This is a genomic window from Flavobacterium sp. Flavsp81 (genome assembly GCF_059491325.1).
Window position 1 is genome coordinate 749,729 of sequence record NZ_CP168505.1, and the last position, 230,686, is coordinate 980,414.

General features: G+C 36.1%; 200 protein-coding genes and 2 tRNA genes (2 of these 202 cut by a window edge). 85 read left to right on the forward strand and 117 right to left on the reverse strand.

Features of this window, described 5'->3' with window-relative positions:
- From ACEN92_RS03215 to ACEN92_RS03290, 16 genes are all read left to right on the forward strand, one after another.
- Positions 1 to 174, forward strand: partial view of an endo-1,4-beta-xylanase gene (locus ACEN92_RS03215; RefSeq protein WP_495640929.1) — the 3' end only. 936 nt of this gene lie to the left of the window's left edge; the window shows 174 of its 1,110 coding nt (coding positions 937-1,110); its start codon lies off the left edge, out of view; its stop codon occupies positions 172 to 174.
- A 221-nt stretch (positions 175 to 395) separates the two neighbouring features.
- Positions 396 to 1,829: an MFS transporter gene (locus ACEN92_RS03220; RefSeq protein WP_495640930.1), complete on the forward strand. Its 1,434-nt coding sequence runs from the start codon at positions 396 to 398 to the stop codon at positions 1,827 to 1,829.
- Positions 1,830 to 1,859: 30 nt separating this feature from the next.
- On the forward strand, positions 1,860 to 2,885 hold the full coding sequence (locus ACEN92_RS03225) for a glycoside hydrolase family 43 protein (RefSeq protein ID WP_495640931.1): 1,026 nt from the start codon (positions 1,860 to 1,862) through the stop codon (positions 2,883 to 2,885).
- Between the two features lie 50 nt (positions 2,886 to 2,935).
- The gene (locus ACEN92_RS03230) at positions 2,936 to 3,634 is read left to right on the forward strand and encodes an NUDIX hydrolase (protein ID WP_495640932.1); all 699 of its coding nucleotides are present in this window, start codon (positions 2,936 to 2,938) and stop codon (positions 3,632 to 3,634) included.
- A gap of 133 nt (positions 3,635 to 3,767) precedes the next feature.
- Positions 3,768 to 4,778, forward strand: coding sequence for a GntR family transcriptional regulator (locus tag ACEN92_RS03235; RefSeq protein WP_495640933.1), 1,011 nt, complete (start codon positions 3,768 to 3,770; stop codon positions 4,776 to 4,778).
- A 3-nt stretch (positions 4,779 to 4,781) separates the two neighbouring features.
- Positions 4,782 to 6,263, forward strand: a complete 1,482-nt coding sequence (locus ACEN92_RS03240) for a xylulokinase (protein ID WP_495640934.1) — start codon at positions 4,782 to 4,784, stop codon at positions 6,261 to 6,263.
- Positions 6,264 to 6,270: 7 nt separating this feature from the next.
- Positions 6,271 to 7,596: a xylose isomerase gene (xylA, locus tag ACEN92_RS03245; protein WP_495640935.1), complete on the forward strand. Its 1,326-nt coding sequence runs from the start codon at positions 6,271 to 6,273 to the stop codon at positions 7,594 to 7,596.
- A gap of 282 nt (positions 7,597 to 7,878) precedes the next feature.
- Positions 7,879 to 8,535 carry a fructose-6-phosphate aldolase gene (gene fsa, locus ACEN92_RS03250; protein ID WP_495640936.1) on the forward strand — a complete coding sequence of 219 codons (657 nt, stop codon included), beginning with the start codon at positions 7,879 to 7,881 and terminating at the stop codon, positions 8,533 to 8,535.
- A 735-nt stretch (positions 8,536 to 9,270) separates the two neighbouring features.
- Positions 9,271 to 12,354, forward strand: coding sequence for a beta-galactosidase, LacZ type (gene lacZ, locus ACEN92_RS03255; protein ID WP_495640937.1), 3,084 nt, complete (start codon positions 9,271 to 9,273; stop codon positions 12,352 to 12,354).
- Positions 12,355 to 12,395: 41 nt separating this feature from the next.
- Positions 12,396 to 13,520 carry a glycoside hydrolase family 43 protein gene (locus ACEN92_RS03260; protein ID WP_495640938.1) on the forward strand — a complete coding sequence of 375 codons (1,125 nt, stop codon included), beginning with the start codon at positions 12,396 to 12,398 and terminating at the stop codon, positions 13,518 to 13,520.
- 538 nt (positions 13,521 to 14,058) lie between these two features.
- Complete coding sequence (locus tag ACEN92_RS03265; protein ID WP_495640939.1) at positions 14,059 to 15,390, forward strand: BNR repeat-containing protein; 1,332 nt, start codon at positions 14,059 to 14,061, stop codon at positions 15,388 to 15,390.
- 264 nt (positions 15,391 to 15,654) lie between these two features.
- A complete protein-coding gene (locus ACEN92_RS03270; RefSeq protein WP_495640940.1) occupies positions 15,655 to 19,695 on the forward strand; it encodes a hybrid sensor histidine kinase/response regulator transcription factor in 4,041 nt (1,346 codons plus the stop codon).
- Between the two features lie 404 nt (positions 19,696 to 20,099).
- Positions 20,100 to 22,064 carry a DUF2264 domain-containing protein gene (locus tag ACEN92_RS03275; RefSeq protein ID WP_495640941.1) on the forward strand — a complete coding sequence of 655 codons (1,965 nt, stop codon included), beginning with the start codon at positions 20,100 to 20,102 and terminating at the stop codon, positions 22,062 to 22,064.
- A gap of 105 nt (positions 22,065 to 22,169) precedes the next feature.
- Positions 22,170 to 23,363, forward strand: a complete 1,194-nt coding sequence (locus tag ACEN92_RS03280; protein WP_495640942.1) for a glycoside hydrolase family 88 protein — start codon at positions 22,170 to 22,172, stop codon at positions 23,361 to 23,363.
- 65 nt (positions 23,364 to 23,428) lie between these two features.
- Entirely contained in the window at positions 23,429 to 25,285 is a 1,857-nt protein-coding gene (locus ACEN92_RS03285; protein ID WP_495640943.1) for a glycoside hydrolase family 2 protein, read from the forward strand.
- A gap of 285 nt (positions 25,286 to 25,570) precedes the next feature.
- A complete protein-coding gene (locus ACEN92_RS03290; protein ID WP_495640944.1) occupies positions 25,571 to 26,614 on the forward strand; it encodes a GntR family transcriptional regulator in 1,044 nt (347 codons plus the stop codon).
- A 35-nt stretch (positions 26,615 to 26,649) separates the two neighbouring features.
- On the opposite strand, the gene ACEN92_RS03295 is transcribed toward ACEN92_RS03290, so the two are convergent.
- Entirely contained in the window at positions 26,650 to 27,699 is a 1,050-nt protein-coding gene (locus ACEN92_RS03295) for a glycoside hydrolase family 130 protein (protein ID WP_495640945.1), read from the reverse strand.
- A gap of 281 nt (positions 27,700 to 27,980) precedes the next feature.
- Between ACEN92_RS03295 and ACEN92_RS03300 the strand changes: the two genes are divergently transcribed.
- Positions 27,981 to 28,151 (forward strand): hypothetical protein, encoded by a 171-nt coding sequence (locus tag ACEN92_RS03300; RefSeq protein ID WP_495640946.1) that lies wholly within the window; start codon positions 27,981 to 27,983, stop codon positions 28,149 to 28,151.
- Positions 28,152 to 28,384: 233 nt separating this feature from the next.
- On the opposite strand, the gene ACEN92_RS03305 is transcribed toward ACEN92_RS03300, so the two are convergent.
- The 11 genes from ACEN92_RS03305 to ACEN92_RS03355 form a co-directional block, all read right to left on the reverse strand.
- Entirely contained in the window at positions 28,385 to 28,963 is a 579-nt protein-coding gene (locus ACEN92_RS03305; RefSeq protein ID WP_495640947.1) for a pirin family protein, read from the reverse strand.
- A complete protein-coding gene (locus tag ACEN92_RS03310) occupies positions 28,960 to 29,241 on the reverse strand; it encodes a pirin family protein (RefSeq protein ID WP_495640948.1) in 282 nt (93 codons plus the stop codon). The genes ACEN92_RS03305 and ACEN92_RS03310 overlap by 4 nt, the downstream gene beginning before the upstream one ends.
- A gap of 8 nt (positions 29,242 to 29,249) precedes the next feature.
- Positions 29,250 to 29,615, reverse strand: coding sequence for a DoxX family protein (locus ACEN92_RS03315; RefSeq protein ID WP_495640949.1), 366 nt, complete (start codon positions 29,613 to 29,615; stop codon positions 29,250 to 29,252).
- Between the two features lie 160 nt (positions 29,616 to 29,775).
- Complete coding sequence (locus ACEN92_RS03320) at positions 29,776 to 30,783, reverse strand: zinc-dependent alcohol dehydrogenase family protein (protein ID WP_495640950.1); 1,008 nt, start codon at positions 30,781 to 30,783, stop codon at positions 29,776 to 29,778.
- A gap of 137 nt (positions 30,784 to 30,920) precedes the next feature.
- Complete coding sequence (locus tag ACEN92_RS03325) at positions 30,921 to 31,502, reverse strand: Crp/Fnr family transcriptional regulator (RefSeq protein WP_495640951.1); 582 nt, start codon at positions 31,500 to 31,502, stop codon at positions 30,921 to 30,923.
- A gap of 50 nt (positions 31,503 to 31,552) precedes the next feature.
- On the reverse strand, positions 31,553 to 31,942 hold the full coding sequence (locus ACEN92_RS03330; RefSeq protein ID WP_495640952.1) for a nuclear transport factor 2 family protein: 390 nt from the start codon (positions 31,940 to 31,942) through the stop codon (positions 31,553 to 31,555).
- Positions 31,943 to 32,008: 66 nt separating this feature from the next.
- Positions 32,009 to 32,902, reverse strand: a complete 894-nt coding sequence (locus tag ACEN92_RS03335; RefSeq protein ID WP_495640953.1) for an MBL fold metallo-hydrolase — start codon at positions 32,900 to 32,902, stop codon at positions 32,009 to 32,011.
- 37 nt (positions 32,903 to 32,939) lie between these two features.
- The gene (locus ACEN92_RS03340; protein ID WP_495640954.1) at positions 32,940 to 33,653 is read right to left on the reverse strand and encodes a dioxygenase family protein; all 714 of its coding nucleotides are present in this window, start codon (positions 33,651 to 33,653) and stop codon (positions 32,940 to 32,942) included.
- Between the two features lie 70 nt (positions 33,654 to 33,723).
- Positions 33,724 to 34,353: a DsbA family protein gene (locus ACEN92_RS03345; RefSeq protein WP_495640955.1), complete on the reverse strand. Its 630-nt coding sequence runs from the start codon at positions 34,351 to 34,353 to the stop codon at positions 33,724 to 33,726.
- 158 nt (positions 34,354 to 34,511) lie between these two features.
- Positions 34,512 to 35,093 carry a Crp/Fnr family transcriptional regulator gene (locus tag ACEN92_RS03350; RefSeq protein ID WP_495640956.1) on the reverse strand — a complete coding sequence of 194 codons (582 nt, stop codon included), beginning with the start codon at positions 35,091 to 35,093 and terminating at the stop codon, positions 34,512 to 34,514.
- A 173-nt stretch (positions 35,094 to 35,266) separates the two neighbouring features.
- Positions 35,267 to 35,863 carry a hypothetical protein gene (locus ACEN92_RS03355; RefSeq protein ID WP_495640957.1) on the reverse strand — a complete coding sequence of 199 codons (597 nt, stop codon included), beginning with the start codon at positions 35,861 to 35,863 and terminating at the stop codon, positions 35,267 to 35,269.
- A 284-nt stretch (positions 35,864 to 36,147) separates the two neighbouring features.
- Here ACEN92_RS03355 and ACEN92_RS03360 point away from each other — a divergent pair, with 284 nt between their 5' ends.
- Entirely contained in the window at positions 36,148 to 37,224 is a 1,077-nt protein-coding gene (locus ACEN92_RS03360; RefSeq protein WP_495640958.1) for an alpha/beta hydrolase, read from the forward strand.
- Positions 37,225 to 37,288: 64 nt separating this feature from the next.
- Positions 37,289 to 37,789 (forward strand): cyclophilin-like fold protein, encoded by a 501-nt coding sequence (locus ACEN92_RS03365; RefSeq protein ID WP_495640959.1) that lies wholly within the window; start codon positions 37,289 to 37,291, stop codon positions 37,787 to 37,789.
- Positions 37,790 to 37,980: 191 nt separating this feature from the next.
- Here the strand turns inward: ACEN92_RS03365 and ACEN92_RS03370 are convergent, their stop codons facing one another.
- From ACEN92_RS03370 to ACEN92_RS03400, 7 genes are all read right to left on the reverse strand, one after another.
- The gene (locus ACEN92_RS03370) at positions 37,981 to 39,525 is read right to left on the reverse strand and encodes a hypothetical protein (RefSeq protein ID WP_495640960.1); all 1,545 of its coding nucleotides are present in this window, start codon (positions 39,523 to 39,525) and stop codon (positions 37,981 to 37,983) included.
- Positions 39,526 to 39,924: 399 nt separating this feature from the next.
- Positions 39,925 to 40,662 (reverse strand): hypothetical protein, encoded by a 738-nt coding sequence (locus tag ACEN92_RS03375; protein ID WP_495640961.1) that lies wholly within the window; start codon positions 40,660 to 40,662, stop codon positions 39,925 to 39,927.
- Between the two features lie 222 nt (positions 40,663 to 40,884).
- Positions 40,885 to 41,871, reverse strand: coding sequence for an aldo/keto reductase (locus ACEN92_RS03380; protein WP_495640962.1), 987 nt, complete (start codon positions 41,869 to 41,871; stop codon positions 40,885 to 40,887).
- Positions 41,872 to 41,953: 82 nt separating this feature from the next.
- Entirely contained in the window at positions 41,954 to 42,847 is an 894-nt protein-coding gene (locus tag ACEN92_RS03385) for an AraC family transcriptional regulator (protein ID WP_495640963.1), read from the reverse strand.
- A gap of 121 nt (positions 42,848 to 42,968) precedes the next feature.
- Positions 42,969 to 43,424 (reverse strand): DoxX family protein, encoded by a 456-nt coding sequence (locus tag ACEN92_RS03390; RefSeq protein ID WP_495640964.1) that lies wholly within the window; start codon positions 43,422 to 43,424, stop codon positions 42,969 to 42,971.
- A 114-nt stretch (positions 43,425 to 43,538) separates the two neighbouring features.
- Positions 43,539 to 44,837, reverse strand: coding sequence for a PQQ-dependent sugar dehydrogenase (locus ACEN92_RS03395; RefSeq protein WP_495640965.1), 1,299 nt, complete (start codon positions 44,835 to 44,837; stop codon positions 43,539 to 43,541).
- Between the two features lie 19 nt (positions 44,838 to 44,856).
- Positions 44,857 to 46,548, reverse strand: a complete 1,692-nt coding sequence (locus tag ACEN92_RS03400; RefSeq protein ID WP_495640966.1) for a GH39 family glycosyl hydrolase — start codon at positions 46,546 to 46,548, stop codon at positions 44,857 to 44,859.
- A 235-nt stretch (positions 46,549 to 46,783) separates the two neighbouring features.
- Here ACEN92_RS03400 and ACEN92_RS03405 point away from each other — a divergent pair, with 235 nt between their 5' ends.
- Positions 46,784 to 47,326, forward strand: coding sequence for a helix-turn-helix domain-containing protein (locus ACEN92_RS03405; protein ID WP_495640967.1), 543 nt, complete (start codon positions 46,784 to 46,786; stop codon positions 47,324 to 47,326).
- Between the two features lie 27 nt (positions 47,327 to 47,353).
- Here the strand turns inward: ACEN92_RS03405 and ACEN92_RS03410 are convergent, their stop codons facing one another.
- A complete protein-coding gene (locus ACEN92_RS03410; protein WP_495640968.1) occupies positions 47,354 to 48,928 on the reverse strand; it encodes a Na+/H+ antiporter in 1,575 nt (524 codons plus the stop codon).
- 337 nt (positions 48,929 to 49,265) lie between these two features.
- Here ACEN92_RS03410 and ACEN92_RS03415 point away from each other — a divergent pair, with 337 nt between their 5' ends.
- From ACEN92_RS03415 to ACEN92_RS03430, 4 genes are all read left to right on the forward strand, one after another.
- Complete coding sequence (locus ACEN92_RS03415; protein WP_495640969.1) at positions 49,266 to 49,718, forward strand: Hsp20/alpha crystallin family protein; 453 nt, start codon at positions 49,266 to 49,268, stop codon at positions 49,716 to 49,718.
- A gap of 77 nt (positions 49,719 to 49,795) precedes the next feature.
- Positions 49,796 to 50,971, forward strand: a complete 1,176-nt coding sequence (locus ACEN92_RS03420) for a cation:proton antiporter domain-containing protein (protein ID WP_495640970.1) — start codon at positions 49,796 to 49,798, stop codon at positions 50,969 to 50,971.
- A 186-nt stretch (positions 50,972 to 51,157) separates the two neighbouring features.
- Positions 51,158 to 51,406: a hypothetical protein gene (locus ACEN92_RS03425; RefSeq protein WP_495640971.1), complete on the forward strand. Its 249-nt coding sequence runs from the start codon at positions 51,158 to 51,160 to the stop codon at positions 51,404 to 51,406.
- 74 nt (positions 51,407 to 51,480) lie between these two features.
- Positions 51,481 to 52,227 carry a phage tail-like protein gene (locus tag ACEN92_RS03430; protein ID WP_495640972.1) on the forward strand — a complete coding sequence of 249 codons (747 nt, stop codon included), beginning with the start codon at positions 51,481 to 51,483 and terminating at the stop codon, positions 52,225 to 52,227.
- Positions 52,228 to 52,342: 115 nt separating this feature from the next.
- Here ACEN92_RS03430 and ACEN92_RS03435 read toward each other — a convergent pair whose 3' ends face one another.
- The 7 genes from ACEN92_RS03435 to ACEN92_RS03465 are packed head-to-tail and all read right to left on the reverse strand — an operon-like array spanning position 52,343 to position 57,719.
- A complete protein-coding gene (locus ACEN92_RS03435) occupies positions 52,343 to 52,846 on the reverse strand; it encodes a 4'-phosphopantetheinyl transferase family protein (RefSeq protein ID WP_495640973.1) in 504 nt (167 codons plus the stop codon).
- Positions 52,843 to 53,097 carry an acyl carrier protein gene (locus ACEN92_RS03440; protein WP_495640974.1) on the reverse strand — a complete coding sequence of 85 codons (255 nt, stop codon included), beginning with the start codon at positions 53,095 to 53,097 and terminating at the stop codon, positions 52,843 to 52,845. Before ACEN92_RS03440 ends, ACEN92_RS03435 begins: the two co-directional genes overlap by 4 nt.
- Before the next feature lies 1 nt (position 53,098).
- Entirely contained in the window at positions 53,099 to 54,373 is a 1,275-nt protein-coding gene (locus tag ACEN92_RS03445; RefSeq protein WP_495640975.1) for a beta-ketoacyl-[acyl-carrier-protein] synthase family protein, read from the reverse strand.
- On the reverse strand, positions 54,370 to 54,807 hold the full coding sequence (locus ACEN92_RS03450; RefSeq protein WP_495640976.1) for a 3-hydroxyacyl-ACP dehydratase FabZ family protein: 438 nt from the start codon (positions 54,805 to 54,807) through the stop codon (positions 54,370 to 54,372). Before ACEN92_RS03450 ends, ACEN92_RS03445 begins: the two co-directional genes overlap by 4 nt.
- Before the next feature lie 21 nt (positions 54,808 to 54,828).
- Positions 54,829 to 55,881 carry a type III polyketide synthase gene (locus ACEN92_RS03455; RefSeq protein ID WP_495640977.1) on the reverse strand — a complete coding sequence of 351 codons (1,053 nt, stop codon included), beginning with the start codon at positions 55,879 to 55,881 and terminating at the stop codon, positions 54,829 to 54,831.
- Positions 55,878 to 56,591 carry a methyltransferase domain-containing protein gene (locus ACEN92_RS03460; protein WP_495640978.1) on the reverse strand — a complete coding sequence of 238 codons (714 nt, stop codon included), beginning with the start codon at positions 56,589 to 56,591 and terminating at the stop codon, positions 55,878 to 55,880. Before ACEN92_RS03460 ends, ACEN92_RS03455 begins: the two co-directional genes overlap by 4 nt.
- Positions 56,592 to 57,719: an NAD(P)/FAD-dependent oxidoreductase gene (locus ACEN92_RS03465; RefSeq protein WP_495640979.1), complete on the reverse strand. Its 1,128-nt coding sequence runs from the start codon at positions 57,717 to 57,719 to the stop codon at positions 56,592 to 56,594.
- A gap of 214 nt (positions 57,720 to 57,933) precedes the next feature.
- Between ACEN92_RS03465 and ACEN92_RS03470 the strand changes: the two genes are divergently transcribed.
- A complete protein-coding gene (locus tag ACEN92_RS03470; protein WP_495640980.1) occupies positions 57,934 to 58,182 on the forward strand; it encodes a hypothetical protein in 249 nt (82 codons plus the stop codon).
- Between the two features lie 11 nt (positions 58,183 to 58,193).
- Entirely contained in the window at positions 58,194 to 58,445 is a 252-nt protein-coding gene (locus tag ACEN92_RS03475; RefSeq protein WP_495640981.1) for a hypothetical protein, read from the forward strand.
- A 27-nt stretch (positions 58,446 to 58,472) separates the two neighbouring features.
- Here the strand turns inward: ACEN92_RS03475 and ACEN92_RS03480 are convergent, their stop codons facing one another.
- The 9 genes from ACEN92_RS03480 to ACEN92_RS03520 all read right to left on the reverse strand — a co-directional run bounded on the left by ACEN92_RS03480 (position 58,473) and on the right by ACEN92_RS03520 (position 66,375).
- Positions 58,473 to 59,336 (reverse strand): mechanosensitive ion channel family protein, encoded by an 864-nt coding sequence (locus ACEN92_RS03480; RefSeq protein WP_495640982.1) that lies wholly within the window; start codon positions 59,334 to 59,336, stop codon positions 58,473 to 58,475.
- A gap of 238 nt (positions 59,337 to 59,574) precedes the next feature.
- Positions 59,575 to 59,937, reverse strand: coding sequence for an SPW repeat domain-containing protein (locus tag ACEN92_RS03485; RefSeq protein WP_495640983.1), 363 nt, complete (start codon positions 59,935 to 59,937; stop codon positions 59,575 to 59,577).
- A 27-nt stretch (positions 59,938 to 59,964) separates the two neighbouring features.
- Positions 59,965 to 60,504, reverse strand: coding sequence for a hypothetical protein (locus tag ACEN92_RS03490; RefSeq protein WP_495640984.1), 540 nt, complete (start codon positions 60,502 to 60,504; stop codon positions 59,965 to 59,967).
- Positions 60,505 to 60,520: 16 nt separating this feature from the next.
- The gene (locus ACEN92_RS03495; RefSeq protein ID WP_495640985.1) at positions 60,521 to 61,678 is read right to left on the reverse strand and encodes a zinc-dependent alcohol dehydrogenase; all 1,158 of its coding nucleotides are present in this window, start codon (positions 61,676 to 61,678) and stop codon (positions 60,521 to 60,523) included.
- Positions 61,679 to 61,725: 47 nt separating this feature from the next.
- Positions 61,726 to 62,793 (reverse strand): zinc-dependent alcohol dehydrogenase, encoded by a 1,068-nt coding sequence (locus ACEN92_RS03500; protein WP_495640986.1) that lies wholly within the window; start codon positions 62,791 to 62,793, stop codon positions 61,726 to 61,728.
- A gap of 29 nt (positions 62,794 to 62,822) precedes the next feature.
- Complete coding sequence (locus tag ACEN92_RS03505; protein ID WP_495640987.1) at positions 62,823 to 65,024, reverse strand: hypothetical protein; 2,202 nt, start codon at positions 65,022 to 65,024, stop codon at positions 62,823 to 62,825.
- A 288-nt stretch (positions 65,025 to 65,312) separates the two neighbouring features.
- Positions 65,313 to 65,681 (reverse strand): hypothetical protein, encoded by a 369-nt coding sequence (locus ACEN92_RS03510; protein ID WP_495640988.1) that lies wholly within the window; start codon positions 65,679 to 65,681, stop codon positions 65,313 to 65,315.
- A gap of 35 nt (positions 65,682 to 65,716) precedes the next feature.
- Positions 65,717 to 66,073 (reverse strand): hypothetical protein, encoded by a 357-nt coding sequence (locus ACEN92_RS03515; protein ID WP_495640989.1) that lies wholly within the window; start codon positions 66,071 to 66,073, stop codon positions 65,717 to 65,719.
- A gap of 68 nt (positions 66,074 to 66,141) precedes the next feature.
- Positions 66,142 to 66,375: a hypothetical protein gene (locus ACEN92_RS03520; protein ID WP_495640990.1), complete on the reverse strand. Its 234-nt coding sequence runs from the start codon at positions 66,373 to 66,375 to the stop codon at positions 66,142 to 66,144.
- A gap of 457 nt (positions 66,376 to 66,832) precedes the next feature.
- Here ACEN92_RS03520 and ACEN92_RS03525 point away from each other — a divergent pair, with 457 nt between their 5' ends.
- On the forward strand, positions 66,833 to 66,967 hold the full coding sequence (locus ACEN92_RS03525) for a hypothetical protein (RefSeq protein ID WP_495640991.1): 135 nt from the start codon (positions 66,833 to 66,835) through the stop codon (positions 66,965 to 66,967).
- Between the two features lie 15 nt (positions 66,968 to 66,982).
- Here the strand turns inward: ACEN92_RS03525 and ACEN92_RS03530 are convergent, their stop codons facing one another.
- Together ACEN92_RS03530 and ACEN92_RS03535 are read right to left on the reverse strand one after the other, a co-directional pair.
- Entirely contained in the window at positions 66,983 to 67,744 is a 762-nt protein-coding gene (locus tag ACEN92_RS03530; protein ID WP_495640992.1) for a phosphatase PAP2 family protein, read from the reverse strand.
- 195 nt (positions 67,745 to 67,939) lie between these two features.
- Positions 67,940 to 68,134 carry a hypothetical protein gene (locus tag ACEN92_RS03535; protein ID WP_495640993.1) on the reverse strand — a complete coding sequence of 65 codons (195 nt, stop codon included), beginning with the start codon at positions 68,132 to 68,134 and terminating at the stop codon, positions 67,940 to 67,942.
- A 487-nt stretch (positions 68,135 to 68,621) separates the two neighbouring features.
- On the opposite strand from ACEN92_RS03535, the gene ACEN92_RS03540 reads away from it, so the two are divergent.
- From ACEN92_RS03540 to ACEN92_RS03555, 4 genes are all read left to right on the forward strand, one after another.
- Positions 68,622 to 71,807: a SusC/RagA family TonB-linked outer membrane protein gene (locus ACEN92_RS03540; RefSeq protein WP_495640994.1), complete on the forward strand. Its 3,186-nt coding sequence runs from the start codon at positions 68,622 to 68,624 to the stop codon at positions 71,805 to 71,807.
- A gap of 12 nt (positions 71,808 to 71,819) precedes the next feature.
- Positions 71,820 to 73,244 carry a SusD/RagB family nutrient-binding outer membrane lipoprotein gene (locus ACEN92_RS03545; protein WP_495640995.1) on the forward strand — a complete coding sequence of 475 codons (1,425 nt, stop codon included), beginning with the start codon at positions 71,820 to 71,822 and terminating at the stop codon, positions 73,242 to 73,244.
- Positions 73,245 to 73,507: 263 nt separating this feature from the next.
- Positions 73,508 to 73,663 (forward strand): hypothetical protein, encoded by a 156-nt coding sequence (locus tag ACEN92_RS03550; protein ID WP_495640996.1) that lies wholly within the window; start codon positions 73,508 to 73,510, stop codon positions 73,661 to 73,663.
- A gap of 75 nt (positions 73,664 to 73,738) precedes the next feature.
- Positions 73,739 to 74,248, forward strand: a complete 510-nt coding sequence (locus ACEN92_RS03555) for a PRC-barrel domain-containing protein (protein WP_495640997.1) — start codon at positions 73,739 to 73,741, stop codon at positions 74,246 to 74,248.
- A 300-nt stretch (positions 74,249 to 74,548) separates the two neighbouring features.
- On the opposite strand, the gene ACEN92_RS03560 is transcribed toward ACEN92_RS03555, so the two are convergent.
- Positions 74,549 to 75,460, reverse strand: coding sequence for an SDR family NAD(P)-dependent oxidoreductase (locus ACEN92_RS03560; RefSeq protein ID WP_495640998.1), 912 nt, complete (start codon positions 75,458 to 75,460; stop codon positions 74,549 to 74,551).
- A 263-nt stretch (positions 75,461 to 75,723) separates the two neighbouring features.
- Here ACEN92_RS03560 and ACEN92_RS03565 point away from each other — a divergent pair, with 263 nt between their 5' ends.
- A complete protein-coding gene (locus tag ACEN92_RS03565) occupies positions 75,724 to 76,422 on the forward strand; it encodes a DUF1826 domain-containing protein (RefSeq protein WP_495640999.1) in 699 nt (232 codons plus the stop codon).
- Between the two features lie 8 nt (positions 76,423 to 76,430).
- Here the strand turns inward: ACEN92_RS03565 and ACEN92_RS03570 are convergent, their stop codons facing one another.
- Positions 76,431 to 77,126 (reverse strand): pseudouridine synthase, encoded by a 696-nt coding sequence (locus ACEN92_RS03570; protein ID WP_495641000.1) that lies wholly within the window; start codon positions 77,124 to 77,126, stop codon positions 76,431 to 76,433.
- Positions 77,127 to 77,366: 240 nt separating this feature from the next.
- Here ACEN92_RS03570 and ACEN92_RS03575 point away from each other — a divergent pair, with 240 nt between their 5' ends.
- The 5 genes from ACEN92_RS03575 to ACEN92_RS03595 all read left to right on the forward strand — a co-directional run bounded on the left by ACEN92_RS03575 (position 77,367) and on the right by ACEN92_RS03595 (position 81,242).
- Entirely contained in the window at positions 77,367 to 78,155 is a 789-nt protein-coding gene (locus ACEN92_RS03575) for an SDR family NAD(P)-dependent oxidoreductase (RefSeq protein WP_495641001.1), read from the forward strand.
- A gap of 237 nt (positions 78,156 to 78,392) precedes the next feature.
- Entirely contained in the window at positions 78,393 to 79,199 is an 807-nt protein-coding gene (locus ACEN92_RS03580) for a phytanoyl-CoA dioxygenase family protein (RefSeq protein ID WP_495641002.1), read from the forward strand.
- Between the two features lie 154 nt (positions 79,200 to 79,353).
- Positions 79,354 to 80,040: a CDP-alcohol phosphatidyltransferase family protein gene (locus tag ACEN92_RS03585; RefSeq protein ID WP_495641003.1), complete on the forward strand. Its 687-nt coding sequence runs from the start codon at positions 79,354 to 79,356 to the stop codon at positions 80,038 to 80,040.
- Between the two features lies 1 nt (position 80,041).
- Entirely contained in the window at positions 80,042 to 80,473 is a 432-nt protein-coding gene (locus ACEN92_RS03590; RefSeq protein ID WP_495641004.1) for a GtrA family protein, read from the forward strand.
- Positions 80,474 to 80,711: 238 nt separating this feature from the next.
- The gene (locus ACEN92_RS03595; protein WP_495641005.1) at positions 80,712 to 81,242 is read left to right on the forward strand and encodes a DUF4833 domain-containing protein; all 531 of its coding nucleotides are present in this window, start codon (positions 80,712 to 80,714) and stop codon (positions 81,240 to 81,242) included.
- Between the two features lie 383 nt (positions 81,243 to 81,625).
- On the opposite strand, the gene ACEN92_RS03600 is transcribed toward ACEN92_RS03595, so the two are convergent.
- The 4 genes from ACEN92_RS03600 to ACEN92_RS03615 form a co-directional block, all read right to left on the reverse strand.
- The gene (locus tag ACEN92_RS03600) at positions 81,626 to 82,489 is read right to left on the reverse strand and encodes a helix-turn-helix domain-containing protein (protein ID WP_495641006.1); all 864 of its coding nucleotides are present in this window, start codon (positions 82,487 to 82,489) and stop codon (positions 81,626 to 81,628) included.
- A gap of 17 nt (positions 82,490 to 82,506) precedes the next feature.
- Positions 82,507 to 83,364: a YncE family protein gene (locus ACEN92_RS03605; protein ID WP_495641007.1), complete on the reverse strand. Its 858-nt coding sequence runs from the start codon at positions 83,362 to 83,364 to the stop codon at positions 82,507 to 82,509.
- Positions 83,365 to 83,457: 93 nt separating this feature from the next.
- A complete protein-coding gene (locus tag ACEN92_RS03610) occupies positions 83,458 to 84,342 on the reverse strand; it encodes an MBL fold metallo-hydrolase (RefSeq protein ID WP_495641008.1) in 885 nt (294 codons plus the stop codon).
- Between the two features lie 36 nt (positions 84,343 to 84,378).
- Positions 84,379 to 85,194: an MBL fold metallo-hydrolase gene (locus ACEN92_RS03615; protein ID WP_495641009.1), complete on the reverse strand. Its 816-nt coding sequence runs from the start codon at positions 85,192 to 85,194 to the stop codon at positions 84,379 to 84,381.
- 534 nt (positions 85,195 to 85,728) lie between these two features.
- Between ACEN92_RS03615 and ACEN92_RS03620 the strand changes: the two genes are divergently transcribed.
- Positions 85,729 to 85,893: a hypothetical protein gene (locus tag ACEN92_RS03620; protein WP_495641010.1), complete on the forward strand. Its 165-nt coding sequence runs from the start codon at positions 85,729 to 85,731 to the stop codon at positions 85,891 to 85,893.
- A gap of 588 nt (positions 85,894 to 86,481) precedes the next feature.
- The gene (locus tag ACEN92_RS03625) at positions 86,482 to 87,237 is read left to right on the forward strand and encodes a phosphatase PAP2 family protein (RefSeq protein ID WP_495641011.1); all 756 of its coding nucleotides are present in this window, start codon (positions 86,482 to 86,484) and stop codon (positions 87,235 to 87,237) included.
- A 63-nt stretch (positions 87,238 to 87,300) separates the two neighbouring features.
- Here the strand turns inward: ACEN92_RS03625 and ACEN92_RS03630 are convergent, their stop codons facing one another.
- From ACEN92_RS03630 to ACEN92_RS03650, 5 genes are all read right to left on the reverse strand, one after another.
- Complete coding sequence (locus tag ACEN92_RS03630) at positions 87,301 to 88,182, reverse strand: diacylglycerol/lipid kinase family protein (RefSeq protein ID WP_495641012.1); 882 nt, start codon at positions 88,180 to 88,182, stop codon at positions 87,301 to 87,303.
- Positions 88,182 to 90,140 carry an LTA synthase family protein gene (locus tag ACEN92_RS03635; protein ID WP_495641013.1) on the reverse strand — a complete coding sequence of 653 codons (1,959 nt, stop codon included), beginning with the start codon at positions 90,138 to 90,140 and terminating at the stop codon, positions 88,182 to 88,184. The genes ACEN92_RS03630 and ACEN92_RS03635 overlap by 1 nt, the downstream gene beginning before the upstream one ends.
- 66 nt (positions 90,141 to 90,206) lie before the next feature.
- On the reverse strand, positions 90,207 to 92,618 hold the full coding sequence (locus tag ACEN92_RS03640; protein WP_495641014.1) for a TonB-dependent receptor: 2,412 nt from the start codon (positions 92,616 to 92,618) through the stop codon (positions 90,207 to 90,209).
- Between the two features lie 60 nt (positions 92,619 to 92,678).
- On the reverse strand, positions 92,679 to 93,944 hold the full coding sequence (locus tag ACEN92_RS03645) for a sensor histidine kinase (protein WP_495641015.1): 1,266 nt from the start codon (positions 93,942 to 93,944) through the stop codon (positions 92,679 to 92,681).
- On the reverse strand, positions 93,937 to 94,614 hold the full coding sequence (locus ACEN92_RS03650) for a response regulator transcription factor (RefSeq protein WP_495641016.1): 678 nt from the start codon (positions 94,612 to 94,614) through the stop codon (positions 93,937 to 93,939). Before ACEN92_RS03650 ends, ACEN92_RS03645 begins: the two co-directional genes overlap by 8 nt.
- A 494-nt stretch (positions 94,615 to 95,108) precedes the next feature.
- Here ACEN92_RS03650 and ACEN92_RS03655 point away from each other — a divergent pair, with 494 nt between their 5' ends.
- The 11 genes from ACEN92_RS03655 (at position 95,109) to ACEN92_RS03705 (ending at position 109,394) form a co-directional block, all read left to right on the forward strand.
- Positions 95,109 to 97,313, forward strand: coding sequence for a TonB-dependent receptor (locus ACEN92_RS03655; protein ID WP_495641017.1), 2,205 nt, complete (start codon positions 95,109 to 95,111; stop codon positions 97,311 to 97,313).
- Between the two features lie 1,175 nt (positions 97,314 to 98,488).
- Positions 98,489 to 98,857, forward strand: coding sequence for a hypothetical protein (locus ACEN92_RS03660; RefSeq protein ID WP_495641018.1), 369 nt, complete (start codon positions 98,489 to 98,491; stop codon positions 98,855 to 98,857).
- A gap of 151 nt (positions 98,858 to 99,008) precedes the next feature.
- Entirely contained in the window at positions 99,009 to 99,845 is an 837-nt protein-coding gene (locus tag ACEN92_RS03665) for a DUF3347 domain-containing protein (RefSeq protein ID WP_495641019.1), read from the forward strand.
- A 19-nt stretch (positions 99,846 to 99,864) separates the two neighbouring features.
- On the forward strand, positions 99,865 to 100,482 hold the full coding sequence (locus tag ACEN92_RS03670) for a heavy metal-binding domain-containing protein (RefSeq protein ID WP_495641020.1): 618 nt from the start codon (positions 99,865 to 99,867) through the stop codon (positions 100,480 to 100,482).
- A gap of 149 nt (positions 100,483 to 100,631) precedes the next feature.
- Positions 100,632 to 101,336: a DUF3347 domain-containing protein gene (locus tag ACEN92_RS03675; RefSeq protein ID WP_495641021.1), complete on the forward strand. Its 705-nt coding sequence runs from the start codon at positions 100,632 to 100,634 to the stop codon at positions 101,334 to 101,336.
- Positions 101,337 to 101,807, forward strand: coding sequence for a heme-binding domain-containing protein (locus tag ACEN92_RS03680; protein WP_495641022.1), 471 nt, complete (start codon positions 101,337 to 101,339; stop codon positions 101,805 to 101,807).
- A gap of 49 nt (positions 101,808 to 101,856) precedes the next feature.
- Positions 101,857 to 104,394, forward strand: coding sequence for a heavy metal translocating P-type ATPase (locus ACEN92_RS03685; protein WP_495641023.1), 2,538 nt, complete (start codon positions 101,857 to 101,859; stop codon positions 104,392 to 104,394).
- Positions 104,395 to 104,489: 95 nt separating this feature from the next.
- The gene (locus tag ACEN92_RS03690) at positions 104,490 to 104,984 is read left to right on the forward strand and encodes a DUF305 domain-containing protein (RefSeq protein ID WP_495641024.1); all 495 of its coding nucleotides are present in this window, start codon (positions 104,490 to 104,492) and stop codon (positions 104,982 to 104,984) included.
- A gap of 32 nt (positions 104,985 to 105,016) precedes the next feature.
- A complete protein-coding gene (locus ACEN92_RS03695; protein ID WP_495641025.1) occupies positions 105,017 to 105,889 on the forward strand; it encodes a DUF2911 domain-containing protein in 873 nt (290 codons plus the stop codon).
- 4 nt (positions 105,890 to 105,893) lie between these two features.
- Positions 105,894 to 108,482 carry a multicopper oxidase domain-containing protein gene (locus tag ACEN92_RS03700; RefSeq protein ID WP_495641026.1) on the forward strand — a complete coding sequence of 863 codons (2,589 nt, stop codon included), beginning with the start codon at positions 105,894 to 105,896 and terminating at the stop codon, positions 108,480 to 108,482.
- Between the two features lie 255 nt (positions 108,483 to 108,737).
- Positions 108,738 to 109,394, forward strand: a complete 657-nt coding sequence (locus tag ACEN92_RS03705; protein WP_495641027.1) for a DUF305 domain-containing protein — start codon at positions 108,738 to 108,740, stop codon at positions 109,392 to 109,394.
- A 257-nt stretch (positions 109,395 to 109,651) separates the two neighbouring features.
- Here the strand turns inward: ACEN92_RS03705 and ACEN92_RS03710 are convergent, their stop codons facing one another.
- Positions 109,652 to 111,820 carry a TonB-dependent receptor gene (locus ACEN92_RS03710; protein ID WP_495641028.1) on the reverse strand — a complete coding sequence of 723 codons (2,169 nt, stop codon included), beginning with the start codon at positions 111,818 to 111,820 and terminating at the stop codon, positions 109,652 to 109,654.
- A 634-nt stretch (positions 111,821 to 112,454) separates the two neighbouring features.
- Here ACEN92_RS03710 and ACEN92_RS03715 point away from each other — a divergent pair.
- The gene (locus tag ACEN92_RS03715; RefSeq protein ID WP_495641029.1) at positions 112,455 to 114,476 is read left to right on the forward strand and encodes a heavy metal translocating P-type ATPase; all 2,022 of its coding nucleotides are present in this window, start codon (positions 112,455 to 112,457) and stop codon (positions 114,474 to 114,476) included.
- A gap of 85 nt (positions 114,477 to 114,561) precedes the next feature.
- Here ACEN92_RS03715 and ACEN92_RS03720 read toward each other — a convergent pair whose 3' ends face one another.
- The 9 genes from ACEN92_RS03720 to ACEN92_RS03760 form a co-directional block, all read right to left on the reverse strand.
- On the reverse strand, positions 114,562 to 114,897 hold the full coding sequence (locus tag ACEN92_RS03720; RefSeq protein WP_495641030.1) for a four-helix bundle copper-binding protein: 336 nt from the start codon (positions 114,895 to 114,897) through the stop codon (positions 114,562 to 114,564).
- A 621-nt stretch (positions 114,898 to 115,518) separates the two neighbouring features.
- Positions 115,519 to 117,891 carry an ATP-dependent helicase gene (locus tag ACEN92_RS03725; RefSeq protein ID WP_495641031.1) on the reverse strand — a complete coding sequence of 791 codons (2,373 nt, stop codon included), beginning with the start codon at positions 117,889 to 117,891 and terminating at the stop codon, positions 115,519 to 115,521.
- A 153-nt stretch (positions 117,892 to 118,044) separates the two neighbouring features.
- Positions 118,045 to 118,269: a hypothetical protein gene (locus ACEN92_RS03730; protein ID WP_495641032.1), complete on the reverse strand. Its 225-nt coding sequence runs from the start codon at positions 118,267 to 118,269 to the stop codon at positions 118,045 to 118,047.
- Positions 118,256 to 118,462 carry a DUF2188 domain-containing protein gene (locus tag ACEN92_RS03735; RefSeq protein ID WP_495641033.1) on the reverse strand — a complete coding sequence of 69 codons (207 nt, stop codon included), beginning with the start codon at positions 118,460 to 118,462 and terminating at the stop codon, positions 118,256 to 118,258. The genes ACEN92_RS03730 and ACEN92_RS03735 overlap by 14 nt, the downstream gene beginning before the upstream one ends.
- Before the next feature lie 4 nt (positions 118,463 to 118,466).
- A complete protein-coding gene (locus ACEN92_RS03740) occupies positions 118,467 to 118,658 on the reverse strand; it encodes a DUF3606 domain-containing protein (protein ID WP_495641034.1) in 192 nt (63 codons plus the stop codon).
- Between the two features lie 121 nt (positions 118,659 to 118,779).
- A complete protein-coding gene (locus ACEN92_RS03745; protein WP_495641035.1) occupies positions 118,780 to 119,394 on the reverse strand; it encodes an alpha-ketoglutarate-dependent dioxygenase AlkB family protein in 615 nt (204 codons plus the stop codon).
- A 12-nt stretch (positions 119,395 to 119,406) separates the two neighbouring features.
- Positions 119,407 to 122,511: a DNA polymerase III subunit alpha gene (locus tag ACEN92_RS03750; protein WP_495641036.1), complete on the reverse strand. Its 3,105-nt coding sequence runs from the start codon at positions 122,509 to 122,511 to the stop codon at positions 119,407 to 119,409.
- An 11-nt stretch (positions 122,512 to 122,522) separates the two neighbouring features.
- Entirely contained in the window at positions 122,523 to 123,710 is a 1,188-nt protein-coding gene (gene dinB, locus ACEN92_RS03755; protein WP_495641037.1) for a DNA polymerase IV, read from the reverse strand.
- 714 nt (positions 123,711 to 124,424) lie between these two features.
- A complete protein-coding gene (locus tag ACEN92_RS03760; RefSeq protein ID WP_495641038.1) occupies positions 124,425 to 124,712 on the reverse strand; it encodes a hypothetical protein in 288 nt (95 codons plus the stop codon).
- A gap of 277 nt (positions 124,713 to 124,989) precedes the next feature.
- On the opposite strand from ACEN92_RS03760, the gene ACEN92_RS03765 reads away from it, so the two are divergent.
- Positions 124,990 to 125,445: a response regulator gene (locus ACEN92_RS03765; RefSeq protein ID WP_495641039.1), complete on the forward strand. Its 456-nt coding sequence runs from the start codon at positions 124,990 to 124,992 to the stop codon at positions 125,443 to 125,445.
- A 307-nt stretch (positions 125,446 to 125,752) separates the two neighbouring features.
- Here the strand turns inward: ACEN92_RS03765 and ACEN92_RS03770 are convergent, their stop codons facing one another.
- From ACEN92_RS03770 to ACEN92_RS03810, 9 genes are all read right to left on the reverse strand, one after another.
- Positions 125,753 to 126,343 (reverse strand): NAD(P)H-dependent oxidoreductase, encoded by a 591-nt coding sequence (locus ACEN92_RS03770; protein ID WP_495641040.1) that lies wholly within the window; start codon positions 126,341 to 126,343, stop codon positions 125,753 to 125,755.
- A gap of 417 nt (positions 126,344 to 126,760) precedes the next feature.
- A complete protein-coding gene (locus tag ACEN92_RS03775) occupies positions 126,761 to 127,303 on the reverse strand; it encodes a Crp/Fnr family transcriptional regulator (RefSeq protein WP_495641041.1) in 543 nt (180 codons plus the stop codon).
- A gap of 99 nt (positions 127,304 to 127,402) precedes the next feature.
- Complete coding sequence (locus ACEN92_RS03780) at positions 127,403 to 127,618, reverse strand: hypothetical protein (RefSeq protein WP_495641042.1); 216 nt, start codon at positions 127,616 to 127,618, stop codon at positions 127,403 to 127,405.
- 884 nt (positions 127,619 to 128,502) lie between these two features.
- Complete coding sequence (locus ACEN92_RS03785; protein WP_489235708.1) at positions 128,503 to 129,627, reverse strand: hypothetical protein; 1,125 nt, start codon at positions 129,625 to 129,627, stop codon at positions 128,503 to 128,505.
- The gene (locus tag ACEN92_RS03790) at positions 129,617 to 130,657 is read right to left on the reverse strand and encodes a hypothetical protein (protein ID WP_495641043.1); all 1,041 of its coding nucleotides are present in this window, start codon (positions 130,655 to 130,657) and stop codon (positions 129,617 to 129,619) included. Before ACEN92_RS03790 ends, ACEN92_RS03785 begins: the two co-directional genes overlap by 11 nt.
- Before the next feature lie 95 nt (positions 130,658 to 130,752).
- Positions 130,753 to 131,532, reverse strand: coding sequence for a hypothetical protein (locus ACEN92_RS03795; RefSeq protein WP_495641044.1), 780 nt, complete (start codon positions 131,530 to 131,532; stop codon positions 130,753 to 130,755).
- 956 nt (positions 131,533 to 132,488) lie between these two features.
- Positions 132,489 to 132,764: a hypothetical protein gene (locus tag ACEN92_RS03800; protein ID WP_495641045.1), complete on the reverse strand. Its 276-nt coding sequence runs from the start codon at positions 132,762 to 132,764 to the stop codon at positions 132,489 to 132,491.
- A gap of 339 nt (positions 132,765 to 133,103) precedes the next feature.
- Positions 133,104 to 133,841: a hypothetical protein gene (locus tag ACEN92_RS03805; RefSeq protein WP_495641046.1), complete on the reverse strand. Its 738-nt coding sequence runs from the start codon at positions 133,839 to 133,841 to the stop codon at positions 133,104 to 133,106.
- Positions 133,842 to 133,990: 149 nt separating this feature from the next.
- Positions 133,991 to 134,779: a hypothetical protein gene (locus ACEN92_RS03810; protein ID WP_495641047.1), complete on the reverse strand. Its 789-nt coding sequence runs from the start codon at positions 134,777 to 134,779 to the stop codon at positions 133,991 to 133,993.
- Between the two features lie 1,088 nt (positions 134,780 to 135,867).
- Here ACEN92_RS03810 and dgt point away from each other — a divergent pair.
- The 3 genes from dgt to ACEN92_RS03825 all read left to right on the forward strand — a co-directional run bounded on the left by dgt (position 135,868) and on the right by ACEN92_RS03825 (position 140,199).
- Complete coding sequence (gene dgt, locus ACEN92_RS03815; protein WP_495641048.1) at positions 135,868 to 137,202, forward strand: dGTP triphosphohydrolase; 1,335 nt, start codon at positions 135,868 to 135,870, stop codon at positions 137,200 to 137,202.
- A gap of 427 nt (positions 137,203 to 137,629) precedes the next feature.
- A complete protein-coding gene (locus ACEN92_RS03820; protein WP_495641049.1) occupies positions 137,630 to 139,192 on the forward strand; it encodes an ATP-dependent nuclease in 1,563 nt (520 codons plus the stop codon).
- Positions 139,177 to 140,199, forward strand: a complete 1,023-nt coding sequence (locus ACEN92_RS03825; protein ID WP_495641050.1) for a DNA helicase UvrD — start codon at positions 139,177 to 139,179, stop codon at positions 140,197 to 140,199. The genes ACEN92_RS03820 and ACEN92_RS03825 overlap by 16 nt, the downstream gene beginning before the upstream one ends.
- 228 nt (positions 140,200 to 140,427) lie before the next feature.
- Here ACEN92_RS03825 and ACEN92_RS03830 read toward each other — a convergent pair whose 3' ends face one another.
- The 6 genes from ACEN92_RS03830 to ACEN92_RS03855 form a co-directional block, all read right to left on the reverse strand.
- Complete coding sequence (locus ACEN92_RS03830; protein WP_495641051.1) at positions 140,428 to 142,215, reverse strand: DUF262 domain-containing protein; 1,788 nt, start codon at positions 142,213 to 142,215, stop codon at positions 140,428 to 140,430.
- Positions 142,216 to 142,217: 2 nt separating this feature from the next.
- Positions 142,218 to 143,549: a DUF262 domain-containing protein gene (locus ACEN92_RS03835; protein WP_495641052.1), complete on the reverse strand. Its 1,332-nt coding sequence runs from the start codon at positions 143,547 to 143,549 to the stop codon at positions 142,218 to 142,220.
- Between the two features lie 180 nt (positions 143,550 to 143,729).
- The gene (locus tag ACEN92_RS03840) at positions 143,730 to 144,536 is read right to left on the reverse strand and encodes a phospholipase D-like domain-containing protein (RefSeq protein WP_495641053.1); all 807 of its coding nucleotides are present in this window, start codon (positions 144,534 to 144,536) and stop codon (positions 143,730 to 143,732) included.
- 230 nt (positions 144,537 to 144,766) lie between these two features.
- A complete protein-coding gene (locus tag ACEN92_RS03845) occupies positions 144,767 to 145,138 on the reverse strand; it encodes a hypothetical protein (protein ID WP_495641054.1) in 372 nt (123 codons plus the stop codon).
- A gap of 180 nt (positions 145,139 to 145,318) precedes the next feature.
- The gene (locus ACEN92_RS03850; protein WP_495641055.1) at positions 145,319 to 146,122 is read right to left on the reverse strand and encodes a hypothetical protein; all 804 of its coding nucleotides are present in this window, start codon (positions 146,120 to 146,122) and stop codon (positions 145,319 to 145,321) included.
- 157 nt (positions 146,123 to 146,279) lie between these two features.
- A complete protein-coding gene (locus tag ACEN92_RS03855) occupies positions 146,280 to 147,317 on the reverse strand; it encodes a hypothetical protein (protein ID WP_495641056.1) in 1,038 nt (345 codons plus the stop codon).
- 1,106 nt (positions 147,318 to 148,423) lie between these two features.
- Between ACEN92_RS03855 and ACEN92_RS03860 the strand changes: the two genes are divergently transcribed.
- The 3 genes from ACEN92_RS03860 (at position 148,424) to ACEN92_RS03870 (ending at position 151,846) form a co-directional block, all read left to right on the forward strand.
- The gene (locus ACEN92_RS03860; RefSeq protein WP_495641057.1) at positions 148,424 to 149,947 is read left to right on the forward strand and encodes an AAA family ATPase; all 1,524 of its coding nucleotides are present in this window, start codon (positions 148,424 to 148,426) and stop codon (positions 149,945 to 149,947) included.
- Positions 149,944 to 150,783 (forward strand): HNH endonuclease, encoded by an 840-nt coding sequence (locus tag ACEN92_RS03865; RefSeq protein WP_495641058.1) that lies wholly within the window; start codon positions 149,944 to 149,946, stop codon positions 150,781 to 150,783. Before ACEN92_RS03860 ends, ACEN92_RS03865 begins: the two co-directional genes overlap by 4 nt.
- Before the next feature lie 160 nt (positions 150,784 to 150,943).
- The gene (locus tag ACEN92_RS03870; protein WP_495641059.1) at positions 150,944 to 151,846 is read left to right on the forward strand and encodes a hypothetical protein; all 903 of its coding nucleotides are present in this window, start codon (positions 150,944 to 150,946) and stop codon (positions 151,844 to 151,846) included.
- 77 nt (positions 151,847 to 151,923) lie between these two features.
- Here the strand turns inward: ACEN92_RS03870 and ACEN92_RS03875 are convergent, their stop codons facing one another.
- The 3 genes from ACEN92_RS03875 to ACEN92_RS03885 form a co-directional block, all read right to left on the reverse strand.
- A complete protein-coding gene (locus ACEN92_RS03875) occupies positions 151,924 to 153,732 on the reverse strand; it encodes an AAA family ATPase (protein ID WP_495641060.1) in 1,809 nt (602 codons plus the stop codon).
- A gap of 100 nt (positions 153,733 to 153,832) precedes the next feature.
- Complete coding sequence (locus ACEN92_RS03880) at positions 153,833 to 155,125, reverse strand: hypothetical protein (RefSeq protein ID WP_495641061.1); 1,293 nt, start codon at positions 155,123 to 155,125, stop codon at positions 153,833 to 153,835.
- A gap of 2 nt (positions 155,126 to 155,127) precedes the next feature.
- Entirely contained in the window at positions 155,128 to 156,042 is a 915-nt protein-coding gene (locus tag ACEN92_RS03885; protein WP_495641062.1) for a caspase family protein, read from the reverse strand.
- Positions 156,043 to 156,659: 617 nt separating this feature from the next.
- Between ACEN92_RS03885 and ACEN92_RS03890 the strand changes: the two genes are divergently transcribed.
- The 8 genes from ACEN92_RS03890 (at position 156,660) to ACEN92_RS03925 (ending at position 162,297) form a co-directional block, all read left to right on the forward strand.
- Positions 156,660 to 157,070, forward strand: coding sequence for a single-stranded DNA-binding protein (locus tag ACEN92_RS03890; RefSeq protein ID WP_495641063.1), 411 nt, complete (start codon positions 156,660 to 156,662; stop codon positions 157,068 to 157,070).
- Between the two features lie 57 nt (positions 157,071 to 157,127).
- On the forward strand, positions 157,128 to 158,201 hold the full coding sequence (locus tag ACEN92_RS03895) for a DUF932 domain-containing protein (RefSeq protein WP_495641064.1): 1,074 nt from the start codon (positions 157,128 to 157,130) through the stop codon (positions 158,199 to 158,201).
- Positions 158,202 to 158,317: 116 nt separating this feature from the next.
- Complete coding sequence (locus ACEN92_RS03900; RefSeq protein ID WP_495641065.1) at positions 158,318 to 158,692, forward strand: hypothetical protein; 375 nt, start codon at positions 158,318 to 158,320, stop codon at positions 158,690 to 158,692.
- Entirely contained in the window at positions 158,676 to 159,356 is a 681-nt protein-coding gene (locus ACEN92_RS03905) for a PRTRC system protein E (protein WP_495641066.1), read from the forward strand. Before ACEN92_RS03900 ends, ACEN92_RS03905 begins: the two co-directional genes overlap by 17 nt.
- A 15-nt stretch (positions 159,357 to 159,371) precedes the next feature.
- The gene (locus ACEN92_RS03910) at positions 159,372 to 159,590 is read left to right on the forward strand and encodes a PRTRC system protein C (protein ID WP_495641067.1); all 219 of its coding nucleotides are present in this window, start codon (positions 159,372 to 159,374) and stop codon (positions 159,588 to 159,590) included.
- Between the two features lie 16 nt (positions 159,591 to 159,606).
- Positions 159,607 to 160,782: a hypothetical protein gene (locus tag ACEN92_RS03915; protein WP_495641068.1), complete on the forward strand. Its 1,176-nt coding sequence runs from the start codon at positions 159,607 to 159,609 to the stop codon at positions 160,780 to 160,782.
- Entirely contained in the window at positions 160,775 to 161,500 is a 726-nt protein-coding gene (locus tag ACEN92_RS03920) for a PRTRC system protein B (RefSeq protein ID WP_495641069.1), read from the forward strand. The genes ACEN92_RS03915 and ACEN92_RS03920 overlap by 8 nt, the downstream gene beginning before the upstream one ends.
- The gene (locus ACEN92_RS03925; protein ID WP_495641070.1) at positions 161,497 to 162,297 is read left to right on the forward strand and encodes a PRTRC system ThiF family protein; all 801 of its coding nucleotides are present in this window, start codon (positions 161,497 to 161,499) and stop codon (positions 162,295 to 162,297) included. The genes ACEN92_RS03920 and ACEN92_RS03925 overlap by 4 nt, the downstream gene beginning before the upstream one ends.
- A gap of 233 nt (positions 162,298 to 162,530) precedes the next feature.
- On the opposite strand, the gene ACEN92_RS03930 is transcribed toward ACEN92_RS03925, so the two are convergent.
- From ACEN92_RS03930 to ACEN92_RS04005, 16 genes are all read right to left on the reverse strand, one after another.
- A complete protein-coding gene (locus ACEN92_RS03930; protein ID WP_495641071.1) occupies positions 162,531 to 162,824 on the reverse strand; it encodes a hypothetical protein in 294 nt (97 codons plus the stop codon).
- Entirely contained in the window at positions 162,825 to 163,082 is a 258-nt protein-coding gene (locus ACEN92_RS03935) for a hypothetical protein (protein ID WP_495641072.1), read from the reverse strand.
- A 183-nt stretch (positions 163,083 to 163,265) separates the two neighbouring features.
- Positions 163,266 to 164,159, reverse strand: a complete 894-nt coding sequence (gene traN, locus ACEN92_RS03940) for a conjugative transposon protein TraN (protein WP_495641073.1) — start codon at positions 164,157 to 164,159, stop codon at positions 163,266 to 163,268.
- A 23-nt stretch (positions 164,160 to 164,182) separates the two neighbouring features.
- The gene (gene traM / locus ACEN92_RS03945) at positions 164,183 to 165,463 is read right to left on the reverse strand and encodes a conjugative transposon protein TraM (protein WP_495641074.1); all 1,281 of its coding nucleotides are present in this window, start codon (positions 165,461 to 165,463) and stop codon (positions 164,183 to 164,185) included.
- Positions 165,460 to 165,735 (reverse strand): nitrogen regulatory IIA protein, encoded by a 276-nt coding sequence (locus ACEN92_RS03950; RefSeq protein WP_495641075.1) that lies wholly within the window; start codon positions 165,733 to 165,735, stop codon positions 165,460 to 165,462. Before ACEN92_RS03950 ends, traM begins: the two co-directional genes overlap by 4 nt.
- A 19-nt stretch (positions 165,736 to 165,754) precedes the next feature.
- Complete coding sequence (locus ACEN92_RS03955; RefSeq protein WP_495641076.1) at positions 165,755 to 166,183, reverse strand: hypothetical protein; 429 nt, start codon at positions 166,181 to 166,183, stop codon at positions 165,755 to 165,757.
- 10 nt (positions 166,184 to 166,193) lie between these two features.
- Positions 166,194 to 166,817, reverse strand: coding sequence for a conjugative transposon protein TraK (gene traK, locus ACEN92_RS03960; protein WP_495641077.1), 624 nt, complete (start codon positions 166,815 to 166,817; stop codon positions 166,194 to 166,196).
- A 19-nt stretch (positions 166,818 to 166,836) separates the two neighbouring features.
- Positions 166,837 to 167,832: a conjugative transposon protein TraJ gene (gene traJ, locus ACEN92_RS03965; protein ID WP_495641078.1), complete on the reverse strand. Its 996-nt coding sequence runs from the start codon at positions 167,830 to 167,832 to the stop codon at positions 166,837 to 166,839.
- Between the two features lies 1 nt (position 167,833).
- Positions 167,834 to 168,466 carry a DUF4141 domain-containing protein gene (locus tag ACEN92_RS03970; protein ID WP_035680836.1) on the reverse strand — a complete coding sequence of 211 codons (633 nt, stop codon included), beginning with the start codon at positions 168,464 to 168,466 and terminating at the stop codon, positions 167,834 to 167,836.
- A gap of 34 nt (positions 168,467 to 168,500) precedes the next feature.
- Positions 168,501 to 171,008, reverse strand: coding sequence for a TraG family conjugative transposon ATPase (locus tag ACEN92_RS03975; RefSeq protein WP_495641079.1), 2,508 nt, complete (start codon positions 171,006 to 171,008; stop codon positions 168,501 to 168,503).
- Entirely contained in the window at positions 171,005 to 171,337 is a 333-nt protein-coding gene (locus tag ACEN92_RS03980) for a DUF4133 domain-containing protein (protein ID WP_495641080.1), read from the reverse strand. Before ACEN92_RS03980 ends, ACEN92_RS03975 begins: the two co-directional genes overlap by 4 nt.
- 9 nt (positions 171,338 to 171,346) lie before the next feature.
- The gene (locus tag ACEN92_RS03985; protein ID WP_495641081.1) at positions 171,347 to 171,652 is read right to left on the reverse strand and encodes a DUF4134 domain-containing protein; all 306 of its coding nucleotides are present in this window, start codon (positions 171,650 to 171,652) and stop codon (positions 171,347 to 171,349) included.
- Positions 171,653 to 171,860: 208 nt separating this feature from the next.
- Positions 171,861 to 172,484 carry a conjugal transfer protein TraD gene (locus tag ACEN92_RS03990; protein ID WP_495641082.1) on the reverse strand — a complete coding sequence of 208 codons (624 nt, stop codon included), beginning with the start codon at positions 172,482 to 172,484 and terminating at the stop codon, positions 171,861 to 171,863.
- Positions 172,485 to 172,501: 17 nt separating this feature from the next.
- Positions 172,502 to 172,774, reverse strand: a complete 273-nt coding sequence (locus ACEN92_RS03995) for a DUF3408 domain-containing protein (protein WP_495641083.1) — start codon at positions 172,772 to 172,774, stop codon at positions 172,502 to 172,504.
- 12 nt (positions 172,775 to 172,786) lie between these two features.
- Positions 172,787 to 173,224 carry a DUF3408 domain-containing protein gene (locus ACEN92_RS04000; RefSeq protein ID WP_495641084.1) on the reverse strand — a complete coding sequence of 146 codons (438 nt, stop codon included), beginning with the start codon at positions 173,222 to 173,224 and terminating at the stop codon, positions 172,787 to 172,789.
- Positions 173,225 to 173,228: 4 nt separating this feature from the next.
- The gene (locus ACEN92_RS04005) at positions 173,229 to 173,996 is read right to left on the reverse strand and encodes a ParA family protein (protein WP_495641085.1); all 768 of its coding nucleotides are present in this window, start codon (positions 173,994 to 173,996) and stop codon (positions 173,229 to 173,231) included.
- A 743-nt stretch (positions 173,997 to 174,739) separates the two neighbouring features.
- Here ACEN92_RS04005 and mobA point away from each other — a divergent pair.
- The 3 genes from mobA to mobC all read left to right on the forward strand — a co-directional run bounded on the left by mobA (position 174,740) and on the right by mobC (position 178,590).
- A complete protein-coding gene (gene mobA, locus ACEN92_RS04010; RefSeq protein ID WP_495641086.1) occupies positions 174,740 to 175,177 on the forward strand; it encodes a conjugal transfer protein MobA in 438 nt (145 codons plus the stop codon).
- Positions 175,178 to 175,179: 2 nt separating this feature from the next.
- Positions 175,180 to 176,469 carry a conjugal transfer protein MobB gene (gene mobB / locus ACEN92_RS04015; protein WP_495641087.1) on the forward strand — a complete coding sequence of 430 codons (1,290 nt, stop codon included), beginning with the start codon at positions 175,180 to 175,182 and terminating at the stop codon, positions 176,467 to 176,469.
- Between the two features lie 102 nt (positions 176,470 to 176,571).
- Positions 176,572 to 178,590, forward strand: coding sequence for a conjugal transfer protein MobC (mobC, locus tag ACEN92_RS04020; protein ID WP_495641088.1), 2,019 nt, complete (start codon positions 176,572 to 176,574; stop codon positions 178,588 to 178,590).
- A gap of 119 nt (positions 178,591 to 178,709) precedes the next feature.
- Here the strand turns inward: mobC and ACEN92_RS04025 are convergent, their stop codons facing one another.
- The 8 genes from ACEN92_RS04025 to ACEN92_RS04060 all read right to left on the reverse strand — a co-directional run bounded on the left by ACEN92_RS04025 (position 178,710) and on the right by ACEN92_RS04060 (position 193,084).
- Positions 178,710 to 184,109: a helicase-like domain-containing protein gene (locus ACEN92_RS04025; RefSeq protein WP_495641089.1), complete on the reverse strand. Its 5,400-nt coding sequence runs from the start codon at positions 184,107 to 184,109 to the stop codon at positions 178,710 to 178,712.
- Positions 184,096 to 184,533 (reverse strand): DUF1896 domain-containing protein, encoded by a 438-nt coding sequence (locus ACEN92_RS04030; protein ID WP_495641090.1) that lies wholly within the window; start codon positions 184,531 to 184,533, stop codon positions 184,096 to 184,098. The genes ACEN92_RS04025 and ACEN92_RS04030 overlap by 14 nt, the downstream gene beginning before the upstream one ends.
- A gap of 164 nt (positions 184,534 to 184,697) precedes the next feature.
- The gene (locus ACEN92_RS04035; RefSeq protein WP_121321445.1) at positions 184,698 to 185,579 is read right to left on the reverse strand and encodes an ORF6N domain-containing protein; all 882 of its coding nucleotides are present in this window, start codon (positions 185,577 to 185,579) and stop codon (positions 184,698 to 184,700) included.
- A complete protein-coding gene (locus ACEN92_RS04040; RefSeq protein WP_495641091.1) occupies positions 185,569 to 187,662 on the reverse strand; it encodes a type IA DNA topoisomerase in 2,094 nt (697 codons plus the stop codon). Before ACEN92_RS04040 ends, ACEN92_RS04035 begins: the two co-directional genes overlap by 11 nt.
- A gap of 6 nt (positions 187,663 to 187,668) precedes the next feature.
- A complete protein-coding gene (locus ACEN92_RS04045) occupies positions 187,669 to 189,087 on the reverse strand; it encodes a DUF3945 domain-containing protein (protein ID WP_495641092.1) in 1,419 nt (472 codons plus the stop codon).
- A gap of 81 nt (positions 189,088 to 189,168) precedes the next feature.
- The gene (locus ACEN92_RS04050; RefSeq protein ID WP_495641093.1) at positions 189,169 to 189,477 is read right to left on the reverse strand and encodes a helix-turn-helix domain-containing protein; all 309 of its coding nucleotides are present in this window, start codon (positions 189,475 to 189,477) and stop codon (positions 189,169 to 189,171) included.
- Positions 189,478 to 189,704: 227 nt separating this feature from the next.
- Positions 189,705 to 190,556: an RteC domain-containing protein gene (locus ACEN92_RS04055; protein ID WP_495641094.1), complete on the reverse strand. Its 852-nt coding sequence runs from the start codon at positions 190,554 to 190,556 to the stop codon at positions 189,705 to 189,707.
- Between the two features lie 101 nt (positions 190,557 to 190,657).
- Positions 190,658 to 193,084 (reverse strand): aminotransferase class I/II-fold pyridoxal phosphate-dependent enzyme, encoded by a 2,427-nt coding sequence (locus ACEN92_RS04060; RefSeq protein ID WP_495641095.1) that lies wholly within the window; start codon positions 193,082 to 193,084, stop codon positions 190,658 to 190,660.
- A 245-nt stretch (positions 193,085 to 193,329) separates the two neighbouring features.
- Here ACEN92_RS04060 and ACEN92_RS04065 point away from each other — a divergent pair, with 245 nt between their 5' ends.
- The 4 genes from ACEN92_RS04065 to ACEN92_RS04080 all read left to right on the forward strand — a co-directional run bounded on the left by ACEN92_RS04065 (position 193,330) and on the right by ACEN92_RS04080 (position 196,687).
- Positions 193,330 to 193,713 (forward strand): DUF7793 family protein, encoded by a 384-nt coding sequence (locus ACEN92_RS04065; protein ID WP_495641096.1) that lies wholly within the window; start codon positions 193,330 to 193,332, stop codon positions 193,711 to 193,713.
- A gap of 45 nt (positions 193,714 to 193,758) precedes the next feature.
- On the forward strand, positions 193,759 to 194,694 hold the full coding sequence (locus tag ACEN92_RS04070; protein WP_495641097.1) for a helix-turn-helix transcriptional regulator: 936 nt from the start codon (positions 193,759 to 193,761) through the stop codon (positions 194,692 to 194,694).
- Between the two features lie 90 nt (positions 194,695 to 194,784).
- Complete coding sequence (locus ACEN92_RS04075) at positions 194,785 to 196,323, forward strand: MauE/DoxX family redox-associated membrane protein (protein ID WP_495641098.1); 1,539 nt, start codon at positions 194,785 to 194,787, stop codon at positions 196,321 to 196,323.
- A 91-nt stretch (positions 196,324 to 196,414) separates the two neighbouring features.
- Positions 196,415 to 196,687 (forward strand): DUF6520 family protein, encoded by a 273-nt coding sequence (locus ACEN92_RS04080; protein ID WP_495641099.1) that lies wholly within the window; start codon positions 196,415 to 196,417, stop codon positions 196,685 to 196,687.
- 72 nt (positions 196,688 to 196,759) lie between these two features.
- Here the strand turns inward: ACEN92_RS04080 and ACEN92_RS04085 are convergent, their stop codons facing one another.
- Genes ACEN92_RS04085 through ACEN92_RS04095 form a run of 3 tightly spaced genes read right to left on the reverse strand, consistent with a single transcriptional unit; the run spans position 196,760 to position 203,859 of the window.
- Entirely contained in the window at positions 196,760 to 199,426 is a 2,667-nt protein-coding gene (locus tag ACEN92_RS04085; protein WP_495641100.1) for a S9 family peptidase, read from the reverse strand.
- Between the two features lie 9 nt (positions 199,427 to 199,435).
- Positions 199,436 to 200,824, reverse strand: a complete 1,389-nt coding sequence (locus tag ACEN92_RS04090; protein ID WP_495641101.1) for a RagB/SusD family nutrient uptake outer membrane protein — start codon at positions 200,822 to 200,824, stop codon at positions 199,436 to 199,438.
- Between the two features lie 11 nt (positions 200,825 to 200,835).
- Entirely contained in the window at positions 200,836 to 203,859 is a 3,024-nt protein-coding gene (locus tag ACEN92_RS04095) for a SusC/RagA family TonB-linked outer membrane protein (RefSeq protein WP_495641102.1), read from the reverse strand.
- Positions 203,860 to 204,420: 561 nt separating this feature from the next.
- Here ACEN92_RS04095 and ACEN92_RS04100 point away from each other — a divergent pair.
- From ACEN92_RS04100 to ACEN92_RS04145, 10 genes are all read left to right on the forward strand, one after another.
- A complete protein-coding gene (locus ACEN92_RS04100; RefSeq protein ID WP_035627429.1) occupies positions 204,421 to 204,657 on the forward strand; it encodes a helix-turn-helix domain-containing protein in 237 nt (78 codons plus the stop codon).
- A 422-nt stretch (positions 204,658 to 205,079) separates the two neighbouring features.
- The gene (locus ACEN92_RS04105) at positions 205,080 to 207,164 is read left to right on the forward strand and encodes an HsdM family class I SAM-dependent methyltransferase (protein WP_495641103.1); all 2,085 of its coding nucleotides are present in this window, start codon (positions 205,080 to 205,082) and stop codon (positions 207,162 to 207,164) included.
- Complete coding sequence (locus tag ACEN92_RS04110; RefSeq protein ID WP_495641104.1) at positions 207,161 to 208,432, forward strand: restriction endonuclease subunit S; 1,272 nt, start codon at positions 207,161 to 207,163, stop codon at positions 208,430 to 208,432. The genes ACEN92_RS04105 and ACEN92_RS04110 overlap by 4 nt, the downstream gene beginning before the upstream one ends.
- 1 nt (position 208,433) lies before the next feature.
- Positions 208,434 to 211,736, forward strand: coding sequence for a DEAD/DEAH box helicase family protein (locus ACEN92_RS04115; RefSeq protein WP_495641105.1), 3,303 nt, complete (start codon positions 208,434 to 208,436; stop codon positions 211,734 to 211,736).
- Positions 211,736 to 212,128, forward strand: coding sequence for a hypothetical protein (locus tag ACEN92_RS04120; RefSeq protein ID WP_495641106.1), 393 nt, complete (start codon positions 211,736 to 211,738; stop codon positions 212,126 to 212,128). The genes ACEN92_RS04115 and ACEN92_RS04120 overlap by 1 nt, the downstream gene beginning before the upstream one ends.
- Positions 212,129 to 212,151: 23 nt before the next feature.
- Complete coding sequence (locus ACEN92_RS04125; RefSeq protein WP_495641107.1) at positions 212,152 to 213,033, forward strand: restriction endonuclease; 882 nt, start codon at positions 212,152 to 212,154, stop codon at positions 213,031 to 213,033.
- 336 nt (positions 213,034 to 213,369) lie between these two features.
- Complete coding sequence (locus ACEN92_RS04130) at positions 213,370 to 213,891, forward strand: KwaA family protein (protein ID WP_495641108.1); 522 nt, start codon at positions 213,370 to 213,372, stop codon at positions 213,889 to 213,891.
- A 9-nt stretch (positions 213,892 to 213,900) separates the two neighbouring features.
- Positions 213,901 to 214,713, forward strand: coding sequence for a hypothetical protein (locus tag ACEN92_RS04135; RefSeq protein ID WP_495641109.1), 813 nt, complete (start codon positions 213,901 to 213,903; stop codon positions 214,711 to 214,713).
- Between the two features lie 678 nt (positions 214,714 to 215,391).
- Positions 215,392 to 215,562: a hypothetical protein gene (locus tag ACEN92_RS04140; protein ID WP_495641110.1), complete on the forward strand. Its 171-nt coding sequence runs from the start codon at positions 215,392 to 215,394 to the stop codon at positions 215,560 to 215,562.
- Positions 215,559 to 217,109 (forward strand): recombinase family protein, encoded by a 1,551-nt coding sequence (locus ACEN92_RS04145; protein WP_495641111.1) that lies wholly within the window; start codon positions 215,559 to 215,561, stop codon positions 217,107 to 217,109. The genes ACEN92_RS04140 and ACEN92_RS04145 overlap by 4 nt, the downstream gene beginning before the upstream one ends.
- Here the strand turns inward: ACEN92_RS04145 and ACEN92_RS04150 are convergent.
- From ACEN92_RS04150 to ACEN92_RS04170, 5 genes are all read right to left on the reverse strand, one after another.
- Positions 217,075 to 217,148, reverse strand: a tRNA-Arg gene (locus ACEN92_RS04150). The two genes, ACEN92_RS04145 and ACEN92_RS04150, sit on opposite strands and share 35 nt — an antisense overlap.
- A gap of 181 nt (positions 217,149 to 217,329) precedes the next feature.
- The gene (locus tag ACEN92_RS04155; RefSeq protein WP_495641112.1) at positions 217,330 to 217,926 is read right to left on the reverse strand and encodes a 3'-5' exonuclease; all 597 of its coding nucleotides are present in this window, start codon (positions 217,924 to 217,926) and stop codon (positions 217,330 to 217,332) included.
- A gap of 1 nt (position 217,927) precedes the next feature.
- Complete coding sequence (locus ACEN92_RS04160) at positions 217,928 to 219,844, reverse strand: DUF294 nucleotidyltransferase-like domain-containing protein (RefSeq protein WP_495641113.1); 1,917 nt, start codon at positions 219,842 to 219,844, stop codon at positions 217,928 to 217,930.
- Positions 219,845 to 220,094: 250 nt separating this feature from the next.
- The gene (locus tag ACEN92_RS04165; RefSeq protein WP_495641114.1) at positions 220,095 to 220,277 is read right to left on the reverse strand and encodes a hypothetical protein; all 183 of its coding nucleotides are present in this window, start codon (positions 220,275 to 220,277) and stop codon (positions 220,095 to 220,097) included.
- Between the two features lie 98 nt (positions 220,278 to 220,375).
- Entirely contained in the window at positions 220,376 to 220,792 is a 417-nt protein-coding gene (locus ACEN92_RS04170) for a hypothetical protein (protein ID WP_495641115.1), read from the reverse strand.
- Positions 220,793 to 220,939: 147 nt separating this feature from the next.
- On the opposite strand from ACEN92_RS04170, the gene ACEN92_RS04175 reads away from it, so the two are divergent.
- Positions 220,940 to 222,169 (forward strand): multidrug effflux MFS transporter, encoded by a 1,230-nt coding sequence (locus ACEN92_RS04175; protein ID WP_495641116.1) that lies wholly within the window; start codon positions 220,940 to 220,942, stop codon positions 222,167 to 222,169.
- 42 nt (positions 222,170 to 222,211) lie between these two features.
- On the opposite strand, the gene ACEN92_RS04180 is transcribed toward ACEN92_RS04175, so the two are convergent.
- The 6 genes from ACEN92_RS04180 to ACEN92_RS04205 form a co-directional block, all read right to left on the reverse strand.
- On the reverse strand, positions 222,212 to 223,471 hold the full coding sequence (locus ACEN92_RS04180; protein WP_495641117.1) for an NAD(P)/FAD-dependent oxidoreductase: 1,260 nt from the start codon (positions 223,469 to 223,471) through the stop codon (positions 222,212 to 222,214).
- A gap of 63 nt (positions 223,472 to 223,534) precedes the next feature.
- Positions 223,535 to 224,869 (reverse strand): DEAD/DEAH box helicase, encoded by a 1,335-nt coding sequence (locus ACEN92_RS04185; RefSeq protein WP_495641118.1) that lies wholly within the window; start codon positions 224,867 to 224,869, stop codon positions 223,535 to 223,537.
- 333 nt (positions 224,870 to 225,202) lie between these two features.
- Positions 225,203 to 225,880, reverse strand: coding sequence for a metal-dependent hydrolase (locus ACEN92_RS04190; RefSeq protein WP_495641119.1), 678 nt, complete (start codon positions 225,878 to 225,880; stop codon positions 225,203 to 225,205).
- A gap of 25 nt (positions 225,881 to 225,905) precedes the next feature.
- Positions 225,906 to 226,868: a 1,4-dihydroxy-2-naphthoate octaprenyltransferase gene (gene menA, locus ACEN92_RS04195; RefSeq protein WP_495641120.1), complete on the reverse strand. Its 963-nt coding sequence runs from the start codon at positions 226,866 to 226,868 to the stop codon at positions 225,906 to 225,908.
- Between the two features lie 99 nt (positions 226,869 to 226,967).
- Entirely contained in the window at positions 226,968 to 227,801 is an 834-nt protein-coding gene (locus ACEN92_RS04200) for a 1,4-dihydroxy-2-naphthoyl-CoA synthase (RefSeq protein WP_007806063.1), read from the reverse strand.
- 727 nt (positions 227,802 to 228,528) lie between these two features.
- The gene (locus ACEN92_RS04205) at positions 228,529 to 229,431 is read right to left on the reverse strand and encodes a LamG-like jellyroll fold domain-containing protein (protein ID WP_495641121.1); all 903 of its coding nucleotides are present in this window, start codon (positions 229,429 to 229,431) and stop codon (positions 228,529 to 228,531) included.
- Positions 229,432 to 229,864: 433 nt separating this feature from the next.
- On the opposite strand from ACEN92_RS04205, the gene ACEN92_RS04210 reads away from it, so the two are divergent.
- Positions 229,865 to 229,945: transfer RNA gene (locus tag ACEN92_RS04210), tRNA-Tyr, on the forward strand.
- A gap of 263 nt (positions 229,946 to 230,208) precedes the next feature.
- Here ACEN92_RS04210 and ACEN92_RS04215 read toward each other — a convergent pair.
- Both ACEN92_RS04215 and ACEN92_RS04220 read right to left on the reverse strand, forming a co-directional pair.
- Positions 230,209 to 230,346 (reverse strand): glycosyltransferase family 2 protein, encoded by a 138-nt coding sequence (locus ACEN92_RS04215; RefSeq protein ID WP_495641122.1) that lies wholly within the window; start codon positions 230,344 to 230,346, stop codon positions 230,209 to 230,211.
- Positions 230,347 to 230,465: 119 nt separating this feature from the next.
- Positions 230,466 to 230,686: the final stretch of a thioesterase II family protein gene (locus ACEN92_RS04220; RefSeq protein ID WP_495641123.1), read on the reverse strand. 469 nt of this gene lie beyond the right edge of the window; 221 of the gene's 690 nt are visible here — the last part of the coding sequence; the start codon falls outside the window, past its right edge; it ends in the stop codon at positions 230,466 to 230,468.

Here is a 230,686-nt window from a genome sequence, read left to right on the forward strand (position 1 = left end):
AAACACAAAGACAAAATCAGCCGTGTAACTTTTTGGGGAGTTCATGATGGACAATCGTGGTTAAATGATTGGCCAATTAAAGGCCGAACAAATTACCCTTTACTATTTGACGCGAATCTTAAACCTAAAAAAGCTTATAAAAGTGTGATAGATCTGAAGGAAGAAAAAAATTAGCCTTCTCTATTTTTAAAATAAAATAGTAATAACGCAAACTAAGTTTGTTTGGTATGCTTTTTTTTTTAATTTTACACAACCGATTGTTTAATTGATATTCTTAGCTTTTAACATCAATACAATTATTTCATAACGATTAATATCTAATAAATAAATACAATATAAAGTAGAAAATATTTTTGCTTCTAAATTATCTAACACCTAACTAACGACCAAAACCAATGAATTTTAACTCTCAAAAATTATCAATAAAAGAAAAAATTGGATACAGTTTAGGCGATCTGGCTGCAAATTTGGTCTTTCAAACTTTAATGACTTATCTGGCTTATTTTTATACAGATATATACGGATTATCTCCTCAACATTCATCAATAATAATGTTAGTGGTAGGTTTAATTGCTGCTTTCATTTTCAATCCTATTATCGGAGCAATGGCAGACAGGACACATACTAAATGGGGAAAATTTCGCCCTTGGATATTATGGACAGCAGTCCCGTTAGGAGTTATTGCGCTTTTGGCTTTTACTACACCAAATTTTTCCTATCAGGGAAAAGTAATATATGCTGTTGTAACGTATTCTCTTCTGCTTTTATTTTATGCCAGTAATAACTTGCCTTATTCCGCCTTGAGCGGCGTGATTACAGGAGATATGTCTGAGAGGAATAGTATGTCTTCCTATCGTTTTGTTGCAGTGATGTTTGCCCAGTTTTTTGTGCAGGTTTTCATGCTTGGAATTATTAAAAGTGCCGGAAATGGAGATAAAGCTATCGGTATAGAAAAGGTAATGACTGTCTTGGCAATTATTGGAACCATTATGCTTCTTATTACCTTTTTAACAACCAAAGAGCGAATTGTACCAAAACCGGAACAGAAATCAAGTGTTAAGGAAGACTTAGGTGATTTAGTAAAAAACAAGCCCTGGCTGATAATATTGACATTAACTTTATTGGTTTTTATTACACTGGCTATGAAAGGCGGTTCATATGTTTATTATTTTGAAAATTATGTAAACAAGGAGCAATTAGCCATTTTTATCCAGCCCATTTTAGACTTCCTTTCAACAATAGGATTGAATCCTTTCGGGAATGACCCAATTTCAGCGGGATTTGGATTGTTTAATGCGGGTGGAATAATTTTTATGATTATCGGAATTACTTTATCAAAAAGGTTCGCTGATAAATATGGCAAAAGAAATGTATTTAGATTGTTCTTATTTATTTCGACCTTATTCATTATAGCTTTTTACTTTTTTTCGCCAGGTTCAGTTGGTTTGATGTTTTTTTCTCAAATTTTTCACGGTTTCTTCTATGGCATTACAATTCCGCTTCTTTGGGCTATGATTGCAGATGTAGCAGACTATTCTGAATGGAAAAATAACCGTCGTGCAACTGCTATTATATTTTCGGCTATGATGGTGGGATTAAAAGCAGGATTGAGCATTGGCGGTGCACTAACAACATCACTTTTAGGGTATTTTGACTATGTTCCAAATGCTGCGGAACAAACTGATATTGCCATTAACGGAATTAAATTACTGGTAAGCATTTTTCCTGCAATACCTTTTTTAATTGGAACAGGATTATTGTTTTTCTATGAAATTGACAAAAAAATGGAGGTTCAGATAGAATCTGACTTAAAAGAGAGAAGAGCTTAATTATATACATTAAAATATAAAAATACGACTATGCCTGAAGATAGTACTGAACAGATTAATTTTGAAACAATTAATAAACTAGCCATTTCACAACCACTGGTGTCACATATGTATACGGCTGATCCGTCAGCACACGTATTTAACGGAAAGATTTATATTTATCCATCTCATGATATTGATGCAGGGATTCCATTTAACGATAACGGAGATCATTTTGGCATGGAGGATTATCATGTATTTTCTATGGATAATATTGAATCGGAAGTAATAGATAATGGTATTGCTTTGCATGTAAAAGATGTTCCGTGGGCAGTAAAACAAATGTGGGCTCCTGATGCTGCTTGCAAAAATGGTAAATATTATTTGTATTTTCCTGCAAAACGCGCTGACGGAATTTTTCAGATTGGAGTTGCCATAAGCGATTCACCAACAGGGCCATTTATTCCGGAACCACAAGCAATTAAAGGAAGCTACACAATTGATCCTGCAGTTTTTGAAGACGAAGACGGAAAATTTTATCTTTATTTTGGAGGTATTTGGGGAGGGCAGCTTCAGAAATACAGAAACAATAAATTTTCTGAAGAAAACAATGAGCCTAAAGACGATGAACCTGCTTTGGGGCCTATCGTTGGCTTATTGACCGATGATATGAAACAATTTGCAGAATCTCCAAGAGAAATTAAAATTCTGGATAAAAATGGAGACGTTTTATTGGCAGGAGATAATCAACATCGTTTTTTTGAAGGTCCCTGGATGCATAAATACAATGGTAAATACTATTTTTCATATTCAACCGGAGACACTCATTTTATTTGTTATGCCACAGGAGATAATCCTTATGGGCCATTTACTTATCAGGGACGAATTTTAAATCCTGTAATTGGCTGGACTTCACATCATTCAATCTGTAAAGTAGATGATAAATGGTATTTGTTTTATCATGATTCAAGTCTTTCAAAAGGTATAACTCATTTAAGATCAATAAAAGTAACAGAGATTACTTATAACGAAGATGGTTCGATAAATACAATAGATCCTTACGGTAAAAAGGAATAGATAAATTTCTGTTTATTGAAAAGAAGCAAGTACTTTAATTTTATTTTTCTATGGAAACAAATGATGATAGAAAAACAGATACTGCCAGAAAATATCTTATTAATATTGATTGTGTGATATTTAATTTTGATGATGGCGGATTAAAAGTTTTATTGGTCAATGATCAGAACCAAAAAGAAAATTGGGAGCTGCCAAGCCATTGGATTTCTGAAGGTGAAACTATAGAAAGTACTCCCAATCGAATTTTGAAAAAATATATTGGTGTTAATAACTTTTATATAGAACAGCTTAAGGCTTTTAGCTACCCGTCAGAATATTCGCCATCAGATGATATTACTATTGGATATTATGCCCTGGTAAAAAAAGACAATCATTATTTAGAAAATGATTTAAAATCGTTAGAAATCAAATGGTGCAAAATTGATGAAGCTTTAAATTTGAATTATAAACATCGCATGATTCTCGATTATAGTCTAAAAGAACTAAGAAAACGTATTTGTCAAAGTGCTGTTGGATTTAATTTATTACCGGAAAAATTTACTCTTTTACAGGCTATGCATCTTTATGAAGAAATCTTAGGTGTGGAAATGGATAAATCAAATTTTCGCAGAAAAATTTTTCAAATGGGGTTAGTTTTGGATGTAGACGAGAAGGAAGAACATGTTTCACATCGCGCAGCTAAGTTTTATAAATTCAATATTGAAAATTATGAAAAGCTGGAACAACGAGGATTTAATTTTAAGTTTTAACCCTTATTAGCAATGTATTTGTCAGTCAATCATTTTTAGTTTAGCCGAATGTTATAAAAAATACAATTTTTAATAAAAATAATTTTTTTTATTAAAGAGAAGCAACTACTTTAGCAGACCAGAACAGAACAGTATGATTAACGAGAATCAGGAAAAATTTGTCTTTGTTATTAATCACGAAAGTGATATTCCTAAATACCAGCAACTGGTAAACGGGATAACAAATGCTATTGCTGAGAATATTTTACAGAAAGGAGAGTTACTTCCTTCTGTGAATAGTATTTGCAAAACAAATCAGCTGTCGAGAGATACCGTTTTTAAGGCATATTCCATTTTAAAAGATCAAAAGACGATTGACTCTGTGCCAAATAAAGGATACTATGTTTCGGGTGAAACCAGAAAGGTGCTTTTGGTACTGGATACTTTTAAAGCATATAAAGAGGTTTTATACCATTCTTTTGTAAATAATTTACCGGATAATGTTATTACTGATGTACAATTTCATCACTATAATATGGATGTTTTTAAAACAATAATTAATAATAGTGTCGGGAAATATTATAAGTATGTGGTAATGAATTTTGATCATGAGGATATAACACCGGCTTTATCGGTAATTCCTAATGATAAATTACTGTTGATTGACTGGAATATCCATGCAGAAAAAAAGAATAATTATGTTTTTCAGGATTTCGGAAAAGCATTTTATGAGTCTTTGACAATGGTGGTTGATTTATTTAAAAAGTATAAAATGATACAATTTATCTATCCTGATTATACGCATCATCCTAAAGAAACATTGGAGTTTTTTAAGAAATTTTGTTCAGATTTTAATTTTAAATCTGAAATTATTACAGACCCAAATAAGTTTAATATAGAAAAAGGAATTGCCTATATAAGTGTGAGTGACAGAGTTTTGGGTCATTTTTTGGAACAATGCAAAAAGAAAAATTTAGAACCCGGAGAAGATGTTGGTTTTTTGTCTTATAACGAAACACCAATGAAAAAATTTATATACAAAGGAATTTCAGTTGTATCAACTGATTTTAACGAATTAGGAACAAAAGCAGCAGCATTTATCACGCACGATGAAGTTATGCAGTGTTATATACCAACAAATTTAATATTAAGAGAATCATTATAAGTTATGTATTATATAGGATATGATATTGGAAGTTCTTCGGTCAAGGTTGCCTTGGTTGAAGCTGCAACGGGAAAAAAAGTAATTGTTTTGAATGAGCCACAAAACGAAATGGAAATCTTGTCATTACAGCCGGATTGGGCAGAACAGGATCCTGAAATTTGGTGGCAGTACATTTGTATAGCTACAAAAAGAGCGATTAAGGAAGCTAATGTTGATGCTTCAAAAATTAAGGGAATTGGTATTTCCTACCAAATGCACGGATTGGTTATCGTGGATAAAAACGGCAATTCACTACGTAACGCAATTATCTGGTGCGACAGCAGGGCAGTAGAAATTGGCAATAAAGCTTACGCTGAAATCGGGCAGGAAAAATGCTCGGAACATTTATTGAATTCACCTGGTAATTTTACTGCTTCAAAATTAAAATGGGTAAAAGAAAATGAGCCTGAAATATACAATCAGGTTTATAAATATATGCTGCCCGGAGATTATATTGCCTACAAACTTACCGGAGATATCACCACAACAAAAAATGGTTTATCTGAAGGAATGCTTTGGGATTACAAAGAAAATAAAGTTGCCAATTGGCTATTGGATTATTACGAGATTGATCAGTCATTGACTCCTAATATTGTAGAAAATTTTACAAATCAAGGGGTTTTAAACGAAAAAGGTTCTAAAGAATCCGGACTTCCTATCGGTATTCCTGTAGTTTACAGGGCTGGTGATCAGCCTAATAATGCATTGGCATTAAACGTATTAAACGCAGGTGAAGTAGCTGCAACAGGTGGAACCTCAGGTGTGTTTTACGCTGTGAGCGAAATATCCTCAGGAAAAAGTACCAGAGTAAATAATTTTGTACACGTTAATCACGAAGAAAAAAATCCCCGGGTTGGTAAATTATTAAATATCAACGGAGCAGGAATTCAATATCGCTGGTTGAAAAATAATATGGGGAATGAAACCTATGAATCAATGAATCAAAAAGCTTCAGAGATTGAAGTTGGTTCTGATGGAGTAGTGGTAATTCCTTTTGGAAACGGAGCAGAACGTATGTTTAATAATAAAAACATCGGAACTCACTTTTTAAACCTGAATTTAAATATTCATAATAATGCTCATTTATTCAGAGCTTCATTAGAAGGAATCGCTTTTTCATTTGTGTATGGAATGGAATGTTTAAAAGATGATAATGCCAAAATTAATGTTATCAGAGCCGGGAATGATAATTTATTCCGTTCCGAAATTTTTTCAAATACAGTAGCAACATTAATTGGGCATGAAATAGAAATATACAACACAACAGGAGCAGTAGGAGCGGCAAGGGCAGTAGGCTTAACTGATGGTGACTTTGAAAAATTTGGTTCAGGCATTACAACCAATGATCATGTTATGACTTTTATGCCACTAAAAAACAAAGAGCCATATGAAACGGCTTATCAAAAATGGAAACAAGAATTAGAATTAATATTAACAAATAAATAGTAGAGAAATGATAGTTTTAGGAAATAAAGAGTACTATAAAGGTATCGGACAAATTAAATTTGAAGGGAAAGAATCTGATAATCCTTTGGCTTTTAAATATTACAATCCAGACCAGGTTGTAGCCGGAAAAACAATGCGTGAGCACTTTAGATTTGCAATTGCGTACTGGCATACCTTCTGCGGACAGGGAAGTGATCCATTTGGACCGGGAACGCAAAATTTTGCATGGGATCAGCCTGCTGATGCAATTGAAGCAGCAAAAGAAAAAGCAGATGCAGCCTTCGAATTCATTACTAAAATGGGTTTTGGACATTACTGTTTTCATGATTATGATTTAGTTAGAGAAGGTTCAACTTTTGCAGAATCGGAAAGCAGATTAGCTACCATAACTGATTATTTGAAAGAAAAGCAAGCAGCTTCAGGAGTGAAATTACTTTGGGGAACAGCAAACTGTTTTTCTAACCCGCGTTATATGAATGGAGCAGCAACTAATCCGGATTTTAACGTATTGGCAAGAGCCGGAGGTCAGGTAAAGTTGGCTTTGGATGCTACTATTGCATTAGGAGGTGAGAACTATGTATTTTGGGGAGGACGTGAAGGTTATATGACTTTGCTAAATACCGATATGGGAAGAGAATTAGATCATATGGGGCAATTTTTGGTACAAGCCAGAGATTATGCAAGAGCGCAAGGATTCAAAGGAAATTTCTTTATTGAGCCAAAACCTATGGAGCCATCTAAGCACCAATATGATTTTGATTGTGCTACGGCGATTGGATTTTTACGTCAGTATGGTTTAGAGAAAGATTTCAAAATGAATATTGAGGTAAATCATGCAACCTTGGCACAGCATACTTTTCAGCATGAGATTGAAGTGGCTGCCAAAGCCGGAATGTTAGGAAGTTTAGATGCTAACAGAGGTGATTACCAAAATGGATGGGATACAGACCAGTTCCCGAATAATATTCAGGAAACTACCGAAGCGATGTTAGTTTTCCTGAAAGCAGGGGGATTACAAGGTGGTGGAATTAATTTTGATGCAAAAATCAGAAGAAATTCTACAGATATGGAGGATGTTTTCTTAGCACACATTGGCGGAGCAGATACTTTTGCCAGAGCCTTACTGACTGCTGATAAAATTATTACTTCTTCTCCTTATGAAAAATTAAGAACAGAAAGATACAGTTCTTTTGATTCCGGAAACGGAAAAGCTTTCGAAGAAGGAAAACTGGATTTACAGGCTTTATATAAAATTGCTCAGGAAAACGGAGAACTTCCTTTACAAAGTGGTAAACAGGAGTTGTTTGAAAATATTATCAATCAATACATATAATATTTTTTAGAAAGAATATTTAATGAATGTTAGATTACATTTTAAAATTAATATTGATAAAGAATAATAGCATTATTTTTTAAATCTGAATCGATTCAGATTTAAAATAAATTTTGCTCTAAATTTTTAAAAATGCTTATCTGAAGAAATTAGGGTCGGAGGTTTGTTGTTAGTTCCTCTTGCCTTAATTTTTTTTTGGATTTTAATCCTAAATGATATTTGAAAACAATCTATCTTCAAAATTAAATATTCATAATATTACTTAAACTAAAATAAAGACAAATGAAATTTTTTATAGATACAGCAAATTTAGAAGATATTAAGGAAGCCCAGGCAATGGGGGTTTTAGATGGTGTTACAACCAATCCGTCATTAATGGCAAAAGAAGGGATTGCAGGTAAAGAAAATATTTTACAGCATTATCTTAATATTTGCAACATTGTTGATGGAGATGTTTCTGCCGAAGTTATTTCAACAGATTATGAAGGAATGATTAGAGAAGGGGAAGAATTGGCTGCTTTGCACAAACAAATTGTGGTAAAGCTACCAATGATTGAGGATGGTGTAAAAGCATGTAAGTATTTTTCGAATAAAGGAATAAGAACTAATGTTACTTTGGTATTTTCTGCAGGCCAGGCTTTATTGGCTGCTAAAGCAGGTGCAACGTATGTTTCTCCTTTTTTAGGAAGATTAGATGATATTTCGACAGACGGAATGCATTTAATTGCGGAGATCAGAGAAATTTATGATAATTATAATTATGAAACTCAGATATTATCTGCTTCTATCAGGCATACAATGCACGTTGTTAATTGTGCAAAAATAGGATCAGATGTTATGACAGGCCCTTTGTCAGCTATTAAAGGCTTATTAAAACACCCTTTAACAGATATTGGATTAAAGCAATTTGTTGAAGATGCTAAAAAAATGAATTTATAAATTTTGGTGATTTCCAAATATATAACCTTTAAATAGTGTCATTTAAAAACTAATAAAGATTTTTTGCCCCCACAAAAATCTTTATTTTAGACTCCTTTCAATTCATTTGAGAGGAGTTTTTTATTTTATTAAAGTTGATTTTATCATTAAATCACAATTTAATGTAGACAGATTAATCGTTTATATATTTAGAGGAGTTTCTTTTGTAAGATTAAATTATTTTTTATGATTTAGATATTATTTTAACAGTATTTAAGAGCTTGAATTCAGTATAAATTCATCTTCTTTGATTTGCCGTGTTGTTAATTTAGAATGAAAGTATAAATCTAAAATCATAGACCGTAACTCTAAAATAAGAGCAAATTTAAATCTTAAAACATTCAAAATTAGAGGGTTGTTTAATGTTTTCAATTGTAATTATTGAAAAATGTTACATAAAATCATTCTTTTATCTCAATTAAGAATGTGTAAAATATGATTTAACCCCCTTTAATTTATGATTTTACCCCCTGTAAAATTTATTGATAGTATTGTAATTTGCTTTCCTTCATAACAGTTGAGAATTCAATATTTTTAAGAATTACTATGATAACTCCTGTTAGAGTAGGTATGACGTCATATTAATATCAAAAGTTATTCGGAAGACAAAAGAAAAGGCACAACAAAAAATGCTTTTCAGCCTATATATTATAAATGTATTCGATTATATTCAAACATCTTTTAAATAGAACAAATATGAAGAAAGTTTTAGCTTGTTCCCTTTTGTTAACTGCACAGCTTATTACCGCGCAGCAGAATGAATGGGAAAATCCGGGAGTTATGGATCGCAATAAAGAACAGCCCCATACCGCCTATGTCATATATGACGGACAGCAAAGCGCAGCTGCCGATAAGCCGGAAGCTTCCGTTTATTATCATAGCCTTAACGGACCCTGGAAATTTAATATTGTAAAAAAGCCCGCTGACAGACCGCAGGACTTCTATAAAACTGATTTTGATGACCATAACTGGAGTAATATAACTGTCCCTTCAAACTGGGAAATGCAGGGATATGATATTCCAATTTATACGAATATTGTATATCCTTTTCCTAAGAATCCACCGTTTATAGCCCCTGATTATAACCCTGTTGGAAGCTACCGCAAAACATTTGGTCTGCCTGAAGGCTGGGCTGGTAAGGATGTAATGCTGCATTTTGGTTCTATTTCAGGATATGCACGTATTTTTATTAACGGTAAAGAAGCCGGAATGACAAAGGCCAGCAAGACTCCTGCCGAATTTAATATTACACCTTATCTAAAAAAGGGTCAAAACATTTTGGCCGTACAGGTATTCCGCTGGCACGATGGCAGTTATTTGGAAGATCAGGATTTCTGGCGACTTAGCGGGATCGAACGTGATGTTTACCTGCAAGCGCTTCCAGCCGTTTCTGTACAAGATTATGAAGTAACAGCAGGACTTGATGATGCTTATTCAGGCGGTAAAATGTCAGCGGCTGTTAAATTAAGAAATAGTAAAAAAGGTTTAAAAACCAATGTATGTTTTACACTTTTGGATGCTAATAATAAACAAGTATACAGTGAAGTAAAAGCTGTGCCTGCCAATGTAACAGAAGTTTTTTTTAAAGCTGCAATTTCTAACGTATCCAAGTGGAGTAGTGAAACTCCCAATCTATATCGTTATTTTATAGAATGGGACATCGACGGCGGTAAAAAAGCTTATATCAGCGGGCGAACAGGCTTTAGAAGAGTAGAAATTAAAAATGCACAGCTGTTAGTTAACGGCAAACCAGTAATGGTACATGGAGTAAATCTTCACGAACATCATCCGGTAAAAGGACATGCTCCTGACAAAGAAATGATGCGTAAGGATGTTGCATTAATGAAGCAAAGCAATATCAATGCAATACGTATGAGTCATTATCCTCACGATCCGTACATTTATGAACTATGCGACGAATTTGGACTGTATGTTGTCGACGAAGCCAATATTGAAACGCATCATATGGGAGCCGAACTGCAGAACCCTTTTGACAAAAGCAAACACCCGGCATACCTTCCTGAATGGGCACCGGCACATCTTGATCGCGTTAAAAGAATGTTAGAAACCGATAAAAATCATCCTTCAATTATTATTTGGAGTATGGGCAATGAATCCGGTAACGGGCCGGTTTTTTATGAAGCTTACAAATGGCTTAAACAGCGTGACACCAACCGCCCGGTACAGTTTGAGCAAGCTGGAGAAAACTCTGATACGGACATTGTATGTCCAATGTATCCAAGCATAGAAAACATGAAGAAATATGCTGCGTCGACTGCCACCAGACCTTATATTATGTGTGAGTATGCGCATGCTATGGGAAACAGTACCGGAAATTTCCAGGAATATTGGGATATTATATCGTCAAGTCCGCACATGCAGGGCGGGTTTATATGGGACTGGGTAGACCAGGGAATTAAGGCAAAAGATGCTAATGGCAAAGACTACTGGGCATATGGAGGAGATCTTGGCGGCGAAAAACTGCAGCATGATGAAAATGGCTGTGCAGACGGACTTGTTACTGCAGACCGTGTTCCTGATTCAGGATTGCCGGAAGTGAAAAAGGTATATCAGGATATTGCTTTTTACTTTAGCAACGGCATACTTAGAATCAAAAACAACTATTTATATACTGATCTTGGCGATTTTAATTTTAAGTGGGAACTTCTTAAAAACGGTGAAAAAGCCCGGGAAGGAAGTTTTAATACCAACGCACAGGCAGGGATGCAGTCGGAAATTCCACTAGCTTTGGAAACTACCGCAAATGGGGAGTATTATTTAAATATTTATGCTTATACCAAAACGGAAAAGAATCTTGTTCCCGGCGGACATGAAATGGCGAGAGAGCAATTTAAATTAGGTGGAAATAGCTTCTTTACAACTACAGCAGCGAATAAAGGAAAGCTGAACTTTAAGAAAAACGGAAATGCTTTAACCTTTGCAACTGATAATGTAACTGGAAGTTTTGATCTTACTAAAGGTATATTAACCAGCTACAAAAAACAGGGTGAAAAAGAAGAAATACTTTCAGGTTTTCCAATGCCTTATTTCTGGCGTGCACCGACAGATAACGACTTCGGTAATGAAATGCCTAAAAAACTCGGAATCTGGAAAGAGGCACACAATAATCCTGTGGTGGAAAGTGTAATAGTCGGTGAAAAAACAGAGACAGGTCTTCCTTTAGAAGTTAAATATCTGCTTAAAGATGTCAATGTGCCATATACGGTTAACTATTTGATTCAGCCGAATGGTGATATAAAAGTAACCGCATCTATCGATAAAACGGGTAAGGAGCTTCCTGAAATGCCACGTTTTGGAATGCGTGTAATTCTTCCGGGGCAATACAGCGGACTTGAATATTATGGACGCGGACCATGGGAAAATTATGTTGATCGTAATACAGCTTCTTTTATGGGAATTTATAAAGATGAAGTAGCAGGACAGTTTACCTGGGAATATATCCGACCTCAGGACTGTGGCTATAAAACCGATACACGTTGGATAAAATTGGCTGACAGTAATAAAAAAGGGCTTTTAATAAAAGGAGATCAGCCATTGTGCTTCAGTGCTTTGAATGTTTCTACCGAAAGCCTTGATCCGGGTCCTAGTAAAAGTGGAAGACATATTAATGATGTAAAACCTGAAAATAAAGTATATCTTCATATCGACTTAGGCCAGCGTGGAGTAGGAGGAGACACCAGTTGGGGGGCATTGCCGCATGCGCAGTATCTTCTTACCGGACAAAAATATACTTACACCTACATTTTAAGTTTGCTTTAATTAGAGGTTCAAATTGAATTAAAATGCAGTTTAAAAATAAGATGAAATATACCAAATTACTATTGCTCAGCGGATTGCTATTTTTTTGTTTAAAATCCCAATCCCAAAATCAAAAAGCGTCCAGTATCTATCCCGGTGAGATTTGGAAGGATACTGACGGCGTTCATATCAATGCTCATGGCGGAGGTATTCTTTACACAAAAGGAAAGTATTATTGGTTTGGAGAACATAAGGGTGAAACAAATGATGCACGTGTAGGAGTTACTTGTTACTCTTCGAAAGATCTTTATAATTGGAAAAATGAAGGGATAGCACTGCCTGTTTCAAATGATCCAAATTCTGAAATTACTTCTGGATGCATCATCGAACGTCCAAAAGTCATTTATAATTCGAAAACTAAGAAATATGTAATGTGGTTTCATTTGGAGCTGAAAGGACAAAGTTACAAAGCCTCCAGAACAGCTGTGGCAATAAGCAAAAATCCGACAGGACCATATACTTTTATTAAATCTTATCGTCCGAATGCAGGCAAATGGCCTTTAGGATTTAAAGAAGAGTGGAAAAAATCGATGGCGAGTGAAGGAAGCCTGAAATGGTGGACTCCCGAATGGCGAAAAGCAGTCGAAGAAGGACTCTTTGTCCGCAGAGATTTTACATCAGGTCAAATGGCAAGGGATATGCAGATTTTTGTCGATGACGACGGAAAAGCATATCATATTCATTCATCGGAAGAGAACCTTACACTGCACTTAAGTGAACTGACAGAAGACTATCTGGATTTCGAAGGTAAATATATTACAATCGCCCCGGCAGGTCATAACGAGGCTCCGGCAATATATAAGCAGGACGGAATTTATTACATGATTACTTCAGGTTGTACAGGATGGGAACCCAATGCTGCCCGTTCTTTTAAGGCTTCTTCTATTTGGGGCCCCTGGGAAGAACTTGGTAATCCCTGCAGAGGAGAAGGTACCAAAACTACTTTCGAGTCACAAAGTACATGCATACTGCCAGTGGCAGGAAAGAAAAATGCTTTTATTTTTATGGCAGACCGCTGGAGACCAAAGAACCCGAAAGACGGGCGTTATGTATGGCTGCCATTAAAAATGGAAAACGGGCATCCTGTCTTATATTGGAAGAATCAGTGGACATTAAATGATTTATAGCTCCACAAGTTTATAAGAGATAATTTACACTTCGAAGAAATAATTAGATTATTGGTATCTCCCAAAGTACCAAATGATCTAATTATTCTTTTTTATAAATGATGTCACCCTGAGGGCTAATTTTTTTTCAAAAAAAGTAATATTGAATGGCGTTAGTAAATTAGGATACTAAATCCCGTTGAAACCTTTGTCCGGCTGAGCGAAGTCGAAGCCCGTTCCAATTGACAACTCTTCGACTAAAGTTTATCCTGAGCAAAGCCGAATGGGCTCAGGATGGCACTTGGGTAATAGAGGTGTCAGTACAATATAAAACGTCATTGGTAGTCGATTCGACTTTGCTCAGGATAAACTTTAGTCAAATGGTTTTATTTAAAAAGAGTTTTGACCTCCGCTCAGCCTGACATCTATTCTGAATTATACTCAACGATTAAGATATTGATAATCATTTTAGTTTCATCCCTCTACAAACCGGAAGGTACAGGTTTGTTTTTTTAATTCTTCTAATTACATTTGTTTGCTAACCAAAACTTAACCTTTCATGCTTAATTATTTACGCTGTCGGCTCCAAACAAAATTTGTAATTATCGAATGGCTTTTTTTTCTTTTAATTTTATCTTCTTTCAAAACTAATGCGCAGCTAAAAACTGCAGTCAGTGAAATTGGTCCGGGATGGAGTAACAACTCGGTCAATACGGTTATTTTTAGGAATAGTGCCGTAACTACATTTAAAAATATTCAATATACCGCTTATTACAATCCTGATGGAAAGATGGTTATAGCAAAGCGAAGGCTAAATTCATCAAAGTGGGAAAAAGTAATTACACCTTATAGCGGGAATGTCAAGGATGCTCATAACAGTATCAGTATTGCAGTGGATATTGATGGATATCTTCATGTAAGCTGGGATCAGCATGATACACATCTTCGCTATGCAAAAAGCAAAATACCTTTTAGCCTGGAACTGGGCGAAGAGCAGTCTATGACAGGAAATGAAGAACTTAAGGTGACCTATCCTGAATTTCACAATCTGCCAAATGGTAAATTATTATTCTGCTGCCGATCAGGGGCTTCGGGCCGTGGCAATATGATTATGAAATTATATGATGTAAAAACGAAACAGTGGCAGCAGCTCCAAAATAATTTGATTGATGGAGAAAACCAACGAAGTGCTTACTGGCAGATTTATGTCAACACAAAGGGAATTTATATTTCCTGGGTATGGCGCGAAAGCTGGGATGTTTCAACCAATCATGACATCTGTTACGCTTTTTCGGCAGATAGCGGCCAGACCTGGAAAAAATCAAATGGAGAAAATTACTCACTTCCAATCACAATGGCAACTGCCGAATTGGCCTGGAGTGTACAGCAGAACAGCAGTTTAATCAATCAAACTGCAATGACTGTAGATGAATCTGGTAATCCGTATATAGCAAGTTATTGGGGCGTTAATGGTATACCTCAATATAAAATTGTCTTTTTGGATAAAGGAAAATGGAACCTGATCGATACTGATTTTCAAAAAAATCCTTTTACTTTAGGAGGTGGAGGAACCAAAAGGATTCCAATTTCACGTCCTGAAATTCTGCTGCATAAATCCATGCTCTATTTACTTTTCAGATCTGAAGAAAGAGGGAGTAAAATTAGCCTGGCATCAATCAATCTGAACAAAAAAGATTGGAAAATCATTGATATTACAGATTCCTCAGTCGGACAATGGGAACCCAATTTTGATAAGGAACTTTGGAAAGAAAAGACACAGCTGCATATTTTTTCTCAAAATGTAAGCCAGCCCGACGGAGAAGGGCTATCTACCATAGAAGCTCAGTCGGTTCAAATTCTGGAACTGCAAAAAATACCCGTAATTAAATAACGAACCAACGATTTATTAAGCAAAATATAAATGAGACGAAGACTATCCGTTATTTTCTGCTTACACCTCGAATATTATTTAACTCCTTGTGTGTAATTCAAAATAGGTGTCAGGCTGGGTCCATTCGATTTCGCTCAGGATAAACTTAGTCGAAGCCCTTGCATGTAAAAAACCTTCGACTATGTTACCAGATCGAAGCCGAATCAATTCAGAATGACAATAATTTCCGGAAGTATAATTTAATATCCAATTAAGCAATCACTTATGAAAAAGAAGTTTAAAATTATTTTCTTGATTTATCTGCTGACATTTTCTGTTTACAGTCAGGAATATTTAGTTCGGTTTTTGGATATATCGCAGGGATTATCCAATAATTCCGTTACATGCATTTATCAGGAACGCCAAGGGTATATCTGGTTTGGCACTAATGACGGGCTAAACCGCTATGACGGTTATAATTTTAAAGTTTACAGAAATGATGTCAATAAGAAAAATTCAATAGCAGCCAATTATATATTTTGTATCGATGGTGACCCACAAGGTAATATCTGGGTTGGGAGTGCAAATGGAGGGAGTGTTATTAATACTGCTTCAGGACAAGTTTTTCAGATGGCCATTGGGAACAATGCAAAGTTAATTAAGGGAGAAAGCATAGTGCAGATAAAAGCATTTTCAACTTTATGCATGATGGCAGCATGTGAAAAATCGGGTTTGGTAATTTTTAATAAAGGAAAATATACAGGAAAGCAGGCTGATTTAAAGATCAGAGGCAAAAAAATATCTCAATATCATGTTACGAGTATAGAGCCAGTTTCTGAAAAAGGATTTTGCTGGGTTTTTATTAAAAATTATGGTTTATATAAGTACTGGATAAAATCACAATTAATGGAAGCAATCTCCAGTGAAAAGTTGCAGGCGAATTATTTAAAAAATGAAAATAATGGAAGTCTTTGGATAGGAACAGATGAGGGATTATTTAAGTTTGATGAAAAACATAAAAGTTATGGAGATAATATTTTTGATTATAAGACTATAGTTACCAATGTCTTATTTGATAAAAATAAAGAAATCTATATCGCAACAGACGGATCCGGGGTATTTAAAATAAACAAGCAAAACAAAGCAGTTCAATTTAAAGATGAGGGCGATCAGCAGATTTTAAAAAGTGATGCAGTCTGGGGTTTATACGAGGATAAGGATAAAAATAAATGGTTTGGAACTTTGCGCGGCGGGGTGAGCATGATTGGAAATTCTAAACGTCGTTTTCGCCATATAAAAAACATTGGAGGCAATCCTGCACTTAATTACACACTTTCTTTTTGTGAAGACACTGATCATAATTTATGGATTGGTACTGATGGAGCCGGTTTACGTCTTTGGAACAGAGCTAAAAATACCTTTACAAAATTTACTGAAAATGATGGGCTCTCAAGTAACTTTATCCCTGGAATTGTTTTAGACTATAAAGATTTGTGGGTCGCCACCTGGGATGGAGGCCTAAATAAAATTAACACTTTAAACCGCAAGGTTGAGCATTATAATTTATACAATCCTGTTACGAAACATGAGGAACGCAGTATTTGGTTTGTGTTTAAAGATTCAAAAAATATAATTTGGGCAGCAACAAAGGAAGGAACACTTTATTATCGTAATCCGTTATCTGAAAAATTCGAAGTATTTAATTCAGACATATCAGGAGTATTATGCATAAGCGAAAGCAGCGATGGTCACTTATGGGTCGGTAATTACACAGATTTAATTGAAATCAATACGGTTACAAAAAAAATTACCAGAACAAAGATTGGATATCCTATACGATGCATCCTTGAAGATAAAAAATCTAATTTCTGGATTGGCACATCAGAAGGAGGGTTGCTGAAATTCAACCGTAAAAACAAATCCTTTGGCAGATTTACTACCATTGAAGGACTGCCATCTAATATAGTTTTACGGATTCTTGAAGATAAAAAAGGATATTTATGGCTGAGTACCTATAAAGGAATAAGCAGGTTTAATCCGGAGAAAAAGAAATTTCACAATTTTACAGCCTCAGACGGACTGCAGAGCAACCAGTTCAGTTATAATGCAGGTTTAATTTTGTCTTCAGGAGAATTTATTTTTGGAGGCATTAACGGATTTAATATTTTTTTTCCTGACAGCATAAAGGAAATAAACCGGCATTATAAAGTATTGCTTGATGATGTTCAGGTAAATAATAGTTCGGTTTTAGGGAATCTGAATTATTTTGAAATAAAATCAGGGGGTCAAAAAGTATTGAAACTGCCTTTTGACCAGACAACATTATCATTGGACTTTGTAGCATTGGATTATGAGAGCACGGATAAAATTAAATACGCCTATTATCTTGAAGGGTGGGATGAGCATTGGAATTATGTGTCCAACAGAAATGCCAGATACTCAAGACTGTATGAAGGCACCTATAAATTTAAAGTAAAAACTACGGACAATTATGGAAACTGGGGTAAAGAAATTACATTAATCGAAATTGAGGTTCTCCCGCCATGGCACCGCTCCTGGTGGGCGTATATGCTTTATATTTTAGCAGGCGCCGGAGTTGTGTTTATGTATATTAGATATAATAAATCTAAAGAAAGAATGCGCTACGAAGTAAAGTTAGCGCAAATGGAAAACAGGAAGGAGAAAGAGTTTTCGGAAAAACAAATCTCTATGTTTACTTATATTTCCCATGAATTCAGGACACCGCTTTCTTTAATAATTAATCCCATAAAAAAAGTAATAAAACAGCAGAATAAAACGGGGGAAGCTTCACCTGAGCTTTTAGTGGCGAATCGAAATGCAAAAAGACTTTTAAGTTTAATGGATCAGTTGTTACTTTTCAGAAGAGCTGAAGATGATGCTGATCAGCTCGTATTGTCTGAGATTAACTTAAATAAATTATGTGACGAAGTGTATCAATATTTTACACAGCAGGCTAAATCCCGAAAAATCAAATATGATCTTTTACTTCCCCAAGAAACCATTTATATAATTGGGGATAATGAAAAGATTGAAATTTCTTTATTTAACATCGTGTCTAACGCTTTTAAATACACATTAACAGGAGGCGAAATTTTACTTAGCCTGGAGGAAAATAATGAAGAAGCAATTGTGAAAATAAAAGATACAGGCGTTGGGATAAGTGAAAATGAAATTGATAATATTTATGATAAGTTTAGGCAAACAAATTTTAATAACAGTCCAGGCAAGGGATTCGGCATAGGATTGTTTGTTGTGAAGCATTTTATTGAAAAACATTTCGGTTACATAAACTGCACGAGCCAAATAGGTGAAGGAACAGAATTTAAAATAGCCTTAAAAAAAGGCAGGAACCATTTCTCAGATTTACCACTTACGGAGAATCCTGTTAAAAGGAGTCATATTGTAAAAGAATTAGCAGCAGAAACGGTTTACAACCAGAAGATTACAAATTCTTCAAAGGATACTGATATAAATGTTTTAAGCAAATTAAAAGATGATGTCGTATCACAAAAAAAATCGATACTCATTATTGATGATAATGAAGAAATCAGGGATTATTTAGTAGCGCTTTTTTCAGATGATTATTTAACTTATAGTGCTGATAATGGTGTTGATGGCTATGAAATGGTTAATAAGATTTTGCCTGACCTCGTTCTCAGTGATATTTCAATGGAAGGATTAAATGGTTTAGAACTTTGCAGGAAAATCAAAAACAAGGAAGGTATTAATCATACTTTAGTGATTTTGCTGACAGCCTCTACAAACCCTGAAACCCATCTTCAGGGAATTTCTGACGGAGCTGATGATTATATAACCAAGCCTTTTGATGATGACATATTAAAAGCAAAAGTGGAAACACTGCTTCGTAACAGAAGTCAGTTGAAAAATTATTTTCTTGATAGTATAACTTTGAATCCACATACTCAAAAGGTACCCACGGAGACCGCTGATTTTTTAAAAAAATGTATAGAAGTCATTGAAAAAAATCTTGCCAACCAACAATTTAATATTAAGCAGTTTTCTATAGAAATGGGAATGAGCCATACCCGATTATACACTAAAATAAAAGAAATTTCTGGTCAGACTTTAAATGGTTTTATCAGATCTGTGCGTCTGCGGCGTGCGGCCGTGCTTCTGCTGACTGAAGATATCCGTATTTCGCATGCCGCGTCTCAGGTTGGAATGGAGGATGTAAAACATTTCAGGGAACAATTCGTTAAACTTTATGGCGTAACACCTTCTGAATTTATAAAGAAATACAGAAATTCATTTAATTCAGAATTGAACATCATACAAAAGTTATAAACCTAATTTCAATTTAAAACATGCTCATAATATACTTATTCATACATTTTTTTACATCGTTATAATTTCAAATGTTTTCCCCCTTTTAAATAGTGATTTTACCCCCTTTAAGTTTTTTTAAAGGCTTGTTAATTTGAAAAATAAATCAGTGGCATTCATTATAGAATAAATGTCAGAGGAACAGATTAGATCAGAACAGAAAAATCAATTATTTATGACTAATTAATACAAAAAAATAGTTTTCGGGTATGGGATTCAAAGATGGTCCTATATCACACAGAAGAGTTTATCCTTGAGTAAGATAAAGTTTGTTTAGTTTTGTAAGTGTGTTTTTTTTTTACAACCTGCCTGAGCAATTGGTTATTGCGACAGGCAGGTCTTTTTAATTTTTTTATTAATTAAGTATGAAATATTTTAGTACTCAGATTCTTTTGTTTCTTTTTTTTAGTTCTTTAACCGCTCAGGTTAACAAGGATAATAATTTGGAACAGCGTGCTTACTTTGTAAAAATGCTGACCAAAATTGCTCATCCTGTTCTTCAGGCCACAGCAGAGGGTCGCTTAAAATCTGTAATGCCGGTTGAAACTGCGCCACATGCGTATGGAGACCGGGACAAAGTAACACATTTAGAAGCATTTGGGAGAACACTTTCCGGTATAGCACCCTGGCTGCAATTAGGACCGGATGATACACCTGAAGGAAAACTGCGTGCAGAATACATTAATCTTACCGTTGCCGGAATAAAAAATGCTGTAGATCCTGCCTCAAAAGACTATATGAATTTCAACGAAGGCGGACAGCCACTGGTAGATGCGGCTTTTTTTGCCCAAGGTCTGCTTAGAGCTCCTTTGTTATGGGAAAAGCTGGATAATGATACACAACAAAATGTTATAAAAGCGCTTAAAAGTACGAGAGTAATATCGCCGGCTTATACGAACTGGTTATTATTTACGGCCATGATTGAAGCGGCACTGCTAAAATACGAAGGCAAAGCCGATATGGTTCGCATAGAATTTGCCTTATTAAAACATAGTGAATGGTACCTCGGTGACGGAACATACGGAGACGGTAAGGATTATCATTGGGATTATTATAACAGTTATGTAATTCAGCCAATGATGCTTGACGTTCTTAAAGTTTTAAAGGAAAATAAAAATACACTTGCAAACTGGCGTTACAAAAATGAATTTATAGTTAATTCTAATCAATTCATAGAACGTTCTAAACGTTATGCGGCAATTCAGGAGCGGCTCATTTCTCCGGAAGGAACATATCCGGCAATTGGCCGTTCGTTAGCATATCGGGTAGGAGCATTTCAAAATTTAGCGCAGATGGCCCTTATGCAGGAACTTCCTGAAGAACTAAATCCGGCACAGGTGCGTTGTGCTTTACTGAGTATCATTAAAAAACAGATGGAAGCTCCCGGCACTTTTACAGATGACGGCTGGTTAACAATTGGATTTTACGGGCATCAGCCTGAAATTGGCGAACCTTATATCAGTACCGGAAGTTTATATTTATGTACGGAAGCTTTTTTACCTCTTGGACTTCCCATGCAGACCCCATTTTGGCAGGCACCTGATACACCTTACACGCAACAGAAGATTTGGAGCGGAAAAAAAACAGCCATAGATCATGCTTATTATGATCGAAAGATTACTGATGAACGAAAATGGGAAGTAGTTTTAGATTCCGGTTCTTTTAAATCCAAAAATATGTTCGATAAGCAATGGAATATGTTTTATCCCTGGGGAACAGATCATAACGGGACAGCACGTATGCGGAGGAATCAGGTCGATTTAAATAATAACATTTTAAAATTAACGGCTGTTCCTTCAGCAAATAAAGAAGGGAAAAGCAAATCTCATCCGCATTATGATATTAGATATTACAGTGGTGCCGTACATGCCAGGCACAAAATAACCGTAACAGAAGAATATCCTGTTTACCGCATATCAGGCGAATTTAAAGCACCAATAAAAAAAGGAACATGGCCAGCGTTCTGGCTCACTGCTGTAAATGGATGGCCGCCGGAGATAGATATTTTGGAATTTAAAGGAGACAGTACCAACTGGATGAATACGTTTATTACACCTGAAAACTGCACAACACTAAAGAGAAACATATCGGATGCTTCAGCCAACTGGCATCAATACAGTGTAGAGCTTAAACGCATAGATGATAGTCATACCGTTGTTTCTTATTTTTTGGATGGAGAAAAAGTAGGGGATCATTGGACAAATTTTACAAATCATCCGATGTGGCTTATCATTAACTTACAAATGGAAGGATCTTCTGGAACAGCTGAAAAACTTGAAAATACAGAATACCTGGCACGAAATATATTAATTAAACGCTTGAAAAAATGATAAAATAACCTGAAGCTTTTGATAATAGTCAAACTGTGAACAAAAGTTGCAGACTTATTTTATAAATTGCATTAACTATCTAACCACCTACATAAAAACAACCTAATGAAAAAATATTTAATTTTTATAATAATATTATTCATTGCCCAAGCATGCGCAACAAAGAAAAATAACGATCTTATAAAGAAAATTGATTCTGCTTTAGACAATTCCGTTAAGCAGTACCGGTATCTTTCGACAAAAGTACAGCCGGGAGAATACCCAAAATCCTGGAATGATAAAAAGCAGAAGCTCGAAACCAGTAATTCTGAGTGGTGGTGCAGCGGGTTTTATCCCGGAACCTTATTATATCTTAATGAAGCGGTGACAGCTCCGGATTTAAAAAAACAGGCTTTAATTTTTTTGGAAGACCTTAAAAAAGAACAAAATAATACTACCACTCATGACTTGGGATTTATGATGTACTGCAGTTTTGGAAACGCAGAACGTTTACATCCCGGCAAAGAATATGAAGCTATTTTGATGCAGAGTGCTAAAAGTCTTATCACCCGTTATAATCCTATTGCAAAGTGTATTAAATCCTGGGATAGTGCTCCCTGGAATCACGCATCAGCAGATGAAATGCCCGTAATCATTGATAATATGATGAATCTTGAACTGCTTTTTTGGGCCAGCAGACACAGCGGAGATTCTGTCTACCGGGATATTGCAATTAATCATGCCAATACAACACTTCAAAATCATTTCAGACCTGATTACAGTTCTTATCATGAAATAGTTTACGACACACGTGACGGAAAAGTTACCAAGAAGATTACCAATCAGGGAGCTGCAGATGAATCTTCATGGGCAAGAGGGCAGGCATGGGGCCTTTACGGATATGTCGTTATGTATCGTGAAACAAAAGATTTAAAGTATCTCGAACAGGCAAATCATATTGCAGACTATATTTTAACTAATCCAAATATGCCCAAGGATTTGATTCCATATTGGGATTATAATGCTCCCGGTATACCCAACGCCCTGCGTGATTCTTCAGCCGCTGCCATAACTGCTTCCGCCCTAATTGAACTTAGTGATTATGCTGATAAGCCACTTTCAGAGAATTATAGTAAAGCCTCTGCCACAATAATCAATACGCTGCTGAGTAATGAATATTTTGCGGATTTTAAAACGAACGGTGGATTTTTACTTAAACACGGAGTCGGAAATATGCCTAATAAAACCGAAATAGATACACCACTGAGCTATGGTGATTATTATTTAATTGAAGCTCTTTTGAGATACAAAAAGATATAACCTAGATTAAATTATTCGAAATCAATATTGCAGAAGCCACATCATAATTTACACAAGAAATAACCATGAAAAAAATAGTTTTAATTGTATTGCTTTTTACAGCATCTGTCTTTTATGCAGAGGCACAAGAAGGCTTAATAGTAAATACATCAGGAAGAAAAAATATATCTTTAAACGGAACCTGGCATTATATAATTGATCCTTATGATACTGGTTTTTATGATTACCGTTTTAAAGAGAGAGCGGAGAATGACCAAGGTGCCTATTGGAATAACAGCGAATCAAAGGATCCAACCAAGTGGACAGAGCATGGATACAAAGATCCCTACAGTATTCAAGTGCCGGGAGACTGGAACAGCCAGGATCGCATATTTCAGTATTATGAAGGAAGTGTATGGTACCAGCGTGAATTTGATAAACCATCAGTTTCCAACGGAGAAGATGTATACTTATATTTTGGAGCGGTCAACTATGAAGCACATGTATACCTGAACGGAAAAAAGTTAGGCACGCACAAAGGAGGTTTCACTTCTTTTAATTTTAAAATTCCAGACGGTTTGCTTAAAGATAAAGATAATTTTTTAGTTGTCAGAGCAGATAACAGACGCCATTCTGATGAGATTCCAACGGTTAATACAGACTGGTGGAATTACGGTGGCATTACCAGAGATGTTAAGCTGGTTATTGTACCTCAGGGTTTTATTGAGCAGTATAATTTACAGCTGGATCCGCTGACAAAGATAAGTACAGCCGGGCAAAAGGGAAAATATACACTTAACGGATGGGCGAAAACAAATAAAAAAGCCCAAGGAAAAATTACAGTAGAAATTGCCGAACTGAAACTCAAAAAAGAGTTTGATATTCAGGAAGATAGTGTATCTTTTAGTTTTGAAGTCAGTAAATTAAAGCTTTGGTCACCGGAAAATCCAAAGCTGTATGATGTAAAATTCAGTTTTAATAAAGAAACGATAGCAGAAAAAATAGGCTTTAGAAAAATTGAAGTATCAGGCAAAAAAATAGTATTAAACGGCAAACAGGTCTTTTTAAGAGGAATTAGTATTCATGAAGAAATACCTCAGGAAATCCGCCGTTCCCATGGAAAAAAAGATGCTTTGCAATTGTTAGGATGGGCAAAAGAACTAAATTGTAATATGGTACGTCTGGCGCATTATCCTCATGATGAGCAGACTATTAAAGTTGCAGATTCCCTGGGTCTTATGGTATGGAGTGAAATACCGGTATACTGGACAATTGATTTTAAAAGTGATGCTGTACTTGAAAAAGCAAAAAAACAGCTCAGTGAAATGATTGCCAGAGATCAAAACAGGGCAAGCATAATTATTTGGTCTGTAGGAAATGAAACCCCGATATCAGATGTTCGCACAAAATTTATGGGTTCACTGGTTACGCTGGCAAAAAAATTAGACTCCTCCAGAATTATATCTGCTGCATTGGAAGCCGGCTATAATGCAGGAGCAAATCATGTAGAAGATCCCTTGGGAAAATATACTGATATAGTTTCCTTAAACGAATATTTAGGATGGTATGGTGGAACACCCGAATCATGCCGTACTGCAAAGTGGACAGTAGCTTTTGATAAACCGTTTTTTATTAGTGAAACAGGTGCAGAGGGGATGCTTGGTTTCCATGCTGATAAAACAGTTCGGTTTAGTGAAGAATATCAGGAATGGTATTATCAGGAACAAATAAAAATGTTTGAAGAACGTTTTCCGGATAGTTACAGTGGGCTGTCACCATGGATTTTGGCAGACTTCCGTTCTCCGAGACGAAACAACCCAACCTATCAACAAGGCTGGAATACAAAGGGGCTTATCAGTAAAAATGGAGAAAAGAAAAAAACTTTTTATGTATTACAGGCGTACTATAAGAAAATTAAAGATAAAGAGCTGCATACAAATTAGTAAATAAATAGATTTGTGTGACTAATTCTATTGTAATATAAAATCATCTAATAAATGGCAACATAAATCCTTTAAAAGAGAATCTTTAAAGGATTTATGTTGCTTTTTTAATTAACGTTATTTTTACACTTATTTTTGTATATATTGCAGAATATTTTATATTATTTAATAAATTGGGAAAAATAATACAGAAGAATGTATTACTATTCTTAAAATTGGATTAAAATGGAAAGAAAAAAAATGTTTTGGCATTAATATTTGTAATTTCCAACTAAATAACTGACTATGGATATACTTACGGATTTGAATTTGGAGGATTCTACTAAACCGAAATACCTGCAGATAGCAGATTGTTTTATTGACAATATTTCCAGGGGAAATCTTAAGAATGGCGACCGTATTCCTTCAATCAATGAATTCAGTAAAGCATATAAATGTTCCAGGGATACGGTTGAAAAAGGGTATAAAGTACTAAAAGAAAAGAGAGCCATTAAAATCATCCCGGGAAAGGGAACCTATATTGACAGCACCAAATTAATAGCTGAAATAAATGTGCTTTTTTTGATCAATAAGCTGAGTACTTACAAACTTGAAATGTATAATTCTTTCTGTGCGACTGTTGATGATAACTTTCACAGTGATTTTGAGATTTATAATTGTGATGAATCTCTTTTTAAGAGTTTAATGGAAAAACATGCCAACAGGTATGATTATTACATTATAATGCCTCATTTTAAAATAGATAAACAGAGTCAGAACAATTTTAGCGGTGAATCTCTGGAAGTTATAAAAAGAATTCCTGCAGAAAAACTCATTATTATGGATAATAATGAATTGAAAATTGACGGGAATATAATTGAGATTTTTCAGGATTTTGAAGAGGATGTTTACAATGCCCTCATTGCCGGTTTGGAAAAGATAAAAAAATTTAAATCTATTAAATTAGCAGTAACCGATGATTATCATTATACGTATCTCAATAAGATCAAAAAAGGATTTACAAAGTTCTGCACCGAAAAAGCAATAGATTATGAGGTGTTGAATAAAATAAGCGAAGGAGCTGCAATTAATAAAGGAGATCTGTTTATTGTTGTGGAAGATGATGATTTAGTGAAACTTATCGATTCTGCAAATGCAAAAAATTTCAAGCTTGGTGAGGATATCGGAATAATATCTTATGATGAAACTCCCTTAAAAAGACTCCTTGGAATTGCTGTGATGTCTACAGATTTTAAAAAAATGGGAAATACGGCGGCAACAATGATAATGAATAATAATAAAGGAAAAATTAAAAACCCTTTTAATTTTATCGACAGGGATTCATTATAATTTTAGAAATTTGATCCAATCTATAATTAAAGAGTTTAAAATCGGAGTGTTGCCAGAATTTCTGCAATCGAAAAATGTGCCCCGCATACAAATTCATCGGCAGCACCATAATAGATAGTAAGCTGGTCGCCATTTACGACATGACCGTTAGTAAAAACCACATAGCCAAAAAAACCACTGAGTTCATAATTTTCCTGTGGCATCATGATAGGCTCCACAGAACGGGCAATTATATGCGAAGGGTTTTTAAGATCCATAAGGAAGGCACCCAGACAATATTGATGCTCGCTATTTGCACCATGATAAATTTCCAGCCATCCCTTTTCTGTCCTGATTGGCGCAGCACCTGCACCAACTCTTGCACTATCCCATAATCCGTGTCGGGTTTTTATTATGCATTGGTGATTTCCCCAGTGAATACCATCGTATGACTCGGCAAGCCAAATATAGTTACCCCCAATCTGCGGACTTGACGGGCGATGTAACGCATAATATTTACCATCAATTAACTCTTCGAAAATAGCACAATCCTTATTGTGCGGAGGAAGAATCATGTGTTTTTTTTCAAAATTTTTCCAGTCTTTAGTAGTACGCAATCCAACACCTACACCGTTTTCAGAAACGGCAGTATAGGTAAGATAATACGTTTCTCCAATCTTGCTTACTCTGCAGTCTTCTATACCAAATTGTTCCAGCGTGCCTTCGCCCATTATAGCTTCGGCATTTTCGGGTTCATAAAAATGTATTCCATCATCACTGCATAATAGTCTTAGGTGAGAAAGCGTGGTCAGATAATCAAGACCTTTATATTTAACTACTCTGGCGTCATTGGCTATTAAATCAGGATCATTAAGGGGTATTTCTATAATTTCTATTTTACCCATTGCATTAACAACCGGAAAGAAAATTACGCCTTCCTTTTGCGCAATGGATTCAGCAACCCTAACCAGCAGCCACGTTTTATTTTCAAATACAAATACACCAGGATTTAGCAAACTAATAATCTGAAGTTCAGGAGTACTTGCAGTTAAATCTTTAGGCATCAACAATGGATTTTCGGGAAAACGGCGGGCAATATCGGTCATAATGACTTTATTTGTTTAGATAAAATATTTCTTCAGGTAAGGTCGGCCTGTCCTATTTAAGATTCATGTATTGTAAAGTAAGTTAATTCATTACTAAAATTTTTATAGAATTGAACAGACATTTTATACAATTTGCATTAAGTAATTTATCATTAATCATAAGTTCGGATAATAATATAAACATCTCAGAAAATCATATAAAAAAACGAAATATGAACTGAAGTAATTTTACAAACGGAATAAAATTTGGAGTGATTTTAATAACGTTAATACTAAAACATATGTTTAAAAAAGGCCAAAACGTACAACAGGAATTTGGAAATCAAATAATGAAAATCATTGGGTTTGAACCTGATTTAATTGAAAACGTCATTACCCAATGGGAAGATGAAGAAGGAAATATTGTTACGGGAAAATTTATGGAGTCCCAGCTTATTCCGGCAGATGAATAGAAGGAAATTTACCTGAGCAATCTCAAGTCTGTCTATGAAGGCGGGTTGGATTTAATAAATAATCAGCTGAATCGGATGATCAACAATTTAAACGGCTTATAGTATGCTTAATGCTTATTAATTACAACGTAATTCTCACATTACAGCTTTAATTAAATCAGGAAATATTTACTTTATTTAGCAGCTTTACAAGGAAGAGAGATTCCCGGACCAGCTGCCGGATATTTTATTTCTTATTTAATTTCACCATACTTTCCAGCATAAAAATCCCGGTATGCATCTGCAATTTCTTCTGATGAATTCATTACAAAAGGACCTTCTGCCACCACGGGTTCTTTATATTCTTCTCCGCCAAACAATAGGATATCTATGGTTTCACCAGAGGTGTTTTTTATTTCAATTTCTCCTTCATCTCTGTCGAATTCTACAAACTCACCTGCATCAAATTCAATACCGTTAATGGTTGCATTTTGTGTAGGTAAAAATACGGCAACTTCAATTTTTTCAGCCAGCTTGATAGAAAACTGCTTGCCTGCTTCTACTTGAATGTGATACAAAAATTGTTCAGAATAGTTCGGAATCGAAGAACTTAATTCTTCATAGTTACCAACAATTACTCTTAGTTTACCGCTATTGTTTGGTAATTTTTTTTGTGGTACATCGTTGGACTGAATAGCTAGGTATTCTGGCTTTTCAGCCTTGTTTTTAGCAGGCAAATTTATCCAAAACTGGAAACCGTGAATAATTTTACTATCCGTCTCTGAATCGTAATTCATATTTCCATCATGAATGATACCATTTCCTGCTTTCATTCACTGTACGCCGCCGAGCGTATTTTTCCGCGATTACCTGCACTGTCGAAATGTTCTTCTTCTCCTTGCATCACATATGTCAATGTAGCAATGCCGCGATGTGGATGTGCACCCATACCATCCTTATGGATAGATTCTTTAATTACGGGGGCAGCATGGTCGAGAAAAACAAATGGACCAACTTTATTGGCATACCTGTTTGGTAACATCCGATTGATTGTAATAGGTCCAACATCTGCCCTGTGTCCTTTTGTTGAGAAACTTATTTCTTTTTTCATTATTTCTTTTATTTATTTTTCGTTTTAAACCTAAAATAATAGGATACTCCCAAAATCACTAAAAGGACAATAGGTATAAAGGCTACAGAAATTGGATCTCCACTTGAAAGATGTGCTATAAATGCTGAAACAAATGTTAGTGCGAAACCGAAATAAGCAAATGATTTTATTTTATCTGAAATAAGTGGAAGTATTAATACAAAAGCTCCTAAAATTTTTAGAACACCTAATTCAATTCTGAAATAATCCGGGAATCCTAGATGTACAAAGGCTGCTTTCATGTCTGCATTTGTAAAATATCCGAATGCACTAAAAAGCATCATAGCTGTAATAATACCTGTTGTTGTCCAATAAATAATTTTGTTTTTGTTCATTTTTTCTAATTTTTAGATGATCAATTTTTGTTGATTTAATAATGTAAAATTGCGACAGGAACAAGTAATAAAACGATGAGATATGATAAAAAAAACCGTTGACATTTGTCAACGGTTTTGTCTCTTTTAAAGAATTTGTTTCTTTGAATTTTAAAGCAAATTATATATTCACTACAATTTTTCCAAATTGTTGGTTTGACTCTAAATAGTTGTGAGCGACAACAATTTCATCCAGATTAAATACTTTATCAATGGTTGGTTTTAATTTTCCTTCGGCTACACCTTTGTCAATAAAAGCGATGGCTTGCATTAAAACTTCCATATTGCCTAAAACTTCAATTGCAGAATATCCTCTAATTGTTGGAGTTTTCATCATAACATCAAACGCAGGAAAAACTGCTGGTTCATGACTCAATGCACCATAAACAAATATTTTTCCGTTTTCGGCAATCGAGCTTAAAAGGTTACTGAATTTAGCCCCTACAACAGGATCTAAAATTACATGGGCACCAATATTATTGGTGATTTTTAAAATTTCAGTTGCTATATCTTCTTCTGATGTCACAATAACGTGGGAAGCACCTGCTTTTAATAATGCCTCTTTTTTCTTAGGCGAAGTGGTTAAAGCAATAGAAATTCCTCCAACATAATTTGTTATTTGAATAGCAGCAAGTCCGGCACTGCTTGAAGCTGCATTAACAACTACAAACTCTCCTGATTTTAATTTTCCTGAATGCACTATCATTCCGTACATTGTAGAGTAACTTGTCCATAAGGATGCTGCTTCATCATAAGATAAATTGGCTGGGTATTTATGTACTGCATAAGATGGCATCAGGATATATTCACCATAAGAAGAATAATTATGCAATGAAAACCCGGGAATGACATTTACAACATCACCTACTAATAAATTAGTGACTTCAGAACCTGTTGCTTCAATTATTCCTGCTGCTTCATAACCTAGCTTAGCAGGGAAAACAGGGTTTTCAATATACATTCCCTGACGATACATAACATCTGCTCTGTTAATTCCAATTGATTTAACCTGAATTCTTACTTCCTGTGGTCCTGGAACAGGTACTTCTAATTGTTCAACTTTTAATACTTCCGATTTTCCAGCCTCATGGAAAACAACTGTTTTAGACATTTTTGATAAATAACTCATTGTTTTATTTTTTAATATTTTTATTGATTTTGATAAGGCAAAGGTGCATCAAAGGCAGACCTTGCGACAATGAGATATGATAAAAAAAACCGTTGACATTTGTCAACGGTTTTTTTATTTAAAACTTAAAGTGGTGTTTATTTTGTTCCTTGTTTTCTAATTCGGCTCAATGTTTCTTTGGTGATGCCTAAATAAGAAGCGATGAGATGCTGCGGAAACCGCTGAACAAACTGTTGATGATGAATCGCGAACTCTTCATAGCGTTTTTCAGCTGTATTGCTGATAGTGGAGCTCAATCTACGCTGGTTGACAATAGCATTTCTTTCATCCATTACGCGCACCATTTGTACCATAGCAGGTATTTTGTCCATCAAATCCAGCATTTCAGCTCTTGTAATAATAAGAAGTTCGGTATCTTCCCATGCATCGATATTATAAACAGAAGGCGTAAGCATCGTTGAGCTTTCACGGTCATTTGCCCAATAGTTTTCGATAAACAGATGTACAATGTGTTCAACACCTTTATCATCCACGCTGTATTGCCGCATAGCTCCTTTTACAATGAAACCCGCATATTTACAAACATCACCTTCTTGTAAAAAGTATTGTTTTTTTCTCAGCTTTTTGGGTTGAAAAGCAGCTACAATTAAGGCTTCTTCTTCACCGGTAAGCGGAAATTTACTATAATGGTTGATATAGGCTAAAAGATTTTCGTGCATTGCTGATGGTTATATTTAAAACAGTGCAAGATAGAAAAAAATAACTTTTATTATTTAATTGCATCATTGACAGTTTGACTATCCACAAATTGCTCAAAACTTACAATTTTACTGTCTTTTAATTTCCAGACATGAGCCACTCTGGCTGCAAATGATTTGCCTGTAATTTTATAAGTACCTGTATATGTTCCGTATGCTACCACTTTATCATCACTGGCTACATAATCTTCCGGAGTAAATTTATAATCAATCCATTCGCTTCCTAATCTGCTGAAAACATTTTTGGTTATGTTATCTAAACCAATATAAGTTCCTCCGTACGGAAAACCTTTGGCTTCTGTCCATGAAATATCATCAGCTGCATATTTAGCCAGGTTTTTACCGTTTTCTTCCGAAGTTTTTCCTTCGTAAGTGCTTTTTATAATTTCAAGATTTGTCATTGCCTTTTTATTTAAGGAACAGCCTGACAATACCAAAAGTATCGTCAGACTGTAGTGGATTGATTTTTACCATTTCATTTCTCCCGTATTTACTTTTGCACCAATCTGTAATGCTGTTTCAAAAGTAAGTGCCGGGTATTTTGTTTTCAAAGTTGTAATTAAAGCTTCTGATGTTTTATTGGTTTTCAAAGCTTCTTCGTAAAATTGAATATAGCTTTTGGTATGATTCACGGCAGCTATATCGAATGGAGAATTTGAATTGGCATGTGCAGGAATTACAATTTCAGGTTTCAAAGCTGAAATTTTGTCTAAAACTGAAATCCAGCTTTTACGGGCTTCAGGGGTTTGTGCATCCGCCATCCAAAGATGGAAAGTTGTTCCAAAAATATTGATTCCGCCAACAACCGCTTTAATAGAAGGAATCCATACAAAAGTTTTATTTGGGAATTCTTCCAAACCAATGATTTCTAATTTCTGGCCTTCCAATTCAATATTATTTCCTTTTAAAACCTGAGGTAAAATGACATTTGAAGTAATATTTTTGCCTAATCTTTCACCCCAAACTTCTAGTTTCTTTTGAGCTGTAGCTTTTATATGTTCTACAGTTGCAGGCGAAGCATAAGCGGTAACTTCAGGAAAATATTTTTTGAATACTTCCAGTCCGAAGTAAAAATCAGGATCACCGTGAGAAACAAAAATAGTAGTCAGTTTTTTGCCGCCTGCTTTAATTTCCTGTGCTACTTTTTCTGCATCCGCCAAAGTAAATTGTGCGTCAATCAAAACAGCATCTGTTTTTCCGGATACAATTACCGATGCTACACCAAAACTGTTTTCTGATGCGTTGTAAACCTGAAGTTTTAAATTTTTAGTTTCTATAGTTTTAAAATTTTGTGCTTGTGCTTCCATATTAAATAAAGTTAAGATTGTTAAAAGTATTGCTGAAATGTTGTATTTATTCATGACTCTTTATTTCTTTTATATTGATGAAATCTTCGATTTATCTCACGGTAATTTTTTTCAAAAGTGTATACCCGTCAACAGTATTGCCTGTAACACTATCTGACATGTTTTTGCTTAAACTATCTGAAAAGATACTGTCTTGTGTATTAGACCTGTCCGGGGCACCATTGTAACCATTAGTTGCATAAACCTCAGAATAGACAGAAGCAGGAAAAGCAATTTGTGTTACTAAAATCGAAGTTCCACTTGTTGTGAGGATTTCAACATGGATATGGGGCGCTCTGCCCGGATACCATCCCGGAAAGATACTGATGAAAGATACTTGCCCATTAGCATTTGTGGTTTGTCTCCCGCGAAGAAAGTTCTGGCCGCTATAATTGGTAGTTTGTAATTGATTGCCGCCGTACTGGGAATAATTACCATCTTTATCACATTGCCAAACATCTACGAATACTCCTTCAAGAGGCGTGCAGCCATTGCTTTGGTCTTGTATGGTCAGGGTCATTAAAAGCGGGATGCCTGTTCTGTCGCCAATAATACTGGCCCTGACATATTGTGCAGGAGTAAGGATAGGAAAAGGTCCTACGGTTTCTGTTGGGGAAATTGCACAATCATTTGGGTTATTGCTGCCACCATTTGCAGAAGTGGTTACCGCGTCATTATCCTTTGAGCAAGAGCTGATTGCAGTAGGTAAAGCTACAATTGCCCCCAGGCCGAAGAAACTATTCTTTAGGAATTTTTTTCTGTCCATTACTTTATTTTTAGTAATAAATTAAACTATAATACAAATATGAAGCTAACTAATACCTGAACCCATTAAACTAGTTTAATAAATCTAATGTATCAATTTGTTCTGTAATAGTTTCAAAAGAGGCATAACCCTGTTCTAAAAGATAGATTTTACCTTCTTTTTCTGCCAGAAGTGTAGGATAGGAGCTGGCGTATTTTTGTGCCAAAGCGAAGGTTTTCTGTGTTTCTTTTTTGATTATCTCAGAATGAAATGTTTTTTGAAACTCTTCTTTATTCAATCTCAGCTTTTCACAAATACTAAAATAAGTTTCATCACTATTGAGGTCTTTTCCGTACCAATATCTCGTTTTTTGCACTTCAATAGCGAACGGAATAGATTGCGATTCCCATAATTTCTTTGCACTGACAATGGCTCTTGATGGTACTTCGCTATCCAAAACAATATTTTCATTCTCTATAAGCTCAAAATAGGCTTTACCAAATTCAGTTCCTGTGGTTTGCTGTACTTGTGGATCGTGTTTTTTGATAAACTGTGCCATTTGTTTTGATTGTTTACGAGCATTTGTGCCAATCCACATTCCGGCAGGCAAAATTTCGAAATCAATCAGACCTTTATATTTTTCGTATAGTTTTTGTGTATTGGTGCTGTTTCCATAACACCAGCCACAAAGCGGATCCATTACATAAATTAGTTTACTCATTATATTGTGTTTTTTGCATTCATAGCCGACCCCGTAAGTGAACGGATGAAATAATTTTCAATTTATTTAGTGATTGATTGCTAGTGTAATACTATACAAAGATGGTATCAAAAGAGATACAAAAACATTAAAGTAGTTTAATAAATAAAAGGGGAACCTTATTTTTTCAAGACAATTTTCTTTCGAATATTACTCAGAAAAACATTGGTGATTCCCAAATACGCAGCTATTTGAATGTTTGAAAGGCGCTGAATAAGATGTGGGTATTTTTCTGCAAACTCAAGATATCGAAATTCCGCAGTTTTGCTTAGATTGTCTATCATTCTTCGTTGAAGGGCAACGTGTGTTTTTTGGGTCATTACCCGAAACAATTTTTCTATTTCAGGTATATTTGAATAGGCATATTCTTTATCTTTTTTAGAAATGATAAGGACTTCGCTATCTTCAAGGGCTTCTATAAAAAGTCGTGACGGTGTTTCGGTGGTAAAACTGTCGATATCGGTAATCCACCAATTTTCAACAGCAAAATAAAGTATTTGTTCAAAACCATTTTGATCAATATGATATACGCGAAAGAGTCCTTTAACAACAAAGCCTTCAAACTTGCAAACTTCTCCTTCCCGGAGCAAAAAACTTTTTTTCTTAATTGTTTCGTGCTCGAATAAATTGCAAAACGCTTCTGTTTCTTTTTCAGAAAGTGAAATATGTTCTGCGATATTATTTTTAAGAAGTCTGATCATATTTTTCCATTAAAAAGCATAAATATAATCAATTTTAATCATCGAGAAAGAAGTGGTAAGTTTATAAAATTATAATTTAAAATAAGACTAAGGCAAGAGCTTATAATTCTATAACTAAAACATAAAGAGGCTATTAAACCTCTTTGTTTGTTTTATTTTAAGGATTACTGTGTTTATTCCTTGTATAATATAATTGTAGCCTTATAACCAGTACCAACATTCCACTGGCTTGCTTCTATAACAGCTCCATTAGCGTCATAAACCTGAAATTCAGCGGTGTTAGGTGATGCATAGCCCTCATTAAGAGCTTCAAAATCAATTTTATTAATCCCTTTTACCAAATCTATTTTGAATCCCTGAAATTCTCCATCCAGAATAACTTCAGGCTTAATTACCTTGTCATTCAAATATACTTTTATCTTATCGCCATCTACGGAAGCTGCATCGCGATAACGAATTGTAGAAACAAATGTTTTAGTTCTAAAGCCACCTAAATATTGATTTCTTCTATAATAAATGCCCTCAGTATTAGACTCTCTTTTATACAGATTAGTATCCTTAAAAAGTCCCTCGGGATTTATAATCAAAGAATCTTTCTTTTCAACAGTCGGAGGATCAATTTTAGGAGTAATTTCTTCCGGAGGAATCATTTCTTCAATTTTCTGATCTTTAGTTGGAATCGATCTATATTCTTTTTTATTCAGCTCCTGCTGCGCATAGCCTTGCATGTAAACACCAACCATAATCATTAAAAACAATATATTCTTCATAACTCTTAATCAATAAATTAAAACACATAACATTTCTTTATATAACATTTAGTTATAGATGTTTATTGCATTTGCAGAAAATTAATTAGTAAAATCAATTATATCCGTAATGAACACAGCTACAAATCTTAAAATTTCCCGACTTAGATTGGTTTGAATATCTTAACTATAAGTTTGATTGTTATTACCGGGCAAATCAGGTTTCGGTATAGTTTTGTATCCATAATAAACTACGAAGAAATATGGAACTTCAAATTCTAAATAATCATTAAAATTTAAACAAGATGAGAAGAATAGGAATTTTAACAATTGCATCACTTATGTTATTTGGAAGTGCATACGCTCAAAAAAAGACAAAAGAACAAACCAAAAAAATGACAGAAATGGAACAGATATCACCCACAGGATATACGACTTTTAAAGTAAGTAAGAATGTTAAGATGTACAAGGTTACTTTTAAAAATCAATACAGAATGGATGTTGCCGGACATCTTTTTATACCTGATAATTTAGACCGTAATGCCAAACACGCAGCAATCATTGTTGGTCATCCGATGGGTGCCGTGAAAGAGCAAAGCGCAGATCTGTATGCCTCAAATATGGCTGACCGAGGTTTTATTAGTATGGCAATTGACGTTTCTTTCTGGGGTGAAAGTGAAGGTCAGCCACGTAATGCAGTTTTGCCGGATATTTATGCGGAAAGTTTTAGTGCAGCAGTAGATTTTTTGGGCACACGTCCATTTGTTGACAGAAATAATATTGGAGTTATTGGTGTTTGCGGCAGCGGAAGCTTTGTTATCAGCGCTGCAAAGATTGACCCGAGATTGAAAGCTATTGCAACAGTAAGTATGTATGATATGGGATCTGCCAATCGTAATGCGCTGAATCATTCCCAAACTCTCGAGCAGAGAAAGAAAATTATAGCTGAAGCTGCAGAGCAACGTTATGTAGAGTTTACCGGTGGCGAAGTCAAATATACAGGTGGAACTGTGCATAAGCTGGATGAAAACACGAATCCGGTTCAGCGGGAATTTTATGATTTTTACCGTACTCCGCGTGGTGAATATACTCCGAAAGGCGGATCACCGTTAACTACAACACACCCAACTTTGAGCAGTAATATTAAATTTATGAACTTCTATCCCTTTGATGATATAGAAACAATTTCACCTCGCCCTCTGCTTTTTATTACTGGAGATAAAGCGCATTCAAAAGAGTTCAGTGAAGATGCTTATAAACGTGCAGCAGAACCAAAAGAATTATATTATGTTCCAAATGCGGGTCACGTAGACCTTTATGATAAATTAGAATTGATTCCTTTTGATAAGCTGGAAGCATTTTTTAAAAAATATTTAAAGTAACCGGGGTATGAAAACTAAATTATTACAATCTAAGTAAGTAATTGATAATAAGTATTTCAACTAAATGAATTTATATGAAACAAATATTTTTAATGATTTTTTTTTAGGATTTTCTTTTGTTATAGTTTTCGCATCCTGCAACAAAGACAATGTAACCGGAAATAATAGTAATATTGAAAATAATGAAAACACGAATAGTAATAATGAAACTATGGGCAGTAAAATAAGAATTAAGATTGGTTCAGGTACTTTTAGTGCTACACTTTTAAATAACGTTACAGCGACAGCATTCAAAGCAATGTTACCAATGACGATTAATATGAGTGACCTGAATAGTAATGAGAAGTTTTATAATTTCCCGACTAATCTGCCTGTTAATTCATCCAATCCTTCAACTATCCAAGCAGGAGATTTGATGATGTATGGATCTAATACATTTGTGCTTTTTTATAAAACATTTTCTACATCTTACAGTTATACAAAACTCGGTCGTATTGATGATACAACCGAGCTCTCTAAAGCACTTGGTAATGAAAATGTTAGCGTTGCTTTTGAATTGCAGTAAGAAAGATTTAAAAACTATAGTATGATTTTTATATTTCACTCAAAGCTTCAAATCTTCTAATGAAGGTTCAATTCGTAAATTAAATTTTACTACAAACCCCATTGTAAATCAATGGGGTTTGTATTTTTATCTTTCCACGACCAGGGGATTTGTGCCATTTGCTACATGCTTTAATTTATTTTCAGAATTTCCTAATTCTCACAAAAAGCGCCAATTTGCTGCAAATGTCTCTCCGTTTGGTATTTATTAAAGTTATCCCATTTTGGAGGAAAACTTGTTTTTTGTCCATACATGGAATCCAGGCAAATATTGTTGTCTTTGTACTTATCATGCAAAACGGCGAGAATTTTAAAGAAAAATTCGTCCAGCATTACGATAGCTTCAAATTCAGATTTTAGTATAGTATAATTAGAATCTGATGGATTTAATAATTGCAGTAAATCCAAAACTTCGTTCTTTTCAGCTTCATTAATTTCCGCTAAATAACCCATTTTTAAAGTTTTAAAAACCAGATTATTCCAAGCTTTGCTGTCATGTCCCCATTGAACATCGGAAAGATTTAAAGAATGCTCACAAATTAGAATAATAGAGAAAAGAACATCATTCAGATACTCAGCCGGAAACTCGTCAAAGCTTCTGAATTCAAAACCGCTTTGGTACATCTTCTCCTGATTGAAATCAAGACCTACTTCCGAAAGCATTTCATACTCCATATCTGCTTCAATCTGATCTCGCCACCAAATATTATCCTCTTTTTCGAATTTTAGCAGTTTCCTAAAATCATCTACATTATAGGTTAGGATTTTACCTTTTGGCATTGCTTTGTTATAAGTTCCTACGCCTATATAACGCGACATAGCATTCCTCATAGAACCTAAAGTAAATTTTTCATCCAGACTGTACTTATCACTTATTACGCCCATAATATCAGGACTTCCAAGAGTTGCTATAAAAAAAGGCTCAAACCATTGCAGCAAATAAATAGCATTGGCATGTGTTTTTTCAAAATCATTGTAATCTATAATTCTGCTGTCTTCTGTTAATGACGGTAAGGTAATGTGAAAGTGATATGTTCCGTTATTAAACAAAACGAGGTTTTCCTGATTGGTCATAAACATATTAAGACCATTGTTGTAATCCGGAAAATTTAATTTACCATTTAATACAGACGATTCATTGATTTTGTCAAGGAATAACTTTTTGGTCGCTTTTAGCTCCTTGCAGGAATCTGCTATTGTACGGTTTTCAAAATATTTAGTAACAAACTCTATAGAATCACCATCAAAATGTACAGAACCCATTGTTTTGTTTCTTTGGGTAATCATACTTTGAATATTGTATGGCTGATCCTCAAGGAAAATTTCCATGATTGATTTTCCCAAATATTCAGGGTTTTCAAGTGGCTGAGGGCTAACTTCGGTAGTTTCTGAAGTTTCAACCGATGGCTTTACAGCTGATAATGTTTTGTGTTGGTAGTTTACATCCAGTTTTTCCAATGAATGACTGTTGATCATTCGGCTCACTTTATAGTTTTTATCCAGTCCAAAAGCTTTTTCCAAAATAGGAGCTAAGCTTTCTGGCTTATAGCATTTTCTATAGTCAATACTGTATTTCTCAAAACCAATTTTTTCTTGTATAAACTCACCAGAAACTATTAGGGATTCTTCAAATTGCATGTAGGTTTCGTTTTCTAATCCAATTCCCCAATAATATTTTTTTGTCTGATTGTCTTTCATTTATACTTACTTTCTTTTTATGATGATTAACTTATTTTTATTTGGTAATAGGAATCTAATCTTTTAAATATCAGAGCCAAAAAATCTTTAACGGACTAAGCATTATTATTTTGCAACCATTAAAAGCCTGATTTTGCTTTAAAAAATTATTCTCAGAAATTTTGCACTTGTATCGACTGAAGTATCGTGAAAGTAATTTTATGTGGGTCATAAAACTATTGTTAGTAATCACTTTTATATCAACAATGTAAGCAGATAAATAGCTAAATTACGATTTTTGCTATTCTTTGTTTTTCTAAGTTGCAAAAGTAATACTTTATTGTGTCATTTACAAGTAGTTAACAGACTGATAATCAATAAATATTTTAGAAGTTTGAACAATCCTGCTAAATGCTTTATTTATTCATGATAATAAAACACATAGGAAGAATATAAATCATCATTCCACCAATCTTTTCTAACATCTGAAAAATAATTATAATTTAACTTTCCAGCTTGTGATTGCAGTGGATATACAACTACACCATTCTCCCTGTATGCTTTATTTAAATCCGTTTCGGGAATAACAGGAACAATATGCCCGGAAAGTCCTTTTATTTTTCTTTTGGCGCAAATTATTCCGATTCCGCCATTAGCATTTACTTTATTTTGAACTTCATCAGCAGTAAACATTCTTTCCCAGCCAAAACTGGTTCCCCATTGCAAAAACCAATCGTGTATGGCACTGGAGTAAATACGATCGACAGTTTGCTCAAAAATGGTTTCTACTTCCTGTCCCTGAAGTATTTTTTCCAGAGACTCATCCGTCCACCAAACCGTTGGAAGGTACACTTTACAGAAATAACAATAATCGTAGGAGTACACATTGCAGTAAGTATCTTCCACAGTTTTTTGATACCTGGCACTGACAGCAACATCCAGTTTTTCGATGAGTCGGCCAATACTTTCTTTTTTACTGGCAGTATCCGTCAAATCTCTAAACGGAATAGAGGAGTCTCCAATAGGTTTTTCCTTCATTTCCATAGAATCTAATCGGGATTCCGGATCGGGTAATAAATCGGCTTTCTTTATTTTGCTATTTGGTACCGGATTATCACCCAGAGCTAACGATGCTGCTGATACAGTATGTTTTTCCATCTTGACTACTTAAAATTAATTGGCATAACGCTACAGAAATTGATTATTCCACAACGTAATTTTGTCAACCAGGAAGCAAATGTAACGATTTTAAACTTTCCGAAGAATTCCGGAAAAAGACAAACTATAAAAACATTGCGATTAGGTTAGTTAAAAAAAAAAATCCATAGCCTAATCGTCTTTGAATTACACTTAATAGGTAAATTTGTTTAAACATATTATTTACTTGTTGTCCACAAATTTATTGTTTGCTTCATTATACCGGGCACCTGTATTTGGATATTTTTTTAAGATATCTTCAATAGCGGAAAGGTTTTCCTTAGTTAGAATCACATCAGTTGAGCCTGCATTTTCAATTAAGTATTTTCTGCGTTTTGTGCCTGGTATAGGTATAATATTTTCACCTTGTGCTAAAACCCAAGCAATAGCCAATTGTGCCGGAGAGCAGTTTTTTGTTGTTGCTAAAGCAGCAAATTCCGTGGTAAGATCAGTATTGTTTTTAGCATAAGTATCCTGGAAACGAGGTAAAGTTTTCCTAAAATCAGTATCTCTTAATTTATTTACATCCAATGTATTAGTAATTAGACCTCTTGCCAGTGGACTATATGGAACAAATGAGATTCCCAATTCATTGCACAGCGGTAAAATTTGTTTTTCTACATCACGGGTAAGCAAGGAATATTCGCTTTGAAGAGCACTTATAGGATGTACTGCATGAGCTCTTTTGATTGAAATGGCAGAAGCTTCCGAGAGTCCAAGATAACGTATTTTGCCTTCCTTAACTAAATCTGCCATTGCACCAACAGTTTCTTCTATAGGTACATTCGGGTCGACACGATGTGCGTAATACAAATCGATAACATCCGTTTGTAATCTTTTCAAACTGTCTTCTACAGCTTTCTTCAGGTATTCAGGAGATCCATTGAAGGCGGTGTATTTGCCTCTTGTATTAAGTTCAAAGCCAAATTTGGTAGCAATAAATATTTTCTGACGATTGGGTTTTAAAACTTTTGAAATTAGTTTTTCATTTGCGCCATCCCCGTAAATATCCGCAGTATCCCAAAAATTAATTCCTAATTCTAATGCTTTTTCAAGAGTAGCAATAGATTCATTATCATCCGGTTCACCATAAGCATGATTCATGCTCATACATCCTAATCCTATAGTGGATAAAGCTATTTCTGTTTTTCCTAAAGTTCTGTATTTCATATTTGAATATATTTTTAATAAAACAAAGGTAGAACGTTATGTTTTTGGAAAGTATAAAAATTCAAATGGATACTTCTAAAATTCAATCAATAGTTTTTCGCATTTCGTTAGGTGTCCTGCCAGTATATTTTTTATAAAAAGTTGTAAAATATGCCGGACTATCAAATCCCAGGCAATAACCAATTTCGGAAATAGGCCAGCTGCTATGCTTTAATAAGTCGTTGGCTTCTAATATAATTCTTGCAGTAATATGCTCAGTTGTTGTTTTACCGGTGATTTCCTTTACTGCCTTGTTGAGATGGTTGGTGTGTACAGAAAGATGATGTGAAAAATCTTTTGCCGATTTAAGCTTTAATTGATTTTGCATGGAATCAATCGGAAATTGCCTTCCTAATAGTTCAAAAAAAAGTGATGTTACTCGTGCTGAAGCATTTGTCTGTAATTCGTAACCTTTTACCGGCTTCATTTTTAGAGCCTCGTAAATAATCAAATGCAGATAATTACGCATCAAATCCTGCTTGAAAGGGTAGGAGCTTTTATTTTCCTCCATCATTTTGCGATAAAAATCCGAAATACGATCAATACTTTGCTTATCGGGGAAATATACTTTTTCTGTATCTATATCAAACATAGGCAGATCCGAAAGCAGTTCATCCCGTTGTTTTACAAACGCATCATTGAAGATACAAAACCAGCCCTCCTGATTTTCAGATTCCGGTTGCCAGTAATAAGGAACCAGTGGGTTTGTAAACAATAAAACAGGAGTATCAATATATATTGTTCTGTTTGCATATTCAAGCTTTCCTGTCCCTACAAGTAATGTCACTTTATAATAATCCCGTCTCGAATAAGGTATGACAGTTTTACAATCTGCTCTTTCAAAAACATTAATATGCGGTCCATCTTGTGAAATTTTTCCTGTTACAGAATAATTAATCCTTTGGTAAAAGCCGTTGATATCTTCTTTCGTATTCATAACGTAAAATTATAAAATTCAAATAAATATATCATAAAAAAGATGGTCAGCCTGAGTATTTTATATTATAAACCAGATTGTATTTATAAAAGAAAAGTTAGTTCGGGAAAATAAAATTTTGTCAATAGTACTTAATAGCTGAAAAATATATCCAAAATATAAATAAAACCTGCAGAGGTATTCTAAACCATAAATAGGTGGGGCCATTTCCATCGGAACTTCCTTTTTGATAATCGATATGGTGAAGGGCAGCATAAATATTAGCAGGAACAATAAGAATGAAAAATATAATTAGCAGCCAGCCAGTCAAAATTCTGATACCAGGAAAAAAGAGTCCCAAAGCCCCAATGATTTCAATAATACCAGTCAGGTAAACAATTTGTGTTTTGTATGGAACAAATGCAGGCAGCATCATAGCCATACCTTTATTAAAAGCAAAATGCCCTGTAGCAGTAAAAAGCAGCATAACTGACATTGCAATTCTCCCTGACAAAGCAAATTCATAATTACCGTAGAATAGATTTGTCGTCAGAAGACAGATAGCAAAAACGCTCAGCAATACAATTAATGGTTTCATGTTTTTTTTACAAAGTTCTTGTATTGCAGACGATTAAACAAGAACTCAGGCTGAAAATATATTTTCTGATTCTCCTGAGTCCCTGTTTGTATTATCATATTAAGAAACTATACATTATCTTTTTTGTGCTTTTATCTGAAAAATTGTTTTAGCAGAATCATCGGAAACAAGTATAGAACCGTCTGGTAACACTGCTACATCAACAGGCCGGCCATGGACAAGGCTTTTTGATGCATCGACAATAAAACCGGTTAAAAAATCTTCAGGAGGTCCCGAAGGTTTCCCTTTTTTAAAAGGAATGAAGACCACTTTATAACCGGATAATTCAGCTCTGTTCCATGATCCATGCTGGCCGACAAACATACCATTGCGATATTTTTTAGGGAAAGCCTTCTTATTGTAAAATGCCAGACCTAATGATGCCGTATGCGGACCAAGTGCTATATCAGGCACTATGGCTTTTGCAACAAGATCCGGACGTTCTCCTTTGTGTCGAGGGTCTTCATGCTGACCAAAGTAAGAATACGGCCATCCATAAAATCCACCATCTTTCACACTGGTAACATAATCAGGTACAAGTTCGTCTCCTAAATCATCACGTTCGTTCACGGCCGTCCATAATGTTTTGGTACCCGGAACCCAGTCTATTCCATTGGGATTGCGAAGTCCGCTTGCGTAAATACGCTCGCCGCTGCCATCAGGATTAATTTCAAGTATATTAGCACGTTTGAATTCTGTTTCAATTCCCTGTTCTGCCACATTACTAGCCGAACCAACTGTGATATAAATTTTGGTTCTTTCCGGGTTCGTAATTATGTTTCTTGTCCAGTGATTGTTGTAACCTCCGGCAGGCAGATCAAGTATTTTTTGTCCATTACCGGAATTAACAGTATCTTTTTCCTGATAGGAAAATCTTAGTAGCTCGTCAGTATTGGCAACATAGAAAAAACCGTCCAATACCAGCATCCCAAAAGGTTGGTTTAAATTGTTCAGATAGGAATATTTACTTTCATATACACCATCTTTATCTTTATCCCTAAAAAGAGTAATTCGGTTAGCACTGCCAAAGTTCTGGGATTTGGATTTAAAAAACTCGTCCTTCTCATCTTCTCTTTTTTTCTTTGGGATTCTCGTACCTGCTTCAGCGACAAATACATCACCGTTTGGAGCAACATAAAGCCAGCGGGGATTTTCTAGTTCATCTGCAAATTTGCTTACTGTAAATCCTTTAGGGGCAATTGGCAGTTCGCCTTCTTTCCAGCCAATTACTTTACAGAAATTTTGAACTGATTTTGTAGCATATGGCTCAGGCAATGTTACATTTTCTTTGTTTTGCGCCTGAAAACTGCCGGCAGTACTCAATAGTACAAGAGAGAATTTCAGGGATTTAGAAATATATTTATTTACTGTCATTAGATTTTATTGTTATTGATTACCATGTAATTTTTGCCAATGCAACTGCCTGTCTTGTTAATTTTAAATTTAAGATAATCTGACCTGAATTGATTTTGGTTTTTTCGGTTGATACACACTTTAATTGCCCGGCACTTTCAAGAGTTTTGATTTGCTGCTCTGTAGGATTTTGTGGTGAACCCATTTTTTTCCATACCTCATAAGAATTGCTGTTAGTGTCGTCAATAAGATATATGCTGAGGATTGCTTTCTTTGCAGGAACATTATCAATTGTAACCATGACATTCTCAGCTAATCCTTGTATATTATCATCATGGTAATTCCAAACCATTACTGCAGCAGATTTTTTATCTTTTGCAGCTAATGCCCCAATATCAGACAGTTCACCGCGTACACTTGATTTAAGGACTTCTTCCAGTGGGTACATTCGGTTACTTTGTGTTGCAATCCTTTTGCCTGTCATCATCCCGAACATCCTGAAAACATTCAGCACTGGTTTGTCAACACCATTTGTGGATAAATCTCTATATCCATAAAACCATGGTTGGTTTTCAAACTCAAACGACCATGAAACTGCACCAAGAAAGTTTGCTTTTGTCTGGTCTGCCAATAAATATTTGCGGGCAAAAGAAGCCGCTGTGTAACTGGAGTATAATGTACCGTTGCGATACGCATTTTCAGGATTGGTTGCCATACCACAAGCGGCACAACCCTCAGGATCAGACTCGCCAATGATTATGGGAAGGTTTTTTGTTTCGGGATAGGAAGTTGTTATTTGAAATCCTGTTTTTATATCATTCAGTTGTGGTTCCATGTTCATTCGAACCACTCCATTAACTGTTTTTGGTGATCCTTTCGCATGAAAGAGTATTGCCTCAATGGGAGATCCTATTTTGCCATTTGCATAATTGGTGCCTGATATGCAATGTTTAATAAAATCATTAACCCAATCCTGTGCATTTTTACTTCTGGTACCTGCAATGTTAGGTCCGCCAATCCTTGCTGTAGGAAGAGCTCTTTTAAGTCCGTCAGCGGCATAATCATATAATTTAAAAAAATCTTCACGGCTTCCTTTCCAATAATCACCGTTGGGCTCGTTCCAGACTTCCCAATACCAGCTTTCTACTTCTTTTTTTCCATAACGTTCTACGGAATGTTTTACCCATTCATAAACTAAATTACGCCACTTGTTATAATCTTTTGGCGGATAAGCCCATCCTGTAATAATATCTGAATAACGATCTCCGGGTTTCCAGTGATGTCTGTAAGGAACAGGATGTGAAGATAAAGCTTCAGGCATAAAACCTATTTGTGCCAGTGGTTTCATGCCGCGTGATATATAGGTGTCGAAAATACTGTCAACAATTCTCCAGTTATAAACCGGATTACCATTAGCATCTTCTGTATAGGCATTGGTAGATCCCCATTTGAGTGCTGCCGTACCATCGCCTGAAACCAGCAGACTATGTGTACGCACATAAACCGGTACCGGACTGAGCGCAGCAATTTCTGTTAGTAATTTTTTGCCATCTTTCATGTAGGTATAATTTGGTTCATCATATCCAAACCATGCCCAGACTGGCTTCATGGGGGCAATTTCTTTTTTTAGATCTACTGTAATTGTTGCTTTTTTTTGGGTATCCTGCCCATGGACACAAAAAGAGCTCAGACAAATAAAAGGAAGAAGATAATGTTGCAATCGCTGACGCATATTAAAATTATTTGTGGGTTTGTATATTATGTTTACTTTTGTTCAACAAAGTTGAATAAAAAAATGATACGTTATTACATTTGATGTGTGTTTTTTTATTTTTATATAGAGTTATTTTGTTAAAGATATTATTATGGAAAATTATCTTTGCAGAAGTTGGCTAAAAAGTATTCCGAATTAAGATATAAACGAAATCGCTATTGTGGAAAATAAAGTAAATAATTTAAAAGCAAATATGGCAAACAGCCTGGGTGTTGGTGAACGTATCAGGATTCTTCGTAGTGTACAGAACCGCACGTTGCAGGAGGTAGCAGACAAATGTGGGCTTTCAAAAAGTATGATTTCTAAAATCGAGAACGATAAAACAATACCCTCGGTAGCTACATTAGTCAAAATAGCCCAGACCCTGGGTACTAATATTTCGCAATTACTCGAACAGGACAGCTGGGATAGGGCAGTGGTAACGACATTGGAAGAAGCAGAAAAGAAACTTGTAAAGACTGAAAAAGGGTATCATATTTTTCCTTATGCATCAGTTTACCATGAAAAAAAAATGCAGCCTTTTTTATTTGTAGCAAGAAAAGGAGAGGTGATACCACATGAAGTTTCTCATGAGGGGGAAGAATTTGTTTTTGTGGTTGCAGGCAGTATGAAAATGCAGGTAGGCGATACTGAATATGTTCTTAAAACAGGTGACAGCCTGTACTTTAATGCCTTGCAAAAACATGGAATCATCCCAATCTCTGAGGAAGTTACTTATCTTGATATTTTTGTTTAATAGTTATTTCTCGTCATTTTGATAATTCTAAATATATCGTAATTTCTCCTCTTCAATATCCAAATAATGCATTTGTTTCCTAATAATTGATTCGTCTAAAGATTTATCTTCTCTGTTTTTATTTCGCAGCCATTTTCTTTGCTGGTTTAATAAATCAAGGTAAATTACTTTAAGATCTTTTCCAACAGATTCATTGTCGATTCCTTTACTATGCTGTTCCCATTTTTGAATAAGATGCTGCAATGAAGCATTGGTTTCTATCTGATCGTTATAATTTGTTTTTAAATAATTTAGAGCATGTTCTGCTAATTCTTGCCGTAAGATATTATTAACTTCATCATTAGGTAAAGTATCATCAAAATCCTCAAGTTTAATCTTTCTGATGAAATACGGTAATGTTAATCCCTGAATTAATAAAGTCAAAAGAATAACAATAAAAGTAATAAACAAAATGAGGTTACGCTGTGGGAAACCATTTCCATTATTCAGATAAACGGGTATAGATAATGCGGCAGCCAATGAAACTACACCCCTCATTCCGGTCCAGCCAAGTATAAAAGGCGTTTTATAACCCGGATTTTCGCTGTAGGCAACCGTTATAAAATTACGGGCAATTAATGTAACAATTACTGCACCATATGCTGACAGTATTCTGCTAACTATTAAAACGGCTGTTATCACCATACCATAACCAATTGCTGTTCCCATACTTACTTCTTCAAGGCCGTTGGTAATTTGAGGCAAATCCAATCCGATCAGCATAAAAACCAATCCATTTAGGATAAAACAAAAACTTTCCCAAACGTTTATTCCCTGCAAACGTGATGTGCTGGTCAGGAAACGGTGCCTGTTATTAGACAAAAGCAATCCGCCGCTTACTACTGCCAATACACCGGAACTATGTACTTCTTCTGCCGCCAGGTATATAATATAGGGCGTAAGCAGTGACAGAACAATGTCTATATTAGCATCAGTAGGCAAATATTTATGGGCTTTCATAAAAATCCATCCTATTAATAAACCAATTCCAACACCGCCAAAAATCATCCAGCTAAAACTCAATGCTGCCTTGTAAAATATAAACTGCTCAGTTGCAACGGCAATCATTGCAAATCTGAAAATAATTAATGAAGAGGCATCATTCAGTAAACTTTCCCCTTCTAATATGGATGAAAGCGTTTTGGGTACTTTAACAAATTTCAAAATGGCACCGGCACTTACTGCATCCGGTGGAGAAACAATTCCGCCTAATAAAAAACCTAATGCTAATGAAAACCCCGGAATAATATAATTGGCTACTAATGCTACCGAAAGTGCTGAGAGAAAAACTACTACAAAAGCAAAACTTGTAATAATGCGTCTCCAACGCCACATTTCTTTCCATGAAACAGTCCATGCTGCTTCGTATAATAAAGGAGGCAGAAATATGAAAAATATCAATTCAGGTTCGATGGTTATGATTGGCACACCGGGAATAAAACTTATAACTAATCCTGCCAGTACGAGCAATACAGGATATGCGACTTTTATTTTATTTGCCAACATAATCAGCAATAAAATAACTATTAGTATACCAACGTAAAAAGGAAAGTTTTCAAGCATTCGTTTAGTTTATAAGGAAAATTAAACATTTTTATTTGAATGTTTTTGTTTAGAATTATCAAAAATACTAATTAATGATTGCTAAGCCTCAATATCTTTAAGTTTTGTTTATAGTTAAGGATTGACTATTGTCACGAATCTATTATTGGGGCTCAACAAAAGAGCTTTAATAAATAATTAATTGCCTTATTCCTTGATTCTTATGACAATTTTTCATGTCATTTTTTGAAAAATTGTCACTTAAATCGGCTGGCATATTTTTTGTTTTTTGTCTTTTGCACTTACTTATGTGCAAGTTCAAAAATTTATTGTCTAACAATTTTAAAAGTAAACTGTTATGAATCTAATTAAAAGAAACGGAAATCGAGTTCCAGATTTCCAACGTTTGTTTTTTGATGACATCTTTGGCCGCGATCTTTTCAATTGGGAAAACAACAATTTTTCAAAAACCAGCACAACGCTGCCATCAGTAAACATCAAAGAAACTGAAGAAAATTATGAAGTTGAAGTCGCTGCTCCAGGTTTGGATAAGAATGATTTCAAAGTAACACTTGACGGAAATTTATTGATTATTTCTTCGGTAAAAGAACAAGACCAAAACACACAGGAAGAAAACTTCACCCGCAGAGAGTTCAGCTATCAATCCTTCCAAAGAAGTTTTGAGTTACCAAAAAATGTAGTGGATGAAGAAAATATCAGTGCACGCTATCAAAATGGATTGTTGCTTTTAACGATTCCTAAAAAAGAAGAAGCAAAACAGAAACCTCCAAAAATGATCGACATTTTGTAAATTCTGTTTAGTTTGCCTATTTTGGAAGCTGCCTGCACAGGCAGCTTTCTTATTTCTTATTATCAAAAATGGTATCTATGTTGTCACAATTATTCTCCGGGATAGCTGTGCTGTCCTTTATAGTTCTCTTGCTGATATTATTTTTAAGACGATTAAAGCAGCCTTACTTCATTGCTTACATTGCATCAGGATTACTCTTAGGTCCTCAGGTCTTCAATATCATTCATGATCCTGAAGTAATTTCAGAATTGGGAGAAATTGGAATAGTTCTTTTAATGTTCTCCATAGGAAATGAAATAGACCTCAACTATCTTACACGTAATTTTTATAAGCCTCTTTTAATAGCATCAGTGCAAATTGTTCTTAGTTTTATTTGCATGTATAGTATTGGTACTTATCTGAGCTGGAAAATTTCAACAATTGTATTAATGGCTTTCATTATAAGCCTGAGCAGCTCAGCAATCGTATTTCAATATTTGTCAAGGACAGGCGAGATTAAAAGTCAGCTGGGCCTGATTACCTGCGGTGTGTTATTGATGCAGGACATTCTGGTGGTACCGATGATTTTAGCATTGAATTTTATGTCAGGAAACAATATTTCTGCCAGTGAATTAATAAAAGTCTGTATCGGAGGAGTACTTATTATTTTATTTATGAAGGGAGCCACCGGTAAGAAAAAATTCCAAATTCCGATGCGAAGAGAAATTGTTGCCGATCATGAGTTGCAGGTTTTTATAGGTTTCAGTATCTGCTTTGGCATGGCATGGATAACAGCATGGTTTGGTCTTTCACCGGCATTGGGCGCATTTGTGGCGGGAATTATAATAGGAAAAGACAAAGCAACGCGCTGGCTGGGAAAATCACTTATTCCTTTCAGGGTTTTCTTTATGGCTTTCTTTTTCCTTGCAGTAGGATTGCAGCTCGATCTTGCTTTTTTTACTGAAAATGTTTCGACAATTATATGGGTTACCATTAGCATTATACTCATTAACAACTTTATCAACACTATACTTTTTAAGCTTACAAAAAATACGTGGCGCGATAGTTTATATGGCGGTGCTCTTTTATCTCAAATAGGAGAATTCAGTTTTGTTCTGGTAACTTTAGCGGCTTCATTAAATTTAGTTGGAAACTATACCTATCAGATAACCTTAGCCGTTATTACGCTTACGATGCTGCTAACTACTTTTTGGCTCATGATAATCCAACAGTTAATTTACAGACTGCCGTCCTTAAAACAAAAAAGATTTTAAATTACCTATAAATAATATTGTAGGAAATATATTTAATATTTCTTTATTGCATCTTAACTATTATATTAGTTATTCCTACAATATGTTGATAAATAATATATTATGTTTATTTTTTTATGTGTACACTTACTTATAAATATTTATATTTGGTAATATGTTACAGATTATTAATTTAAAACATTTGCAATGGAAAAAGCTATAAAACTTAAGGTTCGCAAAGAGTTAAATGGTCAACAACAGTTCAATATAATTAAATTAAAAGGTAGTTTGATTTCGAAGGGATATACCGAAATTATACACATTTTGGATCAGGATGACGAATTTCATATCAACTCTTTCGAAATTCCGATGGAAAGTACTAATGAAGTTCAGGAGTTTATTACAGCATTCATTAATAAGGAAAATCTAACAGATACAATTACTCTTTTTAGATAAGTTACCTTTAAGTAAAGACGTTAGAGTTTTATTATTTATTTTGGTGAAAAATCATCAATTTTAAATTCATTACTATGAAAATCAAAATTTTACTCTTTACACTTTTTTTTAGTTCTTTGAATGCCCAGATAGGAATAGGTACAACAACACCAAATGGAATATTAGACATAACTTCAGATACACAAGGCCTTTTAGCGCCCAGAGTTGCATTAACAGCATCTACCAGTGCATCTCCATTAACAAATCCGGCAAGTGGTTCTTTGATAAACGGAACAATTGTTTATAATACAGCCACAAGCGGAAGTGGTGCAACAGCCGTTACACCCGGTTTTTATTATTGGGACAGCACAAATTGGCTGCGTGTTAAAAGCGATATATATAATACGCCTGTTTATGGCTTGTTTACAAATTTATCAGGTCAGACGATAACCAATTCAGCAGGAGGTAAAATTGCATTTGGAACGACTATAGCTTCCGGCGGTGTATCAATAGCTTATGATTCTACTAATCGGACTTTTACCCTGCCGGCAGGAAAAACCTATCGAATAGATTTTGCAGTAGGATGGATACATTTTAATAATGGTGCATTTCTTAGATTCGCTTTATATAATGATATAACCAACACAAAAATATCTGCTGTTGCACATTGTGAGGCAGTAAATGGAGGTGCTTTTGCCGGAACACTTGGCTTTTTTCATTTAGTAACAGTAGGAGCGACCCCATTGGTAGCAGGCATTAGAACCACTACAGGTAATACCACAAACACTACTTTAGGAGATGTAGAAGTAGGGCCAACAATTTCTATTCAATCAATTGATTAGTATTTATTTATGGAATACGCAGAACAAAGTTATATGGTATGAAAATTATCATTTATTAATTTGTGCAGTAAAATTTAATCTTATCTAAAACCTAAATCTTGTTAATTCCCCCTTATTATTTTTTAATAATAGTAACCACTTTTTCAAATCGCCCATGATGGCTAATTGAAACATCCTGAATTCTATTTGGCAAGGTATTTAAATAGGGAATTCCATACTGATCTTTAATAATCCCGGTATTTTCAATCTCAACTACGTTATTTAAATCCTGCAGAAAGCCAACTGCTATTGTATGTATATTGTCAGTAAAAATAGTTGTTTTTGTATAGTAAACATTTTCACCACAAATTACTTGTCCTGTAATGAAATTGTCATTATTTGATAACAATTTACAAATCAATTTTTTAGGAATATATTTCCTTAGTTTTGTCTGTCTGTTATAAATTTTATAGGCAGCTTCTTTCATACTCCAAAGCAGCCAAACCATAATTTCAGGATTGGAATCATGTTTTATAAGCAACTGCTCTTCAGCGGTAAACAACTTTTCTATAAAACCTTTGCGTCGCCAATTACTTTCCTGACGTGATTGTATTAGGTCTATCACGTCATTACCAATCATTTTGCAGCCAGTTTGGTTTCTATAATTTCAACAGCAGTTTTAACATCGAGCATTCGCTCCATATCTGTAGTATCAATTACAACATCAAAAGTCTCTTCAATATCGAGTACAATATCTACAAGATTAGCCGAGTTAATACTGAGATCATTAATAAAATCAGTATCCTCCGTAAGGTTATCATAAGCATCAGTATTGGTTGTATAAGGCTTTATGATGACTTTTAGTTTCGCAATCAGTTCTTCTTTATTCATATCAGTTTTTATATTTTTTAAATAGTACACAGGCATTTACATCGCCAAAACCAAAACTGGCTTTAGCAATTATATTCAGATCAGTATTAATCGTTTTAAAAAGCACTCTTGAAGGATCAATAAGAGCCGTAATTTCCGGATGAAGGTCTTCGCAATTTGTATTTCCAAATAAAAAACCTTCATAAAGCTGAAGTACCGCAGCCACACTTTCGATACTTCCGGCTGCACTAAGACAATGTCCGGTCATACTTTTTAGGGAATTTATATACGGAAAATCATTTCCGTTTCGGTTTAATGCTTTGGTCCAGTTTTCGATTTCCAGACTATCTTTTGTAGTGGCGGTAAGATGACCATTTATGGCATCTACATCAGTTGAAGAAATTCCCGAGATATTAATTGCATCTGTAATACATCGTTGTACCGCGATACTGTTTGGTGCTGTCATACTTCCATTTCCACGTTGCCCGCCGGAGTTTACATTCCCACCCAAAATTTCAGCATAAATAGTGGCACCTCGTGCTAAAGCACTATCCAGGTCTTCAATAACCAAAGCTCCGGCACCGCTGCCAGGTACAAATCCAGCGGCTGTTGCACTCATAGGGCGGGAGCCGAGTTCAGGATTTTCGTTATATTTTGAACTGCATACACGCAGGGCATCAAAACCACCCCAGATATATGGTCCGCTATCTCCTGTACTTCCGGCTAATATACGTTTTGCCTGCCCTGATTTTATTCGGTCATAAGCCATTATAATAGCTTCTGTACCTGTTGAACAGGCTGATGAGTTTGTAGTTACCTGGTTTCCAAGTCCGAGTTTGCCGCCAAGATAAGCACTTATACCACTGTTCATGGTTTGAGCCACAACGGTACTGCCGAGTTTACGGGTTTGCAATTCATCTATTTTATAAATGCTTTCGCGAAATTTATCTATGCCGGATGTTCCCGATCCAAAAATAGTACCGCTGTCCCAATCCGGTTCAGGATTAATCTCTATCGGTAATCCTGCATTTTTCCAGGCTTCCATACCTGCAATAACACCATATAAAATACCGGTACTGTTAAATCCGCGCAGTTCAAGATCTGTAAAATACTGCGACTTGAGTTCCTCGGTAATCTCAGGTTTTCCTGCTATCTGACATGAAAACTGAAGTTCCTGCAATTGTGTATCCTGTCTTATACCTGATAATCCGTTTTTTATGGCGTGTGTAAACGCAGGAATTCCAACTCCATTTGGAGCTGTTACGCCAAGACCTGTTATTACGACTCGTTTACTCATAATTTTGTAGTAATCATTCCGGCTAAAATACCTTTACAAACTTCCTGCCCGGCTTCGTTTTTCATCACCATCTCACACTTTAGTTTACCAAACCTGAAAAATGTCTTTTGAGAAGTTACCGTAACTTTTTCATTGGGATATACCGCTTTTAAAAATTGCATATCTGCTGATGTAAAAGCAATAACAGTATTTTTTTCAAAGGCATCACCCAATAAATAAATTCCCAGGCAAACCATACCTATCTGAGCCATGGTTTCGGTTAAAATTACACCGGGAGTTACAGGGTTATCTTTAAAATGGCCTTTGTAAAAATCAAGATCTTCCTTAAAAGTATAAGTTCCGGCAATACTGTTTTCATCAACATGAAGCAACTCATCCACAAATAAAAAGGGTTTGCTATAAGGTAATTTTGTTATTATATCGTTTACATTCATAATTTGTTTTTTATCTAATAATTACCATTGTAATAAAACCCTTTGCGCCGAAAATCCGGGGCCAAAACTAAGCATCAGTCCTTTTTCCCCTGACTTTGGGTTGCTGTCCATAACGCGTTCTAACACATATAGTACGGTAGCGCTGGACATATTTCCGTATTGTTTTAGTACTTCTTTTGTATCGTCAATGTCTTTCCCCAGACCAGCAAACAAAGATTCAACTGTGGTGACTATTTTTTTGCCTCCGGGATGAAATATCATATGATCGATATCTTTGATTTCTAAATTATTTTCTTTCAGAAATGGATGGATAATAGCTCCAAAATTAGCGGCAATCGTATCCGGAACTTCTACATCCAATATCATTTGCAAACCACCATTGGTAAGCTTAAAACCCATCATATGTTCAGCATCATAAAAATGATACATTTGCTCGTTGAGTATTTCAGGGCCTTTATCTTCTTCGTACGATGATAAAAGACAACAGGCGGCACCATCTCCAAAGATCGCAGCGCTCACAATATTAGGCATCGAAAAATCATCCAGCTGAAAGGTTGCCGTAGGTGATTCTACCGCAATAACCGCAGCACGTTTACCGGGATTCGCTTTAAGGAAGTTTTTGGCATATATAATACCCGATATTCCTGCGGCACAACCCATTTCTGTAACTGGTAAACGCACAATATCCTGTCTAAGATTCATTTTATTGATCAGGTATGCATCTAAAGAAGGGATCATAATTCCCGTACAGCTTACGGTAATAATATAATCGATGCTTTGCGGATCCCAGTTTACTTTTGAAAGTGCTTTTTCTAAAACTTTTTCGCCTAAAATAATCATTTCACGGCTGTAAATATCATTTTTATCTTCAAACGATGTTGCTGTAAAAACCTCCAGCGGCTCCATGATCGAGTACCGTTTGTTTACCGTTGCACCTTCAAATATTTTTTTTACTTTTTTTATAAAGCGTTCATCCTGACCAGCCAACCAGCCATCCAAAAGCGGAAGTATTTCTTCTGTTGTTCTTGAATATTGTGGTAGTTGCTTAACAACGGTTATTATTTTGACACTCATATTTTTGCAATTATCCATTGGTAACGAAAAGCCCATTTCCAATTTATGGTATAGTTTTTTAAATTCAGTTTTTTGGAGAATTCCTCCAGTTCATTTTTTTTAAATCCTCTTAAAATAGAAACCAGACCATCTTCACGGGACATTTTACTCAAATTGAATAGCATACAGATCATTTTAAAAAGCTTGTAAGCCAATTTACTGCGGTGCAAATCATTGATAACAATGCCTATGCTTGAGTTATTATTAAAGATAGTAATTATATTTAATATTTGTTCATTAGTAAAATGGTGCAGGGTAAGAGTGCATAAAACAATATCATATTGAAGAGCAGAAAAATCTTCACTAAAAATATCTAAACACAAATACTCAATATTTGAATATTCATTTGATAATGTTTTGGCATAATTTACAGTAAAAGCATTGGCATCTATACCAATTAGTTTAAAATTGAGATTGTTTTTTAATCCATAATCAGCCAGCATCCGCAGCATATCGCCATTGCCGCATCCTACATCTGCAATTACAATCTGTTTAGAAATATTGGATCTTTTTATTATTTTTTTGATTCCGTTTAAAGTCAGATTATTACCGCCTAAAAGCTGGTTAATACGGGCAATTTGATCAAGTGCAGCCCTTAATTCCCTTCCCTGAAGCGCAAAATCATCCATTATTTCCGTTTCCTGTGTTCTGTATTTTGTATTTATTGACATTTAATTGACTACTATGGGTTTTCCGTGTGTTTGTTTGATTATTTGAGACAGTAACGCAGGCATTGCTGCAACTATTCCAACGAAAGCATTCGTAATTGTTTTATTGGTTAGGATTTGCGATAAAAGTCTGCCTGTTAATAATCTTCTGCCAAAATGTTTTTTCCATTGTTTTGCATATTTTTTTTCTAACATTTGGCGTGATCCTGTCTCTCCGATATAATAATCCAATATCATTTCTGATGCTATTTTTGCACTGTGTATTGCCATTGCCATACCGTTACCGCACATAGGATGAATAAGACCGGCAGAATCTCCAATCATTAATATATGATTTTCGACAGGCTGTTTTTTATCAAAAGAGATTTGACTAATCGTAAGTGGTTTGTCAAATAAAAGAGCACAATTTTCAAAAACTGATTTTAGCTGCTTATTTTTATAAAGTACATTTTTTTGGTACTCTTCTATATTTTTATATTTTTTGAAAGTAGCGTAATCTGCCAGATAACAAATGTTTATAATATCGTTTTCTACTTTTGAAACGCCGCAATAGCCACCATTAAAATTATGCAACGCTACGACATCGTTAGGAGTATTACCGGAATAATGTGCCTTTACCGCCAGCCATGGTGATTTTTTTGTGATAAAATCCCGTACTAAAAACTGATCGATATTAGAACGTTTGCCAAAAGCCCCTAATACTAATTTAGCCGATAAAATTTGATTGGGCGTTGTAACTGAAAATTCATCGTTAACAAAAGAAATATCAGTAACTGTTTCTTTTAGGATGGTACAGCCATTTGATAATGCTTTCTGATATAAAACATGATCCAGAGCATATCTGCTAATGCCAAAACCGCCCAAAGGAAGTTTTGCTCTGGCAATTTTGCCGTTTTGTGTTGTAAATTCAAATGTGGAAATCTTTTCGGGACCCAGTTGTGAGACATCTATATCAAGCCAAAGAAGATAGGGCAGAATTTCATTAGAAATATATTCTCCACATACTTTGTGACGCGGATATTCGGATTTTTCGATTAAGGTTATCTTTAATCCTTTTTTTGACAGATGTATTGCTCCTGTCAAACCTGCCAGACCACCCCCAATAATTATTACATCCGGATTTGTTTTCATATTTCCAATTTAGCAAAAAAATCTCAAATATACCAGCGGATTTGCAAGTATATTATTAAAATTTAAAGCCGTTTATTTTTATTTACAAACTCTTACTATAACACTGATAACGTGGATGTACTGCATAAATATTGTAAGTTTTGATTTAAATTCTGTAAAAAGTCCTGCTATAGTTGCCTTAATTTTCGAGAATTAATTTTAAAAGAAAAATGTTATGTTATTAGAAAACGAAAAAAAAGAAGGTACTACTGCCAAAGCTATTGAAGAACAAACTTCAAAATTGCCATCGGATTTATTTTTGTATGCCTCACTGGCTGCCATGGGAACATCACTTACCCTGAAGTTTCTGGGAAAAAGACATACTGCATTATTTGTAGGGCAGTGGGCTGCTCCATTTTTATTGCTGGGTCTCTACAATAAGCTTGTAAAGCTTGAAGGTCATGATGCTGAGGATAAAAATTAAATAAAATAATTATGGAAAATCAGGAAAAAAGCTCTCCGGAAGACAATCAAGCCGCTGATCAGGGATTTGATGCAAGAAATCAATACAGCGGATCAGGGGATTTTAGTCCGGATGAACAAAAAGGTCCCAATAAAGAAAAGGAAGAGGATTTAGGATCGTCAGAGAGTGGAAATGATATCGATACAAATTTCCCGGATGAATTAGAACAGAATGATTCCGCCCACTCCAAATCGGATATTGATCCTAAATATGATGGCAAATGAAAGAGCCGGTAAAAAAATAAAGCTGTCTTAGCAGGCAGCTTTATTTTTTGAGTTATTTTCTAATGAATTATCACTAATTTTTTGTTCAATGATTATTTCCCGCTTAGGAGCTGGAATATCAATTTGCTGCTCTTTAAAGGCTTTTTTAATGTTTTCAAAAAAATCGGAAACTACAAATCCATAGTCAGCATTAGAAGTCCAGGCAAACACAGATATAAGCATAGCTTCAGCAGTTAAATCCTTAATTAAGATCAGAGACTCAGGAGTTTTTAGTATTCTCTCGTCTGATTTTATGACATCCAGAATTACGGACTTAACCTGAGAAAGTTCGCTATTATGGTTAACACTTAATGTAATATCTGTTCGACGAAGCATTTCTTTCGAAAAATTTCGAATAATGCCGTTTGATAAAGGACCATTGGGCATATATACTGATTGATTGCTTGGTGTGATTATTTTTGTGCTAAAGATAAATATCGCCGCAACAGTACCGGATTCACCTTGTGCTTCGATATAATCGCCTACACGAAGCGGTTTAAAAAGGATAATCAGCAAACCACCGGCAAAATTTGACAGTGACCCTTGGAGTGAAAGTCCAATTGCCAGACCTGCAGCCCCTATTGCAGCCACGAAAACAGAAGTTTCGACGCCAAGTTTGGTAATAACACTCACAAAAAGTAATGCCCGAAATGTCCAGATCAGCACATCCATGACAAACTTAAGAAGAGTGTTATCGAATCGTTTCTTATCGATAAGCTGTGTCATGATTTTTTTGAAAACCTTTATAATAATTATTCCTATTACAAGAGTTATAACTGCGGATAAAAGATGTGGCCAAAATGCCATTGCCGCGTGTGCCGTTTTCTGCCAATATTCGTTTATTATTTCCATAAAGTAACTAAATAACAACCTGATTTTCTTTTACAAATTTCAATTTATTTATTAACTATGCTTTATAAAATTGTATCAAAATATTACACAATATTATGTTTCCAATTGATTGTTTCGCAGTTTAATAGTAGGTAAGAACTCTATTTTTGAGGAAATTTTAGACTTCTGTATTTAGAGAAAAGAATTGTCGCGAACAAAAAAATTAAGCTGCCCGAAGACAGCTTAATTATTGAATTTATTATATTTTTATTTCTATTCTTGGTTTCGAACTTGTCAAAAATGCCGCACCAATTTCTAAAATACCAAGTATCAGGTGAGGTACATATACGATATTTGCAAAATCAAAAATCCAGGGCGAAGCTGCCAGAAAAACTCCCGAAAGAATATCTAATATTAAATGTCCTTTCATCGGAATTATTTTTATGAGCCCTAATTCATAATTTGTCAGTAAACTGTAAAATATTACAGCAACACCTGCAATATAGAATATTGTGCTTTCAATACCATTTATGTTTAAATTGAATAAAGATGGCGAAGCAATTAGAAAAATTCCCATGATATAGTCTATATATCCATGAGTTTTGGTGTCAATCATTTTCATAGTTTCTAAGTTTTAATTAATAATAATTTATGATTCACTTTGTTTATGTTTTTGATCAGACGAAAAAAGAAGCATTAGAACTGCTCCGGTAATTAGGATTCCGGCAGCAGTTTTTACTAAAAATTCTTCTCTGTTGTATTTCCATTCGGATTTTAATCCAATTTCTTTAGGAATATTAGGAATTTGACCTTTAGAAAAATCATCTATAACACCTTCCATCAAATTTATACGGTCTGCAAGAATAAGTGGAAGCCAGCGGCCATAGCTTGATTCACTAAATTTATAAGCTATTCGGCGTATAATTCCGCTTAATCCTGACGGTGGTTTTGATGTTCCATATACGGCAGAAAGATTAGGCCTTTCTACTGATTTTAGTATTTCGACGGTTTCCTCCTGAAGAGCAGGACGTTCCCAGGAATATCCTTTGTGTTCGTCATTATTTCTTTTTTTGATGGGATAAGTAGGGTCGTTTTTTACGTTTGCATCTATTCCCCAACCCTTAATGTGGCTGTATTTGCCCTGTCTTGCATTTACAAAATCTTCAGGACTTGTTTTATCTGTAATCATAATATAAGTCTTTAAGTTAATTAACCGCAGTTGGCGGAATTAAAACAGTTTTAATACAATTATCCAGTTTTGAAGAGAATATATGATAAGCTTCGGATACTTCTTCTAAAGGAATTCTATGTGTAATAAGTCCTTTCGGATTAAGAATTCCAGATTGCACATGGTCTATAAGTCGGGGCAGAAGACGTTTTACAGAGGCTTGATTAGCACGAATGGTAATTCCTTTATTCACTACATTACCTATCGGAACCAAACTATCAATTGGTCCATACACTCCGACAATCGAAACGATTCCACCTTTTTTAACACCATTTATTGCCCAGTGCAATGCTGTTGTAGAACCACCCTGAAGCAAAAGTCTGCGTCCTGTAATGGTATTCATCAGATTTCCTGCAGCTTCGCATCCGACTGCATCAATACATACATCAGCACCAAAAGAATCTGTAATGGTTTTTAAAAAGACAACAGGATCTCCAATAGCATTAAAATTATAGGCTTCGCACTGAGCATATTTTTCGGCAAATTCCAGGCGATAATCGATATGGTCTATAATAATGACACGGCCTGCACCAAAGAGCCAGGAACATTTCGCAGCCATTATTCCGATTGGTCCTGCGCCAAAAACAACAACAGTGTCTCCAAGCTGAATACCTCCCATTTCTGCTGCCTGATAACCTGTCGGAACAACATCAGTAAGCAATACGGCATCATCAGGATCCATCCATTCCGGAATTACAACAGGTCCCACATTGGCATATGGAACACGCACATATTCCGCCTGACCTCCATCATAACCTCCTGCTGTATGCGAATATCCAAAAATACCCCCAACAGCAGTAGCCTCAGGGTTCGACTCATGGCAGTTACCGTATAATTCCTGACGGCAAAAAGCACATTTTCCACATGAAATATTAAACGGTACCATGACACGATCTCCTATTTTTACTTTTTCTACTCCCGATCCTATTTCGACAATTTCCCCAATAAATTCATGCCCAAAGGTCGATCCAATACGAGTATCGGGAACAAGACCGTGGTAGAGGTGAAGGTCGGAACCGCAAATACAAGAACGAAGCACACGTACTATTGCATCATCCGGATGAATGATTTCGGGTATGGGTTTATCGCGATCGATACGGACCCTGTGCGGTCCGCGATAATTCATTGCAAGCATATTTTCTGTATTTTAAATTAAACTTCAGTGCTTATTACTCCTTTTTTTTATGTTATGGTGAGAGCTACAAATAAGGCATCTGAATGTTCCTTATCCCGAGCTACTGTAAAAGCAGTATTTATCTCTTCAATTGGAAAGCTATGTGTAATCATTTTTTTTGCATTTAGTTTACCTTTCGCCAAAAGGTCTAAGCAAATTTGCATTTCAGGATAAATATCCCAATACGAATAACTAGCGCTTGGAATCAGTTTTATCTCGCCTTTTTGTATGCGCTGCCATTCAAGGTCTGTGGTTGTTTTTCCGGGATCAAATCCGCCTAAAATGACAACTTTACCACCAATTCTTGTAAAATCTGTTGCTAAAGGCAGTGTCATTTGCATGGCAGTTCCGCCGGCACATTCAAACGTAATATCAGCACCACGGTTATTGGTAAATTCCATTAGTTTTTTATAACCGTCTTCATTTTTGGTATTTACGACGACATCTGCTCCAAGCTCTTTTGCTAATCTCAATGAAGAATCTACGATATCAAAGACAATTGCATCGGCACCGGCTATTTTTGCAAGCTGCAATTGCCCAAGTCCAATTGAACCGGAACCAATAATAGCTACTTTATCATTAAGCTTGAGTCCGCTTAACTGAATTGCATGTAATCCAACAGAAAAGGTATCAAGCAAAGCTGCTTCTTCAAAGCTCACATGGTCAGGCAGTTTGTAGAATTTCTTAGCTGGTCCGCTGACGTATTGTGCAAAGGCCTGTGATATCGTTTCCATACGTACCTTATATAGTTCAGGACAGAGGTTATACTGTTGTATATTGCACCACTCACAACTGTCATCACCCAATACTGTTTCAATTACAACTCTGTCGCCGGGTTTAACATTAGTAACTTCAGGACCAACACTCACAACTTCTCCGGAGAGTTCATGTCCCATTATTTTACATTCCAAATGTGGATCTTCTTTTTTCCAATGACGAAGGTCTGTCCCGCATATTCCGGCCACTTTTACTCGTGCCAATACCCAATCTTGCTTTTGCAATTGAGGAATTTCTACTTCAGAAATTGAAAAATCACCTTTTGCGGTCTTTACTGCCGCTGTCATTTTATCATCCATAATTTATTCGATAAGAATTATTATCAATTTTAAAGATTTTCCCAGCTAATCCGAACCTTAGAATCACCGGGAAACTCAAATTGATTAGAATTTTGAATTGGTATCTCACCATATCTCAATTTATTTTTAACTTCAACTTTTACTTTTGAAATTTTAGCCTTAGAAAGTCCAGATAATGTCAATAATGCTTTAAATTTTGGGTCGCCGTTCATTTGGAAAGTAAAAGTGTTTTTTCTGAATTTAAAATTCACAGCGGGATAATTGATAAATCCCATTGCATTAATATCTTTAAGCATAAAGTACTGTCGTGAAACAACTCCAAATGGTACGCCGGCTCCATAAACTTCCTGTCCAACTTCTCCGGATTTTTCCCATCCGTCATGTATGTCTTCTAAAGGAACCCATAGATCTTTTTGAACTTCTCCGGTTTTTATTTCCTCTGCAATCATATCTGCAGGAAGTAATGGCGGATAATAAAAAGCTAATCTGCCAACAGCATATTTAATAAACTCCGGTATTAATATTTTTAATGAAGGGAGAATATCAATTCCATCCGTTACTTCCATATAATGATGTAAAGCGGCATATACTTCAAATTCCTCATATGCTGCTGTATAAGGCGCATCATTTAAAGGGAAAACTGAAAAGAAGTTAGGGAAGTTTTTCCCATATCCATAATTGCAATCCCACAGCTGTACGTTTTTAAATACTCCGGCAAGGCAGCAGTAGCTAAGTTTGAGGTATTTTTCATCATGGGTTTCCCTATACAATTCTACTAATGCTCCCGCAGTAAACACCGTATTATTCGCCTGATAAAAAATGTCGAATGCCAGACCTTCGAGGCTTTTTAATGCCTTGACAGCTTCATTGAGAAAACGTTTTTCATTAGTTAATTTATAGGCCATTAGCATAACATGAGCGTAGGATCCGGGCACATCTTTTTCTCCGCCTTTTCCGGGAGATGTTTCTGCCTTTATAACTTCTAATGTTGTCATTTTATAGAAAACAGGCCACTCATAATCAAAATGGTGTGCTACTTTAATAGCATAATCTACAGAATCCAGAAAAAGTTTTTTGGCAATTTTATCACCTCTATGTGCCAGACGTGCAAGATTTAAAAGTGGATGGTGCAGATACCAGGAATCCATTACCATCTCCTGTTTTTGTTCTTCAGATTTGTCCAGCTGATCTTCAAGTGCGGGATGCCATCTTACGATACTGCTAATTCTCTCATCATAAAAATCGGTAAGACCTTTATTAAGATCATCGTACAGCTGATGTGTTTTATCTGACCAGGTAAGATATTCATGAAGCGGAAGCTGCACTGCAAGCTGTACCATAATTTCTGCAGGGGTTTTATAATCTCCCACATAAGCATTAAGATAGGATGAACTGTTTACCATTGTCCAGCATCCCTTATTCATATGCAGTTGATTCAGAACATTTTCTGCAATACTATGCCAATCCTGATAAGCTGGTTCCGGTTTTGGAAGATGTGGATATATGGCAGCCAGATAATTCAAAAACTGTGATGTCACTTCACCATCTTCTTTTACAATATTTTCATCCAGGATTACGAAAGCGTCAGAAATTGTAAATTCGACATCCGAAGGAATTGGTTTTTCGCGGTTTACAGGAAATTCAAAACCTATTTCCGGCCAGCTGCCACCTACAGTTTCTGACAGTGAAGTTTCTGATGCCTCGCAATATGGTGACATTGCTGTAAGATTTTGAAAATAGAATACTGAACCATTTTTTGGTTTGGTCATGCTAAAGAATATATGACCGGATCTGGATCCAACCTGATGTGTATGGATTATTCCTGAGGTATTTTCTACCTTTCCATCTGCTGTTAAAGGCACAATATCACGAGGCCAAAAAGGAATTAAAATTGGTAAAGCAGCTTTAAAAGTAGTAGTGTAACGAAACATTGCAGACTGGCTTTTAGGGAAAGATAAGGTAATGGAATAATCGCCTAATCTTGTAGAAGCATTTATTAAAATGCTGTCAGTAGTCTTATTTACAGTGACTTCCTCAAAATCACTGTTCATTCCGAAAGCCAGTCTGAATGCGATTCTTCCTGCATCAGGCCAATTGGCTGTTAGCCATATAGAATCGCCGGCATTATAGATTTGTAGTTTGTATCGTGACATTGCCGCTTCAAATATGCGGCTGCTGTCCACTATATCAGCCTGTACGGTGGCTGTCCAAGGTGTAACGGGATTCATCATAGTATAAATTTTTAATCTGAAAAAAAAAGATTTTAATTTTTTCTATCAAATTTCCATTTTTGAACGATGAAGAACTTATATAATACTTTAAAAAATTTACAAAATTTATGCTTTAATTCAAATAGTTAACTAGTTTATCAGGCGGAACTTTGGGCGGAAGAATTCTAAATATTAGGAAAGGAAGATTAGAATAAATACCTTTTATGACAATAAAAAGCCACTATGTTTAATGGCTTTTCATTGTACCAGATTAACTATATAGCTGTTTGTATCAATATGCTTTGGTCATTAATCTATCTTTTCTCCATCATCGGCAAAAGTTTCAGGTTCACGGTCATTTTCATCATAATCTTCTACAAGGTCATCGTCGAGATCTTCTTCTAAATCATTTTCTTCATAATCCTGTTCAAGATCTTCTTCTTCTAAATCATCTTGTTCATAATCCTGTTCAAGATCTTCTTCATCATCTCTCTCAAGTGCATTGGAGAATTCATTGTCCAGATAGTTCAAATCTTCACTTGCACGCAGATCTTCATCCCGGGTTTGTTGCTCGCCTAAATGATCGTTTTGGTATTGCTCAACATAGCTTTGGCTGTCTTCTGTGAAAATACGTTCGTTTTGATCGTAGTTTTCTTTTTTATCTGTCATCATATGCATTTATTGTATAGTTTCTTAGATTGTAAATTTAAATTTTAGATATCCGATTTGTCTTTCTGATCAATATCGTCATCATCAGAAATATCTTCATCTTCATCCGCTTTTTCCTCATCCAGGGTTCTTCTGTTGGGATCATTATCATTTTTAAATTCATCAAGGAGATCCAGAGTCATAAGAGCATTATAAAAATAGGGATCATATATATTATCCTTATTATCATTTGTATATATATCATTATTTAAATGATCAGTTTTAGATTGTTTATTATAAGAATTATTATTATATGAGTTAACTAAAGGCTTTTTCAACTCCATAATTTCAGAATTCATAGCTTGGTCTGCGTGATAATCACGATCATCCTGATTGTAAGTATTATAATTTTCTGTTGACATAATTCAATATTTTATTTGTGTTAATAAACTATTTATTGATACTAATTCATGGTTAGTAAATTTTATTACTAGCTGTTTGTCGCTGCGCTTCCGGAACTTCCGGCGCCTCCCGAATTGTCATTACCCCCTTTTTCAAATTGATCCGGATCATAGCGGTCAGGATCTGTGCCGGCATCATCACGCTCTTTGTCCCAATCACCGGTGTTGGCATTTTCACGGGGGTCATTGTTGTCTTGCAAATCTTTATGCTGACTGTAAACAGAGTATTTGTGTTCGTTGCCGTAGCTGTTTATAATTTCCATATTCTTGATTTTTAAAAAAATTAGAATTTAAAATTACAGCTAAAGCCAATTTTTCTCTTATAAAAAAATCAGTAATTGTTATCAAATTTACACGCAGATTGTATTGAATAACTGTAGAATGAATTATAAGATGTCGTATAAAATCATATAAAAATAAATTCAAAAAAAGTTTAGATTTAGTTTTAAATCGGGAATTATGGCTTAATAGTTATAATAAAATTAAAGTTGTACTATTGAGCTACGGGCTGTAGATATGCTTTTGTGGAGACATGCCGCCAATTATAGTGGAGCAGAACCCAAAATGCTGCTCATGGATGAACCTGATCAGTCCTCAGAAAATCTTTAAGACCAAAAAAAATAGTTCCGATAGGGTGGAAGGGACAAGGATCGTCTTTTATCGCTAATTATTTCCGCGTTTTTACCGAATGGTTAGTGCCAATATTTCCCAAAATATCAAATGGAGATGGGGCCTGAAGTTCCTGATACCGAAGGCTCAATATACAAACCAATGCCTGAAGGCCGCGGAATTGATGATGGTGCAAATGAAAGGATAAAGCAAAATAAAAAAGAAAGCAGAAATAAGAAGAGGTAATATCCTTAAAGCGTACTAAAATGTTTTTGAATAACAGATTAAAAACTGCCTGCCATCATAAGAAGGAACAATAAAAGATGTCGATTTAGTTTGCTTTTCGCCAAATAATTTTCCGGTGATATAGGGATTCATCCAATAAGCTGTTTTTGTAGCGAGTATACCAATTCCTGCACCTACAGCTACATCTGTGAGCCAGTGCCTGTTATTATACATGCGAAAAATTCCGGTTCCGGCAGCAACAGCATATCCGGCAACACCATACCAGACCGATTTATCCTTATACTCCTGATACAGGAATTCTGCCCCAGCAAATGCAATTGCCGTATGGCCCGAAGGAAAAGAATCATTCGAAGTTCCGTCAGGTCTTTCAACATTGGTAACTGATTTTAATCCAAAAACAGTCCCAACAGTAATAATTGTTGAAGTAGCAATAATTACAGAACGGTCTCTCATATTATTTTTCCCTTTTACACCAAAAGCATTAAGTGCATATACTGAAACAGCGGGAACATATCTGGAAACATCATCAATTGAAACTTTACGATCAATATTTTCAGTAATTTCATCACGTATTTGAAAATTGAAGTTTTTTATCTGTCCACTCTCGATTCCCCAAAATCCATAGCCAATAAGAACAGTAGGAATAATAAGTTGCTTGTAGCTGAACTTAATATTTTTTACAGAATCCATTGCCGTACTGTCTTTTACAATTGAGTTTTGTGCCACAGCAGAAAAAAAAGTCAGATATAAAAAAGCTGAAAAAATAATTTTCTTCATATAATGATTTATAAATTAATATGATCCTACAATAAGGAAACCCATTATCACTAAGATAGTATTATTTTATTTGGTCACAATAGTTGTTTAATTATTTTGAAATTAATTTTAGTTTTTTTCAAAATAATTTTTCTGTAACCTATCCATATTACATTGTATAAAAAAATGCCAGTCTAAATTAAACTGGCATTTTTTTTATTTTTCTTCTTCATTATTCAATTTATCATCGAAATCTGGTTCTTTGCCTTTAAATTTATGAGTATCACGATCATAATTTTCATCGTTTGTTAAAACTTCATCATGATCTCTATATTGATGTTTCCTCGTATCACTTCGGTTATCAGAACCGCTTTTTATATTGCTCTTCGGATTTTGATTATTTGTTTTCATAATTGTAAGTTTTAAATTTTATTAAAATTACCTGAAATATCGAAATCTATGCTTATATAATCATTTATAAAAGTTATAAAATACCACTGTAAATAATGCATATCCAGCTGCTGTCATTATCTGATTCTTTTTATTAAGAAAATCTTACAAAATATAAACATCCCATAAATCTTAACTCACTTGGATTTAGTAATCTAAATTTTGAATTAATATTTTTTTTTCAAAAAAAACAATTAAACTTTTTGGCTTAATATTTTTTAATATACTTTTGTTCTATAGAATTAGTATAATTTAAACGAAAAGATAAACTATCAAATAATAATCTAAAATAAATGAAATGAAAAAGCGAATGTGTTGTAGATAAAAAAACCATTTCTGTTGCAGCAGAAATGGTGAGGCTTAAAAGAAATTGTACATCTCTATAAGGAAAGTGAGAGTGGAGTAATCCATTTTCGGCTCACCTTATTAATTAAACCAAAACAAAGTAATGAAAAAAAAATTAAATAGATATACCTGGTTATGCATTTTACTGATTTCCATAGGGATTAAAGCTCAGGAGACCAAACCGTTAATCCAGTCCAAACTCGAAGGAACAGTAATCGATGCTATAACAAAGGAGCCTGTTATTGGTGCATCAGTAAACATTAAAGGAACTACACATGGAGTTTTGACAGATTTTGATGGGAAGTTTTTTTTCCAGACAGGACAAAAATTACCTTATACCTTAATAGTGAGTTATCTGGGGTATAAAAAAACGGAAACTGTAGTAACTGCAAATTCGGTTGTCATTAGTCTTTCTCAGGAACAGAATCTATTATCAGAAGTAGTGGTTACTGCACTGGGTATTTCAAAAGAAAAGAAATCTTTAGGATATACTACTCAGTCACTTAAAAGCAAGGATTTAGAAAATACAAAAGAAACAAATCTTTTAAATAATCTTACCGGTAAACTGGCAGGAGTACGTATCACAAATTCGCAGGGCGACATGGGATCTTCACGTATTGTTATTCGTGGTGAAACATCTATAGCCGGAAATAACCAGCCATTATTTGTAGTGGACGGAGTTCCGGTAGATAACTCACAGTTGAATTTTGGCGGGGCCACCCGTGATTTCAAAAATGCGATTGCCGATTTAAGTCCACAGGATATTGAATCATTAACGGTGCTGAAAGGTCCTAATGCAGCTGCCCTTTACGGATCACGTGCTGCCCATGGCGTTGTACTTATAACTACAAAATCAGGAAAAGGTCAACAGGGACTGGGAATAAGCTTCAGTTCGGGTATAAGTATCGCTCAGGTCACTACTTTACCCAAATTTCAAAACTCGTTTGGACAAGGATCAAACGGAAAGTTCAGCTATGTAGATGGCAAGGGAGGCGGTGTTAATGATGGAGTTGATGAAAGTTGGGGGCCTAAATTGGATGGACGCCTTATTCCTCAATTTTATTCAAATGATGTGGCAGTGCCTTTTGTGGCTCATCCTGATAATGTGAAGGATTTCTTTAATACCGGTGTTACTTATGATAACAGCATTTCTGTAGCCAAATCAGATGAGAAATCAGATTTCCGTTTAGGTGTAAATAATCAAAAACAATTAGGGACAGTGCCTAACAGTGAAGTAAACAAAACAAATTTTACGATTAACTCAAATTATCAATTATCCAAAAATATAAAAGTAGGTGTAACGGCTAACTATATTATTACCGATGCTCCGGCTTTACCGGGTGGTCCATCGGGTAATCGCGCTGCAGGTGTGATGCTCCAGTTTCTATGGTTCGGACGCCAGGTAGATATCAATCAGCTCAATAATGATTGGAACAGAAACTGGAATAACAGCTATTACAGCAATCCGTATTGGAATGCCAATTATAACACTACCAGCCAGCAGCGTAACCGCTTAATAGGAGATATCCATTTGGATGCAAAAATTATCGATGGACTTAATTTTAGATTCCGAACCGGAGTTGACTATTATAACGATCGCAGAAAATATACGATTAAGTATGGTACAAATGGAACTCCTTTCGGATCGTATGCTGAAGATGCTTATACTGTAAACGAAAGAAACACAGAGGCTATCCTGCAATATACCAAAAAACTAAGCGAGGATTTTAGTTTGGATGCCCTTGCCGGATACAATGTGCGTAACCGCAGCGATGCAAACAATTACCAAAAAGCACCGCGTCTGGCTGTGCCCGATTTATATACATTGACCAATTCGCGGGATCCGTTAACTTCATCGAATTCATTCTCAAAATTGAGAGTATACAGTGCCTACGCTTCGGCACAACTGGGTTATAAAAATTATGCTTTTTTAAACCTGACCGCACGTAATGACTGGTCATCGACATTGCCAAGTAATAACCGCTCATATTTCTATCCTTCTATTAATGGTAGTTTAGTAGTTTCCGATGCTTTGAATCTGAAAAGCAATACACTTGACTTCTTGAAGTTACGCGGAGGCTGGTCAGAAGTAGGTAACGATGCAGATCCGTATCAATTGTCTACGGTTTATAATTTTCAAACCGCATTTGACGGAAATCCAATTCAAACCTCTGCCCAGAAGAAACTCAATGAGAATCTGAAACCGGAAACAACCCGCTCTACCGAATTTGGTATAGAATCCTCTTTCTGGAAAAACAGACTGCATTTTGATATCGCTTATTATAACACGAATAGTTTTGACCAGATTCTGGAGATAAAAACAACTGCTGCCAGCGGTTATAATTCACAATTAATCAATGCAGGTAAAATAAACAACCATGGAATCGAAATTCAATTGGATGGAAACCCTATTCAAAGTCAGGATTTTAAATGGAATGTAGGTTTAAATTATTCAGCAAATAAAAGCAAAGTAGAGATTCTTGACTATGATGCAAAGATTCAAAACTACACTATTGGTTCTTCGGGAGGTGTTGATGTATTGGCATCAGTAGGGCAGGCCTACGGAGCACTTTATGGCACAGCTTATCAGCGTGACGCAAGTGGAAATATAGTAGTAGGAGCTAATGGATTACCAAAAGCTGATCCTCAAAAGAAAGTATTGGGACATTATACTCCAGACTGGATAGGTGGTATTACAAACACATTGACCTACAAAAACCTTGAATTTTCATTCCTTATTGATGCCAGCGTAGGCGGCGATATTTTTTCTGGAACAAACAGAACGGGTAATTATACTGGTGTACTAGCTCAGACAATGCCGGGCAGGGATGCAGCAAATGGTGGATTAAGCTACTATTATCCAGGCAATAGTACTGCCAATACAAAAACCCTGGTGACAGGAACCGCTCCAAATGGAGTAACAGTATATGATGATGGAGTTATCTTTAACGGGGTATATGCTGATGGAACTCCAAACACGTCAGTACTTAGTGCACAGGAATATTACAAAGCGTCATACAATATCAGCGAAGCCTATATTTACAGTTCAACTTTTGTAAAATTAAGAGAAGTAAAACTTACTTACAATTTCAATAAGCAATTAATTAAGAGACTGGGATTGGCAGGAGCAAGTATTACTGCCGCAAGCCGTAACCTGTTATTTATCTACAAAGACGCGCCAAATATCGATCCTGAATCAGCTTTCAATACTGGAAATGCACAAGGATTGGAGAGTTTATCCTTGCCAAGTACCCGAAATTTCAGCCTTAATGTTAATCTTAAATTTTAAAAACACGGAATCATGCTAAAAAAACTATCATATATAATTCTATTTACATTGTCACTGACCTCGTGCAGTGATACTTTGGATGAAATTAATAAAAATCCAAATGCAACCGAAACGCCATTGGCACCTTATCTGTTAACAGGAACATTAAAACAGGGTGCCGACTTATATTGGGGATCAACAAATAACTTTGACTCGTCTTTGTTATTTGTTCAGCATTGGGCTAAAATCCAATATACTGAACCGGACAGATATGATGTTTCCAATACTTCTTTTACTTCTTTGTGGAATACCGGATACGCAACCTTGATTACAGATTTGAATACGATTCTGAATTTCCCGGATCAGCAGGCAAATTCAAATTATAAAGGGATTGCACTGACCCTGCGTTCATGGACATTTTTATTGTTGACAGATGCTTATGGAAGCATTCCTTATAAAGAAGCAGGACTAAAAGTGACACCGGCATATAATACTCAAAAAGAAGTATATACAGGATTGCTGGAAGATTTGAAACAAGCCCAGTCCTTGCTAAGTACAACAAACGGTATTGTAACGGGTGATTTGGCTTATAAAGGTGACATTTTAAAATGGAAAAAGCTTGTGAATTCGCTTCGCTTGCGTATAGCATTGAGAATTTCTGACAAAGAACCTGCTTTAGCGAAGCAAGCCGCGATTGATGCAACAACCGATGCTGCAGGAGTAATTAGCAGCAACAATGAAATCTTTCAGTTTGTTTACACCAGTTCACCACAGCAAAATCCGGCCTCGGCCTGGTTTGAAACGCGTGATGATTATCGTATTTCAAAGACATTGGTTGATAAATTATATGAATTATCCGATCCGCGTTTATCCGTTTATGCCCAGTTACCATCAGATGCAAGTGTAGGTAAATATGTTGGAGGCGCCAATGGATTGTCAAACAGTGATGCCAATAGTCAGGGTTTTGCCAAAACATCAAAACCGGGGACTTACTTCCTGACATCGTCATCGCCGGCTGTAATAGTTTCCTATTCCGAAGTGCTGTTCAATCTTTCCGAAGCAGCAGCCCGTGGTTATATTGCGGGAGATCCAGAGCAGCTTTATAAAAATGCAATTACTGCATCGTTAAATCAATTTGGCATTACCAATGCAACAATTATTTCTAATTATCTTAACCAGGCAAGTGTGAAGTACGATGCCGCAAATTATGCCAAATCTATAGGTACGCAAAAATGGATTGCATTCTTTGGACAAGGTCTTGATGCCTTTGCTGAATGGAGAAGACTGGACTATCCGGTATTGACAGCCGGTCCGGCAACGGTTTTGGATGGAAAAATACCTTCGCGTTTCTTCTATCCTGGCACAGAGCAATCATTAAATGGAAATAGTTATCAGGCTGCAATAGCAGTTCAGGGAAAAGATTTGCTTACTACAAAACTATGGTTTGATGCAAAGTAAGCTGGATCCGAAAAGAGAATAATTTAATATGAAAAGCTAAATCTTTCGATTTAGCTTTTTTTGTACCAGACTCGTTAATATTATATGATAGATTTTTAGTGATTTTCATTGAATTGAAATTGTATAATTATAAAATAATTTTTCAAATCAATCTACTGGGAATTGTGTAACATCCTGCTGAAATTAAATACTTTTTAGTCTCTTCTCATTTGTATCTTTAATCGTGTTTTAAAACTATTTATAATCAAAAAAAATAATGAGTTATGGCAGAAATTAAAATTGAGAAAAAGAAACCCATATGGCCATGGATTGTGGCGCTGCTGATAATTGGAGCACTTATATACTACATCTATGCAAAAGATCAGGAAGCTCACAATGAAAGCAATATAGAAATTGAAAACGGTACAAGTGCACAATAGGAAACAATAAACTGGAAAACAGCGGGACCAATATTGTTCTTCGGATACAGTAGATAATATTATTTATAAAAAATTATGGAAAATAAAGACAAAAACTTATACAGACTGGACGAACTGTCTGATTATAAAATTGCTTCAAATTATTCTGATGTAAGAGGTTGGAAGATAGTGGATGCTGACAACCATACAATAGGCAAAATTGATAATCTCTGGGTTAATAAAGATATGCAGCGCGTAGTCTATCTGGATGTGAAATTAGATAAAGGATTACTAGATGACGACCACCGTAATGAGGTGCGTGATGTTATAGCGAACGACAACGGAAAGGAGTTTATCTATAAAGAAGGAGACAGCCATATTATCATACCAATTGGATCTGTAAACATAAATAAGGATACGAAAATTGTTATGGCAAACAATATAGGATATGATACATTTAGAAACACAAGCAGATACAATACACAGCATAATTTTGACAGGGACTATGAAAGAAAAGTAATGAAGTCCTATTATCCCGAAAATGATCCTAACTATGATAGTAATGATGACGCTTTTTATAACCGCAGGGAATTTGACAACAAGTAATATTACTGATTGGCATATCCTGCATCAGCAATAACTGATTGTTATAAAATTAAAAAAAATCAAATGTTTAATTGAACTGCCCCCAAAAAGTTAGACACTGCTTGGGGGTATTTTTATGTAAAGAAATAGTCAAAACTCCGGAAGGAAAGGCTTGAGCAAAACAAAGTCGGGTTATCATTCCACCGCTGTTCAGGCTGTAGATGGAGTATTGAAACAATAAAGAACGAAATTACTTAAACCATTATGGCGTGTCCCCCGCACAAATTATTCTCGATTCGGAAGTTTTCCCAGAAACGGTATTTAATCGGCAGCTGTTCCATATAAGGATACAATCCACCTCCGGGGAAGTATCCGAATAAAAAATGAACTGATACTCGCAAGAGTTCCGGGAATGATCATCATTTTTCCCCGCAGCGTACCACGAACTGCAATTTCACCAACTCTTTCCGGCGGTACAGCCATCTTCATACCAAACCAGCCAAGTTGTTTCTTTGTATATTGAACAATCTCTGGCTTGGTAAACACCGGACCAGGACTCAGGCAACTCACACTAATATCTTTTTTTCTTAATTGATGGCGCAAAGCGTAACTGAAAGAGATGACCGCTGATTTAGTTGCAGAATACATGTTTTTGTTAGGAATAGGGGCAAGTCCGGCCATACTTGCAACATTCAGTATATAAGACGGTTTGTTTTTCTCCAGAAGCGGCAACAAGGTAAGAGTCAAGGCCATGCACGACTCCACATTTAGACGCACCATATACCGCAATGAATCAAGAGGTAAGGATAAATAATCCTTTGGCCCTCCCAACCCGGCCACATTACAAAGCATTTTTAAGTGGATATTTTTGCTTGTACACCATCTGGCGATTGAATCGGCAGTTGATTCGTGCTCTAAATCCAGTTTTAATAATTCAACATGAACTTTGTAATCCTTTTCTAATCTTTCTTTTGCCTTATCCAGCGCATCCTGATGACGGGCAATCAGGATTAGATTAAATTTCCTTTTTGCCAGAGCCTCGGCAATGCCATAACCAATTCCCTTGCTGCCACCGGCAACCACAGCATAATCTGAATGTTCAATACTTACGTTGGTCGGCTTCACATAAGACATAGAATCAATATTTGCCTGCAGGAGGCGCAACTCATCTTTCTGTGCACTGACAGGTAAAGCGGTTAAGAAAAGCAGAATGAATAAAATAATAGCTTTCATTTATTTGTTTCTATATAAGCAATTTAAGTATTATTTTGACAAGTTTTTAATAAAAGGCTAAGAAATTTGTCCAAGTGGGGATTGATACAAAATGCAATCTGATAAATTTTACTTTATTTATTTAATGTAAAAAGATACAGCATTAACTTTTTATAGCAAAAAAGGACGCATCTCCAAAAGTTTATAGCAGTAAAAATTTCTCAACTGCCTACTATTACATAATTTTGTAACGCATGAAGTAACTAACTTCTCAATATTATACTATGAGCAATACATTTTCTGCCAGTAGCCAAATTGGAATCGTATCTACTTTCTCTGAGCTTGTACATACCGATTTCAAGGGAGAAATGAATGCGCTGTGCTGGTACAGAAATTTAGATGGCGATTTTAACGAAATTGTAGCCCAGTTATGCATAAAAGAAAATATAACGGAAGTTTATCCTAAAGACCTAATCGCACTTCAACTATCAGAAAAGGGGAATATAGCAAGGGAAATAATCTTAAATGATTTACAATTATTAGCTGATTTTGGAGCTTCGCCCTCTCTTAATTTACTCAAGTGTTATGAACGTGATGATGAATTTGATTTCATATCGACTGATGTGTATTCGTTTCATGTTGATCGTTCGCCCATTGCAACAGATACTTTTTTATGTAACTATCACGGAGTGGCAAGTGAAATTATTTCTAATTCGCAGGCACAGCAAAAAATTTTAATTCCGGAAATCCGAGCAAAGCTAAAAGAGCTGTATGACGGACCATCAGAAGAATTTGAAGACTTTTTGAAGGAAAATTATTTTGATTTGCATTATCAGGCACATACGGATGTAGAACCTGTTAATTTAGGGGTAGGCCATCTTTGGAGGCTGGCCGTAGATCATCCAAAACAACAAGTGCTGCCTTGTATTCACAGAGCTCCAATAGAAAACGAAGGGGAATATCGGTTGTTGTTGATTTGTTAAAGGAAATTCTATTTATACTTACTCAAATCCAGATTAAGAATATTACCGACTCTGCTAAACTCTTCATTAATCTTTGCATTCAAAATCAGTTGTTCATTGTTTATTGGATGATTAAAAATTAACTGATGTGCATGAAGCATCATTCCTTTGAGGTCAAAATTCTCCAGCCATAATTTATTTTGTTTGTTACAACCATGTGGACGACTTCCTAAAATGGGATGAAAAATATGTTTGAAATGTTTTCGTAATTGATGCATACGTCCAGTTTCAGGAATCGCTTCTACCAAACAATATCGTGACGTTGGTTTATTGTTAAATTCTAACGCAACTTCGGCATTTTGCAAACGATGAAAGTGTGTTATTGCATTTTGTTTAATGTCATCATCATTCGTTAAATCATAATCAATCGTTAGTTCTTGGGGTGACCAGCCACGTAAAATTGCTAAATATTTTTTTTCGACTTCACGTATGGCAAAACGATCATTCATAATTTTCAAAACGGCTGTATTCAACGCAAATAACAAGACGCCAGATGTTTTGCGGTCTAACCGATGAATAGGATAAACGTGTTGGCCTATTTGATTTCTCAATTCCTGAATAGCATAAACTTTTGCATCGCGCGCATAAAATGATTTGTGAACCAACAAGCCACTTGGTTTATTAATAGCTATAATATATTTGTCTTGGTAAAGAATTTCTAACATTTGGCAAAAGTAGAAGAGATTTCGATTGAAATCTCTTTTATAACTTATTTATTTCTATATGTTTCTTTTTTTATTTTAGATCGAAAAGCAAATAACCTACTACAATTGTTGATTTCTTTAATTTTTTTGAACGATTAATTATCTCTAAATTTAAAGGATTAATTATTTGTATATGGAACATTATCTGAAAAGTGTAGATCGTTACAATTAATCTTTATATTTGATAATTAAATTAATAAAATGAGCGAAAAAACTAAACCGTATGCCTTAATTACCGGCGCCAGCAAAGGCATTGGAAAATCTATTGCTTATGAATTGGCTAAACAGGGTTATTCACTATTGCTTGTTGCAAGAAGTGACAAGGAATTAAAAGCACTATCTGATGATCTTCAAGTTAAATACGGCATCAATGCTCCTGTTTTATCGATTGATCTTTCGACAAATGGTGCATCGATAAAAGTAACCGATTGGATAAAAATGAATAACTATCCTGTTGGCTTTTTAGTTAACAATGCCGGTTATGGGGTGTGGGGCGATTTTAGTCAGTCTTCTCTAACCGATCAGCTTGGCATGATGCAGCTTAACATGAATGTAGTTGTAGAACTTTCACATTTATTAGTGCCCATACTTTTACAAGAAAAACAAGCCTACATTTTAAATATATCGAGTACTGCTGCATACCAGGCTGTGCCTACGCTGGCTGTTTACTCAGCTACAAAGGCTTTTGTTTTATCGTTTACTCGTGCCCTGCGTTTCGAACTTGCCCAAACTTCAATTTCAGTAACCTGTTTTAGTCCTGGTCCTGTTGATACCGGTTTTGCTTCAAGAGCTGGTTTAGACGCTCTTAGCAAAATGGCTGAAAAGTTTAATATGCAGCCAAATGAAGTCGCAAAAATGGCAGTAAAAGCCATGTTCAGCAAAAAATCAGAAGTTATTCCGGGTTTTACAAATATCATTTCGGTTTATGCCAATCGCATACTACCAAAGGCATTTATCGAAAAAACTGCAGCTGGAATCTATAAAATTTAATTTTTTTCAAAAAAAAGTAAAAAAATATTTGACTGTAAGATAAAAATTATATTACATTTGTATTAAATATCTACTAATTCGATAGAATATGTCTAGTAAAAGAAATATGTTTAATTTTTCTAAAAGCCAAATGCACGCAAACATGCGAATGTGCTGTTGTTGTTGTTGCTGTAGCAGCTGCTAATTCTTTTAGATAAAATTTCAAACTCATTATTTCATTTATTAAATCTATTTATCATGATATCTTCTTATAAAACCTTTACTCTTACTGAGCAATTAACTGCTGAGCAAATTAACTTTTTTAACGAACATGGCTTTATCCATTTCAAAAAATTTATAAATCCGGAAACAGTTTCATCAATCATTGATGCCTCCAAACAAGTGGAGCAAAAATGGATTGACAATGACCTTCAAAAAGTAAATGGTGTTCCCATTAAATATGGAAAAGATTTAGATGGTTCTCCTATTGTACAACGTTTTGCCTTTATCAATCAACATCATCAAACCTTAAGCGGTCTTTTACTTGATCCAAGATTTAATAGTTTATTGCCATTGGCAGGCGATGGCGCGAGATTAGGGACTGAAGAAAAAGACGGAATGGTTTTTAATCATTATATCAATGGGCCGGAAAGTAAGTTTACTAAAATGGGCTGGCATACAGATGGTTTGAGGGATATTTTTTATGGTGGAAAATTAAACCCGATGCTCAATGTGGGTATACATCTAAGTACTTTACAACCCGAAAACGGCGGCCTTAAAATCATTCCGGGTACTCATAAACAAAGTATTTATCAAATGCTTTTCCGTAAAAAGTACTTTTTAGATAATAAACCTGATCCACAGGAAGTTTCCATCACTCCGGAAGCCGGAGATTTAACCATTCACGATGGCCGTTTGTGGCACAGAGTAGCAGAATCAACTATCCGTGGCGAAGAAAGCAGAAGAAGAGTTATTTATGTTCCAATTATAGCAGGAAAATATGCTCCTAAAGATGAGAACAGTCCAACGGTTTTCTATCAACGTTTTGCGGGAATTGTTAAATAATCATGCTGTTTATTATCGCATTTAGTTATCTGGTCAGATCAGGTAAGCTAAAACGTACGACCTATTTTTTTAAAAATACGCAAAGAAAAATAAAACTAAAAATTGCTAAACTAGAATTGGCTATAGTATCAGGTTTACAAATATTGGGCAACTGATGAAAAAAGAAACACAGGTTGAAGAGTATAGTGCAATTGCACAAAGAACATTTTCAGACCGTAAGCGAACTAATATTTTAAAAAAAGCAGAACAGTTAACGATTGTATTTTTGCTTCCAAGGGTGCCTAAATTCATTTCGCCAAATTTACTCACTTTAATTGGTACACTTGGTTCGGGATTAGTTTTTTTAGCTTTTGTTTTAGGTACTTATTTAGCAAATTGGTATTTACTTTTTGGTATTATTGGGTTGGTTATAAATTGGTTAGGCGATTCTTTAGATGGAAGACTGGCTTATTATAGAAATATTCCACGCCGTTGGTATGGTTTTGCACTCGATATTATTGCCGATTGGATCGGTATTGTACTCATAGGCTTTGGCTACTACATTTATGCTAAAAACGGCACACAAATAGTAGCCTTTGCTTTTGTCGCACTGTATGGCTGGTCTATCATCATCAGCCAGTTACGGTACAAAATTACAAATGAATACAGTATCGATTCCGGATTTGTTGGTCCAACAGAACTTCGGTTTATTATTGCTTTTATTTTAATTACAGAAGTTGTATTTCCCGGATCAATTACCTATTCGGCTGGCTTAATCACCATTGTTTTATTGATAATTAACACTATAGATAGCTTAAAACTTTTAAAGTTGGGCGATTTAAAAGATAAAAACCAAGACTGATATGTTCAGTAAAAAATCCGTTTTGACTTTTCTACAAGCACAAGTTGCGGCATTTTTAGGCGGCATTACCGATTATGGGGTAATGATTTTATTAACTGAAGTATTTAAACTGCATTTTACCTTTTCTATTCTAATCTCCGGAACCGTTGGTGCCATTATCAATTTCAGCATCAATAGATTTTGGGTATTTAAAAATCAATCCGGTTATAGAAGTCCCATCAATAGTCAGCTTTTTAAATTTGCGTTGGTTGTACTGGGAAGCATTTCCTTAAAATCATTTGGTACGCTTATGTTGCAAAAAGTATTTCAAATCGATTACAAAATCGGAAGATTAATCACGGATTTATTTGTTTCCTATGGATTTAATTATCCTCTGATTAAGAATTGGGTTTTTAAGGCAAACGAAAAACAGAACTTCATTCAATCAAATTAGTTAGAAACTGATTTCGATTATTAATTCCTGGAGCACAAGATTTGTGTGTTTTTAAAAGATTGGTCCCGCTATCCGTTGTAATCTTATTACCCGAACCCCGGGCAATAAGGATTTACACTGCTATCGGGGCTAGGAGAAAACATTCTGCTTTTTTACAATAATCCAAAAAAGAAAAAAATTAAGATTCGTTATGAATAAATTATCACTTAAACATTTTACAAAACTACTAATCGTTATAATGATCTTAGTAACTATAATTTCCGGAAATCTATTGGCACAATCCAAAAATCCATCGCCATTACATTTTCCAACGCCTAAAAACATAGATAATATGCTGTTTTACATTCAGCGGGACCCGAATATAAACACTGCAATTTATGCCATAAACTATCAGGAAAACGGAAAAATAGATAAAAGCAATCCTATAAAAGCATATTGGATTCGATATGCTGAGAAAGGAGTAAAAAAAGATTTTACTTATATACAACGCAAATTTGCATACGGAATAGAAAGTAAAGCCTTGAATAATGAAGACTTTGAGCTTCAGTTTGTATCGTATAAACAGTTGCCTTTAACCTTGAAAAAGACAGATTCTGATCAAAAATATCATGTTTTTGTAAATATAAATCAGAAAAAAATACAGGTAGAAAAAATATTTGTACGCATTGAAGGAGGTTCTTTTTGGTTACCCAATGTAAAGTATGCGGAAGTTACCGGAATTGATGCCTCCTCAAATAAAACAATTGTTGAAAGAATATTATTAAAATAAGATACCTATTTCGTGTTGATCCGCATAATCCCCATAATTTAATCTTTTGCGCATGATTCCAGAATAGGCTGTTAAATAGTAGAAAAAAGACATAAAAGGTTTGGATGTCCTGCTGAGGATTGATACAAAATTGATATCGTTGTATTTTTGATTTTGCCACAAAATACACTCTGGTATTTTTTACTTTATTTACTTAATGTAAAAGATACTGCATTAATTTTTTGTGGCAAAATTGGAGGCAGCTCCAGTTTAGTTGAATGACTCTCTAAATTTTGATTTGTTTAGGTTTTAAAAAGGCCAAATCTCCTTCCTCAAAATCCAGTATAAGTGGATGAAAAATATAGAGATAAATTATTAGAAAAGACTAACTCCAAAATTGATTATTATTCTTTAACAAATTCTGCACGATAAGCAGCCGGAGAAATCGTCGTCATAGATTTAAAAAAACGCACAAAATTAGAAGGAGCCGAAAAATTGTGATCGTAACTGATTTCGGTTATGGTTTTATCTGTGGTGAGCAGATCGTATTTGCAAGATTCAGCTAGTTCGTTTTTGATAATAGCACTTGCGTCTTTGGCGAAAATTTCATGACATAGACGATTAAGTCGATTTCGATTCATGTTAAGCAGCGAGGCATATTCTTTTACAGTTTGTTTCTCTTTAATGTTTTGTTTAAGCATTTGCTTAAAATTCAACATATTTAGATTCTCATACAAATTGCCTTTTAGTTCATAATGCTGCGTATAATTACGATTTAAGAGAATCAGAATTTGATACAAATAAGCCCGAAGCAGCTGATGACTGTCATCTCTAAGATTCTCAATTTCCTGTGTTACTGCTTGCAGTAAATTTTCAAAAGATTCTAATGTTTTTTGCTCTACAGGAAGTACCATCGGAAAGGTACCACCAAGAAAGAAATACAGTCTGTGAAGAAATAAAGGATCCTTTAGAAATGTTTCCATAAAAGCGCCTTCAAAAAAAATCACCATACATTTTTTTACCTTAGATAATTCCCATTGGCGGGGTTGTGCTGGGCGAAGAAAAAGTATGCAAGGTGCTTCGATATCAATATGTTTACCTTCTAAATTTATTGAACCGTTGCCTTCCATAAAAAAGAAAATTTCATAAAAAGCAGTAACGTGCATCTCTTTTACAGCAATGCCGTGGTCCAAAATTTCAGACAAATCAACACAGTCTAGTAATAATTCGGATCCGTATTTATTTTTTTCAAATTTAACCTTTAGCATGCTGATATTATTATTAACTAATAGCTTTTAATGACGAGTTTTCCTTCCATGACAACCGGAATAAATATTTGTTTATGTGCGGTATCAACATAAAAATCAGCCGGTCCGTGCATAAGGGGTAATTCCAGTTTTTTAGAAGTTTTGGATTTTAAGTTGATTGTTTCAAGATAACCCGCTGGATGATCTAGTGCGGCCCAGTTAGAAACCATTAGTGTGTTTTTGTCCAAGAGCCATAAGCCATCAAAAGCACCGCCAAAATTACCTGTTCTGTTGTAAACTGCTTTGCCATTTCCCCATTTTACTTCCCCTATTTGTCCTGCTTTAGAATCTTTAAAAATAAAACTGCAGGCAAAAAGGCGATTTAATTTCTTATCATAAAAAATTCCATTAACGCCTTTAAGTTTTACAACTTCTGATGCCATTCCAGTTTTTAAATTAACTTCTAATATGGCATCTGTATCGGTTGCAGAAACAAATAAGGTATTGTTGTTTTTAACTGAGATATCATTTGTAAAAGCTGTGTGATTACTGGCAAGACTTATTTCCTTTACTTTTTTGCCAGTTGTTAAATCAATACCAACAATTCGTTCTAAATCTGCAACATATAAAATGTTATTGATAAGAGCAGTTCCTTTTGGAGCATTCAGTTTTTCACCAGTTATACTTTTCATAATTACTTTCCCAGTACGATCTACTTTACTAATAAAACCATCACCATCGACTGCGCCCGGATCAGGATTAATACCAATATTGGTTACATAAAAATATTTGCCGTCAAAATTTACGCTTTCCGGCTGTGCAAAGGGTGTGGTCTGCTGTGCATTTGAGCATATAGAAAACAGTATCGATACTGGTATTAAAAGAAATTTATTCATATTTTTTATCTTTAAATAAAATGATATTTAAACTTATACAGAGCTATAGTACGAAATTATAAAAAACGGTCTGCAACAGACCGTTTTTCGGTATTATTTTTTATTCCAGTCCCATTTTAAATAATAGGTAAGGTAAATATCAATAAGGTGATCTCCGCCGTAATCTGGATATTCAGCCAATAATTTTGCTTTATATTCTTCTTTAGATTTAGAAGCAGCAAGTGCTTTATCCACAAAATCAAGATATTTTAAATCAGTTTGAAATATACTCGGATCAGTTGGTTTACCATGCCCAGGCAGGATTAAAGTATATTTCTTGTCGTTTTGTTCTTTTTTAATTGCATTGCGCCAGCCTTGAGTATTTCCGGAAATAAACAAATGCGTTTTATTGTAAATAATGTCTTGTAGAATATTTGCTTTTACTTCAGGGATTTTAATTACAAGCGATGTAGCATCTTCATTATTTAACGATTCTTCAAAGACAAAAGTTACGCCGTCTATCACTTCTTTTCCTTTTTTTTGTATATGCGTTGGCAGGTTTAATGATTTTGCGATAATAGGACCAAACTGTTTTTGCCTTTGCTCTAATACCTGCTGTCCAGATTTCTCAATAACTTGTTTTGTTTCTTCCAAAGCATAAACGGGAACATTAGGGAAAGTATCTCCAAAACCAAGATAATGATCTGGATGATCGTGCGAGATATAAAAACGTGTAACGGGTTTGTGAAGACTGTCCGTTAATTTTTTGACTTCTTGTGCATAAGGAGCGAAAAATTGTCCGTCTACTACAATTAGTTCATTTGGTAATTCAATAACATGTGTGGTATTGGTAAACATCTCTGGCGGCGCTACAACCGTGTAGATTGATATTTTTTTTGTTTTGACAGATTGAATAACGCTTGCCTTTGGTAAATCCTGTGCGCTTAAAGCAGTTAGTCCGGTTAAAAATGCCAATGCAGTTATTTTGAAATATTTCATTTTTATTAATTTAAATTTATAATAAGTCTATAGTTATTATTTTTTGAATAAAATAGGGATATAGATATCAATCAGTTTAGCCCCTGCGTAATTAGGATAAGCTGCAATAACTTCATTTTTGTACTGCTCGCTGTCGTTTGTATTAACTTGTATCGTTTCAATTTTTTCCAGATAAGCTAGTGCATTGTCCAGATCCGATTTATCAGCTGGTTTTCCGTGTCCAGGCAGATAAATATCATAAGCTGCATCTTCACAAAGAGTTGTAATAGCTGTTTTCCATCCGTCAAGAGAACCTGTAATAAATGAGTGTGTATTATGGTAAAGGATATCCTGCACAATAGCAATTTGAAGTTCCGGAAGTTTTATAACCAAAGTAGTTGGGCTTTCTGTATTCAGTACGCGTTCAAAAATAAATTTTATACCATCTATGATTTCTTCGCCTGGATGTACAATTTCAGTAGGCAGAGAAAGTCTGCTGGCAATCAAATCGCCCATATGATGCTGTTTTTCCTCTAATTCTTTCGGTCCGTTTTCTGCCAGTGAATCTATTATTTCAGGAAGTGCATAGACCGCAACATCTGCAAAAGCATCACCCATACCTAAATAATGGTCCGGATGATCGTGTGTTACATAAAATCGAGTAATAGGTTTTTTTAGGCTGTCTGCCAGGGTTCTAAATTCCTGTCCGTACTGGCCAAAGAATTGTCCATCAACTAGGATTAATTCATTAGGAAGTTCAATAATATGAGTTGCGTTGGCAAACATAGGTGCTGGAGAAACCAAAGAATGCACTTTTACCAGTCCTGTGTCTTTGACTAAATAGGTTTTAGCCGGTGGAAGTTGATTTTTCATTGTATTTAATTTTGTTATCAATTATGATGCAAAGTTATTTTAAAGACTTTGCTGAATATTATCACTGTGCATTAGTGATTATCAATTTGCATTTTTTTTAAGTTTAGAAAAGGAAGTTTTAATTAGATAAATACTAATCTATATTTTATTAATTTTATTGCTCATTACAAAAAAGTCAAAATGATGGAATTGCTTCAAAAAAATATTAGCGCTCATATTTCGCAACTGAAAATGAAATGAAATCATTTTGTAATTTATTTCAAGAAAAAACAATTGCAAAAAAAAGCTTTTACTTCGCGAAGGTGATATTTGCCGCTTTGAAGGTTTTGTGATAAAAGGCTTTTTATCCAGATCCTTTAAAGGTAAATTATACTGATTTGAGACAGGGATAGTAGAGGGGCTAAAAAGTACTACAAAATATTTGGTTGAGAAACTATATTTGAATAGACCTCAATTAGTTAATGAACGAAAATTTTATGGTTTGAAAATGTAGAGGACAACAGAGCCAGTATAGAACATTTAACGAACACTGGATTGGAAAACCTTTTAAAGCTCGGAGAAGCCTTTGAAAATGGCACTTTAGCTGATTCTCGCGAGATGATTGGTTTAATTTTTCCCGAAAATTTCACATTTCAAGAAAATAAAATAAAAACCGCTCGAGTCAATGAAAGGTTAACGGTATCTATTGGTAAACAATAGATGACGGGCTAAAAAAAAACGGGACAAAAGATCATATTTTCTTTTGTCCCGAGTAGTGACCTCTACGGGACAAATTTCTATAAAATTTTTGGACGATTTGAAGAGATTGGCTTATTATATGTAGTGTCTGTCTTTGATTGGCTTTGTGAATTTGGTTTAGATGTCCCGTTGGGGATTGATGCAAAAAAATGCAAAAAACTCAATTGGTTTAGAGAATTATACTAATATAAAATTCTACAATTATTATGGAGGATTTGAAAAGATTTTATGCTTAAGGCAGAATTGTCTTTCTTTGGTCTATGAATTACTGTCTGGGATTTAAAAATAAATCTATTTGATTTTCGAAACTTAAAAAAATACTCTGATAATAATAAACTGCTCCCTTTATATCGCGCTTCATAAAATCTTTTTTAACGTATTGAAATACAGAATTTCTTCAAAATTCAGTCTCAAATTTGCATTAGAAAAGCAGTCCGTTCTATACGTTATACTGCAATTTATATTTGCTTTCTTATTCATTAAACTCGATCAGTACATGAGGGAAAATTACATTTTTTTAATTAAGTACTAAATCTAAATTTATTTGACATGTTAAAAATTTTCCTATTTATCATTTTCAGTAATGCCGTTACTGCACAGACAGCAGTAAATGATACTATTATCGTTCAGGACAGTGTGGCCAATTTAAAGTTTAATTATAAACAGCTTATTATTCCGGGAGTGCTGCTGGGATATGGTTTTATAGGTCTGGAGAGTGACCAGCTGAAAAGTTACAATGCTGAAATAAAAAAAGAAGTTAATGAGGATATAGATCATAAGATTTCAATTGATGATTTTTCTCAATGGGCACCTGCTGCATCGGTATATGCATTAAATACTTTTGGAGTAAAAGGAAAAAATAATTTGAAAGACAGATCTATCATACTGGCAAGTTCTTACTTAATGATGAGCGTCTCGGTATTTGCGCTGAAAAATATTACCAAAGTAGAGAGACCTGACGGCTCTTCGAATAACTCTTTTCCCTCCGGACATACTGCTACTGCTTTTGCGGGTGCTGAGTTTATGTATCAGGAATACAAAGACCAGTCTATCTGGTACGGTGTTGCGGGATATGTTGTAGCAACTGGTACGGGACTTTTCAGAATGTACAATGACAGGCACTGGCTTACTGATGTTGTTGCAGGTGCCGGTATAGGTATTCTAAGTACTAAAGCGGCATATTGGATCTACCCATATCTGCAGGAAAAAGTTTTTAAATCTTCGAATGAAAATAAAACTTCGTCACTTGTGATGCCTTTTTATAATGGAAAACAGGTTGGTTTTAATTTTGTACGGCAGTTCTAGATGAAGTAAAATTTTTAAAATATTCTGCAGAGAGAGTTCTAAAATGTCTTTCTTCAGAATATTTTAATCCACCAATACCTGCAGGTATTCCGGCAGTATTTTTACCTCCAGCTTATTTGTTTTCAGATTATAACTTTCACCGTCAATCTGGGCATCTATAAAAATTTTGGAAGGCATTTCAATCCGAATATCTTTTACCATATAGTGCTTCGCTTTTTCGAATTTTTGTATTGATTTTCCCAATACGTTATAGCCCAATTTTATTTTCTCGAAAAAAGATAATTTTGGAATGATAATCATATCAAGAAAGCCATCCTGCAGACTTGCCTGCGGCGTCAGACTCATCTGATAGCCCATCTCGTTAGAATTTGATACAAACAGCATCAGCGGATTGGTTTCTACAATCTGGTCGTCAAAACGCACAAGAGCTTTCTGCGGTTTAAATTCGAAGCTTGATGATATGGCAGCCTTTATATAAGCAGGCAGGGTTCGTTTTCCCGCGCGTTCGTATTTTTTGATAATTAAGGCATCAATACCTATTCCCATATTACTGAAAAAGTATTTATGATTTAACATTCCTACATCAATAGCTTTTGAGTTTCCTTTTTTGATTATCGCAATAGCGCTTTCAAAATCCCTTGGAATGTTTAAATTTGATGCCAGTCCGTTTCCGGAACCTACCGGTATTATACCGAGTTTTACAGCTGTTCCTGCCAGCGATGAAGCCACTTCATTTATAGTTCCGTCACCTCCGCAGGCAATTATATAATCCGGGTTGTGCTTAATGGCTGCTTCTGCAAGCTCGACAGCATGTTTTTTTTGAGCAGTATAGTCAACCGCAATTTTATATTGTTCTTTCGGGAATTGCTGTTTCAGGTATGAAGCAGATAAATTATGTTTTCCGGCTCCTGAAATCGGATTTATAATAAAATGAATATAAATCATTATTTTAAAAGTTTATTGGTAAAAAGATAATCAGCGGTCTGGTACCATGCAATTGTTTCTTCGAGAAAGTGCTGATTTATCGGCATCGGAATAAGACTGTTGTCTTTTTTGTTCCAGGAATAGAAAGCCTGTTTCTTCTGATCGGATAAAATCATTACTTTTTCTTTTTTCATCAGCACCAGCTTGCGGTATGTACCCAGAAGGGCGCGCTGTTCGAAATCGGGAGACAGAACATTCTTTCCAAAAAAGTCAGATTCATAACTCCAGTGAAAAAGCGAAAACAAGCTAGGCCAAAGATCAATCTGAGAGCACTGTTTTTCTATTTTCTGGTTCTGATTCTCCGGCAAGTTTACAATAAATGCCGGGATATGATAATTGGCCACGTCTATTTCATCTTTTCCTGCACTGCTGGCACAATGATCAGCAATAATGACAAATACCGTGTTTTTAAACCAAGGCTTCGTTTTAGCTTTTTTAAAGAGTTCTTTTAGGGCAAAATCGGTATATTTAACTGCACCTTCACGGCTTGTTCCCGATGGAATATCAATTTTTCCAGAAGGGTAAGTAAACGGTCTGTGATTGGATGTTGTCATTACAAAATTGAAAAACGGTTTGTTGTTTTTGTACTGAGCATCAGCGGTTTTAAGCATTTTGTTGAAAATGTCTTCATCACAGATTCCCCAGGCATTTTCGAAAGTTACTTCATTATCGTCAATATTATGACGCACGGTTTTAATCTCGTCACTTAAAACACTTCCGCGTCCGCGGTCATAGATCGTAAATCCATTTCCTCCAAAATAGGCATTCATGTTATCAAAGTAGCCGTCGCCGCCGTAGAAAAAATTACAGTCATATTTTCTGGATTTAAACACACTGCAGACTGTGTACAGGTTCTGGTTATCTGGTCTTTTTACAATACTCTGTCCCGGTGTGGGAGGAATGCATAAGGTGACAGCTTCCATACCTCGGACTGTACGGGTTCCTGTGGCATACAAATTTTCAAAAAATATGCTTTTCTGCGCCAGACTGTCCAAAAAAGGCGTTATGTTTTCCTTGTTTCCAAATTCGCTTAAAAAGCTTCCGCTCAGACTTTCAACAAGAATGAAAACCACGTTTTTATTTGAAGCCGATGGGATGCTGTCGGTAATTTTTCTATGAACCGAATATCCTTTTTTCAAATATGCCGACTTAGAATCAGCCAGTTTTGCTTTCACAAGAGAAAATGCTTTATCATTAGAAATGGAAGTATAAAAATCAGCATATTTCATCTGATTATTTCGAAAAGCAGCGAAGAAAGAATAAATACCCGACTTTGAAATCTCGGAGTTATAACGGTTAGAAGACCACTCCGCCTGACTATTGTTGATAAAAAAGCCATAAAATAAGGCAATAATAACGCTTACTGTTAAAACAATCAGCCTTGTTTTAATTCCTGATTTAGAAGTAAATGCAGTTGTGAAAGCCTGCCTCTTGTAAAAAAGGAGAAGAAAAAGAAAAGTAAGAAGCAAAACTCCGCCGATAAGTAAGGGCAGGGGATAGGATTGTTTTATATTCGCTAAGACTTCATGGGTATAGATCAGATAATCAACTGCTATAAAATTGAAACGGGTTTTAAATTCGTCCCAAAATGTCAGTTCTGCAAAAAAAGTAAAAACAAGCACGAACATTGTCAGCGCTGTAAAAAAATAAACCAGCACCCTGTCCAAAATAGAACCTATACATCGGTTGGGCATACAAGTATAATACAGTACGCTGGCAATCGAGATAAATGCAATGGTGCCTATATCAAAAAATAATCCGGTAAGAATTGTTCTTAAAAAGTCAAATAAATTCCAGGAAACCTCATTACACTGCCAGCTAAAAAAGACAATCCTTAAAACCTGTGAAAGAATTAAAAACCAGATAACAAAATGCACCAGCAGAGAATATCTGCCGTACGCTGAAGTTGATTTAATCATGTTTGTTTTTTTGAAGTACAAATTTTATAATCCAATTCTGAATTAATTTTGAATTTTTAAAATCAGCTAAAACTTGTAGCTGTACCCAAAACGAATTACCTGAGTTTCGTAATAATCTCTCGCCGTGTAGTTGAATGTTTCGCCTTGGATTTCTTTCTTTATGACCAGTGTATTTAAGATATCCGTAGCATTTAGAAATAGTTCACCTTTACCTTTCTGCACCGTTTTTTTAAGACCTAAATCGACAGAAAAACGAGAGTTAATTTTTCCCTGAGGGATAATATCCGGAGCCAGATAAATCATGGATATTTGTCCCGATACTGTTTTTGCAAACTGAAAAGTATTGTTCCATTTTACATTTCCTGAAACTGCCTGCTGCTCTTCGGCCGTGTATGCGGACGGCACGGGATATAAATTTGTTACAGTAAAGGCATCAATTGTATTTTTATAGAGATTTCCGTTTAAATTAAATGAATACCAGGGCGTCATTTCTTTTGCATAAACAAGTTCCACACCAACAGAAGAACTTTCAAGAGCATTCTGAAATACATTGTATATCAGAGGACTTCCGGGAACCGTTGTGGCAATACGTGTAATAACATCGTTTATGACTCTGTAATAAAGCGAACCCAGAAAATATCCTTTTGTAAAATCACATTTATAACCGGCTTCAAAGGCAGTTGTAAACTGGGGACGAAGACCGGGGTTTCCTACTTTGATAATTTCGGCATCATCGTATTTGGGAAAAATGCGTATGTCAACCTCGTTCGGTCTGTCTACACGTCTGTTGTAAAAAGCCGTAATTTTATTTTTATCATTGATTTTATAAGCCAGCTTAACTCTCGGAAAAGGTTCTGTATAGTTATAGCCGTCACTTTTATAGGTTGGATGATCAGGATTAACGTCATAATTTAATTGAACGTATTCATATCGAAGGCCAAGCTCGGCTTCTATTTTTTCTGACTCATAAACATAGGTGCCATAGAATGCAGGAATGATTTCTTTATAAACAGCCCAGCCTCCTGCATTAGCATCGATCGGAGAGTTTTGTCCCGGAAAAAACTGCATATTAGTTGGAATTTCACGGTTTCTGAATTTTATTCCCGTTTCAAAACGACCATGTTTTAAAGGCTGCACATAATCAAGATTTACGTCGACTACTTTTTCATCAGAAAGCAGCTTAAAAGCATCACGTCCTGTAGAGGCCGGAAGAATATTATCAAAAAAATATTTTTCATCTTCCTGATGGTAGGTGTAATTAATCCCTGCACTTATTTTTCTGCCAGCCTCTTTAAATTTATGCTGATAAGAAGCGCTTGCCATAACAGTGGTCTTGAGCTCATCTTCCAGAAACTGCCATAAACGCAGACGCTGGCTGTAATCCTCATTAAAAAATGGCTGATCGCCATGATCTATAATTTTTTCACTGCCGAAAAGTCCTGAAAATGAAAATGAATTGTTATCGTTTAAATTCCAGTCGATACCGCTTTTTAATGTTGTAAAGTACGTATCGCGGTTTCGTTTGGTCTGCTGGTTGATAACAATACCATCATCATAAGTTCTGGTTACAAACTCATTTTTATTCAGCGTTTCAGTATAGAGATAATCTGCCTGCAGGTACGTGTTTATTTTATTCTTTCTGTAATTTAAGGAAAGACTGGGGTTGATTTTAGGGGTCACGTGATACTGTGCTCTTATATCGGGCAGATTTTCTTTGCGCTCCCACAATGCGCCATAACCGGAACTGATTCCTATTTTTCCATTAAGGCCTTCCTGTTTGCTTTTTTTGTAGATGATATTGATAATTCCGGCGTTTCCGTTTGCATCATATTTAGAAGATGGGTTATTGATGATCTCAATTCTTTCGATGGCAGAAGCGGGTATGTTGTCAAGTCCCGACTGGTTTCCAAACCCTGTCAAAGCATTCTGTCTGCCGTCTATTAGTATGGCCACCTTATCACTCCCTCTAAGCTGTATTTTTCCGTTTTCAACTGTTACTCCCGGCAGATTCTGCATCGACTGCAGTACTGACCCGCCGCTTTGTGCAATATTGTCGGCAACGGTAAAAACTTTTTTGTCCAGCGTTACAGAAGAATGCTGGCTCTGTCCGTTAACAATTACTTCAGAAAGCGCATTTACATCCTGTTCAATTTCAATATTGCCCAATTCGAGGTAGTCTGAGAGTGTGCCTACAAAAATGGTTTTGGATTGATTTTTAAAGCCAATGGCACTAATCTCTAAAATATAATTTCCTGAATTTACAGCTGTAAAAGTAAAACGCCCGTTTTCATCACTGATAATTCCAAAGAAAACTTTAGGATCTTTTGAAGATTTTATGGTAGCATTTGCATATGGTACAGCGATTTTGGTATGTATGTCTTTGACAACCCCAGAAAGGGAAATATACTTTTTCTGTGCTGTTAGTTGTGATAAGTGTAATACTAAAAAAGATAGCAGCAGGAGTGTTTTTAATTTCATTTTGTACTATTTAAAAGAATAGTACAAAACTCAGTGCCGATTCTGTAGGAACTTTGAATTTTAGAATGTCACTTCAAAAATATGCATATTTTCTCTGAAACTATAGTTGATTTCCCACTGGCTGACCTCACATATTTTCTTTATGATGGCAAGCCCTAGTCCATTTCCCTGTGATGAAGGATTGGATTTTGAAAAACGGTTAAATATATGCTGCTCAGCGAGAGCCGTTTCAGCTCCCGTATTAAGAAAAGAGATGCTATTGTTTTCAATTTTAATAGTAATGCTTCCGTTTTGTATATTATGACGGACTGCATTCAGAAATAAGTTGTTTAAGAGTACTTCAGTAAGTGCGGGATTTGCTTTTATATGAAGTGTTTGATAAAATCTTGTATTTATCGAAAGAGATTTAGACCTTGCCTGCTCAGTGAAAAAGGCGAGATTTTTTTCGATGTATTCATTTAAGACAAGTATTTCCTTTTCGACGTAGGTCTCATTATCAATTTTTGATAGCAGCAACAGGTTTTTATTGAGCCTGTTAAGTCTTGAAACATCATTATTGAGCGATCCCACAAGTTCAGACTGCTCCTGGTTTAAATTAAGCTGTTGCAGGCTGTCTATCTTTGTTTGGAACAATGCGAGCGGTGTCTGGAGTTCATGAGCTGCATTTTCGACAAATTCTCGCTGATTTTTATAAATGGCGGTATTTTTTTCAATCAAACGATCCAGACTTTTGTTTAGGCGTTCAAATTCATCAATATCAGTTTCTATAAACTGAGGAGGATTATTTTTGTCAATTTCAAAGTTCTGTATCTGATCAAGAGTATTGTAAAAAGGCTTCCATATTTTTGCAGATGACGTTTTAGAAATCCAAATAATTCCGGCCAGTAGAATAATAATAATCACCAAAAACATAATTGCCACACTAATAACCATGCCTTCCATTTCAACAAGATTGCGCTTTTCTATATACGTATATCTTTTTCCATTTATTTCCACTGGAGCATACAGGATACGGAAAGGTTCTTTCTCATTGGCAATGGCTTCAAAAAGCATTTTTCCGACAATTGAATCTTTTTTTACGCCCATGTCCGGCACGATAGAAACATTCAGATTGTATTTGTTCCAGGCTGCAATATCCTTTGCGGTATATGTATTGTGACTTTCGTTTACAAAAGCTCCCTTATGAAACAGCAGTACTTCATCAGTTTCGTAGATGTAAAGCCATTGACAAATAAAGTAAAATACAGGCGCTGCCGTAAGCAGGATTATGACTGCATAGATCAGAAAGCTTCCGGTTGTTTTGCTAAGTAGTTTTTTATTATTCATTTTCCCATTTATATCCAAGACCATAAACTGTTTTGATGTAATCGCCGCTGCCTGCCTGCGTGAGTTTCTTTTTAAGGTTTTTTATATGGGCATATATAAAATCATGATTATCCAGCATATCGGCCATGTCTCCTGACAGATGTTCTGCAATGGCTGATTTGGAGAGTACTTTATTCTCGTTTCCGATTAAAAACAAAAGTAAATCCAATTCTTTTTTAGTAAAATCCAGTTTAACACCTTTTACGGACACTGTTTTCGAGAAAATTTCTACTTCAATTTCATTAAAGATAACGCTGTTGTTTCCTTTAAAATTTTTACGGCGGATAAGTGCCTGCATCCTCACCAAAAGCTCAGCTAAGTGAAAGGGTTTTGTAAGATAGTCATCAGCCCCTAGGTTAAAACCTTCCAATCGGGTCTCGAGATTTTCTTTTGCAGATATTATTATAACGCCCTCAGTTTTGTTTTTTGCTTTTAGCTCTTTTAAAATTTCAAAACCATCTCCGTCAGGAAGCATTAAATCCAGCAATATGCAGTCATAATCATAGCTGTCAATTTTGGAAACAGCTGACTGATAATTCTCAGCCATTTCGCAGTGAATGCCGTTAGTCTTAAAATAATCCTGGATGCCGCGGGAAATTTCGCGTTCATCTTCTATAATGAGAATCTTCATGCTGCAATTTACAAATGAATTTTGAAGAAAATTAGAATTTTAAAAACATTACTAATATTAATGTTTAGGAAAAGGAATAAACCAATTTTAACCACTATCGAGCAATTAATAATTGCAGTTAAGTTAGTTGGAATCAAAAGCAAAAAATGAGCTAGAATAGTAATTAATAATTTTTTAAACTAAAAAAGGCGTCAATTGTCTTTAATTGATGCCATTTGGCTGTGGTTACTTCAACAGGGAAAATTTCTATAAATTTTATGGAAGATTTGAAGAGATTGGCTTATCACATGTAGGACATGTCTTTGTTTGGCATCAACATTTTGGTTTTGACATCCGGTTGAGGATTGCTGTGAAAATTTATCGAATTTATATTGTACTTTCTAATTTAGCAATGGAAATTTTATAAAATATGGACGTGCAACTATTCTGCCATGGAACCAGCTTTAATATTAATTATGCTATTTTTGCGAAAATTTTTTATAATAATATATCTTATGAGGTCCCTGCTAGCTTTTGGAATTTTTGTTTTTTCTTATTCTGTTCAGGCACAATCCGTAAGCGGTGTGATAAGCAGTTCTGACGGTAAAACAGTTTCAGATGTTCTGATTCGTAATTTGATTTCCAAAATGCACGCCCACACTGATATAAGTGGAAAATTTACTTTGGAAGAAACTAATATAGGGGACAGTCTTCAAATTTCCAAACAAGGATTTATTTCTCAGAAAATAAAGCTTTTATCATCTGATCAACTTTCAATTCAATTAGAACAAAAACCTTTTTTATTGGAGGAAGTAACAATTACCAATAGCCTGAAATACCTAAATACAATTTCTAAAATAGATTTGGAAATTCAGCCGGTATCAAATTCACAGGATTTATTGCGGAAAGTCCCCGGCCTTTTTATTGGCCAGCATGCAGGAGGAGGTAAGGCAGAACAGATTTTTCTGCGTGGTTTTGACTGCGATCACGGAACGGATATAAATGTTACAGTTGACGGAATGCCAGTAAATATGGTTTCGCACGCGCACGGACAAGGTTATGCTGATCTTCACTTTGTAATTCCGGAAACGGTTGACAATATAGATTTTGATAAAGGATCGTATTTTGTAGATAAAGGTGATTTTACAACTGCAGGATTTGTTGGTTTTAATACTAAAAATGCATTGCAAAACAGTTCTATTTCTTTTGAAGGTGGACAGTTTGATACTTTTCGTACCGTGGCTTTGTTCAATTTACTAAACAAAGAAAATCAGTCGGCTTATTTTGCAGGAGAATACATGATGACCGATGGTTATTTTGATGCGCCCCAAAACTTTAACCGCATTAATTTATTTGGAAAATATGCAGCGAAAATGAATAACGGGGATAAACTGGCTATTGTAGTTTCACATTTTAAAAGCCAATGGGATGCCAGCGGGCAAATTCCTGATCGTGCAGTAAACGACGGAACAATTTCTCATTATGGTGCAATTGATTCAAATGAAGGAGGAAATACAGGAAGGATCAATTTTAATTTGCAGTATGATCCCATAATTGATGAAAACTCGCATATTAAAAACACAGCATATTGGACTAAATATGACTTTGAGCTGTATTCGAATTTTACTTTTTTTCTGAATGATCCTATAAATGGTGATCAAATAAAACAAAAGGAAAACAGAACAATTGTAGGTTTTCAGTCAGAATATAATCAAAAACTTAATGAAAAATGGGTTTTTAAATTAGGTGTGGGATTACGAAACGACAATAATAAAGATGTTGAATTATCACATACTTTAAATCGTAAAACAGTTTTGGAGTATTTGAGTTTAGGAAATGTAAATCAAACGAATTTATTTTCTTACAGTAGTTTAGATTTTGTTTCAGGTAAATGGTTAATAAACGGAGGTTTGCGTTTAGATTATTTTAAATTTGGTTATGAAGATCAACTCGCATCGACATATACCAATCAAACGCAGACAAAAGGTATTGTGAGCCCAAAGCTTAATTTTCTTTATACACAAAATGACAAACTTCAATATTTCTTAAAATTAGGAAAAGGCTTTCATAGTAATGATACCCGTGTAGTTGTTGCTCAAAAAGGCAAAAAAATTCTGCCGGAAACCTATGGTGCTGATTTAGGAATTAACTGGAAACCTTTTCCAAGAATGATCTTAAACTCTGCAGTTTGGTACTTATATCTGGCACAGGAATTTGTTTATGTTGGAGATGAAGCTGTTGTAGAACCAAGCGGAAAAACAGAACGTAAAGGTTTTGATTTTGGATTTAGATATCAATTGACAAACTGGTTATTCTGGAATACAGATTACACCTATACACACGCAAGATCGATAGATGAACCAAAAGGAAATGAGTATTTACCGCTTGCTCCGGTTCATACCTTAATGAACGGATTTTCAGTAAAAGATTTAAAAGGATTTTCAGGAAGTCTCAGAACAAGATTTTTAGGAGACCGCCCTGCAAACGAAGATAATTCTGTAGCGGCAAAAGGGTACTGCATCACGGATTTCTCTGTCAATTATCAAATTAAAAAAGTTTCTATAGGAATTAATATTGACAATATTTTTAATACCAAATGGAAAGAAACACAGTTCCTGACAGAATCCCGCCTGGCCAGCGAAACAGATCCGGTAGAAGAAATCCATTTTACGGCAGGGAGACCGTTTAACGCGCGATTAATTTTAAAATACAGCTGGTAGTAATTAATGAATTTCTGTAAATGGGTCCTGTCGCATTTATAGCTGAGTTTTATCTTTGCCTTTTTTAAATTCTTAAACTCATGAATACCAAAGGGCATCGCTATCCGAAGTATATTATACTTCAGACTGCATATTTTAAGCTTAGCTTTTACATTGAGCTATGATCTTGATTTATAAAACAGCTGTCTAGGTAATCAGGCAGATAGGTTCAATCGGGGTATCAGGAATTGTTGGCGGAATCTAATCGGGGATGATCAGCATTGTCAATTGTATTTAATATTTTTCTTGGGTTTAATATTGTTTTTTGGAGCTTTTTCCCGCTATTCGCTGCAATCTTTTTCGCCGAACCCCGGCACAAAAGGATTTCCACTGCTATCGGGGCTAAGGTTGCCTCGGAGTCAAATTTTGTCTTTGGAGAAGGTAAAATTGAACCTAGTTATTGTATTGCTAATTTACAGGAGGTGTAAAAAATAAAATATTTTTCCGTAAAATATTTTGTCGTTTATGTCCTATAAAAAAAGGAAACGAAAACAAAAAATTAAGTAATGTATTGATTAAAAGTTTTTTTTTTTTTTAAAAAGGCGCCAATTGTCTTCAATTGGCGCCTTTTGGCAGTGTGGTGACCCCAGCGGGACAAATTTCTATAAATTTTATGGAAGATTTGAAGAGATTGGCTTACTGGAAGTAGCGGCTGTCTTTATATGTCGTAAGGATTTTGGTTTGGATGTCCTGTTGGGGATTGATACAAATTTATAAGTAAGATACAGTTAATGTCGTATCTTTCAGGTTTTGAAAATGTAGTTTATATTCAAAAAATTTGTATCCTGCATTTCTAATATTTTTTAACGAGTTCGAAATCTAATGTGCCACGATTCTGTCACAAAAATGGTCGCTGTTTATATTAATATTGAACTTTTAACTTGTAAAAATGAATGTTATAACTAATTTTTTAAATCAATGTATAAAAACTTCTACTAAAAAACTGTAAATTGGGCTTTAACTTTTTGCGGCAAAGAGGCATCCTCACCAAAAAAAAGAAAGTAAAATACTTTGAAACAATTCTAATAGAATAATAAAACAGAGGAGCGCGTATTGTTTTATATTATTATTTTAACTTCTTAATGGTAATTAATAAACATAATTTGTTTAATTTTGTTTTATATGCATTTCCACAGATGAAAAATTTTCACATTATATTCATTTTATTGCTTGGTTTCTTCCTGGTGCCAAGTCATGTTTTTGCGTGTGGAAATAAATCAGAAAAACATTCTTCGAAGACAGAAATGTCCTCCAAAACAGAAAAAAAAGATTGTTGCGAAAGCAGTAGTGAATCCAAAAATAAAAGGCATAATTCCTGTGGCGGAAAGTGCAAGCATTCTAAATGTATTTGCGCTGCATCTTGTAGCGGTGCTTCAGCTTTTTTTGCGGTTACTTTACAATCTAACTACTATGATTTTTCAAACGAAAAACAAAAAAATTATAGTTTAGAAACTCCTATTTCTTCAGGTTTTTCTTCCCTCTGGCTTATTCCTAAAATAGGCTGATACTAAAATAGACAGCCATAGGTATGTCTAATTATGAGCATATTGCTCAAATCAATCCATTTTTTTCGGTTCATAAAATGACGATAGCTGCTGCTTTTACTAGTTTGCTGTTTGTTCATTTGATAACCGATTTCATTTAAACACACACAAAATGTATTCATTAAAAAAATTGATGATGGCAATAACTTTATTGTTATCAATCGTTGGATTCGGCGCACAAATCAAAAACCCAATTACTGAAACGGTAAAAATATCTGGGAATTGTGATATGTGTAAATCCACTATAGAAAAGGCAGGAAATATAAAAAATGCAGCTACTGTCGATTGGAACAAAGAGACCAAAATGGCTGCCATTACCTACGATGCAAAAAAAACAAGTCCTGATGAAATACTTAAGCGTATTGCATTAGCTGGATATGACAATAAGAACTTTCTTGCCCCTGAGACGGTGTACTTAAAATTACCCAAATGTTGTCAATATGAGAGAGAGGCAAAATCAATTGTTAAAGCAGAACCTTTAGCTGAGATAGCCATGGCAGATCGTTCTGCTATGGGTCAGAATCAGGAATCGAATCAACTGCAAGTTGTCTACGATGCTTATTTTATTTTAAAAGATGCTTTGGTTAAGACTGACGGCAAATTAGCTGCTGCAAGTGCAAAGGAATTATTGACGGCAATTTCTTCTGTTAAAATGGAAACATTGCAAATGGATGAGCATATGGTCTGGATGAAAGTGTTGAAAAGCCTATCGGCAGATTCTAAAAATATTTCAGAAACACAGGATGTGAAAAAGCAAAGGGAATTTTTTAAATCGTTATCTAAAAGCATGTATGAATTGATAAAAGTTTCGAAATCACCGCAAGCTGTCTATTATCAATATTGCCCAATGCAGGATGCCAACTGGTTAAGCAGAGAAAATAATATTAAAAACCCTTACTATGGTTCTCAAATGTTGAGTTGTGGTAAAACTATAGAAACAATAAAATAATAACTAAATTACTAAAAAGATGAAAACAATAATTATCGTATTAAGTGCTTTTTTTGCATTTAATACAATGGCAATAGCACAAGCTGCTACAAAAATGGATGAACAGAAAATAATTTACGTTTGTCCTACACATCCTGACGAAGCAAATTCAAGCTCAGGTAAATGTCCAAAATGTGGAATGGAATTGAAAAAAATCACCAAAAAAGTTGACACTCACGCTCAGAAAGGAAGTCAGCCTCAAAGTAAAACAGTGACAAAATACGTTTGCCCAATGGACGGATCAACTTCTGACGAACCAGGTAAATGTTCTAAATGTGCAATGGCAATGGTTAAAACTACAGAGAAAGTTGATACTCACGCTCAAAAAGGCAGTCAGCCTATGAGCAAAACGGTAACAAAATATGTTTGCCCTAAGGATGGTTCCACTTCGAACACTGAAGGTAAATGTTCTAAATGTGGAACAGATATGGTAAAGGTTACTCAAAAAATTGACACTCACCCGCTAAAGGGAAGTCAGCCCACAAGCAAAATTGTAACAAAATATGTTTGCCCAATGGATGGCTATACTTCAGATACAAAAGGGGACTGCCCTAAATGCGGAATGGAATTGATCCAAAAACAAGTTTCTAAACAATAGATAATGTTTAAAAAGTGCATCTTAAAGTGATGGGTGCACTTTACAATATCCTTTTTTTTTCCAGGTGTATTCTAAGCAGAAAAAAGATGTGCAAAAAAATAATCAAATAACCTTTCAATAAGCGTAATTCTAATTAACAAATAATCAAAATGAAAAATATCATTCTCTCTACAGCAGCAGCTGCATTACTACTAGTGTCCTGTAATCAGAAAAATAAAGAAGCAGTAAGCAATACTCCAGAGCCTAAAGAAACAGCATCACAATCATATGCATGTTCTATGCATCCTGAAGTAACAGGGAAAAAAGGTGAAAAATGTTCTAAATGCGGAATGGAACTAACAGAACCGGTAAAACCAGTAGCAACAACACAAACAGATAAAGATTCTTTAAAAGTTAAAACAGGTACTAAAACTGTTGAATCAGAATTTTCAATTGATGTTATTGTGGCGGATTATTTGTCTTTAAAGAATGCGTTGACAAAAGATGATGCCAATCAGGCCTCCAAGGCAGGTAAAAAATTATATGCAGCTTTCAATACAATTGATCCGGGATCCCTGGATGTAAAATTGAAAAAAGAATATATGGACATTGCTGATGATGCTAGAGAGCATGCTGAACATATTGGCGCCAATGCAGGTAAAATTGCGCACCAAAGGGAGCATTTTGTATTGCTAAGCAAGGACATTAACGATTTGCTGAAAATATTCAAAACGAGTCAAACGTTATATCAGGATTATTGTCCGATGGCTGATGAAGGAAAGGGTGCTATATGGATTAGTGAAATCAAAGAGATCAAAAATCCATATTATGGTTCTGATATGCTTACTTGCGGTTCTGTAAAAAAAACGCTGTAGATGAAAAGTACTGCCAAAAAATCAGTTCTTATCGGATTGCTCGTTTTTTTGCTGATACAGTTATATCAGCCTGCCCGCAACGAAAGTTATGAGCAGGCTACAACTGTCAATTTTATCAGGGTTTATCATGTCCCCAGACCTATAGAAACTATCCTTAGAACTTCGTGTTATGACTGCCACAGCAATAACACGAATTACCCTATTTATTCGTATCTTCAACCTGCTCGTTATTTTATGGAAGGCCATATCAAAGAAGGCAAAGAAAATTTGAATTTCGACCAGTGGGGAGATTATGGAAAACGCAAGCAAAAAAATAAGTTAGACAGAATTGTAAAACAAATTAAGTCTGATGAGATGCCATTGGCTTCTTATACATTCATTCATCGAAATGCAATCCTATCAGATAATCAAAAGCAGCAAGTTATTAAATGGATCGAGAAAACAACGGATAGTCTCGCGGCCGATTATTGAAAAGGAAAAAAAATAATTCATATAATACTATTTTACTAAAGAAATAAATATGATACATACGTACAGCATTACCGGTATGACTTGCGATGGCTGTCGCACTAAAGTCGAAAAAGCATTAAATGCCGTTGACGGTGTCCAGGCTATTGTAACATTACAGCCTCCAGTGGCAACGATTACTATGGAAAAGCACATTCCAGAAATGCGGCTGCAGCAAGCATTGACAGCAGTTGGTAAATACACCATAGAAATGAATAACGGTAAGATAACAGAGCAAGCAGCAACCAGCGAAGCCTCTGCAAAGTCATGCTGCTCCATGCATTCGGGGGATCATAAAAAAGAGATCGGGATACCAAAAAATGCACATGGGAAGTATTATTGTCCAATGCATTGCGAAGGCGATAAGGTATATGACAATCCAGGGGATTGTCCTGTGTGTGGAATGGATCTGGTAAAGGCACCTGAACTAACACTCAGCAAAACTTTATATACCTGCCCGATGCATCCAGAAGTAATTACTGAAACTCCAGGTTCATGTCCTATTTGCGGGATGGATTTAGTGACTATGGAACCAAGCGAAAGCGAAGACCAAAAGACGTATAAGGATTTGGTAAAGAAAATGAAAATAGCTGTACTCTTTACGGTACCCATTTTCGTTATTGCCATGATAGAAATGGCACACAACAATCCATTACTCGAGTTAATGGATGCCGCTAAATGGAATTGGGTACAGCTTGTTTTATCTCTTCCGGTTGTTTTTTATGCCTGTTGGATATTTTTTGTACGCGCATGGAAATCGATCATTACCTGGAATCTGAATATGTTTACCCTAATCGGAATTGGCACGGGAGTAGCATTTTTATTTAGTTTAGTCGGTATGTTTTTTCCTGATATTTTCCCAAGTGAATTCAAAACAGAACACGGCACAGTCCTTCTCTATTTTGAGGCCACTACCGTTATCCTTACTTTAGTTTTGTTGGGACAATTATTGGAGGCCCGGGCGCATAGTCAAACCAGCAGCGCTATAAAAGAACTGCTGAAACTAGCGCCAACTGAGGCCACATTGGTAATAGACGGAGGCGACAAAGTAATCTCAATCCATGATATCAAAGAAGGCGATTTGCTACGAGTAAAACCTGGAGATAAAATTCCGGTTGACGGAAAAATAACTGACGGAGAAAGCAGTATCGATGAAGCCATGATTACAGGTGAGCCAATACCTGTTGACAAAAAGAAAGGCGATAATGTAATTGCCGGGACAATTAATGGCAACAAGTCATTTGTGATGATTGCTTTAAAAGTAGGTTCTGAGACATTGCTTTCCCAAATAGTACAAATGGTCAGCGACGCTTCACGCTCTAGAGCACCTATTCAAAAATTAGCGGACAGCATAGCCAAATACTTTGTGCCAATTGTTGTGATTATATCGATAATTACGTTTTTAGTCTGGGCAAAATTTGGACCCGAACCAGCATTGGTCTATGGCTTTATAAATGCCATTGCGGTATTGATTATCGCCTGTCCTTGTGCTTTAGGACTGGCAACGCCTATGTCAGTAATGGTCGGCGTTGGAAAAGGTGCGCAATCAGGGGTTTTGATAAAAAATGCCGAAGCTTTGGAGCACATGAATAAGGTAAACGTTTTAATTACCGATAAAACAGGAACGATTACAGAGGGGAAACCATCAGTAGAAAAAATTTATGCAGCCAATAACAACGAAGTTGATTTGTTACAGGCCATAGCTTCGCTGAATCAATACAGTGAGCATCCCTTAGCGCAAGCTGTAGTGAATTATGCCAAAGGAAAATCAATTTCTTTAATCGGGGTAAACGATTTTCAAGCCGTTACCGGAAAAGGAGTTACCGGAACGGTCACCGATAAAAAAGTGGCATTAGGCAATAAAAAACTGATGGAGCATGTACAGGCAAAAATTTCAGATGATTTAGAAAATGAAATCAGTGCTGAACAAAAACTAGGAAAAACAGTTTCATACATAGCCGTTGACGGAATTGGGACAGGATTTGTGACCATTACAGATGCTATCAAAACTTCCAGCAAAGATGCCATAAAAGAATTAATGAGACAGGGTGTGGAAGTCATAATGATTACGGGTGACAACATCAATACGGCCAAAGCCGTTGCCGATGAATTAGGCCTGTCATCCTACAAGGCAGGTTTTTTACCGGAAGATAAATTAAATGAAATTAAACGCTTGCAGGCCGAAGGTAAAATTGTAGCGATGGCTGGTGATGGTATAAATGATGCTCCGGCATTGGCACAGGCCAATATTGGAATTGCAATGGGAACAGGAACCGACGTGGCTATAGAAAGTGCTAAAATAACTTTGGTCAAAGGTGATTTACAAGGTATTGTAAAAGCTAAAAATCTAAGTCATGCAGTTATGAGAAATATCAAACAAAATCTATTTTTTGCTTTTTTCTATAACGTGCTTGGCCTACCGATTGCAGCTGGAGCCTTATATCCGTTTTTTGGAATATTATTATCACCTATGATCGCTGCTTTGGCAATGTCTTTCAGTTCCGTTTCGGTAATTGTAAACGCTTTGAGATTGCGAAGCCTGAAGCTTTAGAAGCATATTAATTTAGATACAAAAAATTTAGGTTGAATCTGATCCTGACCGATATAATGAGCATCTAAATAAACTAAAATCAAATAAATATGGAAATGAAACACGCAGCACAGCAACATCAACATAAAACAGAAGAAAGTGTGATGTACAAGAAATTAGCGCTGATGATAGTATTATCATTTGGTGCCATGTATGGGCTTATGTATGCAATGGTAGATGTTTTTGCAAATATAATACCTAATGTCAACCAACTTTATATGGCCGGATTGATGACTATGCCAATGCTTATTATTGAAATTGTAATTATGGGTGGGATGTATAAGAACAAAAAATTAAATTATATACTATTGGCTTCAGGCTTGATTTTATTGATTGCCTTTTTTATGGGTATCCGGCAGCAAACTGCTGTAGGAGATAAACAATTTTTGAAATCAATGATACCTCACCATGCTGAAGCAATATTAATGGCAAAAGAGGCATCAGTAAATGATCCCGAAATAAAAGAATTGATAAAGGGCATTATTACCAGCCAGCAGGCGGAAATTGACCAAATGAAAGCGAAACTTAATGAATTAGATAAAGCGCAATAAAAACTAAGAAATCATTATAAAATATAAATAAAATGAAAAAAAGAATACTGATAAGCTTTCTGCTTTTGCAGTCTGTATTACTATCAGCACAGGACAAAGTACAAATTAAACTAACCGCAGCCAGCCCTGCAGCATCCTTTGAGCAGGAAATAGGCAGTGCAAAAATAAAAATGGCATACAGCAGGCCATTGGTACGAGGAAGGAAGATATTTGGTGAGCTGGTGCCTTTTGATAAACTTTGGCGCACTGGCGCAAGTGATTGTACGGTAATAACAACTTCCGAAGATATTTCATTTGCTAACAATGTATTGAAAGCAGGAAGCTATTCCTTATTTTCAATACCTTCAACAAATGAGTGGACTATAATTGTTAATACAGATACGACTTTACATGGGGAAACTGGCTATGATGAAAAAAAAGACGTGATGCGTTTCAAGGTCCCTGTAGAAAAGAGTCCCGGCTTTTATGAAACATTTACAGTTGAATTAAATGACATCAATAGCAAAGGAGAAGCATTTCTGAAAATAATTTGGGAAAATACCATGGTCAGAATACCAATAAAGAGTAAGGAGGACCAGAGTCTATTAGCATTGATAGACCAACATGTCATAAAAGGAAAAAGCAGGGATGCCAGTTTGTTATTTCAGGCAGCTAACTATTATTACAGTACCAATAGAGATTACAAACAGGCAATAATATGGCTTTCAGAAGCAGAAAAAATTGATCCTGAAAATTTCTATTATCCAAATTTGAGACAGAAAATAGCTTCAGAATTAAAAGATTATACCACTGCGATCGATGCCGCCAAAAAAGCACTTGCGCTGGCCGAAAAGGGAAAAAAGAACAGTACAATTGAGCTATTAAAGCAAAAAATAGCGGATTGGGAAATAACAGTAAAAAATTAAAGTCATGAAAAGCAAATTATCAATTATAGTTTTTCTTTTTTTTATAAATCACATTGCCAAGGCTCAGGCTACTTCACCACAGACTTTTTATACCTGTGTGATGCATCCCGAAATCCACGTACCAAAACCCGGAAAATGTCCAAAATGCGGCATGGCATTAGTAAAAGAAAAGTCAAAGCCAGGTCAGTCCAAAGCAGTTACAAAACCCAAGGCCACAACTACAACTACTGTTAAAAAGGAAACAATTGAAAGAGGCAAATCTTCCATTGCGGATAAACGCGATACCGATAAGGGACATGATATGAAAAACATGGAAAAAGTAGCAGTAACTCCTGCTGTAAAAAAAAGGATATTAAAAGACGAGCCGCCAAAAGTAGTCAGGTACGATTTATATGTTCGCGATACTGTAGTGAATTTTTCAGGAAAATCAAAAAGAGCAATAGCAGTGAATGGGCAGATACCGATGCCTACATTAACATTTACTGAAGGTGATACCGCAGAGATTTATGTTCATAACGAACTCGATGAGGAAACCTCTTTACACTGGCATGGTTTATTTTTACCCAATAAGGAAGATGGTGTACCTAATCTTACCCAAATGCCAATAAAACCGCACAGTACCTATAAATATTCTTTTCCCATCAGACAGCATGGCACACACTGGTATCACAGCCATTCAGGATTGCAGGAACAAATCGGGATGTACGGATCTTTTGTGATGAACAAAAGAAACTCTGATCCAAATTTCAGGGAAGGCATAGATGATCTTCCTACAGTTCCCATTATACTGAGCGAATGGACCGACATCAATCCGGAGAATGTTCATAGGCTGTTGCACAATGCCTCAGACTGGTTTGCAATAAAAAAGGGCACAACCCAAAGCTATGGTGAGGCCATAAAACAAGGTTATTTCAAAACCAAGGTCATCAACGAATGGAAACGTATGACCGCTATGGATGTAAGTGATGTCTATTATGAGAAGTTCTTAATCAATGGGAGAAATGAGAGCCAGCTTTCGCAGTTCAAAGCAGGTGATAAGGTAAGATTACGCGTTTCTAACGGAGGGGCCTCCAGCAATTTCTGGCTTACCTATGCCGGAGGCAAAATTACAGTAGTGGCCAGTGATGGCAATGATGTGGAGCCCGTGGAGGTTGACCGTCTGCTCATTGCAGTGTCTGAAACCTATGACGTGATACTGACCATTCCGGCAGAAAACACATCCTATGAATTTTTGGCCACACCGGAGGACCGGACAAAATCGACTTCCCTATATATTGGTAAGGGTGTCAAGCAGCTCATCTCGCCTTTGCCAAAACTGAAATACTTTGAAGGCATGCAGATGATGAACGATATGATGAAGATGAATGGAGACCTGGATGATATGGGGATGCAGATGTCGCTGAACCAGATGGATATGAATACCGTAATGTACCCAGAAATTACAGGTCCCCAAAAAGGGGTGGACAAAGATATGCCAATGGAGATGAATAGTATGGAAACTAAAGAGAGTACTGCTGACAACTCGCACGAAATGCACAATATGGAAAATAAGTACAATGCCAATGCTCTTTCAGATATTGTCACATTAAATTATGCCATGCTAAAATCTCCTACCAATACGGCATTGTCAAAAGATGCTCCTGTAAGGGAACTTAAATTTGAGCTTACCGGAAATATGAATCGCTATGTCTGGAGTCTGGATAATAAAGTGGTTTCGGAATCAGATAAAATCCTGATCAAAAAAGGAGAAATTTTGCGCATTGTCCTGCATAACAATTCGATGATGCGCCACCCAATGCACCTGCATGGCCACGATTTTAGGGTAATTAACGGGAATGGTGATTATGCCCCGTTAAAAAATATTATCGACATCATGCCAATGGAGACAGATACTATTGAATTCGCCGCAAGCGAGGACGGGGGCGACTGGTTCTTTCACTGCCATATTCTGTATCACATGATGAGCGGGATGGGAAGGGTTTTTAGTTATGAAAATTCACCGTCAAATCCGGAAATACCAGACCCTAAACTGGCTCAGCGCAAATTATTTGCTGATGACAGAAAATTTCATTTTATGACAGAAAATGATTTTGCCACCAACGGGAATGACGGTATGGCCATGTTAAGCAATACACGATGGAGCATTGGCACAGAATGGCGATTGGGATACAATGACATGCATGGCTATGAAACCGAAACCCATATTGGAAGATACATTGGGAAAATGCAATGGCTGATGCCCTTTATTGGTTTCGACTGGAGGTACAGGGAAATGGAAGATGGAGAAATGGAAAAGAACCTCTTTAATCAAGGAAACACAAAAAACAACCGCGCGGTTTTTAGTGCTGGTATCGAGTATACCCTGCCAATGCTTATAAAGGCACAGGCTGAAGTGTTTACCGATGGAAATTTCAGATTGCAATTTGAGAGAATGGATATTCCAGTTTCCAAAAGGCTTCGAATGAACCTGATGTGGAATACAGATAAGGAATATATGGCAGGACTGCGATATATTATCAAAAGAAATGTTAGTGCTACAACGCACTATGACAGCGATATGGGATTTGGTATGGGTATAAACCTAAATTATTAAAAATATTCTGCATTACGATGCAAAAAAATATAGGCTGTAAAGTCTTTTTTTCTATTTATACATCTCTTTTGAATTTCATTGTCAAAATCAGAACGCTCCATTCTTTGGAGCGTTTTTTTTTAAAATTTATGAATTATAAAGTGATGTAATACAATAGTTTAGGTCGTTTAATTCTGTAATAAATCGCTATAATATTATAAAGTTAATAGTTGTGCATGCCCGAAATTTATAAGATAACATATAAATTATTACCTCATGAAACATCTAATATTGGCACTATTGATTTTTTTATCAATTACAGCCTGCAAAAAAAATACTGCCACAGAAAGCACAATCGATACACCCGTATCTGATACAACTATCAGTCCTTCGGAAGATTCTAATCCAAGTACAGATCAAACTGTTGGAAATGCAATGAAAAGTATGATGGACAAGATGCACCAATTAGAGAAAACAGGGAATCCGGATTATGATCTCGCTGCTGCAATGAAGGAACATCATAAAGGAGCTGTTGAAATGGCTGCTGTTGAAATAAGTTCAGGAAAGGATACAAAGCTTAAGGGCATGGCACAGGAAATGTCTGACAAACAGCAAAAAGAAATTACTGAATTAGAAACTATCATGTCCCAATCCAAAAGTGATGATAAAAATTATAATCAGGACGACCAGGGTTTAGGTAAAGCAATGATGGACAATATGATGTCAATGATGGAAATGCCGGCAACAAGCGATTCAGCAGACAGGGATTTTGCAACTATGATGATAAAACACCATAAAGACGGTATCATGATGGGGCAGATCATTCTTAAATATGCAAAAAACACAAAATTCAGGGTAATGACCCAAAAAATGATTGCCGACCAAAATAAGGATATAAAGGATTTGGAAACGTGGATGACCCAAAACGAATAAGAATTATAATAATTTTTGTCACATTGCCTTATAAATACACTAAACGTTATTTACTAGATAATCATTGATAATGATTTTAAAATTGTTATCCTGTTGCTCTAATTTACGGTTCGTAACACTTACCGGTTACTTAATGCTAAAAACCTCCAAAGTTAATTTTGATTTTGGAGGTTTTTTGGTTCAAAAAATATACTTGAATTTGTCATTCGACAGCTCCTAAGATAAATGTCATCCTTAAGCACCTATTTGGCGTTTTTTTACATTTTTATTTTAATCCCTGCATTTATTACAAAGCCATCTAATGGGGCATAAATATCTTTAAAAACAGGGTTTGAAATAGGTCCGGTATAAATACTTCCAAATTTAGTTTGTCTGGTATCGGTAAAGTTTTCAAAGTTCGCATAAACAGAGAAGTTCTCCCATAATTTTTCAACCATAAAGCCGAAAATCCAATATTCTCTTCCCGTTGTTCCGTCATTTAGTTGTTGAGGACTGTAGTAATACGCTTCCAGTCCTGCTTTCCATTTATCTTCCACTTCATACATCAGGACGTTATTTAGTCTATGTTTGGCAGTTAAGGGATTTTCGGATTTGATGCCATTATTATCTATTGACGCATCAGTATAGGTATAACCCACAAAAAGCTTGAAATCTTTATATCCCAATTTTACATTGGTTTCAGCTCCCTTGGTATCCAGAAAACCATCAACGTTTACGAACTGGTAAAGATCATTAGGGATCGAAGTTAAGATCAGGGGATGGTCTACATTGGTATAAAAGAACAGCTGATTTAGTGATAAGGATAGGTCTTCGGTAATATTGGTTTTGTAATTCACATCAAAATTAACGCCGTAACTTTTTTCAAGTTTGTTAAAATCACTATTAATAGGCAATACATTCTGATACTGGATGCGTTCGCTTTCTTCAGTAAATATCGTTGGGGTTTTATATCCCAGGCCTCCGCCAAGCCTTGAAGTAAGCTTGGGACTAAGCTTGAATAAAGCAGAAATTCTCGGCAAAAGCGAAAAACCGTAATCCATAACATAATCACCTCTCAGACCCGTCTCAATATCCAGCCATTCTTTAGCTTTTACCGTATTTTGAACAAATGCCCCGTATGTTATCTGGTTATAATCCCTTGAAGGAAAAGTTGTAGCGCTGTTTTCCGTAAATTTATCAGTATATAGATTGGCTCCGGTCACCCATTCGGATATCTCACCATTGCGCGCATATGTAATTTCAGAAAAAGTACTGCTCTGAAGACCATCAAAAGTATAGTCCGGAATAGTTATAATGCGACTAAAATTATTGAAGCTATTTTTGAATGTCAGGGATTCCTTGTCATTGAACTTATGTGTAAGGGTAAACTGGGTGCTTATTCTCTGTGTTTTATTTTTTTCAAAATAACTGTCAGGATATTGGCTTTGGTCCTTAATATAATCAATGTTTCCTCCAATACGATTTTCAAAAACCGTATTTATGCCAAAATTCAGTTTTGTGTTTTCATTAAAATAAACAAACAGTTTTGGATTAAAATTAAAACGTTCAAACTTTGGAATAGCAGTAAGCTGAATATCAGCAGGATCATATGGTGCATTGCGGTCATGGGAGGCAAATACAGTCAATCCAATTTTATCGAACCGCTGTGAATAAAAACCATTAATATCAAGGCCAAGGGCGGATGTTCCATTTAATAAAAAACGTAATTCCCTTTCCTCGGTCGGGGTTTTAGAAATCAGGTTTACCAAACCTGCTATTGCCCCGCCGCCATAAAGGGTAGAGGCAGAGCCTTTAATGATTTCCACTTGTTTTAAATCCAGCGGCGGTGTCTGCAGTAATCCCAGTCCGCTGGAAGCCCCGGAGTAAACAGGGAAACCATCTTTTAATATCTGGGTATACCTGCCGTCTAATCCCTGAATTCTAATGGATGAATTCCCTGAAGTTGCCGATGTCTGCTGGGTCTGTATACCGGTGCTTTCATTAAGCATCATTCGGATATCCCCTGGTTTCATGTTGGCTTTTTCTTCGAGTTCTTCTCCTGCAATAAATTCCACCCGGGTAGGGATGTTGCTTATCGTTCGTGTACCTCGGGTAGAAGTGACAATGATCTCATCCATTTCTTCTGCCTCGCTTTCCAGTGAAATTTCTAAAAGTTCTTTATCGAAAGGTATGGTAAAGGATACGGTCTGCGATTTATAACCATCCATAGAAAAAGAGATATTATAAACTCCCTGCTGAAGATTTTCGAAAGTAACCAGTCCTTCGGAATCTGATACTGATGCTAAATTAATTTGCTCAACTTTAGCAGTTATTCCTTTAAGGGGCTCACTTGTTTGGGCATCTTTAATAAGTACTTTAACTGTATTCTGTGCTTGTGTAGTGCCAATAGTTGCTATTGCTACAAATAATAAAATATATTTAAACATTTATAATTTCTTAATATTAATACATAAATAGGTTCATGATCTGACAATCATGAAAGTAAAATTATTTTAAGTATTAAATTTTGGGTGGCTGCCAAATTTTACAAAAGAAAGATGAATCAACGACCTTATTGTAGCATACAGGCTGAAGTATTTCTTTTGGTGTAAAAACTACTTTTTCTGAAATTAATATTGAAGTTTGTGTAATGGTAAAGCCTGCGCAACTTCCGCAAGAATAAAAAGGCGAACATTTTCCATTACAATCGTTCCCACAATCATGTGATTGCTTTTTGCAATTTTTCTCTACATTACATTCTGAATGTTTCGAATATGCACAGCAAGGTACTGTTGAAAGAAACAGTACAACAATAGATAATAATGTTACCCAGATTTTCACATCGCAAATTTAAAGATAATATTGGCAGTAGCATTTTTTTATTGAACATTTTCTTAAAATTGCAGTTAATTTTTTTTTAGAAAGGATAACGTTATAAATATATAATCGTAATTTGATACATAAATATTTCTATAATAAGCAATAGGAGTTACGATTCTTCTGCAGTAAGGCGAGAGGGAGCATAAACATAATAAAAACAAACATTCCATAATTAAAATTTTGAATTTAAAAATAGACACTATGGCACATGAGCACAAATACGATGTAAACGGCAAACAGCTTTGCTGCACGCTCGAAGAAAAAATCAATGCACAAACTAATAAAACCAGCGGGTGCCGTTGCAATGACCGGGAGCAGCATCGTGATGATGAGGGGCACGAAGATGAGCAGAATGCTGGACAAAGTACCTTTAAAATGTTTCTGCCGGCTATAATTTCATTTATTCTGCTGCTTATCGGCATTGGTTTGGATAATTATTTCCCCCAAAGCTGGTTTACAAAATTTGTAAGGCTAGCCTGGTATATCGCCGCTTACCTTCCTGTTGGGATCCCGGTTTTGAAAGAAGCATTTGAAAGCATTACCAAAGGGGAAGTCTTTTCGGAATTTTTACTCATGTGTATTGCCACAATTGGGGCTTTTGCAATTGGTGAATATCCCGAAGGTGTTGCCGTTATGCTTTTTTATACCATCGGGGAAGTATTTCAGAGCCTGGCGGTCAGCCGTGCAAAATCCAATATTAAAAGCCTGCTGGACCAGCGTCCCGATGAAGTAAATATTATAGACAATAATTTCGTTCAAACCATAAAAGCATCTGGGGTAAGCATTGGTTCTGTAATACAGCTTAAAGCCGGTGAAAAATTGGGACTGGATGGGGAGTTACTATCCGATACCGCTTCCTTTAATACTGCTGCCCTTACCGGGGAGAGCAAACCCGATACCAAAGTAAAAGGCGAAACGGTTCTGGCAGGGATGATAAACGGAAATACCATTGCACAAGTAAAAGTAACTACTGCCTATAATGACAGCAAGCTTTCGAAAATCCTGGAAATGGTTCAGAATGCCACAACACAAAAAGCGCCAACGGAGCTGTTCATAAGGAAGTTTGCAAAAATCTATACCCCGATAGTGGTTTTTCTGGCCCTGGCTATTTGTTTGCTGCCTTACTTTTTTGTCGATAATTATGATTTTAACGACTGGCTGTACAGGGCATTGGTTTTTCTGGTAATATCATGTCCGTGCGCATTAGTTATAAGCATACCTCTTGGTTATTTTGGCGGAATAGGCGCGGCGAGCAAAAACGGAATATTATTCAAAGGAAGTAACTTTTTGGATAGTATAGCCAACATCCAAAATGTGGTAATGGACAAGACAGGCACAATGACCGAAGGGGTTTTCAAAGTTCAGGATGTCGTGATTTCAGAGCAGTTTGACAAAGAAGAAATCCTTAAAATGGTCAATGCCCTGGAAAGCCAGAGTACCCATCCGGTTGCTACGGCCATTCATGATCACGTTGGTGAAATTGATTCGTCACTAAAGCTGGATAAGGTAGAGGAAATCTCAGGTCATGGATTAAAGGCTGAAATTGATGGAAAAGAACTTCATGTAGGTAATTTCAAACTCTTGGATAAGTTTGGAATTCAATATGATATTGACCCAAATTCCATAGTATATACGCTGATTGCCATAGCATATGACAAAAAATTTGCAGGTTATCTCACCATTGCCGATACCATCAAGGAAGATGCGCAGCTTACGATTGACAAACTAAAATCAATGGGAGTCAAGACAACCATGCTAAGTGGAGATAAAACAAATGTTGTCCAGTTTGTTGCCGATAAACTTGGCATTGCGAGTGCCTTTGGGGATTTACTCCCTGAGGACAAGGTAAATAAGGTCAATGAAATCAAAGCTAAAAACCAAACAGTGGCCTTTGTTGGTGACGGGGTCAATGATGCTCCGGTGGTGGCATTAAGTACCGTGGGTATAGCGATGGGGGGACTCGGCAGTGATGCCACAATCGAAACCGCTGATGTGGTCATTCAGGATGACAGGCCAAGCAAGATTCCAATGGCCATCAATATAGGAAAACAGACCAGAAAAATTGTCTGGCAAAATATTATACTGGCATTTGCTGTAAAGGCAATCGTCCTTATCCTTGGCGCGGGAGGCCTTGCCACTATGTGGGAAGCGGTATTTGCCGATGTCGGGGTTGCACTCCTGGCGATATTAAATGCGGTAAGGATTCAAAAAATGAAGTTCTGATTGCACTAACATATCATTTCCGGGCTGAGACAGTATATTTTAAAAACCGCACATCTGTGCGGTTTTTGTTTAATAGCGTATAGTATTAGCTTGCCATAGCCGCACAAGCTTCCGCACAGTTGCGGCACGCCTTGGCGCATTCCCTGCAATGATCCATGCCCATTGCGGCATGTTTTTCACATTCCTCGGCACAGGCCCTACAGATTTTAGCGCATTCAGCGCATAAATGAGAGGCATGTTCCCCCCCGATACTCATCAGGTTTGCAGCCGCTACGCATACCACAGAACATTGCCTGTCGAGCTCGATGCATCTTAAAAGCATTTTGATATCCTCTTCTTTGAGACATTCCGTTGCGCACTGGTTACATGCTATTGCACAGGCCAGACAGGCATCAATGCAATTTTTAAACTTCTGATCCATAATTTTTCGTTTTATTGTTTTTGTTGAAAGTATAATCTATAATCTCTGTTTGTTTTGCTACACATGGGTTGATTTTCTACTGTGTTTCATTAAGGTCGTACCGGTATTATTTCAAAATTCCATAATACCCTATTGCAGGCTATAATGCGCGGGTTTGCTTTAATTAACAGATATAATGGGCATGGATGGTCTATTATAATGGGCATGGATGGTCTATAAAAATAGGCGCAATAATCGACTTTTACTTATAAAATTTACCATAAGTTTTACATTATTATATAACTATCTTTCCTTTGCCTGACGAACTGAAAGTTCGAAAGCAGCTTGACGGCAGGCAGCAGTCCACTAGTAAGTAGAGAGATATTGCAAGGATGTGAATTAATCGGGGTATTAAGAATTATGTAAGTCGAGAGAAATCATTAACATTAATCTTGGATAATTCTGTTTTTTAGGAGCTATTCCCGCTATACGTTCCAATCTTTTGTGCCGAAACCCGGCGCAGAAGGATTTCCACTGCTATCGGGGCTAGGGCTCCTGAGGAGCCCTGTTTTGTCAGTATACCTATAACCGGCGCAGCTGGGCATAGCTTAAAGGAATAAGTTATCGATAGAAATTTTACTTTTAGAACTTCCACCATTTTTTATTCTTGTCAGAAGTGTCACTGTCGTTTTCAGTGTATTCTTTAGGTGGGACTGCCTTTTCATTTTCAGGCAATGGCTCAGAAAAAGGATCTGACCCAGCATTGTCATCTTTGTCAAAGGGATTTTCCTGAGAGTTTAAATGAGATTGTAAATCAACGGCAGAATCTGCAGCACCATTCTCATTGGACTGTGAAGTGGAATCGGCGTCTATTTTTTTCAGAAAGCGGAAATTGAAGTCGATCGGCTTTTCCTTGCCAATTTCAAAAAAGTCGATTGTATATTGGTTTTTATCCAGGTTGACCGCCTTTACTCTCCCTTTTTTAAATACCTCATGCAGCACCAAATCACCGACGCCAAAAAGCTCGTTGTTTTCTGCATTTGAATTTCTAAAGGGTACTTTAGAGGCCTGCAGGATTTCAGGGCTTAGCTTGCCTTTACGGATATAAAACTCCTCGCTGATTTCAAAGAGAAAACGTGATGGGTATTTATTGAGCCCTGTGGTAAAATTATAGCCTTCCGAATCGGTGATATAAAATCTTTTCTCGGCTCTTGTGACCGCTACATAAGTAAGCCTTCTTTCTTCCTCAATGGCGCGGCTTCTTCTTTCTTTGATCGATAATGCGCTTGGCAGAACACCTTCTGTAAAACCGCAAAGGAAAACATACGGAAATTCCAGTCCTTTTGAAATGTGGATGGTCATCAGTTTTACCTTATCCTGGTTTTCATTATGGGTATCCAAATCGGTGTACAGCGCAATTTCCTGCAGGTACTCTTCCACGTTGACAGGCTCTTTGTTTTCTTTTTCAAGCAGCAGCATGGAACTCACCAGCTCCTTGATGTTTTCGAGTCGGTCCTCATCACCGTCTTTGCGATATAATTCAGCCAGTCCGCTTCTTTCCAGTATCTCTTTGACCAGGTCCGATATGGATTTTGTTTGGGCAAACACTTTTAGCTCGGCTATCAAATCCAGAAATTCAGTAGCACCTTTTTTAGCCAATTCCTTATCGGAGATGTTTTTTTCAAGCGCACTCAGCAGGGAAAGGTTTTGCTCGCGTCCCAGATAGCTCAGGCGTTCTATAAACTTCTTGCCAAGGCCTCGGGAAGGATGATTGAACATCCGGAGGAATGAAATATTGTCCCCCGTTACAATAAGCCTTAACAGCGATAAAACATCCTTGATTTCCTTTCTCTCAAAGAATTTAACGCCTCCAAAAATGGTATAGGGAATATTTTCCTTGATCAGGGACTGCTCTATATTTCTGGAGATATGATTGGCACGGTACAGTATGGTAATATCGGAATACTTTGCCTTTTCGGTTTTAAGGATTTCCTTGATTTCAGAGGCTACCCAAAGGGATTCCTCAAAATCATTTTTGCCGTGAAAATGGACCACTTCAACTCCTTCGGGCTTTTCGGTAACCATATCCTTGTCGACCCTTATTTTGTTGTTTTTAATAATGTGGTTCCCGACTTTCAGGATGTTGGGCGTAGAGCGGTAGTTCTGGTTCATGATGATCGTTTCGCAATTTGGAAAGATCTTGTCAAAATCCACCAGGTATTCGGGTTTGGCCCCGCGCCACTCGTAAATGGTCTGGTCAGGATCGCCCACCACAAATAAATTCTGATGAATGCGCGAGAGCATTTCAACAAGCTCAAACTGGCTGTCGGAGCTGTCCTGCGCCTCATCAACCTGTATGTAATGGATGTTTTGCTGCCACTTTACAAGCACGTCGTTAAAAGTATTTAAAATGTATACCGTGAAATGTATCAGGTCGTCGAAATCCAGGGCATAATTCCGCTTCTGCTTATCCAGATATTTATGAAACACTTTAAGCGATAAAGTGTCGGTTTTTTCGTCCTCAAAACTTTTATTGTCCAGAATGTAGCTTAAATAGTCAGAGGTGCCTTTTGATTTGGAAATGAACTGCAGGACCTGTTTGAAAGTCAGGTTTTTGGAGTTGATGTCCAGCTCGTTAAAGACTTCGCGAAGGATCGTCTTCTGGTCTTCCGCATCGAGTATGATGAAATTTTTGGGATACTGGATTTTGTTTATTTCCTCGCGGAGAAAACGCACGCAAAAACCGTGATAGGTGGTAATAAGGCTCACATCATAGGTATCGCCTATGAGCATCTTTACCCTTTTTTTCATTTCCTGGGCCGCCTTATTGGTAAAGGTCACACAGAGAATATTGGAGGAGTTTATTCCAAGCCTGTCCACAATATAGGCAAACCTGGAGGTAAGGGCTTTTGTTTTTCCTGATCCGGCCCCGGCAATCACGCGCACATACCCTTCGGTGGTTTTTACCGCCTGAAGCTGTTTTTGGTTTAGGTTCTCTAAAATCGGATCGGTCATTTTGTTTTGTAGGGTTTAAAAGATATTGCTGGTATTTTTGGATCGTACCGGACGTATCTAAATTGTCGGATAAAATCAAAAATCCTGAAAAGAATTTACCATAAAATTAGTAAATTCTTTTCAAGATCTTCGGGTGCATATAATACATCACTGTTAAATATCAGACAGCTTGGAAGGATCGGTGGCCTCGGCAATGCTTTTTCCCTCAGGATTGTTTTTTTTGTTTGCATCATCCAGGTCATCCTCCTCGTAGTCATTCAGGCGGCCGGCTTCTCCAGTTCCTGCTCCGGGCTGCATGCTTCCCGAACCACTGTAGGCACTGTTGGCATTTTCGTTTGTATTTTCCTGGTCCTGCTGTGTGTTTTTATTCGTTTCCATGATTTTCAGTTTTATGGGTTTTCTCCTTATGGTTTTTGAGTAGCTCGCGGGCCTGTTTAAGACCGGTAGCGATGGCAACTCCTTCTTCCGCGCCGTCCTGAAGCAGGGCATTGGCGATCTCGACAGCCTTTTCCCGGAGTTCTGCGGGCTGGTTTTTATAAGATGGGGGATAGTCCCCGTTGTACCACGGCATGATCTTAATTGTTTTCTGCCAGATAATCCCTGACGTCATCCACTCTGGTGCCTGCGGCCCTCACGGCACTTTTTAATGTTTCTGTCGGCACATTGAACTTTTCAGACCAGTACTGCACCTCGTATGATTCATTGATATTAATCTGCGAATCATCTGCTTTTCCTGTTTTTGATTTATCATCCATGATTTTTTGCATTTAATAGTTTATCTAAAGTTACCATAACGGTGCAGGGATCCTGTTACAGGAAAAACGCTGATTTTTATAGGATTGCAATGATTAGCAGAGATAATTCATTTGAAAACGAGATCAGTTCGGGTTATCTCACCTGACGAAAAGTAAGGTTGATCCTGGGCAGCACTTCCCGCGCTGTTTTGGGCACCTGATGTTCCCAATAGGTATTGGTATGTCCGGCCATCAGCAGAATGGTTCCATGGTGTAGCGGTATTTCAATCTGGGGGATGTGTTTTAGGGTTTTATGGCGAAGACGAAAAAGGCGTGTTTCGCCAAAGGTTACAGAGGCGATGTTCATGTCCTTGTTGGTGCTGGTGGTTTTATCGCTGTGCCAGCCCACACCGTCAGTGCCATCCCTGTAGAGATTAAGCAGCACGGCATTGAATTCAATACCGGTATGCTGCTCAACGCGTTCCCTGATCTGGAGCAGTGCTGCGGGCCAGTCGGGATTTGACTTGCGCTCGGCCCTTCTTGTCTCGCCATACCACGAAATCATTCTGGGGGCAGTAACGACCTTGTCGTACATCGGCATTTCGTATTCCCTCCACTGGGTGGTATGGTATAGAAAGTTATAGTAATAATCGGATTCTTCCTTACTGAAAAAATTATCAATCAGCATCAGGTCCGCATCAGGGACGTCAAAGGTTCTTTGGCCGCCTTTGCCTGATGAAAAAATTTCGGTATCATCAAATAGCATCATCTTCTCTGGATTTTAATTTATACTCATTATATGGTCCTTCGGGTCTATGAAAGGCATGCCTTCGGTACTCATTTTGAGCCTTGGCAGGTTAATTTCATGCTCCTGCGGATAAGGCTGGCGGTCGGTCATTGAGATATCCTCGCGCAGCTGCTCGTGCGCTGTGAACTGCCGCTCATCAGAGTTCGAATACCTCGGATCAGCAATAAAAGGCATCTTGGACATTTGGGTTACCGTTATGGTAGGGAAGTGGTAATCCACCTCCACATTCCCCCGCAGCAGGTAACAGCCGCCGCCCTGAAAAGGATATTCTTTGAGGCTTCCCGTGAAATGCGCCGTATCAAACAGCTCGCCCTGGGCGTCAATCCAGGTGCCGAAAAACATGGCGCCCATCTTGGTGGGAACATGCTTTCTTGAAATTAGGTAGGCCAGCATCCGCACCGACTTTTTATGATGCTTCAGAAGGTCTTTGGCCATTACATCGCCCCGGAACTTGGTTTTCAAAAGATCAAAAGGGGAGAAGGAAACCGGGAAGCCCAAAAGCTCAATTTCGTCAAAGGCATCCTCAAATTCAGAACGCGCCAGCTCGGGAAGTACAAATTCCCTGACGGGCTCCTGAATGAGCAAAAGGCCGCGGTTCTCGGGCCTGAAATTGACAAGGATCAGCCGGGCGGTGACCAGCAGCTGGTTTTTTGTTTTTCCAGTGAACCGGAAAGCGCCGATAAAAATCAGGATCTGCAGGGTCTCGATTCCAATGGGGATGCGGTTGATAAAATCTTCGAGCGAGCCGTACGGGCCATTTTTTTCCCGCTCGGACTGGATCAGCCGGGCGGTCTGCTCATCCAGGCTTTTCAGGTGCATAAAACCCAGATATACATCGGAGCCGTACAGCGTGGTTTCCAGCTCGCTTTTATTCACGCACGGATTGTGAATACAGGCCCCTGACATCCTTGCCTCATGCACATAGACCTCTGTCCTGTAAAAGCCGCCCTGGTTGTTGATGACCGCTACCATAAATTCGATGGGATAGTGCACTTTCAGGTAGAGGCTCTGATAGCTCTCCACGGCATACGATGCCGAGTGGGCCTTGCAAAACGAGTAACCGGCAAAGGATTCGATCTGGCGGTAAATTTCCTCGCTGAGTTTCTCCGGATGTCCCTGCGCTTTACACGAGGCAAAGAAATTATCTTTCACCTTTTGGAGCGCCTGCTTCGAGCGGCCTTTGCCTGACATGGCACGGCGCAGGATATCACCGTCTGCTGCTGGAAGCCCCCCGTAATGCAGGGCGATTTTGATCACATCCTCCTGATAGACCATAATCCCGTACGTTTCCCCTAGCTGCTCCTGGAACACGGGATGGAAATATTCGAACTTATCGGGATGGTTGTGCCTGAAAATATATTCCTTCATCATGCCGCTTTGGGCAACACCGGGGCGTATGATGGAGGAGGCTGCTACCAGGGTTTTATAATTGTTGCATTTCAGGCGGCGCAATAATCCCCTCATGGCCGGGCTTTCAATGTAAAAGCAGCCAATGGTTTTGCCTATTCCTAAAAATTCATTGCAGCTGGCCTCGTTTTTTGAAATCAAGGTATCACGGATATTCAGGCGGATACCGCGGTTTTTCTCAATAAGCTTCACGCTGTCATCAATATGGCCTATGCCGCGCTGGCTCAGGATGTCAAACTTTTCAAGGCCGATATCCTCGGCAATATGCATATCAAAAAGCGCAATGGGAAAACCTTTTGGGGGCATCTCCAGGGGCGTGTAATTGGTGATGGGCTCCTCGGAGATCAGGATCCCGCAGGAATGCATGCTTCGCTGGTTGGGATATTTCTCCAGAAGCATACCGTACTGCTGTACCTCGCGGACCACCTTGTTTGTCGGGTGCAGCTCCATCGGGTTTTTGGTCAGGATATCGAGTTCTTCCTTGGGAAGCCCAAATACTTTGCCCACTTCGCGAAATATGGATTTGTACTTGAATTCTACGTTTGTGCCGCAAAAAGCCACATGCTCATAGCCATAACGCGAGAAAATGTATTCCAGGATCGTGTCGCGCTCCTTCCAGGACCAGTCAATATCAAAATCCGGCGGGCTTTTGCGGTTCAGGTTCAGAAATCTTTCAAAATACAAATCCAGTTCCAGCGGACAGATATCCGTTATCCCTAAGCAATAGGCGATAATACTGTTGGCGCCGCTGCCGCGCCCTATATGCAGGAAGCCCTGCGAGTTGCTGAACCGGATGATATCCCAGGTAATTAAAAAGTAACCGCTGAATTCCAGTTGGTCAATTACTTTAAGTTCCTTGAACATGCGGGTTTTGGCTTGGGCATTGTTTTTGCCATAGCGCCATTCCAGGCCTTTTTTGGCCAGTGTGGTGAGAAGGTTGATATCGTCTTTGCGGCTGTTGGTATAAAATTTCTTGTTTTTTGGCGTTTTGAAATCAAATTCAAAATGGCATCCGCTGATGATTTTCTCCGTATTGGCTATAATTCCGGGATATTGGGCATAACAGGAAAAGATCCGCTGAACATCCACCATCACTTCTGAACTGCGGCAGTAATCTGAAGGTTTAAGTTTGGATAAGATAACATTCAGGTCAATGGCCCGAAGCACCTTGTGCAGTTCATATTCCTTTGTGGTACGGAAGGTTACCGGCTGGAGTATGACCATTTTGTCCTGCCTGTTTTTCCAGTCAGAAAGGACGAGTTTGGGCAGTTCTTCGGGACGGATGCCGATATATTCATTTTCCTTTAGCAGATCCGGTGCATTCTCCAATGGATAAATCACAAAAACATCCGAAAAATCAGGGGCATCAAGGGGCAGGGAGGCTCTTTCAAAGTTATGGCGGGTCAGAAAACGGTTCATCTCAGCTAGACCCGATGTATTTTTGGCAAGGCCAATGTAGCGCAGCTCATTTTCGGACCGAAATTCCATTCCCACAATAGGCTTGATTCCCACCTCCTGGCATCCCTTTATAAAATCATAGATCCCGGTCACCGTATTAACATCAGTAAGCGCCATGGCCTTCACACCACACGCGACAGCACGGCTGATCAATTCCATCAGTGGAATGGTGCCGTAACGCAGGGAGTGAAAAGAATGACAATTGAGATACATCTGTGGTGAGTTTATTTATCAGATTTGCGTTTTAAAATTTCATTTTTGTTGTTGGGCTTAAACGATGCCCCGGCGCAGCGCATCACAGCGTCAAAGCCATACCTGGTCTTCATGCGGTCCATGGCCTGATAAAGCGCGAGCATTTCCTGGGTATCTTCAAAAATATCAATCTGGTAGGTACCTCGGACCAGCCCGCTGAAGGTTATCCCAATAAGACGGATTCGCATGCGTCGCTGGTATAGTTTGTCAAACAAAGCAATGGCGGTCTGGGTCAGGATGTGATCGGCAGATGTATACTGCACTTTGCACTGTTTGGGTTCTGTATCAAAATTCGCATACCGGATTTTAACGCTTACCGTAGAGGCCAGCCATCCTTCAGAGCGCAGCTGGTAGGCAAGTTTCTCGACCATGCCCAACAGTATTCTTTTTATCATCGCGATATCGATGGTATCCTGAGGGAAAGTCTCCTGGGTAGAAATGGATTTTCTATCCCTGTGAGGCTCCACGGGATTGTTATCTATTCCATTGGCTTTCTTCCATATCTCTAAACCGTTTTTGCCAATCATTTTCTGCAGGGCTTCTGCTGGCATTTTGGAAAGCGTTTCAATTTTTCTGATTCCGATCCTGGAGAGCAGTTGGAAGGTTTTGTCGCCCACCATGGGTATTTTCTGAACCGAAAGGGGATTCAAAAAAGGCTGTACCAGATGCTGGGGTATTTCCAGGTTCTGCTTCTGCTTTCCTTCGCCGGTGCCGATTTTCGATACGGTCTTATTAATTGAAAGGGCAAAGGTGAGGGGCAGGCCGGTTTCTTTTGTGATGATCTGCGCAAGCTCGTCTGTCCATTTGTAGCTGCCATGGAACTTGTCCATGCCGGTGATGTCCAAGTAAAATTCATCGATGCTTGCTTTTTCCACAACGGGCGCTTTTTCCTGAATGATCTCGGTGATGTCATGGGAGAGCTTGGAGTATAATTCCATGTCGCCTTTCATGATTTTGGCCTGAGGGCAGAGCTTCATAGCCATGTGAATGGGCATGGCCGAGCGTACCCCAAAACGGCGGGCCTCATAGGAACACGATGCCACAACACCTCTTTCACCGCCGCCGATTATAAGTGGTATTCCGTTTAATTCGGAATTTGTCAGTCTTTCGCAGGACACGAAAAACGTATTCATATCGATGTGCACAATTGACCTTTCCATCCTCTTTTGCATTTTATACCAATCAAAATTAGTACAGTTAGTAACATTATTTAAAGATATTATGTTCTAATTTATAACAAATTTTCTTAGGCAATATATTCGCACAACGTAAACATGCTGAAACATTGAAAATTTAATAGTACGGACTGAAAATAAAGCAATGCGGGAAACAAGAATTTAATATGCCTTTTCTTAAAATATCTTTTTTATCGCCTAAATATCCCTTTTTGAAATTACCCTTAGCTTCACTGCCGATCGCAAATTCTGAATTTCATGTTATCTCAGGGATGGAAAACCGGCATTTGCCTATAATTACCCCGGATTGTAGCCGTAGCATTCTGGCAAACAGGGAATTATAACCCGGAAAATACACCCTTGTCTATCATTTTAATTATACCGGAGGTGGTCTTGGCAAGGGAGAATTAGGAAGTATTTCGTTTGACGGGTATAGGTTGCTAAAGGAAGTTAGATAATACACAGCGGAGCCTTTTCTGTTGATGATCTTGCCGATGATGGAACGCGGGTTGCCGATTAAGGGGTATCGGCAGATTTTATGGGGAAGCCCGATAAAGTCATCATTGATATCAAAAAATAATGACCGGCCCTGGCCGGGTGCACTTTATTGGAAATTTTGTTGCTTTCGTTGCATTAATAATGCTCAAATCCCTGCTAAAAATTATAATAAGCATTTTACTGAAGGATTTACCTACGCTATTAATTGGACAATAGCTTACTGTTTACTGCAATGAGGCCCTTAATGGCGATGGAGCTTTTATCGGTAGTCGGATTTAAAAAGACATGGCCCTTGTCATTCAAAGCAAGTAACGCCTCGAGCACCGTTGCCTCGAATTCCCTGTCAGAAGATATAGCGCCGCTGAAAACTCTTTGGGTATTAATCACTGGGAGAATCAGACGGGCCAGCTCTTCTAAAGTACAGCTTGAGCCGTATCGGGCTGCAAGTAGCTGCAGAACTGTGATATGAAATATTGGTAATGTTTCCATAAATAAAGCCTTTACTTAAATTTACGAAAAAAAGATTGATTTGGATCGTTTTAATTGCTCAATCAGCCTGCAGTCTGGGAAATTTTGCTAGGCAGGTAGATAAAAAAATGTAAAAGCTTCTTTTTATGTGTTTTTTCCTAATTATGAACTATCTTTACAATCTCCTTATCAAATCAGTATATCATTTTGAAGTTTTAAAATGGCGTGACCTTTACTTTGGAATATTGTTTATCCAAAGCAGCTTCCTATATTACCCGTTAACGTAAATTGTAGTAAAATGGCATTTGAAAATTACAATTCCCGGCGGTTTATTTATCTGGCCGATGACGACAGCGATGACAGGGAGTTCTTTGCTGATGCGCTGAGCGAAATGGACCTTGATGTTGTCCTAAAACAGGCCACGGGCGGCATGCATTTAATGGAGAACCTTCTTGCGCTTTCCACCTCGGAGCTTCCCGATTTTATTTTCCTGGATATCAATATGCCGGGCAAAACAGGAATGGAATGCCTAAAGGAGATAAGAAATCTTTCCGGAGGTCTTAAAGACGTGAGAATTGTGATGCTATCCACCAGCAGTGATCCTGAGAATATCCGAAGGGCTTCAGAGCTCGGCGCTACATTCTATGCGGTAAAGCCCAGCTGTTTTGAAAAACTTAAATCCTTGCTTGAAGAGGTGCTGTCGATGAATCTTGTTGGGAGTATCAGTGAAAAGAAAAAGTTTCTTTTGGTTTAGTTTTGTTTTAGGCTGGATTAATGGGATGTGAACAATTGTTAGCAAAATCTAATTCATGATCAGCATTGTCAATTGTATTTAATATTATTTTTAGGTTTAGTATTAATTCTTAGGAGCTTTTTCCCGCTATCCGTTGCAATCTTTTGTGCCGAACACCGGCACAAAAGGATTTCTTCTTCACACGAGCGAAGCGAACTGGCGAAGCAATCGGGGCTAGGGATGCTGCGGGGTATCACTCTTGTTTTGCTATAATTCAGAGCATAGGGCTTATCGGTTTTTTAAAGTTTATTTTTATGGGTATTAACGTCTATCTAAAATAAGTAAATCTTTTCTCTAAATCATATAACCATTTTGCTCTCTTTTTATGCGTAACTGATTTTACCATGTTATGGCTGATCCAGTTTAAATTTTTATATCCCATAGTTTCGAAAACACTTCTAAGCATTGCTTTTCTAATTAAATTCCCGATTAGAAGCCAGTACATGATCCTGGGTTTATTCATTGTGGTGATGATAGTTACGCCTTTTAAATTTTTCAACAGTGGTATAAGCCCAAAACCTCTGGGATGGTGGTCATAGACTATACCGGGGGAGAGAACCCTGTCGATAAACCCTTTGGTCATGGCAGGCATCAGATCCCACCAGATTGGAAATATGAAAATCAACTGATCTGCGTTTTTTAAACGATTGTTGTAATCTATAACCTGAGGGTCAATCGGAGTGTGCTCTACAAAGGCTTTCAGGTCTTCTTTAGACATTACCGGATTGAAATTATCGTTATCCAGATGGATAAGGTCTACATGATGCTTCCCTTTTTGAAGTCCTGTGGTAACTGCTTCTAAAATGGCGCTGCAGTAACTTTTTTCATAGGGGTGGTTGAACACAATAACTACTTTCATTTTTGAATTGTTTATTATTTACAAGGCAAAGATGCAGCAGTAAGGGGTGTTCGGACGATAACAATTGTTAAGAAATACAGACAATGCAAAATCTTGTTAGAATGAATTAAAGCTGGATTACTCCAGTTCAATACAATCAAAATGACAGGACCTTAGAAGAGTGATTACTTTTTCGCAAATGTTTTTTTTACTTTCAATACGCAAAATATTATCACAATCCTCAAGGTCAAAATTCCACTTGATGTCCTGAAAGCTTGAATCAAGAACAGGCTTTAATTTTTCGATTTGTGCCTTATTTTTGACGGATGTTTTAAATACGTGTATCATAGCCTTGCGATTTCCCTGTATGGTGATTAAAGCACAAAATTGGTAAAACACTCGGCAGACTATCGATAACAATTGTTAAGAAAAATCTTTTTATCGCCTGTTGCGAATCCTGCTGAGCGATACAGAAGTGATGCCCAAATAGGAAGCTATATAATGCTGCGGGATACGTTGTATGATTTCGGGATGCTCTGCCAGCAGCTGCTCATAACGCTGTTGAGGGGTATTTTTTAAATAGGAAAAGAAAACCTGCTGGTTTTTTAGAAGCCTTGTGTATAAATGCTCCACTATAGTATCTTTTAGTTCTGGGGAATTCTGGAGCGTATCCTGAAAATCTTTTTGTGTGAGGGTTTGTATAACACAGGGCTCAATGCTTTCAATAGTGTACAGGCTGGGTTTGCCTGTCATAAAGCTTTCAATGGACGACACGCCTCCGCCTTCAAAAAAGAACTGTGTTGTTATGTCTTTGCCGTTATTGTTTATCCAGGTTCTCAAACACCCTTTTTCAATGAAAAACATTGTTTTGGAAATGCTGCCTTCTTCCAGCAGTATGGTCCTGGCAGGAACCTCTATTGGAGTAAAAAGTGGTTTGAAAATACTCCAGCTATCGGTATTGGTTTCTGCTTTTTTTGACATGAATACATTCTTTATTTAACCCAAAAGGATTATTTATACTACTGTTTGCTTACTTCCCGAAGTGGCGGTCAGAGGCACATTTTTATTATGCCGTAGCTTTTAGTCTATTTTGTCTTTATGATATCCCTTGAGCCACTGTTCCATTTTCTGGAGCAGCTGGATTTCTTTCGGGTCGCCTGTTGGGTCTGAAAGCCCTGTAATGGTGCGGCTGTAATTGAATTTCCTGTCTTCAAAGCGGCACGTAAATTTTGGCAGTTCATTGTGGGAAACCATCCAGCTGCCGGGGTCAATTTTTTTTATTTCAAACTTTTTCATACCCTTCGCAGCAATAGTGTTATTATATCATCAGTGGATGCAGACTAAAATTCAGACTGTTTTTAAGTTTCTGAATTTACTGCAAAGATAAAATAATATTGAAGCTGATTCAAACCTGTTTGCTGCATTTCTGTTTCAGGCTCATCGTTCTTTTTAGTATCAATATCAGTTTCAAACCCTCCGGTGGGTCATTCTCTATAAGGTCCTTTTCTATGTCCTTGCAGGTTATGTCTTTGGGGCCGCTTTGGGGTTCCTTTTAAGGGTTCTGTGGGTTATAGGGGCTGGGTGTTTTTGGCTGCGTGTTTTGGGGCTTTGATCGGGTTTTGGGAATTACGATGGTGCTTGTGGTAATTTTTTGGCGCGTGTGAAGTTGTAATTTTATTTTTTAAATTTAATTATTGCTGTTGTTTTTTTAAAGGGGTGCCCGGGGCAGGTTGGGCGGGATTTTTTTGGTTTATTTTTTTTTTGGAGCTTTTTCCCGCTATTCGTTCCAATCTTTTGCGCCGAACCCCGGCACAAAAGGATTTTCACTGCTATCGGGGCTAGGATCTGTAACAGATCCAATTTGTCTTTGGAGAGAGCAGGATTCGAACTTTAAGCTTGAAACCCCTGTATATGCCACTTTTATCTATGTCTTGAACCTTTGTGCACCGATTCTGCACCCAAATTGTATATTATTTATTCAATATCTACATGTATAAGTAATAGGAAACCAACGAATTAATAATGAGTAATATTATTCTTTTTTTTGTGATACAAATAAATTTAAAATACTGTAACCGCTATTGATTTATTTGCACTTTTAATTATATAAAATTTGAGGGTTAAGCGCTTAGTCGCAAAAAAAAAGGTATCAACTCCAGTTTCAGATTTTCAACAATCTGCTATTTAAAATATTGAATCTTTCGCTCCATTGTAGCTGTTACTTCATTTTTATTCCCTTCTAAATACATCTTACATTTAATCCAGTTTTTATGATTATCATATTCATATTCATAATATCTGTTTGTTGGCTGATTTATTTCATCTTCACTAATAAATTTAACTTCCACTAAATCGTTATTTTCATTATAATTGAAAATTATGTCATCACTTGGGTAGGGATAAGTTTGATGACCTGTAATATGTGTTTTTTGAATATAGGTATTGGTAGAGTCGTAAGTATAAATTGCAGTAAGGAATATTCCTAAATAGTTACGCCAAGTTGTCTTGATAATTTTGCTTTTATCATCGTAGTAGCATTTAAATTTAGTGTCACAAGCATAGTTGAATTTATTGTCTAAATTACCGTCCCGATACGGCCCTATGTTTTTTAAATCAAAATTACATTCTATTAGGTTTTCTTTCGAATCGTATGTAAATGTCTTTACTAATAATAGTTCGTTTTCTGAAGGTGATTTAAATATTTTTTGTTCAGGTTTGGGTTTATAATAAATCTTTTCTTCAATGATTTTATTTCCTTCCGTTTTATATTGATATTGAAACTGCCTTAAATCTCTATATTGATCTTGATTTAGAACTATATTCACACTGTCTAGTTTGGCTATTTTATAATCTCTGTCATTTTTAAATCTAGTTTCAATACTGAAATTAGTTTGGATCTGTAAATCCAAGTCAATCGATAATGGTTTTAAAATACGCAAGTAAGGAAACAAATCTTTCTTTAAAATATAATCTTTGTCATCATATTTATATTTATATATTCTCCCCTGTGGCCGATCTTCATAACCTTTGGATCTAAGAGTAATTGCTTTTTGTATAGCAAGTCCTTCTTTGTTAAATTCATAAGAATCATCATTCGCAATATCGTTTTCAAATAAAACACGATATTTTACTAATGGTGTAATGTCTTGTTTGTAAAAGGAATAAAATGTATTTACAGTCTTAACGGGACCGTTTAAATTTAACGATCTATTTACTTTTAATTTGTTTTCCTGGGCAATGCAAAGGCAACTGCATAGCAATGCAAAACCTGCAATAACTTTTTCAATATTTAATTTAATTTCCATAATATGAAATTTTTCTTTTTACACTTTTAAGTACCTCGTCCTGCATTGAATTGTATCTGAGTTTACATTTTATCCAATTGTTATGACTATCGTACTCATATTCGTAAAAGATTTTTTCTCGTTTTTGTATAAGATCATTTACGTAATCACATGCTATGAGATCTGCATTTTTGTTATAATAAAATCTGGCTGTTTTATATTTTAATTTAAAACCATCTCTGTAAAATATTTCAACTTCAGTAACATAATTTTCGGTGGGATGATATTTGTATTTCTGTTCTATAAGGGGCTCTTGTTCGATCTGCGGATCTTTAGCATCCGTATTGGCCATTTTAATTAAGCGATTTTTGGCATCATATTCAAAGATCCATTTTTCATGAGCCCCATCTCTCTCCGTATAATAATTCTCGTTTTTGTATTCACCTTCATAGAATAATCGTTGCTGTACTAAATTGCCTTTTAGATCGTATATATATTTTTTGGTTTGGTATAGCTCAGTTTCAATTTTATTATTAGGAGCATCTTTTTGTAAAAAATATTCCTTTTCAGCAGTTATTTTACCGTTTTTGTCGAAATTATATTTATACGCAAAATCCGAGTCTGAATTTTTAAAACAGCTAGACCTTTTAAATGAAGTTTTATTTACATTTTGCATATTTAAATTAGCCATTCCGCTCCAATCAGGTACCCGATAGACTTTCTTATCCGATTCGTATTTGAATTTATTTTGGAGATCTTTTGGGTCATATACTAGCGAATCGGAAAAATGTCTTGATATTAAACCATATTTATTAAACTCATATGATTCATATGAGTTCCGGAATATTACTACATCTATGATATCATCTATTTCGTATGCTGTGAGATCTTCTTTGTAAAAGGTTCGGTCATACACGACTGATTTAACCGAATCATTTAAATTTAAACGATACAGATCTTTATTAATTCCATTTTGATTATTGGTTTTAAGCTGTGAAAAGCAGTTTAGCGAAAGGGAAAGAAATAGTAGTAGGATTTTTATTTTATGCATTTTAAGTAATATTTATATTCGACCTGGTTGGTTAATTTATGATGTATTCAGACTTCAAAATAATATTAAACAATTTGTATGGACCGCTACTGAAATCATCCTTTTTGGGTGCCTGACACTTTAGATAATTGTGCCAAATGTTCTTGAATTTTAGAGACAACAGTATTACAATTTTTAATAGCCGATAAATAATATAGGATTCCAACCATACTGCTTGTGGCATCAACGGTAGTTTCTACTTTTTTTAGGGCATCTGTTTCGTTGCTAACAGCCGTCATTTTTGTATAAGTTTCAACTATAGACGGTTGTGTTCTTCTCAATTCAAGTATTGCGCTATCAAGCTTAGTACCCATAACATGAAATGCCAATCCCATTTTAGTGTAAATATTTTTAACTTCTTCAATATTATTTGCTTTAGCAGCAGCATCAAATTCGGTTGCTTTCTTTTGCAACGATTGTGAAAGTAATTCAGAGTTTTTGACAAAAACATTTCCATGAGCTATCAAAGCTTCATATTTTTCCTTTGGATACACTTCGTTAAATGACGGTTCACTATTTACTTTAGTTTCCGATCCCAGATTTTCGGTAGTACTATTTTTGTTTTTTTGAAGTTCAACTGAAATATCACTGAATACATCAAGCAAATTTTTATCTGTGGAAGTACTTTGAGTTAAAGAAGTACTATTCGGATTAGCGTAATTATCGTCTATTATGGTTTGACAGACTTTTTCAATTGCAGCTAATGTCTCTAGTTTGGATTTAGTGGTTTGTGTAGTTTTATTTTTTTCAGTTGTTCCATTTTGGGCATAATTCACAGTAATACAAAGGAATAGTATGTAGGTGAGTTCTTTTTTACCAACTAGTTTTAATCTCATAAGTATTTTAGTTATGGATAGATTTTTTGGGTTTTCAATTCTATAAATATATACATTATTACACTGGTGTCCACTAAAAAAGAAAATAAGTTCTTTTAAATTATTGTACATCTGTATCTTAATAGTCATTTTTGAGCGTGACGATTTGAAATGATTATTATGTTCGTAAATCAATATTATGAATATGAATCAGGGGAAATATGTTTTTTCTCAATTGGTTGAATTTCTTCCTCAATGTGTTTGATATAAATTAATTTTTAAGTTTAATAGAACAGCAAGAAAATTTTGTAGTAATCATTCGAACTTACGCTTTTAAGTGTTTGTTTAACAGTGTTGTAGTTTGTTTCTTGAAACTAGATGCACCGATTCTGCACCTAAATTCAAATTAATACTCTATTAATATTTTATCTTCCATAAGTTTTCTAAAAGTTTCGAACCTAAATTTGGGAGACTTTGATTTTGCTGTTTTTTCATTTTTAAAAAACGCTGTGTGCCAAGACTCTACCACAAAACTTGGAATACTTTACTTTTTTAAGTTTATATATAAAATTGGTTTGCTTCTAGGGCTCTAATTTTACTTTTCAATTTCTATTTTGGTTGTACCTAGAATCATTTTGCTCTGCTTGATGATCAAAATTTGATTTATGGAATGGTAATTCAAAATTTTACTTTTATAATTCTAGTGGATTGTAAAAGCTGGACTTTTTTTATGTCTTTTTACACTATTTAAATTAGAATGGAGGAAATATAAGCACTGGCGTTTATTGGATGGTAAATGCTTCATTCAATCCTACTTTGTTCAAAAAGGCTTGGGATAAAGATGGCTTTTTCTAACGGCTTGGCAATGCGAAAGGAATCGCGTCACAAATGTCTTAGTTTGGTTTTGCCCGATAAATTATAGTTTACAGGTTGGTTCCCAAGGTCCAATAAAAAAAGCGTTAGGAATAACGGTCTTTTTATTGGTGTAAAATCTCAATCATTAAAATTTCGCTTAGAAGGTTTAGCATTGCCTGTTGTACTCTGACCGGGCTCATTTCTGGTAATTTCATCTTCCTGAAGCTCCTCATTGCCAAGCTGTCCAATTTCGAATTCCTATTCACCGGATTGTCCTTTTCGGGCGCTATGGTTTCAAAGGACGCGCTTTGAGCCTCATCGCTCCTCTGAGTATTCCTATCCGTTTGAGACCCCTTTAAAGGGTCATTCTCTATAAGGTCCTTTTCCTTGTCCTTCACCGTTATGTCTTTGGGGCCGCTTTGGGGTTCCTTATAAGGGTTCTGCGGGGCATAGGGGCTGGGTGTTTTTGGCTGCGTGTTTTTGGGGCTTTGATCTGGTTTTGGGAATTACGGTGGTGCTTGTGGTAATTTTTGGTTGTATGGGAATTTGTCGTTTTATTTGCTGAGTACTGAGTTTTTTAGGTTTAATATTTTTTTTTGGAGCTTTTTCCCGCTATTCGTTGCAATCTTTTGTGCCGAACCCCGGCACAAAAGGATTTTCACTGCTATCGGGGCTAGGGCTGCTGGAGAGACCTGTTTTGTTTTGGAAAAAGTAAATGCTTTTAAGATGTAGTTCTTCTATATTGAATCGACAATCAGAACCATTGTGCCAGTTTCAGCAATTCTGGCTTTCATTTCAATGCAGCTGTCCTGAAAGCCTGAGGCCCAGTAGACACAATTCACCTCAGGGCTTGGTTTTGACTCAGAACCGTTTTCTATGTAAGTAGTGAATTCTTTTTTCAGGTATTGGAATTCAACATCTATAATTTCCTGCAGCAACTTTTCATCCGAATAGGCTTCCTGGAGTACACTTATATATTCTTTTTCAGCATCCGTGAGACCATATTCTGAGCCAGCAATTTGTGAAGCAGAAATCTTTCCCATTAGCAGGATCATATAGTCAAGAAAGCGAATGAAATCTTTTGGGTCTACCCTTTTACCACTCCACGCTTCGTAGAATTCATCCAGCGGAAAATAGTCTGTGAAATTGCCGTATTGGAACATAAAACTGTAGGCTGTAGTGCCATGCAGATTAAAGAGTAGCTCAATTCCTTTGCCTTCATAATCGTATCCTATTTCTCCAAGCCAGTAGGTCAGTTCAAAGAGCTCGCTGGGAAGAATACTGTTGATGTCTGTGCTTGCTTTTTCAACAATGCTTTCATATCGTACATCGTAGTCATTATCGCATATAGTTTTTCTTCTGGTAAGGAATTCTTTGAAAGACTCTGCGAACCTATCGGATGAAATAAGAACCGGATACAGTTCTGCTCTTGCTATATCTTTATGAAGTATGAAGAAGTCGGTGTCTCTGCCCATTTTGTAGATTGCTTTTTAGTTTTAATTAGATTGTTTTTACTTTTATTTTGGCGATTGATACAAATGCTGATGGAATGGGGCGGTTCCTTTGAATGTTAATGCAGGGAAATTAATCTTGCCCTATAGTGCCTGTTATTGGCAGGTTAATTCTAAGTTACATAATCGAAACTAAGAACATAACTCTCGTCGTTCCTTGTCAATAAATAGTTAATTTCACTGTTGAGCTGCTCCTGTTTTAAAACATAAAATTCTTTTGTTCCAAAAAGTGCCCATATGGAAAAAAGAATTCTTTTTCTGACCTCTTCAAGCTCATATAATTCAGCTCCAATCAAGCGTTGCAATGGCTCGCCAACGGCTTGTAAAATAGAGTTCAGAACTTCAAATCCTGATAGACTATTCGTTAAGATGGTATTTTTAGAATCTTCCAGAATTTTTTGCGTTTCTTTTCCATAGCTTGAAAACCTGTATATGTATTGTAAATCTCCCTGTTTTAATGAATCATAATCCCCCGCGATTTTAAGACAATTTTCAATTAATTTGATTTTATGATGAGCATCATACGCCTTAATAAATCTTTCGGGAAAAACTGGCAAATTATATAATTCAAGTCCTTTTGCAAATTGTGTCACTGACCATATTTCATAGTCCCAAAGTTCGCAATAAGGTTCGCCGTCAAAGCTTAAGAAATTTTCCCAATGCCACTCTTTGGGAACCAGCCTATTTGTAGCTGAGTTATCCCTTTGCCAAAAATTTGGATAATTTTTATCTGTGATTTCTATTCTCTCGCAAGGAACTAAGTCTACCTGATGCAACTCATTATATATGTAGTAGTTGCGATTTTCTATTCCCAGAATCAAATATTCCTTTTCTCTTACTAAAGAATAGGGCATGGGATTTTCCGGGTAAAAATTTGGGTCTTTAATTAATTTTCCTTTCATATTATTTACACATTCGTAATTTTGGCAGCATATGCCACTAATATACGAATAATATCAATCTTTTTGATTTAGTCCCGATGGCGGGGATTGCTAGCAGATCCTATAAAAAAAACGTTAATGATATCGGCTTTTTTCAGGAATTCCATCTGGGTATATTAAAATTTTCGCTGAGAAGGTTTAGTATTGGCCAGTGCACCCTGGCCAGTTTCATTTCTGGTTTGTTCATCTTACTGAAGCTCCTCATTTCCAAGCTGCCCAATTTCGAATTCCTTGTTTACGGGATTGTCCTTTTCGGGTTCTATGGTCTCAAAGCTTGCGCTTTCTGTCTAATCGCCCTTGTGAATATCCATATCCGTTTCAAACCCCTTTGAAGGGTCATTCTCTATTAGGTCCTTTTCTATGTCCTTCACCGTTATGTCTTTGAGGTCGGGCCATACTCGTGTGAATAGATCACAAAGTAGCACCAAAAATCATCATCAAAAACTGTTCACTTTGCGCCGGAATGGAGTGTTCAGTTTGCTTCGGAATCAACTGTTCAGTTTGAATCGGAATAGGGTGTTCAGTTTAGACCGGAATATCCATTAAAACCGAAAAGATTAATGAAGCGACTTAGCCGCTAAGCGCTTATTAGTACTAAAAAATAAGTTTTGGAAATACTCCAAATTCAACAAAAAGAAAATGTTTTGCTCAGGTTTATTCTTAACTAGAATTAATACTACTCTTTTAATTATTACAAAGAGTTGCCTTTTTTGTGTCTAGCCTTTGCAATCTGCAGCCATTTCGTAATGGTTTTCTTGTTGAAAAACAAGTAAAATTTGTAAGTATCTTGAAATTTATAAATTAATTCTTTCAAATAAAACCTGATATAAACCAAATTTTACTAATTAAAAAGATTATTTCTTGTTTAGTAATCAGGTAAATATACGGTGTTTAAGTAACGTAAATTATTTGTAGATTTATCCCTTATTAATAAATTGTGACTATTCAAAATTATACTTTTAAAAATATCAACTTCTCTCAAATATTACTATATATAAACTAAAATGGAAATGACATGGAATAATTGTTTTTCACCAAAGAGATTTGGTATGGAAGACACAAAAATTGATATTCGGACAGAATATGAAAGGGATTGGGATAGAATTATATTTTCAAGCCCGTTTCGTCGACTCCAAAATAAAACCCAAGTATTTCCTCTGCCTGAAGAAGCTTTTGTACATAATAGATTAACACATTCTTTAGAAGTAGCCAGTGTTGGACGATCCTTAGGTAAAATTATTGGAAAGAAAATTTCTGAAATCGCCGAAGTTGCAAGCGATGATGTAGGGCGACCATTTTATAGAAACAGCCTTAAAAATGTTATTGCTTCCGCATGTTTAGCACATGATTTGGGTAATCCAGCATTCGGACATTCAGGGGAAGAGGCAATTAGTAAGTACTTTACTAAAAGGAACACGCAGAAACCTGAAGATGTCGAATTTAGAAAAAACTTCTCCGATGCCGAATGGAAAGACTTAATCACATTTGAAGGTAACGCAAATGCACTTCGTGTTTTAACAATGGAACAGCCTGGTCGAAGTAAGGGAGGTTTTCGATTAACATATAGCACAATTGGGTCTATTTTAAAATATCCATGTGAATCAATGGTTTCTGACAAAAAATATTTGCATAGAAAAAAATATGGCTTTTTCAAAATTGATGAAAAGATTTTTCTAAATATCACGAAGGAGTTAAATATGATTCCAGATAGCGGCGCTGCTGGTATTTCATTTAAAAGGCACCCTTTTGTTTATTTGGTCGAAGCTGCGGATGATATCTCTTATAATATTGTTGATTTTGAAGATGCGCACAGATTAGGAATTCTATCTTATGAAGAAGTTAGAACTACTTTTCTTGAAATCATAAAAGAAAGTCCAAAGGATGATTTAGCGTGGGTAATTGAACAGGCGGATTTATTAATATGTGACCCCAATGAATCTATTGCATATCTAAGGGCAAAAGCGATTAATACTCTTATATATAAATGCGCTGACGTATTTTGGAAGAATAAAAAGAAAATTTTACAGGGAAAATACGAAAAAAGTTTAATCGAAGATATTCCTGAATTACAAATAGTAATGAAAAGAATAGAAGAAAGATCTATAGAAAAAATTTACAATACAAGAAGAGTCGTAAAATTAGAAATTGCAGGATTTAGAATTATGTCCGGTTTAGTAGAAGACTTTGTAACTTCAGCAATAACGCCAGAAGCTGAACGAGATAAAGAACAGAAAAAGATTCTTGAATTACTACCTCGACAATTTGAATTTGATGAAACAAGCAGCCCGTACAATAAGGCTATGCATATTATTGATTTTATATCAGGGATGACCGATGTTTTTGCATTAAAACTATATAGAAATTTGCGAGGAATTGAATTGTAATTCAGATTATTGGGTTATTTTTTTTCTCTTTTTGTTAAAGTATTTAAATATTTTTTATCGAAATTAAATTTATTGAATTAAAAGCAAAAGCCATTGTAAGATCATCAATGGCTTTTTTCTTGATTTCGTTGAATTTTTAACCTCTTGGAAATAAGCAACCGCAATCCATGGAAGGTTGTGACAGCCAAATTTTGGATAATGACTTTAAAAAGTAAATTATAAAAGAGAGAAATATACAAAACAGTATTTCTACGCATTTTCTTATTTTAATTTATAGCTAAACTTGTTTAACACATTTTTAATTAATTATGGTTTTCCGTAAAGAACAGAATAATAATTTACTGATATTTAACGATAAAAAATATTAAAAATTAATATCAACTATTAGGTGTAATTCCCGAAAAGTAAAAAAACGTTAATCAATATTATGAACCATATTTTAAAAATTAAATTATTTAATTTCAAAAGATTTAAAACTTTTGAAGTTTTTTTTGATCCTAAACTTAATATTATAGTTGGCGATAATGAATCTGGAAAAAGTACTTTACTAGAGGCTATAGATATAACCCTAAGCGGGAGCAGGCACAAAGTTGAAACTAAAGGATTGGACAATTTATTCAATGCTACTATAATTTCTGATTTTCTTAAATCTGATCGGAAATATGAAAATTTGCCTGAATTATATGTTGAATTGTATTTAAGCGATCAGTTTGACCCTGATTTAAATGGTAAAAACAATTCTGATCTTAAAACCTGTGATGGTATAAAGTTTGAATGTCTGCCCAATCATGCGCTGGGGAAGGAAATAAAAGAAATATTAAAGAATCCTGAGGCAATTTTTCCTTTTGAATTTTATACAATCAGTTTTACAACTTTTGCCGCAAATGCGTATTCATCTTATAAAAAGTACCTGAGACATTTGGTAATCGATAATTCGCAAATGAGTACAGAGTACGCTATTAAAGAGTATGTCAGGGATATTTACTCCAGCATTGCAACTCCTTTAGAGAAAAATAAACATCAAAATGATTACCGAAAACATAAAGAAGAATTCAGAAAAAATACTCTGCAGATTTTAGATTCAAAATTGGGAGGCTTCGAATTTTTAATTAGGAGCAGTTCAAAATCTAATCTGGAAACAGATTTGATCTTATCTGAAAATCAAATAAATATCGAAAATAAAGGAAAAGGGATTCAGTGCTTTATTAAAACAAAATTTGCATTAAGCAGGGCAAGTTCAGAAATGGAAGTAGTTTTATTAGAGGAACCTGAAAACCATCTCAGTCATATTAATATGAAAAAAATGATTGAACTTATAAGTCATGCAAATAATAGGCAGATTTTGGTTTCAACCCACAGTAATTCTATCAGTGCGCGATTAGATTTGAGAAAGTCAATTTTAATTAACAGTAGTAGTACAGTTCCGATTTTGTTAAGTGGTATCGATGAGCCGACTGCAAAATTTTTTATGAAAGCACCCGATAAAAACCTTCTTGATTTTGTGCTTAGTAAAAAAGTAATACTCGTGGAGGGAGATGCGGAATTTATCTTAATGGAAGCATTTTATAAAAAAACATGCGGCGATGAGCTTCATAACTCTGATATTACCATACTTTCAGTAGACGGAACAAGTTTTAAAAGGTACCTGAACATTGCTAAAAAACTAAATATAAAAACCGCAGTTATCAGGGATAATGATGGAAAATACAAGGAAAATTGTGTCGACAATTATTCAGATTACGCAGCATTTACAAACATTGCTATTTTTTCTGAAACTGATGATTCCATAAGTACCTTCGAAATTTCACTTTATAACGAAAATAAGGATATTTGCGACAGTACCTTCATAACTCCAAGACGCACCCTTTCTATACAAGACTATATGCTGAAAAATAAGGCAGAAGTGGCCTATGAACTACTTGATAAAAAAGCGGACGAACTAGCTGTTCCCCAATATATAAAAGACGCTTTCCAATGGATAAAAAAGTAGTATTTGCAGTTGCGGGATCGGGCAAAACAAAGCTGATAATTGACCAGCTGGACACGTATAAAAACTCTTATATCGTAACTTATACGACCAGCAATCATAAAAATTTGCAGGATAGGATAGTCAGTAAGTTCGGTTATTTTCCAACGAATATAAAGTTGTATACGTATTTTTCATTTATATATTCCTTTTGTTACAAACCTTTTTGTCAGGATATTGTACAGACCAAAGGCATAAATTATACGACACAGCCCAGCCAGTTTATGAAAAAAAAAACCAGAGCGCATTACATCGATAAAGGGGATCGATTGTTTTCATCGAGAATTTCTAAATTCCTTATCGATTTTGAAATCATCGATGATATAGTAGAAAGATTAAACAAGTATGCAGATAATATTTTCATTGACGAGATTCAGGATTTTGCAAGTAATGATTTTAATTTTATACTCCAATTGGCCAAAGCTGATGTGCAGCTGCTTTATGTGGGCGATTTTTATCAGCATACTTTCGATACAAGCAGAGACGGCTCAACCAGACAAAATCTGCATGCAGATTACCTGTCTTACCAAAAAGAATTTGAAAAAGGCACTATCAGTGTGGATACCTCAACGCTTTTAAAAAGCTGGAGATGCAGCAAAACAATCTGTGATTATATTTCTAAACATTTAAAAATTGAGATTGAATCAAATAGGACCGATACCAGTATAATAAAATACCTGACCGATCCGGCAGAAATAAAAAGCATTTTTGAAGATAATAGCATCATTAAGCTGTTTTATAAAATGCACTATAACTATGGATGCTATTCAAAGAACTGGGGGGACTGCAAGGGAGAAGACCATTACTATGATGTATGTGTAGTATTGAATGAGACAACATTCAAAAAATATTTAACGGGAGATATGCAAAATCTTGCCCCATCAACCAAAAATAAACTTTACGTTGCGATTACCAGGACAAAAAATAATTTATATTTTGTTTCTGAAAAACTTCTTAAAAAAAAACAATAAATTATTTAAACTGATGGACGTACAGCAAAAATAAGAATAGCTCAGCAACAGGATGCAATCGCAGTGTGTAATGGTAATTTGTTTGGCTCGTTAAGCATACAAGGTCGCCCCGAGCTACTTATAAAACTGTCAATTTAACACAAAAATTGCAGTGAGGTAAAATATTCGAATTACCACTTAACCCTTCATCGAGCCAAACTCTTGTTGACGGTATTAGGCTTTTTCTTGTTAATTCTTTGCAATCTCTCTAATCAAATTTTCTATAGATGTTTTATGTTTATTTATCTGCTCAGTTTCCCATTTGTCATTCTCATAGCTTTCAAACATTATCAGCCGTTTCAAGCTTGAATTGTCGTGCAGAAACATTTTCTTTTTGTCGATTGGATTTTCTTTATTGCCTGCCGAATTTTGAGAATTGGTAATTAGACACAAATTTCCAATTCCATTGTAAACTTCTTCGTCAATAGAATAGCGTTTTGCGTGTTCTTGGGAAAACAAATGCTCTCTTGAACTTATCTGTCTGAATTTAAAATTATTGAACTGACTTTTCAAATTGTCAATTTTATTTTTTAATGATTTCAAATTTTCGTTTACTTCCTCTTTCTTGTATAGTTTCCAAAGTAAAAAGTCAATAAAATAAAAACTGAAAATACTAACTTCAGGATATGATAATTTGTCTTTGTTGAATTTACTTTTAGCAATATCCCAAACTTCCTCTAAATATTTGCCAGCATCAAAATCCGTATTTTTCAAAAGTAATTGTAGCCAATTATTATAAGTGTTTGTAGAATCTGAATAATACAGCATAACTTGAAGTTTTGTCAGCTCTTCATCAGTTTCAAATGTTTTAATTGTTGTTTCAAAATCGGTGTTTAACTTCCTTATTCCCCAATTTTGTTTGCTTTCATCAGAGTCTGCTAAGTCTTGTTTGATGACAATTTTGTCAAACAAACTTCTATAATTCAATAAATCAAAAATAAATTCTTTAGCGTCAGGCTTGATTTCGCTAAATTGTTCTAAAAGTTTTTTATCGTCAAGCGAGACTTTATCGTTTTTGATTTTCAAGACCTGTAACAGAAAATTGGGAAAATCAATAATGGATTTATATTTGTCTTTAATGAACTTTTCTTCTTTTGGAAAGTCCGTAGGAATATTATGTTCTGTGATGATTTGCAACAGTGATAATTCTTCGTCTTTGTGGCTGTTTTTATCTATATAAATATCTTCAAAGTTTGTTCCGATAAGGTCGCTTTCGTTAGTGAAAAGTTTATCTCTATTTTGCTTGCCAAAATTTAGGAACACATAGTTGTTCATATCAGAACAGGCGTCCCAGATTTTAGCAAACTTTTCTTGTTCTTGTCTTGCAACTTTTTTGTCTTCATTTTTTATCTCTCCCATTAATAGAGCTTTTACTATTTCATGTTTTTCTAACTGCTCGCCACGGTTATTCATTATTTCAAAATAATGGTTCAAGTCAGTATCTTCTGGAACTTCCACACGAAATAGATATACATTTTCGTAAAAATCCTGTGCAAAATTCTGCACATCCCTTTCTCTTAATTCTTCTTGAATTATTTCAATGGCATCTTTAAAACTTCCAGTACCCGAGATGTTTAATTCGCTAGCCTGTTTTAGAAAAGATTTTGATTCTACTTTGTACAAACCTTCAATGTAATTCTGTATTTTTTTTCGTGAATCAAATTTTAGATTTGGAACGCAAACTGCATTTTTAATTTCATCTGTCCAATTTTTCAAAACTAGATTTATTAGCGTAATAGTTGTGTGGCGCTGTTGTCCGTCGATGAGTTCAAAATTTCCATCATCACGTTTGAAGCAGACCAATGAACCAAGATAATATGATTTATTTTGGTTGTTTTCTTTTGGGAAAAATTCCTCAATATCTTTTATTAGCTGCGAAATTTCTGCTTTTCCCCATGCATAATTTCTTTGGTAGCGAGGGATGATATAAACGTCATTTTCTAAAATCTCTTTTATATTTTTTGCATTATGCGCCATCTTTAGTTTCCTTCTTTGATAAATTCTACAATCTTTTCAATCCCTTTCACCGCAATATCATCTATCTGATAAGTTTTATACTGGAAATATTTGAATGCATCAGGACTTACCGAATCATTTATTTTGGCAAATGTTTGTCGCGCAGAGCTATTCATAATTATTTCTACTGTAATTCTGCCTTTTGTGCAGCGGATATTGTATGCAAGTTTGTAAAACGCTTTATAGAAATTTTCAAAATTATCAACGTAGCCAAATTTATCAATAAATGCAACTAAAATGTTTTCATAAAGGTTTCTCACTTTTTCATCTCCGCTTCGCCACCAGCCATAATAATGGTAGCAATAATCTTCGTAGAATTTTGTAAATTCTGGAGTCGCTGAATTAATAGAATCTTCTTTATTGTAACCAAATAAATTCTCTCGTTGAGTAATGTAAAAATCAACATATTCAAAAAAACGTTTACCGTTAATTATCGGACTTGTGATTTGAAAAGGAAACGTTGGTGCAGTTTTAGAGCTTCGCACAAAATCATCATTGTTAGTATTTTCCACAAACGCGTCTAGCATCCGCATTGTACTTTCATAAGGGTATTTTTGTTTTTGATGTATTGAAATTCCTTTAAACTCATCAATTTCATCTTTCGTGAAATCGTACTTCCATTCGTTTTTGCTCCATTTTCGAATTTTGAAAAGATGATTGCCAAGTATTGGTTTTAAAGTTCCTTCATCAACAGATGCTTCCCAGCGCTCAACGCATTCTGTTCTTTCTTCCTCACTGTCAAAATCCATTTCGCGCAAATGAAATGCTTTTAATAAGTCGTAAGGCTCGAGGGCTTTGCCTCTTGCGTTTTGAGAGTCAAAAAGCTGAAATGCCTCGTCTTGTCTGAAAACTGTAAATAGAACAAATTCGCATTTATTCAAAATTTTATTTTTGAAATCTGCTTTTTTTTCTTCGTTGTTTTCAAATTTTGTCTTTATCCAATTGTCAATAATGCGATAATTATACACGATATTATCCTTAGAAATATTGTGTTTGAATTTTTCGTTTAATAGTAATCCGTCATAAGTTTCGTCTAAAATTTTTAATAAAACTGAAATTGTTGTTAGGCGCTGTTGTCCGTCAACTACATTGTTTGTTGAATTTTCGCTGTGTAAAATGATATTTCCAATTCTATAATTTTTATTTTTAATGATTACATACTCAAAAATATCTCCCAGAAGTTGAATTACGTTTTTCTCTCTCCATTTGTATGGTCGTTGATAGACAGGGATAGTGAGTTTTACTTTTGATAACTCGATTAGTTTTATTGTATTTTGAGTCGGAGTTATTGTCATCAATTCTATTTCTTAATAATTATTGTTTTGTTTCTGTCGCGCTGAGTGTCCTCTATGCATTGCCACCAACGTCCCCTTGCTACAAAAGGTTTTTGAGTTAAATTAATCCATATTTTCTAAAACAGCCAAATACAGGAATATTTTCAAATTATGCCAAATGCCTAAATCTCTTGTAGCAGATTAGCCATAGTTCTTGTAACCTAGTTTTTCAAGTTTTTCGATTGCTTTATTAATTGTCTCATCGTTAAATAGAACCCTATATCTAGGTTTTAATATAATGTTCTCGAATGTTAGGTCCAATCGCTCGATTTCATACATTTTTAGTAAACCTGATTGAATATTTTCCGCGCCGCCTTTCATAAGTTTTCTCGCAGTTCCAATTGCACCATATCTAAATAGCATGTCAGTTATAGTTGTTTTATTGATTTTTGCTCCTGCTTTTAACGATTGATCTAAAGATCGCAGAAGTTCATTTAGCAATTCATTCTCAATTTTTTCAAATTCTTCTTCTTTAGACTCTGAGTTGGTACTAATGTTATTTGATAATTTCTGAATTTCATAATTTACTGCAATTGTTTCAAGATGCTTAAATCTACCTAAAAACTGTTTTAATAAAGTTTCATCGTCACTAATAATTACATTCTCGTGGTTGAAAAATTCTGCAGAATTTGTCCAGTTATAAGAGCCGACTAAGACCTTTTTTTTGTCAAAAACTGCAAATTTATCGTGGAGAAACCTGCCTGAATTTGCAGACAGAATATTAATTAAACCATTTTTATTTTGAATTTCTTTAAAACTGAGTCGCTTATTTTCAAAATGGTCGCTTATAATAATTTTTATATTACAGCCAGATTCTGCTTTGTCAATTAACTTACCAAGAATCTCCTTGCTTGTAAACCAAGCTACAAAAATTAGTATTTCCTCTTTGGAAGACCCAATTTGTTCAATGATTTGATTTCTAATGTCTTTGAAATGTGCTTGTGTCATAAATTCTAACTAATATTTTTACGCAGTATTTTCCTATAGTTAGCTTTCGGAGTTGATTTGAAGCGAATATGTAGAATTATGGCTAACGTTTCGCGACTAGGCATCAGTATCAGTTTTTTAAGATTAAGTTTTAAAGATAACTAAATTCTAGTTTAGTACTTTCCGTCCCATTAACGAAATGCACCTATTGCGCGAGATCGCTGTGGTGATTAGTTTAAATAAGCAGGACATTATTTTTTTAATTTTATTTTTAGATTTCCATCAGTATTATCATAACTTTCAACTCTTCCATCCTTAAATCTAATATAACTTAATCCGTAATAGTATGTTTTAAATGGACCAACTTTGTCTAATGATTTAGGATCATCCATAGCTTCAAGAACCTCGTCTTCTGTTGATCCAATAGAAAAATAGCTTTCATTGTTAGCTTTGTCTTTTTTTGTTTCTTCATTTGGATTTTTGCGTATTTGCTGTAATTCTTTCTCTAATTCAGCATTTTTCTTTTCTAAATTTTCGATGTAATCTTTCTCGGTTTGGGATGGACTTTGATTGCATGCAGTAAAAAATAAAGTGAAGCATAGAGTGTATAAAAGACCTTTCATATTTGTCAATATTTAAATTATAATAAAAGATTATTGTGTGATAAATTAATTACAACGCTCTGCGCTTGACGCGGTAATGTAGTAAGCGAAATGATTATATTCTGTTTAAAAAAAATCGTGGCGAAAAATTTACTTTTTCGAAAAAAAGAATTATTACTTCAAACTGTTGTTATAACTAGTTTATCTTAATTTATTGATCAACTTAGGAGTCATTTTTGGCCTAACAACCCTAAACCAATCATTAAGGAATTTGTGAGCTACTTTTTCAACTTCTGGAATTTTGTTCATTATTGTTTGAATAGAATCAATCTCTATTGGAATTATTCCATGAGCAATGTTCTTTCTTATCTTATTTCCTTCATCGATCCAATGAGTTTGACCTCCAATAAATTCCCAATCCGTACATTCGCCCCAAACATGTTTAAAACTTTCCCAAATTTGGCATATTGTTCCCTTGCCTTCACAAGCTTGCTTATTAGGATTGTAATAACTAGCAACGGCTTCAATTGAATTCCAAAATGCCAAGAACTTATCAAACGGATCTTGAGTGTATTTTCCCTTTCTATACCAACTTAGAGATCTTGAATATACAGTTTCTTCAATACTGAAAATTCGTGATTCCCTAAATGCAAAACGAAAATCATCAATATCTATTTTTCTTTTTACTCTATGAAAATTTTTTTGAACTAAAAAATTTTCTGTTAAATCTAATTGTAATGGTAAATCCAGCTTTAAGGTAAGAAAATCAAGCATACGCCCAAACCAGAGAACTGCTGCACTTTCAGCTAATTCTGAATTGGGTGCAAAAGCTGTTACTATTGCATCAAAACCATTTTCGCTATGTTGCACTCTAACATTACTATAAAAAGCTTCCGGGTGCTCTAAATCTTTTCGCACATTTAGCTCAAATATTTGTTCTATGGAAACTGGTCCAAAAACAGAAATTTGTACATCCCAAACAGGGATATTGTCGTGATGTTTCATTTATCAATCTTTATAATTTTTAGATAACTTCTTAGCGCTACAAGAGGTTTGATATTAAAGAGACGATTTTTTTCATTACTAAAATTATCAAATACAATCTATCTTTCGATCTAGTCTTTTCGTAATTTCTTGTAAAGATTGTTAGCAGATGTTTCTTTTACCATTGAATATTGCCATCCTTATCAATTTTAGTTGTAATGGAAACATTAGTAACATCGGCCAATGTAATTTCGTCAGCTTCGTCAGCGACAGATGGTTCATCATAAAAGGCCTCAGTAATTTCAAATTCAATTATTTTCTCAAGATAAAAGTTGTTCTCAAACACATCAGTGCGCATTGCTATATTGTCCGTTTTAAAATTATTACCAACACTCGGGTAGATAATACATTCAAAACTTTCTGAATCATCATTTTTTTTACCGTGAAGTATTTGTTCAGCTAAAATAGAGCTGGTTAGATATTCTAAATGGTTTAAAACACTTTTTGAGAATTCACGACCGAGTAAATTTAAAAAATTTTCAACGTATTCGATAAAAAAAGGTGAGTTATATGGTTTGATTTCTTCAAATGCTTGAGTTGCTTTGGCAGCTCCAACGTTATTTATAATAGCTTCTTTTCCGTGCGAAATTGCATATGCACGAAATTTACGATTAGTTTTTGGACGCCAGACTCCAACAGTCACTCGTTTATTAAGTGGAGGCTTTAATTCTTTAAGATTTGTATCAATTGATTCAGATGAATAAAAAACATTGGTTTTTGTTGAATTTGCTCTATTATAACGGCCTATTTTTTGAATAATTTCGAACGGAGGGTGCTTTAGGTATTGTATGTTAGTAATTCTTTCATTTTTACCTAAAACTGACTCATTTATAACCATTCGATAAGTTGTGAAAATTGCTAAATTATTAGAAACAGTCGGTAGATAATTAAATGCATATTGAATATATCCTTTAAATAATTCTCTTTCACTTTCAGATAATGATGTGTAATCAAAATCTTTTAATTTTTGATCTAAAACTTTATAAAATTCGAGGATTTCTTTGAAAGTATCTTCTTCATCTTTAGAAACTGGTTCTTGTTTTACATATTTTAATGCAATTTCTTGTTCTATAGACATCAACGAATTCTTTTTCCATCGTTTTTTTAATGGAATTTCAGGAAAATCTTTGAATGTTGTTTGCCAATTTGGTGTCATTGTAATCAGATCTATTAATTAGTATATGCCAGCCATAAAATGGCACCAATGCTATCTTTTTTAACATTCTTTGTGTCATTCGATTGCTTTTTAAGCGAATATAAGAATAAATGTGAAATCTTTGGAGCTGTGCAACTAAAGATGCTTCGGTGCTTCCTAAGTTCCTTGGCCAGCTTTTGGAATTCACCCAGTGCATACCGCTTTCTTCCTGACTGCTGTTTATCCATAACTACACCAATTGCTTCCCTTTTGCTTTTTATCAAAGAGGCGATATGCTTTTGTTTTATTTCAGGAGCAAAGGTAGTCCGTGTCCTTGAGCAAAAGCAAGGCCTGGCCTTTCAGGTCTTGTCAAAAAATCTCCACCCATGCAGCAGATTAAGCCAATATGCTATAAAAAAACCGTTAACGATAACGGTTTTTTTATAGGCATCAAATCTGAGTAGATTAAAATTTTCGCTGAGTATCAATGTCAGTTTGAGACCCCTTTAAAGGGTCATTCTCTATTAGGTACTTTTCTATGTCCTTCCTCCTTATGTCTTTGGGGTCGCTTTGGGGTTCCTTATAGGGGTTCTGCGGGTCATAGGGGCTGGGTGTTTTTGGCTGCGTTTTGGGTCTTTGGTTTGGTTTTGGGAATTACGGTGGTGCTTGTGGTAATTTTGCTGTGTATAATGATTTGCATTTATAAAATAACGGTCAGGTAATGGGGCGGGTTTTTAGGTTTGATATTATTTTTTTGGAGCTTTTCCCCGCTATCCGTTACAATCTTTTGTGCCGAACCCCGGCACAAAAGGATTTCCACTGCTATCGGGGCTAGGGCTGCTGCAAATAAGGAGGCAATTTATTATTCTAATAATATAAGAGAATAAGAAAACTTAATTCTTTTTGAAAATAAATTAAATTTTTTAATTCAGTTAATTGTTTATGAGATATAAATTTCTAAACTTTTAAAATGAGTATTTCTACGTATACGTAATTGAATGGATAAATATAAATTTGATCCAAGATTTTAATTGAAATACTTTACATTTAGGATATGAAAATTAAAATTTTTCTATCAAACTGCGCACAATCTGATTTATTTAAAATAATTATTTAATGGAATATCAATGAGATTTTATTTAAGCACATCGACTAAACTTCAAAAAGTTGAGAGGGTAGATATTGTAATCCTTAGTTTAGATAGTTGGGATGATTGGTTTAGATTTTCTACTGTATACCACATTACTTACTATAGTAGTGAGGGTATACTTACATCTTTAGGATCTGTAAAGATTGGGCAGTTTAATATGGAGTCAAGTCAAAGATCACCAAATTTACCTGATAATTTTGAAGAACTTGATAGCGCTTTTTTTTCGGTTGGACAAGATGATGAATACTATGAAAAACTAAATTCTTTTGGTGAAGATTTTCGCCATGCCTTCTTATATGCCCTTAGGGATATGGCATTTAGTGAAGAGATTTATAAATTAGCGAAAAGAGAATTCGTTACCACCAGATCACTTATGAGGGATGTAAGTGCTGTTTCGCTGGAAGGCCAATTCAGGCGGTTAGCTCAGGGTATCAGTACATTAACAGAGTATGATTTTATGTTCAGCCTTCCATCAAGATCTAAAGACTATCAAGATATGGTTTTGGATTTCCATGTTACCCCTAATTCAAATCCACCTACAAATATTCATGTAATTATTGGACGTAATGGTGTTGGGAAAACTCACCTTTTTAATAACATTGTCATGTCATTGCTTGATATCAAACCACCTGCCCGTGTAAAGGTTGGGAAATTTACAAGTACAGAAACCACAGATATAAGCAGTCTATTTGCTAATCTGATCTCAGTGTCTTTTAGTGCCTTTGATGAACTTCAGGCATTAAACGAAGAAAGAGGTAATAAAAGGCTTAAATATTCGTATATCGGACTCAAGAGAATTCCGGCAAATAAAGAACGCATTCTTCCGCCTAAGAGTCCGACCATGCTCAAAAATGAGTTTGTTAAAAGTGTTGAAAAATGTAGAGCGGGAGCTAAAAATGCACGGTGGCTCACAGCATTGGAAGTATTAGAAAGTGATCCTATATTTGCAGAAGCAGAGGTTTCAAAGATTGCAAAATTAACTATTGAAGAGGAATTTGAAGATATTTCTGAAGATATTTTTAATAAATTAAGCTCCGGACATAAGATTGTACTTTTAACCATTACTAAATTAGTAGAAACTTTGGAAGAAAAAAGCCTCGTGCTTTTAGATGAACCTGAAGCTTATTTACATCCACCGCTATTATCTGCTTTTATTAGGGCTCTATCAGAGTTATTAGTTAAACGTAATGCAGTAGCTATAATTGGGACTCATTCTCCTGTAGTTCTGCAAGAAGTACCAAGCAGTTGTGTTTGGAAAATTCGTAGGCAAGGCGCATTTGCAAAAGCAGAAAGACTAGAAATTGAATCTTTTGGAGAGAATGTAGGGCTTTTAACCCAAGAGATATTTGGATTAGAGGTCACCGAAGCTGGATTTCATACATTACTTAATAAAATTGCGGATAAAGCTGATTCATATGACCAAGCAATTGAGAAACTCAACAATCAATTAGGAATGGAGGGTAGGGCTATACTTAGAAATTTACTTTATGACAAGAAATGAGAAAAATAATAAAGCCAACAATTGATATAAAACAGATTGTAAATGACTGTATATTAAATATGACAGATCTCGCTTTAAAGGCAGAAATCGTGCGCACTATTAGTCAAATTGAATCCGCTGAAATAGAATATAATTTAAAGAAGGGAACAAATGAATTATATCAAATTACAAGAGGAACAGAAATAAGCGCGATTGTTACTAAAAAAGTGCTGAAAGAAATGTATAGTGATAGATTCTCAAAGAAAGGGAATGCTGCAAGAAAGCACTATGATTTACTTATTTTATCAGCACCTAATTCGAGATGCCCTCTATGTGGTGTAAGATTAGCAACTACTTTAGATCATAATTTACCAAAATCAAAATATGCATTACTATCGGTTTCAGCATTAAATCTTATACCTTCCTGTACTGATTGCAATAAAGGAAAACTAGCAGACTTTCCGCGAGCTTCAAATGATGAAACAATTCATCCTTATTATGATGATCTCGAAAATTTAAAATGGTTGTCATGCAGGGTGCTTGAAGTTAATCCTTTAGTAATTGAGTATTATGTAAGTGTTGATCCAGGCACAAATGCACTTTTAAGCGAGAGAATTATAAACCACTTTAACTCATTTAATTTAAATGATCTATATAGAGCACACGGCTTAGAAGAATTCTCAAACAGACGAATTGAGTTTATAAATTTATATAATAAAGGGGGCAGAAATTTACTTAGGGATCATTTAGAAGAAGGTTATTTAAGCCGATTAGCTACCAATATAAATTCGTGGCAAAGTGCATTTTATGAAGCAATTTTAAATGACCATGATTTCACTAATGGACATTTTATTTAAATCTATCTTACACAAAATGCAATCATTCGAATGTTTCATCTGAAATTAGTGTCTCATCTTCTGTCTTGACAGATTAATTCTTGTACCTGCTCGAGAGTTTAGTTTGAAGCGTTGTAAACATACCAAAAGAATCTTCGTACATTTGTAGAAACTAAATTAAATGCAAACCAAGAAGTTCTCACCACAAGCAATTATCGCCCTAAAGGACGCATTATCTGTCGTATATTGGAGGAAAGAAGAGTTACAAGATTTTTTAAAAGTTGCAATTGCGAATTCGACGATAATTTCCACTATTAACTGGTCAGGAACAAAAAGAGAAAGTATTAAAGAGTTAGTTGAAAGGATGCTAAATCGTCAAGATATCTACGGTGAGGATTTATTAAATCTTATTCATGCTGTTTCGGATATTACAAATTTCAGTCATCTTGAATATTGGGATGATGACAAAACAAAAATTAAAAAAGCAAAAGAAGCAGTTTCGAACTTACGCGCGTTGACAAAGGGACATTTTGATCAAACTAGGGAGCAAGAAGAGTCCCAGAAGAGAAGAATGGCAACCGAGCAACTAATTAATAAAAATAAATCTCTAGATTCAGATATTCAACAACTTAAAGATTTATTTAATAAAATTGCAATTGGTACTGATTTTCAAAAGAGAGGCTATAATTTAGAAAAATTTCTTTATCAATTATTTTCGCTTTATGATTTAGCACCGAAAGGCTCATTTAAAAATTATGGTGAACAAATAGATGGCGCATTCACTTTTGATAACATGGATTTTTTGTTAGAAGCAAAATGGAAATCAGAAGTTAATCAAGGAGAATTAGCGATTTTTTGCCAAAAGGTAGAAAGTAAATTCAAATCAACTTGTGGATTATTTGTAACAATTGATGGTGTTACTAAAGAAGCCATTTCTCCACATTTTAAGTCGATTATCATAATGGATGGAAGTGATATTATGGCAGTATTAGAAGGGAGAATAAGTTTTCCCGATCTTCTATTTAAAAAACGTAGAAAAGCTAGCGAATCAGGAAATATCTATGTTCCGTTTCATAAATTATAATACCAGAAAAAGTAGACGTCAGCCTTTAACCGCAATCGCAAATCTAGACTCGAAAACAGTTTTTGTGGCCAATGAATTTAACAAATACTAATATAATCTGTGAACATTTCCGTAAACTCATATCTTTCAGTTCCATTATCGTTGTAAGTTTCAACTTCTCTGATTAAATCAGCAGTCATATTGGGCCAATATGTATCAAGCACGTGATCTTTTTTCTTCGATTTTTGAACACTAATTAAATGTTTAGCATCATCTGTCTCATTAAAGCTGAATGTACTACCAGCAGGTAACGCTAGAGTTGATAAGTGTAAATAATTTTCTGGTTCTCGTTTTCGAGTAACATAAGCTTTTATGCCTATGGCTTTTAGATCATTTACTGCAGTGGTATTTATTACTTCTTCCACTGTTCCTTTGTCAGAATCTAAAAGAATACACCAAGGAATATTAAACTGTTCCGCTAACTGTAAAGTTCTCCAATGCTTTAAATTTCCGCAGCCACCAATTGGAACTATTGCGATTTCTTTTTCTGAAAACGTATGCGTCAAGTGTCCTGCATCTTTTAATGTTTGTGAAGTATGATTTACAAAGCTCACATCGGATTTTCCTTCTACTAATAATATTGCTTTTGCAGATTTAGAAATTGGATCAGGCAAAAGACCCAATGTATCAGCAATTTTTTGAAAAACTTCATCAGTTCCTGATTCTATAGTTCTTACCATACCTTCTTTATTTATAAATCTTAAACTTGGTAATGGTAAAAGCCCTGCTAAGCTTGGAGTATGAGTAGTAAGAATAATTTGAGTGTTTGGTGAATTCGATAATTCTATAAATGCTTTTATTAGCATTTTTTGATGATTAGGATGCTGTGATGTTTCAGGTTCTTCAAATGCATATATTATTCTGTCTCCAACATTTCCTAGTCTTCTTTTTTCAGCTTCAGCTCTAAAAAAGTTTAACAATATCAATCTTCTGACACCACTTCCACGTTTGTTAATTGGTATATCGTCTTCTGCTTTAATCGTAAGTTTAAATTGTGTATCAAACTTTGGATCTGTTTTAAATTCAGGAATTAATTCGTCGGCTAAATCAGGCGCCATTTCTTTTAATTTTACTAAAGTTCGGTTAGCAGTTTCAATTGCTTTATTACGAACTTGCTCTTTTATGTACGTCAATTCTGCTTCTAATTCTTGAAGTGCTTGTTGCACAGCAATTTTCATTGGATCGGTTACTTCTTTGTCATCGTCATTACTTTGTCGATCGGATTGAAATAGTGCATATATTGGTAAGTAATTTTCTATTGCAGTATATACTTTTTTAGAATCTTCTTTATCTATTAGTAATTCTGTTGATGCTAAATTTAAAACTCCAATATGTTGCCAAATCGCTTCTCGTATTGAAGAGTTAATATTCCCATTGTAAGTAGCGGCAACTATTCCTAAAGTATTTGCTCGAGCCTTCAATTCTGCTTTTTTTAATTCCAACAAATCGTTAGCATTTTCAGCAGAAGGATGATTACAAACTATGTAGATTTTTTCTTTAGGTTTAGCAGCTGTAGCTGGAAAAACTTTTTTTATTTCTAATTTTCCTTCAACATTTAGTAGGTGTTCTGCTGCCAATGTTGTTGGTGCTGCTGCGTCGATAATTATTTCAGCTGGAAAATCATTAAATATGCAGGTAATTTCTATATTATTCCCAACAGCATTTTTGCTCAAATCTTCTCTTTCACAAACCACAATTTTATTATTAAAGAAGATCTCAAGAGCTTCGAGAATAGTAGATTTTCCAGCATCATTTTTACCAATGAAAGCTGTCAAGTTTGAAATAGGTATTGTAATTTCATCAGCATAACCTCTGAAATTTTTGAGTTTAATTGATTCTAAATTCATTGTTAAATCGATTTAGGGATTTTATGTATATTAGGCTGCATTGCCCTTCAACTTATTGACGCTTTTTTATATCATTTTTAAAGCATGAAGCAGAAATGTATTATTGTATATCAAGTTCTTTGAGTAAATTTCTTTTCTTTATCTCCATCTCAAGCTCTTTGACCTCTTTTTCAAGCTTCGTAGCATCGCTATCTCCTTTGGCTGTCGCTACAAAATCTGTTACTAAAGGACTAACACTGCCGACTTGATCTGTAGAGATAGCCTTACCTTCTATAGATAACTTCTTGAGCTCACCCGTTAGAGGATCTAGCTGGAAGATAACTTTCTCCTTTCTTGTGTTGGTAAATCCAACAATACCCAACTGTGGAATTTTGGCAGGTTCATAATAGAGAATCTTAGCTTTTGGATTTGTCAGCTTGAGATATACTGAGAGAGGTATGTTATATGCAAAGCCTGTATTAGAATCTGATCTTGGTGTATTGTAGTCAGATTGTTGTTCAGAAAGCTTGTCATAATAAAGACTATATGATGAACCAATATTACTGTCAAAAATGGCCTCACTAGTAATAATCTGGTTCTGTAGTGCATTATTAAAGACAAGTTCTCCCTTAGTATTGTCCAATTTGAAAAGCGGTATGGAAGTATTGGCCGGGGTCGAGGATGAGGGCACGTAAATAAATTTAACCGTAGTAGTCCCTTTTTTTTCTTTATAAAAAAGGTCAGCAAAAATTGCAGAATATTCTTTTTCATAACGCTTCTTAAGGTCTTTGTAAATATCGTAATTGATTTGGTTTTCAAGTGTATTGAATTTTACAAGGGCATCGTCGAGTTCTTTAATATTTGTTGGAATTGTATAATCAGTGGATTGAGTTCCTGCTTGTTTAAGCGCTGCTCCGACAATTGCACTCAATCCTGAAAGTCCCTTAACTACAATGTCAAAGGTTTTGTTCTCAACACTTGATTCCCCTTCATTTAAAATACCGTCTGCACCATAGGTGAAAGAAACTACCTGATTTTTGTTCCATTTTGCTTTGGGATTTACATAATAGATCTTGCTGTAATCTGGCATTGACTTTAGATTAATTTTAATGGAATCTTCGGCAACGCTATAGGTGACATAAGGGTTTTTGGATCTTGAATTGGTATACTTTTCTGAGTCTACTCCATATTTTCTTTTTAATATAGCAAGCTGATCTTCTGTGTAAACTGTTTTTATTGATCCCGGTATTAAGGTAGCCTTATCTATTGAAACTTCAATGTTTAATGCCGCCTTAGGAAGGATATATGCCTGGTCTCCGTTGATTTTCTTCGATGCCGAGGCGTGCTGGTATTCCTGGGCTATAGCAGGGGCTAAAGCTACAAGAAAGAGTAGTGCTAGTAATTTTAGTTTCATATCTAAAAAGTTTTAAATGGTGTTTTTTCTGCGTATTTGTCAACTGATATTCCTATCTCATGATATTGAAGATTCTGTTTCTGCTGCGCCATTCGTTTGGCTACCTCACAGGCCATTTGGGGATATGTATAATTTTTCCATGCTCCTGTGGATAAGGCTGAAGTGATAACGTTGTCAAGACAGATGGTGAGAAGGCCACCGTTTATGTTGCCTTGCGCAGTTTTTTCATCCTCAGTTGCTCCGATGTAAATAAGATTAAAGGCTTCAGTTATATCCTCATCCCTTCCAAATTCACATTTACCGGCCATTTCGATTGATTTCTCTTGAACAGTCTCCGCATTGACTGCCTTCTCCTCATTCTTGTGTTTTAAAGCGTTATTCTTACCAATTTTAAAATCCAGAAAAAAAAGATTGTGCTTATAACTTGTGGAGGAATGGCAGGCATCAACAATCATCACGTTGTTTGTCTTTTTGAAGTATTGGTTAAGAAGGTTATATATGTCGTCATCTATTAAAAAATCGTCGTATGCCACAAGAGCCTGATCAAAGCCAGTTATTTCATCACCATTTTTGTCGGTTAGAACATCCCCATGACCTGAAAAATAGAAAATAAAAGTATCACCTTCTGTAACTATCTTGCCGATCTTTTCTATATTTTTCTTTATCTCAGCAGCGGTAGCATTACTATTGTAAAGCTTTGTAAGGATATGGCTATTCCGTTGGGCAATCTTTTTCATTTTAGCAATGTCATTGGGAACTCCGCTTGTGGCAGCGTTATCAAATGACTTATTATAATTGGTGTAATAAGCTTTAGCATCAATATGCTGCATTCCTACGGTAAGCATATAGGTCTTTGGAGTCTGGGCAAGCAAACTTTGTAAAACAAAGCAGCAGAAAAAACATATAATAGTTTTCATACGCTAAAGGTTAGGGTCTATAATTTGTTTGTGTGTGATTTTTAAACTGCTGTAAGTCAGGAGTAAATGTACAAATGAAAATAATATTGGTTTCACGTATAAACACCTGTTTTTTATTGTTTTAATCTTTGTTATTGTGAGCCGTAGAAAAATGCTGCCTGTCAAATTAATCCTTTAGTGGACTACAGTTCTAATATTTATAATCAAATTTCTTTTTTACCAATACCATTTTTATTGCTTCCCTTTTACTTTTTATCCAAGACCCTGTATGCTTTTGTTTTATTTCAGGAGCAAAGGTAGTCCGTGTCCTTGAGCAAAAGCAAGGCCGGGCCTTTCAGGTCCTGCCAAAAAATCTCCACCCATTCGGGTTGTATTTTTTGCCAGAGCCTTGCTTTTGCTGGACACTCACCTTTTTATGCTCATGAAACAAAACATAGCATACTGCGGCTCTTTAGACGAATAAAAAAAAATGTCAGAAATGAGAATTGAAATATTGAAAAAAGCAATGATGAAACAAAACAGCACCTGCTCTCATTGCCGAATAAAATTTCAAAAAAAAAAAGAAAAGTGAAAAAGCGGGGCGAAAAAAGAAAGTAAAAATTTTAAAACTAGAAATCATGAACATTACAGGAAGAGTGACAAAAGATGCGAAAGTAAACACATTGTCAGACAGCAGACAGGTAGTAAATTTTTCAGTAGCCATCAATGAGAGCTACAAAAACAGAAAAGGCGACAAGGTGGAGCAGACCACATTTTTTGATTGCGCCTACTGGGTAAGCCCGAGGGTTGCCGAGTGGCTGACCAAAGGCACGGTGGTGGAACTTACAGGCATGGTAAGCGCAAGGGCGTGGAAAGGCAATGACGGGGAGCCTCGCGCAGGGCTGAATTTCAATACTTCGAACATCAAACTGCACGGGGGCGGGAAGAAATCCGAAGGTGCGCAGGCAATGAAAACGGGGCAGACTGCAGAGCAGGGAGAAAACAAAAAAGCTACATTAAAAGAGCCTGAGGACGACATGCCGTTTTGAGCAGGTAGTAAAGGGTTCTAAACAATTTTATTTTTCAAACTTTTAAAATCAAATATCATGGCACATAATATCAATTACAACAGTCAAACAGGAAAGTATTCTTTTTTCAGTGTAAAAGAAAAAGCATGGCACGGGCTCGGGCAGATCGTGGAGCAGTACCCGACAAGCTCAGAAGCCATCAGACATGCGGGGCTTGACTATGAGGTGGCTAAAAGCCCTCTATACACAAAAGCATCGGGCATTATCCAAACTGCGGGCGGTATTGAAGTGGGCAGTACCGAACTGGCAGTACCTGACTGCTTTGCCACTATCCGCACCGACAGCAATGCCGTTTTGGGCGTTGTTGGGAAAGACTACCAAATCGTGCAGAACCGTGAGGCGTTCAGTTTCTTTGATGCCATTGTGGGCGGGGGCGACGGTATACTGTACGAAACAGCAGGGGCACTCGGGCAGGGAGAGCGCATTTTTATCACGGCAAAACTCCCTGATTATATCCGTGTGGGCAAAGGGGATGATGTTACCGAAAAATATATTTTCCTGACCACCTCGCACGACGGAAGCGGAAGCATCACGGCGGCTTTTACGCCCATCCGCATCGTATGCCAAAATACCCTTAACGCTTCGCTTCGCTCGATGAGCAACGTGGTGCGCATCCGACATACATCAGGCGCTAAACAGCGTTTGGATGATGCCCATAAAGTAATGGGACTTGCAGATAAACTCAGCAGTCAATTAGAGGGCATCTTTAATGAATGGTCTAAAGTAAAAGTAACAGACAAGGAAGTTAAAAAGCTTATTCAGTTGGCTTTATGTCCAAATACCGAAACACTTTCTTTAATTAAAAAAGGGGCAGAAGATGAAGTGTCCGCCATCTTTAAAAATACCGTAGAGGATGCTTTTGCCTATGCCATGGCAAGCGAATCTCAGCAGATGGAAACTACCAAAGGTACGCTTTTCGGGGCTTACAATGGAGTTACGGGCTACTATCAGAATGTGCGTAAATACAAGGACAGCGAAGCGAAACTTCAATCCATTGTAATGGGAGGCACAGCCCAGGGAAAAGCCCAAAAGGCTTTTGAACTGTGTACTGCTTTTCAGGCAGATGGCGCAGAAATCCTTAACCTGAATTAGGCAGGCAGATAAACCAAAGGCTGTTGCAAACCGTGACAGCCTTTAAAATCAGGTTTTAGTGTTGCGATAGCAGTGCTGGACATCTGTACAATTGAATAACATAAAAGGCAGGGATTATGGCAAGGAAGAACAGCAACAATTTTGAGTTTATACTGTATCTCTATAATGAATTTGTCAGCAAACACCGCAGTACAGGCAAGGAAGCACGTATGTATTGGCATATTTTGGACAAGTATATAGAAGTGGGGCTTTCAAAAAAAAGCCAGACAGCCGAAAAAAAGTACGCCCAAAAGCTTGTAGCCATCATAAGGGAAGCAGTAGGGGAATGGAACACCCATCTGCTTATCTTAAAAGGGGAAGAGGGAGAAAAGGAATATCAGGAAAATATGAAAAGCTACATCGAACGCCTCTACAGGTTAGGGCATGATGAGCAGAGCGTCATAGAGTCAATCATTAAAAAATTAAAATTAAATTATGGAAACGACAACTAATTTTTTCAATCAGATAGCGCAGTTGCAGATCATAGGCGATTTGCACATTACCATTGCCAAAGGGGCAGAGGACAGGCTTATCGTACTGGTTATGCTTCAAAACGAAGGGTGCGGGGACAGCGCCAAACACAGCATACCGCCACTAAACCTAAGGGGAACAGCCGAAGAACTCGACAGCGGTTTTTTTGAGAATATCACAACGCCCATTGAGTCTGCCTCGGGTCTTATGGTGGACATGGAAGGCTATATGAAACAGCTTGAAGATACTAAAAAACAGTCGGTTATGGAAAAGGAAAAAGACGACAAGCAGAAAAAAGAGCAGGAAGCCAAAGACAAAAAATTCAGTGATGCCATGGCGAAAGCGGATGAACAGGAAAAAGAAGGGAAATTTCGTGAGGCATGGATAAAAGTGCCCGAAATACATGAGTTTCCCCTAAAGGCGGAAGAAATACGCAGACGAAAATCCGAATTATCAGCCCAATTTGCGCCCGATTTGTTCGGCAGTACAACAGAACCTGCAAAGACCGAACCGCCAAGTGAGGCGCTTTTTCCCGAGTATGCTAATGATAGCAGTGATGCACAGGAGCATAAAACGGACGAGGAAGAAACGGAGGCAGAGGACATGGAAAACTGGGAAGACGAGAACCAAGAGGAACGATACTAATCTAAAATACAAATCATGTTATTAGCGACACAATTACAGCGGGTTTTTATACTCAAAGACAAAGGGCAGGAAATCAGGCTTTCCGACCCCGAACCGAGATGGAGCACCGAAGCGGTACTTAATTTTTATGCCCCGACCTATCCGATACTGACCACCGCCAAAATATCAGCCCCTGCCATCAGGGACGATGCGGTCGAGTACCGATTTGAAACGATAATGGGAACAAAAGGTTAATCAAAAATTTAAAGCCATGAATTATGCAACAGACAATCATATCGGGAATAGTGCAACTGCCCGAGCAAAAAAGACAAAAACAGCTTCACGCACAGCTCGCAGGGTTTATGGTTTGGATGCAGAGACCCAAGGACGCAGACGAGGTGCAGAAAGACAAACCAAGGTCAGTTCCTGCGGGGATGCTACCGATGGTTTTCTAAAGGTTTCATTTCTGCCCAGACTGCAAGAGAATAAAACTTTACAGGCTTGTCAGGATATTTCCAAAATGGAAAGTGATTTTTATGCCTCCCTTGCCAGTCTTGCAGAGCATTACCATATTGTGCCGTTGCCGACCCGTCATTTTGAATATCCCTATAATATGGCATTGGCTGTATGGGATTTGGAAGAGAAACTCAAAAAAACTGTGGGAAACTTTTCCGAACTGAGGTTATTGCAGGACAGCCACAGAACGTATTTGCTCAGCGAGGAAAAATACAGCACGGGCACAACGCTGTATTATATCCCTATAGAACCGATTTATCAAATGCTCAAAGACCACGAGCGCAGGAAAAATGCGCATCTGCTTTTGTCGGTATGCTCGTATCTGTATCATATTGCAGATGTACCGTATTACAGACAGCAGGGCAGTTATCTGTACTGGCTCTATGAAATGCACAGGGAATGGACAGAACAGGACGAGGACAGGGAAGAAAACGAGAGGTATATTCGGGAGTTTGACAAGGCAGAACTTATCGGGGACTGTATCGAAAAAAAGATTTTCAACCGCATAAATTTAGAAGTGTTCGAAGCGCGTTTAAAAGGTTTTAAAAGCTTTGATGTCTTGGATAAGCAGTGTTCTGAAATTGCAAAAAAAGCTTTTGCATTATATAGCGACTATCCCCATGAAAGCATTTTTCGAAATGCACCAATGAATGACAGGGATGAAGACGAAGAAACGGAAAACGAGAGCATCGGGATGGAAAAGTACATTTCCTTTATCTCCGATACCAAAGGATGGCTTTACGAAAGCATTGAGGAGAGCATCAACAATGAGTTTAACGAGTACGGGACAATGGATGAACCGACGATTATAAAATACTTTGACGGAAGGGAACTTACAGAGAACAGCCTTGATTTTGAAAACCGATTGTTTGCCCTTTTGGATGATATGTGCGCTTTACTGTATAACTATAAATACCACGAAAATGAATAATACAATTGATAGAATAGAGGATTTCGGGACGCTTTACCACCCAAAATCCGCCCTTGTTTTTTATGAAAGTAAAGGTTTAGATAAACATATGTATGTAGAGCATTTTGAAATGGATAAAAACGGCACTCCAATTAATGCGCACCCACTTACGGAACGGGAAGCAGGGGCGCTCGCAAAAGCCCTTATGACCGAAAAGCAGAAGCAGACCGCCTTTTTGAAATCGGGCGGGATTCTGCCAACAAACATTCTGCATATCAATCCGAGCAGGGACAAAGGGGCTGTGATATGGTACACCAAAGCCCAAAAAAGACCGCTTTATTTTATAGAGGGTTTAGGGATTCCGAGCGGTCAGGGGTTTGTGCCTCCCATGGTCTGGCAGGCGAGCAAAAACAGCCTGCGGGTATTTGCGCTTTCAAGTAACAGCAGACCCACGGAAAAAACACCGCTGTACTTTGCGCCATTTTTCAATATCTATGAGGACGGCAGGGTATGTATGGGCTCGGTCAATATTAGTATTAAGGAATCTTCTTGCGTGGAAGAGTTTACAAAGGCGTGGGAGGATTATTTCTTTAACAGCTATTTCAGCCACCTTATGGGAGAAAGCACTGTAAAGGGCAATTGCGTAAGCCTATGGAAAGACCTTGTCGCAACAGGCAGAACTTTTCCAAAGGAAGTTTTAAAAAGCAATACTAAAACACTTAAAACCCTATTGTTATGAAAACAGGCAAAACCAAAATGCATTTTACAGACCCGTATCTGATTAGCCCCACCAATCCCATTACCGTTAACCTGATAGGGGCAGGCGGTACAGGCTCAAAAGTGCTGACCGCCCTTATGGAAATGAACCACAGCCTCACATCGCTCGGGCATGCAGGGCTGATCGTTCGCTTATGGGATGATGATATTATCACAAATGCCAACCTTGGCAGACAGCGTTTTGCGCCCAGTGAGGTCGGACTTAATAAATCCGTGGCACTTATCAACCGTGCCAACCGTTTTACGGGCACAAACTGGAAAGCGGAAACCATAAAATTTGAAAGGGACAGCTTTGGAAAACTGCCGAGTAATGCAAAGGCTACAATTTATATAACCTGCACGGACAGTGTAAAGTCCCGTTTTGACATAGCCGATATTTTAAAAAACAGCAACCAAAGGCATCACAGGGACGACCCGAAATACTGGATGGATTTTGGCAACAGCCAGTATACGGGACAGGTCATCCTGTCCACTATTGGGGAAATCAAACAGCCCAAGTCCGAAAAGTTTGAAACGTTCGAGAGCCTGCCTTTTGTGACAGAGGAATTTGGGGAGCTTTTACAGGAATCTGAAACGAAGGACGACACGCCGAGCTGTTCACTTGCCGAGGCACTAGAGAAACAGGATTTGTTTATTAATTCCGCTTTGGCGCAGATGGGATGCTCGCTTTTATGGAATCTGTTCCGTGAGGGCATGACCGCAAACAGGGGATTTTTTCTGAATTTAAAAGACTTCCGGGCACAGCCCATTCCAATATAAGCCCGAAATCGGGCGGCAAAAAGACACTCCTTCCTCTCGGGCGGAGCGTCTTTTTGCGTTTAATCGGTGGAGCGCCTTTGCCAAAATGCAGTGCCCGCTATTTTAGCAAACCCGCTGCGGTGTTTTTTAAGGGATGTTTATCATCCCTTTTGCTATCTTTGGACAGGCTTCTTTTCTTTCCGAGGGCGGCCAAAGAAAAGAAGCAAAAGAAGACCGCCTTGTTATAGTGGCTTTTATTTTAATTGTACAATAGGCTCTGTTTTCCAACGGGAAAAGCCTTTGAAAAGATAGGCTATGTTTTCAAATTCTATAAAGGCAATAAACTCTGCCTTGCACTTCATCTTAAATCCCCTGAAATGTTGAAAATCCTTCAGTGGTATATCGGCAAGGTCTCCAATAGTTCTGATCTCTAAAGTTTCAAGTACACCTTGCAGTCTTCTGCTGAAAGGAAATTCGCTGTTGTAAAGCAGTTTCTGCCGGTCTTTTTCTGCTTTTTCTTTTCTGATTTGAGCGGGACTTGGATTCAATTAGTGTTTTAACTCCTGCAGTTTTGCTATGTAGTGGTCAATTTCTAAAAACAGTTCGGTCACCGCTTTTACTTTGTTATATGTTATCTCGTAAAGCTCGTTTACGTATTCGGATGTAATTCCATAATTTTTCGCCACATCGCTCAGGGACATCTTTTCTATCAAGAGTTTCTCAAGTACATCGTATTCCTTTTCAGAAAGTACTTTTCTGGACATTTCGAGATAAAAGCTGTTGGTGCGGTCGATAACATTTTGCATAACAGTACAAGTTAGATCCTTATTGTCAAATACGTTTTGGTTCTTTTGTTTCAATGCTAAGATACTAACGTTAATTGAGTTATGCAATGTATTTGCAGGAAAGGCTTAAGCTCAGGAAACAAAACAGCCCAAAGCAATGCTTCGGGCTGTAATACTTTTTAATTTCTAATTTTTTAATAGTTATTAAAATTTAAGGTGCATACTGTTTATCAACTTGGCTTTTACCAGATCTGAATTTTTAATCTTTAGTGTCTGGTGTCTCCCTCCGTTTTTCTCAAAAATCTCAATTAGCAGCAGTTTGTCATCCGCTATTGTAAATTGGTCAAAGAGAAACACATTCTGGTCTGTGGCTTTTCCGGGAATCTCATCAAGGGTTTTGTAAATGCGGAGCGGCACAATCGGCCTTTGCTGCGAGGCAGTTCGTCTGGCTGTTTTTTTATCTACCACCTTGAAACTCATAAAATCAATGCTGAAAGGTACATTGGTTTGGTTTTCAAGCTGCGTATGGAAATAATACTTGCCGTTGTGGATATAGACGCCCTTTAAGCTGAACTGAATGCCGAAACTCTCCGATGAAATGTGCTTTACGATTCGCTTGTTGTTTTTGTAAATAGTTTCCAGGATCAGTCCTGCCAGTGAGGGTGGTGTTTTTCCAAGCTCCTCAAAAAGAACATCGCTTGCACTGACTTTGTCGAAGTTCTTCTGCATCGCCATAAGATCATAGCTGAGGGTAGGCGGATTGGCGCTGTACTGCACGTTAAAATTGTAAAAACGGCCGTCATCGGTAATCACCGAAAAGTTGGTTTCCTCTTCAAAAGTCTTGACCGATGCCTTGACGCGAAGGACGTTTTCAGCATCCTTGGCCTTTGAGGCAGTCAGGTATTCACTTCCAAGATCCACGTATCGGATAGCGGACGGGAAAATAAGATGGGAAGTTTTGTCATAAGTAACCTGCATATGGTACGGCGGTATCGTTCCTAAATCAAGGCTAGTGGCTTCGTTTTCCTGCGCAGATGCGGCTAATGAATATGTTATTAATAGGGCTGTTGCCCAAAATAGTTTAAATTGATTTTTCATAATTAATTGATTTTAGATTGCTGTTATTTTTTGGAAACCAGATACACCTGATGTGCTGCTTTTAAGGTCACCTTAGGCGTCCTCACTTTTTTGGCGAAATAGCCCGAGATGCCCTGAACCACCCCGCGGCTTAGGTCAGCGGCCACCTGCTGTCCTGCAGACTGTGTCATCATAAGGCTCGTGCCGGACTGTTGGCTCATGTTGCCCGCCATTTCAGTTAGGGCACTTCTTTCGACAGAATAAGGAACTGCCACTCCCTGCTGGCCGTCAAGGTCATAAATGGTAATGTCTACCGGAATAATGGAGCCCTCCAGTTCGATGGAAGTGACTTTCAACTGCAGACGGCCTGCCTGTATCTTCGCATTTGCCGTCACTATTGTGCCCGTTGCTATGATACGACCTGAAATCCTTGCAGGTTCTACAAGACGAAGGGAAACACCTGCCTCGCCAATAATAGTTTGTGTTTGGTGCACGCAGGCCTTGACGCTATTTTTTGGCTGCAGGTTCTCTTGCATTGAACCTGCAGAATTAAACCCTCTGCCCGTGTTCCATTCTGCAAGAAAAGTGCTGTCGGAAGGCTGGCGATACAGCGAGGATACCGTGCTTTTTTTTGAAGGAACCAGCGCCGAAAAATTCTTCTCTTCTGATTCCGCCTTTGCTACTGTAGTGTTTTTGCCTGCAGGCTCGACAGAACCGGAGCCTGAGGGAAGGTATTTAGCGGCCATCTGATAGGATTTTTCCATAAGTGCCAGCTGGTCATCAACCGTTGCAGCTTTGGGAATTTCCTTTTGAGCGAGTTCCTGTTTCAGTTCCTCGAGCTGCCTACGCAGTTCCTTGGTTTCTCCGTTATCCTGCTGATAGAAAGAACCCAGCGTGCTTTGTGAAGTGCGGTAAGTGTTCAGCGCCGGATTGTTAGTTCCTTCCGCGTCATCGGGCAGTGATTGTTTCTGATCAGCGTTGCCCTCATTCCAGTAATCGGACAGTGTGGTTAAAGCGTTCTTTTTTTGCTCTTCTTTGTCTTCGAGCATTTCCTGCTCATACGCTTTTTGCTTGTCTGCCTGCAGTACAGATCCGCTTGCTTGTGGCACGCTGTCGTTCAGACCGATGCTTTCGATCTGCTTTTTATCCTTCGACGGCTTAAAGATCAAATACATACAGCAGATACATACAATTCCCATCAGTGTGAAAATCAGCGGTTTTTTAATACGCTCGACAGTTGTCTTTTTTTCATCAGGCAGAAACGAGGAAGCGTCTTGGCGAGCCTCTTCTGAGAGAAGGCTGACCTTTTTTTTATTTTCTTTCATAATCCTTTTTTTTTAATTGGCTTGAGGGAGTCCTGTAGAAACGCCGGACTTTCTTTTCCTGCCGAGGCAGGGCTTTCGATATGTTCTACAGCCATATTGTTTCTCGCGTATGCCGTATCACGGCATACGTTGAAAATAACAACTGCGGTCAGCAGCACGTACGCTGCAAAAAAGGATAGTATCACCTGATGTTGCCTTTTTATCGGCATTGCTTCCCAGTTTATGTCAAGCCCTTCCAGCCATTGGTTTATATTTGTTCTTAATTTATTCATAACCTTGCTATTTTTGTTCTCAAAGCTTAAACCGCTTAGGACATTTATATATTTTTTGGTACTGTTCATCATTGACCAAGGCGACTGCCTGCGACGCGCTGGGCGCAGATATAACAGACAGGTTTGTCAGTTCCGCTTTTTTCAGCAGCTGTCCAAATTGATCTTTCCTTGCCACCTCCATTCTGTTGAGAGAAAATTTACCGTTCAGGTATTTTACCAGCATAATGCATCGTATACTTGGCTTGTCTTCTCCTGACCATTGCAGGTAGCCTGTCAGCAGCAAGTCTTCTTTAGGCAAACTGTCTTTTCCATTGTTGCAGTCTTCAAGGTATTCGCTGATGCTGTCTTTCAACTTTCCAGCATGCGCACCCTGCGTATGGAAATAGCCGTTAAATCCTTTTTTAGTCAGGATTCTCGCAAATGTGTCTAAATCTAATAATGCTTCCATAAGATTTTTTTTAGCGTTCGATGACTTCTATATCCCTGTTTTCAAGCACCGCGAACTTTTCAATATTGAAGCCCTGCGGATTATTGTCCGAGCGCACCGAGTTTACCAGAAGGCAGGATGTAACCAGACTGCGTCTGGTTACATTACTCGAGCGTATGATAATTTGCCTTGCATAACTCCGTACCACATAAGGATATGTCTCAAAATTGCAGACCACGCTGTCCATTTCGATACGCTGCTGTACATTGCCTGATATAATCCGGTTGTAATAACCCTTTTCCAAAAGGTCCTTGTAATAGTTAAAGGCACTTTTATCGGCAAGGCTAAATGCCCTTTTCATATTGCTTTCAATAGCATTTTTGTCGGGCGCCAGGGTAAAGAACAGCTCGTGAAAACGCCTTACGTGCTCACGGGCTTCCACAGGTCGGTTGATCGAGGCGTCTTGAGCGAGTGCAAGCATGAGCGATTTGCCATTGTCTAGCACATAAATTTTCTGGCGCTGCTGCTCGGCAAAACCATACGATCTCCAAAGCGCGTATCCGGTCACTAATGCACAGAGCACGGCAAATACGATGGCATACAGCCTTATTTGCTGAAAACTGTTTTCTATATTTCTGAGTGTTTTAAATTCCATTTTATTGAATGTTTATTGATTATTTATTGACCAGCCTTCCGGCAATGTTGCCTGCGGCCGAACCTGCGCCGGCGCCTGCTATATTTCCGGACTTCATGGCAGTCTGGTGGATGTTGCGTGAAAAATTTCCTGCGCCGCCTGCCTGGATAATCCAGCCTGTCACTGTTGGAATGGTAAAATAGCCTACAATGCCGATGATCATAAAAATGATGTATACGGTGTTTGAGGTGTCGGGAATGAAAGTGGGATCGGCAAGCATTTCTATGTCCCTTTCAATAATCAGGGACTGGATCCTGGCCAGCATCGAGCTGAACAGGTCTGCTACGGGAAGCCAGAGATAAACGCTGACATACCGTGTAATCCACTGCGTAAGAGTTGATTGGAATCCGTCCCAGACTGATATGGCAAATGCGATAGGCCCCAGGATGGACAGCACTATAAGAAAGAAAGTGCGTATGGTGTCGATCACCAGCGCTGCAGCCTGAAATAGTATTTCGAGCAGGTTGCGAAACCACTCTTTTATTATTTTCTCTATCTGATAGGTCTGCCTGTCCATATACATTCCGGCCATAGTCCCGATGTCCGAAGGCGACCAGCCCAGTTCGTCCAATTTCTTGTCGAACTCCGCGTCCGATACCATATAGGCGGTCTCGGGATTGCGGATCATCGCTTCATGCTCCAGCAGGTCTTTTTTTGCCTGAAGATCGTTCAGGTCCAATACCTGATCTTGCAGAATGCTATGTGTTCCCTGAACTATCGGGCTTAATACGGCATTGATTGTGCCCAGCACGATCGTCGGAAAAAACATGATGCAGAGACCCAGTGCAAAAGGGCGCAGAAGAGGGTAGACATCAATAGGTTCAGCTCGGCTGAGTGCCTGCCAGACTTTCAAGGCCACAAAAAACAGCGCCCCGAGTCCTGCCAGTCCTTTGGCCACCGCCGCCATATCGGCGGACAGGGGCAGCATCTCATCATACAGCGAGCGAAGGACGTCATGAAGATTACTGAATTCCATATTACCAGTATTTTTGGTTTGGGGTGCCGTAAAGCTCAAGAACCCTTTTGGTGCTGTTCTGCTTTTTAGCTCGCAGGATACTCACCGATATATTCTTATTGGTGTAGTAACGCACCAGGCTGTGGTATTCTTTTACCTCTTTGTATACACGGTCGATAATGTCCATTCGCTCCTTATCACTGAGTGACAGGCTCGAGGAGGTGACAATCTGTTTGAGTTCTTTCAAAAGCTCGGTACTCTCTCCCAGCAGCGCCGAATATCCCTTGGCAATGGCGGTGAGCTCCCTTGCCGAAAAGTTAGGATCATTAAGCATCCTACCGAAATTTTGCACATACATTTCCGATACATCGCCCACCAAAAGGACGGTCTGCTGTACCTTGCGGGCGTCTTTTACCAAATTGTTAATCGCCTGCAGTTTGTCATAATATTCTTTGCCCTGCTTGTATACCTTTTCTACTTCCTTGAAATTTTTGACCACATTGCTAACAGTTGAGGAAGTCTGTATGATCTCGTTGGCGCTGTTGAGAATCCCCGAGGCAAGATTGGCCGGATCGGTAACCACAAACTGGGCTTTTGCTGATGGCGCCGAGGCAAGCATAATTGCTGCAGACACCATAAATAGTATTTTTTTCATTGTTATCGATTTTTAAATTGTTATTGATTATTGATTATTGATTTTTTTCCTGTTCGCGGCGCCTACTGGCGATCTGCTTGATGGCGAGCTCTACATTACCGCCATGTTCAGCGGCAAGCTGCATTACCGCCATTTTTTCTGTTTCTTCTGTCGTGTATGCGAGATATTCCTCAGCGGACACTTCTGTGGCGTAGACAGCCGAGTTTGTCCCTCCAAGCCCGATCCATACTTCTTTGTAAAGACGTGATGCATCGTTGTTCATATTAATGGATAGCACCTGCGCTTTTTCCTTGTCTGTCAGTCCGAGCATGGCCTGTATTTCATCAAACTTGTTCATGTATTTGCGCTGATCGAGAAGTATCTTGCAGTCCGAATTATTGATGATGCTTTCCTTAACAATAGGGGATTGGATAATGTCATCTACCTCTTGGGTCACCACAATGGCCTCGCCAAAGAACTTCCGTACAGTCTTAAATAAATACTTTATATAATTTGCCATACCTTCCTTTGCAATAGCTTTCCAGGCCTCCTCAATCAGGATGAGTTTTCGGATGCCTTTAAGCCTTCGCATCTTGTTTATGAAAACTTCCATAATGATGATCGTTACGATTGGAAAGAGGATTTTATGCTCCTTGATCGCATCAATCTCAAAGACGATAAAACGCTTGGAAAGCAGGTCCAGCTGCTTGTCGGAATTCAGCAGGTAATCATACTCGCCGCCTTTGTAATAAGGCTCCAGTACATTAAGAAAATTGGCAATGTCAAAGTCTTTTTCCCTTACCTGTTTTTCTATCAGCACGCTTCGGTAATCTCCCTGAACATACTCGTAAAAACCATTGAAAGAGGGAAAGGCGTCATCGCGCTTAATCTTTTCGATATAGCCGCTTACGGCATTGGACAGTGCCACTTCCTCGGAGCGGGTGGGAGGCTCGTCATCGCGTTTCCATAATGTCAGTATGAGCGTCTTAATACTTTCCCTTTTTTCAATATCGAAAACCCCGTCATCGGTATAGAAAGGGTTAAAGGCAATGGGATTGTCCTCGGTATAAGTAAAATACACCCCGTCTTCGCCTTTGGTTTTTCCATTGATCAGCCCGCATAATCCTTGATAGGAGTTACCGGTATCTACCAGCAGGACATGGGCGCCCTGTTCATAATACTGCCTCACCATATGGTTGGTGAAAAAAGACTTACCACTACCCGAGGGACCCAGTATGAACTTGTTGCGGTTGGTAATGATACCGCGTTTCATCGGTAGGTCTGAAATGTCCAGATGGATAGGTTTTCCCGTCAGCCTGTCTGCCATCTTGATGCCGAATGGTGATGGGGAATCATGGTAATTCGTTTCTGCTGTGAGGAAACACAATGCCGGTTCAATGAAGGTGTAAAAACTTTCCTCACTTGGAAAATCTCCTGCATTGCCAGGCATACCCGCCCAGTACAGCGCCGCCGTATCAGTAGTATTGTGCCTTGGCTTGCATTCCATAAGGGCCAGTGCGCTCCCGCAGTCGTTCTTCAGCTGTTTGAGTTCGGACAGGTCGTCCGACCATGCCATGATATTGAAGTGCGCTCGGATTGACGACAGTCCAAAAGAATGCGCTTCATTCAGATAGAGTTCAATCCACTCTTTGTTGATCTGGTTGGCGCGACTGTAGCGTGCCAGCGAGTGCATGTTTCGGGCGGACTTTTCAAACTTCTGCAGGTTCTCCTCACTGTTGCCTAAAAACAGATACTGGTTGTAAATGTGATTGCAGTTCAGCAGTAGTCCCACAGGAGCTGCAAAAGATAAACGGCAGTCGCTGCGGTCTGTGGAGAGTTTTTCATATCGCGTATCAGCAGATACCGATGAGGGCAAGTCGTCGGTGTCTGAAAGCGTATGAAGGCACAGCCTATTATTTCCTACGCGTACCTCTTCGCTGCCCAGCACAATATCCTGCATCGAGGTACCTGATTCCTTTGAAAGGGTTAGGTACTGTTCCAACAGTCCCGGTCTGCCTTGCTCACCAATGATGTCTTCTTCGCTCATACGGCTGATTTTGACAAATCCGCAGTCGTTTATAATGCGCTCAAACTGCCCAACGGCTTCCATAAAACGGTGAACTGTTTCTTTATCCCTGATTTCTTTTGGTATCAGTATACCTTTGCACAGTGATGAGAAATTGCTCTGCATCCGCATGCGTTCTTTGGTGGTCTTGGTAAGAAACAGATAACAGTAATGGTTCAGGAACGGACGCTCATTAAAGTGCCGCTGATAAGATCTGGCCAGAAAACTCCGGTCATTCTTATCCATATCAGGATCATAGTTTTCCCTGATGTACCAGTCCTGTTTATGGACGATCGTAAAATCGGGAAGGGTCTTAACGGCCTTATGCCAGGCAGAATGAATAGTTTCATATTCGGCCGATGCCACCGTAAAGAGTTCAGGTAGGCGGACTTCAAAGCAGGCGGTAATATCCGCATCCTTAGAAAGGATACAGTTATTTTCCACTGCCAGCAGAGGAAATCTGCTTTCCAGTGTTGTGTCCTTGGCTTTATTTCTCATAAGGCACTGGATTTAGGAGTTGACTTTAAATAGCGTCGTACAGGCTTGCGGCAGATGATGTAACGGGGATGCTTTTTTTTTGCCCCGATTTTCATCAGTCCGTGTTCCCCGTACTTTCTGTTCAGCGAGAAGGTCTGCCAGACAATCATCGATGCGCCGCCTGCGCCGAGAAAAAGGCAGATATAAGAACTCGTCCCGGCCATATATAAAATCATGACCAGGATTAGTATTCCAAGCAGTCCGCCTGCGAATATGAACAGGTACTGTGCCTTGAGTCCCCTGAACTCGACAGTTCTTCCTATCCCTTTGTTGATGTTGTAAGTATTCATAGGACGGTGCTAAAGGAAGAAGGAGCGAAGAATGGTAGCCGCGACAATAAGAAAGATACAGGCACCGAACCAGCTCGCCGCTGTTTTTGAGGTATCTGGATCTCCACTGCTGAATTTGTTGTATACCTTAACTCCTCCGATCAGGCCGACCACAGCTCCAATGGCGTAGATAAGTTGTGTAGCGGGATCAAAATAGGAGGTTACCATTTGGGTGGCTTCCGTGATGCCTGCTGTTCCGTTTCCCTGCGCCGATAACTTTAAGGATGACAGCATTATGATTACTGCCGGCAGGAATTTTTTTGTTTGTTTTTTCATAATGAAACACTTTAAATTGTTACTGTACTTCCGCATTATGCGGGCTCTGGCAACAAAAGTGTGATGAAAATCGAGTTCCTGCCGTAAAGTGGCTGTCTGTGGAATTAGTTGACTAGCTGTGGCGTTATTCTTAATGTTTGAGCATAAAAAACGTCAAACATTTTAAGTTTGACGTTTTTTGTTAAATGAGAAAGGGGAGTATTGCCCTTCAAACATACTCCCCAATATCAAATTCATTCAAATCAATTTTCCGCAGATAGGAAGAGCTGGAATCCTTTTCAGAAGAAAGGCTCCCGTCCAACAGCTCAGCTATTTTTCGGGAGGCACTTTCTATGGAATTTTCCAGCAGGCTAAATAATTCGGTTCCCTGCATTTTCTGAACTAAAGCTATCGCTGTTTCCTGTTGAGAGGGCTCCAATTTATCTTTTTGAAGCAGCATCCCCACGGAGCTTAGTTCCTCGAAGGTAACCCCTTGGGCAAAACCGTCATCTGCGCTGGATATTCCGTACCTGTTCCATTCTTCTTCTTCCTGTTCAAAATCAGGCATATTACTGAAAACTTCGTCCAGCTCTTCCTGCGGAATTTGAACACCTACGTTTTCATTTTCGTCGTATTCAATGTCAAAATTATCGGGATTCACCGCTGTTTCCTCAATTTGGCTTTTAGTGGCATTGTTTGGGACTGAAAGGCTTCTTACAGGCTTGGGCTGACCCATAATATCGGGCAGGTTTGGATTAATTTTTTCCTGTTTAGTCTGCTGTTGCTTTAAGCTTTTCTTAATGACAATCTTGCCCTGCAGAAGCAGGACTATGACTATTAGCAGGCATATCACAATAACTGTTTCCATAATCAAAGAATTGGTTTTTGTTTTTCAATATGCAGCGTCTTTATATCCTCTCCAAAATCGTGAAAATGCTGCTTTAGCACGTTGTACATGTAATCTGAGATTGTGATTTTTCCATCGCCGAGGATAAAAACAATACGTGATATCATCCTGTGAAAATCCTCACTGATATACACCGACTTGCCGTTTCTAGCTATAAATTCTGCCGGTTGTAAAAAAATGTCTTTGTATTGCCCAATTTGTGCAGGCAGCTTGGTTTTCTTAAATAAATTTTTCATAATCATAATATTTTAAAAAATGGGTCTAAACTTCTCATTAAAATCTTCAGTAATTGCTTTCTCAAATATTTCAAAATGATGTTCAAGAATATTGTCGAGATAGGCATACAGCGGTATCTGATCTTTCCCTATTACCTGTACAATGCGGGACAAACGCTCGTGATATTCCTGACGGATGTAAATACTCTTATCTCCACGCTTAGTCATTGAGTGGGTTTTCAAAAAGTGGCCGCCATAACTTCCGTCAAAACCTTTCTTTGTTCGGTTCTTTTCCCTTTGTGCAGGTTTAATCGGCAGTAACTCTTCCTGTTTTACATCTATCTTTTGCGTCTCTTTGATTGGTTCAGGCGGAAACTGTATCCCCTCTTTTTTAACGCCGTCAACCATCAGGTCCATCATCAGTTCTTCATTAATGTCCGGCGGGGTTTTTCTCTTATTTTCCTTTTCCATAAATCTACAATTTTGTAATTTTTAAAAATTCGTGTATGAACAGGTCTAATTGACACACTTTCATCAAGCGTTCATCCGGAGGCAATATGGTGGAACGGAAAACGGTTTTGCTGTCCACTTCACTTTCTTTGCGAAAACGTGTGCTGTTCTTGATTTGGCTTTGCATAAGGCTTAAACCTAATTGTTCAATAAGTTGGTTATAAACTTCATACAAAGGCGTGCTTTCCCTGCCGTCAACCTGGTTCCAGAACAGGTTAATAGTTTCTATGGAGGTTTCCCCTTTTTTCATAATCACATCCTGCAAAAGCTGTGTGAAGATTAGTGTACTTTCCATTACTACACGGTCAGCCGTGATCGGGCTAAAAATGTGGTGCATTCCCGCCAATGCTTTCAGGATACCGGGCGTGTTAACGGTTCCCGGCAGGTCAAAGAATACAATATCAACCGGCGTGGGAGAATCATTCACAAACTCTTGAGCTGCTTCCAATACGCTGTCCGCTTTGTATGGCATAATGGGATAGGCTTTTTTGTTGATGGTAGTAAACTGTCTATACGCCAGCTTTTTCAAAGCTTCGTTTTCCATTACCATTGCCAAATCCCTTGTCTTCATTTTCACAAGACTATGCTGTGGAAAATCTGCATCAAATACGGCTACGTTGTAGCCCAAACGATAGTGCAGCACACTTGCTAGAAGGGTTGTAAATGTACTTTTACCAACACCGCCTTTTTGAGAAGAAAAGGCGATAAACAAAGGTTTCTTTTTTGTGTTCATATTTTATAATTTAAAGTTTATATATCCTAGCAATACAGTTTTGGAGGCCACACTGATTTCAAGCTTACTATTTAGCAGGGTAGCTGTCAGGGCTGCCGGCCGACATTTATGATTGCCTGCTTTTTTTAAGTACAGCATCACTGCATTCACCCCTGTATCTAGTCAGGCGGGAATTCCATCTTACTTCTGTTCTTTCATCCCTTCATCCCTTCATTCAGGATAGTCTCACGGCCAGCCGTCACGCTTTCCAACATTTTCGCATTGTTACGATCTTGCATTCTTGCAATCATGAAAGCCAGATGATATGCAATCTAGAATGTGCCCAATACACTTATCGTGAAGTACAGGCTGATTGTCCTCCTGCCAACATTCAAACACAAAGGACTAATCATTTTTGTTGCACTCTATGGGTGTGGCATTGCTTGTCGCTCAAAGGAAGTGTTTAGTACCTATTCATATTGCAATCCTTTTATAAACAGGGATTTACTTTGTGAAATAAATTTTTATTAAAAGATTTATGCAACGACTTATGAATAAACGGAGAATAACGGAACGGCTTCGAGCCGTTTTCCTTGTTACATTTAATCCGTCCCGAAGGGCGGATTTTTGTGTTCACCAGAACACGGCAAGTTGTGTTTTGAGGCACTCTAAAACGAGTTAGTGCCTCAAAACAACTTGCCTGGCCGGGGGCTGAAAAAACCTTCCGAAGTCAGGTTTTTATAAAATTTAATAATGGATAAATAATGAAGGAGAACAATAACAACAAAAAACACAAGGGTGGACGCAAGCGCAAAAGCGATCCAAGCATCCATCGTCATGTATTTCGTCTGACAGATACGGAAAATGCCAAACTTTTATCGCTTTTTGAAACATCGAGTATTCCCAACAAAGCAAAATTTATCACCTCGCTGCTGTTCAGCAAGGAGATGAAATCGATTAAAATTGACAAAGGAACAGTTGATTTTTATATGCGGTTGACTTCGTTTCATAGTCAGTTCCGCTCCGTAGGGGTGAATTATAATCAGATTGTCAAGCTATTGTACCGTCATTTTTCCGAGAAAAAGGCGGCGGCTTTTCTCTACAAATTGGAAAAACAAACTGCTGAAATGGCGACACTATGCCAAAAAATCGTCCAAATAACTGAAGAATTTGACGCAAAATATCTGAAAAAACAGCCTTAGAAATGATAGCAAAAATCGGAAGAAGCGCAAATTTATACGGAGCTTTAGCCTACAACCAGCTCAAAGTTGAGAATGAAAAAGGGGAAATATTGTTTGGCAATAAGATAATTGAAACCGCTAGCGGTCTTTATTCGGTTGCGCAATTAGCCCAATCTTTTGCCCCTTACCTGATAGCCAATCGCAATACCGAGAAACATACGCTGCATATCTCGCTTAATCCCGATCCGAAAGACAAAGTAAGTAATGACAGGTTTATAGAAATGGCAGAAACATATATGCATGAGATGGGTTACGGACAGCAGCCTTATGTGGTGTTCAAACATACTGATATTGACCGCAGCCATATCCATATTGTATCGGTGTGCGTTGATGAACATGGCAAAAAGATTTCGGATAGTTATGAGAAAATGCGCTCTATGACCGTCTGCCGTGAACTGGAAAGGAAATACGGATTGATACCAGCAACAGATAAAGAGCATAAACAGATAGACAAGGTTTTCCGTCCTGTAGATTATAAGGCAGGTGATGTTAAAAGTCAGATAGCTTCAGTAGTTCGTCACCTGCCTAATTACTATCAATTCCAAACTTTAGGAGAATTTAATGCCTTGCTTTCTCTTTTTAATATTACCACCGAAAAAGTGCAGGGCGAGTTGAAAGGAAAAATGCAGCAGGGTTTGTTATATATCCCTTTGAATGAAAAAGGCGAAAGAGCCGGACATCCTTTCAAGGCTTCTTTATTTGGAAAGAATGCCGGACTGCCGGCTCTGGAATTGCATTATGCAAAATGTAAAGAAACATTAAAAGACCACGTGGCAAAGCCGACCATTAAAGCTGTCGTTACCATTGCCGTGCAATCAACAAGTGACGAAGAGGCTTTTAAAAAACGGTTAGGGGAGCAAGGAATTAACGTGGTAGCACGGAGAAATGATACAGGACGAATTTACGGAATTACCTTTATAGACCATAATTCTAAAACAGTGTGGAACGGTTCAAGATTGGGCAAAGAGTTTTCGTCCAATACTTTTAATGATTATTGGAACAACAATATCGAACCTGAAATAAAAGGACAGGTTAAACTACAATCGAAAATATCGACATCAAATAGTACAGATCTTCCAGCAAATGAACCTCATCATTTGTTCGACTTCCTTAATACTGCCGAAAAACATGACGAGAATTTGTTTGATGCATTTGGTGGCTTATTTCCAGAAGCTCAAGGGGAAGATTACCAAGAGCAGGATTTTGCCAATAGATTGAAGAAAAAGAGAAACCGCAAAAGAGGACAGAAATAAGAATTCAGCCAAACACTGCCACACACTGCCTATGACTTCTACATTGAAATAGCCTAGCTGCACAGCTTTTAAATTCATGCCCGAACATTAAAATTTAAAATAATGCAGGGAGAAGATGATTTAAGAGGATTAGCCAAAATTATGGCTTTTATGCGGGCAGTAAGTATCCTATTGATACTGATGCACATCTATTGGTTTTGCTACGGTTACTTTATAGATCGGGGCTGGACACTGGAGGTAATCAACAAAATATTAGGCAATTTTCAGCGTACCGCAGGATTGTTCTCGCATACTCTTTATACCAAAGTATTTGCCTTGGTGTTATTAGCTTTAAGCTGCCTTGGATCAAAGGGCGTTAAGAACCAAAATATAACCTGGACTAAAATTTATATTGCTTTGGCAATTGGATTTGTTCTGTTTTTTCTGAACACAGCTTTATTAAAGCTATCAGTCAATACCGCTACAATTTCTTATATCGTTACAACTGGTTTAGGTTATATCGCTTTAATGGTTGCCGGAGTCTGGATGAGCCGATTGCTTCGTAATAATCTCATGGACGATGTTTTCAATAACGAGAACGAAAGTTTTATGCAGGAAACTAAATTGATGGAAAACGAATATTCTGTCAATCTTCCCACGAAGTTTTACTACAAAGAAAAATGGAACAATGGGTGGATTAACATAGTCAATCCTTTTCGGGCAACGATCGTTTTAGGTACTCCGGGCTCAGGAAAATCATATGCAATCGTAAACAATTATATCAAACAGCAGATTGAGAAAGGTTTCTCAATGTACATCTACGATTTCAAATTTGATGACCTTTCTACCATTGCATATAATCATTTATTAAAGCACAGCGATAAATACAAAGTACAACCAAAATTCTATGTCATCAACTTTGATAATCCCCGAAAGAGCCATCGTTGCAATCCGCTTAATCCTGATTTCATGACGGATATCTCGGATGCTTACGAAGCAGCATACACGATAATGCTGAACCTCAATCGTAGCTGGATACAGAAGCAGGGTGATTTTTTCGTCGAAAGCCCGATTATCCTTTTGGCTGCAATCATATGGTATCTGAAAATTTATGACGACGGTAAGTATTGTACGTTTCCACACGCTATTGAACTCTTGAATAAAAAATACTCAGACGTATTTACGATTTTAACTTCATATTCCGACTTGGAAAACTATTTATCGCCTTTTATGGATGCCTGGCAGGGAGGCGCACAAGACCAATTACAGGGACAGATAGCCTCTGCAAAAATCCCTTTGTCAAGAATGATTTCGCCACAACTTTATTGGGTTATGACAGGCGATGATTTTTCATTGGACATTAACAATCCCAAAGAGCCTAAGATATTATGCGTAGGCAATAATCCTGACCGACAAAATATCTACTCTGCCGCATTGGGATTGTACAATTCGCGTATCGTTAAACTTATTAACAAAAAGGGCCAGTTGAAAAGTTCGGTTATCATAGACGAGCTGCCGACCATCTATTTTAGAGGATTGGATAACCTTATTGCAACCGCCAGAAGTAATAAGGTGGCTGTTTGTTTGGGCTTTCAAGATTATTCCCAGCTTACAAGGGATTATGGCGACAAAGAGAGCAAGGTAATTCAGAACACCGTAGGTAATATTTTTAGTGGCCAAGTGGTCGGAGAAACTGCAAAAAGCCTGTCGGAACGATTCGGGAAAGTATTGCAGAAAAGGCAGAGCATGAGCATCAACCGCAACGATACATCAACTTCAATATCAACTCAATTGGACAGTCTTATACCGGCTTCCAAAATATCCACCCTGACACAAGGCTTTTTTGTTGGTTCTGTATCGGATAATTTTGATGAACGCATCGAGCAGAAAATCTTCCATGCTGAAATTGTCGTGGATAATGAAAAGGTTGCTTCAGAAACTAAAGGATATCAACAAATACCGGAAATCTTATCTTTTATTGATGAAAAAGGGAAAGACAATATGAAGCAGGAAATTGAGGGCAATTACAGGCAGATAAAAACGGATATTGTACTGGTTATACAAACCGAATTGGAACGTATAAAGAATGATCCCGATTTAAAGCATTTGGTACAGAAGGAAAGTGGTAAAAAAAGCGAGTAAATGAAATTCTAGCTGAAGTCCGCAAAATGGCCCCGTTCTTTCTTTGACCAATCTTAAGCGACTAATAGCAGAAGTATTATCATAGTGTTTCGAATTAAGGATGGCAAAAACTTTATTTACTACAATAGCCCACGGGAAACATTAATGCCACTTGTACGTATGATATCCTCCGAAATGTGTGACGTTTGCTTTTGTTTTTCGCTCTGTTCGACAGGCTCTTCTCTGGTTTCAGGAGTTAGGGACAGCTGTATCTTTCGCTCAATAGCAGCAAGTTCAATTTTAAAATCACTCAGTCGGCTTTCTTTAGACCAAGTACCGTTTATCACTTCCTGAAGTATCGGCAGATCTTTCTGTATTTCGTTAATCTTCTTTTTTTCCAGCTCTATATAGCTTGGTAACTTCTCCAGTGCGTTAAGGAAGTTCATAGCAGCCAGCTTTTCATCTTTAGCGATTAAACCGTTGTTATAGGTATATTTAATATTACTCTCACCTTGTATCAAAAATCGGTTTACTCGTTTATCCAAATCTTCTTTTTCGGACATTTCTGTTTTGACCAAAAGCGTAAATCCGTACAATGTACCGATTTCTTCATATTGACCTCCTGTACGGGCTTTCTCAGCAATCTCGTTGAGCTTCGAACCGATCTGTTTCGTATCAGCATTGGCAGGCAAACACTCTAATTTCAAAGGATTTTCGATAGTACCATCGGGACATTTTTGAATTCGTTGCTGTAAGTTTTCCCAATCAAGACTCATTCGATTAAAACGGGATTGGGTGCTTTCAAGTAATTCGTTGTAATCGCGTAGCTTGTATTTGGCACTGAATTTAGACCGGTTAAACGCTTGTTTTTCACTTTCTAACCCTCCAATCTGTTTTTCCAGGTTAGCTTTATCCAAAAGATCGGTATTCCCCGAGAGGATAGCTACGTATTCCGAGAAGTTCATTCCAGATTTTTCGTCCATACTGCCTTCGTCAATAGTCCGTTTGCCTAAATTGTTGTTTTTTAACTGGTCTATAAATAGCTGTTTATTGTAAAGCAGGTTAAACTTATAGCTGTCCAATGATTTTTGAACTGCATAGATAATGACATCAACTTTATTGTCTCCAAAATATTTAGCAATATCATTGCCTTTACGAACAGCACGACCATCTCTTTGAGCAAGGTCACTAGGTCGCCACGGCGTATCCAGATGATGAACGGCAACAGCTCTTTTCTGTGCATTGACGCCTGTTCCGAGCATACTTGTTGAGCCGAACAGCACACGGATTTTCCCCTCGTTCATTCCCTTGATAAGTTCCTTGCGTTGCTTATCGGTCTTAGCTTCCTGTATAAACCGAATTTCGTTTGATGCTATCCCGTGGTCTTCTACAAGCTTACGTTTGATTTCGGAATACACATTCCATTCGCTCGGCTTGTAGGTTCCCAGATCGGAGAAAACGAACTGTGTTCCTTTTTGCGCATTGTATTGGTTGTGATACTTTGCTATGTTTGCTGCGCAATGCGAAGCTTTGTTATCAGGGTGATCATTATATTTCCCACTTACCATACGCATATCAAGTGACATCTTGCGAGCATAGTCCGTAGCGATAAGCATTTTCGCTTTTTCTTCGCTTGCACTTAGCTTTGGCCTTCCTAACAATTCGGCATTTCCTGTTTTGGCAAACTCCATCAGGTTTTTGATAAATTCTTCTTGGTCTGGTGTAGGAGGAATGTTATATAATAGCTCATTCTTATTGGGGCGGTCAATTCCTATATCTTTTGCCGTCCGGTAATCCGTGATTTCGGAATAAAATTGAGCGAGCTCCGGTACCTTGATAAAATAGCGGAAACGTTCTTTTGCCACTATATTGTTAGCAACCGAAAATTCATAATCGGTCGTTTTTCTTGCATAGATAGCCGCCCATGAATCAAATGAGTGAATACCTTGTTTTTCCATTGCTCGTGGTCGCAGGTATTTGAATAACAAGTATAGTTCAGTTAATGAATTGCTTATAGTTGTACCTGAAAGAAAGGTTGCCCCCATATCAGCATTGATGCGTTCCTGAATAGTACGTATAGCAAATAAAAGATTCATTGCCTTTTGGCTTCCATCCACATTACCCAATCCGGCAACTCTTGTATGTCTTGTGTTGAACATCAGGTTTTTGAATTGGTGACTTTCATCCACGAACAAATGGTCAATACCCATCATCTTAAAGTCAACTATATCATCTTTGCGGTTTTCAATATCGTGCTGCAGGGTTTTAAGTTTGACTTCAAGGTTTTCTTTCCTCTTTATTACTCCCGCAAGCATACCTCTTGTAATTTCCTTTTCTTGCGACTGCAGTGCGTCAAGGTTACGCTCTACGCTATCCAATTCTATTTCGAGAATTTCCTTTTGCATTTCCGGCGATTGCGGAATCATTCCAAATTGGTCGTGTGTGAGGATGACACAATCCCAATCATTGTTTTTAATATCCCCGAAAATTCGCAGGCGTTTTTGGGGTGTAAAATCTTCTTTACCCGGAAACAGGATTTTAGCATGTGGATAGGCAGTGCGGTAAGCTTCGGCAATTTCGTGAACGTTGCTTTTTAGCCCGATAATCATAGGCTTATTGGCTAACCCCAAACGCTTCATTTCCTGTGCAGCCGTACACATTACTAGCGTCTTTCCTGCGCCTACTTCGTGGTCGCATATAGCGCCGTTGTTGAGCTTTATCATCCAAACAGTGTCCTTTTGGCTGGAATACAGGTCTTCAATGCCCAATGCTTTGCGGTCTAGTCCCGGAAAATCCTGATAGCTTCCGTCATAGCTTGGTCGGACAAAGCAGTTAAAGGTATCGTTATATTGATCGGTCAGCATATTTTTAAACTCATCGTTTTGGGCGTGAAGCCATTCGTTAAAAGCAGTGCGGATTTCATCAATTTTGGTGTTTGCCATTTGTATGGCTTCCATATCGCGTACCTTGACCTCTTGGTCGCCAACCATTATTTTTTTGGTAATGTCCGGCGTGGTATTGAGAAGGGCGTGTTTGAGAAGGGTTATCCCGTCAAACGTGCGGCTTTCAGCTTTGACAGCATATTTTTCCCGTATATGCAAATTCCCCTGATGGCATTTTACCGAAAAGTCATCGGAGCTTTCTGAGTAATTTATATGTACATCTGCATCGAAAAGATGTGAAGCAAAACGGGCATAAAGGCCGGTGGGTATCCAGCGTTCACCTAAATTAAAATCGAGTTCCTCAAATTCGATACGTCTTGGACGGGATTCTTCCAAAACGGTAAGGCTTACTTTGGCTTGGCCATCTGCAGGATTGATTTCGAGGTAGGCTTTGACCTCTTGTGTTTTTTCAACCACGTTTCCTGCAATCCAGCGTTCGGATATTTCATATTCCCTTTGCAGAGGATTGTAGTAGATACGCCCGGATAATGCATCTTTCAAAACATCGTCCGTCATACCACTGATTTCGCACATATAGTCCAAATCCACCCTTCCGTATTTGTTCAGCGACGCCGATAGCGCTTCTTCAGGATTCTCTGCTGTTATTTTTAAGGTTGAGAAGTTTACAGGACGGCTGAATATATCGGCTTTGTGTACAACACCGCCAACTACACGTTCCAAATAAGGGATTTCCTTGCCCGCGCTGTCTGTTTTAATGAGCTTGATATTATCGGTATTATTAAGGCTGCCGTATCTTTTGACGAAAGCATCATAAAGGCAGTTAAGATTTTCTCTTTCTTCTTTTTGTTCAGTCTGAAACGTTGCTTCCTTATTGTAAAGCTGTAGATAAACATCACGTACAGCTATGTATTCTTCGGCTCTTGCTTTCTGTAACGCCGGCAAGTTCAATGGGTGGAAAAGAGGAACACTTCCTGATGTATCTACAGTTTGCAGATGACCCACCCAACCATTATCTACAACAAGGCAGTCATTACGATGGAACGACTGCAGTTCCCCGCTATACATAGCAGGTTCGGGAATAACTGGTAAATCAGCTAGACCATTACTACTAATACTGGAAAAAAGGTCTCCAGTAGCTACCTGCTTGTTTTCGTCTGCTAAGTTATTTACACTTCTAAGTGATGGAGTGTAAGGTTGCTGCATCGCACTGAAGAGGTCGATTTGCCGCCCTGCCGCACGGCTGTTTTTTTTTGTATTCTGCCTTTTAACTTTGGGTGTTCTTTTAGGTTCAACAGTTAACATTGCAGGTTCGTCCTCATTTTCGAATAGGTCAAAAATGCTTAATTGTTTTAATTCCGGCAGGCTTCCCCGATTGGTTAGAGAAATTGCAACAGATGACGATTTTTGTTGATTGCTCACAGGTTCAAATGCTGCAGCTGTAACGGCTATTTCACCCGGAATTTTTGCTGTATATTCTGCGTTACTTTCACTTTTATACAAACTAAAATTCAGGTGCATTCCAAAATCATCAGAAAGCATTTGTTTGAGGTCTTTGGCAATTCCCTCAAGGCCTTCTTTATGCGTATAGATTACTGCAGGCTGCCCATAGGCGTCGGTATCTAATTTACGTTCGGTATGCACAACTCTTGTACTGTCCTGAAAGAGTGCATTGCCTGGTGTGTTGTACTCTGTCTGCCTGCTTTGACAAAACTGATCTTCCCTTTGGGTCAGACTTTTCTTTGAAGTATTCTTTTGCAGGATAATCAAATCACTTCCAACCGCTGTTCCGGCGTAATCCGAAAACAAATTGTTGGGCAGACGAACAGCCGAAATCAGATTACTATCCTTCATAAGCGCCCTGCGTATCGGCTCATTGTACGGGCTGTTGAGAATGCCCTGCGAGGTAATGTAAACAAGCAGGCCGGCCTCACGTAGCATATCAGTACCTTTGAGAAAAAAGTAGTTGTGAACGCTTCGCGCTGCCTGTACTTTTGCACTGTCCTTGCTTCGGGAGTAGGAAAGGTCGAAAACCGAAGTGTCACCAAAAGGTATGTTACTGGCTACTACATCATAGCTGTTTTGTTCTTTTTCTGGGATATCTTCAAAACCAGTAATGCGGATATTGCTTTCTGAATAAAGCTGTTTTAAAATCTTGCCCGTTAGCAAATCTTTTTCATAAGCAGTGACATTGGTTTTTTGATTTTGTGTAAAAGATTGTATGAATGACCCGATACCGGCGGAGGGTTCTAGGAATTTATCAATGTTCAGACCGCTTTCACGCAAGGTTGCAGAAATGGCATCTATAGCCTGTGGCGGTGTATAAAAAGCCGTCAGAACAGAACTTTTCATACTATCCACATACCTGCGGTATTGCTTTTCGTCTTCTGAATTTTCTTTGAGTAGTTGATGGAGTTCCTGCGTAATCGGGAAAAGATCGTGTTCTGTTTTTCTCCAATTATTGATGTCTATTTCGTTCGCCACAGGGTTCAATACGAATTTAAGACCGCCAAATCCGCTGTATTGCATCATTAGCAGTCTTTCACCTGCGGTGGCTTGCCGTTTCTCCTTTTCCAGTTTAAAAGCAATTCGCAGGGCATCAATGTTCTGTTGGAGATGCTGCTTTTTACTGAAGCCCATTTTCCTGTATCCATATTGCGATGGTTCCGGTTATTTCCGTATAGAGCAAGTCAAACTCATTAGTGTATGCAAAGTCATCGTTTAGCTCGTAACTGGAGAAAACAGTCGCGCAGACCGGAAACATTTTCAGTGCAAATGGTCGCAGTTCCTCGTCTGCCATTATGGTATCAAACTCATGGCACACGACCTGAAAAACAGTGTCAAATCTGGAGAAATGTAGGTTTTCAAACAGGATGTAATTCGCTATTTCGCCACATTGCTCAATTGTGTTTCCCGACTTAAATGCGCTCTCATAAGCATTGGCAGCAAATAAGGAACGCTGTTCAATAAACATTTGATCAGTAGCTTTTTCGGGGAAACTGGTATTTAGTAGTTCTTGCAATCGTAAGCTGAAATACGATAGGTCTTTTCGCTGTGTATTCATATTATAATTTTTTTAGAATTTGCATTAAGCCTAAATTATAACAACAGGTAAGAGACATAGCTGAAGCTGAATACTTTGGCATTGTGAGGCAGGATTTGTCAACAAGAATGCTGCTGTAATGCCCGATAGGAACACAAAACCCTCTGAATTTTCAGAGGGTTCATTTAGGAATTGTGCAAGATCTGCAGCATTCTGCCAGCCTCAATATCCATTCTTGAAAAGGCAAACCATTTTTTGCCGAGGTCTTTGAGCGAGGCTCCGATGTGATAGAGTTCAGTATTGTCAATTATTAAAAAACGGTCGTGAGCATCAGGGAAAATTTCGATTTCAATCCGAGGATATTGATTGTTGTATCGCTGCACATCCAGTCGTAGCTGATTGCTGATGTTCTTGGTATAGATCGTCGCGCTAACATCATTGTTCCGCTTACCTAATAAAGTTAGTACGGTGTCATCTACATAATTATCAAGCAGGATGATTGAACTTTTGGCAGTTCGGATAATATCGGAAACAAGGGCATAGGCATCAAAAACCTGCCCGTTATAGAAAATCCCTTTTTCACTATGGAGCTTATCATTTTCCAAAGCCTTAAAAATTTCTTCAAATTTTTGGTCCGCTTCTAATTGTTTGAATTCAATCTTATCTAATCGATGAAAAAGAGAGGCGTTGCTCATAAGGATTCTACGCATTTCTACAAAGGCTTCCATAATTTCTACACTGACCTTAACGGCAATGTTAGAACGGAGTATAGCAGATGCCATTGCAACACCCTGTTCCGTAAAAACATAAGGTAAATAGCGTCTTCCACCGTAACTCAAGCTTGAGGTTCCAATTTGGAACCTCAAGATTTCGGCTTCCTCTTCGTTTAGTTGAAAGCAAAACGATGCAGGAAACCTTTCTATATTCCTTTTTACGGCTTTGTTTAGATTCTTTGTTTCCACCTGATACAAGGAAGCAAGGTTGCTATCCAACATCACTTGCTTTCCGTTTATGGAATAAATCAGATTTCTGATTTCCGTAGTGCTAATGGTAGGTTTATTTTCCATTACTTGGAAAGCTTTTGTTTTTGGCAAATTCAAAGGTAGTTTTGGCATTATCGTTCAGTACGATGTACGCATCGAATTTCTTTCCTGACCTGCTTTTCATTCCTTTGATGAGTGAAGTTGTACCCTTGCAGACAAGACTTTTAATATTGTCTATACTGATTTGCGCACCGCAGACATTGCGGAACTGCATCCAGCTGCAAGTTTCTTCAGGACACTTCACGATTTTGTCACGTATGATAAGCTGTTGGCTTTTACATTTGGGACATATGAGGTCTAGCAGATTGTTTTTTGCAATGGGAATTTGCAACAATTCATTGACAATAGATGTAGCGTAATTTTCCATTTGCTTTTGAAATGTTCCGGCATCCGATTCGTTGTTTTCGATTTTTTCCAATACGAGTTCCCATTGAGCGGTCATTGCCACATCTGCTATCTTTTTGTCTTTTACCAATTCATATACTAATAATCCCTTTTCGGTTGGTACCAAAGATTTCTTTTCCCTATTTATGTAATTACGGGTGAACAATATTTCGATAATTGATGCCCTTGTAGCTGCAGTACCAATACCTAAATTTTGCAAAATCTTGCGTTCACCTTGATTTTCGATATCATTTCCGGCACTTTCCATAGCTGACAAAAGGCCTGCTTCAGTGTAAAGCACAGGAGGTTTGGTTTTCTTTTCCAGAACGGAAGCTTCTTTTATTTTAAGTTCATCGTACTTTTTCAACTCAGGCAAATCCATTAAATGCTCTGTATCATCATCAAGGAAACTGCCGCTAATGGAACGCCACCCGGATTCTATAATTTTACAGCCTTTTGATGTAAAATCATAATGCAGTACCTGTAAGTCGACATCAGTTATCTCTTTGATACAGGGCTCGGTAACGGCTTCGAGTAATCGGAGAGCAATCAAATTATAAACCGCATTTTCCTTTGGATTCAGCGCTGATGGGATTTTATCGGTAGTTAATAATCCATGATGGTCAGTAACACGCAAATCGTTGACGATATGTTTATTAAAACGGCGCCATTTTATTTGAGATAGGTTTTGTTTAATATTTTCCTTCTTTTGTAAAGCTCTTACAAGGTGGGGAATTTCTGCCCACAAATCTTCGGGAATGTATTTGCTTCCGGTCCGTGGGTATGTGATAAACTTCTGTTCGTAAAGGCTCTGGGTAATGTTAAGGGTTTCTTCGGCCGAAAGGTTTAATTTTTTATTGGCTTCTTTTTGCAGGCCGGTAAGGTCGAACAATAGAGGTGGCTGCTCTGTAACGCTTTTGGTCACTTGGGATGTAATTATTGCCGTTTGGTTTCGCGCAATGGCTTTCAACACATCAGCGGCTAATTTTTTGTCTTCCCATTTGATTTTTGAGATACTTTTAAAATCTATCATTTCTTTGTTATGGGACAACTGTATCTGCCAGTAATTTTTTACTTTGAAACTAGCGTTTGCAATATAGCGTTTGCATATTAAAGCCAATGTAGGTGTCTGCACTCTTCCGAGTGAATAAACCCCGTTAGCTGCTGCAATGGAGAGTGCTTGTGTGGCATTGATACCCACAAGCCAGTCGGCACGGCTCCTGGCTTGTGCTGCCTGATATAATCCGTCAAATTCTTTTCCGTGTTTGAGATTATCAAAACCTAGTTTAATAGCTTTTTCGGTAAGGGAGCTTATCCAAAGTCGCTTAAAGGGTTTATTGCATTTCAAGTATTCGTATATGTACCTAAAAATGAGTTCGCCCTCACGTCCTGCATCGGTGGCAACAATAATATTATCGCTGTTGTCAAAGAGCTCTCTTATGATTCTCAGTTGTTTTAGCGCTCCTGTATCTACAGATTCCCCTTGATTTTTACTGAACTTTCTGACAGTCAGTAAAAAAGGGTTTGGAAGTATCGGCAGTGATGCTTTGTCAAATCCTGTGATGCCGTAATCTTCGGGCATTCCTAATCCTACAAGGTGGCCCAGTGCCCATGTAACAAAATAGCCGTTACCTGTCAGGTAGCCATCTTTTTTTTCGGTGGCTCTGATTATAACGGCTATTTCTCTTGCTACACTAGGCTTTTCTGTAATAATTGTTATCATATCTTATTACATTTTAGGCCCTTTTGATTTAGCAGGTGCGTTTGATTCTTCTTGTTGCTGCTGTTGTTTGTTGTCATCGGGATTTGTTTGTGCTGATTTTAATGGCTCTTGTATGTTCTTGGTAGCTTCGTTAGTTTTGCCTTCGGAATTGACAGCAGTCTGTGTTTTATGGGCTTCAGAAGGTTTTATTTGTTCTTTGATTTTATCTGGATTTTGGAATGAAAAATCTGTTTTATTGGTTTCTTTGTTGTAGGTGATATATCCATTATATTCTTTTCCTTTTTTATCCACTAAGCCGCTGATATAAACCGTGTGACCATCTTTGAGTTTTTGATATTGATCATTATCGAGTTCTTTATCTCTAAAGTTTTTTGGTGCTCCCTGCGTCTGGTTCTGCTTGTTAGGATCATTTCTGTCAAAGAGAAATTCAACAAAACGTTTGTCTGCATTAAATTGCACAGATGCATCAAATGCAGTACCTTTCTTTGAAACCATACCTTCCAATGTAAGCGGTTTGCCTTCAAATAAAGTTTGTTTTTGCTCTTCGCTTAGTTTTACACCTTTAATTTCATCGGGAATTTTAATGAAATCTGTGCGCAGTGCGATTACCTCATTGGTCAGCCTGTCTATACTGATAATGGAAGGCATGATCTCATTGTTTTTCGGATTGGTGAGATTCACTACGCGTCCCATATTGCCCGTTTGCATTAGATTGTCTTTATCTTCCTTGCTGAACTCGTGACCGAAAAAAGGATAATTCAGATTAGGTTCTTTTCGGATACCATGAATGGCCAATACGACCTGTCCTTCGTCGTTTTGCTTAAGCGATAAACGGGCATCCATTCTTGTAACTGCAGTACCAAGATTAAGACTTACCGGTACAAGCTCATTTGTTTTGTATCCTTTGAGTAGCGGATCAAGCAAGCTCATTTTTTCAAGTTTTTCTTTACTTAAACCCAAATGGTTTAATGTTTCCCAATCGATCTGTTCCGGTTTGTATTTGTATTCACTTGATTCCGGATTTGTTTGTGCTGTTTCCATATTATTTTCATTTTTTTGATTATGCTCTTTAACTTCATGTTGTTTCATTAATTGTTCACCTTCAGATGTCGGACGATCAATCTGTTTCTGCATCTCTTTTGAAGTATCAACAGCCAGCAGAGCAGGGATTTTGAAGAACGAAAAATTAGTTGGGTCCTTCAGCTGGCTGAAAAAATTTGAAAAGAAATTTGAAAATACATCTCCCTGCTTGTCTACCCGCATAAACTGATTCTGATTTTTGTTGGTAGGTTCAACGGTTTCCAGATTACCATCTTGGTCAATGCCTTTTACCGCTAGGATTTTCTTTTTTTCTTTATCGAATACCAACAGTATATCCGATAATTCTTCGGGAGTGTTAAATGCATCTTTAGTTTTTTCGCTCATAATTTTAAATTTTAGATTCATATGCGAAATTAAAAGGTGAAAAGGTGCTCACTAAAAGCTGGAATCTATTGGCGCTATTTTTCACTCTCTGGCATAGTTTTTTGGCTTTCGGACATTGATGCTTTCTCTAATGAACTGGTGTACATCTGATAACTTATAATATATTTTTCCACTGATGGTATAGTAGGGGAGCTTGCCGATTGATCGGTAGCGCTGGAGTGATCTTCCACTTATTTTAAGCATCTGCAATATATCCTGATTATCCAATAGCTCTTCGCCGTCAACACTTCCGCGTTTTTTTTCAAGTTCACTGATATGCGCGCTCAAAAGATCGAAACGTTCTATAATTCGTTCCATCCAGGAAATGAATTCCATTCTGTCTATATTCATGGCTGTGTGTTTTACATTAGTGATGCAAAATTGCTACTGGCAAAAGTTTTTCATTGCCAATAGCAGCCAATGTAAAATGTTGTTTTATGAAAATTTTAACTGAATAAAAAATTAAGATGAGTTGCTGATTTACTGGGATAATTGAGCATATAGAAGTAATTACATACCAGTAGCCATTTGATGCCAATTGCACCTCATTGGCAAGAAAATTGCAAGTTTTAAAAAAATTAGACCTCTTTTTCCATGTGCTGTTTAAGCGATAATTTCAGCTGATCCAGAAAAATACTTTTGCTATCAGCCCTGTCTTTCATCCGATGGTAGGCATGATGTACATCACCGAGCTGGATCCTAAAAAGCAACTGGAAAACCATACTGATTTTACGGATGCCGGCTTTTCCATGAGAAATACTACCAGATGCATGAAGTGCGTAAATTAATTCGATCAGAGCATTCTTTGAATCTGTCCAGAAAAAATCTCTGTTCGCTACATTTCCGTCTGAAAAAATGGTGGCCTGCTGGGTGTCAGGTTCAATTTTAGAAACGAGATAACTGTTAAGCAGTTCGTTAGCAATTATACGCGCTACCTTATAATCATAATAGGTAGAAAATTGAGTGTCAATTTCAAAAACAAAACTATTAACTCCTTCATGAAGGTCTATTTTTCCTCGACAAAAGAAATGATGGTCCCATTCGGTTCTTCCCGTGCGATAATAGCGATAAAAATCTGTGTTATAAAAGTGCTCTTTATACTCCTGCTTGAGGAGATTAAGCTCATTGGAAAAATATTTATGATGCATTTTTCCCGTTACAACCGGACAGGATGCTTCAATTCGGAAAACTTTATTATAGAAAATAAGTTTTCCTAGTATTTGGGGTTTGATAATTTTAAAAAAATTAATCTCTTCATTTTCATCGGAGAATCCTTTTTCTAAAACATTTTTTTTAACCGTACAAAGCAAGCTTCGAAGAACGGTAGTCATGTGGTAGGATTTTTCAATTATATGTTCAGGATCTAAGCTGAATTCCTGTTCTGCTTTTCGAATAACCTGAAGGGCGTTCTCACATGTAGATCTTATCATGGCAACAGAATTTTGATTTATTTGAACAAGGAAAAGTGAGGGCAGTTATGCCCAAATACGGTATGACGTTACTTTTCGTTGGAGAATTTAAATATATTATATCAGCGCGCGGTATTGGTTTCATTCTGCAGTGTCTGCATCAGTTCCATAGCGTAGTTGTCCTTGGCTTGTACGTAAGCGACCTTCGTTATGATGGAAGCGCCAAGTTTTTTCTTCTCAAAGCTTGCCGATATACCGAAATCAATTCGCTCAATTTCAAGCTCTCGCGCTCTTTTGATCGTTTGGTATAAAAGCTGTCTGTATAGATTGAAACCTTCTCCGGCAATATAGTCCATGCCGATAAGTTCAGGCACATATACATTTCCTGAATTTTTATAGCAAAACATTATTCCAACGAAATTCTTTTCAACTGCATTTTTAAGGGTCAGAATTAAGAACTCCCAGTTTGGAGAGCTGTTCATATTTTCAAATACTTGTCTGTTGTATGTGAAGGTATTTATGGCTAGGTTGCGATCCTTTACATTGCAGTATAGCTCGTAAGCCCTGTTTATTTCTTCTTGATTGAGGCAATCCTTTATTTCAACATCGTAGAATTTTTCGTATGGCAATATTTCCCTGTTGTAATGCTGGCGTGAACGGGTTGAAAGCAGGGAACCATAATTCTCAATTGTGGAGCAGTTTTTATTTTCAATAACACAGGATTCTGGCATATCAATCTGGAAATACCCTTGGTTTCTAACCATTTCATCCCATTTGAATCCATTTTCAAAATCACGCAGAACGACCATATCAGCCCCTAAGGAATTGTATGTTTCTTCCATCTTGTTCAATAGCATTCGAAATGATTGCTCGGCCAGAGGATGACTCTGGTCAATATAACAGTGCATCCCCTCAGTGAACAACGAGCCAGTACTTAGTACTTTGGAAGTCATATACATGGGCTCTGTTTTTCGAATTTCTTCAAGGTGCCTTGAAACTGATTCTGTAGACAGCATATCATCTTTCCAGATCCCGAATGTGCAGAACGTCATTAAAACAACTTGCATGTTTTGGTCCCTGATTATATAATAGAAGAAATCCCATTTATTGGCTTTATCCTGGCTGCGTGAGAAAGTACGCTCCAGATACTGCATTCCAGCCCAATCAAGAATATTGTGAGTTCCCAAATACTTGTTCCATTCCTGCTTGTCGATATTTTCTATTGTTGTTTTCTCTTCAATAAGCAGAAGTTCTATCTGCTCCTTTTTAGCAGGGAGTTTGTTTCTGAGATCCATTCTAAAAGCCTGCCGTATCTTTTCATCACTGCTTCCGGTTTCTTCCACGGCTTTCTGGAAGTGGTGATCCATTGCACGGGCAAGATCTGTTATATCTTCAATTTTATTATGCGCAGATATCGTGATACGGATCCCGGTGTTTTTTATAGGTACTGCCGGATAAATGCCAAGGTTGAGATAAAATCCATCTGAGAAAAGGCGCTTGGTAAAATTATAAGCAGTAGCTGGGGTGCCCATTCCAAGAAAAAAAACTGGAGAATCATTATCAGACACTAGAGGCAGGCTGGAGTTTGAAAGTAGCGTGCTGAAATGTGCTGTTTTTTTTGCAAGTTGAGCTTGGTGCTCGTAGATTTCTGCAGAAAGATGTATGTCACAGGATGCAATTGCAGCGGCAACTGATGCAGGTTCAAGCTGAGCCGAGAAGGTAAGAGGACCTCCAAAAGTTTTGATCTTCTCACGTAATTTACGATCGCTACAGAAAAATGTAGCACCGCTGGCACCAAAAGTTTTGCTCAGCGTGCTGACAACAACAATATTTTCTTCCAGTGTTCCAATGGCATCGAAGATAAAACCAGTACCGTTTTGTCCTTTCCAGCTCATTCCATGTACATCATCAAAATAGAGGTGGAGCTGCGGATATTTTCGAGCAAGGTTCAAAAGATCCTGTACTGGTGCATAATCACCGTACATAGAATAAACACCGTCCGCCATGTACCAGATTTTGCCCGATTTACCGCTGAACATTCGAATTTTGTCTTCAAGCATTTCCAGATTGTTATGGCGTACCATCTCGACAGGTATTCCCCTAAGCTTAAGAACCTGACAGGCATTCTGCACACTCCAATGCACCTGATGGTCGAGAATTACTGCATCTTCATCCCTTATCAAAGTTGGGATAATTGCAATATGTCCAAGGGTACTGTTCTTGGTTATGATGGGTGGTACACCATAGATCTGTTCTATCTTGCTTTCCAATTCAGCATATAGTGGATGCGAAAGATAAGTTTTAGAAAGAGGGAACTGCGTCCCGTAATTTCTTATTGCATTTATTGCAGCCTCTTTTAACCTTTCATCCTGTTCGAGTCCTAAATATCCCGTTGTGCCAAAATGGAGCATTTCGTTTCCGTTAATTTTTATGGTCCGGCCATTTAAATATTCACCTTCTGTGTATAGGTGTAGCATTCCTTGATCCTTTGCACTAGTAAAAACAGTGTCTACTGTATCGATAAAATTATTGTGTTTGATTTTTGCCATCGCTTATTAAATTTTTAGGTTTAAATCTGTGTTTTTGTAATTGTCTGAAAATTAGACACCTAAAATTCATTATAAAAATCGAAAGCGCTTTTACTTGCAGATATTTTATTCCCATTTTGGCAAGGGTAATTCCCGATTTGACAACAAATTACAGTGTTTTGCAAGAAATAATCCATATTTGACAATGACAATGTTTCTAAATCTTTATAATTTTGTTAAATTTCAAGTTTAAAAACAAACAGGTCATGATTGCCTCACATGAATCTTTTGAGAATCAAAATGCAAGGTTTTGGATTGAAAAAGGAATCCTCTTTTTCGAATATAAACCTAATACTGCAATAGATTTGCAAGTCGCTATGCGCGTGGTTGCAGACAGGATTGCATTTCAAAATGACAGGAATCTTCCTGTATTTTGCGATACCAGGGGAATTGCCTCAATTGACAAAGCAGCCCGAGACTATCTCGCAAAATCTGGATCACTGCTTGCAAAAGCAGTCGCTCTCATTGGCAGTGAAAATGTTTCCATGACTATGAGCACTTTCTATCTTGAAATCAGCAAGCCGTCTGTACCTACGCGAATTTTTACCGTGGAGCAGGAGGCATTAGATTATCTAAGGGATTTCGTTTAGGATCACTCTTAGACAGATAGACACAAGTATTAAATATTAACACAAATGAAAAGCCCTCACAACCGCCAGCGGATGGTATCGATGCACAAGATGTTATTTGAAATGGCAAGGGGCAATTTCAATAACCAAATCCCTTTGAGCAGTTATGACGACGAAATTGAAACCTTAGTCGTCCTTGTCAACATGGTAGCGGAAGAACTTAAGGAGTCCGCTTTTCATTCAGGTTTTGTCAATCCATATATTACTCACAGGATGGTGACACCTGCAACTTTTATCCTAGATGAAAATCATTCCATCAAAGATGTGAATCAAGGGGCGTTGAAAATTTTGGGTTATGATTCGATAGAGATGCTCAGTAGGCCAATACAGGAATTTTTACTGGATGATTTCACCGAAATGACTGATCTGGAGAGAAAAGCACTGGAGGAACTTCTTCTATCAGGTGAAATCATTACGCTAAATTTCATAACATATAAAAAACTGATAGTAAGTGCAGAATGCTCAGTATCAAGATTGTCTGAAGGTAAGTTTACAGTACTCAGCTTCATAGCTCCCTTTCTCCAGCTTGATGACGCTGTTCCGGAATCTTACGAAACAAAAGTGCAAAAGCAGCATAATTTTAGAAAAGCCGATGCGCGCCTGATGCAACGAGTTTACGATTACGTACTTGCGAATTTGGCGGAGCCTTTGCCTTCAATAAAGGAAATTGCTAGACTTTTTGGTACAAATGATTTTAAACTCAAAGATGGATTCCGGTATTTTTTCCATACAAGCGTCTACAAGTTTTATACCGAACAGCGGCTTAAACGGGCTTACCTAATGATTGAGCAAACTGATATTCCTTTGAAAAACATTTCGTTTATGAGCGGTTTTAATAGTTATCCTAACTTTTCCAAATCATTTAAAAAACAATTTGGGATCTCCCCAAAAGAAATAGGCCGAAACAAAACAGGTGATTTTTTTTTAATCGAAAAAGATTAATCCTTTCTGAGTAATACTCGCTCCCGATAATATAAGTGTTATTGATATGTAATTCAGAATTTTACATTGTTGAATTCAAATCGACTTGTTATGATACTTAATAAAAATAAGGGATTTAAAAAATACGTAGTTGAGGTTATCTGTCTTTTATATATACTTCTTTTTGTATATGCCGCTGTGAGCAAGTTGTTGGATTTTGAAAATTTTCAGGTTCAGCTAGGGCAGTCTCCCCTTTTGAGTGTTTTTGCTGTTTGGGTTTCCTGGCTGGTGCCTTTTACAGAACTGCTGACGGCCGTATTTCTTGTAGTGCCAAAACTGCGTACTCTAGGTCTTTTCATAGCCTTAAGTCTGATGACGATGTTTAGTGTTTATATTTTTATAATACTGCATTTTAGTGATTTTGTTCCCTGTTCATGCGGGGGTGTTTTAGAGAAGATGAGCTGGAATGCGCACCTTGCATTTAATGTAATATTTATTATACTCGCGTGCATTGCGCTTATTCTAAGAAGACATATAGGTACAATTTCCGCATTAAATTTGCCCCCCATAGTTACAGGTAAAGTTATGATGGTAAATGTTTTGTTAAGCATTGTAGTTATTGTCGTTTTATTTATTATCTCCGAAGAGAGTATTCATAATAAAAACCCTTTCATAAGAAGGTTTCCCCAGCATCCAGTTATGTTTGAAAGAAGTATGGATTTAAAGTTCAATTCCTACTATTTTGCTGGCTTCAGCAATAACAGAATTTACCTTGGCAATTATACCACCCCTCTTAAAATTTTATCTATGGATTCCAGATTGCAGGACAGAACAACCATAAAGGTAGTTTTTGATTCAAAGAAGCTTCGTTTTACGATGGTTAAAATCAAGATAAGTGACCCGGATTTTTATTTAATGGACGGTACCGTTCCAGTTTTATTCAGTGGGAAAACCATGGATTGGAAAATTAACAAAGATTTTAAAGGACTTCCATATTTTACTTTAGCGGAACCCGTTGACAGCGCCACTGTTATGATCCGGGCTGGTAACGGCAAAGATGGTTCACATACACTTGGTGTTTATAAAGAATATAAATCCCCTGCCACCCGATATAATTCAAAACTTCTTCAGACACAGATAGACGGTATATTTGATACAGACGGAATGTTGCTATTCAGTAATAAGCTGAATAAAATGGTTTATGTTTATTATTACCGCAATGAGTTCATTGTAGCAGGAACCGATGTCGCTCTAGTTTACCGTGGACATACTATAGATACTATTACAAAAGCAAAGATAAAGGTAGCTTATCTTAAAAATAGCACAATAAGAAAGATGTCAGCACCACCATTAATTGTCAACGCACATGCAGCGATATCAGGAAATCTCCTTTTCATTAATTCCAAAATACAAGGTCAGTTTGAAGATGAAAAGATATGGAAACGCACATTTATTATTGATGTTTACGATTTGAAAAAAAAATCTTATTTGATGAGTTTTTCGGTTGATAAAATTGAGAATAAAAAGCTTTTGTCATTTTTTGTTACCGATGATCACCTGTATGCATTAATGGAGAATGAACTTGTCGTTTACAAGTTACGCGATATTATAAAAAAAGAGATAAACGGTGTCATAGATAACAAATTGTGACAGCAGAAAATATATCGGCCGATATCAGGAAAATAGATCGAATACCTGTAAAAAAAAGTAGGTCAGATTTTTTAATTTAATATTTATTATTATGAAAAATTCATTTTTGAAAAACATGGTTCCTGCTGCAGTTATTGCTTTGGGAATCTCGGGAGCTTTTGTAACAACTTCAATGCAGAGTGTCTCCAACAGCAGTACATTCAGACCTGCCTATATTCTAAATGAGGATGATGAATGCGAGCCGGTAGAAGTTCCTTGTAATGACACAAGTGGGACGATTTGTCTACATAGTGCTTCTGGGCAGCAAGCCTTTGATGTAAATGCTCAGGGCAATTGTAATGTTACGCTGTACAAACAAAATTGATGTATTTAACAAATGAATGCAACAAAGGTACAATGCAGTTCCAACCGAACTGCATTGTATTTTTATTTAAGCCTATTGTTGTACACCGACACTAATCCATTGCGCAGATGTGCCTTCCTTTAGATAGTAGTCAAACCACTGCTGTAGCCGAAGCGACAGATCAATCTGATTCTCTTTAGCACTAAAAACATGTCCTTCGTTTGGATAAAGCAATAGGATGTTTTTCTTTCCCAATCGTCGCAGGGCCAAATAATACTCAAGACTCTGACGCACATCAATCTGCTTATCTGCTTTTCCGGACCATAACAGCAAAGGTGTATTAACTGTTTGTGCATTATGTATCGGAGAGTTATTATGGAACACTTCAGGTGCGTCAAATGGCGTTTTTCCCATCCACCACTGCTGGTTTTGAAACCGCCACATATCAGGCTTTCCTGTGTTTTGGTTCACAGTCAGAAAAAAGCTTGTCAGATCAGTTATGCTGCTGCCCGCGATTGCGGTTTTAAATAAACTTGTCTGTGTAATTATAAAGGCAGCCTCATAGCCTCCGAATGAATGTCCAATCAGCCCAATTTTGTCAGTGTCAATGATGGCTTTATCAATCACCTTTCTTGTGGCTGCAGTGACGCAGTCCAGAGCAGATATGCCAGGATTGCCATATTGGTAACGAATATCTGGCAGTAGGACAAAGTAGCCTTCCAAGGTAAATACAGTTGCATTGAATCCGTCTGCGTTGCTTAATGAGGGGTTATTGTAGTGATGAACCAGTCTTGACTGCTGCTCGTATATATGAACGATCATAGGGTACTTTTTCTGTTTGTTATAATTTGCAGGGTATTGCAAAACTCCTTTTAAATTTTCCCCTCTTGAATTTTGGTAGTAAATTATTTCAGATCTACCCCAATAGTATTTTGACTGATGGGGATTGCTTTGAAAGACGGCTTTGGCTTCCTTTTTATGATTTTTTACTATCAGTTGAGGTGAGAGGTCAAAACGCTGTTTCCTATAGAAGAAGTTTTGTTTCTTGGCATCACAATACAACTGGTCTGTATACGCTACCTCATAAATAATTTGTTTTTCACCTGAATACGGATTCCAAATAAACCATCCTGTTTTTCCATCTTCTCCTTCGGCGCGCAGTATAAGCTCCTTATTGATATTAAAACTATCTGATGCTGGACTATCATAAACAAGCTTTAAGGGTTTATTTAAAAAATCCGCAATACGGTATTTTATTTTTCTTTTTCGTCCATGTGTGAGCTTTCTTGAGACGCTACCATCAGCTGCTATTGCCCAGATATCGTACTGGTCATACAATAAGAGTTCTTTATCGTCTGTGCTCCAGCCAGGAGTGCCGCAGGCAAATTCTGAAACCAAAAGTGGATGATTTTCTTTAAATTTGATTTTTATTTTTTGGGTAATATTGGTGTGAGTGCCCTTTTCTATGTTATAAACCCACCAATTATTTTCCTTATAATAAGCTACATATTTTCCTTTGGGAGAAGGCATTAGATATTCGGAGAGAGGAGATTGTTTTTTTAGAAAAAGTTTTCTTTCCAAAGTACCGAGATTCATAATATAAAAATCTCTTGGACCTTCTATTTCAAACTGAGGTTCATACGCTTTGGGATTGGACAGAAAGGCATTTTTCTGGTCACCGCTAAGCATCATTTTAGGAAGCTCTGCAGTTGTAACAGGAATAGCATTGTTTGATAATGGCATCCATAAAGCAATCTTGACTGATTTTTCAATCTGGCCGATAAGCTGTTCTTGTAGATATACCCATTTATCATTTGCATTCCAAATCTCCACATTAGAATTTATTTTGCTCTCTTCCTTAGTATTTTTATTATTATAATTGAAAAAGACGCTTTGTAAATCATCTGACACTACTAAATCATAATTGTTGCCATCTGCTATGTAGCTATCTTTTGGAAAAGTGATCAGTTCACTCGGTGTAAGCCGGTAGAGATTTTCTTTATCCACTATATAATAGAGAAGAGAGTTCTTGAAACGATCCTTTGTATGACCAATAAATGCAAGTGATTTCCCTTCTTTCTGCCAGGCAAAATCCTTATAACTCTCATCTCCACTTACTATAAGCTGCTTTTCCTGATCAGCTTTTTGAAGGTTCAATAAATAGGTATTACAAATATTTTCAAAATAAGTACTGTAGACCAATGTTTTTTGATCTGGACTTAATGAAAATTGAATTCCATTCTGAATTTCCTTTATAGTCTTTCCATTTGGTTTACGGAGAACTATTTTATTACAATTTCCCTCAGGTCGAAAAATAATAATTAGACAATCGGCAGATTTTGAGTACAAATACTTTTTGACCGATTTAATTATTTCTGCTTTGCCCGTTTTTAAATTCAATATGTGAAGATTGTTTTGAATCATGCAGACAAATGTATTTTTTTCTGTAAATACTGAATTTCTTGCATCTGGAAAGTGATAGATTTTATTCGTATCTGAGTTTTTAACAAAGAGTGTATCGTTCCCATTCTCATACTGTATTTTAAAGCTCACCCAATTCTCATCAGGTGCTATCTTTTCTAATTGTAACGTGCCCCATAAATGATAATCTGAAGCGGTTAAATCTTTTTTTTGCACTGCCTGTCCCCAAAGAGGACAGGCTACTAATGGCAAAATAAAAAAAACAAATAAAATTCTGACGTGAGTCAGGGCATTTAACTTTCTGCTACAGACTGCAGTTTTATCATAAAGTGTTGACATAATATAATTTTAATATCCGGCGTTTTGCGGTAAAAGATTCGGATTGGCATTTAATTCATTTTGCGGAATAGGAAATAAACGGTCTGTAGTATTCCAGCCGGGTTTCACTACTGAAAGTACCTGGTCGACTGTGTCAAATCGTTTCAAATCAAAAAATCGATGACCAGCCTCAGTAAAGAGCTCCCATTTTCTTTCCTCAAGCAACGCCTGCAGAATTTCGCCTTTCGAAATAGCTGCCGTATCTGATAGGCCAGCTCTGCGTCTGACATGGTTTAAATCTTCTTTTGCGCCAAGGAGATCGCCCTGTTTTACCCTTGCTTCGGCTCTAATAAGATACTGCTCAGCCAGACGAAAGAGTATAGAGTACTCTACTGAAGTACCAGTAAAATTGTTTTCCTTATATTTATAGGAATAATACCATACTGAAGTTCCCTGATTAATTTGTTTGATCCAACTGGATCGGCGTAAATCTCCAAGTCCGAATGAAGTGACCAGTTCAGGAGTTAATGCTGTGACAGTTGGTGGTGCAGATAAAATTGTAAAAGTCTCTGCTTCTTTGGTATTCTGTCCCGAGGCAGCTGATTTAAACTGCCAGATCGTTTCTTTTGAACTTATTAAAAATACCTGATTTATGTTTTTTTCCAATATAAAAAGATCAGTACTGTTAAGAATGGCAGACGCTTCATTGGATGCTTCAGCATAGGAGCCATTATAGAGATATGCTCTTGCCAACAGTGCTTTTGCTACATATTGATTTGGACGCACTCTGTCAGTGCTGCTATAAGCAGCGGGGAGTAGAGCAGCTGAGTTGTCAAGATCCTCGATAATATTTTGATAGACGTCACTTTCAGACATTCTGATCACCTTGCTGTTGATTTTATAATCTGTTGTTTGGATGTAAGGGATGGGCCCGAAAAGGTTGACAAGGTAAAAATATAATAAAGCCCTGATGAATAATGTTTCGCCCTTTAGCTTCTTTTTGTTATCGATCGAAATGCTAGTGCTTTTTTCAATCCCCTCTAGTATTGAGTTGGCTGCATATATTTGATTGTAAGCTAAATTCCAATAGTCCAAAATAACAGCATTTGAAGGAAGAAGGGAATTATTGTAGAAATTCAGCGTTGGACTAGAGGCAGTGCCGAACGCGGTAAGTTCATCAGTATAGTTTCCGAGCTGGTTTGATAATCCCGAACTAAGCCCTGTTAGCATTCCCTTGTCTCTTATTTTTGCATATATGTCGGTAAGCGCGGCATCAGCGGTAGCGTAGTCCTGGAAAACACTTTCGCTTGTAAGCTGAGATTTTGGAAGATCTACATCGACAAATGAATCACATGCATTCATTGTATAAAGACAGATCAATAGTGCTGTCAGTTTTATATTTGGATATACTAATTTCATTTTTTCTGGATTTAAAAAGTGAGTTGTACGGCTGCCGTAATTACCTTAAGAGGAGGAAGGAAACCGGATATTACAAATTCAGGATCTCCATCTTTGTAATTGGTGAAAGTCAACAGATTTTGGCCCTGCAGCATAACCCGGCACTGGGTTTCTTTTAAATTAAGTGGGACATCGTAAGTGATAGCAATGTTTTTTAACCGAATAAAAGAAGCGTCTTCTATCCCTGCATTACTGATTGAGTATAAATAATTGGTATTGACGGCAGCTGAGTTTGTACCGGATGTGTACATCTGATACGCGGCCTCGTCTCCGGGCTGTTGCCAGCTGTCAGTCATTCGTGCGGGCTGGTTTGTCATTTGTCCAGGTTGGCCTATCAGATAAGCTTTGTTTTTCTGATTGACAAATTGAAATAAAAAGTCTAATTTCCAGCGTTTGTAGGATAGCTGATTCTGAAGACCACCATAATATTTAGGGTTCAAATCGGATACAGACTGCTGGTCATCAGGAGAAGATAGTTTGCCATCGCCATTTAGATCTTCAAATTGATATAAGCCGTATTGAGGATCGATTCCCTGATAATTATAGAGCAATTTGATATTTAAAGGTAGGCCGACACGATACTGCTGGCTGTAAGTAGAACTTTCCAATCCGGGAAATCTGACCAGCTTATTTCTTTCAAATGTGATATTAAGATTGGTCGTCCAGTTAAAATTATAAGATTTAAAATTTACAGTTCTGAAAGTTAATTCCAGTCCCTTATTTTCTACTACCGCATCAAGGTTGGCCTGCAGAACGGTGAAGCCCGTTGTGCCGGGAAGCGGAATGCCCGTCAGCTGATTGGAAGAGCGGTTCTGATACCATGCAGCAGTAGCAAAAACACGGTCTTTTAGAAATCCCAATTCCAGAGCAAGTTCAAACTTTTTATTAACTTCCCATCCAAAATTTTCATTGTACAGCCTTGTCGGCTGTAGGCCTATTATACCGTTATAATTTACCCCTGAGGTGGTGTAGGTGTCTAAGAATTGATAATCGCCTATCTGATCATTTCCCGTCGTGCCGTAACTTGAGCGAATCTTTCCAAAACTGATCCAGTGGCTTTCTTTCAACAGATTTTCATTGGAAAACAGCCACGCAACGCCAACAGCACCAAAATTCGAAAATTGGTTTTCTGGACTGAAACGGCTTGATCCGTCTCTTCTGGCTGTGAAATTGATGATGTACTTTTGCTGCCAGTTGTAATTCAGTCTTCCAAAAAAGGCCTGATATTTATACGCTGTCTCATCATTCAGTAGCACTGTTACAACAGAAGCTGCCCCCAGATTATATATCAGACTGTTAGAACTGAATCCGTCGCCAGACTGGAACAGTCTTGAAGTGGTCTGATTTTGGAATGTTGAACCTAAGAGCACGTCAAGTTTCCCTTCGCCGAGATCTTTTTGCCAGTTCATCTGGGGCTCTACAATCCAGGAAGAACGATTAGTATTGTTGACGTAAATGCCGGATCTTGCACTTGTAATATTATTGGCGGGATTAAATAGTGTTGAGGGTGAAGTTCTGGTTTCAACTGTACTCAAACTGGTATAGCCAAGACTGCTTTTAATTGTAAGGTCCGGAAGTATTTCGTAAGAAAGAACAGTATTGGCGACAAGATCATGGGTTTTGGATTTAAATTCGGCATTCAGATTTCTTAGTGGATTGTTCCATGTTTTATTTTCCCAGTTCAGGCTTCCGTCTTCGCTGTAAAGGGCCGGTGCATTAGGTGCCAGCGTTCGTGATTCTGTCGTAAAGTCAAATGCAGGCTGGTTATTATCCTGTACGTTGTATCCGGCTGAGAAAGTGAGTCGAAACTTATTACCGTCTGAACGGTGGTTTAAATTAAAGTGGCTGCCACCTTTTTTGTAGAGGAAATCCCCAGGGAAAACAGTTGATTCGGTATAATAATTGCCACTGAGAAGAAACTGGGTTTTTTCTGAGCCGCCCGATACACTTCCCATCATATCGTTGATCATCGCCGTTCCTCCCAAAAGTTCTTCCTGCCAGTCAGTGTAACGGTTTTGATCCCAAGTACCATTAATATCATAATCCCGCGCTTTGTACTGGGTAAGTTTATCATTTACAAAAGCCTGTCTGCGCATGTTTAAATATTGCTCCGTATTCATCAGTTTCATGAATTTGGTTACCGATCCAGCTCCTGTTGATGCTTTGATGGTAAAAGTGGTTTTGCCTGCCTTGCCTTTTTTAGTAGTGATTAAAACTACTCCATTAGCACCGCGGGAACCGTATATGGCTGTTGCATCGGCATCTTTTAGGATTTCAATACTTTCAATTGATTCCGGATTAATGTTGTTCAATGGACTGGTAACTGTGGGAAATGTGGTCGAAGTCTGATTATAGCCAATAGGGCTGGACGCGTACGGAACCCCGTCTATAATATAGAGAGGAGCATTTGCATCAGAGCGCAGGCTGTTCTGACCCCGTATCTTTATATCGAATCCACCACCAGGAACTCCTGTTGTCTGAGTTATAGAGACACCAGCCATGCGGCCCTGCATGGTTGCCAGCACATTGGTAACGGGTTGGGTTTCGATATCTTTTGAAGTTATACGTGCGATACTGCCAGTGCGCTCGCTTTCTTTAACTGAATAATATCCCGCATTCACACGTACTTCCTGCAGTGTTGTTGTATCGTAGGAAAGTATGATATTCACAAGGGAACGTCCCTGAATTGGAACCAGCGAAGTTTTAAAACCTATATAAGATACTACCAGTGTGTCACTAGGAGAGCATAACAGTATAAACTGACCGCTATAATCAGAAATTACGGCCTTGTTTTTTTTGTTTTTAATACCAACAGTTACTCCGGGCAGGGGATTAGTACCGTCTGTGACAGTGCCCTGAACGTTATGTTGTTGGGGAAATAAATTGCCTTGCCGAGATTGATTTTTGGCAGACAATGGTGAAAAAGACAGTAGAAAACCTATAAAAATTAGGCAATAGAGATCTATTCCACCCTTGGAAAATGAATAATTATTCATAATTTTGGGATTGGTTAGTTAAATATGATTTGACTGGCTACGGTCCTCTGCTCTAGTTAGTCGCTGCTGCAGAGGGCCATTTTTTATGTATTAAGTAAACGACTTAATAGGCATAAGGAAGATTTGTTCAATACACAGGCAATGATAATTTTAAAAGGTTCGACTTTTTAGATGCGAATTTTAAAAAAATAATTAGTAGTACGCTAAGAATAACAAGTGAGTTTGTGAGCAAAAAAAAGGCGCAGAACTCAGCTTATCGTTTTCAAGGCACTGGCGGCACCCTACCACAAATAAGTGAGCCCACGCCATAAGACGTGAGCATCTAACTTATCCTCTCGTGGTTAATAAAACGCCAGTTTTTGAAAACGAGAATCAAAGCGAATGCTTCAAATATTTTTACATGAAGAATCGCAAAATTATTTAATTATATGCTAAATGCAAATAATATTAAATGTTAATTCAAATAATAAACAAATATAACAATTTTTTTTTATTTGTTATAAGATCTTATAACATTTTTTAATGGAATTATCACGCCTTTTGTTTAAATGCTTAAAAAAGATGGAAAAACATAAGGAGGAAAAATTAAAAAAATTTGGCTTGCATGTTAAAAAGCTTAGAACTGAATTAGATTTAAGTCAAGACACTGTTGCCTTAAATAGTGATAAGCTTATCAAAGCTACAATAAGTGACATAGAAAATGGGAAAAGAAATTTATCATTTACAACACTTTTAGATTTAGCAAAAGGATTAGGAAAGCATCCTAAAGAATTACTAGATTTTGATCTTGAAAAATAAAAACTAAGATCTCTACGATTTTAAATTATACTATTTTCCAGTATTTGATTATGGAATGGTATGAATATTTTACTTATTAAAATTACAGTTGGTTTATACGCAAGAGGAACAGTATACTAATTCATGAGAAATTATCATCAAATGATATTTGGTAGAGTAGGAGATTAAATAAAAAAGATGCGTAAGCATCTTTTTTATTTAATAGAAATGTAATAACACTCTATTTATTTGTGTATCAGAATTTACTTTTTACTTTTATTTTTTCTTAATTAAATTTTTTTTTAATTTGCTCATACACTTCTTTCACAAATATAAACTAGAAGCCCTATTTAGTTTAAAAAAAAGCAATTTTATCAATAATTTCTGAGGAGAATAAGCATTAGAATTATCTATATTTACCAATTCTAACATTAAAACACAAAATGAGCATAAATATATTACAATACGAAAAAGACGTTTGGAAAACTGCCGATTTACTTATAGCCTCTGGAATAAAACAAAGTGACTTCCCAAAATACATGATGCCTTTCTTTGCGCTACTAATGGTTGAAAGTAGATTAGTAAGAGAAGCTAAAAGATTAAAAGAAGATATAGGAGAAACTGATATTGAAGACTTTATTGAGATGTTCCAGTTAGAAGGATTAGGGTATAATGATTTTGTTATTAGAAAAAATAAAACACTAAAAGACATCTGCAAAAATGATAAGACGTTTGATGTTGATTTTCATGCTTACCTAAAAGCATTCGATCCTGAAACTAAATATTTGCTTGGAGTAGATAAAGGGACTGAAGAAGAAAAGTTTTTGGATATATCTGGTATTAGTGGTTTGCTAAAAAAGAAAAGGATATTATTTGAAACTGTTCAAGCGTGGAGTGAAATTGATTTAACACCTTTTAATAATTCTGAAATAACAACTTTAGAAGAGCACATTAAAAGAAAATGGGCAGATATTTCAGCAGAAACTGCTGGAGAACAATATACACCTGATGATATTATCTCTTTAATAACTGATATTATTGCTTCTAAAATTGAAGACAATGAAAAGTTTCTAACAATATACGATCCAACGTGTGGTGGAGGAAACCTTTTGTTTGGTGTTGAAGATAAAATTAAAGAGAATTTTAAAAGACCAACTGCTACTTATGGTGAAGACTGGAATGATAGTTTGTACGCTTTAGCTAAAATCGAAAGTAGATTTAGGGTTGGGTCTCAAATAGAGCACGGAAATACTTTAACAGAAATTAAGTTTATCGAAAAGAAATTTGATGTAATTGTTGCAAATCCTCCTTACGGAGTTGATTGGAAAGGATATCAAAAAGATATTGTAAACGATACAACTGAAAGATTTATTGCTTTGCCGTCTATTTCTGATGGTCAATTTTTATTTACACAACATATTCTATACCAATTGGCTGATGATGGCTTGGCTGTTGTGGTTCATAATGGTTCAACATTATTTAGTGGTGATGCAGGTAGTGGTGAAAGTGCTATTAGAAAATATTTTCTAGATAATGATTGGGTTGAGGCAATTATCCAAATGCCTACAGATGAGTTTTTCAATACTGGAATTTATACTTATCTATGGATATTCAATAAAAACAAACCCTCGGATAGAAAAGATAAAGTGATGCTTATTAATGCAGCTAATTTATTTGTGCCTTTAAAGAAAAGTAAAGGTAAAAAGAGAAAGCAAATGAGCGAGGAAAATAGAATTGAAATTGTAAAGGCTTTTACTGAATTTAAAGATAACGAATATTGTAAAATCTTTGATAAGTGGCATTTTTATTTCAATAAACAATCAATTTTATTAACTAACGTTGATGATGCTGGTAAATCTGTTAAAATGCCTAATAAAGTAGATAGAAACGGTGATCTTAAAGAAGAAAAAAGTATAAAATTAGAACCTATAACAATTGCGATTTTAGACAGTTTTAAAGAAAACAGAATTAAAGCGATTAATGAAATGGTAATTACAAAGTTTGAGGATAAAAACTATTCTAGCTTATCCAATTATTATGAGAGTTATTTTAAGTCTTTTGTAAACGATTTTGATTATAAGGCTGATGCGTTTATATTAATTGATAAACAAGGCAATTCATTCCATTATGACAACAACAAAGAAACTATTGTTGTAAAGGACAAAGACCAGAAAGAAAGCTTTTTAGGAAATGGAAAAATAATTGTTAAATCTACTTACAAGAAAAAGACATCAACTAAAGAAGAACATATTCTAGTTACGGCCGAAATAACTAAAGATCTTCAAAAAGATTATGAAGTAATTCCTTTTAGTCCAGATGAAAAGCAAAATCAAGAAAATATAGCCACTTTTATGGATAAATATATTACCAAACCGTTTGAATATTTAGACAACACAATTGGTGTAGAAATTAATTTCAACAAAGTATTTTACATTCCAGAAAAATTAAGAGATACAGCTAAAATCAAAGAATATTTAAAACAATTAGAGCTTGATTTAGCTAACCTTGAAAAACAATTAGCTATATGATAAAATATAATAATTACATACCTACTGAAATACAATGGCTACCGATAATTCCAAAAGATTGGGAAATAAAAAGGATTAAAGATATTGCTGATTATCAAAGTGGTTATTATATTGATGCAATGGAGTTTGATGAAGAAGCTGAATTTCCTGTATATGGAGGTAATGGTATTAGAGGATTCTGCAAAAAATATAATCATAATGGGAATTATATTTTAATTGGTAGACAAGGGGCATTGTGTGGTAATATTAATTATGCAAATAATAAGTTTTGGGCTACCGAACATGCAGTTGTAGTATATCTAAAAAAAGATATTAATATAATATGGTTTGGCGAATTATTAAGGGTTATGAATTTAAATCAATATGCTTTATCTGCAGCACAGCCAGGATTATCCGTTGATAAGATTAAAAGATTAGAACTACCTTTTGTTCCCCACAAAACTCAAAATATTATTGCTAATTATATTCTGCAGAAAACCCAAGCGATTGATAAAAAAATAGATTTATTAACTCAAAAAAATAATTATTATAAAGAATACAGAAAAAGTATTATTAACGATGCTGTTTGTAAAGGGTTGAATACAAATGTAGAATATTCAGAAAAAGAATTTGGTTTTAAGACCAATATAAATTTCAATAGATTTCGATTAAAGGATTTGGGTTATTTATATAGTGGTTTATCTGGAAAAAGCGGAGGAGATTTTAATCAGGATGAAAACCCATACAGTAGAGGATTTATTCCTTTCACAAACATTGCTAATAATACATATCTAAAAGCAGACTATTTAGGAACAGTTGTAATTTATGAAACTGAAAATCAAAACAGAGTTAAAAAAGGGGATATATTCTTTTTAATGAGTTCTGAAGGTTATGAAGATGTTGGAAAATCTGCAATTTTGGATGATGAATTAGAAGAAACATATTTGAATAGTTTTTGTAAAGGATATAGAGTTACTGCACATAAAAAAGTAAATCCATATTTTTTAAATTATTTATTATTATCTGATAATTACAGAAAATTACTAACCATTGAAGGAAAAGGTTTTACGAGAATAAATTTAAAAATGGAAAAAGTAAATGACTTTATAGTTTTTATTCCTAGGACTTTAGATGAACAAAATAAAATTGTTGCATATATTGATTCTAAAACCCAAACAATTGACAATATTATTAAAAATATAAATATTCAAATAACAATGTTAAAAGAGCTTCGTAAAACATTAATTAATGATGTAATTACAGGTAAAATAAAACTAACAGAGGACTAATATGAATGAGTTAGATTTACAAGATAAATATTTAGTAAACTTTTTTTGTGAGCGTCCAGATGGTTTACAATACAAAGAAGCAAAAGCCAATACAGTTTCAAGTCATTTTTTTATAAACGAAGATTTAAAACACTTTCTTTCTGAAACTTCATTAAACAAAGACAATTATAAAAAACTATTAAAAAAGTTTGCGAGTGAAAAAGAGTTAATAGAAGCTTTCAGCTTGTTTTTGGATGAAAAAGTAAAGTCATCGATGAATATGGCTTTGTTTATTAATACTAACAAGTCAGTTACTTTTGAAGGTTTAAAATTTCATTTATTCTATCCAAGTGGTAGCGAAACGCACGAAGATAAATTGTTTGATGAAAATATTTTCTCTATCGTTCAGGAGTTACCTTATACTTTTAAACATCAAGGCAAACAATACTTTTCTTTTCGTCCCGATTTATCTTTTTTTTTAAATGGTATATTTTTAGGATATAGCGAGTTAAAAAGCAATTGGAACAATCAAAATGCTAAAAAAAATGGCAGAAAGAAAGTTGCAATGGATTATCAAACAGCAGTACAAGAATATTTAAAAATTGCTGATGGTAATGATTTATCTCAATCTATAAGAAAAGATTTTTTAAAAATATTTGAAAAAGCAATTCATATAACTTCTACAGATATTAACGAAACATTTATTATAAGAAGTATTTCAAATCATTTTGATGAAATAAAAAACACAGTTATCTCTGGTGAGTACGATTTTGATGAATATGAGAAAAAGGTTTTCAAAGATTTCAAACCATATCCTCTAATAAATAAAGATGCGGACAAAAATCTAAAGTTCGAAGAAGTATTCAAAGCATTGTACGATAAAAAAATGATAGAAAAAGAAATACTCTATTATAATTTTATTGAGCGTGAATTAATTAAAAAAGAAGGTAGTAAAGTAAAAGAATATAAGCATAATGATGGTAGATTAATCAGTCCTAGGCCAAAACAAAAATTTGGTGCAGATAAAGTTATCTCAAAAATCAACGAGTTTTTAGAACACGAAAACGAACCCGATTACTTTATTAATAAACTTGAAAAAGAATTAAAAGCAAAAGGTATTGGAAAAGCCCAAATAAAAGAATTAATTGCAAAAAGACAAAAATATCAAAACAACAAAAATGTATATTCTTTATTATTACAATATGCAGCAGGTTTTGGTAAAAGTAACATTATAGGTTGGACAGCATTACAATTAAAAGACTTGCGTAAAGATGGAAGTTACATCTATGATAAGATTATGTTAGTTGTTGATAGGTTACAATTACGTGACCAATTGGATAGTATGTTACATAATATGAACATTCAAAAAGGAATGTTTTTAGAAGCTTCAGACAAGAAAAGTTTTATGACTGCATTAAGTAGTGATAAAAGAGTTATCGTTGTTAATATACAAAAGTTTGGTGCAATAAAAGAAATACTAGATAATGAGGTTACATCAAAATTATCTAATTTAAGAGTTGCTTTTTTAATTGATGAAATTCACAGAAGTAATAGTGGTTCACAAAACGAAGAAATGATAAGTGTTTTTGATGAACTGCAAAGTGGCTTTGATAATAGCCAAGTTTATACAAATACCATTCATAAAAAAAATTTGATAATAGGTTTCACTGCTACACCAAGTGATATTACTTTAGCTCGTTTTGGGGAGTATAATAAATATGCGGAAGCAGAAAAAATTTGGATCCCTTTTGATAGTTACACTATGAAAGAAGCCATTGAAGATGGTTTTATTTTAAATCCTATTAGAGGTATAGTTCCAGTTTCATCAAAAATGCAATTTGGAATACCTGATAATGAGTTAGAAGGTTTTGAGGGTGATTCTGGATATGAAGAAATACCAGACAATACAGAAACTGGTATAGATGATGAGGGTAAAAAGTATGCAATTCGTAAAAAGAAAATTTATTCAAATAAAGAAAGAATTGAAGCAATTTCAAAATTTATTGCAGAAAGATTAGTATCAACGGTATATCATAATATTCGAGGTACAGCAAAAGCTATGCTGGCAGTTTCCTCAATTCCAAACGCAATCAGATACAAACGATTAATTGATAAACACTATAAGGACTTAGTGGAACAAAAAAAATACGAAAGATTTAAAGAAGCTCCTATTTATATAGTTTACTCAGATAGTCAAGACCAACCAAGTAGTAATAGTGTTAATGATGGTATAAATGAAAAACAAGTTTTACAAAACTTTAAACTAGCTAAAAATGGATTAATTATTGTCGTTGATAAACTTCAGACTGGATTTGATGAGCCTAAATTACACACACTTTTTTTAGACAAAGAGATAAGAGGTATAAATGCAATCCAAACTATATCAAGGGTTAATAGAACTACTAAATATAAAAATGATTGCAAGATTATCGATTTTTCATATAAAAATGTCAATGTTAAGAATATAAAACAAGCTTTTGAACATTTTAGTAATGTTGTTGTTTCAGATTTTGATCCATTAGGTGATGAAGAAAGATTAGATATTTATCTTAAGGAATTAAAAGACCAAGATTTATTTAAAACACATTTTAAGGCCTTTCAAGAATACAATACTACCAATGATGATATAACTATTATTCTAGGGATAGATAATGACTTTACAAGATTTATAACATCTTCAAAGAAAGAAGCAAAAAAATTAAAAAAAGTCATAAATGATTATTTCAAAATATTAAATCTTATAGAGTTTGTTATTGAGATTGATAATAAATACAATGAAGAATTATTTTTACAATTTTGGAGAAAATTTAGTATTATATACGGACAAATCAATAAAGACCAAAATGATATTGATGATGTAGAAATATACTTCGATAACAAAATCGGTATTGTCGCTCCACAAGATTATAAAGCTAAAGAAAAAAACAAAATTACAGGTGCTCCATCTGGTTCAGATAACAAGTATAAATATAATATTCTTAAAGTTATCGAAAAACGCAATCAAGAGGAAGAAGCAATTGCGGAGTTAATAGAAGATTTTGAAAATAAAATAGATGCTTTTTTTAGTTTCATTAAAGCAGATGAAATGGGAAAAAGATTAATTGCCAAAATTAAAGATGAGGGCTCAGCATTTTCTCAAGATGAAATATATACCGATTTCAATAAACTTTATAGAAAATATACTATAATGAATAAAGATTTAGGAGAATTTTTCAAAAGAGAAACAAAAGATATTGTAAATCAAATGTGTGATGATTTTGAAAAATCTTTATTTATAAAAAATGGGTTAGAATTACCAAGTAGACCTACACCTCCTAAAAAATAATGAAAGAAGAAGATAAAGAATATTTAGATTTACTTAATAAAGTGTATTTTGAAAGTTCAACCCAGTTTGACAAGCAATTACTTTTTGTAGCTTCGGGAGCTTTAGGATTATCATTAGCTTTTATAAAAGATATTGTAGTTCTTTCAAAAGCAACTAATAAAGAATTGTTATTATTGTCATGGATAAGCTTTGGATTAGTTATTTTGATTAATGTAATTTCACATTATACATCCTTAAAAGCGATCAATTATAAAATTCAAAATATTAATAAAAAAAAGGATAGATTTTCTCAGAGTTTTAATTCTGTTACAAAATATTTTAATATAATGATGATTGTTTTTTTATCATCAGGTCTAGTACTTTTAATTGTTTTTATAAGTATAAATATTTAACTTTAAATTCTTTGCGAATAGATATGACAGAAAATAAAAACAAACAGTCAACCTTTCCTAAATGGATGGGGCCATTATTAGAAGCATTGCGTCAATTAGGGGGCTCAGGCAGGCCGAAAGAAGTTACAAATACTATTGCAAAAAATTTAAAAATTTCGGATAAAACTTTGGAAGAAACTACCAAAACTGGAATCCCTAGATTTTACAATCAGGTAGCATGGGCAAGACAGTATTTAGTTTGGGAAGGTTTTCTTGATGCCTCTAGTAAAGGTATTTGGACTTTAACACCCAAAGGAAATGAAACTTATTTAAACGAAAAACAAGGCCGTGAAATTTTCTTAAAGTGGGTTGAAATAAATCAAAAAGCCAGAAAAGCGAAATCAAAGACGGAAATATTAAAAGAACAAGAGGAAGATGAACCCGAAAATATTGAACATACTCTTAAACCAAACTTACTAGAAGTTTTACAAGGGTTATCACCTAAAGGTTTTGAAAATATTTGTAAGCGTTTATTACGGGAACATGGTTTTGAGAATGTAGAGGTCACTGGTGGCTCACATGATGGTGGAATAGATGGATATGGAACCTTGGAATTAAATCCTTTTGTAAGTATTAAGGTATTGTTTCAATGCAAAAGATACAAAGGAACTGTTTCACGAGCTCAAGTTGGAGATTTTAGAAATGCAATGATAGGTCGTGCAGAAAAAGGTATAATCTTAACAACTGGTACTTTTTCCGAGGATGCAAAACGTGAAGCATCACGAGATGGAGCGCCTCCTATTGAATTAATTGATGCATCTAAATTAGTTGATTTATTTGAGAAAGTTCAATTAGGTTTAATTCCTAAAGTTATTTTTGAAGTTGATTTGAAATTCTTTGAACCATATTTGGATAAGGAAAAATGAACTCGTAGGCCGCTCACTTTTAAAAAATTATTATTAGGTTCTTATGATATGTACCGAATTTCAGACTTTACTCGCTTTAATATAGTTGACAATCTGTTTATGTTGACTAATTTTATTTTTTTCGATTTATTCATTTTATTGAGATTCTTTCAAATTAATATTTCCAATTCAATATTATAGTAGTGTAATGTAACTTTCTTCGAACTCTATGCATTCTTTACTTTCATAGAATGAAAAACAGGTATTTACACGTATTTTTTTATGTTTAAAATAGGTTTAATTTGTATAAATTAAAATTGTTTGAAAACATTTTTATAATTATTAAACTACTTAGCTATGAAAATTTTATATCAATTATTTTTAGCTTTTAATTCAACTTGGCTAATAGTTGTCGTTTTTTTAGTTAAAGAAAAATATAAGCTAAATCTTTTAGCCGAATACTCAATTAATTATTCTTGGGGAGTTTTTACAGCTATTCCAATTATCTTAACAGCATTAAGCTTTTTAATTGCAATTACTTTACCGAAGGATATAATAAATGCTAACTCTGTTAGTGAAATTGAATTAGCAAATAATAATTTTCTACCAACTTATCTAGGGTATTTTTTTGTATCACTGGGAATAGAAGATGTTCCTACTTTAATTGTAGTTTTTTCAATTATATACATTTTCACGTTTCTCTCTCAGACGCTCTATTTTAATCCTATTTTTTTGCTTTTTGGTTATCATTTCTATTTTATTAAAACTTCACAAAACATCAAAATTTTCTTAATTACAAGAGAGCAATTGAAAACACCTGGCGAAAATAGTTTTGAAAAATTGAGAAGAATTAATAACTATACATTTATCGAACTCTAATTAATTTATATGGCAAATTATATCTTTGGAAAGGTCAAAAGAAAGCAAAATATGTTTCGCGTTATTGAGACAGAAACTGAAGTTTACAATACTGAACAGCTAACCTTAAATGGCATTGACTATAATCCTGCAACTCTAATTGAGAATGAAGAACTATACCAACTTACAAGTTTTTCAACCTCGGATTTTATTTTAGATTTTCTTAAACACGAGTTAGCCACAGTGAACCAGAATCAAATAACAAAACCAGATTTAAAAAAGTTATCCTTTATCTGTACAGTGCAAGACAACCTCTATTTTTTTCAAATTATAAATTCAAGTTTTTATATCAGTAAAAAATGGTTCTCAATTGATGAATTAACTTTAGAAACCGAAAAACCAATTATTACTATTAATCCTTTTGCGGACGCTATATACGATAAGAATAGTGATATACTATATTTTAAAAAATTAACGGCTGCGCAAAAAATATTTAAAGGGATGGATCAATTATATAAAGAAGCAACAGAAGGAGAGACGCAAACATTTTTGAATAGTGACTTTCTTGATGTAGGAGTTGATTTCGTTGCTAAGAATGTTACAATTCCTAACAGAAAACGTATTGCATTAGTAAATGAGACTTTGAATAATTTATCCAATGAGGAAAAGCTAGCAATATATGACTACACGAATGAATATGGGCAAGTATCATTTGAGGATGGTAAATTTAAAATCGAAAGCGATGATGATTTGAAATTTGTTCTTTGGGGAATTGAACAAAGGTTTTACACTACACATATTGGTGGTGAAAAGAGAGTAGCTAATTCCATTATCAGTATTTAATTATCGCCGGTAGATCGGTATAGAAATATTATCGTTTCAACTCTGTTGCAATTAACGACTTTTACTTTAAAATAAATATTTTAAGTTTGTCTTATTGAAAAGGTCGAGGTAGATGAGAATTCATTTAAACGCTACTCAAATGGCACTTACCATACTTATTTTTATTGCTGCGGTAAATACAAAAACTTTAAGTAATTCTTTATATAATTGAAACTACAAAATCGATGTTTGCTTTTGACATAAAATACAAATACTTCTTCATAAATTAAAATCTGTCTTTGTTAGTTAGAAAACTATTCCAACAAAATATTATAGTCTGGAAATTTTATATCATTTTTCAATAATTAGATTCTTTAGAATGTTAGCTATCGAATATAATTAGTAAGATTCATGTAGCAACACATCACAATTTCTCCTTACGTTATTTATGTATTAGCAACACTTATAATTGTTTTTTTGATTTCGATAAACTATCACTTAATAACTTCGTAATGCATTTACGTGCAGTAGTTCGATCAATCAAAACTTTTTCTTTTAAATATCTTCTTTAATTATTATCAGACACAAAAGTAGCAAGTCAGAAATAGACTTCCTTTTAAGGACAAGTACTGTTGTTATTTAAATTTCAAACATTTTTGCATTTAAATTACTTTTTATGAATTTTTAAAGAGTAAAATTATGGAGAAAGATATTGATTACAGTAATTCAAAGTTAAGCCCAGAAAAAGCTTTACTACTGCTAAAGTCTGAGGGATTAGATGTCACCATTGAACAAGCCGAGGAAATTTTGTATTTCTTGAGAATAATTGCTAATATCGCTGTGTTAAAATATTTAAACGAAAGAAAATGAGCAGGATAGCGGACTTATACATCAGAGTGAGTACTGACGAGCAAGCAGAAAAAGGCTTCTCCCAACGGAATCAGGAGGAAATGCTAAGAAAATATTGCGGCATAAACCAAATACAGATACGAAATGTAATTTATGAAGATCATTCAGCAAAGACTTTTAACAGGCCGCAATGGAAAAAATTTCTGGCTAATGTAAAAAAAAATAAAAATAAAATTAATCTAGTTCTTTTTATGAAGTGGGACAGGTTCAGTCGCAATGCGGGTGATGCTTACCAAATGATAAATATTTTAAGAAAACTTGGTGTAGAGCCGCAGGCTATAGAACAGCCACTTGACCTGAGTGTTCCGGAAAACAAAATGATGCTGGCTTTTTATCTGGCTGCACCTGAGGTTGAAAATGACCGCAGAGCATTAAATACTTTTCAAGGGCTTAGAAGAGGTAAGAAAGAAGGCAGGCATATGGGTATGGCTCCTTATGGATACGCAAATAAAATCACTGAGGATGGAAAAAAATATATTGCCATTGTACCGGATAAAGCGGCAAAACTTATATGGATATTCGAACAGGTTGCAAGAAATGTTTTTAGTACTGAATCTATTTACCAGATGGCAAAGGATAAAGGGCTTATTCTGTCCAAGAGCAACTTGTGGGTCATTCTTAGGAATCCACTTTACTGCGGAAAAATTGTTGTTCCCAAATATAGAGATGAAGAAGAAAAATGGGTAAATGGCCAACATGATGCCATCATTAGCGATGGTTTGTTTTATCGCGTACAGGACGTTCTTGATAGTAAAGCGAGGACATATAGGCCAAAGGTCAAGACTATCGAAAATTTTCCATTAAGAGGCTTTTTTCTCTGTCCACAGTGCGGTCAGAAGCTAACAGGGAGCAAATGCAAAGGACGGAATAAATATTACTACTATTATCATTGTCATAAAGATTGTAAATGGAGAGTTAACTCGGAGATTGCCAATAAAATATTTAAAGACCATTTAAATAAATTCAAGCCGTTACCGGAAGTGAAGAAACTATATGCAGCAATTCTGCTTGAAGGATATAGAGAACATACAGGATTGATAGCGAATGAAAAAAAGAAGTCCCTTGAACAAATCTCAGCTTACGAAAAGAAGTTATCGGTTGCCAGAAATTTATTAGTAAGTGAGAAAATTGATGCTGAGGATTATAATCTAATGAAGAATGAATACAATGAAATTATCATTAATCTGGAAAAAGAGATGGGAAATGTAGAAGACGACAAAGGGAATATAGAGAATTTAACGAACTCAGGACTGGAAAACCTTTTAAAACTCGGTGACGCCTTTGATAATGCGAGCTTAGCAGATTCCAGGGAGATAATTGGTTTAATTTTCCCTGAAAATTTTACATTTCAAGAAAATAAAATCCGCACCGCCCGAGTCAATGAAATCATCAACTGTATCTACCTGGTAAACAATCGATTACGGGCAAAAAAAAACGGGACAAAAGATGATATTTTTCTTTTGTCCCGAGTAGTGACCTCGACTGGATTCAAACCAGTAACCTCTTGAGCCGTAATCAAGTGCGCTATTCAGTTGCGCCACGAGGCCTTAATGCGGGTGCAAATATAGGCATAAATGTGACATGCACAAAATAAAAATACTATAAAAACTAAATAAAATTTACATTTAAAATTATATATATGATAGTCAGCACATTCCTGAAAAACATTTTTCAGATAAATTTTGTTGAAAGATAAAAAAGGCTTTAAAAAAATGCTTTTATAGCATTTTATTTAATTCCCAGTCTCGATTTTAGTTTTAAAAACAACAATGCAATTTTATAAGCATCTTCGGCAGCAGAATTTCTATCGCTTTTTGGAATTTTATATATCTCACACAAATCATCCAAAGAAAATTGTTTATCATTAATATCATGCAATTTTCTATACATAACATCAATGTCCAATGCTTCATTTTTTAATCTGCCGCAATCTAATCGTTCCAGTGCCGCATTTATCATTTCAATATCAAAATTAATATGATGACCTACTAAAACTGCATTTCCTAAGTAATCTATAAAAGCTTCAAGAGCTTCATTTTCCTCAAGTTTTGTCATTTTGCTGTCAACTATGAATTCATTTGACAAACCATTATCATGCAAATACTTATATTGTAATAAAACTGCCTCGAAATTATCCTGAATAATTACGCTATCATTTACAACTCCAAATGAACCCAGGGATAAAATTACATCCTTGTCAGGGTTTAATCCTGAGGTTTCAGTAGATATTACTACAAACCTGCTTGGTTTCGTTTCAAATTTTTCCAGATAGTTTTTCCAAAAATCCGGATATTCTTTGTTAATATTTTTAAGCCAGTCCAGCATATTATGAAAATTGTGTAAGTTGAAATTTGCTTTTAATTAACTCTTCAAGATCTCGCATAGGAGCCAATGCATTTTTTAATTTCTCTTTATCTGTTTTAGAAAAATCCTTTAAATTTATATATTGTCCGGAATCATCATTCTTTAATCCTTCAACCGTTCTAAATTTGACTAAGGTCATAAAGGCTTCAGCACAGCTTAAATATATTTCAGCATTTTTAGAATCTGAAATTGCAAGTTGTTTAAATCTTAAATAAGTATTTTTAATCCCTTTTATGTTTGAACTTAATATAAGTAATCGTGCTCCGTCTATCAAAGGCATTAATGCTCTTGTTTTAATATCGAATTTCATTTTATGGGGACCTTCTTCTTCTAAAATAAATTTTTTGAAAAAGCTTAATGGTGAATTCTTTTTTAAGGCATCATTTCCTAAAAAATCAAAAAATAATGGATTATTAATTGCATTTTTATAAATGATATTTTCTATTGCTTCTTCTATTTTTGGTTCTCCAAAAACAATCTCATAATCAAAGAAAATACTACTTAAATCATTACTGTTTTCACCTGGAGTATTCATCCAGCTGTTATACTGTTTTATCCAGTCTGTCAATGATTTACACCAAAGCATATTACTTGCCATATGGCCATTTGGGCAAAATTCATAACCCACTTTTTCTAACAGCGATGTGGTTCTTTTTGCCAGCCTTAAAAAGTAATCTTTTACTTCTCTGTATTTATCCGGAGTAACATCTTCAAAAATCAAAATACTGTCCTGATCAGTCAGTAAAAGCTGTTCTTTTCTTCCCTGGCTGCCAATGCTTAACCATGCAAAACGGGCAGGAGGGGAGCCTAAATCTAAAATTGTCAGCTCAACGGCACGTTTTATAAGAGCCAGATTTATTTCGCTCGCTATATTGCTGATGTGCGAGATCGGAATATTTTTTTGAATTGAATTCTGAATTAAATCTGATAAGCGTTCACGGATTTGTTTTAAATCTTTTGGTAATTGCGAACGTTTTATTTCTTTAATTAACACACCGGGATTACTGGCCTGAGCAACAATTAAATCATGTTCAGAAATAATTCCCTTAACAGCCGATTTGTTAGTTCCGTCTTTGGTAACACATAAGTGAGACACATTATGTTTTAGCATTAATAACTGAGCTTCTGCTAATGATACATTTTCAATTACAGTAACAACAGGAGAAGACATAATTTTATCAATCCTCTCCGTAATAGGATAACGTCCTGTAGCTATTTTTGATGATAAATCGCCATCGGTTAAAATACCTATGGGGTTGTTATTTTCGCAAACAACAATATTATCAACCATTGAATTAGTCATTAATATGGCAACATCCTTAACGATTTTGTCCCCTGTAGTTGTTAACGGCGAATTATTATAGTTCAGGGACTGAATATATTGCATATCTGATTGTGGATCTGCATAAAATACACTCTCAGTAGGCAATTTCCCTCCAGGACTTACGCTGTCTTTTGTATGTCGGGAATTTATGGCAAAACTTTCCAAAAGGAAATTTAAAACATCTGCATTATTCGCCACAAATGGTCTGAAAGCAGCAATTGGAATAGCATAAACAATACTTTCTTCGCGTGCTTTGGCGGTCATCATGTAATTGTTTTTTGCAAAAAACGGACGTAAACCAAAAATATCACCTTCGTGGCATTTATTGATTATAGTTTCCTCAGCATCAGCAATCGTTGTCAGATTAATAATTCCTGAAGATACTACATAAAAACTATCATGAAGTGCATCGTTATTTTGAAACAGTATAGCATTTTTTTCTAAATTGATTACACGGATGCTGATAGCAATATCAGACAATTCCTGAAAAGTTAAATTATTAAATGGTGGATATTCTTTTAAAAAATCTGCAATGTGTTCAGCAATTGTATTCATAGTGAATTTAATATAGTCTGATGTAAAAATAATAATAAAAAATCATAATACTACCAATGATAAAGTAAAACGATTAATTTGTGAAATTCTTATTTGTTTGGAAAAATTTAAACACTCTATTTTACATAATATAAATTATAGTTCAGTTGTTATGCAGTTATATAATGTACTATATCGCCAATTCACAAAGTATTTTGGGACTATTATATAAAAAGCCTTTGTATTAATCTACAAAGGCTTAGTTGTTTTATTATGCTTCATTTTCTATTAACACCGAAATCTCCGCAATCGTATCGGTTGAATAAATTTCCTGTCCGGATTTGAACTTGATTATATTTACTCCTTGCATGTCATCTCTTGGTGCTACGTATAGTATTTCTTCTTTCAATACCAAACAAGTTTCTGCACCGTAGTTTACTGTAATAAATCCCATTTTTTTTAATTTAAAGTTAATAACAACTAAATGTAAGTAAAAAATTACACACTTTATGTTTTTAGTACAGAATTATATCTTTATTTTAATTAAAGGATTTATATTTTTTTAGAATAGACAGCCTTCCCGTTTAATGAAACTTCTATCTCCTGTTTTTGTTCATTAAATGTTGTTCTTAAAACATTTCCCTTAAAAACTGAAACATCACCGTAGATTTTTCCATTTTCATCAGAAACATATTCAAATAATAATTTTTTATTATCCGGTTCAATTCCTAATTTGTAGCTGGAAAATTTAGTTCCTTTCAAATCAAATTGCTGTTGTGAATCAATAATTTTGCCTTCAGCGTAAAAATTCGTAATAGTTTTATTTAATGTAATATCCGGATAATATTCATTTACTTTTTTAAGGAGATCATATTGTGCCGAATTTACATCTTCTTGTTTTGATGAAATTGTCTGAGCAAATGACATTGTTGTAAAGATAAAAGCAAATAGTAAAATGTAATTTTTCATAATTATAATTTATAAGGTTAATACTTGAATCATTATTGAGTCAAATATGTTAAAAAACAATGCATTTTTATATAAAATGGATTAGTTTATGCAACAAGATAAGAAATATTTATCTTTGCAGGAAATTAAAAGCAATATTTTAAGAAAATGACAACCAAAAAATACATTAAACTCATCCTCATTTTAGGTTCTTTGACTGCACTTGGTCCTTTTTCAATTGATATGTATTTGCCCGGGTTTTCGGGAATTGCAAAAGATTTACATACAACTGTAGCTAAAGTATCAATGAGCTTATCCAGTTATTTTATTGGAATTTCTGCCGGACAATTGTTATATGGCCCGTTATTAGACCGCTTTGGACGCAAAAAACCTTTATTTATTGGTCTATTGGTTTATATTTTGGCCTCTTTAGGATGTGTTTATGTTACAGATATTGATACTTTTATATTCTTTCGTTTTATTCAGGCTGTTGGCAGCTGTGCTGCAACCGTGGCTTCAGTAGCTATGGTACGGGATTTATTTCCTGTAAAAGATATTCCTAAAGTCTTTTCATTATTAATGCTTGTTCTTGGGCTTTCGCCAATGCTGGCACCAACAATTGGAGGTTATGTAACTGAAGATTATGGATGGCATGTAGTGTTTTTAATATTGATGTGCATGGGAATTGCTATTCTCGCGGCATCACAGCTAGGTTTGCCAAATACTTATAAACCTGATACTTCGATTTCACTAAAACCAAAGCCAATCATTTCAAACTTTTTAAAAGTCCTAAAAGAACCTCAGTTTTTTACTTATGCATTCACCGGTGCAATAGCATTTTCAGGATTATTTTCTTATGTCGCAGCATCTCCTATCATTTTTATGGATATTTACCATGTTGATGCCAAAACATACGGATGGATTTTTGCGTTTATGTCTGTAAGTTTTATTGGTTCAAGTCAGTTAAATTCGATTTTACTAAAGAAATTTTCCAGTGAACAAATGATTTTTAGTGCTTTAATAGCTCAATCTGTAATAAGCATTGTTTTTTTAATTCTTTCCTTAAATAATCTTTTAGGATTATATGAGACAATTGGGATGTTATTTTTGTTTTTAGCATGTTTAGGAATTTCAAATCCTAATACTGCAGGACTTACAATGGCTCCTTTTGCTAAAAATGCCGGAAGCGCTTCTGCGTTAATGGGTGCAATTCAGCTTGGTTTGGGAGCTTTAGCTTCTTTTGCTATCGGAATTTTTGTTAAGGATTCTGTAGCTCCTATGGTAGCAATCATGACAGCAACAACCCTATTGGCATTTATTATTCTAAATGTAGGCAAACGTTTTATTAAACAAAAAGCAGAATTTTCCTCTGGAGATGGAATTAGGACCGGGCATTAAATTATATAAAAAATCCGGAATTAATTCCGGATTTTGATTTTATTATTGTTTTTTATCTGGCCTGATTATCATTCTAAGAGACTGATCTCTGGCGAAATAGGCAACCATCCAATTATAAAAAGTGTTTATTCGGTTCCTGTATGTAATCAATGAAATTAAGTGAATAAATAACCAAATAATCCACGCAAAAAATCCATTAAAATGCCATTTTGGACTTGGTAAATCTACTACTGCTTTGTTTTTTCCAATAATAGCCATAGATCCTTTATCCTTATAAACAAATGGTTTGAGCGGTTTGTTCTGAATTAAAGCTTTAAAGTTTTTTGCCAGATTTATTCCTTGTTGAATTGCAACCTGAGCAACCTGAGGATGTCCATCAGGAAAATTTTTATCTCCGGTTAAAATAGCTGTATCTCCAATTGCATATATGTTTTCTGTTGCATTCACTTTACTAAAAGCATCAGTTGCCATTCGTCTGCCACGGCCATAACTTTCAGCCGGCATGCCTTCAAATATTTTGGCAGTAACGCCGGCAGCCCATATTAAATTTCTGGTTTTAATGGTTTCTCCGTTCTCGAGATATACCGTATCATCAACATAATCAGTCACCCGACTATTTAATTTAACTATAACGCCCAATTGTGTAAGTGCTTTTAAAGTATCTTTTTGAGAAGCTTCACTCATAGGCGCCAGTAAGGCATCACCACCGTCAACCAAATATATATTACTGGCTGTAGTGTCTAATTCCGGGTATTCTTTCAGTAAGATATTTTTTCGCATTTCTGCAAACATACCTGAAACCTCCACTCCTGTTGGTCCTCCTCCTGCTACAACAATCGTTAATAATTTACGGCGTTTACGAATTTCTTTACAGATGGATGCCTTTTCAAGATTTTTAAGCAATGTGTTTCGCATTACAATGGCATCATTTAAGGTTTTCATCGGAATCGCGTTCTTCATTACATTTTCCATCCCAAAATAACTCGTTTCGGCACCTGTAGCGAAAACTAAATGGTCATAAAATAATTCACCATTATTCAAAATTACTTTGTTTTCTGCGGGAACAACTGATAATAATTCGCCTAAACGAAATTGAAGGTTTTTTTTACCTGCAAAAAATTTTCTAAAAGGATAACTGATACTGGAAGGTTCCAAAAAAGCCGTAGCAACCTGATATATAAGTGGCGGAAAAAAATTATAATTATTTTTGTCTACAAGTGTAACCTGTATTTGAGGATGATCAACAAGCTCCTTTGCCAGATTTAATCCTGCAAAGCCACCTCCAATAATGACTATGTTCATATGTGTTGTTTTAATTACTCATAAAAGTACAATATAATTTAACAGTTACAAAGTTGGCATAACTTACTTTTTGAATTTTTTAACAGGTTTTTCAACTATATCGTTTTTGTTCTGCAGAACATAATTAGCTAATAATTTTTCAATTAATTCCTCTTTGGTCAAATGGTGAAAAACAGTTTTTACTTTTGTTTTTAACTCAGTAGAAATATCGTGATTTGGTTTTGTTTTAAAGATTTGTTTTGCCCACAAAAGGGTATTATTTTCTTCTAAACTTGCAACAGTAGGTTTTTTAAATTCTGTAAATTTCAAGCCTAATTCTCTTTCAAAATCAGGGATCTCAATTATTTCTTCTTCTTGTAAAACTGTTAAAGAAAGCCCCTTTGCTCCTGCCCTTGCAGTTCTTCCGCTTCTGTGGACATAAGTTTCATAAGTATCCGGCAAATGATAATTCACAACATATGAAATCTCTTTAACATCTATTCCTCTGGCTGCCAAATCTGTAGCAACCAAAATATTGATATGACCTTCACGAAATTGTTCCATAATCCTGTCACGGATTCCTTGTGATAAACTTCCGTGAAGTGCTCCCGATGAAAATCGGTTTATAGCCAGATTTTTAGCTAATTTGTTGACAGCAGCTTTAGTTTTACAGAAAATGATTCCTCGTTCTCCTTCTTTTGAATTCAAAAAGTGCATCAGAACATCTAGCTTTTCAATAGGGTCAACCACAATATATTCGTGATCAATTCCTTGGTTACCAACGGTTTCCATGTTGGCACTTATTTGAACTACATTTTTGTCCAGATAATTCTGAATCAGTTGTTTTATTGTTCCGGGTAAAGTGGCCGAAAATAATAAAGTTCTGTGTTTTTTAGGAAGCTCAACAATGATTTCATCTAAACTTTCTTTTAAAATTGAAACCATTTCATCAGCCTCATCTAAAACTAAATATTGGGTTTGTTTTAAATTGATGGCTTTACGCTGAATCAAATCAATTAAACGTCCCGGGGTTGCAACAACAATATGTGTTGGGCTTGTAAGTCTTTCAATTTGTGGTTTTATTGGGATTCCACCGCAGGTTGCAGCTATAGAAATATTTGGAATATGCTTTGAAAAGTCTTGCAGATTCCTAAAAATTTGCTGTCCAAGTTCTCTCGTTGGTACTAAAATTACTGCCTGGATATCAGAAGATTTTGTATTGATTAATTGCAGTAATGGCAATCCGAAAGCAGCAGTTTTTCCGGTTCCCGTTTTGGCTAAACCTACAACATCATGATTTTCAGATAAAAGTAACGGAATTGTTTTTTGTTGAATTTCTGTTGGCTCAACAATATTCAATTCGCTTAGTGCTTTTAAAATTGGTGCTGAAATTCCTAATGATGAGAATTGTTTAGACATTGATTGTTATTTTAGATTTCTGAATTTAGATTTTAGATTTTTTACGACTAATGGGCACTAATTATCCCAAATTACTTTTACTCACTGATTGCAAAGATTTAAAAGGATTTTTACTTCAATCTTTTCAGCACGTTTAATTTTTTTTAACTTCAGGATAATAATTTAAAAAGGACTTCCATAAATATTTTATGAAAACTGAGCCCTAGCCCTGATGGAAACGGCATCCTTTTATGCCGGGGTTCGGCATAAAAGATATAGTGTACAGCAGGAGACAGCTCCTTCCTTCGACTAAGTTTATCCTGAGCGAAGCCGAATGGGCTCAGGATGACATTCTTATAATTCTATAGATTCTCCGATTTCGAGAAGCATTAAATCTTTTCCTTTATCGAAAAATTTACGAATGGACTCTTCATGATTGATTTCGATGTATCCAAAAGTGTCAAAATGGTAGCCAAGTATTTTATCACATTCTATAAAATCAGAAGCGATAATGGCATCTTCGACATCCATTGTGAAATTACTTCCGATTGGCAAAATTGCTAAATCCAATTTGGTGCGCATCGGGATGAGTTTCATATCCATCGTAAGGGCTGTATCACCGGCAATATAGATGTTTTTATGTTCGCCTTCAATTACAAAACCTCCAGGGTTTCCACCATTACTTCCATCAGGAAATGAACTGGAATGAACTGCGTTAACATATTTAACTTTTCCAAAGTCAAAATTCCAGCTTCCGCCATGATTCACCGGATGTGCTTTTAAGCCTAATTTGGCATAATAACTTGCAATTTCGGCATTTGAAACTATGACAGCTTGTGTACGATTGGCAATTGCCTCAACATCCAGGACGTGATCGCCATGTGCATGCGTAAGCAAAATATAATCAGCTTTTAATGTATTTATATCAATCGCTGAAGCCAGAGGATTACCCGTAATAAAGGGATCTACAATAATATGTTTTCCTCCTACTTCAATCCCTAATGATGCATGACCGTAAAATGTGATTTTCATATTAATTAAATTTTGAGTAAAACAATTATCTTCCTCCTAAAAAAAGATTTACAACAATATCAGAAATTAAGGATATCATGCATACTGTTAATAATATGGAAAGCAAGAATGTACTAAGTGCCAGTTTTTTTAATTCAGGATCTAACAACTTAGGATCTTGGTTTTTATAAACCGTAATTAAATGTTTGGTTAAAGGGATGTAAGCTAATAGAAATAAATACTGATCGAATTTATAGTGGCTTAAAACAGCAAAAACTACAACCAAAAACATAGCTGTTATAATCAATGTGAAATGATAAATCTTAGCTTTTGCTCCTCCAATTTGAACTACAATGGTGTTTTTTCCTGATTTTTTATCAGATTCTTCATCACGCATATTATTCAGGTTTAAAACTCCGACGCTCAACAAACCAATTGAAATTGCCGGTAAAATCAAAAGTGGATCAACTTCTTTTGAATATAAAAAGTTAACCCCTAAAGTGCTGACTAATCCAAAAAAGACAAAAACAAAAATATCACCAAAACCTTTATAGCCATATGCTGAATTCCCTACTGTATAACATATTGCCGAAGCAATGGCTGTAATTCCGAGCAATAAGAAAAAAATGGAATAGATAAAATTAGTTTTTCCAAAAGCAAAATAAATTAAAATAATTGCTGATAATAGTGTCAATACAGCCGTAATTATAATCGCTTTTTTCATTGCCTTAGGCGTAATTGCACCGCTCTGTATAGCTCTTTGCGGGCCAACTCTATCAGCATTATCCGTTCCTTTTACTCCATCACCATAATCATTTGCAAAATTGGATAAGATTTGTAAACCAAGCGTTGTTAAGAGTGCTAAACCAAAAATTTTCCAGCTAAATACTTCTGTTGGGGTATTGATAGTTTCTGTTGGATTAGATAAAGCATAAATACTCCCTATTATAATTCCGGAAACTGATAAAGGTAATGTGCGCAATCTCGCGGCTTCAATCCAATGTTTCATTCTTTTTATTTTAGATTTTAGAGTTTTTATTTTAGATTGTTAGATTCTGAATTTAGATTACAGATTTTAAAAATCAAAAATCTGCAATCTAAAATGTTTTTATGGTAACCATTTATTTTCGCCAAAATTAGGCTTTCTTTTTTCTAAAAAAGCATTTCTTCCTTCTTTTGCTTCTTCGGTCATATAAGCTAAGCGTGTTGCTTCGCCGGCAAAAACTTGCTGGCCAACCATTCCGTCGTCAGTTAAGTTCATAGCAAATTTTAGCATTTTAATAGAGGTTGGGGATTTTTGAAGAATCTCCTGAGCCCATTCATAAGCTGTTGCTTCTAATTCATCATGTGGAATTACCGCATTTACCATTCCCATGTCCATTGCTTCCTGAGCAGAATAATTTCTGCCTAAAAAGAAAATTTCACGGGCTTTTTTTTGTCCTACCATTTTAGCCAGATAAGCAGATCCGTATCCGCCATCAAAACTCGTTACATCAGCATCGGTCTGTTTGAAAATAGCATGTTCTTTACTGGCTAAAGTCATATCGCAAACTACATGTAAGCTATGTCCACCGCCAACTGCCCAACCCGGAACAACTGCAATTACTACTTTTGGCATAAAACGAATTAATCGTTGTACTTCAAGAATATTTAAACGATGTTGACCATCATCTCCAACATAACCTTGATTTCCGCGTGCATTTTGATCTCCCCCACTACAGAAAGAGTAGACTCCGTCTTTTGTCGACGGGCCTTCAGCCGAAAGCAAAACTACTCCTATTGAAGTATCTTCCTGTGCATCGTAAAAAGCCTGATATAATTCTGAGGTTGTTTTTGGGCGAAAAGCATTTCTAACATTTGGTCTGTTAAAAGCTATTCTTGCAACTCCGTTACATTTTTTATACGTTATATCTTCGAATTCTCTGGCAGTTATCCAATCCATTTCTGTTTATTTTTATTTGAAATATTTTTAGTGTAAAAATAAATCATTTTTACATTTTTATCACTCAATTTACTACAAGTCTTTTTCGAAATTTGATTATATAAAATCAATTACACTTTTAAAATAAAAAATAACATTATTTAACACTCGCTTTCAAAAAAAATAAGTATTTTTACAGTCTAGAAATCAATAAGATACATTTTTTATTTGGTTTCAAGATTGATTTTCTTTCACTGATTTATTAACCTAAAAAATGACTTTTTTGAGAAAATTTAAAAAATTTGTCGCTCATTTTTTTACGGTTTTTAATTATAAAACAAAAAATAATGGGCAAATGATTTATTCATATGCTTCAACTTCAAAAAAAAGAGAGTAACACCGAAGGTTAAATCCTAGATTTGTTTATTCAATTTATTAAAAATGATTATGATAATAGAAAATCAAAATTGAAAAACTTTCTATAAATATTATATCAAACCAAAGGTTAAACTGTGAAATTGATTCCTTGTTTTTGAAAAAAAATGAATTGATTATTTAAAAGACATACCTGGAAAGTAATGCTTAAAATTTTTAAAGTTACTTTTTAATTAGAATTATTTTATTTCTGTTTTTTTTTAATTACAATTTTTTAAAACTAGAATAAAAAGAGAAAGGCTATTCGTAATGAATAGCCTTTCTTGTGTTAAGCAAAAAAAACTTTCTGATTCTGATAAATATTCGGAAAACTTTATTTAGATATAGCTTTTTTAGAAGACAAATTAGTAACTTTTAATAAATAAATTCCCTCTGGAAGTTGATTTATATTTATTTCCTGTGAATTATTACTTAAGACTTTCTGACCCTGAGAAAAAACTTCAATTTTCTTTGTATTCAAAGGCTTTGGTTTTATAATAGCCGTTGAATTTGTATTCGTTTTTGGATTTTCTTTTGTAGCCGCATTTAAATTAGAATTTGCTGCCGCAACCGTGATAACTTGTTTTGAAGCATTATATAACGCCTGTATCTCCTGATCTGATAAGGCAATGTCGTAAATTTTTAATTCATCAAAATCAGCATTGATACCTATTTTTGTATTGAACTCCCCTAATCTAAAAATATTCCCTTGAGTATCCCGGGATATCTCTTTTGTCTCTTTTAATAATTCACCATTTCTGTATATTTTTGAAATACTGCCATCAAATATAACGCTATATTGATACCAGGTATCCTTAACCAAGGATGTGTTCACTATCATATTATTTGAAACGCCCCAGCCAGCCAGGTTTAAATCAGAATTAGAGTTTTTTATACCTTGTTGCAGGAGTCCAAAATACTGACCATTAAACGCTGATCCATACCCCCAAATATAATTTGCAGACGAAAGATCATTCATTTTAATCCATAGAGTTACCGTTCTTGGTTTATCACCCTGTGGAAGGTTATCAATTACAGCTTCTAAACCCTTGTTTGTCAATCTTTGTGCGCCTTTTTCATTTCCCATTCTGTCCATTACATAATTTTCTGCTCCCACAAAAGATATAGTGTTTTTCATATTATGTAATGTTCCATTAAAATTAAATTCGTGAATTGGTACCTGAGCGGCAACATTAAAAGAGATGACAATTATAAATATAAGCAGTAATTTTTTCATGTATGATTGTGGTATTTTATCATTCTATTTATTACTAAAATATACCGAAACCAATCTTTGAAGAAATTTACTCGACAAACAACATAAATAACCGTTTAAGTGAGTGCGAAAAAATATTTTATCAGCATTTTTTTTCAATTTAATTAAAGAATGTTGTTAAATACTTGAATTTTTACTACTAGTAAATTATTTCATATTTTTAAAAAATCACTTTTGTTGAAGTGATTTTTTAATACGGTAATTAAAACAAGTATCTCAAACCTGACAAAAGTTTTTATTTAATGAAAAAACAAAAAAAATAAATTATTATTTTATTCACTACCAATGGATTAAAAAATAACTTGAAATTAAGTTCTGTTTTAGTTTGTAAACATCAAAAACGTTTATATATTTGCAACCGCTTAGAACAACAAAGCGCATCAATACAAGCTTCGGGGAGATACTCAAGCGGCCAACGAGGGCAGACTGTAAATCTGCTGTGTGAACTTCGCAGGTTCGAATCCTGCTCTCCCCACAAAAAGGGTAAAAGAAGCGAAAACGCAAGTTTTTCAATCTTTTCAAAAACCCTCAAAAAACGTGGTAAAGCCTGCAAATCGTATGATTCGCAGGCTTTTTGCTTTTAAGACACTTTTCAATCTTTGTAAAAATGCCCAAAATTTCTATGGCAGAATCGTGGCACTTTTGTCTGGAAAGAAAAACTGCCACAGAATTTGAACTAAACCCTTATACACAAAGGGGTTAAGGAGGTTAACGACTTGTTTTTTTGATGCTATAATTCTACATTACTGTTTCTTCATTTGAATGATTATCGATAATGATAACTTCAAAATTAATAAATGTTTGCTCTTCCAACGATTTTAAAAGATGACTCATTAAATGATGTCTATTTCTTGATATTATAATAACTGATATCATTTTTTTATTTTTTCTTACATAAGTTTTTTGGATAATAATTGCTAGATTGATTTTTTTGCATTTCTTATCATCAGTTGAGAACGTAATACTTTCATTACGTTAGACATTCAATATTAAAATCAGAAGCTTCTAAAATATTTTTGAAAAAAATCCAAATTATTAAAAATAAAGAAATGATCACCTTCAAGTTCTGAAATATGAACAGGAGCTTCACTCTCTATTTTCCAGCCTTGCATTATATGATCTCCGTCTGTATGTTCGTCTGAACCGTAAAAAACATCAATTGGAATTCTTAGTTTATCTTTATCTTCTTTATATGTATAAGATTCATAAATTGAAA

What these genes read in the sequence shown, in the direction of transcription:
- traK (WP_495641077.1), bottom strand. Translation starts at nt 166,817, where the DNA reads ATGGAATTTAAAACACTCAGAAATATAGAAAACAGTTTTCAGCAAATA.
- ACEN92_RS03590 (WP_495641004.1), top strand. Translation starts at nt 80,042, where the DNA reads ATGTTCAGTAAAAAATCCGTTTTGACTTTTCTACAAGCACAAGTTGCG.
- ACEN92_RS03315 (WP_495640949.1), bottom strand. Translation starts at nt 29,615, where the DNA reads ATGAACAAAAACAAAATTATTTATTGGACAACAACAGGTATTATTACA.
- ACEN92_RS03775 (WP_495641041.1), bottom strand. Translation starts at nt 127,303, where the DNA reads ATGTCAAAAAAAGCAGAAACCAATACCGATAGCTGGAGTATTTTCAAA.
- ACEN92_RS03400 (WP_495640966.1), bottom strand. Translation starts at nt 46,548, where the DNA reads ATGCGTCAGCGATTGCAACATTATCTTCTTCCTTTTATTTGTCTGAGC.
- ACEN92_RS03505 (WP_495640987.1), bottom strand. Translation starts at nt 65,024, where the DNA reads ATGATGAATCCCGTTACACCTTGGACAGCCACCGTACAGGCTGATATA.
- ACEN92_RS03585 (WP_495641003.1), top strand. Translation starts at nt 79,354, where the DNA reads ATGAAAAAAGAAACACAGGTTGAAGAGTATAGTGCAATTGCACAAAGA.
- mobC (WP_495641088.1), top strand. Translation starts at nt 176,572, where the DNA reads ATGCAGGGAGAAGATGATTTAAGAGGATTAGCCAAAATTATGGCTTTT.
- ACEN92_RS03260 (WP_495640938.1), top strand. Translation starts at nt 12,396, where the DNA reads ATGAAATATACCAAATTACTATTGCTCAGCGGATTGCTATTTTTTTGT.
- ACEN92_RS03825 (WP_495641050.1), top strand. Translation starts at nt 139,177, where the DNA reads ATGGATAAAAAAGTAGTATTTGCAGTTGCGGGATCGGGCAAAACAAAG.
- ACEN92_RS03490 (WP_495640984.1), bottom strand. Translation starts at nt 60,504, where the DNA reads ATGATTACAGATAAAACAAGTCCTGAAGATTTTGTAAATGCAAGACAG.
- ACEN92_RS03845 (WP_495641054.1), bottom strand. Translation starts at nt 145,138, where the DNA reads ATGAAAGGTCTTTTATACACTCTATGCTTCACTTTATTTTTTACTGCA.
- ACEN92_RS03785 (WP_489235708.1), bottom strand. Translation starts at nt 129,627, where the DNA reads ATGGAAATTAAATTAAATATTGAAAAAGTTATTGCAGGTTTTGCATTG.
- ACEN92_RS03780 (WP_495641042.1), bottom strand. Translation starts at nt 127,618, where the DNA reads ATGAAAAAGTTTGAAATAAAAAAAATTGACCCCGGCAGCTGGATGGTT.
- ACEN92_RS04160 (WP_495641113.1), bottom strand. Translation starts at nt 219,844, where the DNA reads ATGAATACAATTGCTGAACACATTGCAGATTTTTTAAAAGAATATCCA.
- ACEN92_RS03705 (WP_495641027.1), top strand. Translation starts at nt 108,738, where the DNA reads ATGAAACATCTAATATTGGCACTATTGATTTTTTTATCAATTACAGCC.
- ACEN92_RS03725 (WP_495641031.1), bottom strand. Translation starts at nt 117,891, where the DNA reads ATGACCGATCCGATTTTAGAGAACCTAAACCAAAAACAGCTTCAGGCG.
- ACEN92_RS03995 (WP_495641083.1), bottom strand. Translation starts at nt 172,774, where the DNA reads ATGAAAAATTTATTTAAGAAAACCAAGCTGCCTGCACAAATTGGGCAA.
- ACEN92_RS03765 (WP_495641039.1), top strand. Translation starts at nt 124,990, where the DNA reads ATGGCATTTGAAAATTACAATTCCCGGCGGTTTATTTATCTGGCCGAT.
- ACEN92_RS03905 (WP_495641066.1), top strand. Translation starts at nt 158,676, where the DNA reads ATGGAAACGACAACTAATTTTTTCAATCAGATAGCGCAGTTGCAGATC.
- ACEN92_RS04185 (WP_495641118.1), bottom strand. Translation starts at nt 224,869, where the DNA reads ATGTCTAAACAATTCTCATCATTAGGAATTTCAGCACCAATTTTAAAA.
- ACEN92_RS03975 (WP_495641079.1), bottom strand. Translation starts at nt 171,008, where the DNA reads ATGAGAAATAAAGCCAAGGACACAACACTGGAAAGCAGATTTCCTCTG.
- ACEN92_RS04005 (WP_495641085.1), bottom strand. Translation starts at nt 173,996, where the DNA reads ATGAACACAAAAAAGAAACCTTTGTTTATCGCCTTTTCTTCTCAAAAA.
- ACEN92_RS03355 (WP_495640957.1), bottom strand. Translation starts at nt 35,863, where the DNA reads ATGAAGAATATATTGTTTTTAATGATTATGGTTGGTGTTTACATGCAA.
- ACEN92_RS03915 (WP_495641068.1), top strand. Translation starts at nt 159,607, where the DNA reads ATGAATTATGCAACAGACAATCATATCGGGAATAGTGCAACTGCCCGA.
- ACEN92_RS04000 (WP_495641084.1), bottom strand. Translation starts at nt 173,224, where the DNA reads ATGGAAAAGGAAAATAAGAGAAAAACCCCGCCGGACATTAATGAAGAA.
- ACEN92_RS03870 (WP_495641059.1), top strand. Translation starts at nt 150,944, where the DNA reads ATGCAAACCAAGAAGTTCTCACCACAAGCAATTATCGCCCTAAAGGAC.
- ACEN92_RS04085 (WP_495641100.1), bottom strand. Translation starts at nt 199,426, where the DNA reads ATGTCAACACTTTATGATAAAACTGCAGTCTGTAGCAGAAAGTTAAAT.
- ACEN92_RS03560 (WP_495640998.1), bottom strand. Translation starts at nt 75,460, where the DNA reads ATGAAAGCTATTATTTTATTCATTCTGCTTTTCTTAACCGCTTTACCT.
- ACEN92_RS04090 (WP_495641101.1), bottom strand. Translation starts at nt 200,824, where the DNA reads ATGAAATTAGTATATCCAAATATAAAACTGACAGCACTATTGATCTGT.
- ACEN92_RS04115 (WP_495641105.1), top strand. Translation starts at nt 208,434, where the DNA reads ATGAATGAGTTAGATTTACAAGATAAATATTTAGTAAACTTTTTTTGT.
- traM (WP_495641074.1), bottom strand. Translation starts at nt 165,463, where the DNA reads ATGAAAGAAAATAAAAAAAAGGTCAGCCTTCTCTCAGAAGAGGCTCGC.
- ACEN92_RS03415 (WP_495640969.1), top strand. Translation starts at nt 49,266, where the DNA reads ATGAATCTAATTAAAAGAAACGGAAATCGAGTTCCAGATTTCCAACGT.
- ACEN92_RS03720 (WP_495641030.1), bottom strand. Translation starts at nt 114,897, where the DNA reads ATGGATCAGAAGTTTAAAAATTGCATTGATGCCTGTCTGGCCTGTGCA.
- ACEN92_RS04035 (WP_121321445.1), bottom strand. Translation starts at nt 185,579, where the DNA reads ATGGAAAATAAACCTACCATTAGCACTACGGAAATCAGAAATCTGATT.
- ACEN92_RS03820 (WP_495641049.1), top strand. Translation starts at nt 137,630, where the DNA reads ATGAACCATATTTTAAAAATTAAATTATTTAATTTCAAAAGATTTAAA.
- ACEN92_RS03335 (WP_495640953.1), bottom strand. Translation starts at nt 32,902, where the DNA reads ATGAATAAATACAACATTTCAGCAATACTTTTAACAATCTTAACTTTA.
- ACEN92_RS03375 (WP_495640961.1), bottom strand. Translation starts at nt 40,662, where the DNA reads ATGGAAAAACATACTGTATCAGCAGCATCGTTAGCTCTGGGTGATAAT.
- ACEN92_RS03270 (WP_495640940.1), top strand. Translation starts at nt 15,655, where the DNA reads ATGAAAAAGAAGTTTAAAATTATTTTCTTGATTTATCTGCTGACATTT.
- ACEN92_RS03295 (WP_495640945.1), bottom strand. Translation starts at nt 27,699, where the DNA reads ATGACCGATATTGCCCGCCGTTTTCCCGAAAATCCATTGTTGATGCCT.
- ACEN92_RS04120 (WP_495641106.1), top strand. Translation starts at nt 211,736, where the DNA reads ATGAAAGAAGAAGATAAAGAATATTTAGATTTACTTAATAAAGTGTAT.
- ACEN92_RS03280 (WP_495640942.1), top strand. Translation starts at nt 22,170, where the DNA reads ATGAAAAAATATTTAATTTTTATAATAATATTATTCATTGCCCAAGCA.
- ACEN92_RS04050 (WP_495641093.1), bottom strand. Translation starts at nt 189,477, where the DNA reads ATGAATATAGACAGAATGGAATTCATTTCCTGGATGGAACGAATTATA.
- ACEN92_RS04170 (WP_495641115.1), bottom strand. Translation starts at nt 220,792, where the DNA reads ATGAAAAATTACATTTTACTATTTGCTTTTATCTTTACAACAATGTCA.
- ACEN92_RS03680 (WP_495641022.1), top strand. Translation starts at nt 101,337, where the DNA reads ATGAAAAGTACTGCCAAAAAATCAGTTCTTATCGGATTGCTCGTTTTT.
- ACEN92_RS03855 (WP_495641056.1), bottom strand. Translation starts at nt 147,317, where the DNA reads ATGACACCAAATTGGCAAACAACATTCAAAGATTTTCCTGAAATTCCA.
- ACEN92_RS03300 (WP_495640946.1), top strand. Translation starts at nt 27,981, where the DNA reads ATGTTTAAAAAAGGCCAAAACGTACAACAGGAATTTGGAAATCAAATA.
- ACEN92_RS03925 (WP_495641070.1), top strand. Translation starts at nt 161,497, where the DNA reads ATGAAAACAGGCAAAACCAAAATGCATTTTACAGACCCGTATCTGATT.
- ACEN92_RS03565 (WP_495640999.1), top strand. Translation starts at nt 75,724, where the DNA reads ATGAGCAATACATTTTCTGCCAGTAGCCAAATTGGAATCGTATCTACT.
- ACEN92_RS03460 (WP_495640978.1), bottom strand. Translation starts at nt 56,591, where the DNA reads ATGTCAATAAATACAAAATACAGAACACAGGAAACGGAAATAATGGAT.
- mobA (WP_495641086.1), top strand. Translation starts at nt 174,740, where the DNA reads ATGAAGGAGAACAATAACAACAAAAAACACAAGGGTGGACGCAAGCGC.
- ACEN92_RS03850 (WP_495641055.1), bottom strand. Translation starts at nt 146,122, where the DNA reads ATGAAACATCACGACAATATCCCTGTTTGGGATGTACAAATTTCTGTT.
- ACEN92_RS03380 (WP_495640962.1), bottom strand. Translation starts at nt 41,871, where the DNA reads ATGAAATACAGAACTTTAGGAAAAACAGAAATAGCTTTATCCACTATA.
- ACEN92_RS03660 (WP_495641018.1), top strand. Translation starts at nt 98,489, where the DNA reads ATGAAAAATTTTCACATTATATTCATTTTATTGCTTGGTTTCTTCCTG.
- ACEN92_RS04040 (WP_495641091.1), bottom strand. Translation starts at nt 187,662, where the DNA reads ATGATAACAATTATTACAGAAAAGCCTAGTGTAGCAAGAGAAATAGCC.
- ACEN92_RS03405 (WP_495640967.1), top strand. Translation starts at nt 46,784, where the DNA reads ATGGCAAACAGCCTGGGTGTTGGTGAACGTATCAGGATTCTTCGTAGT.
- ACEN92_RS03885 (WP_495641062.1), bottom strand. Translation starts at nt 156,042, where the DNA reads ATGAAAACTATTATATGTTTTTTCTGCTGCTTTGTTTTACAAAGTTTG.
- ACEN92_RS03980 (WP_495641080.1), bottom strand. Translation starts at nt 171,337, where the DNA reads ATGAATACTTACAACATCAACAAAGGGATAGGAAGAACTGTCGAGTTC.
- xylA (WP_495640935.1), top strand. Translation starts at nt 6,271, where the DNA reads ATGATAGTTTTAGGAAATAAAGAGTACTATAAAGGTATCGGACAAATT.
- ACEN92_RS03330 (WP_495640952.1), bottom strand. Translation starts at nt 31,942, where the DNA reads ATGACAAATCTTGAAATTATAAAAAGCACTTACGAAGGAAAAACTTCG.
- ACEN92_RS03325 (WP_495640951.1), bottom strand. Translation starts at nt 31,502, where the DNA reads ATGCACGAAAATCTTTTAGCCTATATCAACCATTATAGTAAATTTCCG.
- ACEN92_RS03600 (WP_495641006.1), bottom strand. Translation starts at nt 82,489, where the DNA reads ATGCTAAAGGTTAAATTTGAAAAAAATAAATACGGATCCGAATTATTA.
- ACEN92_RS03530 (WP_495640992.1), bottom strand. Translation starts at nt 67,744, where the DNA reads ATGAAGAAAATTATTTTTTCAGCTTTTTTATATCTGACTTTTTTTTCT.
- ACEN92_RS03535 (WP_495640993.1), bottom strand. Translation starts at nt 68,134, where the DNA reads ATGAAAACAAATAATCAAAATCCGAAGAGCAATATAAAAAGCGGTTCT.
- dgt (WP_495641048.1), top strand. Translation starts at nt 135,868, where the DNA reads ATGGAAGACACAAAAATTGATATTCGGACAGAATATGAAAGGGATTGG.
- ACEN92_RS03390 (WP_495640964.1), bottom strand. Translation starts at nt 43,424, where the DNA reads ATGAAACCATTAATTGTATTGCTGAGCGTTTTTGCTATCTGTCTTCTG.
- ACEN92_RS04190 (WP_495641119.1), bottom strand. Translation starts at nt 225,880, where the DNA reads ATGAAAATCACATTTTACGGTCATGCATCATTAGGGATTGAAGTAGGA.
- ACEN92_RS03410 (WP_495640968.1), bottom strand. Translation starts at nt 48,928, where the DNA reads ATGCTTGAAAACTTTCCTTTTTACGTTGGTATACTAATAGTTATTTTA.
- ACEN92_RS03810 (WP_495641047.1), bottom strand. Translation starts at nt 134,779, where the DNA reads ATGAAAGGAAAATTAATTAAAGACCCAAATTTTTACCCGGAAAATCCC.
- traN (WP_495641073.1), bottom strand. Translation starts at nt 164,159, where the DNA reads ATGAAAAATCAATTTAAACTATTTTGGGCAACAGCCCTATTAATAACA.
- ACEN92_RS03745 (WP_495641035.1), bottom strand. Translation starts at nt 119,394, where the DNA reads ATGATGCTATTTGATGATACCGAAATTTTTTCATCAGGCAAAGGCGGC.
- ACEN92_RS03515 (WP_495640989.1), bottom strand. Translation starts at nt 66,073, where the DNA reads ATGTCAACAGAAAATTATAATACTTACAATCAGGATGATCGTGATTAT.
- ACEN92_RS04070 (WP_495641097.1), top strand. Translation starts at nt 193,759, where the DNA reads ATGAAAAGCCCTCACAACCGCCAGCGGATGGTATCGATGCACAAGATG.
- ACEN92_RS03670 (WP_495641020.1), top strand. Translation starts at nt 99,865, where the DNA reads ATGAAAACAATAATTATCGTATTAAGTGCTTTTTTTGCATTTAATACA.
- ACEN92_RS03470 (WP_495640980.1), top strand. Translation starts at nt 57,934, where the DNA reads ATGTTATTAGAAAACGAAAAAAAAGAAGGTACTACTGCCAAAGCTATT.
- ACEN92_RS03395 (WP_495640965.1), bottom strand. Translation starts at nt 44,837, where the DNA reads ATGACAGTAAATAAATATATTTCTAAATCCCTGAAATTCTCTCTTGTA.
- ACEN92_RS04125 (WP_495641107.1), top strand. Translation starts at nt 212,152, where the DNA reads ATGACAGAAAATAAAAACAAACAGTCAACCTTTCCTAAATGGATGGGG.
- ACEN92_RS03370 (WP_495640960.1), bottom strand. Translation starts at nt 39,525, where the DNA reads ATGAAAGACAATCAGACAAAAAAATATTATTGGGGAATTGGATTAGAA.
- ACEN92_RS03715 (WP_495641029.1), top strand. Translation starts at nt 112,455, where the DNA reads ATGGCACATGAGCACAAATACGATGTAAACGGCAAACAGCTTTGCTGC.
- ACEN92_RS03880 (WP_495641061.1), bottom strand. Translation starts at nt 155,125, where the DNA reads ATGAAACTAAAATTACTAGCACTACTCTTTCTTGTAGCTTTAGCCCCT.
- ACEN92_RS03420 (WP_495640970.1), top strand. Translation starts at nt 49,796, where the DNA reads ATGTTGTCACAATTATTCTCCGGGATAGCTGTGCTGTCCTTTATAGTT.
- ACEN92_RS03540 (WP_495640994.1), top strand. Translation starts at nt 68,622, where the DNA reads ATGAAAAAAAAATTAAATAGATATACCTGGTTATGCATTTTACTGATT.
- ACEN92_RS03520 (WP_495640990.1), bottom strand. Translation starts at nt 66,375, where the DNA reads ATGGAAATTATAAACAGCTACGGCAACGAACACAAATACTCTGTTTAC.
- ACEN92_RS03865 (WP_495641058.1), top strand. Translation starts at nt 149,944, where the DNA reads ATGAGAAAAATAATAAAGCCAACAATTGATATAAAACAGATTGTAAAT.
- ACEN92_RS04200 (WP_007806063.1), bottom strand. Translation starts at nt 227,801, where the DNA reads ATGGATTGGATAACTGCCAGAGAATTCGAAGATATAACGTATAAAAAA.
- ACEN92_RS04030 (WP_495641090.1), bottom strand. Translation starts at nt 184,533, where the DNA reads ATGAATACACAGCGAAAAGACCTATCGTATTTCAGCTTACGATTGCAA.
- ACEN92_RS03340 (WP_495640954.1), bottom strand. Translation starts at nt 33,653, where the DNA reads ATGGACAGAAAAAAATTCCTAAAGAATAGTTTCTTCGGCCTGGGGGCA.
- ACEN92_RS03385 (WP_495640963.1), bottom strand. Translation starts at nt 42,847, where the DNA reads ATGAATACGAAAGAAGATATCAACGGCTTTTACCAAAGGATTAATTAT.
- ACEN92_RS03750 (WP_495641036.1), bottom strand. Translation starts at nt 122,511, where the DNA reads ATGTATCTCAATTGTCATTCTTTTCACTCCCTGCGTTACGGCACCATT.
- ACEN92_RS04065 (WP_495641096.1), top strand. Translation starts at nt 193,330, where the DNA reads ATGATTGCCTCACATGAATCTTTTGAGAATCAAAATGCAAGGTTTTGG.
- ACEN92_RS03795 (WP_495641044.1), bottom strand. Translation starts at nt 131,532, where the DNA reads ATGAGATTAAAACTAGTTGGTAAAAAAGAACTCACCTACATACTATTC.
- ACEN92_RS04105 (WP_495641103.1), top strand. Translation starts at nt 205,080, where the DNA reads ATGAGCATAAATATATTACAATACGAAAAAGACGTTTGGAAAACTGCC.
- ACEN92_RS04155 (WP_495641112.1), bottom strand. Translation starts at nt 217,926, where the DNA reads ATGCTGGACTGGCTTAAAAATATTAACAAAGAATATCCGGATTTTTGG.
- ACEN92_RS03500 (WP_495640986.1), bottom strand. Translation starts at nt 62,793, where the DNA reads ATGGATGATAAAATGACAGCGGCAGTAAAGACCGCAAAAGGTGATTTT.
- ACEN92_RS03445 (WP_495640975.1), bottom strand. Translation starts at nt 54,373, where the DNA reads ATGAGTAAACGAGTCGTAATAACAGGTCTTGGCGTAACAGCTCCAAAT.
- ACEN92_RS04165 (WP_495641114.1), bottom strand. Translation starts at nt 220,277, where the DNA reads ATGGGATTTATTACAGTAAACTACGGTGCAGAAACTTGTTTGGTATTG.
- ACEN92_RS03235 (WP_495640933.1), top strand. Translation starts at nt 3,768, where the DNA reads ATGATTAACGAGAATCAGGAAAAATTTGTCTTTGTTATTAATCACGAA.
- ACEN92_RS04095 (WP_495641102.1), bottom strand. Translation starts at nt 203,859, where the DNA reads ATGAATAATTATTCATTTTCCAAGGGTGGAATAGATCTCTATTGCCTA.
- ACEN92_RS04025 (WP_495641089.1), bottom strand. Translation starts at nt 184,109, where the DNA reads ATGGGCTTCAGTAAAAAGCAGCATCTCCAACAGAACATTGATGCCCTG.
- ACEN92_RS03625 (WP_495641011.1), top strand. Translation starts at nt 86,482, where the DNA reads ATGTTAAAAATTTTCCTATTTATCATTTTCAGTAATGCCGTTACTGCA.
- ACEN92_RS03425 (WP_495640971.1), top strand. Translation starts at nt 51,158, where the DNA reads ATGGAAAAAGCTATAAAACTTAAGGTTCGCAAAGAGTTAAATGGTCAA.
- ACEN92_RS03455 (WP_495640977.1), bottom strand. Translation starts at nt 55,881, where the DNA reads ATGAGTGTCAAAATAATAACCGTTGTTAAGCAACTACCACAATATTCA.
- ACEN92_RS03545 (WP_495640995.1), top strand. Translation starts at nt 71,820, where the DNA reads ATGCTAAAAAAACTATCATATATAATTCTATTTACATTGTCACTGACC.
- ACEN92_RS04060 (WP_495641095.1), bottom strand. Translation starts at nt 193,084, where the DNA reads ATGGCAAAAATCAAACACAATAATTTTATCGATACAGTAGACACTGTT.
- ACEN92_RS03650 (WP_495641016.1), bottom strand. Translation starts at nt 94,614, where the DNA reads ATGAAGATTCTCATTATAGAAGATGAACGCGAAATTTCCCGCGGCATC.
- ACEN92_RS03475 (WP_495640981.1), top strand. Translation starts at nt 58,194, where the DNA reads ATGGAAAATCAGGAAAAAAGCTCTCCGGAAGACAATCAAGCCGCTGAT.
- ACEN92_RS03935 (WP_495641072.1), bottom strand. Translation starts at nt 163,082, where the DNA reads ATGCAAAATGTTATCGACCGCACCAACAGCTTTTATCTCGAAATGTCC.
- ACEN92_RS03595 (WP_495641005.1), top strand. Translation starts at nt 80,712, where the DNA reads ATGATCTTAGTAACTATAATTTCCGGAAATCTATTGGCACAATCCAAA.
- ACEN92_RS04175 (WP_495641116.1), top strand. Translation starts at nt 220,940, where the DNA reads ATGACAACCAAAAAATACATTAAACTCATCCTCATTTTAGGTTCTTTG.
- ACEN92_RS03575 (WP_495641001.1), top strand. Translation starts at nt 77,367, where the DNA reads ATGAGCGAAAAAACTAAACCGTATGCCTTAATTACCGGCGCCAGCAAA.
- ACEN92_RS03970 (WP_035680836.1), bottom strand. Translation starts at nt 168,466, where the DNA reads ATGAAAAAAATACTATTTATGGTGTCTGCAGCAATTATGCTTGCCTCG.
- ACEN92_RS04100 (WP_035627429.1), top strand. Translation starts at nt 204,421, where the DNA reads ATGGAAAAACATAAGGAGGAAAAATTAAAAAAATTTGGCTTGCATGTT.
- ACEN92_RS03665 (WP_495641019.1), top strand. Translation starts at nt 99,009, where the DNA reads ATGTATTCATTAAAAAAATTGATGATGGCAATAACTTTATTGTTATCA.
- ACEN92_RS03350 (WP_495640956.1), bottom strand. Translation starts at nt 35,093, where the DNA reads ATGATCAGACTTCTTAAAAATAATATCGCAGAACATATTTCACTTTCT.
- ACEN92_RS03710 (WP_495641028.1), bottom strand. Translation starts at nt 111,820, where the DNA reads ATGTTTAAATATATTTTATTATTTGTAGCAATAGCAACTATTGGCACT.
- ACEN92_RS03655 (WP_495641017.1), top strand. Translation starts at nt 95,109, where the DNA reads ATGAGGTCCCTGCTAGCTTTTGGAATTTTTGTTTTTTCTTATTCTGTT.
- ACEN92_RS03555 (WP_495640997.1), top strand. Translation starts at nt 73,739, where the DNA reads ATGGAAAATAAAGACAAAAACTTATACAGACTGGACGAACTGTCTGAT.
- ACEN92_RS04045 (WP_495641092.1), bottom strand. Translation starts at nt 189,087, where the DNA reads ATGAGCGAAAAAACTAAAGATGCATTTAACACTCCCGAAGAATTATCG.
- ACEN92_RS03605 (WP_495641007.1), bottom strand. Translation starts at nt 83,364, where the DNA reads ATGAATAAATTTCTTTTAATACCAGTATCGATACTGTTTTCTATATGC.
- traJ (WP_495641078.1), bottom strand. Translation starts at nt 167,832, where the DNA reads ATGGAATTCAGTAATCTTCATGACGTCCTTCGCTCGCTGTATGATGAG.
- ACEN92_RS03910 (WP_495641067.1), top strand. Translation starts at nt 159,372, where the DNA reads ATGTTATTAGCGACACAATTACAGCGGGTTTTTATACTCAAAGACAAA.
- ACEN92_RS03985 (WP_495641081.1), bottom strand. Translation starts at nt 171,652, where the DNA reads ATGAAAAAACAAACAAAAAAATTCCTGCCGGCAGTAATCATAATGCTG.
- ACEN92_RS03430 (WP_495640972.1), top strand. Translation starts at nt 51,481, where the DNA reads ATGAAAATCAAAATTTTACTCTTTACACTTTTTTTTAGTTCTTTGAAT.
- ACEN92_RS03220 (WP_495640930.1), top strand. Translation starts at nt 396, where the DNA reads ATGAATTTTAACTCTCAAAAATTATCAATAAAAGAAAAAATTGGATAC.
- fsa (WP_495640936.1), top strand. Translation starts at nt 7,879, where the DNA reads ATGAAATTTTTTATAGATACAGCAAATTTAGAAGATATTAAGGAAGCC.
- ACEN92_RS03485 (WP_495640983.1), bottom strand. Translation starts at nt 59,937, where the DNA reads ATGAAAATGATTGACACCAAAACTCATGGATATATAGACTATATCATG.
- ACEN92_RS03365 (WP_495640959.1), top strand. Translation starts at nt 37,289, where the DNA reads ATGAATTTATATGAAACAAATATTTTTAATGATTTTTTTTTAGGATTT.
- ACEN92_RS03760 (WP_495641038.1), bottom strand. Translation starts at nt 124,712, where the DNA reads ATGGAAACATTACCAATATTTCATATCACAGTTCTGCAGCTACTTGCA.
- ACEN92_RS03835 (WP_495641052.1), bottom strand. Translation starts at nt 143,549, where the DNA reads ATGACAATAACTCCGACTCAAAATACAATAAAACTAATCGAGTTATCA.
- ACEN92_RS03225 (WP_495640931.1), top strand. Translation starts at nt 1,860, where the DNA reads ATGCCTGAAGATAGTACTGAACAGATTAATTTTGAAACAATTAATAAA.
- ACEN92_RS04215 (WP_495641122.1), bottom strand. Translation starts at nt 230,346, where the DNA reads ATGATATCAGTTATTATAATATCAAGAAATAGACATCATTTAATGAGT.
- ACEN92_RS03950 (WP_495641075.1), bottom strand. Translation starts at nt 165,735, where the DNA reads ATGAATAAATTAAGAACAAATATAAACCAATGGCTGGAAGGGCTTGAC.
- ACEN92_RS03570 (WP_495641000.1), bottom strand. Translation starts at nt 77,126, where the DNA reads ATGTTAGAAATTCTTTACCAAGACAAATATATTATAGCTATTAATAAA.
- ACEN92_RS03450 (WP_495640976.1), bottom strand. Translation starts at nt 54,807, where the DNA reads ATGAATGTAAACGATATAATAACAAAATTACCTTATAGCAAACCCTTT.
- ACEN92_RS03805 (WP_495641046.1), bottom strand. Translation starts at nt 133,841, where the DNA reads ATGGGCAGAGACACCGACTTCTTCATACTTCATAAAGATATAGCAAGA.
- ACEN92_RS03735 (WP_495641033.1), bottom strand. Translation starts at nt 118,462, where the DNA reads ATGCCGTGGTACAACGGGGACTATCCCCCATCTTATAAAAACCAGCCC.
- ACEN92_RS03495 (WP_495640985.1), bottom strand. Translation starts at nt 61,678, where the DNA reads ATGCTTGCAATGAATTATCGCGGACCGCACAGGGTCCGTATCGATCGC.
- ACEN92_RS03610 (WP_495641008.1), bottom strand. Translation starts at nt 84,342, where the DNA reads ATGAAATATTTCAAAATAACTGCATTGGCATTTTTAACCGGACTAACT.
- dinB (WP_495641037.1), bottom strand. Translation starts at nt 123,710, where the DNA reads ATGGAAAGGTCAATTGTGCACATCGATATGAATACGTTTTTCGTGTCC.
- ACEN92_RS03615 (WP_495641009.1), bottom strand. Translation starts at nt 85,194, where the DNA reads ATGAAAAATCAACTTCCACCGGCTAAAACCTATTTAGTCAAAGACACA.
- ACEN92_RS04205 (WP_495641121.1), bottom strand. Translation starts at nt 229,431, where the DNA reads ATGAAAAAATTACTGCTTATATTTATAATTGTCATCTCTTTTAATGTT.
- ACEN92_RS04130 (WP_495641108.1), top strand. Translation starts at nt 213,370, where the DNA reads ATGAAAATTTTATATCAATTATTTTTAGCTTTTAATTCAACTTGGCTA.
- ACEN92_RS03320 (WP_495640950.1), bottom strand. Translation starts at nt 30,783, where the DNA reads ATGAGTTATTTATCAAAAATGTCTAAAACAGTTGTTTTCCATGAGGCT.
- ACEN92_RS03265 (WP_495640939.1), top strand. Translation starts at nt 14,059, where the DNA reads ATGCTTAATTATTTACGCTGTCGGCTCCAAACAAAATTTGTAATTATC.
- ACEN92_RS03630 (WP_495641012.1), bottom strand. Translation starts at nt 88,182, where the DNA reads ATGATTTATATTCATTTTATTATAAATCCGATTTCAGGAGCCGGAAAA.
- ACEN92_RS03675 (WP_495641021.1), top strand. Translation starts at nt 100,632, where the DNA reads ATGAAAAATATCATTCTCTCTACAGCAGCAGCTGCATTACTACTAGTG.
- ACEN92_RS04080 (WP_495641099.1), top strand. Translation starts at nt 196,415, where the DNA reads ATGAAAAATTCATTTTTGAAAAACATGGTTCCTGCTGCAGTTATTGCT.
- ACEN92_RS03510 (WP_495640988.1), bottom strand. Translation starts at nt 65,681, where the DNA reads ATGCATATGATGACAGATAAAAAAGAAAACTACGATCAAAACGAACGT.
- ACEN92_RS03305 (WP_495640947.1), bottom strand. Translation starts at nt 28,963, where the DNA reads ATGAAAGCAGGAAATGGTATCATTCATGATGGAAATATGAATTACGAT.
- ACEN92_RS03435 (WP_495640973.1), bottom strand. Translation starts at nt 52,846, where the DNA reads ATGATTGGTAATGACGTGATAGACCTAATACAATCACGTCAGGAAAGT.
- ACEN92_RS03690 (WP_495641024.1), top strand. Translation starts at nt 104,490, where the DNA reads ATGAAACACGCAGCACAGCAACATCAACATAAAACAGAAGAAAGTGTG.
- ACEN92_RS03685 (WP_495641023.1), top strand. Translation starts at nt 101,857, where the DNA reads ATGATACATACGTACAGCATTACCGGTATGACTTGCGATGGCTGTCGC.
- ACEN92_RS03895 (WP_495641064.1), top strand. Translation starts at nt 157,128, where the DNA reads ATGGCACATAATATCAATTACAACAGTCAAACAGGAAAGTATTCTTTT.
- ACEN92_RS03770 (WP_495641040.1), bottom strand. Translation starts at nt 126,343, where the DNA reads ATGAAAGTAGTTATTGTGTTCAACCACCCCTATGAAAAAAGTTACTGC.
- ACEN92_RS03645 (WP_495641015.1), bottom strand. Translation starts at nt 93,944, where the DNA reads ATGAATAATAAAAAACTACTTAGCAAAACAACCGGAAGCTTTCTGATC.
- ACEN92_RS04055 (WP_495641094.1), bottom strand. Translation starts at nt 190,556, where the DNA reads ATGATAAGATCTACATGTGAGAACGCCCTTCAGGTTATTCGAAAAGCA.
- ACEN92_RS03740 (WP_495641034.1), bottom strand. Translation starts at nt 118,658, where the DNA reads ATGCAAAAAATCATGGATGATAAATCAAAAACAGGAAAAGCAGATGAT.
- ACEN92_RS03900 (WP_495641065.1), top strand. Translation starts at nt 158,318, where the DNA reads ATGGCAAGGAAGAACAGCAACAATTTTGAGTTTATACTGTATCTCTAT.
- ACEN92_RS03310 (WP_495640948.1), bottom strand. Translation starts at nt 29,241, where the DNA reads ATGAAAAAAGAAATAAGTTTCTCAACAAAAGGACACAGGGCAGATGTT.
- ACEN92_RS03640 (WP_495641014.1), bottom strand. Translation starts at nt 92,618, where the DNA reads ATGAAATTAAAAACACTCCTGCTGCTATCTTTTTTAGTATTACACTTA.
- ACEN92_RS03875 (WP_495641060.1), bottom strand. Translation starts at nt 153,732, where the DNA reads ATGAATTTAGAATCAATTAAACTCAAAAATTTCAGAGGTTATGCTGAT.
- ACEN92_RS03290 (WP_495640944.1), top strand. Translation starts at nt 25,571, where the DNA reads ATGGATATACTTACGGATTTGAATTTGGAGGATTCTACTAAACCGAAA.
- ACEN92_RS03635 (WP_495641013.1), bottom strand. Translation starts at nt 90,140, where the DNA reads ATGATTAAATCAACTTCAGCGTACGGCAGATATTCTCTGCTGGTGCAT.
- ACEN92_RS04110 (WP_495641104.1), top strand. Translation starts at nt 207,161, where the DNA reads ATGATAAAATATAATAATTACATACCTACTGAAATACAATGGCTACCG.
- ACEN92_RS03360 (WP_495640958.1), top strand. Translation starts at nt 36,148, where the DNA reads ATGAGAAGAATAGGAATTTTAACAATTGCATCACTTATGTTATTTGGA.
- ACEN92_RS04140 (WP_495641110.1), top strand. Translation starts at nt 215,392, where the DNA reads ATGGAGAAAGATATTGATTACAGTAATTCAAAGTTAAGCCCAGAAAAA.
- ACEN92_RS03790 (WP_495641043.1), bottom strand. Translation starts at nt 130,657, where the DNA reads ATGCATAAAATAAAAATCCTACTACTATTTCTTTCCCTTTCGCTAAAC.
- ACEN92_RS03480 (WP_495640982.1), bottom strand. Translation starts at nt 59,336, where the DNA reads ATGGAAATAATAAACGAATATTGGCAGAAAACGGCACACGCGGCAATG.
- ACEN92_RS03860 (WP_495641057.1), top strand. Translation starts at nt 148,424, where the DNA reads ATGAGATTTTATTTAAGCACATCGACTAAACTTCAAAAAGTTGAGAGG.
- mobB (WP_495641087.1), top strand. Translation starts at nt 175,180, where the DNA reads ATGATAGCAAAAATCGGAAGAAGCGCAAATTTATACGGAGCTTTAGCC.
- ACEN92_RS03240 (WP_495640934.1), top strand. Translation starts at nt 4,782, where the DNA reads ATGTATTATATAGGATATGATATTGGAAGTTCTTCGGTCAAGGTTGCC.
- ACEN92_RS03275 (WP_495640941.1), top strand. Translation starts at nt 20,100, where the DNA reads ATGAAATATTTTAGTACTCAGATTCTTTTGTTTCTTTTTTTTAGTTCT.
- menA (WP_495641120.1), bottom strand. Translation starts at nt 226,868, where the DNA reads ATGAAACATTGGATTGAAGCCGCGAGATTGCGCACATTACCTTTATCA.
- ACEN92_RS03345 (WP_495640955.1), bottom strand. Translation starts at nt 34,353, where the DNA reads ATGAGTAAACTAATTTATGTAATGGATCCGCTTTGTGGCTGGTGTTAT.
- ACEN92_RS04145 (WP_495641111.1), top strand. Translation starts at nt 215,559, where the DNA reads ATGAGCAGGATAGCGGACTTATACATCAGAGTGAGTACTGACGAGCAA.
- ACEN92_RS03580 (WP_495641002.1), top strand. Translation starts at nt 78,393, where the DNA reads ATGATATCTTCTTATAAAACCTTTACTCTTACTGAGCAATTAACTGCT.
- ACEN92_RS03920 (WP_495641069.1), top strand. Translation starts at nt 160,775, where the DNA reads ATGAATAATACAATTGATAGAATAGAGGATTTCGGGACGCTTTACCAC.
- ACEN92_RS03700 (WP_495641026.1), top strand. Translation starts at nt 105,894, where the DNA reads ATGAAAAGCAAATTATCAATTATAGTTTTTCTTTTTTTTATAAATCAC.
- ACEN92_RS04075 (WP_495641098.1), top strand. Translation starts at nt 194,785, where the DNA reads ATGATACTTAATAAAAATAAGGGATTTAAAAAATACGTAGTTGAGGTT.
- ACEN92_RS03465 (WP_495640979.1), bottom strand. Translation starts at nt 57,719, where the DNA reads ATGAAAACAAATCCGGATGTAATAATTATTGGGGGTGGTCTGGCAGGT.
- ACEN92_RS03840 (WP_495641053.1), bottom strand. Translation starts at nt 144,536, where the DNA reads ATGACACAAGCACATTTCAAAGACATTAGAAATCAAATCATTGAACAA.
- lacZ (WP_495640937.1), top strand. Translation starts at nt 9,271, where the DNA reads ATGAAGAAAGTTTTAGCTTGTTCCCTTTTGTTAACTGCACAGCTTATT.
- ACEN92_RS03830 (WP_495641051.1), bottom strand. Translation starts at nt 142,215, where the DNA reads ATGGCGCATAATGCAAAAAATATAAAAGAGATTTTAGAAAATGACGTT.
- ACEN92_RS04180 (WP_495641117.1), bottom strand. Translation starts at nt 223,471, where the DNA reads ATGAACATAGTCATTATTGGAGGTGGCTTTGCAGGATTAAATCTGGCA.
- ACEN92_RS03285 (WP_495640943.1), top strand. Translation starts at nt 23,429, where the DNA reads ATGAAAAAAATAGTTTTAATTGTATTGCTTTTTACAGCATCTGTCTTT.
- ACEN92_RS03230 (WP_495640932.1), top strand. Translation starts at nt 2,936, where the DNA reads ATGGAAACAAATGATGATAGAAAAACAGATACTGCCAGAAAATATCTT.
- ACEN92_RS03890 (WP_495641063.1), top strand. Translation starts at nt 156,660, where the DNA reads ATGAACATTACAGGAAGAGTGACAAAAGATGCGAAAGTAAACACATTG.
- ACEN92_RS03695 (WP_495641025.1), top strand. Translation starts at nt 105,017, where the DNA reads ATGAAAAAAAGAATACTGATAAGCTTTCTGCTTTTGCAGTCTGTATTA.
- ACEN92_RS03525 (WP_495640991.1), top strand. Translation starts at nt 66,833, where the DNA reads ATGGAGATGGGGCCTGAAGTTCCTGATACCGAAGGCTCAATATACAAA.
- ACEN92_RS03550 (WP_495640996.1), top strand. Translation starts at nt 73,508, where the DNA reads ATGGCAGAAATTAAAATTGAGAAAAAGAAACCCATATGGCCATGGATT.
- ACEN92_RS04135 (WP_495641109.1), top strand. Translation starts at nt 213,901, where the DNA reads ATGGCAAATTATATCTTTGGAAAGGTCAAAAGAAAGCAAAATATGTTT.
- ACEN92_RS03955 (WP_495641076.1), bottom strand. Translation starts at nt 166,183, where the DNA reads ATGGAAGCATTATTAGATTTAGACACATTTGCGAGAATCCTGACTAAA.
- ACEN92_RS03440 (WP_495640974.1), bottom strand. Translation starts at nt 53,097, where the DNA reads ATGAATAAAGAAGAACTGATTGCGAAACTAAAAGTCATCATAAAGCCT.
- ACEN92_RS03730 (WP_495641032.1), bottom strand. Translation starts at nt 118,269, where the DNA reads ATGGAAACGAATAAAAACACACAGCAGGACCAGGAAAATACAAACGAA.